This is a genomic window from Pseudomonas sp. CFBP 8772, from assembly GCF_014841665.1.
GTDB lineage: Bacteria > Pseudomonadota > Gammaproteobacteria > Pseudomonadales > Pseudomonadaceae > Aquipseudomonas > Aquipseudomonas graminis_B.
Map to the genome: position 1 here is coordinate 286,978 of NZ_JACYUI010000004.1, position 168,037 is coordinate 455,014.

Annotated in this window: 144 protein-coding genes, 1 tRNA gene and 1 pseudogene (1 of these 146 cut by a window edge); 62 read left to right on the top strand and 84 right to left on the bottom strand. The window is 60.3% G+C overall.

All coding sequences use genetic code 11. The features are described from left to right. From IFT99_RS11210 to trmJ, 20 genes are all read right to left on the bottom strand, one after another. A protein-coding gene (locus tag IFT99_RS11210) for a pyridoxal phosphate-dependent aminotransferase (protein ID WP_065990002.1) crosses the window boundary here: on the bottom strand, positions 1-481 show its beginning. 668 nt of this gene lie to the left of the window's left edge; 481 of the gene's 1,149 nt are visible here — the first part of the coding sequence; the start codon lies at positions 479-481; its stop codon lies beyond the left edge, outside the window. Between the two features lie 119 nt (positions 482-600). Continuing rightward, complete coding sequence (der, locus tag IFT99_RS11215; RefSeq protein WP_065990003.1) at positions 601-2,073, bottom strand: ribosome biogenesis GTPase Der; 1,473 nt, start codon at positions 2,071-2,073, stop codon at positions 601-603. A gap of 149 nt (positions 2,074-2,222) precedes the next feature. Further along, positions 2,223-3,374 carry an outer membrane protein assembly factor BamB gene (bamB, locus tag IFT99_RS11220; RefSeq protein ID WP_192132309.1) on the bottom strand — a complete coding sequence of 384 codons (1,152 nt, stop codon included), beginning with the start codon at positions 3,372-3,374 and terminating at the stop codon, positions 2,223-2,225. Next, a complete protein-coding gene (locus tag IFT99_RS11225; protein ID WP_065990005.1) occupies positions 3,367-4,008 on the bottom strand; it encodes a tetratricopeptide repeat protein in 642 nt (213 codons plus the stop codon). The genes bamB and IFT99_RS11225 overlap by 8 nt, the downstream gene beginning before the upstream one ends. Positions 4,009-4,046: 38 nt before the next feature. After that, on the bottom strand, positions 4,047-5,336 hold the full coding sequence (gene hisS / locus IFT99_RS11230; protein ID WP_192132311.1) for a histidine--tRNA ligase: 1,290 nt from the start codon (positions 5,334-5,336) through the stop codon (positions 4,047-4,049). Between the two features lie 21 nt (positions 5,337-5,357). Further along, positions 5,358-6,467, bottom strand: a complete 1,110-nt coding sequence (gene ispG / locus IFT99_RS11235; protein ID WP_065990008.1) for a flavodoxin-dependent (E)-4-hydroxy-3-methylbut-2-enyl-diphosphate synthase — start codon at positions 6,465-6,467, stop codon at positions 5,358-5,360. Between the two features lie 3 nt (positions 6,468-6,470). Beyond that, a complete protein-coding gene (locus IFT99_RS11240) occupies positions 6,471-7,505 on the bottom strand; it encodes a RodZ domain-containing protein (RefSeq protein ID WP_192132313.1) in 1,035 nt (344 codons plus the stop codon). Then, positions 7,505-8,263: a type IV pilus biogenesis/stability protein PilW gene (gene pilW / locus IFT99_RS11245; protein ID WP_192132315.1), complete on the bottom strand. Its 759-nt coding sequence runs from the start codon at positions 8,261-8,263 to the stop codon at positions 7,505-7,507. The genes IFT99_RS11240 and pilW overlap by 1 nt, the downstream gene beginning before the upstream one ends. Positions 8,264-8,289: 26 nt before the next feature. Then, positions 8,290-9,438, bottom strand: coding sequence for a 23S rRNA (adenine(2503)-C(2))-methyltransferase RlmN (gene rlmN, locus IFT99_RS11250; RefSeq protein WP_192132317.1), 1,149 nt, complete (start codon positions 9,436-9,438; stop codon positions 8,290-8,292). Positions 9,439-9,465: 27 nt separating this feature from the next. Continuing rightward, complete coding sequence (ndk, locus tag IFT99_RS11255) at positions 9,466-9,891, bottom strand: nucleoside-diphosphate kinase (RefSeq protein ID WP_007916882.1); 426 nt, start codon at positions 9,889-9,891, stop codon at positions 9,466-9,468. A gap of 90 nt (positions 9,892-9,981) precedes the next feature. After that, positions 9,982-10,182: a Fe-S cluster assembly protein IscX gene (gene iscX, locus IFT99_RS11260; RefSeq protein ID WP_192132319.1), complete on the bottom strand. Its 201-nt coding sequence runs from the start codon at positions 10,180-10,182 to the stop codon at positions 9,982-9,984. A 13-nt stretch (positions 10,183-10,195) separates the two neighbouring features. Then, positions 10,196-10,537, bottom strand: a complete 342-nt coding sequence (fdx, locus tag IFT99_RS11265; protein ID WP_065990018.1) for an ISC system 2Fe-2S type ferredoxin — start codon at positions 10,535-10,537, stop codon at positions 10,196-10,198. Between the two features lie 3 nt (positions 10,538-10,540). Further along, complete coding sequence (gene hscA, locus IFT99_RS11270) at positions 10,541-12,403, bottom strand: Fe-S protein assembly chaperone HscA (RefSeq protein WP_192132321.1); 1,863 nt, start codon at positions 12,401-12,403, stop codon at positions 10,541-10,543. Positions 12,404-12,451: 48 nt separating this feature from the next. Next, a complete protein-coding gene (gene hscB / locus IFT99_RS11275) occupies positions 12,452-12,970 on the bottom strand; it encodes a co-chaperone HscB (protein WP_065990020.1) in 519 nt (172 codons plus the stop codon). Between the two features lie 8 nt (positions 12,971-12,978). Beyond that, positions 12,979-13,302: an iron-sulfur cluster assembly protein IscA gene (gene iscA / locus IFT99_RS11280; RefSeq protein WP_065990022.1), complete on the bottom strand. Its 324-nt coding sequence runs from the start codon at positions 13,300-13,302 to the stop codon at positions 12,979-12,981. A 51-nt stretch (positions 13,303-13,353) separates the two neighbouring features. Next, positions 13,354-13,740, bottom strand: a complete 387-nt coding sequence (gene iscU, locus IFT99_RS11285) for a Fe-S cluster assembly scaffold IscU (RefSeq protein ID WP_062383507.1) — start codon at positions 13,738-13,740, stop codon at positions 13,354-13,356. 86 nt (positions 13,741-13,826) lie between these two features. Beyond that, positions 13,827-15,041 (bottom strand): IscS subfamily cysteine desulfurase, encoded by a 1,215-nt coding sequence (locus tag IFT99_RS11290; RefSeq protein ID WP_065990024.1) that lies wholly within the window; start codon positions 15,039-15,041, stop codon positions 13,827-13,829. Positions 15,042-15,085: 44 nt separating this feature from the next. Next, positions 15,086-15,577, bottom strand: coding sequence for a Fe-S cluster assembly transcriptional regulator IscR (gene iscR, locus IFT99_RS11295; RefSeq protein ID WP_065990026.1), 492 nt, complete (start codon positions 15,575-15,577; stop codon positions 15,086-15,088). Positions 15,578-15,743: 166 nt separating this feature from the next. Continuing rightward, positions 15,744-16,526, bottom strand: a complete 783-nt coding sequence (cysE, locus tag IFT99_RS11300; protein ID WP_192132323.1) for a serine O-acetyltransferase — start codon at positions 16,524-16,526, stop codon at positions 15,744-15,746. Then, positions 16,526-17,299 (bottom strand): tRNA (cytosine(32)/uridine(32)-2'-O)-methyltransferase TrmJ, encoded by a 774-nt coding sequence (trmJ, locus tag IFT99_RS11305; RefSeq protein WP_065990030.1) that lies wholly within the window; start codon positions 17,297-17,299, stop codon positions 16,526-16,528. The genes cysE and trmJ overlap by 1 nt, the downstream gene beginning before the upstream one ends. A 235-nt stretch (positions 17,300-17,534) precedes the next feature. On the opposite strand from trmJ, the gene suhB reads away from it, so the two are divergent. Then, entirely contained in the window at positions 17,535-18,350 is an 816-nt protein-coding gene (suhB, locus tag IFT99_RS11310; RefSeq protein WP_065990032.1) for a type III secretion system regulator SuhB, read from the top strand. A 118-nt stretch (positions 18,351-18,468) separates the two neighbouring features. Here suhB and IFT99_RS11315 read toward each other — a convergent pair whose 3' ends face one another. The 6 genes from IFT99_RS11315 to queA all read right to left on the bottom strand — a co-directional run bounded on the left by IFT99_RS11315 (position 18,469) and on the right by queA (position 24,586). Continuing rightward, positions 18,469-19,014 carry a glycine zipper 2TM domain-containing protein gene (locus IFT99_RS11315; protein ID WP_065990034.1) on the bottom strand — a complete coding sequence of 182 codons (546 nt, stop codon included), beginning with the start codon at positions 19,012-19,014 and terminating at the stop codon, positions 18,469-18,471. 118 nt (positions 19,015-19,132) lie between these two features. Further along, positions 19,133-20,044: a protein translocase subunit SecF gene (secF, locus tag IFT99_RS11320; RefSeq protein ID WP_192132324.1), complete on the bottom strand. Its 912-nt coding sequence runs from the start codon at positions 20,042-20,044 to the stop codon at positions 19,133-19,135. Positions 20,045-20,053: 9 nt separating this feature from the next. Next, positions 20,054-21,922 carry a protein translocase subunit SecD gene (secD, locus tag IFT99_RS11325; RefSeq protein WP_192132326.1) on the bottom strand — a complete coding sequence of 623 codons (1,869 nt, stop codon included), beginning with the start codon at positions 21,920-21,922 and terminating at the stop codon, positions 20,054-20,056. A gap of 62 nt (positions 21,923-21,984) precedes the next feature. Next, complete coding sequence (gene yajC / locus IFT99_RS11330) at positions 21,985-22,323, bottom strand: preprotein translocase subunit YajC (protein WP_037012510.1); 339 nt, start codon at positions 22,321-22,323, stop codon at positions 21,985-21,987. A gap of 53 nt (positions 22,324-22,376) precedes the next feature. Beyond that, positions 22,377-23,492, bottom strand: a complete 1,116-nt coding sequence (gene tgt, locus IFT99_RS11335; RefSeq protein ID WP_167355804.1) for a tRNA guanosine(34) transglycosylase Tgt — start codon at positions 23,490-23,492, stop codon at positions 22,377-22,379. 14 nt (positions 23,493-23,506) lie between these two features. Next, entirely contained in the window at positions 23,507-24,586 is a 1,080-nt protein-coding gene (gene queA / locus IFT99_RS11340; RefSeq protein WP_192132328.1) for a tRNA preQ1(34) S-adenosylmethionine ribosyltransferase-isomerase QueA, read from the bottom strand. 108 nt (positions 24,587-24,694) lie between these two features. Between queA and IFT99_RS11345 the strand changes: the two genes are divergently transcribed. From IFT99_RS11345 to IFT99_RS11400, 12 genes and pseudogenes are all read left to right on the top strand, one after another. Beyond that, positions 24,695-24,779 (top strand) — tRNA-Leu (locus tag IFT99_RS11345). A gap of 339 nt (positions 24,780-25,118) precedes the next feature. Beyond that, on the top strand, positions 25,119-26,567 hold the full coding sequence (locus IFT99_RS11350; protein ID WP_192132331.1) for an OmpA family protein: 1,449 nt from the start codon (positions 25,119-25,121) through the stop codon (positions 26,565-26,567). 39 nt (positions 26,568-26,606) lie between these two features. Further along, positions 26,607-28,214 carry a hypothetical protein gene (locus IFT99_RS11355; RefSeq protein ID WP_065990046.1) on the top strand — a complete coding sequence of 536 codons (1,608 nt, stop codon included), beginning with the start codon at positions 26,607-26,609 and terminating at the stop codon, positions 28,212-28,214. A gap of 1 nt (position 28,215) precedes the next feature. After that, positions 28,216-29,052, top strand: a complete 837-nt coding sequence (locus tag IFT99_RS11360; RefSeq protein ID WP_192132333.1) for a hypothetical protein — start codon at positions 28,216-28,218, stop codon at positions 29,050-29,052. 371 nt (positions 29,053-29,423) lie between these two features. Further along, complete coding sequence (locus IFT99_RS11365; RefSeq protein ID WP_192132335.1) at positions 29,424-30,263, top strand: hypothetical protein; 840 nt, start codon at positions 29,424-29,426, stop codon at positions 30,261-30,263. A 2-nt stretch (positions 30,264-30,265) separates the two neighbouring features. Next, positions 30,266-30,547: pseudogene (locus IFT99_RS26300) on the top strand (chorismate mutase); the annotation flags it as partial. A 286-nt stretch (positions 30,548-30,833) separates the two neighbouring features. Next, on the top strand, positions 30,834-31,322 hold the full coding sequence (locus IFT99_RS11375; protein ID WP_083233142.1) for an Hcp family type VI secretion system effector: 489 nt from the start codon (positions 30,834-30,836) through the stop codon (positions 31,320-31,322). A gap of 55 nt (positions 31,323-31,377) precedes the next feature. After that, on the top strand, positions 31,378-31,878 hold the full coding sequence (locus IFT99_RS11380; RefSeq protein ID WP_065990048.1) for a type VI secretion system amidase effector protein Tae4: 501 nt from the start codon (positions 31,378-31,380) through the stop codon (positions 31,876-31,878). Further along, positions 31,878-32,306 carry a type VI secretion system amidase immunity protein Tai4 gene (locus IFT99_RS11385; protein ID WP_192132337.1) on the top strand — a complete coding sequence of 143 codons (429 nt, stop codon included), beginning with the start codon at positions 31,878-31,880 and terminating at the stop codon, positions 32,304-32,306. Before IFT99_RS11380 ends, IFT99_RS11385 begins: the two co-directional genes overlap by 1 nt. A gap of 254 nt (positions 32,307-32,560) precedes the next feature. Then, positions 32,561-33,184, top strand: a complete 624-nt coding sequence (locus tag IFT99_RS11390) for a DedA family protein (protein WP_192132339.1) — start codon at positions 32,561-32,563, stop codon at positions 33,182-33,184. A 67-nt stretch (positions 33,185-33,251) separates the two neighbouring features. Beyond that, the gene (locus tag IFT99_RS11395; protein WP_192132341.1) at positions 33,252-34,037 is read left to right on the top strand and encodes a transporter substrate-binding domain-containing protein; all 786 of its coding nucleotides are present in this window, start codon (positions 33,252-33,254) and stop codon (positions 34,035-34,037) included. A 46-nt stretch (positions 34,038-34,083) separates the two neighbouring features. Beyond that, the gene (locus IFT99_RS11400) at positions 34,084-35,070 is read left to right on the top strand and encodes an ATPase (RefSeq protein ID WP_192132342.1); all 987 of its coding nucleotides are present in this window, start codon (positions 34,084-34,086) and stop codon (positions 35,068-35,070) included. Between the two features lie 80 nt (positions 35,071-35,150). Here the strand turns inward: IFT99_RS11400 and cyoE are convergent, their stop codons facing one another. The 7 genes from cyoE to hmpA all read right to left on the bottom strand — a co-directional run bounded on the left by cyoE (position 35,151) and on the right by hmpA (position 42,488). After that, complete coding sequence (cyoE, locus tag IFT99_RS11405; RefSeq protein ID WP_192132344.1) at positions 35,151-36,041, bottom strand: heme o synthase; 891 nt, start codon at positions 36,039-36,041, stop codon at positions 35,151-35,153. Between the two features lie 10 nt (positions 36,042-36,051). Next, positions 36,052-36,399 (bottom strand): cytochrome o ubiquinol oxidase subunit IV, encoded by a 348-nt coding sequence (cyoD, locus tag IFT99_RS11410; RefSeq protein ID WP_065990055.1) that lies wholly within the window; start codon positions 36,397-36,399, stop codon positions 36,052-36,054. Beyond that, on the bottom strand, positions 36,400-37,032 hold the full coding sequence (locus IFT99_RS11415) for a cytochrome o ubiquinol oxidase subunit III (protein ID WP_192132347.1): 633 nt from the start codon (positions 37,030-37,032) through the stop codon (positions 36,400-36,402). A gap of 3 nt (positions 37,033-37,035) precedes the next feature. Beyond that, on the bottom strand, positions 37,036-39,054 hold the full coding sequence (cyoB, locus tag IFT99_RS11420; RefSeq protein ID WP_065990059.1) for a cytochrome o ubiquinol oxidase subunit I: 2,019 nt from the start codon (positions 39,052-39,054) through the stop codon (positions 37,036-37,038). 3 nt (positions 39,055-39,057) lie between these two features. Beyond that, complete coding sequence (gene cyoA / locus IFT99_RS11425) at positions 39,058-39,993, bottom strand: ubiquinol oxidase subunit II (RefSeq protein ID WP_074886395.1); 936 nt, start codon at positions 39,991-39,993, stop codon at positions 39,058-39,060. 470 nt (positions 39,994-40,463) lie between these two features. Next, positions 40,464-40,973 carry a disulfide bond formation protein B gene (locus tag IFT99_RS11430; RefSeq protein ID WP_065990066.1) on the bottom strand — a complete coding sequence of 170 codons (510 nt, stop codon included), beginning with the start codon at positions 40,971-40,973 and terminating at the stop codon, positions 40,464-40,466. 333 nt (positions 40,974-41,306) lie between these two features. Further along, entirely contained in the window at positions 41,307-42,488 is a 1,182-nt protein-coding gene (hmpA, locus tag IFT99_RS11435; protein ID WP_192132349.1) for an NO-inducible flavohemoprotein, read from the bottom strand. 287 nt (positions 42,489-42,775) lie between these two features. On the opposite strand from hmpA, the gene IFT99_RS11440 reads away from it, so the two are divergent. Genes IFT99_RS11440 through IFT99_RS11450 form a run of 3 tightly spaced genes read left to right on the top strand, consistent with a single transcriptional unit; the run spans position 42,776 to position 44,550 of the window. Next, complete coding sequence (locus IFT99_RS11440; protein WP_065990071.1) at positions 42,776-43,672, top strand: chemotaxis protein; 897 nt, start codon at positions 42,776-42,778, stop codon at positions 43,670-43,672. Between the two features lie 41 nt (positions 43,673-43,713). Further along, a complete protein-coding gene (locus IFT99_RS11445; RefSeq protein ID WP_192132351.1) occupies positions 43,714-44,175 on the top strand; it encodes a GNAT family N-acetyltransferase in 462 nt (153 codons plus the stop codon). Between the two features lie 48 nt (positions 44,176-44,223). Next, positions 44,224-44,550, top strand: coding sequence for a hypothetical protein (locus IFT99_RS11450; RefSeq protein ID WP_192132353.1), 327 nt, complete (start codon positions 44,224-44,226; stop codon positions 44,548-44,550). Positions 44,551-44,636: 86 nt separating this feature from the next. Here IFT99_RS11450 and IFT99_RS11455 read toward each other — a convergent pair whose 3' ends face one another. From IFT99_RS11455 to IFT99_RS11485, 7 genes are all read right to left on the bottom strand, one after another. After that, positions 44,637-44,879, bottom strand: coding sequence for a hypothetical protein (locus IFT99_RS11455; RefSeq protein WP_192132355.1), 243 nt, complete (start codon positions 44,877-44,879; stop codon positions 44,637-44,639). A 109-nt stretch (positions 44,880-44,988) separates the two neighbouring features. Beyond that, the gene (locus IFT99_RS11460; RefSeq protein ID WP_192132357.1) at positions 44,989-45,981 is read right to left on the bottom strand and encodes a fimbrial protein; all 993 of its coding nucleotides are present in this window, start codon (positions 45,979-45,981) and stop codon (positions 44,989-44,991) included. Between the two features lies 1 nt (position 45,982). Continuing rightward, positions 45,983-46,762, bottom strand: a complete 780-nt coding sequence (locus tag IFT99_RS11465) for a fimbrial biogenesis chaperone (protein WP_192132359.1) — start codon at positions 46,760-46,762, stop codon at positions 45,983-45,985. Continuing rightward, positions 46,753-49,206, bottom strand: coding sequence for a fimbria/pilus outer membrane usher protein (locus IFT99_RS11470; RefSeq protein ID WP_192132504.1), 2,454 nt, complete (start codon positions 49,204-49,206; stop codon positions 46,753-46,755). Before IFT99_RS11470 ends, IFT99_RS11465 begins: the two co-directional genes overlap by 10 nt. 260 nt (positions 49,207-49,466) lie before the next feature. Beyond that, positions 49,467-50,210: a fimbrial biogenesis chaperone gene (locus tag IFT99_RS11475; protein ID WP_192132361.1), complete on the bottom strand. Its 744-nt coding sequence runs from the start codon at positions 50,208-50,210 to the stop codon at positions 49,467-49,469. 72 nt (positions 50,211-50,282) lie between these two features. Further along, complete coding sequence (locus IFT99_RS11480; RefSeq protein WP_065990085.1) at positions 50,283-50,867, bottom strand: fimbrial protein; 585 nt, start codon at positions 50,865-50,867, stop codon at positions 50,283-50,285. Positions 50,868-51,205: 338 nt separating this feature from the next. After that, positions 51,206-51,535: a hypothetical protein gene (locus IFT99_RS11485; RefSeq protein ID WP_192132363.1), complete on the bottom strand. Its 330-nt coding sequence runs from the start codon at positions 51,533-51,535 to the stop codon at positions 51,206-51,208. A gap of 301 nt (positions 51,536-51,836) precedes the next feature. Here IFT99_RS11485 and IFT99_RS11490 point away from each other — a divergent pair, with 301 nt between their 5' ends. From IFT99_RS11490 to IFT99_RS11505, 4 genes are read left to right on the top strand one after another with little or no spacing between them, the layout of a single operon-like run. Then, entirely contained in the window at positions 51,837-52,997 is a 1,161-nt protein-coding gene (locus IFT99_RS11490) for an efflux RND transporter periplasmic adaptor subunit (RefSeq protein WP_192132365.1), read from the top strand. After that, positions 52,994-56,137 carry a multidrug efflux RND transporter permease subunit gene (locus IFT99_RS11495; RefSeq protein ID WP_065990089.1) on the top strand — a complete coding sequence of 1,048 codons (3,144 nt, stop codon included), beginning with the start codon at positions 52,994-52,996 and terminating at the stop codon, positions 56,135-56,137. The genes IFT99_RS11490 and IFT99_RS11495 overlap by 4 nt, the downstream gene beginning before the upstream one ends. A 54-nt stretch (positions 56,138-56,191) precedes the next feature. Next, positions 56,192-56,869, top strand: coding sequence for a heavy metal response regulator transcription factor (locus IFT99_RS11500; RefSeq protein WP_065990091.1), 678 nt, complete (start codon positions 56,192-56,194; stop codon positions 56,867-56,869). Continuing rightward, on the top strand, positions 56,859-58,223 hold the full coding sequence (locus tag IFT99_RS11505) for a heavy metal sensor histidine kinase (RefSeq protein WP_192132367.1): 1,365 nt from the start codon (positions 56,859-56,861) through the stop codon (positions 58,221-58,223). Before IFT99_RS11500 ends, IFT99_RS11505 begins: the two co-directional genes overlap by 11 nt. Positions 58,224-58,432: 209 nt before the next feature. On the opposite strand, the gene IFT99_RS11510 is transcribed toward IFT99_RS11505, so the two are convergent. Then, the gene (locus IFT99_RS11510) at positions 58,433-58,774 is read right to left on the bottom strand and encodes a zinc ribbon domain-containing protein YjdM (protein ID WP_065990097.1); all 342 of its coding nucleotides are present in this window, start codon (positions 58,772-58,774) and stop codon (positions 58,433-58,435) included. A gap of 153 nt (positions 58,775-58,927) precedes the next feature. On the opposite strand from IFT99_RS11510, the gene IFT99_RS11515 reads away from it, so the two are divergent. Continuing rightward, positions 58,928-59,362 carry a DUF1810 domain-containing protein gene (locus IFT99_RS11515; RefSeq protein WP_192132369.1) on the top strand — a complete coding sequence of 145 codons (435 nt, stop codon included), beginning with the start codon at positions 58,928-58,930 and terminating at the stop codon, positions 59,360-59,362. Between the two features lie 12 nt (positions 59,363-59,374). Here the strand turns inward: IFT99_RS11515 and IFT99_RS11520 are convergent, their stop codons facing one another. The 5 genes from IFT99_RS11520 to pmbA form a co-directional block, all read right to left on the bottom strand. Beyond that, positions 59,375-60,262 carry a ZIP family metal transporter gene (locus IFT99_RS11520; protein ID WP_192132370.1) on the bottom strand — a complete coding sequence of 296 codons (888 nt, stop codon included), beginning with the start codon at positions 60,260-60,262 and terminating at the stop codon, positions 59,375-59,377. Positions 60,263-60,291: 29 nt separating this feature from the next. Beyond that, entirely contained in the window at positions 60,292-60,903 is a 612-nt protein-coding gene (locus IFT99_RS11525; protein WP_192132372.1) for a superoxide dismutase, read from the bottom strand. 1 nt (position 60,904) lies between these two features. Next, a complete protein-coding gene (locus IFT99_RS11530; RefSeq protein WP_192132375.1) occupies positions 60,905-61,366 on the bottom strand; it encodes a hypothetical protein in 462 nt (153 codons plus the stop codon). Positions 61,367-61,377: 11 nt separating this feature from the next. Next, positions 61,378-61,809: a FagA protein gene (locus tag IFT99_RS11535; RefSeq protein ID WP_244656963.1), complete on the bottom strand. Its 432-nt coding sequence runs from the start codon at positions 61,807-61,809 to the stop codon at positions 61,378-61,380. A 166-nt stretch (positions 61,810-61,975) separates the two neighbouring features. Then, positions 61,976-63,322 (bottom strand): metalloprotease PmbA, encoded by a 1,347-nt coding sequence (gene pmbA / locus IFT99_RS11540; RefSeq protein WP_192132376.1) that lies wholly within the window; start codon positions 63,320-63,322, stop codon positions 61,976-61,978. A gap of 93 nt (positions 63,323-63,415) precedes the next feature. Here pmbA and yjgA point away from each other — a divergent pair, with 93 nt between their 5' ends. Then, complete coding sequence (gene yjgA / locus IFT99_RS11545; RefSeq protein WP_065990105.1) at positions 63,416-63,937, top strand: ribosome biogenesis factor YjgA; 522 nt, start codon at positions 63,416-63,418, stop codon at positions 63,935-63,937. Between the two features lie 49 nt (positions 63,938-63,986). Here yjgA and tldD read toward each other — a convergent pair whose 3' ends face one another. From tldD to mreB, 8 genes are all read right to left on the bottom strand, one after another. Then, positions 63,987-65,429 carry a metalloprotease TldD gene (gene tldD, locus IFT99_RS11550; RefSeq protein WP_192132378.1) on the bottom strand — a complete coding sequence of 481 codons (1,443 nt, stop codon included), beginning with the start codon at positions 65,427-65,429 and terminating at the stop codon, positions 63,987-63,989. Between the two features lie 2 nt (positions 65,430-65,431). Further along, positions 65,432-66,283 (bottom strand): carbon-nitrogen hydrolase family protein, encoded by an 852-nt coding sequence (locus IFT99_RS11555; RefSeq protein ID WP_192132380.1) that lies wholly within the window; start codon positions 66,281-66,283, stop codon positions 65,432-65,434. A gap of 327 nt (positions 66,284-66,610) precedes the next feature. Then, the gene (locus tag IFT99_RS11560) at positions 66,611-70,426 is read right to left on the bottom strand and encodes a YhdP family protein (RefSeq protein WP_192132382.1); all 3,816 of its coding nucleotides are present in this window, start codon (positions 70,424-70,426) and stop codon (positions 66,611-66,613) included. Positions 70,427-70,616: 190 nt separating this feature from the next. Continuing rightward, positions 70,617-72,074 carry a ribonuclease G gene (rng, locus tag IFT99_RS11565; RefSeq protein ID WP_037012596.1) on the bottom strand — a complete coding sequence of 486 codons (1,458 nt, stop codon included), beginning with the start codon at positions 72,072-72,074 and terminating at the stop codon, positions 70,617-70,619. Further along, the gene (locus tag IFT99_RS11570; RefSeq protein WP_192132384.1) at positions 72,071-72,682 is read right to left on the bottom strand and encodes a Maf family protein; all 612 of its coding nucleotides are present in this window, start codon (positions 72,680-72,682) and stop codon (positions 72,071-72,073) included. The genes rng and IFT99_RS11570 overlap by 4 nt, the downstream gene beginning before the upstream one ends. A gap of 451 nt (positions 72,683-73,133) precedes the next feature. Then, complete coding sequence (mreD, locus tag IFT99_RS11575; RefSeq protein WP_192132386.1) at positions 73,134-73,625, bottom strand: rod shape-determining protein MreD; 492 nt, start codon at positions 73,623-73,625, stop codon at positions 73,134-73,136. Beyond that, positions 73,625-74,767 (bottom strand): rod shape-determining protein MreC, encoded by a 1,143-nt coding sequence (gene mreC, locus IFT99_RS11580; RefSeq protein ID WP_197985961.1) that lies wholly within the window; start codon positions 74,765-74,767, stop codon positions 73,625-73,627. The genes mreD and mreC overlap by 1 nt, the downstream gene beginning before the upstream one ends. A 234-nt stretch (positions 74,768-75,001) precedes the next feature. Further along, positions 75,002-76,039, bottom strand: coding sequence for a rod shape-determining protein MreB (gene mreB / locus IFT99_RS11585; RefSeq protein ID WP_020292894.1), 1,038 nt, complete (start codon positions 76,037-76,039; stop codon positions 75,002-75,004). A gap of 207 nt (positions 76,040-76,246) precedes the next feature. Here mreB and gatC point away from each other — a divergent pair, with 207 nt between their 5' ends. The 5 genes from gatC to IFT99_RS11610 all read left to right on the top strand — a co-directional run bounded on the left by gatC (position 76,247) and on the right by IFT99_RS11610 (position 81,004). Then, positions 76,247-76,534, top strand: coding sequence for an Asp-tRNA(Asn)/Glu-tRNA(Gln) amidotransferase subunit GatC (gene gatC / locus IFT99_RS11590; RefSeq protein ID WP_065990114.1), 288 nt, complete (start codon positions 76,247-76,249; stop codon positions 76,532-76,534). 15 nt (positions 76,535-76,549) lie between these two features. Continuing rightward, positions 76,550-78,001 carry an Asp-tRNA(Asn)/Glu-tRNA(Gln) amidotransferase subunit GatA gene (gene gatA / locus IFT99_RS11595; RefSeq protein WP_192132388.1) on the top strand — a complete coding sequence of 484 codons (1,452 nt, stop codon included), beginning with the start codon at positions 76,550-76,552 and terminating at the stop codon, positions 77,999-78,001. Between the two features lie 11 nt (positions 78,002-78,012). Then, the gene (gene gatB / locus IFT99_RS11600; RefSeq protein ID WP_065990118.1) at positions 78,013-79,458 is read left to right on the top strand and encodes an Asp-tRNA(Asn)/Glu-tRNA(Gln) amidotransferase subunit GatB; all 1,446 of its coding nucleotides are present in this window, start codon (positions 78,013-78,015) and stop codon (positions 79,456-79,458) included. 73 nt (positions 79,459-79,531) lie between these two features. Continuing rightward, positions 79,532-79,906, top strand: a complete 375-nt coding sequence (locus IFT99_RS11605) for a septal ring lytic transglycosylase RlpA family protein (RefSeq protein ID WP_065990120.1) — start codon at positions 79,532-79,534, stop codon at positions 79,904-79,906. A gap of 45 nt (positions 79,907-79,951) precedes the next feature. Beyond that, positions 79,952-81,004 (top strand): calcium/sodium antiporter, encoded by a 1,053-nt coding sequence (locus tag IFT99_RS11610; RefSeq protein WP_192132508.1) that lies wholly within the window; start codon positions 79,952-79,954, stop codon positions 81,002-81,004. 21 nt (positions 81,005-81,025) lie between these two features. On the opposite strand, the gene IFT99_RS11615 is transcribed toward IFT99_RS11610, so the two are convergent. The 5 genes from IFT99_RS11615 to ptsP form a co-directional block, all read right to left on the bottom strand. Continuing rightward, a complete protein-coding gene (locus IFT99_RS11615) occupies positions 81,026-81,967 on the bottom strand; it encodes an AEC family transporter (RefSeq protein ID WP_133776254.1) in 942 nt (313 codons plus the stop codon). Positions 81,968-82,092: 125 nt separating this feature from the next. Continuing rightward, positions 82,093-83,655, bottom strand: a complete 1,563-nt coding sequence (locus tag IFT99_RS11620; protein ID WP_192132390.1) for an alkaline phosphatase D family protein — start codon at positions 83,653-83,655, stop codon at positions 82,093-82,095. A 517-nt stretch (positions 83,656-84,172) separates the two neighbouring features. Then, a complete protein-coding gene (locus tag IFT99_RS11625; protein WP_192132392.1) occupies positions 84,173-85,903 on the bottom strand; it encodes a PTS fructose-like transporter subunit IIB in 1,731 nt (576 codons plus the stop codon). A 16-nt stretch (positions 85,904-85,919) separates the two neighbouring features. After that, the gene (gene pfkB, locus IFT99_RS11630) at positions 85,920-86,858 is read right to left on the bottom strand and encodes a 1-phosphofructokinase (RefSeq protein ID WP_065990129.1); all 939 of its coding nucleotides are present in this window, start codon (positions 86,856-86,858) and stop codon (positions 85,920-85,922) included. Continuing rightward, positions 86,858-89,719: a phosphoenolpyruvate--protein phosphotransferase gene (gene ptsP / locus IFT99_RS11635; protein WP_065990133.1), complete on the bottom strand. Its 2,862-nt coding sequence runs from the start codon at positions 89,717-89,719 to the stop codon at positions 86,858-86,860. The genes pfkB and ptsP overlap by 1 nt, the downstream gene beginning before the upstream one ends. A gap of 352 nt (positions 89,720-90,071) precedes the next feature. On the opposite strand from ptsP, the gene cra reads away from it, so the two are divergent. The 3 genes from cra (at position 90,072) to IFT99_RS11650 (ending at position 92,395) form a co-directional block, all read left to right on the top strand. Further along, positions 90,072-91,067 carry a catabolite repressor/activator gene (cra, locus tag IFT99_RS11640; RefSeq protein ID WP_065990136.1) on the top strand — a complete coding sequence of 332 codons (996 nt, stop codon included), beginning with the start codon at positions 90,072-90,074 and terminating at the stop codon, positions 91,065-91,067. Between the two features lie 5 nt (positions 91,068-91,072). Further along, a complete protein-coding gene (locus IFT99_RS11645) occupies positions 91,073-91,852 on the top strand; it encodes a TatD family hydrolase (RefSeq protein ID WP_192132394.1) in 780 nt (259 codons plus the stop codon). Positions 91,853-91,945: 93 nt separating this feature from the next. Next, positions 91,946-92,395, top strand: coding sequence for a low affinity iron permease family protein (locus IFT99_RS11650; protein WP_192132396.1), 450 nt, complete (start codon positions 91,946-91,948; stop codon positions 92,393-92,395). 73 nt (positions 92,396-92,468) lie between these two features. Here IFT99_RS11650 and garD read toward each other — a convergent pair whose 3' ends face one another. From garD to kdgD, 3 genes are all read right to left on the bottom strand, one after another. Further along, on the bottom strand, positions 92,469-94,022 hold the full coding sequence (gene garD / locus IFT99_RS11655) for a galactarate dehydratase (protein WP_192132398.1): 1,554 nt from the start codon (positions 94,020-94,022) through the stop codon (positions 92,469-92,471). A 12-nt stretch (positions 94,023-94,034) separates the two neighbouring features. After that, positions 94,035-95,405 carry an MFS transporter gene (locus IFT99_RS11660; RefSeq protein ID WP_192132400.1) on the bottom strand — a complete coding sequence of 457 codons (1,371 nt, stop codon included), beginning with the start codon at positions 95,403-95,405 and terminating at the stop codon, positions 94,035-94,037. A 176-nt stretch (positions 95,406-95,581) separates the two neighbouring features. Next, complete coding sequence (gene kdgD / locus IFT99_RS11665; protein WP_192132402.1) at positions 95,582-96,493, bottom strand: 5-dehydro-4-deoxyglucarate dehydratase; 912 nt, start codon at positions 96,491-96,493, stop codon at positions 95,582-95,584. A 545-nt stretch (positions 96,494-97,038) separates the two neighbouring features. On the opposite strand from kdgD, the gene IFT99_RS11670 reads away from it, so the two are divergent. From IFT99_RS11670 to IFT99_RS11680, 3 genes are read left to right on the top strand one after another with little or no spacing between them, the layout of a single operon-like run. Then, the gene (locus IFT99_RS11670; protein ID WP_192132404.1) at positions 97,039-97,539 is read left to right on the top strand and encodes an Hcp family type VI secretion system effector; all 501 of its coding nucleotides are present in this window, start codon (positions 97,039-97,041) and stop codon (positions 97,537-97,539) included. 26 nt (positions 97,540-97,565) lie between these two features. Next, on the top strand, positions 97,566-98,096 hold the full coding sequence (locus IFT99_RS11675) for a DUF2778 domain-containing protein (RefSeq protein ID WP_192132406.1): 531 nt from the start codon (positions 97,566-97,568) through the stop codon (positions 98,094-98,096). Next, entirely contained in the window at positions 98,093-98,392 is a 300-nt protein-coding gene (locus tag IFT99_RS11680; RefSeq protein WP_192132408.1) for a hypothetical protein, read from the top strand. Before IFT99_RS11675 ends, IFT99_RS11680 begins: the two co-directional genes overlap by 4 nt. Before the next feature lie 65 nt (positions 98,393-98,457). Here IFT99_RS11680 and IFT99_RS11685 read toward each other — a convergent pair whose 3' ends face one another. The 4 genes from IFT99_RS11685 to IFT99_RS11700 form a co-directional block, all read right to left on the bottom strand. After that, positions 98,458-99,207: a FadR/GntR family transcriptional regulator gene (locus tag IFT99_RS11685; protein ID WP_065990157.1), complete on the bottom strand. Its 750-nt coding sequence runs from the start codon at positions 99,205-99,207 to the stop codon at positions 98,458-98,460. Between the two features lie 120 nt (positions 99,208-99,327). Next, positions 99,328-101,064 (bottom strand): ABC transporter ATP-binding protein/permease, encoded by a 1,737-nt coding sequence (locus IFT99_RS11690; protein WP_192132410.1) that lies wholly within the window; start codon positions 101,062-101,064, stop codon positions 99,328-99,330. Positions 101,065-101,164: 100 nt separating this feature from the next. Then, positions 101,165-101,725, bottom strand: coding sequence for a response regulator transcription factor (locus IFT99_RS11695; RefSeq protein ID WP_065990162.1), 561 nt, complete (start codon positions 101,723-101,725; stop codon positions 101,165-101,167). Continuing rightward, positions 101,722-102,978, bottom strand: coding sequence for an ATP-binding protein (locus IFT99_RS11700; RefSeq protein ID WP_065990166.1), 1,257 nt, complete (start codon positions 102,976-102,978; stop codon positions 101,722-101,724). Before IFT99_RS11700 ends, IFT99_RS11695 begins: the two co-directional genes overlap by 4 nt. Before the next feature lie 207 nt (positions 102,979-103,185). Here IFT99_RS11700 and IFT99_RS11705 point away from each other — a divergent pair, with 207 nt between their 5' ends. From IFT99_RS11705 to IFT99_RS11755, 11 genes are all read left to right on the top strand, one after another. After that, positions 103,186-103,902 (top strand): SIMPL domain-containing protein, encoded by a 717-nt coding sequence (locus IFT99_RS11705; protein ID WP_192132412.1) that lies wholly within the window; start codon positions 103,186-103,188, stop codon positions 103,900-103,902. Between the two features lie 250 nt (positions 103,903-104,152). Then, on the top strand, positions 104,153-106,321 hold the full coding sequence (locus tag IFT99_RS11710) for an HET-C-related protein (RefSeq protein ID WP_192132414.1): 2,169 nt from the start codon (positions 104,153-104,155) through the stop codon (positions 106,319-106,321). Positions 106,322-106,433: 112 nt separating this feature from the next. After that, on the top strand, positions 106,434-108,032 hold the full coding sequence (locus tag IFT99_RS11715) for an ABC transporter substrate-binding protein (RefSeq protein ID WP_192132416.1): 1,599 nt from the start codon (positions 106,434-106,436) through the stop codon (positions 108,030-108,032). 283 nt (positions 108,033-108,315) lie between these two features. After that, on the top strand, positions 108,316-109,944 hold the full coding sequence (locus IFT99_RS11720; protein ID WP_065990175.1) for an ABC transporter substrate-binding protein: 1,629 nt from the start codon (positions 108,316-108,318) through the stop codon (positions 109,942-109,944). A gap of 351 nt (positions 109,945-110,295) precedes the next feature. Then, complete coding sequence (locus IFT99_RS11725; RefSeq protein WP_192132418.1) at positions 110,296-111,897, top strand: ABC transporter substrate-binding protein; 1,602 nt, start codon at positions 110,296-110,298, stop codon at positions 111,895-111,897. A 158-nt stretch (positions 111,898-112,055) separates the two neighbouring features. After that, positions 112,056-113,435 carry an OprD family porin gene (locus IFT99_RS11730; RefSeq protein ID WP_065990179.1) on the top strand — a complete coding sequence of 460 codons (1,380 nt, stop codon included), beginning with the start codon at positions 112,056-112,058 and terminating at the stop codon, positions 113,433-113,435. A gap of 96 nt (positions 113,436-113,531) precedes the next feature. Continuing rightward, positions 113,532-115,139 carry an ABC transporter substrate-binding protein gene (locus IFT99_RS11735; protein ID WP_192132420.1) on the top strand — a complete coding sequence of 536 codons (1,608 nt, stop codon included), beginning with the start codon at positions 113,532-113,534 and terminating at the stop codon, positions 115,137-115,139. A gap of 64 nt (positions 115,140-115,203) precedes the next feature. Continuing rightward, positions 115,204-116,214: an ABC transporter permease subunit gene (locus IFT99_RS11740; RefSeq protein WP_065990182.1), complete on the top strand. Its 1,011-nt coding sequence runs from the start codon at positions 115,204-115,206 to the stop codon at positions 116,212-116,214. 11 nt (positions 116,215-116,225) lie between these two features. Beyond that, entirely contained in the window at positions 116,226-117,137 is a 912-nt protein-coding gene (locus IFT99_RS11745) for an ABC transporter permease subunit (protein ID WP_192132422.1), read from the top strand. A 10-nt stretch (positions 117,138-117,147) separates the two neighbouring features. Then, positions 117,148-118,116 carry an ABC transporter ATP-binding protein gene (locus IFT99_RS11750; protein WP_065990186.1) on the top strand — a complete coding sequence of 323 codons (969 nt, stop codon included), beginning with the start codon at positions 117,148-117,150 and terminating at the stop codon, positions 118,114-118,116. Continuing rightward, positions 118,116-119,090 (top strand): peptide ABC transporter ATP-binding protein, encoded by a 975-nt coding sequence (locus tag IFT99_RS11755; protein WP_192132424.1) that lies wholly within the window; start codon positions 118,116-118,118, stop codon positions 119,088-119,090. The genes IFT99_RS11750 and IFT99_RS11755 overlap by 1 nt, the downstream gene beginning before the upstream one ends. A 140-nt stretch (positions 119,091-119,230) precedes the next feature. On the opposite strand, the gene IFT99_RS11760 is transcribed toward IFT99_RS11755, so the two are convergent. Next, entirely contained in the window at positions 119,231-121,783 is a 2,553-nt protein-coding gene (locus tag IFT99_RS11760) for a PepSY domain-containing protein (RefSeq protein ID WP_192132510.1), read from the bottom strand. A 259-nt stretch (positions 121,784-122,042) separates the two neighbouring features. After that, positions 122,043-124,295 carry a TonB-dependent receptor gene (locus tag IFT99_RS11765; RefSeq protein ID WP_192132426.1) on the bottom strand — a complete coding sequence of 751 codons (2,253 nt, stop codon included), beginning with the start codon at positions 124,293-124,295 and terminating at the stop codon, positions 122,043-122,045. Positions 124,296-124,490: 195 nt separating this feature from the next. Between IFT99_RS11765 and IFT99_RS11770 the strand changes: the two genes are divergently transcribed. The 5 genes from IFT99_RS11770 (at position 124,491) to IFT99_RS11790 (ending at position 129,357) form a co-directional block, all read left to right on the top strand. Next, the gene (locus IFT99_RS11770) at positions 124,491-125,171 is read left to right on the top strand and encodes a Fe2+-dependent dioxygenase (RefSeq protein ID WP_192132428.1); all 681 of its coding nucleotides are present in this window, start codon (positions 124,491-124,493) and stop codon (positions 125,169-125,171) included. A 3-nt stretch (positions 125,172-125,174) separates the two neighbouring features. After that, positions 125,175-125,981, top strand: coding sequence for a tetratricopeptide repeat protein (locus IFT99_RS11775; RefSeq protein ID WP_192132430.1), 807 nt, complete (start codon positions 125,175-125,177; stop codon positions 125,979-125,981). 223 nt (positions 125,982-126,204) lie between these two features. Beyond that, positions 126,205-127,443, top strand: coding sequence for an alpha-xenorhabdolysin family binary toxin subunit A (locus IFT99_RS11780; RefSeq protein WP_192132432.1), 1,239 nt, complete (start codon positions 126,205-126,207; stop codon positions 127,441-127,443). A gap of 23 nt (positions 127,444-127,466) precedes the next feature. Further along, positions 127,467-128,462 (top strand): alpha-xenorhabdolysin family binary toxin subunit B, encoded by a 996-nt coding sequence (locus IFT99_RS11785; RefSeq protein ID WP_192132434.1) that lies wholly within the window; start codon positions 127,467-127,469, stop codon positions 128,460-128,462. 67 nt (positions 128,463-128,529) lie between these two features. Next, on the top strand, positions 128,530-129,357 hold the full coding sequence (locus IFT99_RS11790) for a hypothetical protein (RefSeq protein ID WP_192132436.1): 828 nt from the start codon (positions 128,530-128,532) through the stop codon (positions 129,355-129,357). A gap of 48 nt (positions 129,358-129,405) precedes the next feature. Here IFT99_RS11790 and IFT99_RS11795 read toward each other — a convergent pair whose 3' ends face one another. Continuing rightward, a complete protein-coding gene (locus IFT99_RS11795) occupies positions 129,406-130,569 on the bottom strand; it encodes a type III PLP-dependent enzyme (protein WP_065990209.1) in 1,164 nt (387 codons plus the stop codon). A 483-nt stretch (positions 130,570-131,052) separates the two neighbouring features. Between IFT99_RS11795 and IFT99_RS11800 the strand changes: the two genes are divergently transcribed. The 5 genes from IFT99_RS11800 to IFT99_RS11820 all read left to right on the top strand — a co-directional run bounded on the left by IFT99_RS11800 (position 131,053) and on the right by IFT99_RS11820 (position 134,497). Continuing rightward, positions 131,053-132,261: a DUF3472 domain-containing protein gene (locus IFT99_RS11800; protein ID WP_192132438.1), complete on the top strand. Its 1,209-nt coding sequence runs from the start codon at positions 131,053-131,055 to the stop codon at positions 132,259-132,261. A gap of 374 nt (positions 132,262-132,635) precedes the next feature. Next, the gene (locus IFT99_RS11805) at positions 132,636-133,136 is read left to right on the top strand and encodes an Hcp family type VI secretion system effector (RefSeq protein ID WP_192132441.1); all 501 of its coding nucleotides are present in this window, start codon (positions 132,636-132,638) and stop codon (positions 133,134-133,136) included. Positions 133,137-133,165: 29 nt separating this feature from the next. Further along, positions 133,166-133,561: a polymorphic toxin type 44 domain-containing protein gene (locus tag IFT99_RS11810; RefSeq protein WP_192132443.1), complete on the top strand. Its 396-nt coding sequence runs from the start codon at positions 133,166-133,168 to the stop codon at positions 133,559-133,561. Continuing rightward, complete coding sequence (locus tag IFT99_RS11815) at positions 133,539-134,000, top strand: hypothetical protein (protein WP_192132445.1); 462 nt, start codon at positions 133,539-133,541, stop codon at positions 133,998-134,000. Before IFT99_RS11810 ends, IFT99_RS11815 begins: the two co-directional genes overlap by 23 nt. Positions 134,001-134,164: 164 nt before the next feature. Beyond that, complete coding sequence (locus IFT99_RS11820) at positions 134,165-134,497, top strand: hypothetical protein (RefSeq protein WP_192132447.1); 333 nt, start codon at positions 134,165-134,167, stop codon at positions 134,495-134,497. Positions 134,498-134,659: 162 nt separating this feature from the next. Here IFT99_RS11820 and IFT99_RS11825 read toward each other — a convergent pair whose 3' ends face one another. From IFT99_RS11825 to IFT99_RS11840, 4 genes are read right to left on the bottom strand one after another with little or no spacing between them, the layout of a single operon-like run. Then, complete coding sequence (locus IFT99_RS11825) at positions 134,660-135,829, bottom strand: osmoprotectant ABC transporter ATP-binding protein OsmV (RefSeq protein ID WP_065990273.1); 1,170 nt, start codon at positions 135,827-135,829, stop codon at positions 134,660-134,662. Positions 135,830-135,840: 11 nt separating this feature from the next. Beyond that, positions 135,841-136,494, bottom strand: coding sequence for an ABC transporter permease (locus IFT99_RS11830; RefSeq protein ID WP_065990219.1), 654 nt, complete (start codon positions 136,492-136,494; stop codon positions 135,841-135,843). Next, positions 136,491-137,459, bottom strand: coding sequence for a glycine betaine ABC transporter substrate-binding protein (locus IFT99_RS11835; protein WP_192132449.1), 969 nt, complete (start codon positions 137,457-137,459; stop codon positions 136,491-136,493). The genes IFT99_RS11830 and IFT99_RS11835 overlap by 4 nt, the downstream gene beginning before the upstream one ends. A 28-nt stretch (positions 137,460-137,487) precedes the next feature. Beyond that, on the bottom strand, positions 137,488-138,201 hold the full coding sequence (locus tag IFT99_RS11840) for an ABC transporter permease (protein ID WP_065990221.1): 714 nt from the start codon (positions 138,199-138,201) through the stop codon (positions 137,488-137,490). Positions 138,202-138,535: 334 nt separating this feature from the next. Between IFT99_RS11840 and IFT99_RS11845 the strand changes: the two genes are divergently transcribed. Beyond that, positions 138,536-140,119: a peptide chain release factor 3 gene (locus IFT99_RS11845; RefSeq protein WP_065990225.1), complete on the top strand. Its 1,584-nt coding sequence runs from the start codon at positions 138,536-138,538 to the stop codon at positions 140,117-140,119. Positions 140,120-140,256: 137 nt separating this feature from the next. On the opposite strand, the gene ggt is transcribed toward IFT99_RS11845, so the two are convergent. Both ggt and IFT99_RS11855 read right to left on the bottom strand, forming a co-directional pair. Then, complete coding sequence (gene ggt / locus IFT99_RS11850; RefSeq protein ID WP_192132451.1) at positions 140,257-141,924, bottom strand: gamma-glutamyltransferase; 1,668 nt, start codon at positions 141,922-141,924, stop codon at positions 140,257-140,259. Positions 141,925-142,046: 122 nt separating this feature from the next. Further along, on the bottom strand, positions 142,047-142,946 hold the full coding sequence (locus tag IFT99_RS11855) for a DMT family transporter (protein WP_244656971.1): 900 nt from the start codon (positions 142,944-142,946) through the stop codon (positions 142,047-142,049). A 181-nt stretch (positions 142,947-143,127) separates the two neighbouring features. Here IFT99_RS11855 and IFT99_RS11860 point away from each other — a divergent pair, with 181 nt between their 5' ends. Next, a complete protein-coding gene (locus IFT99_RS11860) occupies positions 143,128-144,006 on the top strand; it encodes a LysR family transcriptional regulator (RefSeq protein ID WP_192132455.1) in 879 nt (292 codons plus the stop codon). A 4-nt stretch (positions 144,007-144,010) separates the two neighbouring features. Here IFT99_RS11860 and IFT99_RS11865 read toward each other — a convergent pair whose 3' ends face one another. The 3 genes from IFT99_RS11865 to IFT99_RS11875 form a co-directional block, all read right to left on the bottom strand. After that, positions 144,011-144,907, bottom strand: coding sequence for a LysR substrate-binding domain-containing protein (locus IFT99_RS11865; RefSeq protein ID WP_192132457.1), 897 nt, complete (start codon positions 144,905-144,907; stop codon positions 144,011-144,013). Between the two features lie 53 nt (positions 144,908-144,960). Continuing rightward, positions 144,961-145,545 (bottom strand): NAD(P)H-dependent oxidoreductase, encoded by a 585-nt coding sequence (locus IFT99_RS11870; RefSeq protein WP_192132459.1) that lies wholly within the window; start codon positions 145,543-145,545, stop codon positions 144,961-144,963. A 213-nt stretch (positions 145,546-145,758) separates the two neighbouring features. Beyond that, positions 145,759-146,523 (bottom strand): sulfite exporter TauE/SafE family protein, encoded by a 765-nt coding sequence (locus IFT99_RS11875; protein WP_192132461.1) that lies wholly within the window; start codon positions 146,521-146,523, stop codon positions 145,759-145,761. Positions 146,524-146,781: 258 nt separating this feature from the next. Here IFT99_RS11875 and argH point away from each other — a divergent pair, with 258 nt between their 5' ends. Beyond that, on the top strand, positions 146,782-148,209 hold the full coding sequence (gene argH / locus IFT99_RS11880) for an argininosuccinate lyase (protein WP_192132463.1): 1,428 nt from the start codon (positions 146,782-146,784) through the stop codon (positions 148,207-148,209). A 323-nt stretch (positions 148,210-148,532) separates the two neighbouring features. Here argH and mmsB read toward each other — a convergent pair whose 3' ends face one another. From mmsB to IFT99_RS11895, 3 genes are all read right to left on the bottom strand, one after another. Beyond that, a complete protein-coding gene (gene mmsB / locus IFT99_RS11885; RefSeq protein ID WP_192132465.1) occupies positions 148,533-149,423 on the bottom strand; it encodes a 3-hydroxyisobutyrate dehydrogenase in 891 nt (296 codons plus the stop codon). Positions 149,424-149,573: 150 nt separating this feature from the next. After that, entirely contained in the window at positions 149,574-151,100 is a 1,527-nt protein-coding gene (locus IFT99_RS11890; protein WP_192132467.1) for a CoA-acylating methylmalonate-semialdehyde dehydrogenase, read from the bottom strand. Between the two features lie 57 nt (positions 151,101-151,157). After that, the gene (locus IFT99_RS11895; RefSeq protein WP_192132469.1) at positions 151,158-152,486 is read right to left on the bottom strand and encodes an MFS transporter; all 1,329 of its coding nucleotides are present in this window, start codon (positions 152,484-152,486) and stop codon (positions 151,158-151,160) included. Between the two features lie 186 nt (positions 152,487-152,672). Here IFT99_RS11895 and IFT99_RS11900 point away from each other — a divergent pair, with 186 nt between their 5' ends. From IFT99_RS11900 to IFT99_RS11920, 5 genes are all read left to right on the top strand, one after another. Then, on the top strand, positions 152,673-153,620 hold the full coding sequence (locus IFT99_RS11900; protein ID WP_192132471.1) for a LysR family transcriptional regulator: 948 nt from the start codon (positions 152,673-152,675) through the stop codon (positions 153,618-153,620). A gap of 408 nt (positions 153,621-154,028) precedes the next feature. Further along, positions 154,029-154,880: a sugar phosphate isomerase/epimerase family protein gene (locus IFT99_RS11905; protein ID WP_192132473.1), complete on the top strand. Its 852-nt coding sequence runs from the start codon at positions 154,029-154,031 to the stop codon at positions 154,878-154,880. Positions 154,881-154,893: 13 nt separating this feature from the next. Beyond that, positions 154,894-155,958, top strand: coding sequence for an isopenicillin N synthase family dioxygenase (locus tag IFT99_RS11910; RefSeq protein WP_192132475.1), 1,065 nt, complete (start codon positions 154,894-154,896; stop codon positions 155,956-155,958). Positions 155,959-156,032: 74 nt separating this feature from the next. Then, on the top strand, positions 156,033-156,851 hold the full coding sequence (locus IFT99_RS11915) for an ABC transporter substrate-binding protein (RefSeq protein ID WP_192132477.1): 819 nt from the start codon (positions 156,033-156,035) through the stop codon (positions 156,849-156,851). 165 nt (positions 156,852-157,016) lie between these two features. Next, complete coding sequence (locus IFT99_RS11920) at positions 157,017-158,567, top strand: amino acid ABC transporter permease/ATP-binding protein (protein WP_192132479.1); 1,551 nt, start codon at positions 157,017-157,019, stop codon at positions 158,565-158,567. A 3-nt stretch (positions 158,568-158,570) separates the two neighbouring features. Here IFT99_RS11920 and recD read toward each other — a convergent pair whose 3' ends face one another. Genes recD through recC form a run of 3 tightly spaced genes read right to left on the bottom strand, consistent with a single transcriptional unit; the run spans position 158,571 to position 167,835 of the window. Continuing rightward, positions 158,571-160,658 (bottom strand): exodeoxyribonuclease V subunit alpha, encoded by a 2,088-nt coding sequence (gene recD, locus IFT99_RS11925; RefSeq protein WP_192132481.1) that lies wholly within the window; start codon positions 160,656-160,658, stop codon positions 158,571-158,573. Further along, positions 160,655-164,353: an exodeoxyribonuclease V subunit beta gene (gene recB / locus IFT99_RS11930; protein ID WP_192132483.1), complete on the bottom strand. Its 3,699-nt coding sequence runs from the start codon at positions 164,351-164,353 to the stop codon at positions 160,655-160,657. The genes recD and recB overlap by 4 nt, the downstream gene beginning before the upstream one ends. Beyond that, positions 164,350-167,835, bottom strand: coding sequence for an exodeoxyribonuclease V subunit gamma (recC, locus tag IFT99_RS11935; RefSeq protein WP_192132485.1), 3,486 nt, complete (start codon positions 167,833-167,835; stop codon positions 164,350-164,352). The genes recB and recC overlap by 4 nt, the downstream gene beginning before the upstream one ends. Positions 167,836-168,037: the final 202 nt, after the last annotated feature.

Sequence of the window (168,037 nt, forward strand, 5' to 3'; positions counted from 1 at the left end):
TCATTCGGGTGCGAGGGCTCAACGCGGCGCTGAGTTTTTCCCAGTCGATGGCGAAGTCGCCATCCTTGAGCTGCACATGCACTGTGCGCCCGCCGGCCAGTTCTACCGAAGGGGCATAACTGTCGTAGCACGGGTCGAAGACGATGACTTCATCGCCGGCGCTCACAACAGTTTGGATGGCGCAGAAAATGGCATGGGTGGCGCCGGGGGTGATGGTGATTTCGCTGTCGACGCCGACCTGACGGCCGTAGCACCGCGCAATCTTCGCGGCGACTTGCTCGCGCAGCGCCGGCAGGCCGGCCATCGGCGCGTATTGATTGTTGCCGTCCATGACGCGGCGGCAAAGGGCTTCACGCAATGCGTCGGGCCCATCGAAATCGGGAAAACCCTGAGACAGATTGATCGCCCCGGTTTCGGCGGCAAGCTGAGACATCACAGTAAAAATGGTGGTGCCAACGTTCGGCAGTTTGCTGGTGATCATGGGGGTTTTCCTGCTCCACTCCCGACACCTGAAGGGCGCGGGGACCCGCAGGATAGCCCAGATGTCGCGCACAAAAAAAGGCGCCACTGGCGCCTTTTCCGAGAAAGACCTCTACACGATCAGCGCTTGTCGCGGCGCTTCTTGTCGGCCTTCTTGTGGTGCGACATCATCCGACGCTTCTTGTTGACCTGGCGGTCGGTCAGCGTGTTCTTGTTGCCTTCATACGGGTTCTCGCCGCCCTTGAACTCGATGCGGATCGGCGTACCGACCAGCTTGAGCACGCGGCGATAGGTGTTCTCGAGATACCGGACGTACGACTTCGGCACTTTCTCGACCTGGTTGCCGTGGATCACGATCAACGGCGGGTTTGCGCCACCCAAGTGAGCGTAACGCAGCTTGATGCGGCGGCTGCCCACCATCGGCGGTGCGTGCTCGCTGACTGCGTCTTCCAGAATCTGGGTCAAACGGCTGGTCGGCCAACGGGTCACAGCGGATTTGAACGAGTTCTGCACCGACTGATACAGGTTACCTACGCCGGTGCCGTGCAGCGCCGAGATGAAGTGGATGTCGGCGAAGTCGACGAAGAACAACCGGCGCTCCAGCTCAACCTTCACGTAGTCGCGCTCGCTCGGCACCATGCCATCCCACTTGTTCAGCGCGATGACCAGGGCCCGACCGGATTCAAGGGCAAAGCCCAGCAGGTTGAGGTCGTGGTCGACGACGCCTTCGCGGGCGTCCATCACGAAGATCACCACGTTGGCGTCTTTGATTGCCTGCAGGGTTTTCACCACGGAGAACTTTTCGACTTCTTCGTGGATCTTGCCGCGCTTGCGGACACCGGCGGTGTCGATCAGCGTGTACTTTTCTTCGTTGCGTTCGAACGGGATGTAAATGCTGTCGCGGGTAGTGCCCGGCTCGTCGTAGACGATGACCCGGTCTTCACCGAGCATCCGGTTGACCAGCGTCGACTTGCCGACGTTAGGGCGGCCGATGATCGCGATCTTGATGCCGTCCTTCTCACTCGGGCCGGGAATGCGCTTGGCTTCCTGACCTTCGGCGACGACTTCCTCTTCTTCGCCTTCTTCGACTTCGTCAGCGTCTTTCGGGAAATCGCGCAGGGCGATCTCGAGCATCTGCGTGATGCCTCGACCGTGAGCGCCGGCGACCGGAATCGCGTCACCCATGCCCAGCGGTGCGAACTCGGCGCGGGCCATGTCAGGGTCGATGTTGTCGACCTTGTTGGCGACGACGTAGGACGTCTTGTTGCGCTTGCGCAGGTGCTCGCCAATCATCTGGTCGGCGGCCGTGAAGCCTGCTTTGGCGTCAACGAGGAACAACACGACATCGGCCTCTTCGATGGCCAGCAGCGACTGCTCGGCCATTTTTTCGTCCATGCCGTGTTCGTCACCGGAGATACCGCCGGTGTCGATCAGGATGTAGGAGCGCCCTTGCCACTTGGCCTCACCGTATTGGCGATCACGGGTCAGACCGGACAAGTCGCCGACGATGGCGTCACGAGTCCTGGTCAGGCGGTTGAACAAGGTGGACTTGCCGACGTTCGGTCGACCCACCAGGGCGATTACGGGAACCATGCGGCTCTCCACTTCGTTATTTCAGAAAATACAAAAGCCGCTGCAAGGCAGCGGCCGGAGTTCGGAGCGACGCCGAAGCGCCGCAGGCCCCATGGAAGCGGGGCCGCCTGAAGAAGCCGATACTCGACCGCCTCAAGCATAGACAGCCACTACTTGATCGTCAGCGCTTCCAGCTTGCCGCTGTTGCCGAAGACGTAAATGGTGCTGCCGGAGACCAGCGGGCGAGCACGCAGGCCATCGCTGTCGATCTTTTCACGGGCGACGAAATGGCCATCGACCTGGCTCAGCAGGTGCAGATAGCCTTCCATGTCACCGACCGCGACGTAGCTGGAGAACACTTCCGGCGCGCCGAGTTGGCGACGGGCCAGCGAGTCGTTGCTCCACAGACCGGTGGAAGAGCGCTCATCGATGCCTTCCACGGTGCCGTTGGCAAGCGAAACGTAAACGCTGCCGAAGCCCTGCGCCACACCCGAATAACTCGAGGCATCACGCTGCCACAGCACACGACCGCTCTGCAGTTCCAGGCCGGCTACGCGGCCCTGATAGGTCGCGACATACAGCGTGTTGCCGGAAAGCAGCAAACCGCCGTCGATGTCGACCACGCGATCCAGCTCGGAACGACCTGTCGGAACGGCAACGCGCTGCTCCCAGGCCGGGACGCCGTTGTTGATGTCCAGCGCCACAACCTTGCCGGTCGACAGCCCAGCGATGGCCAACGAACTGGTGGCAATCGGTGCGCCGGTGCCCCGCAATGTCAGAACCGCAGGACTGCTCTCGTAGATCCAGCGCTGATCACCAGTGATGGCGTCATAACCGATAACCCGGTCATCCTGAGTCTGGGCAACCACGACACTGCCGTTGGTGGCCGGAGCGGACAGCACTTCGCTGGTCGCCTTGGCTTTCCACTTCTGCTCGCCAGTGGCTTCGTCGAGGACGATGACTTCGCCGCGCAACGTGCCCAGCATGACCAGACCGAAACCTACGCCGACGGCGCCGGATACCGGTTGCTCAAGCTCTTTTTTCCAGACCACGTCGCCGTTGCTGCGGTTGATCGCCATGACCAGGCCGTTCGCATCGGAAGCGTAGATGTTCTCGCCGTCGATGGCCGGAACCAGCATGTTGTAGATGTCGCCCTGACCGTCACCGACGGAACGGCTCCACAACTTCTGCAGGGTCACTTCTTGCTTGAAGTCGACGAGTTCTGCCGGTGGCAGCTCTTTTTTGCTGTTGCTGCTGCAACCCGCGGCCAGAATGGCCAGAGCCAGCAATGCTGCATGTTTCCAACGAATCACGTCACGCATCCCCTTTCGCCAGATCGTCGAGCTTCATTTGCAGACCGCCAACAGCCGCTTCTTCGGAAAGCGCCGCCTTGGCCTTTTTGTATGCAGCATAAGCGTCATCGGTGCGACCCAGCTGAACCAGCAGGTCGCCACGCAGCTCTTCACGGCTGGCCGCGAAAGACTGGTCGGCCTGACCGTCGAGCAGCTTCAGCGCGTCTTCGGCCTTGTTCTGTGCAGCGAGGACACGAGCCAGACGCTGACGGGCGATTTCACCCAAGGTCGCGTTGGCCGGCTTGTCGGTCACGGATTTCAGTTCGTTCGCAGCGTCATCCAGCTTGCCGGTGTCCACAGCCACTTTGGCCACGAACAGGCTGCCGTACTGGGCGTACGCGGTGCCACCGAATTCGCTCTTCAGCTTGCCGGCGATCTCGGCCACACGGCCTGCATCAGCCTGGCCGCTTGGCGTCAGTGCGGTTTCCAGCAATTGCTGGTACAGCGCCGAACCACCCTGCGCCTGGTTGTTCTGATAGCGCTGCCAGCCTTGCCAGCCCAACACCACGATCACCGCGAGCAGGCCGCCGGTCAGCAGAGGCTTGCCGTTACGCTGCCACCAGTCCTTTACGGCAACCAGCTCATCATCATCGGTACTCGACACCCCAATACTCCTATTCGCTAAATCGGCTTTTATCTGCTTCAACCCTGCGAAATGCAGGTGGCCAGGTGCTCGGACAGAGCATCCCAGGCAATATTTTGTTGCTCGCCCTGACCACGCAGCGGCTTGACGCCCACTTCCTTGCGCGCCAGCTCTTCGTCGCCAAGGATCAGCGCGTACAGCGCCCCGCTCTTGTCGGCCTTCTTGAACTGGCTCTTGAAGCTGCCAGCCCCGGCGTTGACTTGCAGACGCAGGTTCGGCGCCTGGTCGCGCAAGCGCTCGGACAGGGTCAGCGCTGCAAGCTCGGCGGCCTCGCCGAATGCGCAAACGTAAACGTCGACCGTACGGGCGATCTCTTCGGGAATCTGGTCGAGGGTTTCCAGCAGCAGCACCAGACGTTCGATGCCCATGGCAAAGCCCACGCCTGACGTCGGTTTGCCGCCCATCTGCTCGACCAGACCGTCGTAACGGCCACCCGCGCAGACAGTCCCCTGAGCGCCGAGCTGGTCAGTGACCCACTCGAATACGGTTTTGCTGTAGTAATCCAGGCCACGAACCAGCTTCGGGTTGATCACGTACGGAATGCCCGCCGCGTCGAGACGCGCCTTCAGGCCTTCGAAGTGAACCCGGGATTCGTCGTCCAGGTAATCTGCCAGCTTGGGTGCATCAACCAGCACCGCCTGGGTTTCAGGGTGTTTGGTATCGAGCACACGCAGCGGGTTGGTCTTCAGACGGCGCTGGCTGTCTTCGTCCAGTTGCTCGTGACGCGCCGAGAGATACTCGACCAGCGCTTCACGATAACGGCCGCGGGCTTCACTGGTGCCCAGGCTGTTGAGCTCCAGTTTGACGGCATTGCGGATGCCCAGCAGGCCCCACAAGCGCCAGGTGAGTACGATCAGTTCTGCGTCGATGTCCGGACCATCGAGGTTGAACACCTCGACGCCGATCTGGTGAAACTGACGATAACGGCCTTTTTGCGGACGCTCGTGGCGGAACATCGGGCCGATGTACCAAAGCTTCTGCACCTGACCGCCACCGGTGATGCCGTGTTCGAGGACCGCACGCACGCAGGCCGCCGTGCCTTCAGGGCGCAGGGTCAGCGAATCGCCATTGCGGTCAGCGAAGGTGTACATCTCTTTCTCGACGATGTCCGTGACTTCGCCGATGGAGCGTTTGAACAGGTCGGTGAACTCGACGATCGGCATGCGGATCTGGCGATAACCGTAGTTATCCAGCAAACGCGAGACCGTGCCTTCGAAGTAGCGCCACAGCGGCGTCTGATCCGGCAGGATGTCGTTCATGCCACGAATGGCTTGCAGAGACTTACTCACAAATATTCCTTGGAAACTGGGTTAGCCGCGCGCGATCAGCGCTGCGTCGGCCTCGACCTTTTCGGCCGCTCTCTGACGGATCAAGCGTTCAAGCTGTTCGACCAGATTGTCATTTGTCAGCTTTTGCGCAGGCTTGCCATCGATGTAGATCAGGTTCGGCGTGCCTCCGGTCAGACCGACATGGGCTTCTTTCGCCTCGCCGGGACCGTTCACCACGCAACCGATCACCGCAACATCCAGCGGCACCAGCAAATCTTCAAGGCGCCCTTCCAGCTCGTTCATGGTCTTGACCACATCGAAGTTCTGCCGCGAGCAGCTCGGGCAGGCGATGAAGTTGATGCCACGGGAACGCAGGCGCAGCGACTTGAGGATGTCGTAACCGACCTTCACTTCTTCAACCGGATCGGCTGCCAGCGAAATCCGAATGGTATCGCCGATCCCTTCGGCCAGCAGCATACCTAGGCCGACGGCTGATTTCACTGTGCCTGAGCGCAAACCGCCCGCTTCAGTGATACCCAGGTGCAACGGCTGGATGATTTGCTTGGCCAGGAGGCGATACGCCTCGACCGCCATGAACACATCGGAAGCCTTGACGCTGACCTTGAAGTCCTGGAAATCCAGACGGTCAAGGTGCTCGACGTGACGCAGCGCGGACTCGACCAAAGCAGCCGGCGTGGGCTCGCCGTACTTCTTCTGCAGGTCTTTTTCCAGCGAACCGGCGTTGACGCCGATACGGATCGGAATGCCGCGATCGCGGGCCGCCTCGACCACCGCGCGGACGCGGTCTTCGCGGCCGATGTTGCCCGGGTTGATCCGCAGGCAATCGACGCCCAGCTCGGCAACGCGCAGGGCGATTCGATAATCGAAATGAATGTCAGCGACCAGCGGGACCTTGACCAACTGCTTGATGCGGCCGAAGGCCTCGGCAGCGTCCATGTCCGGCACCGAGACGCGAACGATGTCCACGCCGGCGGCTTCCAGACGGTTGATCTGTGCCACGGTAGCCGCGACGTCATTGGTGTCGCTATTGGTCATGCTCTGCACTGCGATCGGGGCATCGCCACCGACCGGCACCGAGCCGACCCAGATTTTACGAGATTCGCGACGTTTGATCGGAGATTCGCCGTGCATGACTTATTGCCCTAGCTTCAGGCGAGCAGTTTCGCCACTGGTGAAAGGTGCCACATCAACGGGCTGGCCGTTGTAGCTCACCTGCGCGCCGCGAGCAAAGCCCAGGCGCAGGGTCAGCGGCGGCTTGCCGTTGACGTCGAGGCTGTCGCCTTTTTTCTTGAGGCCGCTCATCAGCACTTTACCGTTGCCATCGGTGACCTGGGTCCAGCAATCGTTTACGAACTGAACCTGCACGCGACCGGCACCTGCCGGTACAGGCGCGGCGTCGGCCGTTGCGCTCGGCGCGGTGTTGACTGGCGCGGTGGTCGCAGGCGTTGGCGCCACGGTGGTGACCGGCGCGGTTGGGGTCGACGTGGTATGTGCAGGTGCTACCGGCGCGGTAGTCGATGTGCTGTGTGGAACAGCAGCGCCTGTGACCGTGCCCGTGTTGGTGGATGCACTGCTGGATGCAGCAGGGGCTTCAGGCGCGGACGCAGGCTCGGCGTTGTTCAACGGCAACGCGGTCTGGCCTTGAGCGACAGCTTGATCTTCCGGCTCGTCGAGCGGATGGATCTGGGTGGTGCCGTCGGCGCTTTCGACTTCGACATGCTCCATGCCCAGATTGGTCGGTTCCTTGCCGCGCAGCGTCGCTTGATCCTGCCACCACACGAAGCCGCCGCCGATCAATGCGATGAGCAGCAAAAGGCTGACGATGCGCAGAATATTGTGAGACAGGCGTACGGGCTCTTCGATTCGGCCCAGCGCATGAACGCTGCTGCCCTTGCCGTCGGTGCCCGTGTACTGATCGAACGCATTGACCAATGCAGCTTGATCAAGGTCAAGCAGCTTGGCGTACGCGCGGACATAGCCGCGGGCAAAGGTATGGCCGGGGAGCTTGTCGAAATCGCCCGCTTCCAGATGAGTCAGGGAAGTCACGGTGAGGTTGAGCCTCAACGCCACATCTGGCAGCGACCAGTTCTTGCTCTCGCGGGCCTGTCGCAATGTTTCGCCTGGGTTCGTGCGAGTGGCTGCTACAACTTCGGGATGCGCCGCTTTCATCATTGCTCCGACAGGTATTGCTGATATTCCGGCGTACCGGGATAGAGTCTTTTTAGAAGCAGCCCATAGCTGGCTGCCTTGTTGCGATCATCAAACACCTTCGCCAGCCGCGTGCCGAGCAACAGGCTCCGCGCATTCTGCTCGCTCAACTGGCTGAAACGCTCGTAGTAATCGCGTGCCGGCACATAATGCCTGTCTTCGTACGACAACTCAGCCATTTCCAGCAACGCGCGTGGCTGCTGACGATCGAGGCGCAGGGCTTTGTCGAAATGCTCACGGGCGGTGTCGCGATCCCCAAGCATCACAGCCGTCATGCCGAGGTTTTCGAACACTCGGGCGCGCTCGGCGTAGAGATTATCCTCGGCGGCCTGCTCGAAGCGCTCGTAGGCTTCCTTGTAACGTTTCTGCTGGTAAAGAAAGCTGCCGTAATTGTTGAGGATTCGCGCGTCTTTGGAACGTGCCGACAACGCTTTTTGGTAATACTGGTTCGCCAGTTCCGGTTCCATCTCGGCCTGGAACACCAGCGCCAGCGCAGCATTGGCATCCGCATCGGAGCCGTTCAGCTCAAGCGCTTTTTTCAGAGGCGCCTTCGCACGCTCCATCTGGCCTTGCTGAAGATAGCCCAAACCCAATTGCACGTAAGCCTGACGAGCTTCCTCACGCCCCTTGCTGGTACTCAGCGGATCGACGTTGCCGGTAGACACACAACCGACCAGCAGCGTGGCAAAACAGAGCAGCAGCGCAACGCGCAGGGACATAGAGATCCTCTCAGTCAAATTCGCATTCAATTGCGAGCGGAAGCGGCCTGCACCACGTCGGCATCGGCACTGAGCTCTCGCACAGCGATATAGCGCTCGCTGCGACGGGTGCGGTCCATGACCTGCCCGACCAACTGGCCGCAGGCAGCATCGATGTCCTCACCGCGCGTGGTACGCACGGTGACGTTGAAGCCGGCTTGATGCAGCAGATCCTGGAAACGACGGATTGCGTTGTTGCTGGGGCGTTCGTAGCCCGAATGCGGAAACGGGTTGAACGGGATCAGGTTGACCTTGCACGGCGTGTCCTTGAGCAGCTCGATCATCTCGATCGCGTGCTCAGGCCTGTCGTTGATGTCCTTGAGCAGCGTGTACTCGATGGTCAGCACGCGCTTTTCGCCCAGCGCAGCCATGTAGTTGCGGCAGGACTCGAGGAGCATCTTCAGAGGGTATTTTTTATTGATCGGCACCAGCTGGTTTCGCAGCGCGTCATTGGGCGCGTGCAACGAAAGGGCCAGCGAAACGTCGATGTGCTTGGACAGCTCATCGATCATTGGCACCACGCCGGAGGTGGACAGCGTCACGCGGCGCTTGGAAATGCCATACCCCAGGTCATCCATCATCAGATGCATGGCGGCAATGACATTGTCGAAGTTCAGCAATGGCTCGCCCATCCCCATCATCACCACGTTGGTGATGGCGCGGTCGACGGTAGCCGGGACACTGCCGAAAGATTTGTTGGCAATCCACACCTGGCCAATGACTTCGGCGGCGGTGAGGTTGCTGTTGAAGCCTTGTTTGCCGGTGGAGCAGAAACTGCAGTCCAGCGCACAGCCCGCCTGGGACGAGACACACAGCGTGCCGCGTTTGCCTTGCGGAATATAAACGGTCTCGACGCAGCTGCCGGACTCGACACGGACGACCCATTTACGGGTGCCGTCGGTGGAGATGTCCTCGCTGACGACTTCTGGACCGCGAATTTCGGCACGGCTCTGCAGCTTTTCGCGCAGGGCCTTGCCGACATTCGTCATGGCGTCGAAGTTATCGACGCCAAAGTGGTGAATCCACTTCATGACCTGACCGGCACGGAAGCGTTTCTCCCCGATAGACTCGAAGAATTTTTCCATTTCCAGCCGGGTCAGACCCAACAGGTTGATTTTGCCAGTTGATTCAGTCATGGATTCACCCTCACTCGCAGCAATAGCTTAGCGAGTGGTTACCTCGGTAGCAGCGAAGAAGTACGAGATTTCACGAGCAGCAGCGGCTTCGGAGTCGGAGCCGTGAACAGCGTTGGCGTCGATGGAATCAGCGAAGTCAGCGCGGATGGTGCCGGCAGCAGCTTCTTTAGGGTTGGTAGCGCCCATCAGCTCGCGGTTCAGAGCGATAGCGTTTTCGCCTTCCAGAACCTGCACGACAACCGGGCCGGAGATCATGAATGCAACCAGATCACCGAAGAAACCACGGGCGCTGTGCTCAGCGTAGAAACCTTCTGCTTCGGCCTTGGACAGTTGCTTCAGTTTCGAAGCGACAACGCGCAGACCGGCTTTTTCGAAACGGGTGGTGATTTCGCCGATGACGTTTTTGGCAACAGCATCAGGCTTGATGATCGAGAAAGTACGTTGAACAGCCATGGTGTAACTCCAGAAGCAGTGATTATTGCGAAAAATTAAACCCGCGAATTATACGCGGGTTTGATGTTATTGCCTAACGTGCAAATCTGATCAGTCGATTTCGCCGGCCCAGAGCGTCTGGACCGCCTCCAGCACTTTCTCGCCGACGCGGCCAGAGGTGTCGTCGAAATCCGGGAGCTGCTTGATCATCAGTTGCAGCTTGGTGAACCCTACCGAATAAGGGTCAACGCCGGGGTGAGTCTCGGCGAGTTCTTCAGCGATGCGTTGTACGTCATTCCAACCGTAACTCATGACAGCTTCTCGATCAGTGCGGCGCTTCGGCAGCGTGGTTAAGCGAATATTTCGGGATCTCGACGGTGAGGTCTTCGGTGCCGACCTTGGCCTGACAGGCCAGACGGGACTGCGCTTCCAGCCCCCACGCACGGTCAAGATAGTCCTCTTCCAGCTCGTCCGCTTCTTCGAGGGAGTTGAAGCCCGCACGAATGATGCAGTGGCAGGTGGTGCAGGCGCAGACGCCGCCGCATGCGCTTTCGATCTCGATGTGGTGGTCGTGGGCGAGTTCCAGAATCGACTTGCCGACTTCGGCCTCGACAACCATCCCGTCCGGGCAATGCTCGGCGTGTGGCAGAAATGTAACCTGCGGCATCAGTTATTCCTCAATCTCATTCAGGTTGCGCCCTGACAGCGCGGCTTTCACCGTCGAGTCCAGGCGGCGGGCGGCGAACGCATCGGTCACCTGCGACAGACGCTTGGTCTGCTGCTCGATGGCCGGACCGTCATCGCCCTTCATCAATTCACGAAGTTCTTCCATCTGCAGGTCGATCACCATGCGCTCTTCGGCATCGAGCAAGCGTTCGCCATCGGCCTGCAACGCACCTTCGACCGCTTCGAGCAAACGCTGCGCGTCGACCTGCTGCTCTCGCAGCGCGCGAGCCACCATGTCGTCACTGGCGTACTGGAACGAATCCTTCAGCATGCAGGTGATTTCACCGTCAGTCAGGCCATAAGAAGGCTTGACCTGAATGCTCGACTCCACGCCCGACGCCAGCTCGCGGGCGGACACGCTGAGCAGGCCGTCGGCGTCGACCTGAAAGGTCACGCGGATTTTCGCGGCGCCGGCGACCATCGCGGGAATGCCGCGCAGGTCAAAACGCGCCAGTGAACGGCAGTCGCTGATCAATTCACGCTCGCCTTGGAGCACGTGGATCATCATGGCCGACTGGCCGTCCTTATAAGTGGTGAACTCCTGGGCGCGGGCCACCGGGATCGTGGTGTTGCGCGGAATGACCTTCTCCATCAGTCCGCCCATGGTCTCCAGCCCCAGGGACAACGGGATCACGTCGAGCAGCAACAGCTCGCCGCCATCGCGCTTGTTACCTGCCAGGGTATCGGCCTGAATCGCAGCGCCGATGGCGACTACCTGATCGGGGTCGATCTCGGTCAACGGCTGGCGGCCGAACAGTTCGGCCACCGCTTCGCGCACTCGCGGGACGCGGGTGGAACCACCCACCATGACCACGGCTTCGACTTCATCCAGCTCAATGCCGCAATCACGAACGGCACGACGGCAAGCTTTGAGACTGCGGGCGATCATCGGCTCAATGAGGGCATCGAATGCGGCGCGGGTCAGAACGCCCTGCCATTCGCCATGGACTACTTCCACCGAATCGGCGTCAGTCAGGGATTCCTTCGCCGCACATGCCGCCTGCATCAAGCGGCGCTGGGCAGCAGGATCGAGGTCGTCGGACAGGCCGGCTTCAGCAATGATCCAGGTTGCGATGGCGTGATCGAAATCATCACCTCCCAGCGCGCTGTCGCCACCGGTGGCCATGACTTCAAACACGCCGCCGGTGAGGCGCAGGATCGAGATGTCGAAGGTGCCGCCGCCCAGATCGTAAATCGCGACCACGCCCTCTGCGTTCTGGTCCAGCCCGTATGCCACGGCAGCCGCAGTGGGCTCGTTGAGCAGGCGCAGGACGGTGAGACCCGCCAGCTTCGCGGCGTCTTTGGTGGCCTGACGCTGAGCGTCATCGAAATAGGCGGGAACGGTGATGACCGCACCGACCAGTTCGCCACCCAGTGTTTCTTCGGCGCGCTGGCGCAGCACCTTAAGAATGTCGGCCGACACTTCGACCGGGCTCTTAGGGCCCTGCACGGTTTCAATGAACGGCATGTGGGATTCCCCACCGGTGAAGCGGTAAGGCAACTGCCCACCCAAATGCTTCACGTCGGAGATCCCGCGCCCCATGAGGCGCTTGACGGAAATAATGGTATTCAGAGGATCTGTCGCAGCCGCACCCTTGGCCGACTGGCCTACTTCGACACGATCGGCGTGATAGCGAACGGCGGACGGCAGGATGACCTGACCGTTGGCGTCGGGGAGCGGCTCACTGATGCCGCTGCGCAGGGCAGCCACCAGCGAATTGGTGGTGCCGAGGTCAATCCCGACAGCCAGGCGACGCTGATGAGGTTTTGGAGCTTGGCCGGGTTCGGCGATCTGCAGTAGAGCCATTGCTTTTCTGATATCACTGGCGAGCCGCCCCAGAAGGACGGCGCGGGGTTAATCGTCGAGGCGCTCTTCGAGCTGGCGCACTTCGTAGGAGAGCTTGTCGAGGAACTGCATGCGGCGCATCAGCCGTTCAGCCTGATCACGCTGTGCAGCATCGTCCCAACAGGCCGCGAAGCTTTCGTTCAGTTCTTCCTGGGCAACCTTCAGCCGGCGTTTGAATACCGCAACACCCGCCAGATCCGCGTCGTCCTGCAAATCTTCGAGTTCTTCGCGCCACTGCATCTGCTGCATCAGAAACTCGGGATCCTGCACAGTGACTTCCAGCGGAACTTCGCCCTTTAGCGCCAACAGGTAACGCGCCCTTTTCGGCGCATTCTTGAGCGTTTGGTAGGCGTCGTTCAGACTGGCGGAGCGCTCCAGCGCAACCCGTTGCTCAGCCTCAGGGGCATCGGCAAAACGGTCGGGGTGCACGCTCCGGGCAAGCTCACGGTAACGCGTCGCCAACAGGTCGAGGTCCAGATTGAAGCCCGGCTGCAGGTCGAATAAAGCAAAGTGACAAGGAGTACCCACAATAAGCCTCAGACGTTGAAGCTTTCGCCGCAGCCACATTCACCGCGCGAGTTGGGATTGTTGAACTTGAAGCCTTCGTTCAACCCTTCCTTGACGAAATCGAGCTCGGTGCCGTCAAGGTAGACCAGGCTCTTGGGATCGATGATCACCTTGACCCCGTGATACTCGAACACCGTGTCTTCGCTTTCCGGCTCATCGACGAACTCGAGCACGTAGGCAAGCCCGGAACAACCGGTCGTGCGAACGCCCAGACGAATGCCGTCACCCTTGCCGCGCCCATCGAGGGAGCGGCGTACATGGTTGGCGGCCGCTTCGGTCATGCTGATAGCCATCGGAACTCCTTACCTCACGCAAGTTACTTAACGCAGCGGAACAGACTCTGCTCAGAGCAGGCCTTTCTTCTGCTTGTAGTCGCGAACGGCCGCCTTGATGGCGTCTTCAGCGAGCACGGAGCAGTGGATTTTCACTGGCGGCAGGGCCAGTTCTTCAGCCAGTTGAGTATTTTTGATGGTCTCTGCTTCATCCAGAGTCTTGCCCTTCATCCACTCGGTGGCCAGGGAGCTCGACGCGATGGCAGAGCCGCAGCCGTAGGTTTTGAACTTGGCGTCTTCAATGATGCCCTGCTCGTTCACCTTGATCTGCAGACGCATAACGTCGCCGCAAGCCGGCGCGCCGACCATGCCGGTGCCGACATCAGGGTCTTCCGCGTTCATCTTGCCGACGTTGCGGGGATTCTCGTAGTGGTCAATGACCTTTTCGCTGTAAGCCATGGTGCAATTCCTCATCAGTTACAACACGTCGCTCTCGCGGCACTCGGAAGCTGTTTTCAAAGTGCCGCAGGTGTGGCGACTTTGAATTAATGCGCCGCCCACTCGATCTTGGAGATGTCGACGCCGTCTTTGAACATGTCCCACAGCGGCGACAAGGCGCGCAGCTTGGTCACTGCCTCGCAGACTTTCTGCGCGGCGTAGTCGATCTCTTCCTCAGTGGTGAAGCGACCGAAGGTGAAACGGATCGAGCTGTGTGCCAGCTCGTCGTTACGGCCCAGGGCGCGCAGCACGTAGGAAGGCTCCAGGGAAGCCGAGGTGCACGCGGAGCCGGACGAAACCGCCAGGTCCTTGAGCGCCATGATCAGCGACTCGCCCTCTACATAGTTGAAGCTCAGGTTGAGGTTGTGCGGCACACGGGCAGTCATGCTGCCGTTGATGTACAACTCTTCCAAGTGCGCAACCTGCTGATAGAAGCGATCGCTCAAGGCTTTGATGCGAACGTTCTCTGCAGCCATGTCTTCTTTGGCCACACGGAAGGCTTCACCCATACCGACGATCTGGTGCGTCGCCAGCGTACCGGAACGCATGCCACGCTCGTGACCGCCACCGTGCATTTCGGCTTCGATGCGAACACGTGGCTTGCGGCTGACCCACAATGCACCAATACCCTTCGGACCGTAAGTCTTGTGGGCCGAGAACGACATCAGATCAACTTTGAGGTTGGCCAGGTTGATTTCAACTTTGCCAGTAGCCTGTGCTGCATCGACGTGGAAGAGCACACCGCGGGAACGGGTCATCTCGCCGATGGCAGCGATATCGTTGACCGTACCAATTTCGTTGTTGACGTGCATGATCGAGACCAGAACGGTGTCGTCGCGCATCACTGCTTCGATCATGGCCGGCGTGATCAGGCCATCTTCGGTCGGTTCGAGGTAGGTGACTTCAAAGCCTTCACGCTCAAGCTGACGCATGGTGTCGAGCACGGCTTTGTGTTCGATTTTGCTGGTGATCAGGTGCTTGCCTTTGGAGGCATAGAAATGCGCAGCGCCTTTGATCGCGAGGTTGTTGGACTCGGTAGCACCGGAAGTCCAGACGATTTCGCGTGGGTCGGCATTGACCAGATCGGCAACCTGACGGCGGGCGTTCTCGACCGCTTCTTCGGCCTTCCAGCCAAACACGTGGGAGCGCGACGCCGGGTTACCGAAGTTGCCATCAACCAGAAGGCAGTCGCTCATTTTCTGCGCAACACGCGGGTCGACCGGGGTCGTCGCGGAATAATCGAGGTAAATTGGCAATTTCATTGAATATCTCCTATCGGGCAGGCGCGCCGCGCGTTCATCTGCGTTCACTCAACGGCGGATGTTTCAATCTTGTCCAGTGGCTGCGTCTTGCTACCGCAACGGCGCAGATCCTGACGTTGGGCGACTTCTTGCACTTCACGGCGAGTGACGAGGTCGGCCAAGCTGATACCGCTTAGAAACTCGTGAATTTGCTGACTGAGGTCACACCACAAGTGGTGGGTCAGACAGGTGTCACCGGCATGGCAATCACCGAGCCCCTGGCAGCGCGTCGCGTCAACCGATTCGTTGACCGCGTCGATCACCTGCGCCACCTGAATGCCCTGCATTTGACGGGCCAGCTGATAACCGCCGCCGGGCCCACGCACGCTGGAGACCAGATTGCCGCGGCGCAGCTTGGCGAACAGTTGCTCGAGGTAGGAAAGGGAAATCCCTTGCCGCTCGGAGATATCGGCCAGGGACACTGGCCCATGCTGCGCATGCAATGCCAGGTCGAGCATGGCAGTGACAGCGTATCGGCCTTTTGTAGTCAGTCGCATGACGTGTACCGCGGAGGTTCGGAATGAGGGCGAGTATGCTATTCCCGAGTATTTAAGTCAACTATAAGACCTAGCGGAACAGTCGGGATTACCCGCAAAAGCGCGGCGGCATCATAGCAAAACACGCCGGGATTGGCACATGCTCGACCTGAGGGCGCGCGCTGACTTATTCCCGGGGCGCATTAACCTCGCAACGCTCTTTCATGCAGTCGAAGACTTCCTGACGCAGCTCGGGCAGCTCTTTTTCGCGATACTCGCCGCCCAGGCTTTTCAATGCCTTGCCCATGTCCTCCACGCGCACGTCCATCGCTTGCAGGTGATCGAGCAACTGGCCGATCGCGCGTGCCACCGGATCAGGCATGTCCTCACCAACGCCATACGCATCGAAGCCGAGCTTTTCGGCGATCGCCTTGCGCTTCGCTTCGGCCTCGTCGTCAGACTTGACGATGATCCGCCCCGGAATGCCCACCACCGTTGCACCCGCCGGCACAGGCTTGGTCACCACCGCGTTGGAGCCGACCTTTGCCCCGGCGCCCACGGTGAACGGTCCGAGCACCTTGGCGCCCGCGCCGACAACCACGCCGGACTCCAAAGTAGGATGGCGCTTGCCCTTGTTCCAGCTGGTGCCGCCCAGGGTCACGCCCTGATAGAGCGTCACGTCATCGCCAATCTCGGCGGTCTCGCCGATCACAATGCCCATGCCGTGATCGATGAAAAAGCGCCGACCGACTTTCGCACCCGGGTGAATCTCTATCCCGGTGAGCCAGCGACCGAAGTTGGAGACCATGCGCGCCGGCCATTTCAGTTCGTTGCGCCACAACCAGCCAGACAGCCGATGCAGCCAGATCGCGTGCATGCCGGGGTAGCAGGTCAGCACTTCAAAGGCATTTCGAGCCGCCGGGTCACGATGAAACACGCTTTGAATGTCTTCCCGCAAACGCTCGAACATTACTGATCCTTCCGCTTATAGGGTTCACCGGTGGCCGCTTTCTGGGTCTCGGTGAGGATGCCGCGCAAGATGCTCATCTCGGATCGATTGACCGCAGAGCGGCCGTACAGACGACGTAACCGCGCCATCAGGTGACGAGGCTTCTCGGGATCAAGGAAGCCAATGGCAACCAGCGTGGACTGGAGATGCTCATAGAATTTTTCCATCTCATCCATGGTCGCCAGCTCGGTACTTCGCACCGAATTGACTTCGAACTTCTCCACCTTACTCGCTTGACCGTCGGCCGCGAGCCAGGCCATGCGGGTTTCGTAACTCAACACCTGCACAGCGGCGGCCAGATTCAACGAGCTGAATTCCGGGTCTGATGGGATGTGTACGTGGTAATGGCAGCGCTGCAACTCTTCATTGGTGAGGCCGGCGTATTCACGACCGAACACCAGTGCGATCTCCTCGCCCAGCGCGGCGTGCTCAACGGTTTTGACGCCCGCTTCACGAGGGTCGAGCAGCGGCCAGGGAATGCGGCGGTCCCGGGCGCTAGTGCCCAACACCAGATTGCAGCCTACCAGCGCATCTTCCAGCGTCGCCACGACCTGCGCACCTTCCAGAATATCGCCCGCGCCAGACGCCCGTGCATCGGCCTCATGGTGGGGAAACATGGCGGGATCAACCAGCACCAGACGTGAAAGGCCCATGTTTTTCATGGCACGTGCGGCGCCACCGATATTTCCGGGATGGCTGGTACCGACCAGGACGACACGAATTTTTTGCAGCACTGGTGAAGTCTCGCTAGCAGGTGAAAAGGGGGACGAATGTTACAGAAGCACTTGCTGCAACGCCACGAACCTTGCGCCTCACGCGCCGGATACGCCACTAAAAGGAGACAGGGCACCCCCGACCTCGTCGCGCCAAGCCGACCGGCCGCGCGGCAAAGTCTGCACTCGCGCTGGAAATCATCCAAGAGAACCAATAGAATGGCCGGCTCTCTTTAACGACCTAGGTGATCCATCCATGCAGCCCATGCTGAATATCGCGCTGCGCGCCGCCCGCAGCGCCAGCGAATTGATTTTCCGCTCCATCGAGCGCCTGGATACCATCAAGGTCGACGAAAAAGACGCGAAAGATTACGTGACCGAAATCGATCGCGCCGCCGAGCAGAGCATCATTACCGCACTGCGCAAGGCGTATCCAACCCACGGCATCCTTGGCGAAGAAAGCGGCCTGCATGAAGGCAGCGGCGAAGGTACCGACTACCTCTGGATCATCGATCCACTCGACGGCACCACCAACTTCGTGCGCGGCGTTCCCCACTTCGCCGTCAGCATCGCGTGCAAATACCGCGGTCGCCTGGAACACGCCGTTGTTCTGGACCCGGTCCGTCAGGAAGAATTCACCGCCAGCCGTGGTCGTGGCGCTGCCCTGAACGGCCGCCGTCTGCGCGTTAGCCCGCGCAAGAGCCTTGAAGGCGCACTGCTCGGCACCGGTTTTCCGTTCCGCGAAAACCAGCTCGATAACCTCGATAACTACATGAACATGTTCCGTTCGCTGGTGGGCCAGACGGCCGGTATCCGTCGCGCCGGCGCCGCAAGCCTGGACCTGGCTTACGTGGCTGCGGGCCGTTTCGACGCGTTCTGGGAATCGGGCCTGTCGGAATGGGACATGGCCGCAGGCGCCCTGCTCATTCAGGAAGCAGGCGGACTGGTCAGCGATTTCAACGGCGGTCACGACTTCCTTGAAAAAGGTCACATCGTTGCTGGCAACACCAAATGCTTCAAAGCAGTGCTGACGTCGATCGCTCCATTTGTGCCGACTTCGCTGAAGCGTTAAGCCCAGCACGCTGTACAAGAGAACCGGCCATGTGCCGGTTTTTTTGTACCCTTGAGTCTCATGACACCGGCAACAAAAAAGCACCCGAAGGTGCTTTTTTGAGGAACGGTTAGTGCTATCACTGGCCCGCTTGGCTCAACTCCAGCTGACCTTCCTTGTTGACAGGGATCTGACTGCCCGGATCGCGATCCATACGCACCTGCCCGACTTTGTCGTTGAGCTTGTACTTCACGTTGTAGCCGACGACTTTATCGCTGATGTCATTGACGGTATTGCAGCGCGACTCGGTGGTGGTGTAAGTGTCGCGGTTCTGCATGCCTTCCTGAACCTTGTTACCGGCGTAACCCCCGCCGACCGCACCGGCGACCGTGGCAATCTTCTTGCCATTACCGCCACCCACCTGGTTGCCGAGCAGGCCACCGGCTACGGCACCGATGACACTCCCCACGATCTGATGCTCGTCCTTCACCGGCGCTCGGTGAGTGACTGCAACATCTTTGCAGACTTGCCGCGGGGTTTTGATTTGTTCTTTAACAGGCTCGACGGCAAGTACGTCTGCGTACTCTGGGCCGCTTTGTTTTACGAGGCTATAGGTGGCCAAAGCACCACCGGCGGTAACACCGACGGCACCCAATACTGCACCAATAAGCAACGACTTGTTCACGTGAACCTCCTGACGATATTCAGCGCGATTGCTCGCGCTACTCCCAGCCTTGGAGCACAAAAAAAGGCGCGAGTTCACACTCGCGCCTTTTCAGGTGATGGCCGGTTACCATTACTGGTTACGGACGGTCATCCACCTTGTCGACCGTGACCGGTGGCAGCAAGTCTTCGCTGCGCAGGTTCAGCCAGATCAGCACCACGTTGGCGATGTAGATCGACGAGTACGTACCTGCCAGAACACCGATGAACAGTGCCACCGAGAACCCGTGCAGGCTATCGCCGCCAAAGATCCACAGCGCGACGATCGCCAGCAATGTGGAGATCGAGGTGGCCATGGTCCGCAGCAAGGTCTGCGTGGTGGAGATGTTGATGTTCTCGATCAGCGAAGCCTTGCGCAGCAGACGGAAGTTCTCGCGAACCCGGTCGAATACCACAATGGTGTCGTTGAGCGAGTAACCAATGATCGCCAATACAGCGGCCAGAACGGTCAGGTCGAAGGTCACCTGGAAGAACGACAGAATGCCCATCGTCACCACCACGTCGTGGATCAGCGAGATGATCGCCCCCACCGCGAACTTCCACTGGAAACGGAAAGCCAGGTAGACGAGAACGCCGCCCATTGCCAGCAGCATGCCGAGGCCACCCTGGTCGCGCAGCTCTTCACCCACCTGCGGACCGACGAACTCGACGCGTTTGACGGTCACCGGGTTATCGGCGCCTGTCTTGCGCAGCGCTTCAGCAACCTGAGTGCCCAGCTGCGGGTCTTCACCCGGCATACGAACGAGCAGATCGGTGGTCGCACCGAAGCTTTGCACGACCGCTTCGGTATAACCCGACGTAACCAGCTCTTCGCGCACTTTGTGCAGATCGGCAGGGCGCTCGTAGGTCAGCTCGATCAGCGTACCGCCGGTGAAATCCAGACCGAAGTTCAGCCCTTTATAGAACCAGCTGAACAACGCCAGAACGGTAAGAAGCATGGTAATGGCGAACGCAATGTTGCGAACGCCCATGAAGTTGATCGTACGTTTCATGGCAGCCCCTTAAATCCACAACTTCTTGAAGTCACGACCGCCAAAGATCAGGTTGACCATTGCGCGGGTCACCATGATGGCTGTGAACATCGAGGTAAAGATCCCGAGGGACATGGTGACCGCAAAACCCTTCACCGGGCCGGTGCCCATCGCGAAGAGAATGCCGCCGACCAGCAGCGTCGTCAGGTTGGCGTCGAGGATCGCGGTATACGCGCGGTCGAAGCCCTCGTTGATTGCACGCTGAACCGTCATGCCATTGGCGATCTCTTCACGAATCCGCGAGAAGATCAGCACGTTGGCATCGACCGCCATACCCATCGTCAAGACGATGCCGGCGATGCCTGGCAGGGTCAGCGTTGCACCCAGCAGCGACATCAGCGCCAGCAGCATGACCATGTTGAAGGCCAGTGCCACGGTAGCGATCAGACCGAAGAAACGGTAGATAGCGAGGATGAACAGCGAGACGAACAGCATGCCCCAGAGGGATGCATCGATACCCTTGGTGATGTTGTCGGCACCCAGGCTCGGGCCGATGGTGCGCTCTTCAGCGAAGTACATCGGTGCAGCCAGACCACCGGCACGCAGCAGCAGCGCCAGCTCGGACGACTCACCTGCGCCGTTCAGGCCGGTGATGCGGAATTGAGCACCCAGCGGCGACTGAATGGTCGCCAGGCTGATGATCTTCTTCTCTTCCTTGAACGTCTGGACCGGCACGTCTTTTTCGACGCCGTTGACCATTTGCTTGGTGTAGGTGGTGGTCGGCTTCTGCTCGATGAAGATCACCGCCATGCTGCGACCGACGTTCGCGCGGGTTGCGCGGCTCATCAGATCGCCACCATGGCCGTCCAGCTTGATGTTCACCTGAGGACGGCCGTGCTCGTCAAAGCCAGCCTTGGCGTCGGTTACCTGGTCACCGGTGATGATCAGACCACGCTCGACCGGCGCCGCAGGACGACCGCCTTCGCGGAATTCGAACATCTCGGTGGTGGCTTTGCTGTCGTCGGGACCTGCGCCCAGACGGAACTCAAGGTTGGCCGTCTTGCCGAGGATACGCTTGGCTTCGGCGGTGTCCTGAACACCTGGCAGCTCGACCACGATGCGGTTGGCGCCCTGACGCTGAACCAGCGGCTCGGCGACGCCCAGCTCGTTGACCCGGTTACGCACGGTGGTCAGGTTTTGCTTGATCGAGTATTCGCGGATTTCAGCGATCTTGGCTGGCGTCATGGCCAGACGCAGGATCGGCATCTCGCCGCGATCGCTCGTGGTGATATCGAAATCGGTGTAGTCCTTACGGATCAGCGCACGGGCCTGTTCGCGGGCATCAGCATCGCTGAAGCCCAGCTGGATGGCGCCGTTGTCCTGCGGCAGGCTGCGATAACGCACTTTTTCTTTGCGCAGCAGGCTCTTCACTTCGCCTTCGTAGACATTCAGACGCGCACTGAGCGCTTTGTCCATGTCGACTTCAAGCAGGAAGTGCACGCCGCCGGACAGGTCGAGACCCAGCTTCATCGGCGTAGCGCCAATGCTGCGCAGCCATTTTGGCGTGGTCTGAGCCAGGTTGAGCGCGACAACGTAATCGTCGCCCAGCGCCTTGCGTGCGACATCTTTGGCTGGCAGCTGGTCTTCCTGTTTGGTCAGACGCAACAAACCGCCCTTGCCATTCTCGGCCAGAGAAGCGCCCTTGACCGCGATGCCAGCATCGGTAAGCGCCTTGCTTACGCGATCCAGATCAGCCTGATTGACCTGCAGCGCAGTGCTTGCGCCCGTGACTTGGATAGCCGGGTCATCAGGGTAGAGATTGGGTGCGGAATAAATAAAACCGATCACCAGCACTGCCAGGATCAGGATGTATTTCCACAGAGGGTATTTGTTCAACATCACGCCGCCTGCTTATAACGCGGGGCGCCTTGCGCGCCCCGTCGATTGGTAAAAGACTGGAATCAGATGGCTTTCAGAGTGCCCTTGGGCAGGGTGGCAGCGATTGCGCCCTTCTGGATTTTCAGCTCTACGGTGTCGGACACTTCGATAACAACGAAGTCATCAGTCACTTTGTTGATCTTGCCTGCGATACCGCCGGTAGTGACGACTTCATCACCCTTCTGCAAGTTGCCCAGCAAGTTCTTTTGCTCTTTGGCGCGCTTGGCCTGTGGACGCCAGATCATCAGATAGAAGATGACCAGAAAGCCGACCAGGAAAATCCACTCGAAACCGCCGCCCATAGGGCCTGCAGCGGCAGGGGCAGCCGCATCCGCGAAAGCGGAAGAGATGAAAAAGCTCATTTAACACTCCAGTTGCATATTTTAATAATAGGAAGCGAAAGACCGGATGTCGCTCAGTCCAGTAACGGCGTCACAAGCCCGCGTTTGGCATAGAACGTGTCGACAAAGGCGGCCAATGTACCTTGTTGAATAGCCTCGCGCAAACCAGCCATAAGCAGCTGGTAATGGCGCAAATTATGGATCGTATTGAGCATGCTACCCAGCATTTCGCCGCACTTGTCCAAGTGGTGCAGATAGGCGCGGGAGAAGTTTTTGCAGGTGTAGCAATCGCAGGTCGGATCCAGCGGCGACTCATCGTAACGATGAAACGCATTACGGATTTTCAGAACACCGGTATCGATGAACAGATGACCGTTGCGCGCATTGCGCGTAGGCATCACGCAGTCGAACATGTCGACGCCGCGGCGGACACCTTCAACCAGGTCCTCGGGCTTGCCTACACCCATAAGGTAACGAGGTTTGTCAGCCGGCATGCGGCCCGGCAGGTAGTCCAGGACCTTGATCATCTCGTCCTTGGGCTCGCCGACCGACAGGCCGCCAATCGCCAGGCCGTCAAAGTCGAGCTCACTCAAGCCTTCGAGCGAGCGCATGCGCAGGTTCTCGTGCATGCCGCCCTGAACGATGCCGAACAGCGCCGCGGTGTTTTCGCCGTGGGCGATCTTGGACCGCTTGGCCCAGCGCAGCGACAGCTCCATGGAGGTGCGCGCAACTTCTTCGTCCGCAGGATACGGCGTGCATTCGTCAAAGATCATCACGACGTCGGAACCGAGGTCGCGCTGAACCTGCATCGATTCTTCAGGCCCCATGAACACCTTTGCGCCGTCAACCGGAGAGGCGAAGGTCACGCCCTCCTCCTTGATCTTACGCATCGCGCCCAGGCTGAACACCTGAAAACCGCCGGAGTCGGTCAGAATCGGCCCTTTCCACTGCATGAAATCGTGAAGGTCGCCGTGGCCTTTGATGACTTCAGTACCCGGACGCAGCCACAGGTGGAAGGTGTTGCCGAGGATCATCTGAGCGCCGGTGGCCTCGATGTCCCGAGGCAGCATCCCCTTGACCGTGCCGTAGGTGCCGACCGGCATGAACGCAGGCGTTTCGACAACGCCGCGAGGAAAGGTCAGGCGACCGCGACGCGCTTTGCCATCGGTGGCCAGCAGCTCGAAAGACATACGACAGGTGCGACTCATGCGTGATCCTCTGGTGCCGAGTCCGTCGGGGTTGATTCCCCGGGAGCGGTCGGCGCGGGATTGCGGGTGATGAACATGGCATCCCCGTAACTGAAGAAGCGGTAACCGTGCTCCACCGCAGCCGCGTAGGCCGCCATGGTTTCGGGATAACCGGCGAATGCCGAGACCAGCATCAACAGCGTCGATTCCGGCAAATGGAAATTGGTGACCAGTGCATCGACCACATGGAACGGTCGGCCCGGGTAGATAAAGATATCGGTGTCGCCGCTGAAGGGCTTGAGCACGCCATCGCGCGCGGCACTTTCCAGCGAACGCACGCTGGTCGTGCCCACGGCGATCACCCGACCACCGCGTGCGCGGCAAGCGGCCACGGCGTCGACCACGTCCTGAGTGACTTCAAGCCACTCGTTGTGCATGTGGTGATCTTCAATGCGCTCAACGCGCACCGGCTGGAATGTCCCGGCGCCGACGTGCAGCGTCACGAATGCGGTCTCGACGCCCTTCTCGGCAATCGCGGCCATCATGGTCTGATCGAAATGCAGACCTGCCGTCGGCGCCGCGACAGCACCGGCGCGCTGGGCGTACACGGTCTGATAGCGCTCGCGATCGGCATCGTCGTCCGGGCGGTCTATATAAGGAGGCAACGGCATGTGCCCGACGCGCTCGAGCAGAGGCAGCACCGGCTCGGCGAAGCGCAGCTCGAACAACGCATCGTGGCGCGCGACCATTTCGGCCTCGCCACCGCCATCGATGAGAATCGTCGAACCCGGCTTGGGCGACTTGCTGGAGCGCACGTGGGCCAGCACACGGTCCTGATCGAGCACGCGCTCAACGAGGATTTCCAGCTTGCCGCCCGAGGCTTTCTGCCCGAACAGCCGCGCCGGAATCACCCGGGTGTTGTTGAAGACCATCAGATCGCCAGGGCGCAAATGCTCCAGCAAATCAGTGAATTGGCGGTGTGCCAGCGCGCCGCTTGGCCCGTCGAGGGTCAGCAAACGGCTGCTGCGTCGCTCCGCCAAAGGATGGCGAGCGATCAATGAATCCGGGAGCTCGAAGGTAAAGTCAGCGACACGCATGATGGGGTTCGTCTAGCAGGGCCGGGAAGTTTAGCGGAATAAGTGAAAATTGACCATGAAACATGATTGACCAACGGTAGGCTCGTCTCTATACTTCGCCGCCATTGAGCCCTGATGGCGGAATTGGTAGACGCGGCGGATTCAAAATCCGTTTTCGAAAGAAGTGGGAGTTCGATTCTCCCTCGGGGCACCAAACAGCAGCACCTTCAAGTGGTTACGTGACTTGAAGCACAGAAAAACCGGCCAGATTTGAGCCGGTTTTTTTGTGGGCGGCATTTACTAAACGGTTAAGCATCAGCATCAATCACCCCCGTCCTCAGCACATCGCCAGCCTAAGCTGATCCCCTCAGCAAAAATTCCCAAAACCAAACGGGAATGGCCCTTTGACATTGAATCCCCTGCCCCGCTGTGGTGAAATCCACCGCCTGAGAAATCGGATCCATTGAAGGCTTTTCATCACGGACGAAGACAGGCGATTGCGCCCGGTCATCACGTCCGTGCGCCTTTCGCAGTCTCACAAGGAGCGTACGCATTGAAGTCTTTTCATCCCGGCAAGCTGACGGTGCTGGCACTGGCAGTGACGCTGAGCAGTTGCGCCACGTTCGATCAGGCCGGCCGTGATTACGGCACGGCGATAGGGTGCGCAGGTGGGGCATTGCTCGGCGCGGGTTTGATCTACGCCGCCACGGGTAATGCTGGCAAAGCCGTCGCAGGCGGTGTGGTCGGCGGTGCAGCGGGTTGCGCAGTGGGCCATGTCTGGCAGAACCGTCAGCAGGAACTGCAGCGCATCGCGCAGGAAGAACACCTGAAAATGCAGATCGACACGCTGCAGGCACAGGCCCCCGCGCAGAATGGCAAACCTGCCGTGATGGCGGACGCGGGCATTGTTGCCCAGGTCGAAGATCAGGGCATGTTTCCCACGGGCAGCGACCAACTGACAGCCGATGGCCTGCGTCAGGTGCGCAAGCTCGCCAACGCGTTCAAGCCGGCGCAAGGCCAGTCCAACGCTCAGCCGCAAGCGGTTTTGGTGGTGGGGCATACCGACGCGACCGGCTCCGCAGACTTCAATCAGCAACTGTCCGAGCGTCGTGCGCGCAGTGTCGGCAAAGTCCTGGCGGAGGCCGGTATTTCCGCTCAGAGTCTGTACTTCCAGGGTGTAGGCGCAGCCCGTCCCTTGGCCGATAACACCACCACCGAAGGGCGCGCCCAGAATCGCCGTGTGGAAATCGTCCAGCTGGAGTCCACGGCGCTGCTGGAACAACGCGTTAAACAGGAGCGCAGCAACCCGCGCTATCTGGCCCATGGGACGCGCAACCAGCCCACGCCGAAAGCCAAAGTCGCTGCGTCTGCACCTCAAGCTGAGGCGCCGAAAAAATCTACCGAGCAGCCGGTTGCCGCGCTGGCCCCAAACTTCATCGATTTCGGCGGAAGCCCCGCCAGCTCGGATGTCAATCAACTGGCCCGCCTGGTCAAACCCATGGAGTCCACGGGCTTCACGCTGATCAGCAAAGCCAACGCAAGCGTGCCGGTCGCGAGCTGTGAAGCCGATCGCCCACGGGTTGCCGGCGCGGTGAAGAACCTTGCGAGCGGACAAGAACTGGCCGAGCACGAGACCACCGATTACCTGCCGGGTTACAACGGCAGAGTCTGGGCCAACAACGTCAACGGCAATCTGGTGACCATCACGCCAATCGCCGTGCTGCGCAACAACGCAGAGATTGCCAAGCAGCCTCGTATCCAACTGGTTAAAGGCTACGAACAGAACAAGAAAGGCAAAGCGACCACCCTCGCTGCTGTTGCCAACACTTTCGAAGGCCAGGACACCGTGCTCTATCGCGTGTTCATCGACGACGCTCAGGCGCCGGTGAACTGCATGGACATTGTTCTGGACAAGAACGGCGGCAAGGCAGTGGACGGCAAGTTGTTCTATGACAAAACCGGCGAGAGCTACGTCGCTAAATTCGTCCCTATTCGCACCTGAAGTCCGTAACGCTCGAGGAACAACATGGAACAGTTTTCAATGGACGCCCTGACCGCTTTTCTTGTAATGCACCGCGTGGCAGTGGGTTTGATCCTGAGCACGCTGGTGCTTCTGGTCGCCATCAGGATCTGGTGGTCGAAAGTCAGCTACTTCTATATGAACGTGGCGTACGCCCTGCCGCTCGTGGGTCGAATCAGCAGCTTGAGCAGAAAGCCGCCTATCACTGAAGCAGATGGTTGGATGGACAGCGAATCACGCCTGTGTGCCGACTATTACTCGTACTACCGAGGTTTCAACAAAAGCCCGGACTATTATGACAAGTGCCGTGATTACCTGAACAAGGTTCACGAGACCGGTCGACGGGAGAAAGGCTTCTTCATGTGGATGCTGATCATCGGCCTGATCTTCTTCGAAGCCGTTGGTTTTGCCTACGTCCTTGCGCCGTTCATGGTGCAGAACATATCCGCCAATGTCGCTGGCATGCTGGCATGGTTCACTGCCTTTCTGCTCTCTGTCGCCGCGGTATTCTTCACCGAGATGGCAGGCCGTGAGATGCACCACAGCAGCCTGATTACCAAGATTCGCACTTGGTATGAACAGTCGCGCACGCCGAGGGATCTGGAGGCGGACACCAAAGTCGATATCGACAATACCTACCGCGACGACGACGAACCCAATTACCTTAAAGTGCTTAACCGCACTGACCACAACGCACGGGTCACGCCTAAATACACGTGGACCACGGTCTGCCTGATTTATGTGCTGGCGATTGCGATTGGTGCCTTTGTCATCCGTAACTACAGCCTCAAATCGATGGAAGTTGATTTGGTCAGCAACCCGGATGCCTTCAGCCAGACTCAGTCGGGCAACACCAAACTGCCGGATTCGCCATTCGAGTTGCCGGCTGAAAGCGCGCAGGAAAACCAGACTGCCGATCAGACCTCGGCGCACGACAAAATGGAGGCCATCCGCGCTGCGTCGCTGACGACTTACATTATTCTTTCGGTCATATTCCTGGGCATTCAGGGCGTGGGCATCGTGCTGTCCAATCGATTCTCCTTCGCGGGGAAACAATCGGGGCAAGCGTGGCAATACACGCGTGGGTTCAATAACGCCGAAGAGTTTGCTGCTCACTATCAGAATCTTCGCGAACATGTCGCCCGTGATGCGCAGGCCAAACTGACAGCCTTACAAAGTCGACTGGCCAACCGCATTACCACCTCAGGCCATGAGCGAGAGCATTTGCTCAAAGGATTTGGTCACCGTAACTTCGATACATATGTCACCAAGCGCCACGAAGGTTTCCGCAAGAGCGATGACAGCCGCCTGGAGCAAGACCGTCTCAGCCGGGAGCAACGGAGTGCAGACCAGGCTCACGAGCGTGCGAGGGCAAAATCGGCTGTCACTCAACCGGCGGCGGCCGAGTTGGCAATTGCTACGCCTGCTGCCGCTCCAGAAGCGACCCCGACTGCGCTCAAGCCTACAGTCGCACTCGACCCGGACAACTTCGACGACCTGAATGACTTCGACGATGACGAACTGGCATTTCTTGCCGGCAAGTACGAAGTCACTGTCGAACAGTTGAAGAAAGTCCAGAAGCTGCAACGCATGGCTGCAAAAGCCACTCAAACACGTCAGGAGCAGTGATATGAAACGGCGCGCCTTGCTGGCAAGCACTCTCCTGTTACTGGGCACGCCGTTACTGCACGCGGCTGAGCGTAATGACCTGCCCAGTTGCTATGACTTCGCAAAACTGTCCGAATACCGACCCGCCTCCTCCGGGCGCGAGCTGATTATCATCGTCGACCAGACGGTTCAGTTGCCAAAGGACCTGAAGGACTCGACTTACAGTCATGCGCTGCGGTATGTCAAACCTGGTGACAGCGTCCGGCTGTATCAGTTTTCGGCCTACTTGCCCGGCAATTACATGAAGCTGATGTATACCGGGCAACTTGAAGACAAGCTGGACGAGAAGAAACGCGACGATATCGGCATGAACAGTTTGCGTCAGCTGGACAGCTGCCTGACCAAACAAGTCGATTTCTTCCGCAAAACGCTTGGCCAGAAACTGGTGGAAAGTTTTGCGAAGCCGGGCGAGGACATCGCCAAGAGCGAGATCTTTTTCAGCCTCAAGCAGATAGGCGAAGACATCGCCCCACGGCCTGCGCGGGAGAAGGTGGTGTTGTTGGTTTCGGACATGCTGGAGAACAGCGACTTCGGAAGCTTCTACGCCAGCAACCAGATCCGCGCCATTGACCCGGCTGCCGAGTTGAAGAAGGTCGAGCAGAAGAAACTGTTTGCGGACCTGGGCGGCGCCAAAGTCTATGTACTGGGCGCAGGTCTGGTACCTGGGACCGCCAAGAATGGCTATCGGTCGGGCAATACGGTGCAGAAGCTGGAGACCTTCTGGAGCGGGTATTTGAGCCAGTCCAATGCTCGACTGGTGAGCTTTGGGGCGCCGTCGCTGACAGTTGATTTGCAGTAGGGCGCAGGCTTTCGCGTCTACCAAGACGGGATTTGGCCGGAAAACCGCCAGATACGACGCCGCAAATCTGGCGGCGTCAACACCGGTCGCTTCCCGACTGAAGCCGGTCCCACTGACACAACGCGCGCCTTCGTAGGACTGGCTTTAGCCGGGAAGGCGCCATGTGCCATGCCGCATATCTGGTGGAGTTCATACCACCTCTTTTCAGTGCTACCCGTGACCGCTTCCGCACTTAGCCGTTTTCTCTGTAGGCAACATCCGACAAACGACTCAGAACCCTCTCTACTAGCATCACCCCGCACAGTGAGTATGATCGAACAAGGACGGCACTGAGCCAGTTTTCAACCCTCGGCTGCGCTTAAGGATAAGAGATGCAATCAGTCATTTACCGCGTGGACCTGAGCCCATGCTCGCTGGCCGAGTTCCAGCAGGATGTAGAAAAATACGCGGGCAATATCAGATGTGTCGAGTGCGAGGCAGGCGCTTGGTTTGTCAGCGGATCAACTGGTGGGCTGCGAGAGAGAGCTGCATGTTTCGCAGCGCATCACAAAGAAGGCTGCCAAATCAAAACGGTGGTGCTCGTCGTCGATGGCGAAGAGCCAGGCATTGTCGATGGTGAAGACACTGCGCACATCGTTGTGGATCTCGACAAGCGAAAACCCCAAACCATTCTGACACCGGCCCCACCCGCGACACCCCCCGTGGGATCACCTTGGGGCAGCATCCAAAAGCAATACGCAAACGCGGCCGACTATCCAGTCAATAAGTCGCTGAGACAAATCCTGTCGAAGCTGATGCGTAATCCTGACTATCCCGAAGATGAAACCAACATCAGGATAACCGCCGACAATGGGCGGGTAGTCCTTGAAGGAAGCATTCGCCGCTTGCTGTTCTCCCAATATCAACTTTCAGATATTGAGCTGGGCTCGGTGCGGCTGTTCTGGGGACAGATCAACAACGTCAACAGAAAGGAGGGTTCAGCCTGGCTCAACTGCGGCGACTATCTCAGTGAGCCAAGTATCCTGGTTCGAGATAAGGATCTGGAAGATGAGATGCTTTCGGCATTTAAGCTCAGTGGCCTTAACGATCTCGCAGGTGCACGATTCATCATCGTGGGCCACCTGTCGGGATCTCCTAAAAAGAAAATCCTGAACTTCGGCTTCGCCAAATATATCGCCTTCGTAAAATACCGGATCAAAGACGAGAATTGACTATGGTGACCTGCACACCGCTTGAAGAAGTCCGGCGGCACATCGACCACATTAACCGCGACCTTGTGTCATTGCTCGCCCGTCGTGGGAATCTGGTTAACCAAGCCGCAGCGTTTAAAAAGACGACTGCAGAGGTCAGGGCGCCCTCACGGGTTGAGGACGTCATTGCGAAAGTGCGAGCGGTCGCTGAGGAATGCGGGGCCTCAGCAGAGGTGGTGGAGAAGGTATACCGAGCGATGATTGCAGCGTTCATCGAAGAAGAGTTGTCGGCTCATGCTGCATTGAAAATGCGGTATTGCGATCTAACCACCCCAGCCGCAATACCCGCCCCATCAAAAATTCCGCGACGTCGGCCGAAGCAAGATCCCGTTAACATCAATACTTCCGGTGGTTCGGCGCACTGGCCTTGTTGCGTAAGGAGCTACTCACATCAACGATTTTCTCACTTCTTGCCGGTACGTTAGGCAAGATGATACATTGTTTAATGTGAAAGTTGGTTTTTAGCTAAAGCAACTTATCAACATTAAAGCGCTCTGACTAAACGTTATTACTGGCAAAGGGAATTCTGCAATGGCATTTGACGCATATGTAAAAATTGAAGGTATTCCAGGTGAAGCACTAGACGACAAGTACAAAGACTGCATAGAGATAACTGGATATGGTTTTGGGATGCACCAAAGCACTTCAGCTACTGCCAGTTCTTCTGGAGGCGCATCTTCAGGGCGGACTTCACTAAGCGATTTTACATTTACAAAATCCTTAGACAAGGCTAGTTGCAAAATAATCGAAGCCGTATGCTCGGGAAAACACTTGAGTCAAGTTGTTCTGATGTTGCATCGAGCAGGAGGTGACAAGCTCAAATACTTTGAAATTACATTGGAAGAGGTAATTATTTCTAATTACTCGCAAAATGCTAATGACGGTGTTCCGAGTGAAACTATTAGCCTGAACTACGGCAGGATAAAAACCACTTATACACAGCAAAGCCGCGTCGATGGTAGTGGAGCGGGCAATGTCTCAGGCGGATGGGATCGCATCAACAACAAGATCTATTCTTGACACCAGCATTTTAAATAGATATTCCATCAGTAGCTTATATTATTAAGGATGAATAATGGCTAGGCCTTTTTTTGCAGCGGCTTGGGCTGCATCGCAACAAATTTACGATCCGATCAACTCGGGACAACGGGTTGCGACATTGGTAGGGGGATATGTTGAAAAAAATATCAACAATTCAGAACCTTCCCAAAAATGGACCAACACCTGCGCTGTGCGCATGAGCTACATTTTAAATCATGCAGGCTTTATTATTCCAAAAATCCCAGGGCAGACTGTATCGGGCGGAGATCAGCGGCAATATTTTTTTCGGGTGAAGAACCTGATCACTTTCTTAGAGGCTAAGTGGGGTAAGCCGGATGTAGTTAAATACCCTCCCTCTGGCGGCGGCGCACTGGCCGGAAAAAAGGGCGTTATACTTTTTGAGGTGTCCGGCTGGGATGATGCGCAAGGTCATGCGACTTTGTTTGATGGTAATACCTGCTACGATCACTGTTACTTTAATGAGCCAGGTGTTAATTACCATACAGATCAGGCGAACTTCTGGAGCTTGAGCTGATGAGACATTTCCTGGTTTTTTTAGCTTTTATACTCACAGCGCCTCTGGCCTCCGCAACTGATCGTTCCTCGTCTCCACAAAGCATCGAGCAAAGCTACGGACGAAACTACAAGGATATGGTGCTCGCAACGTGTGTGGCGAACGCATACAAAGGTGACGAGAACGCAGCGAAAGATGCCGGCAGTAGTGCGAGCGCGTTGCGCGACTGGACGTATTACGACTTGGAAAAAAGTCCAGATGAAGTCAAAGCCTTGGTAAACAGTTATCTGGGCAGGAGTTATAAAAACCAATTAGTTGAGGCTGAGGTTAAAGGTGTCAGGTTCGACTTTTTGAAATGCCTGGATCTGTATCACAGTAAAGAACTAGACTCCCTCGCAAAGAAAATAGTGATCAATCCCAATCACACCTACAAGCAAGATAACCCTTAATTCTTGGATTGATCATGGCTTGAAGCACAAAAAACCGGCTATCTTTGAGCCGGTTTTTTTTGGGCGCGATTTGGGTCCCAGAACAATCGAAGAGCCAGGATCCAGATTTCGAGACGCGGCGCCGGAAGATTCGACTCAAAGCAAGCGAACCGATGACGACCCGCTTCGGTCGAACGCCGTGCGATGCGCCCCCAGGCGCGCACGCTGCTGGACGTTTCAGCAGGCACTCATTCACCGAAAACCACCGGCCTTCCATGTTCGAACACATCGACTTCAACTATCTGCTTTCAAACTACGGGTACTGGGCCGTGTTCATCGGCTGCCTGCTGGAGGGGGAAACGATCCTGATCCTCGGCGGACTGGCGGCACACCAGCATGTCCTGCAATGGCAGCAAGTGCTCATCTACGCCACATTGGGCGGGATGCTCGGCGATCAGATACTGTTCTGGACCGGGCGCTACTTCGGGCCACGCCTGCTGCCTCGCTTGCACCGTCAGCAGGCGACCATCGATCGCGTGTCGGACCTGATCAAGCGCTACCCCACGGCGTCCATTTTCTCGGTCCGTTTTCTCTACGGCATGCGCCTGATCGGGCCTCTGGTGATCGGCGCGAGTCGCTTGTCGCCCATCCGCTTCGCGATCATCAACCTGATCGGCGCGGCGGTCTGGGCGAGTCTGTTCCTGGCTGCGGGTTACTGGGCGGGCGGCTTCCTGGAGAACATGCTCGGCAACCTGAAACCTTATCGACTGCCGATCTTCATCGGCGTGGTCGTGGTGGGCGCGGCCGTAGCGCTGTATCGGCATCGTCGCGCGAAAACCCGGCCTGCGCGGCAAGCAGCCAAGCAAGCGAAAGACGTCCCGCCCTCCTCCGCTGGATAACGCTTCCCATCTGCGGCGACCGCCTCTATAACGGCAGACAGGCATTAGACGCAGAGGGATCGACTCGATGAACACACGCATCACCGCCGGTTTGCTGTTGAGCATGGTCAGCATCGCACAGGCTCAGGCCGCTGAGACGCCGTCGCACCTGGACACCGTCATGCAGAAGGGTCAGCTGGCCGTTTGCACGACTGGGGATTACAAGCCGTACACCTTTCTCAAGCCTGACGGCCAGTACGAAGGCATCGACATCGAGCTGGCTCAGTCGCTGGCGCAGAGCCTGGGCGTCAAGATCGAGTGGGTCCCGACCACTTGGAAAACCCTGATGCCCGACTTCACGGCCGGCAAGTGCGACATCGCCGTCGGTGGCATCTCGGTCACCCTGGAGCGACAGAAGAAGGCGGCGTTCAGCGGCACGCTGGACATCGACGGCAAGGTCCCGCTGGTGCGCTGCGAAGACGAGTCGAAGTACCAGACCCTCGAGCAGATCAATCAGCCCGGCGTTCGCTTGATCGAACCTCAGGGCGGCACCAACGAAGCGTTTGCCCACGCCTACCTGCCCAACGCCAGTCTGGCCTTCCACGACAACAAAACCATTTTCCAGCAGTTGCTCGACAAGCAGGCCGACGTGATGATCACCGACGCGTCCGAAGCGCTGTACCAACAGAAACGCATGCCCGGCTTGTGCACGGTCAATCCGTCGCACTACATGCAATACGGCGAAAAGGCCTACCTGCTGCCGCGGGATGATGTGGCCTGGAAGGCCTATGTCGATCAATGGCTGCATCTTTCAAAAGCCACCGGCGCTTACAAGAAAGTGGTCGGCGAATGGCTGGCGATGCCCAACGAGTGACCGTGCGCATGCCAGAAAGACTTCGGCACAGGACCCCGCCGTATCCATGAAAACCAACAGAACCATTACCCGCGCGTTTTGCGTCGAGCTGCAGCAAGAGCTTTCCATCGTAGCGGCGCGACGTGAGTACTTTTCTCAAGAGCCGCCTCGGGCGCGCTTCAGCTTTTTGTGCTCGTCCGAGCCGTGCCGTGCCCTGGGTGTCAAAATCACCGGGGTTCGCTATGACGTGAAGCCCCAGGAGCACCCGACCTTCGTCGCCGCGCACTACCGGGCCAACCCGAACTACGAACATCATGCCGATTGCGAATGGGTGGATGAAGCCGTCGAAACGCCGGTTGTGCAGGAAGCCGAAACTGAGGCCGAAAGCGAGCTGCGCAAGGTCAAGCGCAAGCTGGATGACTACATAGATGTCTTCGATCCGACCCCGAAGGAACGCGCAAAACCCACACCGCCGACAGATAAGCCTGACGCCGATCCGCTCGAGAGGCCCGAAGACGCCACGCCTCCCGCCGACGCGCTCAAGGCCAGACAGGACAAGCAGAACCGCACCAGCAATCTGGAGCGTTTGGTCGACAGCTTTCGTCAGGCCCAAGCCTCGTTGACCAAGGAAGAGCTTGCACTGCTGACCCTGCGCATTCCGGGTCAGGGTGAAGTGTCATTGCGCGCCTATTTTCGCCATATCAAATTCGCTCAGCTCAATGACGAGCGCCGGGTGCTGTATGGCGGCGGGCTGGTCGAGCGCTACGGGACAGGCTTCAAATTCAAGTTCTTCGATCGCCTGCAAGGCAAGTTGGTGACCTTGTACGTGTCACCCGCGCAGATGCAGGCCTACCGCTCAAGCCGCTACCTCAGCGAGCTGCTGAGCCACGCCGATGAGGTGCGCTTCTTCACGGTCTTTGCCTTGGGCACACTGGTCGCCAGCCCTTCCGGGAAAAGCGTCAGTGTGGAGATCGAAGACTTGCGCCATCTGGCCATCGTGCTTGGGCCGGCCAAGGACGCCGAGGAGGCCTCTGCGAAAGGGCCAACCAGCTAAACCAGAGACCTTATTCGGCTCGAAAAAAAACCCGGTTTCTCTCGCGAGCGACCGGGTTTTTTTACGTTTCATTCAAGAGACTAAGGCGCTGCGTATGTCACCAACAGTTCCTTAGTTACCTGAAAATCCAGCGACATGGCCACGCTCAAGGCAGTGATCGTGAAGATGGAGAACACGAACAGCTTACGTGCCCAAACCGTGTCGTCTTTGGCTTTGTAGCCGGTCCAGGCCATGTACAACCAGTACATGCCCATCGCCGCTGCAACGGCCAGATAATTGAGCCCGGCGTAACCGCCGAAGGTCAGCATCAAGGTCGCCAGCAGGAAAGCCAGGATGTAGATCAGGATGTGCCGCTTGGCGACCCGGATACCACGCTTGACCGGCAAGACCGGAATCGAGGCAGCCCGATAGTCATTGAAGCGGAAAATCGCGATGGCGTACGAGTGAGGCATCTGCCACAAGCTGAACATCACCAGCAAGGTCAACGCCGCGAGGTCGAAGGTGTTGCTGACCGCGACGTAACCGATCACCGGCGGCATCGCACCCGACAGGCTACCTACCAACGTGCCATGAACCGACCTGCGCTTCAGGTACAGGCTGTAGAAGCCGACGTAGATCACGAAGCCGATCACGGCAAACAGCGCCGCCAGTGCGTTGGCCTTGGTGTACAGCAGGCCGACGCCGACGACGCCGAGTACGGTGGCGTAGATCAGCGCCAGTTGCACTGACACCAACCCTTGCACCAGCACCCGATTCTTGGTGCGCTCCATCTTCACATCGATATCGCGATCGATGCAGTTGTTGAAAACGCAGCCAGAAGCCACCACCAGTGAAGTCCCGATCACCGCTGCCAGGAACAAGCCGATGTCGACATGTCCCTTGGACGCCAGAAAAAAGCCACCTGCCACCGAAAGCACGTTACCGAAAATGATCCCCGGTTTGGTGATTTGGATAAAGTGCTTCAGTGACATCAGGTTTTCCTCACTTCGCCATCATGGCGGTGTGAATGCTGAACATGATCCAGGTGCTCAAGCCAACGAGCAGCACGATCACAAGGCCAGCGAAGGCAAACGCGATGACGTTGTTGCGCTGTGCTGCGGAGCGGTCAAGGTGCAGGAAGTACACCAGGTGAACGATAACCTGCACGACTGCGAAGATCAGAACGACCCACAGCGTAGCCACTTTCGAAATCGTCGGGAACATCACCAGACCGAAAGGGATCGCGGTCAGGATGATCGACAGTACGAAACCGACCATGTACGACTTGAAGCTGCCGTGGGCGGCAGGTTCATGGCTGGCAGCGTCATTTGAGTGATGTGAATTCGCCATTTAAATGGTCCCCATCAGATAGACAACGGTGAACACGCAGATCCAGACGACGTCCAGGAAGTGCCAGAACAGGCTGAGCATGCTCAGGCGAGTCTGGTTAGTGCCGGTCAGACCGTGCTTGGAGACCTGATACATCATGATCGCCATCCAGATCAGGCCGCTGGTCACGTGCAGACCGTGGGTGCCGACCAGCGTGAAGAACGCCGACAGGAAACCGCTGCGGTTAGGACCGTAGCCTTCGGAGATCAGCAGGTGGAACTCGTTGATCTCCATGCCGATGAAGCCCAGGCCGAACAGGAAGGTCACGAATAACCAGCCCAGAACGCCCGACTTGTTGCCCTTGTGCATCGCCAGCATGGCGAAGCCGTAGGTGATCGAGCTGAGCAACAGGCAGGCGGTTTCGCCGAGCACGTATGGCAGCTCGAAGATATCGTGGCCCGCAGGGCCACCCGCTACGTTGTTAACCAGTACCGCGTAAATGGCGAAGATCGACGCAAACAGAATGCAGTCGGTCATCAGGTAGATCCAGAAACCGTAGATCTTCATCTCGCCGGCGTCATGGTGACCATGGTCGTGCTCGTGGTCATGACCGTGGTCGTGACCCTTCGCACCATCTAATACTAAGTTCGACATTGTTTATGCCTGCTCCAGCTTGTTGACAGGAGTGTTTGTCTGACCGTTGCGGACCCGAGCCAGGATCGCATGCTGTTCGCCTTCGATGCGTGCCACTTCGGATGCAGGAACCATGTAGCCCTGATCGTCACGTGCAGCGTGAATCACGAAGTACACGATGGTACCGATCAAGCTGACGGCAGCCAGCCAGAAGATGTGCCAGATCATCGCGAAACCGAAGACGGTCAGCAGGAGGCCCATCACCATGCCCGTCGCCGTGTTGTTCGGCATGTGGATGTCGGAGTACTTGGCCGGAACCTTGTACGCCTCGCCATCACGCTTGGCGGCGTAGAACGGATCGATCTCGTTGGCTTTCGGCATTTCTGCAAAGTTGTAGAAAGGCGGTGGCGACGAAGTGGACCATTCCAGGGTGTGGCCATTCCATGGGTCACCGGTCAGGTCGCGGTTCTGCTCGCGATCACGGATAGACACGTAGATCTGGATCAGCTGGCAGGCGATACCGACGGCAATCAGTGCAGCGCCCACGAACGCGACGTGCAGGTACGGCGTCCAGTCCGGGTTGTCAGTGGTGTTCAGACGACGGGTCATGCCCATGAAGCCCAGTGCGTACAGCGGCATGAAGGCGACGTAGAAACCAGAGATCCAGAACCAGAACGCTGCCTTGCCCCACTTCTCGTTCAGCTTGAAGCCGAACGCTTTAGGGAACCAGAACGCGAAGCCGGCGATGTAACCGAACACAGCACCACCGATGATCACGTTATGGAAGTGCGCGATCACGAACAGGCTGTTGTGCAGAACGAAGTCGGCACCCGGGATAGCCAGCAGTACGCCGGTCATACCACCGATGGAGAAGGTCACCATGAAGCCCAGGGTCCACATGACTGGCGCGGTGAAGCGCAGACGGCCCTGGTAAATCGTAAACAGCCAGTTGAACAGCTTCACACCCGTCGGGATGGAAATCAGCATCGTCGCCAGACCGAAGAAGGCGTTGACGCTTGCACCCGAACCCATGGTGAAGAAGTGGTGCAGCCAGACCATGAAGCCCAGAATCGAGATCGCACCGGAGGCGTAGATCATCGAGTGGTGGCCGAACAGACGCTTGCCGGTGAAGGTCGAGATGACTTCGGAGAAGACCCCGAACGCCGGCAGAATCAGGATGTAGACCTCAGGGTGACCCCACGCCCAGAACAGGTTCACGTACATCATCGGGTTACCACCCAACTCGTTCGTGAAGATGTGGAAGTCCAGGTAACGGTCGAGGGTCAGGAACGCCAGGGTGCCGGTCAGGATCGGGAACGAAGCCACGATCAGGACGTTGGCCCAGGTGCAGGTCCAGGTGAAGATCGGCATGTCCATCAGTTTCATGCCAGGGGTGCGCATCTTCAGAACGGTGACCAGGAAGTTAACCCCGGTTAACGTCGTCCCCAGTCCTGAGAGCTGCAGTGCCCAGATGTAGTAATCCACACCCACGCCCGGGCTATAGCCGAGTTCGGAAAGCGGTGGATAGGCAACCCAGCCAGTGCGTGCGAACTCGCCGACGCCCAGAGACACGTTCACCAGAATCACGCCGGAGATCAGCAGATAGAGGCTCAAGGAGTTCAGGAACGGGAAGGCAACGTCGCGAGCGCCGATCTGCAGAGGCACGACGATGTTCATCAGGCCGGTGAAGAAAGGCATCGCCATGAAGATGATCATGATCACACCGTGAGCGGTGAAGATCTGGTCATAGTGCTCAGGCGGCAGGTAGCCGGGCGAGCCTTCAGTGGCCATGGCCAATTGCGAACGCATCAGTACGGCGTCGGCAAAGCCGCGCAGCAGCATGACCATTGCAATGATGATGTACATGACACCGATTTTCTTGTGGTCGACGGACGTCAGCCACTCGGTGTAGAGGTAAGTCCATTTCTTGAAGTACGTGATCAGGCCCAACAACGCCGCGCCACCGATCGCGATCATGGCGACCGTGATCATGACTATCGGCTCGTGGAACGGAATCGCGTCCAGACTTAATTTACCAAACATTGCTTACTCCTCTGCCTGCGCAGCTGACTGCTTACCCATGTCCATCCCTTCCGTACCTGCTACTTCTTTCTTCTCATGGACAATCTTGCCCGGCTTCATACCTTCATACTTGTCGATGATGATCTGGAACAGGTTCGGAGTGACCGAGGAGTAGAGTTCAACGGGGTTACGTTCGCTAGGCTTGGCCAGCGCGGCGTATTCGGCCGTTGCCAGTGTTTTAGGTGAATTCTTGACGTCGGCAACCCAGGTGTCGAAATCAGCCTGTGAGGTGGCTGTCGCCTTGAACTTCATGCCGGTGAAACCTGCGCCACTGTAGTTGGCGGAGATGCCATCGAACTCGCCGTTTTCATTGGCGATCAAGTGCAGCTTGGTCTGCATGCCGGCCATCGCGTAGATCTGGCCGCCCAGTGCAGGGATGAAGAACGAGTTCATGACCGAATCGGACGTGATGCGGAAATTGATCGGCGTGTTGGCCGGGAACACGATCTTGTTGACGGTGGCGATGCCCTGTTCCGGATAGATGAACAGCCACTTCCAGTCCAGCGCGACCACTTCAATGGTCAGCGGCTTGACGTCCGACTCGAGCGGGCGGTAAGGATCCAGCGCGTGGGTCGACTTGTAGGTCACGTAGCCGAGCACGATGATGATGGCCAATGGAACCAGCCAGACCACCAGTTCAATGCGGGTCGAATGCGCCCAGTCAGGCGTGTACGTCGCGCTCTTGTTCGTAGCGCGATACTTCCAGGCGAAGATGATGGTCATGAAAATGACCGGCACCACTACCAAAAGCATCAGCAAGGTAGCAGTGATGATCAGGTCACGCTCTTGAACGCCGACATGCCCTTTGGGATCCAGCAGGGTGTAATCGCACCCGCTGAGCAGCAGCATGCTGAAAAGGGCCAAGAAGCCAAAAAACCTGGGGTACCTTTTTTTACTCATCTCACGACCTCTAAAAGCAGCTTTCGCATCGCAGTTGGGTTTCGACCGCCAACACTTCACCCTGCCAGGTGCTGGCAAATGCTTGGATTGAAAAGGGGCCTGTCAGGAAGCATGTGGGCCTCACAACAAATCCGGGTTGAGCTTTGGTTTCTTATTCGAATGGTGGCACCCGCTAATGCGGACCAGATCCTTTGGCGCAGACATTCAGAACGTGACTCAGGAGGCCATTCGAACCGCGTCTACTAGAGCGAAAAGACGCTCAATAACCTCGATTTACACCGTCCCGCAAATGAGGGGAGGCGTGAATTGGGGGCGATTGTAGATACGTAAAGTTTTATTGACTATAAGTTTCTGCGCAACAGTTAATTTCGGAATCGGTAAAAATGCGGTGTTATGTCGCACCCTGAAAAGGCGGAAAGCCCCGGTTCCCGTGGAGGAGCACAGGGGCTTTGTTACGCAACACTTTGTAATCAGCGTGCTTTCATCCTGTTACGAATGATTCCCGCCGGAACCAGCACCACAGTCAAAACAAACGCTACCAATGCCCACTGCGCCAGAGACAAACCGAGAACTGGCGGATATGGCGTCTCGCAGAAACCACCTACCTGAAAGCCTAGCGGAAATAGCGACGCCAGAGGCAGACCGTCGACGATCGGCTGAAGCACGTCGATGCCGCAGCTCTCTGTCGGATGGGTCTGGATATACACATGACGCCCCGCTGCAACGAGGCCGCCCACTGCGCTCAAGGTGACCAGCGCTTCACAGATCGTCAGGCTCAGACGCCCGGGCATCGCTGCGCCGATGAACGCAAACACCGCGATGAACAACAGCGCATACCGTTGCAGAATGCACAGCGGGCAAGGCGCTTCGCCCAGCACCACCTGCATGTAAAGGGCGCCGCCGATCAGGGCCAGGCAGATGATCCCGAGCACCACCAGAAGCTGCTTTTCACGCCGCAGGTACACCATCTCGTCAGTCATTCACATATCCTTTGAATTGGAGTCATCCGGATCGACGGATGCGTTGTGTTGCGGCCCGGACGCCCCGGAAAGCCGGCGATTCTACCACCGTCGTGCCCGTCCGTTCACAGAACGCCCGCCGCCGCACAACAGCAGCAGGCCAACGCCCGGCACCGCAACCGGCGCAATGGTGGACACTTGCGCATTACCTGAGCGTTAACATCCCCATACACAGCCCCCACCCGGCCTGACACCTTGCTTATATGTAGAAGAGTGCGGCTTTTTGTCGCAGACGCGCATCGCCGCGCGAACTCCTTCTATATATATGTAGGATGCGTCTAATTGTCGCAGCGATCATTCCAGCGCCGAGGCAGGACCGAAGAATTCGTAATGCGTCTGCGCATCGGGTACGCCCGCCGTTTTCAATTCACGCTTGATCGCAGACATGAAGCCTTTGGGCCCCAGAAAGTAGGCGTCAACATCCCGGTTCTCCGGAAGCCACTGTTCCAGCCGCGTCTGATCGAGAAGCCCTGTCCCATGGGGCGCGTGGCTTACGCCATCATCTTGCGCGTAGCAGTAGAAACGCTTGAGTTGGGGATGCCGGGTGGCGAGGTTTTCGATCCAGTCGCGAAACGCGTGCACCGAACCATTGCGAGCGCAGTGGATGAAGTAGATCGGACGCTGGGTATGCAGCGCGGCTTCCAGCATCGCCAGGGTCGGCGTGATGCCGACGCCGCCGCTGATCAACACCAGCGGTTTGTCGCTGTGGGTCAGGATGAATTCCCCTGACGGCGGAAACAGATTGATGCTGTCCCCCAGCTGCAGGTGATCGTGAAGGTAATTGGAGGCAACGCCGCCAGGCTCGCGCTTGACGCTGATGCGGTACTGATTGTTCCCCGCAAGCGCTGACAGCGAGTAGTTCCGGCGGATTTCGTCGCCCCCCACCTGCAGTTGCAGGCCGATGTACTGGCCGGCAGTGAATTGCAGAATCGGCTGGCCGTCTGCGGGGGCGAAGTAGAACGAGGTGATTTCTGCGCTCTCCGGTGTCTTGGCGACGACCTTGAATTCCCGTGCGCCGCGCCAGCCGCCCACTGCCTGGGCCTTCTCGTCGTAGATGGCTTTTTCTGCACCGATCAAAATGTCGGCGAGCTGGCCGTAGGCGTTGCCCCACGCCGTAATCACCTCGTCAGTGGCGATCTCGGCACCCAACACGTCGCGAATGGACTCAAGCAGACATTCCCCGACGAGAGGGTAGTGCTCGGGAAGGATCTGCAGTGCCACGTGCTTGTTGATGATCTTGGCGACCAGATCGCCCAGCTGATCAAGCTGATCGATGTGCCGCGCATACATCAATACGCCGTTCGCCAGCGCGCGTGGCTGATCGCCGCTCACTTGGTGGGCCTGATTGAACAGTGGACGCACCTGCGGGTATCGATCGAGCAGCATTTTGTAGAAATGGGTGATCAGCGCTTCGCCCCCGCTTTCCAGCAGTGGCACTGTCGACTTGACGATGGCACGATCCGATGCAGACAACATAGAAAACTCCTGAGATAGAATGAGCTGGCAATACCTCGGCAGTTCATGAACCGTGCCAGCTGTTCGACCCCCTGAAACCGGCCTCGGCGTAGAGATTGAGTCAATTTGACTCCTCGCATTGCGTGTCAAAATGACCCTGACGAGGTCAATTTGACTGTGCAGGATGTGCACCGAAATGAGCCTTCAGGTCGAAAGGGTTAAAGCCTGACTTGCGCAGGTCGATAAACCGTCATCGAAAGCTTTTGGCCGATTCCACGCGGCCAGGCAACGCATCACAGAAGGTTTATATGTCCAAGAACGTCCGCGCAGATTCACTCTCGCTTCTGCTGTTCACGTTACGCAGCGGAAAGCTGATGGCGATCAACCTGCTCAAGGTCAGTGAAATCATCCCCTGCCCTCCCCTCACGCGCTTGCCCGAATCCCACCCGCACGTCAAAGGCGTCGCGACCCTGCGCGGCAACCCGCTGTCGGTGATTGACCTGAGTCGCGCGATTGGCGAGCGTCCGTTGGTGGACCCGGATGGCGGCTGCCTGATCGTCACCGATGTCAGCCGCTCCAAGCAGGGGTTGCATGTACAGGCCGTCAGCAAGATCGTTCACTGCCTGACCACTGACATTCGCCCGCCACCCTTCGGCTCCGGCAACAAGTCGTTCATCACCGGCGTGACGCAGGTGGACGGGACGCTGGTTCAGGTGCTGGACATCGAGAAGGTCATTCACGGCATCGCGCCGGCGCGGATCGTCGCCGAACGTGCCGAGCTGAGTACCGAAGACGCTGCCGTGCTGGCCAAGGCGCGCATTCTGGTGGTCGATGACAGTCAGGTGGCGCTGCAACAATCGGTGATCACCCTGCGCAACCTGGGCATCGAATGCCACACCGCCCGCAGCGCGCGGGAAGCCATTGATCAGTTACTTGAACTGCAAGGCACGGCGAAGCAGATCAACGTCCTGGTGTCCGACATCGAGATGTCGGAGATGGACGGCTACGCGCTCACCCGCACGCTTCGGGAGACCCCGGACTTCCAGGAGCTGTACGTCCTGCTGCACACTTCACTGGACAGCGCGATGAACGCCGAGAAGGCCAATGCCGCCGGCGCCAACGCTGTTCTGACCAAGTTCTCCTCGCCCGAGCTGACACGATGCTTGATCGAAGCCGCCCGCACGGTCGAAGCTCAGGGAATCTGAGTCCGGCCGCAGGCGATGCCTCCACCGCGCACTACTGGCTGATGCGCCGCCACCTTGCCCCGGCCAATGATGATGCGGTCTGGCCCGCTGGTGTGCGGCCCGTTGAGCTCAGTGCGCAGAACGCCCCGGCGGTTCATCAATTGCTGATGCTGGGACGCGAATACGGCGGCGGCCGGGTGCCCGACTATGCCACCTGGCTGGACGCCTTCGAGACGGATCCCGAGTTTGACCAGGCGCTGTGTTTAGTTGTGGAGGATGCTCAAGGCGTGGTGGCCGTGGCGCAATGCTGGACCAGCGCGTTCATCCGCAATCTGGTGGTTCACCCGCGCGCGCACCGTCAAGGCCTGGGTCTGGCGTTGCTGAATCAGGCGTTCTCGGCCTTCCGCCAGCGGGGCGAAGGCCACGTCGATCTCAAGGTGATGGAAAGCAACCTGGGCGCACGCCGACTGTATGAGCGCGCCGGTATGCAATATATTCAGCGCCACGAACTCGAACCGCGCTGAATCTGCGCCGAGACGCGTTCCCCCCTCATGCCATGGAGAGCCCTACCCATGAAGATGCACGTCGCGCTGTTACTCGTTCTCACCGCCTGCGCCGCCGGCCAGGCCAATGCCTCCAGCCCGGACGCCTGGGCCGGCTTCAACAAAACCCTGGTCGACAGTTGTGTCAGCGCCAGCTCCCTGAAGAATGCCAAACCTGCCGGCGCCGATGCGGCCTTCGATGACAGCGTCGGCTTCAACGCGCTGTTGATCAAAGGCCAGTACAAACAGGCGTTCATGAAGAACAAGACGGGCACCGAGCTGTGCCTCTACGACCGCAAGAACAAGAAAGCGGTGATCACCGAATGGGATAACGTCACCACGTTGCCGGAGAAGTAAGGCTCAGTATCAGGACAGTTTTCGTAACGAAGCATGACCACGGCGGGGGTCGGATGACCCTGCCGTGCGCGCCAGCGAAGGTGTGATCAGCGCTTGCCCATCGACCGACGGGTGCCTGATGGTGCGACGCCCGGACGCTTGTCGTGGTTCGATTTGCCCGAGCCTTTGTAGTGCTGCTGGTCCTTCTTGGCCTGCAACAGCTCGCCCGGTTTGAACGGGAAGCTGAAGGCCGGGATCGCAGGTTTTGCGTCCGCCGCCGCAGCGTTGGCGTCGACCGAAGCGTGCGAATCACGAGCATCAGGAGCGGGCGTGTGTTCGGGGGTGGTCATGAAAGCTCCGGAATGGCAGACGTTCGAGAATACGGGCGGCGCCCGAGGGCCGCGCAGCATACCTTAATCGCCAGCGGATCGCTTCTGCCAACAGACCGGCTGGGCGCGCCTATTTGTAGAACAGATCCACCATCACTTCCGCCGAAAACGGGCCTGCGGTCGGCTTACTGGTTTGCCAGAGCAGCTCGGCGTTGAAGTCAGCGGTCTCCGAGTAATTGCCCTCCAGCAGATCGGTCAGGTGGAAGGGTTCGAGGAACGGCACGGGCGAGCTGTCCCGGGCATGGGTGATGCGAACGCCGATGCTGTCGTTGTTGATGGGCACCAGCACGTCGCCCTTGAGTGTTCCAGACACCGGCGTGATGCGCGCATTGAGGCTGAACGGCGATTCGCAGGTGCGGCTGGTCGCCAGGGCGAAGCGCTGAAAGGTGGCGACTTCTCCCACCCGCACGTTGCGGATGGCCACGTCGCCGAAATCCACGGTCTCGGGCATGACCCGCAACTCAGCATCGCAGGCGACGAAGCGCAGCCCTTCAAGGTTGTTGATGACGTAGCTGAGCGTGCGGTCTCCCCCCGGACTCTGCCCTTTGCCAGCGTCGAGCTGGAACAATCGATAGTCGTGCAGATCACTGGCAACGCCGGAGGGCGGGGTCGGACCGTACTTCTGGATGAACACCGAAAACGCCAGGTTGAACGCGACGCTCGGGCAGGCCGAGCGTGCCTCCGTGCAGGCCGGGGCTTGCTGACGCGTGGGAATACGCCCGCTGGTTTGCACGAAGTCGACGCCGCTCAACGTGAGCCCGGCGCGAATGCCTTGTCCTATCTGCAGGTTGTCAGGGTTCAGATAAATCAATACATCCTCGGGACCACCCGGTTCGTCCCTCGCACATTCGACGGCAAGGTTCAGTCGCTCCGAACGCCAGACCGCGCTGCCATCGGGCAGATTCGCCGGGATGGCGACGGTGCTGCCGAGGTCCGCGCGCACCACCGTCTCGCCGGCGCCCTGGGTCTTGCAGGTCAGCGCCAGTGCGCAGCCGGGCATCAACAGCATCAGCAGCGGCGTCGTCAGTAACGTCAGCCACCCTCGGATGATGGTTCTTTTCATGTCAGCATTTCCCTATGGGTGAGTGTGAATCCGGCGTGCGCAGCGGCACCGTAAACGGCTGCCCTCCCTGAAGCGGCGCACAGTAATCGCGCTGTCCCCCGTAATCAGTCATGGCCTTGAAACTCAGGATGAAGGGCACCGGGACTTTTGTGCCGAGGACAGGGAGGGGCAGCGATGCGTCCGAAAAAGGCGCCAGCAACCGGTGGTCTGCGACCTCGATTCCATTGAGGCGCAGGTCCAGCAGCGAAACGTGATACGGCGTCGGGTTGCGCACCGAAAGCCTGTCGCTCGCCGATGCCTCGCGTTGCCAGAGGAGCGTTTGTGCCGCATCCGCCGGGTCGCCGGTCATCCCCGCTGGCCGATAGAACACGTTGATGCGCTGGCGGATTGCAATGCTCAACTGCTGAACCGCCGGGCTGCGCCGAGGGATTTCCAGCACGAACAGGTGCAGCATCGATTCCCGGTCCTGGGGCATGCCGATGCCTTCATACAGCAGGCGCAGGGTCTGCTTGCCCTTGGCTGGCAGGCGCACCAGATGCGGGGTCAACGCGAACGGCAGGTCGGCCGCACGCCCATCGCCTGACTGATCGTCGCCGCGGGGCGCATCGAGCCAGGCCTGAATCAAGGCCTCGGCATCACTGCGATTGCTGACCTCGATCGTCGCCTCGTTATCGCGACCGTCGAAGATCAACCGGGTACCTGACAGCGAGACCGCGCCTTGGGCCATGCCGCTGATCACGGCCAGAAATAACCCTGACAGACAGGCGCGTTTCATAGGCATTGCACCTTCAGGCGATCGTAGCTGCGATGGGCTTCCTTGGGCGGCAGCACGAACGATGCACGGCACTGCTGATCGGTCCATTTGACAATGAGTTCGCCGCTGTCCCGCTCGCTCAGCACCAGCGCACGCCCGCTGGGGTCGACGGTTGCCAGCGGCTTGCCCTGCTCGTCTTCAACCGCTGCGCCCATGGGCAAGCGGCTGCCATCGGCCCGCACCAGTTCGAATTGCACACGCCGGCCGATTGCCGTGCGAAAGCTGATCAGGGGTGCCGCGCCGCGCCGGGGCACGACTTGGTCCACGGCATTTTCCAGCTCAACATCGGCGCCCAACTGGCGAGTATCGAGGTTGACCCAATTGGTTCGATAGGGCTGGGCGTAAGGCAGGATGGCATAGCCGTTATCGGCGGTTTCGACGTTGCTGAAATTGCTCAGCCGCGCACCGCTGACGTCTTTTACCTGCACCAGCGCGAAGGTCTCGCCCAGGGGCTGGCCCAAATTCACCCCGCCGCCGTGAGCAACCACCGAACCCGAAGCGCCCAGGCTCAACGCCTGATAATCCCTGCCCTGTCCGTAGCCCGCATCGAAACGCCCGTAGGCCGTGGTGGTGCTGAGCTTGCCGAACCCTGACGACCCAGACTCACTGTCGTGACCCGCCTGTACCGAGTAGAAGCTGTTGCGGTCGTCGAAGAGTTGCCCGTTGAGGCCCGACTGCACGCTGGACGCGCCGGAGCTGTCGCGAACGGCATTCCCGAACACCCGCGACGAACCGGATTCGCTCCCCAGCGGCAGGCTCAATGTCAGCGCGACACGGTTGTCCGATCGATTGTCTCCGCTGCGCTCGAAGGTCTGGTTACGCTCGACCGACAGGCTGTAGCTCAGGCTGCGCCACGCCGAGTTCCACGACAGAAAAAACTGGCGCGTCTTGCTGCCCCGGTCCCAGTAACGTTGCTCGGATCCGGTAAAGCTTAGCGACGCGCCCTGCGCCGGCAGCGATTGGGTCAGGCTGATTTCGAGGCGATCCTTGGCCCGCGCGCTGGCGGATCCGTCACGCGCCTGCAACGCATCCACATGGTCGTCGAACGTCAGGTATTGATTCGTTGAATAGCGATAGCCGGCCACGGCGAGGGTGGTTTGGGTCAGGTCCAGCGTGTTGGCGTAGCGCACCCGCAGGCTCTGGCCGCTGAAGCGTTGCTCGCGTTGACGGCTGAGGGACTGGGTCACGTCCAGCGACACCGCGCCGAGCCCTGTGTTAACACCCGCCCCGATGTTGCCGGCCTGGTAATCCTCGGCGATTTGCACGCCGCCCGCTGCCGTTACCCGCTCGGTCAGGCCGTACACCACGGTGCCGGAGGCGAAGCCGGGAGAGAGACCGTCCTCGGTGTTGCTGTCGTATTGGCCGGCGGCGAGGCTGTAACGCAACGCGCCTTTAGGCACCATGATGGGCAGCGATGCGTAGGCCTGGACGAACACGCGCTTGCTGCCGTCGGCTTCGACCACCGTCACTTCCAGATCGCCGTTCGACCCGCTGGGATAGATGTCGGTGATTTCAAACGGGCCCGGCGAGACGTTGCCGCTGTACAGCATGAAACCGTTCTGACGCACTTCCACCAACGCGTTGGTGTCGGCGATGCCGCGAATGACCGGCGCGAAAATCCGCTCGCTGTCGGGCAGCATGCCCTCGTCGGACATCACCATGGCGCCAAGGAATCGAACGCTGTCGAAGACTTGCGAATCGGTAAAGGTTTCGCCCAGGGTCAGCTGGCCTTTCATTGCCGTGAGGTCGCGCTGCACGAACGTCCGGTTGCTGCGAAAGCGGTACGGCTGATCATTGCCATAGGTCAGCGAGGACTCGTTGCGCAGTCGCCAGGCACCGAGGTTCACGCCGTTGCGCAGGCTCAGGTAATACTGATCCTGGGCGTGAGAGCGACCCTGGCCACTGCGGGTACGGCGCGCGCCGCTGAAGTTGTAATTGACGAAACCGACCGTCTCGCCCTCGTCCCATAACTCCGGCGGCACGTAGCCGCGAGCGCTGCGTAACATCATGGCCTGGGGAATGCTGATGTTCAGACGCAGGCTCGCCGGCTGGTAGTCGACGCGGGCGAATTCGACCCGCGCCGGGAGATCGAAACATTCCGTCGACGAGGCATCGCCGGCGTGCACAGCCTCCGGGTTCATGCCGAACTGGCGGAGCATGTCCAGGGTGAGGCAGGCCTCGACGGTGCCTTTTGCAGGGTTGGCGATGAAGCTGATGTCACGCCGCCCGCTCAGCACACGATTGACGTAGACATCCACCCGATAGGTTCCGGGGACCACGCTGTTACCGTGCAAAAAGGTCGCGAGATCAGCAGGCTGATCGGTGCCCTGGATGAACGAGGTGTTGAATTTCACATCGGTCGCGGCGCTGCTTTGATCAGTCATTGCAGTCGCGGATGAGGCCAGTGCCATGCCTGCCGAGGCAAGAATAATCCTCGCCAGGGGGCTGATCCGGACAGGCAGGTGTGCCAGATGTCTGCGGTCGATGCGGGACGAGCATGCTGCGATCCGTGCATCTCCCTGGGTGTGATCTCGGGGTTCCATTGGCTGGTTTCACTCGTGTTCTCGATTCCGACGCGCTGGCAAATCATGTTTGGCAGGCGCAAGGCGCTGGAGCCGCATGACTGCGACCGAAGAAAGACCTGGGTAAAATCCGGCCCGCGACTGAGTGGCTACTCGGCCCGGGTGATGACGTTGGCGGCCTTGATGGCTTGAGTCGTCTGGCCACCGGACACCTTTGCGGTGTACGGCTCCTGCGCGCCGAAATCGTTGATGCTGATGAACCGCAGGTCCACCGCGTGACCACTGGCCGATTGAGTGAGCGGCAATTGAACGGTCTGCTTTGGCGCCAGCATCCTGCTGTCCGCCTTGAACAGCGTCTTGCCCTGCTGGCGGGCGTCGATCTGAATCATCGAAACGTGATACGACGTCGGATTGCTGACTTCCAGCTGGCCGTCATGCATGCGCCATTTGAGGTTTTTGGCAGCGTCGAGCGGATCGTCACTCAAACCGGCGGGCCGGTAGAAGAGTTTGATGCGCTGACGAATCGCGATCTGCAGCTGATTATCCTTCGCCGATTGCGGGATCTCCTGGACGTTGAGCCAGAACACCGACTCGCGATCCTGAGGCAAACCTTCGCCGGCGTAGATCACCCGAATCATTTGCCGGGCACTGCCCGCCATTCGCGCCAGCGGCGGAGTGACGACAAAAGGCAGATTCTCGGTGTCGTTCTGCGCTTCGAGCCATGACTGGGCGAGGATGTCAGCCGTCCCGCTGTTGTTCACAACGAAACTGACTTCCTTGTCCGTAGCCTGGTAGATGACACGCGTGGTGTTGAGCACGATACCCGCCTGCGCCGGGGCAGCCAGGAGCAGGCCCAGCCATAGGGCCGAGCCGCGAATGAAATCAGGAAACATGGTGAGACCGTCTTGGGCTGTGGGGTGGACACGCCAGGAAGGCGAGCGAGCAACGCCCGCTCGCCCGCTACATCACTGGTAATCCATCACGAACGGCAGGAAGCCGTCGGCATTACCCGGGTTGGTGGCCGCGCCGTTGAGGACGTACACCGCGCCGAAGTTGATCTCGGCGGTCGCGCCATCGGCACCGTCCTTGACCAGTGGCGTGTCGATGGTTTCGTTGCCGCTCAGGTCCATCAACTGATTGGATGCATTGAGCAGACCGATGCCCACACCGTCCGCCGCGCCGGTGGCCCGCAGCAGTTTCTGATCGAGGTTATCCAGACCGCTGCCCTGGCGAGCAACGAAGCGCATGTTCACAGTGTTGTATTGAGAGGCGCCGCCGGTGCAATTGACCAACAGCTGGATGGGCGATGCGGTTTCAAGTTTGTTGTCGGCGAAGAGACCGATGTCGGAAAACGAGACGTTGCCCAGGTCTACGTTGATCTCGCCGGGGTTGTTGCCAGGGGTGGCGCCCGTTCCGGCGCCGATGTCACACGTGATATTGGTCAGGGTACCGGTGAAAACAAGTTTGCCGTTGTTCGCAGCATTCGCGGTCCCGGAAATGCCAAGCCCCATTGCGGCCACGATAGCCAGGGTAAGAGAAAGCTTTTTCATATAACGACGTTCCTTGTGTCGATTCGTGTGTGCCCAAAAGGACGACACGAACTATAAGCAGCGTCTTCAAGGTCGGCTGTCAGGCGATCTACCTCTTTTGGATTGAAAACACAGTTGCGCGTGTGGGACCTTTCAGTAGGAGGTGACGCTTCTGTGTCAGACCCCAGGCAGGCCGCGGCTTGCGGCATTACGTCCTCAGAAAACCTGAGGCGAACGTTTGCACGGTGCCCCGAAAGGCCTGGCCGCAGACGAGCCCCTTTAAAGCGTTCACCCACAAAAAACCCGGCTCGATTGAGCCGGGTTCGTCAGCAGATAGCTTCGGGTGAGCGCGAAAGCGCTTATGGATAAGTCAGCGTGACGATGCCCGCGTGAGCCTCAGACCCGGCTGCGGACAGCGCGTTGTAAGTCACCTGTACGGGCCCGACTCGCTGAGCGCACGCGTCATCACCACGGCTTGCGCTCAAGGTGAGATGAGTGTCGGCTGGCAAGGTATTAAAGGAGCCGGTTGAAGACGGAGCGCTATAAACCTGCGCGTCGCACGTCGCATTGACCACGCTACCGTGAAACATTAGCGCGCCTTGGGCAGCCCGGGCGGCAGGCGCCGTCATGGCACACGCACCGATGACCGCGATCGAGAAAAACAGCGAAACAGCCTTTTGGCTTTTCATCGCACTACTCCGGAGTAGGGACCTGCTGAGCGAAATCAGTCCAGCCCCTGGTGAACCAGCATTCGGAGCTCACGAAGTTTATGTAGGAATTTTCCCCGTCACAGTAGAACTCGTTCATCGAAACTCGTGGCTTCTATCTGGGTATCGCCCTGCGGCGTTGTTTCTTTACCCACGTTCATCGTCTGCCCTTATTCACCTGACAATATTGACAGGCAGCAGTCATTTTGCTGACCGGGTCAAAGGGTTATAAAGAACGCTCTCGGTTACCCGCCCCTCATTCACTGGTTGGCCCTGTCCCTGTATGCAGAAGAAGAACAACGTTGTGATGCTCGCGACCCTGTTGGTCGTGCTCGTGGTGATAGGCGTCTGGGCAATGACACGGCCCGCGGCAAAGAAGGTCAGCGCCCCGGTTGCCGTGCCGGTGCGCGTGATCAACGTCATGCAGGAAGACGTGCCGCGTTACGTCACCGGCATCGGCTCGGTGCTGTCGCTGCAAAGCGTGGTGATTCGTCCTCAGGTAGACGGGATTCTGACCAGGGTGCTGGTGAAGGAAGGGCAGCAGGTCAAGGCGGGTGATCTGCTGGCGACCATCGATGATCGCTCGATCCGCGCCGCACTCGATCAGGCCAAAGCGCTGTTGACCCAGAGCCAGGCGCAGCTGAACGTGGCCAATGTCGACCTCAAGCGCTACAAGCTGCTGACCGTCGACAACAGCATCTCGAAACAGCAGTACGATCAGCAGCAAGCGCTGGTCGACCAACTCAAGGCCACGGCGCTGGGCAATCAGGCGTCGATCAATGCCTCGCAAGTGCAGCTGTCCTACACGCAAATACGCTCGCCGGTGACAGGTCGGGTCGGCATCCGCAACGTCGATGAAGGCAACTTCCTGCGCGTCAGCGATGCGACCGGGCTCTTCTCGGTGACGCAGATCGACCCGGTGTCGGTGGAGTTTTCCCTGCCGCAGCAGATGCTCCCCACGCTGCATGATCTGATTGCCTCCAACACGCCCGCACCGGTCAATGCCTACCTCGGCGAAGGCGCGACTGGCACGCTGCTGGGTCAGGGCAAGTTGCTGTTGATCGACAATCAGGTGGCGGCCAGCACGGGCACCATCCGCGCCAAGGCGATATTCGACAATGCGAACGAGAAGCTGTGGCCAGGGCAGTTGGTGACCGTGCGCATTCAGACCGCCATCGATCGCAATGCCTTGAAGGTTCCGCCACAGGTGGTGCAGCGCGGCATCGACCAGCATTATGTTTATCGGATCAAGGGCGACACGGCCGAGGTGGTGCCGGTCAAGGTGCTGTATCAGGACAGCGACCTGATGCTGATCAGCGGGGTGGAGGCCAATGACGTGCTGGTCAGCGACGGTCAGTCGCGTCTGAAAAACGGTTCGTACATCGAGGTGGTCAAGGGTGATCCTGTGGACACCCTGGCCGACTCCACCGGGGCGGCGAAATGAACAGCCGCGGGTCCATCTCCGCGTGGTGCGTCAACCACCCGATCGCCACGGTTCTGCTGACCTTCGCGCTGGTGCTGCTGGGCTGCATCGCCTTCCCTCGCCTGCCGGTGGCGCCGCTGCCGGAGGCCGAGTTTCCGACGATTCAAGTGGCTGCGCAGTTGCCCGGCGCCAGCCCGGAAACCATGGCATCGTCGGTGGCGACGCCGCTCGAAGTGCAGTTCAGCGCCATTCCCGGCATGACCCAGATGACGTCGAGCAGCGCGCTGGGCTCCACCAACCTGACGCTGCAGTTCACCCTCAACAAAAGCATCGACACCGCCGCGCAGGAAGTGCAGGCGGCCATCAACACGGCGGCCGGCCGCTTGCCCGCAGACCTGCCGACCCTGCCGACCTGGCGCAAGGTCAACCCGGCGGACAGCCCGGTGCTGATCCTCAGCGTCAGCTCGAACCTGATGCCCGCCACCGAACTCAGCGACGTCACCGAATCCCTGCTGGCGCGTCAGTTGAGTCAGATCGATGGCGTCGGACAGGTCAACATCACCGGTCAGCAACGTCCGGCAATTCGCGTGCAGGCGGCGCCTGAAAAACTTGCATCCATCGGGCTGACCCTCGCCGATCTGCGGGAATCCCTGCAGCAGACCAGCCTGAACCTGGCCAAGGGCGCGCTGTACGGCAAAGACAGCATTTCCACCCTCGCCTCCAACGACCAACTGTTTCAGGCGAAGGACTACGAACAACTGATCGTTTCCTACAAAGATGGCGCGCCGGTTCATTTACGTGACGTGGCGCGGGTCATCAACGGTTCGGAAAACGCCTACGTGCGGGCCTGGTCCGGGGATCAGCAGGGCGTGAACATCGTGGTGTTCCGCCAGCCCGGCGCGAACATCGTCGAGACGGTCGACCGGGTGCTTGGCCAGTTGCCCAAATTGCAGGAAATGCTCCCGGCGTCGGTGGACGTCTCGGTGCTCAGCGACCGCACCAAAACCATTCGTGCATCGTTGCATGAAGTGGAGATGACGCTGCTGATTGCCATCGCGCTGGTGATCGCGGTCATGGCGCTGTTCCTGCGCCAGCTCTCTGCGACGCTGATCGTGACCGCCGTGCTGGGCGTGTCCCTCGTTGCCAGTTTCGCGCTGATGTACGTGCTCGGCTTCAGCCTGAACAACCTGACGCTGGTGGCCATCGTGGTGGCGGTGGGGTTTGTCGTCGACGATGCGATTGTCGTGGTGGAGAACATCCACCGACACCTGGAAGCCGGCGAAAGCAAGCGCGACGCGGCGATCAAAGGGTCCAGCGAAATCGGCTTCACCGTGGTGTCGATCAGCTTTTCGCTGGTCGCGGCATTCATTCCGCTGCTGTTCATGGGCGGCGTGGTCGGCAGGCTGTTCAAGGAGTTCGCGCTGACCGCGACATCGACCATTCTGATTTCGGTGGTGGTCTCGCTGACCCTGGCGCCTACCCTCGCGGCACTGTTCATGCGCGCACCGAAACACGATCCCCACGCCAAGCCCGGCTTCGGCGAGCGACTGCTCGCGCGGTATGCCCGCGGCGTGCGCTTTGCCCTTGCGCACCAGCGATTGATGCTGGGTATTTTCGGCCTGACGTTGGCGCTTGCGGTGGTCGGCTATGTGCTGATCCCCAAGGGATTTTTCCCGGTTCAGGACACCGGTATGGTGCTGGGCACCAGTGAAGCGGCGGCGGATATTTCCTTCCCGGACATGATCGAGAAACACAAACAGCTGGCGAAAATCATCGCCGCGGATCCGGCGGTCAAGGCGTTTTCCCATTCGGTCGGTGTCAGCGGCAGTAACCAGACGATCGCCAACGGCCGGGTGTGGATCGCCCTCAAGGACCGTGCAGACCGTGACGTTTCCGCCAGCCAGTTCATCGACCGGATCCGGCCGAAACTGGCGCAGATCCCCGGCATCGTCCTGTACCTGCGCGCGGGGCAGGACATCAACCTGAGTTCCGGTCCGAGCCGCGCGCAGTACCAATACGTGCTCAAGAGCAACGACGGCGCGCTGCTGAATGTCTGGACGCAAAAGCTGACCGATAAACTGAAGACCCTGCCGGCCTTCCGCGACCTCTCCAACGACCTGCAACTGGGCGGCAGCGTCACGCACCTCGACATCGACCGCAGCGCCGCCGCGCGTTTCGGCCTCACCACGGCGGACGTCGATCAGGCGCTGTACGACGCCTTTGGTCAGCGCCAGATCAACGAATACCAGACCGACATCAACCAGTACAAAGTCATCCTGGAGCTGGAGCCGCAGCAGCGCGGCAAGGCCGAAAGCCTCAATTACTTCTACCTGCGCTCGCCGCTGACCAATGAAATGGTGCCGCTGTCGGCGCTGGCCAAGGTCGGCGCGCCGAAGATGGGACCGTTGTCGATCAGCCATGACGGCATGTTCCCGGCCGCGAACCTGTCGTTCAACCTGTCGGCGGGCGTTGCCTTGGGTGATGCGGTGGTGCTGCTCGATCAGGCGAAGAACGAGATCGGCATGCCCGCCTCGATCATCGGCAACTTCCAGGGCGCGGCCCAGGCGTTCCAGAGTTCGCTGGCCAACCAGCCGTGGCTGATTATCGCGGCGCTGGTAGCGGTGTACATCATTCTGGGCGTGCTGTATGAAAGCTTCGTCCATCCGCTGACGATCATTTCCACCCTGCCCTCCGCCGGTATCGGTGCGCTGTTGCTGCTGTGGCTGATGGGTCAGGACTTTTCGATCATGGGCCTGATCGGGATCGTGCTGCTGATCGGCATCGTCAAGAAGAACGGCATCCTGCTGGTGGACTTCGCGCTGGACGCCCAGCGCAATCGAGGCATGTCCCCGCGTGACGCCATTTATGAAGCCTGTCTGACGCGCTTTCGGCCCATCATCATGACCACGCTGGCGGCATTGCTCGGCGCGCTGCCGTTGATGCTCGGTTATGGTGTCGGTGCGGAGCTGCGTCAGCCCTTGGGCATTGCCGTTGTCGGAGGGTTGCTGGTGAGCCAGGCGCTGACGCTGTTCACCACGCCCGTGATCTACCTGCAACTGGAGCGACTGTTCCACCGCCCGCGTCAGACGCCTGCTTCGACAGCGCCGGGCGCGACAGCATCCGGTAAGCCGGCGGTTGCGGAACTGGCCACTGAAAAGTAAGCCGTTGAAACCAAGTACCTAATAAGCAAGCAGTGAAAAAGTGAGCGTGGACCGATGCGTGTCCTGATTATCGAAGACGAAGAGAAAACCGCCGATTACCTGCACCGGGGCCTGACCGAGCAGGGTTACACCACCGACGTCGCGCGCGAAGGCATCGAAGGCCTGCACATGGCGCTGGAAAGCGACTACGCGGTGATCATTCTCGACGTCATGCTGCCCGGCCTCGATGGCTATGGCGTGCTGCGAGCCCTGCGTGCGCGCAAGCAGACGCCGGTGATAATGCTCACCGCCCGCGAGAACGTCGACGATCGCATTCGCGGCCTGCGCGAAGGGGCTGACGATTATTTGGGCAAGCCGTTTTCGTTTCTGGAGTTGGTGGCTCGCCTGCAGGCTTTGACCCGGCGCAGTGGCGGCCACGAGCCGGTGCAGATCAGCGTCGCTGATTTGTGGATCGACCTGATCAGCCGCAAGGCCACCCGGGCCGGCGCACGTCTGGATCTGACGGCAAAGGAGTTTTCGCTGCTGAGCGTACTGGCTCGGCGTCAGGGGGAAATCCTGTCGAAGACGTCGATTGCCGAGATGGTCTGGGACGTGAATTTCGACAGCGATGCCAACGTCGTCGAAGTCGCGATCAAACGCCTGCGTGCCAAGCTCGACGGGCCGTTCGAGCAAAAACTGCTGCACACCATTCGCGGCATGGGTTACGTGCTGGAGAGCCGTCGTGTCGACTAATTCCATCGCCCTGCGCCTGAGCGGCATGTTCGCCCTCGTGGCGCTGCTGGTGTTTCTGTTGATCGGCTGGGCGCTTTACCTGCAAGTGGACAAGGGCCTCGGGCTGTTGCCGGAAGCCGAAGTCGACGCCCGTTACAGCGTGCTCGAATCGGCCGTCCAGCGTTATGGAACGCCCGAGCACTGGGCCAAAATCAACGCCAAGCTCAGGCTGCTCAGTGAGGAAGACAAACGCCTGCGCTTTTGGGTGGTCAGCGACAACCCGACCTATGAATTCGGCAACCCGGACGCCGAGATCCGCGCCTTCGCCAAGGGCCCGCTGGGCATGCGCGACTTGAACCTGAGGGGCCATGATTACCCGTTCAAAGTGCTGGTCAGTCAGTTCCCGGCGAAAGATCAACGTCCGCCGCTGCGTTTTCTGACAGCGGTGGACACCGAAACCTTCTGGCAGACCCAACATTCCCTGCTCGTCGCGCTGATCAGTCTGGCCGCCGTCGGCATCCTGCTCGCGTCTGCTCTGGGTTACTGGGTCGCGCGCATCGGCTTGAAGCCGCTGACGGAGTTGTCTCTGGAGGCGCGCAAACTGACACCGCCACGACTGAGCGGGCGCCTGAAATTGTCGCATCTGCCGCCTGAACTGGATCAGTTCGTGACCTCGTTCAACTCGACGCTGGATAGGGTCGAGCAGGCCTATTCGCGGCTGGAGTCATTCAACGCCGACGTTGCCCATGAACTGCGCTCTCCCCTGACCAACCTCATCGGTCAGACCCAGGTGGCGCTGACCCGCGGGCGCTCGGCCGAGCATTACTTCGAGGTGCTGCAATCCAACCTCGAAGAGCTCGAACGGCTGCGCTCGATCATCAATGACATGCTGTTTCTGGCCAGCGCCGATCAAGGCAGCAAAGCCACTCAACTGACCCAAGCCTCGCTCGCCGTGGAGGTGGCAAAGACCTTGGACTATCTGGATTTCATTCTGGAAGACGCGCAGGTGCAGGTTGAGGTGCGCGGGGATGCCAACGCGCCCATCGAAACCGCGCACTTGCGCCGGGCGCTGATCAACCTGCTGCACAACGCGGTGCAGCACACCTCGCCTGGGCAGTTGATTCAGGTGGATATTCGCGATGAGGGCGATCACGTCAGCATCGGCGTGACCAATCCCGGCGCGCCGATCGCCGGGGAACATCTGCCCAAACTGTTCGAGCGTTTCTACCGCGTCGATGCCTCGCGCAGCAACAGCGGCGCCAACCACGGGCTTGGACTGGCGATCGTCAAAGCCATCGCCCTGATGCACGGCGGCACCGTGTTCGTGCGCAGCGAGGATGGAGTGAATACGTTCGGGATTAATTTGCCGAGTTGAGGCGGGCATCTGGGTTAGCGTGCGGAAAACCATGCCGCACACAATCCATTGTGGGAGTGAGCTTGCTCACGAAGCGGTGGGTGCATCCGCATCGTCTTCAGCGGCCGGAAGGCAGTCTTCGCGAGCAAGCTCACTCCCACAGGTCCAGCAGCGTCATCGAGATACTGAGTTCATCCCATTCACTCCCACACTATCAGGCCAAGCGATCATCAACCCTTCTTCACAAACTCCGATTTCAGCTTCATCGCGCCGATGCCGTCGATTTTGCAGTCGATGTCGTGATCGCCGTCCACCAGGCGGATGTTTTTGACTTTGGTGCCGACCTTGACCACCAGCGACGAGCCTTTGACCTTCAGGTCTTTGATGACTGTGACGGTGTCGCCGTCCTGCAGGGTGTTGCCCACAGCGTCCTTGATCACCTTGGTGTCATCGCCCGCTTCGGCGCTGGCGCCGTCAGCCGACCACTCGTGGGCGCATTCCGGGCACACGAGCTGGCTGCCATCTTCGTAGGTGTACTCGGAACTGCATTTTGGGCACGGCGGTAAGCTCACGGCGGATCTCGCATCAGAGGGAATAGGCGCAGGATTATAAGGGTTTTTACGCGGTTGAGGAGCAGGCGCCTGAAAGTGCTGGAAACATCACTCGCTGCTGTAGTCTCAATCGCAAGCGCGGCGAGGTGCCGCGATCAGGGCAAGGCGTCAGCAATGAACGATCCATTTGACCTGCAAAGATTTGTCGAAGCGCAAGCGTCGATGCACGAACGCGCACTGGCGGAACTGAAGTCCGGGCGCAAGCAGTCGCACTGGATGTGGTTCGTGTTCCCGCAACTGGCCGGCCTGGGCCACAGCGACATGGCTCGGCGGTACGCGGTCTGTGGGCGTGACGAGGCGATTGCCTATCTGCAGCATCCGGTATTGGGCGAACGGTTGGCGCGCTGCTGCGAGGCGTTGCTTGAATGGAAAAACCGCAGCGCCATGCAGATCATGGGCTCGCCGGATGACATGAAGCTGCGATCAAGCATGACGCTGTTCGCAGCGGTGGCGCCGGATACGCCGGTTTTCCAGCAGGTGCTTGAGGCGTTTTTCGACGGCAAGCCGGATGCCGTCACGCTGTCGAAGCTGGGCGGAGGCAGGCTGTAGCCGCCCGCCCCCTCAGGCCAGCGCCGTGTCCATCACCATCATCAAGCAGAATCCGACCAGCAATCCGAAGCTGGCGATTTTGTCGTGACCGTTGCGGCGGGATTCGGGGATGACTTCGTGGGTCACCACCAACAGCATCGCCCCCGCCGCCAACGCCAGTCCTACCGGCAACAGTAACGCAGCCACCTCCACCAGCCAGGCGCAGAGCACGGCGAACACCGGCTCGACCAATCCGGAGGCAGCGCCGATCAAAAACGCCTTGAGCCGCGACATGCCGGCAGACGCCAGCACCAGCGCGATGACCAGCCCTTCCGGCACGTCCTGAATGGCAATACCCATTGCCAGACTGTCGGCGTGAGCCAAACCACCCCCCGCCGACACGCCCACCGCCATCCCTTCGGGAATGTTGTGGGCAATGATGGCGATGACAAACAGCCAGATGTTCGAGGGGATCGTCGGTTTCCCGGCCACCTCCGATAACGGTGACCCTCTGGAAACCAGCGTGTCGACCAGAAACAAACCGGCCGCGCCGAGCAGTATCCCGAAGCTGATCAACGCTCCCGCGCCCCACGGGGTGAAGCCCAGATCATGGGCCGCGCCCAGGCCCGGCACAATCAACGAAAACGCTGTCGCCGCCAGCATGATGCCGGCGCCGAAACCCAGCAGGCCATCGGACACTGCCACCGGCAGGCCGCGGATCACCAGCACCGGCACGGCGCCCAGGGCCGTGCCCAACGCGCAGATGGCGCCGCCTTCCAGCGCTCGCAACATTCTCGGCTCAAGTGCAACCCATGAGAGTCCCTGGGCCACCAGCAGAGCGGTGCCCACGAGGACCAGAATCGAGCCCAATGCCAGCCGCAATAACCGCACGCTGCCGAGAGCCAGTATGTCCGAACGCATAAATCGCCTTATCCGGGGTCTGGTAGGGATCAGCCGAGCGCCGCTGCGTAGCGCTTGGCAACTTCATCCCAGTTGACGACGTTGTAGAACGCAGCGATGTAGTCCGGACGACGGTTCTGGTAGCGCAGGTAATAAGCGTGCTCCCAGACGTCCAGCCCGAGGATCGGCGTGTTGCCGTTCATGAGCGGGCTGTCCTGATTGCCGCTGCTTTCCACGATGAGTTTTTTGTCCGGCGTGACGCTCAGCCAGGCCCAGCCGCTGCCGAAGCGCGTCAACGCTGCTTTGGTGAAAGCGTCCTTGAACGCCTCGAATCCGCCCACTTGCTCGTCAATCGCCTTCGCCAGCGCACCGCTTGGCACGCCGCCACCTTGGGGGCTCATCACCTCCCAGAATAGCGAATGGTTGGCATGCCCGCCGCCCTGATTGATCACCGCCGGGCGCAGTTTTTCCGGAAGCTCGGCCACGCTGGCAACCAGCTTCTCGATCGGCCACTCCGCGTATTCGGTGCCCTCGACGGCTGCGTTGAGGTTGTTGATGTAGGTCTGGTGGTGCTTGCTGTAGTGAATTTCCATGGTCTGCGCGTCGATGTGGGGTTCGAGCGCATCGTAGGCGTAGGGCAAGGCAGGCAAGGTAAAGGGCATGTCAGTGGACTCCATACGAGAGGGTGCCGGCGCGAGCGGCGTGGTGCTGAAGCGCCGAGCGGGAATGTTCGCCGCGGCTGTTGAGCAGGCGTTGGGTGCGTGGGTACTCGCCGTATTGGCCGACGAAACCCAAGAGTTCGCTGTAGGTTTTATTACTGTGCCGCAGCGCTGCCTGTCGCAGGGCGGGCGTCATTTGCGGGTCCTGAATCACATTCAGCAGCCGCTGATGCACGGCGCAGAGGTATTCGGCGCTCTCCTCGGGCTGACCCAGACTCAGGTGCAGATCCGCCAGGTTGTGATGAGAAATCACGAACGCCGCAACGGCCTCATCGGCGACGCTCCAACGGTCGAAGAGCACCTGCGCCAGCGCGAGGGCTTGCAGGTACAGCTCGCGCGCATCGATCAAGTCGCCTCGGTTAAAGCAACTGTTACCGCTCAGGATGGTACGTTTCCATTGCTCCATGGCGCAGGTCCTCACGAGTGGCGCCGGCGATCAAAAGCCGTCGGCAGGGCGTTTTGCGGATTCGATGGCGCGGGGTCGGTCAGAGGAATCGACGGCAGCAGTGCGCAGGTCGCCACACGCTGAGCGAAGGCCTGAACCCGTTGCTGTTGCGCAGCGGATTTGGCGAGCGCCTGCATGTCACGCAGCGGACGCCATGCCTGGTCCAGGCACAGACAACGCCAATGCCAGGGCAGCGCGGTGTCGCTGGCGGTGTCGACCAGCAGGCGAAAGGTGCTTTCACAGATGAGGGATTTGGGCGTGGCGGTGAAGCGCGCCAGATAGCGGCCTTCCGCAAGGTAGTGTTCGATGAGCCGCGGCTCGTCCGGATCCAGCGCGCAGCGAATCCGCAGACTCAATGCGCGCCAGTGTTCCAGGTACGGCGACTCGTGCAGAACAGTGCCCATGACCGAGGCCCACTTAACGAATGAGATTCATTATTAAATGAGTTTAAGAATCAACACAACCCCGGCGATGTATTGAGTCTGCTGCAGTGTCTGAAAGCGCCCATAAAAAAGGCCCGCACCGAAATCGGGGCAGGCCTTGGGGGTGACGCGCTAACGCAGAGCGGAATCAGCTACCCGCCACCATCATCTTCTCGATCAGCACAGAACCGGTGCGGATGTTGCTGCGCAGCTCCAGATCACTGCCCACGGCAACGATTTGCTTGAACATGTCGCGCATGTTGCCGGCGATGGTCACTTCCTGAACCGGGAACTGGATCTCGCCATTCTCGACCCAGAAACCCGCAGCGCCACGGGAATAATCGCCGGTGACCATGTTCAGGCCGCTGCCCATCAACTCGGTGACCAGCAGCCCGCGCCCCATGCGGCGGATCAGCGCCGCCTGGTCTTCGGTGCCGTGGCTGACGAACAGGTTATGCACGCCACCCGCGTTCGCGGTGCTCGGCAGGCCCAGTTTGCGGCCCGAATAGGTGCTGAGGATGTAGGAAACCAGATCGCCATTTTCGACGAACGGCTTGGCGTAGGTCGCCAGGCCGTCGCCGTCGAACGCGGAACTGCCCATGGCGCCAACCAGATGCGGACGCTCGTCGATGGTCATCCACTCGGGGAACAGGCGCTGGCCGATCGCGCCTTCGAGGAACGAAGACTTGCGGTACAGGTTGCCGCCAGAGATCGCGCCCAGCAAACTGCCGAACAGACCGCCCGCCAGCTCGGCGGAGAACAGCACAGGCACTTCGCAGGTCGGCACCGGCCGCGCGCCCAGCCGGCTTGCGGCACGCTCGGCGGCTTTCTGGCCGATCAGCCGGGCGTCCATCAACAGCTCGCCACGGCGATTGACGTCATACCAGTAGTCGCGCTGCATCTGCCCTTCGCCTTCGGCGATCATCACGCAGCTCAGGCTGTGGCGGGTCGACGCGTAGCCGCCGATGAAACCGTGGCTGTTGCCATAAACGCGGCAGCCCTGATGCACGTTCAGCGTGGTGCCGTCGGCGTTCTTGATCCGGCTGTCGGCGTCGAAGGCGGCCGCTTCACAGACCAGCGCGCGTTCGATGGCCTGCTCGGGGGTGATGTCCCACGGGTGATAAAGGTCGAAATTCGGCTGGTCTTTGGCCATCAACGCAGCGTCGGCGAGCCCCGAGGCCTCGTCTTCCGACGTGTGCTTGGCGATGGCCAGCGCGGCGGCAACGGTCTCGCGAATGGCGTCGGGGCCGCTCGCGGAAGTGCTGGCTGAACCCTTGCGGTGGCCTACGTACAAGGTGATGCCGAAACCTTGATCGCGGTTGAATTCGACTGTCTCGACTTCGCGCTGGCGAACCGTGGTGGACAGGCCCTGCTCCAGCGACACGGCGACTTCGCACGCGGTCGCGCCCTGACGTTTGGCTTCAGCGACGATCTGCTCGACCTGCTGTTGCAATGCCGGCAAAGCCTGCGGGCCGACGCTTTCTGATGCACTCATGACGTTCTCCATCAAATTCTGATTTCAGCAGCCGGGCCGGACAACCGGGCCCTGACTGGTTATCATGGCGGCGTTTATTTGCGGACGGCCCCCATGGTTGATTCTTACGACGACTCCTTCGACGGAGAGAAAAGCAAAACCCAGGTCAAACGAGAGCTTCACGCTCTGGTGGAGCTGGGCGAACGCTTGACGACATTCAAGCCCGATGTGCTGGCCAAGCTGCCTCTGACCGACCCTCTGCGTCGGGCACTGGCCGATGCTCCCAAGCACACCGCGCACATTGCGCGCAAACGCCACATTCAATTCATCGGCAAGCTGATGCGCGATCAGGATCTGGATGAAATCCTGGTGCTGCTCGATCAGCTTGACGCCTCTACGCGCCAGTACAACGAGCGCTTTCACAATCTGGAACGCTGGCGTGATCGCCTGGTGACCGGTACCGACGACGTGCTTGAGCAGTTCGTCAGTGAGTACCCGGACGCCGACCGTCAGCAACTGCGCTCGCTGATCCGTCAGGCTCAGCATGAAGCTGCGCAGAACAAGGCCCCTACCGCGACCCGCAAAATTTTCAAATACATCCGCGAGCTAGACGAAAGCAAACGCGGACTGCGCTAAAAATGGCTGCGCCGTTTGAATCACTCAACCGGCGCAAGCCCCTCGATTATCAAGCCCCGCCTGTGCCGCCAACGGTGATCGCATCGATCTTCAGCGTTGGCTGACCGACGCCTACCGGAACCGATTGACCGTCCTTGCCGCAGGTGCCGACGCCGCTGTCCAGGGACAGATCGTTGCCGACCATCGACACACGGCTCATGCATTCCGGGCCGTTGCCAATCAGCGTCGCGCCTTTGACCGGCGCGGTGATTTTGCCGTCTTCGATCAGATAGGCCTCGCTGGTGGAGAACACGAACTTGCCGCTGGTGATGTCCACCTGCCCGCCGCCGAGGTTGGCGCAGTAGATGCCGCGCTTGACCGAGGCGATGATTTCCGCCGGATCGCTCTGGCCGCCCAGCATGTAGGTGTTGGTCATGCGCGGCATCGGCAGGTGTGCGTAGGACTCGCGACGGCCGTTGCCGGTGCGCGCGACGCCCATCAACCGTGCGTTGAGCTTGTCCTGCATGTAGCCCTTGAGCACGCCATTTTCGATCAGCGTGGTGCACTCGGTCGGGGTGCCCTCGTCATCGACGGTCAGGGAGCCACGGCGATCGGCCAGGGTGCCGTCATCGACGATGGTGCAGAGTTTCGACGCAACCATTTCGCCCATGCGGCCGCTGTAGGCCGAGCTGCCCTTGCGGTTGAAGTCGCCCTCAAGGCCGTGGCCGACGGCTTCGTGCAGCAATACGCCGGACCAGCCGGAGCCCAATACGACCGGCAAGGTGCCAGCCGGCGCCGGAATGGCTTCCAGATTGACCAGCGCCTGACGCAACGCTTCACGGGCATAGCCCATCGCACGGTCGTCGCTGAGGAAATAACGGTAATCGGTGCGTCCGCCGCCGCCGTGTCCGCCGCGCTCACGACGGCCGTTCTGCTCGACGATCACGCTGACGTTGAAACGCACCAGCGGACGTACGTCGGCGGCAAGACCGCCGTCAGTGGACGCCACAAGAATACGTTCCCAGACACCGGCCATGCTCACGGTGACTTGCTGAATACGCGGGTCCAGCGCACGGGTGGCGGCGTCGACGCGCTTGAGCAGTTCGACCTTCTCGGCGCGGGTCATGACTTCCAGAGGGTTGTCCGGCGCGTACAGCTGGGCGACGTCCTGGGTGGTGAACGCCTGAACACGGCCGTTCTGGCCCGCGCGGGAAATCGAGCGAGCGGCCCGGGCCGCCTGGGTCAGGGCTTCATGAGTAATGGCGTTGCTGTAGGCGAAGCCGGTTTTCTCGCCTGACTGCGCGCGTACGCCGACGCCCTGGTCCAGGTTGAAGCTGCCTTCTTTGACGATGCCGTCTTCCAGTGCCCAGGACTCGGAAATCTGCCCTTGAAAATACAGGTCGGCGGCGTCGATGCCTGGACCGGCCAGCTCGCCGAGCACCGATTGCAGGTTGTCTAAGCTCAGGCCGCCTGGTGCCAGAAGGTGTTCGCTGACAGAGGACAAGTGGCTCATATTCACTCCGGGGTATTGGCAGGTCGCACGGCGGCCTGCGAAAAAAATCGCCGGTGATTCGCTACCGGCATGCGCGCCCGTATGGACGCTTGTTCGACGCTGTCTCGTTCGGCCAGCAGCACGGCTTCACCCTGCGCCTGCTCGGCCAGCACGCGGCCCCATGGATCTATGATCGCCGCATGCCCAAATGTTTCTCTCGGCCCCGGATGAATGCCGCCTTGGGCCGCCGCCAGCACATAGCACTGGGTTTCGATGGCCCGGGCGCGCAGCAGAATGTCCCAGTGCGCCGCGCCGGTTACGGCGGTAAAGGCCGATGGCGCGGTGATCAATTCAGCCCCGGCTTCCCGCAGCGCGGTGTACAGCTCGGGAAAGCGCAGGTCGTAACACACCGAAAGCCCCAGCCGCCCGACCGGGGTGTCGGCCACCACCACGTTGTTGCCATGGGCGTAATCGTCGGATTCCCGGTAACGCCCTCGCGCATCGGCAACGTCGACATCGAACAAGTGCAGCTTGTCGTAACGCGCGACTTGCCGGCCCTGATCGTCAATCAGCAACGAACACGCCGTGACCTTGCCATCCGGCTGACCTTCCGGCGGCAGCGGCAATGTCCCGGCCACTATCCATAAGGTGAGGTCGCGGGCGGCAAGTTTCAACCATGGCAGGATCGGACCTTCGCCAAGGGCCTCGGCGCGGCCGATGGCAGCGATATCACGACGGCCCATGGCAGCGAAGTTTTCCGGAAGCACCGCCAGTTTGGCGCCCGATGCAGCGGCCTGTTCCAGCAGCCGGCGCGCCTGAGCCAGATTGCCGAGCACATCGCTCTGGCTGACCATCTGAATGACTGCGAAGGACATACACGCTCCCCGATCGATAGAACTGCACTCTACTCCAGGCGCCGACGATTGGGCTCGTCCGAAAGCCCCAATTCGACAGCCAACCTTAGTGGGACCGGCTTTAGCCGGGAAGGCGTCAGGTGTTACACCGCAGAGTTTGGCCAACGGAGACAGATTAATTTACGGTGAAGCGCTGTAAATAAATCAGTCCCCTCTCCCCTGAGTCCCCTCTCCCCTGGTCCCGGCTGAAGCCGGTCCTACAGACCGCGCGAAGTCTGTAGGACCGGCTTTAGCCGGGAAGGCGTCGGGCGTCACGCTGCATAGGTCTGCGTCGTGCCGAGGGAGTGATCACTGCGGTTTCTCGAACGGTTTGTCGAAGGTGATCTTCGGTTCTTTCCAGGGACCTTCGACCTTGTACTGCACGCTGGCGAAGCGCGATACGCGATCGCCCAGCAGCTTGTCGACGAGGAATAACGCGCCGCCAATCGCCGGTGCGCCCACGATCAACGCGGCAATCGGCAAATTATTGGTCACCGGCAGGGTCACCAGCAGCTTGGCGTTGACGCGGTCGCGGACCATGTCCAGCGTGCCGTCGAGTTCCAGATTGGTGGACGGGCCGGTCATGGTGATCGGGTCGCGGGTGACGTATACGCCATCGCTCGCCACCAGGAGCCCTTTGACCTTGTCGTAACTCAGGCCCTTGCCCAGCAGGTCGGAGAAGTCCAGACGCAGACGCCGGCCAATGGAATTGAAGTTGAGCAGGCCGAACACCCGCAACGCCTGCGCACCGCCCTCGACCTCAACGAACTGGCCGTTCTTGAGCGTCGCATCCAGGCTGCCGGAATAGCGCTTCAAACCCACCCAGGCGGGCGAGCCCGGCCAGCGACCGTCAGCGTTCAGCTCGAACTCCTGACTGGTGACCGTAGGCGCGAAACCCCAGGCCTTGAGCACATCTGCGAGATTCTTGCCGCTCACCTGGCCCTTGAACCAACTGCTGGTCGTCCCCGGTGTACCTTCCCAACCGCCATTACCCAGCAGCGCAATGCCTTTGAGGCCCAGATTCATGTCGGACATCTGGATACCGTTCGGCGTCGGGCGGATCTTGAGCGACCACGCCCCCATCAATTGATCGCCCTGAAACAGCTGAGTGATCTTGATGTTCAGCGCGGGAATATTGCGCGGGTCCACGTCCGCCAACGGGTCAGGCGCGTTTTCAACGACTGCCGCGTTGGGGTCCGGTGCAGGCAAGCGTACATACAGCAGACTGATGTCGATCGGCGCGGCTTTGCTGTCCGGCAACGTCGCAGTGCCTTTTACCTTCGAGCTGTCCAGCGACAGCGCCCATGCGGCACTGCTGCGCTGGAGCTGAACGCCCACCTGCTCCAGCGTCGTGCCCATCGCGGTCAGCTTGCCGATCTGCAAATCGACGCTGTTGAGTAATTGCTTGGCGCTACCCCCCGGGTCATTGCCGGCATACCGCTCAGCCATGGCTTGCCAGGGCGCGATGTCCAGTTCCGACAACGAACCGCGAACGCGCAATCCCTTGGCGTCCGGCACGATCGCCCCGCCTTCGCCGAGGAAGAGTTCGCCACGGCCGTCGCCGAATTTGCCCGGCGGCGACGCAAACGCGAGATTGGCGATATTGCCGTAGCCGACGTCGATGCGCCGCTCCGGGCCTTGCAGGTTCATGCGCAAATCGGTGTCGCGCGCATCATCTGCGGTTTTGCCGAAGGGCGGCGGCAAATCGACCGCCAACCCTTTCAGATTCGAGTTGATCTGCAGCTGACTGGCGTTGCCGCTCAATGTCAGTTGCAACTGGTAGGGCAGATCGCCTGAGATCGGCAACGGCTGCGTCACGCCCAGCCAATCGGTCAGGCGCTTGCTGGCGATCTGGCTGCTGGCGGTAATACGGGTCACCGGTGCTCCCGGTTTGCCTTCGGCGAAAATCTCGGCGTTCACCGGCTTGTCGAAGGCGACGGCCTTGATGTTCTTGCCGCTCAGGCCCTTGGTGTAGTCGAAACGGAAATCGCCGCGCAGTTGCGTCAGCTCCAGCACCGGATCGGCGAGCTTGAGACGCGAATTGTCGGTACTGAAATCGACGACGACTTTGGGCTCTTGGCCCTTCACCAGCGGTATATCCAGGTTGATATGCCCCTGCAGCGGCCCTTCTGCCTGCCAGCCCGCAAAGGTCTGCCCGGTGCCGATTGGCGCTTCCTGGAGAATCTTCATGCCGTCCTGGAGGCTGCCTTTCAGATCCCCGTCCACCAGCAGATGGCTGGACTGGCCCGCCGGAACATGCGGAATGTCCACCGCGACATTGCTGACCTGGGTGTTCAGCAACTGCCCCTTGTTGGCCCGAATGCGCACGCCACTGTTTTCGACGAAGACGTCACCGTCAACATTGTTCAGCTGCGGCCATCCCGGCTGGAACGCCAGGCTCGCGTTGCGCACCTTGAAAAACAGGCTGATAACCCGCGCCACGTCAGGCGCATCTTTGCTGATCGAGCCCTGATACTGGAAGAAACCCTGATCGACGTTGCCACCCAGAATCGCGGTGCGCAGCCACTGATCAAGGGACGGGCTGAGCACGGCAGGCAGGTATTTGGAGGTGTAGCGCCCGTCGCCGTCGATCAGCCCGACGCGCAGGTCCATGTAGTCTTCCTGGCTGTGATCGAAGTGCAGGCGAATCAGGAAGTCGCTGGCAATATTGCCCTCCTCCCCCTGAACCTTGATGTACGGCGCAATCAGCGTGAAGCCCTGATCGTCCAGCGACCAGGTCAGCTTTGCATTGGCGTGACGGTACTTCCATTCGTTACGGAAAATCGGGTCTAGGTGCAGCATGAAATCATCGGTGTCGAGGCGCAGTTCGCCCTGACCCAGATCACCGCTGATCGCGCCGCTGACGTTCCCCGCCGCCGGCGCGCCGTGGTAGGCGTCGAAACCGACCTTGTCCAGATTGGCGGCGAAGCTCACTCGTTTTGGCGGCTCGGCCTGCGGTCGGTAATCAACCAGCACGTTGCGCAGGCCCCCGGTGACTTTCAGGCGGTCGACCGCCACCATCACCTTGTCAGGCAACGGCGCCAGTGAGTCGAGCAGCGGCGTGATCGGCGTCAGATCAAGCCGGTCGGCCTGCACGTGCCACAGCTCTTCGGCATCGGCCGTCGCAGCAGTCTGCTGCAGATCAACGCGGCTTTCCCAGCGCTTGCTGTTCAGGTCCATCGCCAGCGAGTCGAGCGTCGCGCTGAAGCCTTTTTCGTCGCGCACAAACCAGGCGTTAAGGGCCAGATTGTCAATGCGTGCAGGCTTGCGGTCGGCGTACGAGCCTTTGAACTGCGGCGCATTCAAGCGGGCGACGGCGCTTTGCAGATTGCCCTTGCCCCAGTTCAGCCACAACTCGCCGCCGGCCTTGAGCTTCTGAATTTTCCAGTCGCGGGTCAGGCTCTTCGGCAACCACTGCGACCACTCGCTTTGCGGCAAGCTCAGGTAGGCCTGGGCCTCGCCGTCGCGCCATTCATGGGCGCGCACCGTGGAGCGCACGTTCAACGACAATGGCTGGCCGTCGGGCAGGTTCAGGCGCGCGTCGAGGCGCTGATGCAGACTGCCGGTCTTCAGCGTCAGGCTCACATAGGTCAGCGTCAGGGGCGAATGATCATAGGGCTGCAAGGTGATCTGGCTGTCGAATAGCGACAGGTGCGAGACCATCTGCATCTGATTGAGGATTTGCTCGGGATCGGTCACCTGATCGGGCTGTACGGGCAGGCCCTGCAGTGCCCAGTGGCCGTTCTGGTCTTCTTTCAGACCAATCTGCAGGCCGTCCAGCTCAAGGCGTTCGAGACGCACTTCGCGGGTACGCAGGCTGGCGAGCAGGTCGGGCATGGCGCGCACGTGATCGAGCCGAACGGCGTTGCCGCCCTCGCCGATCATCACATCACGCGCAACAAAGATGGGGGCGAAGCCGCTCCAGCTGCCTTCCAGCCGACCGATGCTCACCGGCATGCCCAGCGCCGCCTGCGCCTTGGCTTCCACGTCGGCGCGGTATTCGGCCACCATCGGCACCAACTGACGGCCGACGCTCACGTACAGCGCGACCAGCACCACGAAAAGGGCGCACAGACTCAGCCCCCAACGGGTCAGCACAGCCAGAAACCGCGTCAGACGTTCCATGTCGCTGCGCCTCCGCAAAAACCGCCTGCACATGGCGTCAGGCCCAATCGTGCAGGTGCGGGTACGTCCAGGTTGTGCTCAATCGCCACGCGTTGTTCTCTTTGGACGGCATCCGTTCCGTCTGCCTCAAGGGCACTGTTTTCTGTTTTCAACTGCACCGCCACTGGGCAGCGCGGCGCATCACGCACTTTCAGAGCAGCACGACGTCATATTGTTCCTGGGAGTACATGGTCTCGACCTGGAAGCGAATGGTCCTGCCAATGAACACTTCCAGCTCGGCCACGTTGCCGGATTCTTCGTCGAGCAGCCGGTCGACCACTTTCTGATTGGCCAGCACGCGGTAGCCCACCGCCTGATAAGCCCGGGCTTCGCGCAAAATCTCGCGGAATATCTCGTAGCAGATGGTTTCCGGAGTCTTCAGCTTGCCACGGCCCTGGCAACTGCTGCACGGCTCGCAGAGCACTTGCTCCAGGCTTTCCCGGGTGCGCTTGCGGGTCATCTGCACCAGCCCCAGCTCGGTGATGCCGATGATGTTGGTTTTGGCGTGATCGCGCTCGAGCTGTTTTTCCAGGGTCCGCAGCACCTGGCGCTGATGCTCGGCGTCTTCCATGTCGATGAAATCAATGATGATGATGCCGCCGATGTTGCGCAGCCGCAGCTGTCGGGCAATGGCGGTCGCCGCTTCAAGATTGGTCTTGAAGATGGTCTCTTCGAGGTTGCGATGACCGACAAACGCACCGGTGTTCACGTCGATGGTGGTCATGGCTTCGGCGGGATCGATGACCAGATAGCCGCCGGACTTGAGCGGCACCTTGCGGTCCAGCGCCCGCTGAATTTCATCCTCGACGCCATACAGGTCGAAAATCGGCCGCTCGCCGGGGTAATGCTCAAGGCGATCGGCAATTTCCGGCATCAGCTCAGCGACAAACTGGGTGGTCTTCTGGAAGGTCTCGCGGGAGTCGATGCGAATCTTCTCGGTGCGCGGGCTGACCAGGTCGCGCAACGTGCGCAGCGCCAGGCCCAGGTCTTCGTAGATCACGCTGGCCGGGCTGATGGTTTTGATCTGCTCGCCAATCTGGTCCCACAGCCTGCGCAGGTAGCGGATGTCCATCATGATCTCGTCGGCGCCCGCACCTTCGGCCGCCGTGCGCAGGATGAAACCGCCCTTCTCCTTGATCCCTTCCTTGGCGACGCAATCGCTGACCACTTGTTTCAGGCGCTCGCGCTCGGCTTCGTCCTCGATTTTCAGGGAAATGCCGACGTGGGCGGTGCGCGGCATGTACACGAGGTAGCGCGACGGGATCGACAGTTGCGTCGTCAACCGCGCGCCTTTGCTGCCGATCGGGTCCTTGGTGACCTGAACCACCAGGCTCTGTCCGTCGTGGACCAGCGAACTGATGGTCTCCACGGCCGGGCCTTCGCGCATGGAGATTTCAGATGCGTGAATGAACGCCGCGCGGTCAAGCCCGATGTCGATGAACGCCGCCTGCATGCCAGGCAGCACGCGCACGACTTTGCCCTTGTAGATATTGCCCACGATCCCGCGACGCTGGGTGCGTTCAACGTGCACCTCTTGCAACACCCCGTTCTCAACGACGGCCACGCGCGATTCCATCGGCGTGATGTTGATCAGAATCTCTTCACTCATGACTTGTCACCTTCCGGGCGTTGCCAACAGGGTATGCCGAAACGCTGGAGGATTTCTGCGGTTTCGCACAAGGGCAAGCCGACCACGGCGGAATAACTGCCACTGAGGTTTTCCACGAACACCGCGCCCAGCCCCTGGATACCGTAGCCGCCGGCCTTGTCGCAGGGCTCGCCGCTGGCCCAGTAGCGGCGGGCCTCGTCTTCCGGGATCGCGCGGAAGCGGACACGGCTGGTAACGGTTCGGGTTTCGCAGCGTTCTTCGTGCACCACGGCAATGGCGGTCAGGACTTCGTGTTCCCGGTTCGACAGTGCGGCAAGCATCGCCAGCGCCTCGGCTTCGTCCGCCGGTTTGCCCAGGATGCGGCCGTCGAGGACCACGGCGGTGTCGGCGCCCAGTACGCAGGCGGTCGGGTAGGCGGGATCGTTGGCGAGCTGCAGCAGTCCGGCGTCCGCCTTGCCACGGGCCAGCCGCAGGACGTACGCGGCAGGGGTTTCGTTGGCCAGAGGGGTTTCGTCGATGTCGGCGCTGAGGGTCGTGAACGGCACGCCGATCTGGGTGAGCAGCTCACGACGGCGCGGGGAGCCGGAGGCAAGAAGAAGGTGGGGCATGGGACGTCTCCGTGTCGTTGATCACAAGCGTAGCCTTGGTGCACACCGCTGAAGGGAGGGTGCTCGCGCCGGCCTCTTCCCTTGTAGGACCGGCTTCAGCCGGGAAAGCGCCGGGTGTAACGCCGCAACATTCATCTGCCGGGGACAGATTAATTTACGGTGAAGCGCTTTAAATAAATCAGTCCCCTTTCCGTTCCCCCTTTCCGTTCCTTCATCCTGTAGGACCGGCTTTAGCCGGGAAAGCGCCGGGGTCACACCGCAGAACTGATGGCGCCAATACCGGCCTCTTCCCGGCTGAAGCCGGTCCTACTGATACACCGCGTTCAAACTGTAGGACCGGCTTTAGCCGGGAAAGCGTCGGGTGTCACGCCGCAGAATTGGGGTGCTCACACTGGCCTCTTCCCGGCTGAAGCCGGTCCTACAAAAACTGGCAGATGCCGTTCCCAATTACTTAGTTGATCTTCATACGCAGGCGTAACCCCCGCAGTCCGTAGCTGACCCATGGCCAGAGCAATGCGCTGACCAGTGCCGGCAAGACCAGCGCCAGGGTCGGCTGACGGTTGCCGGTCAGGGCGCTGAGCCACAGCTGCACCAGCTGCGCGAGGCCGAAAATCACCAGGATCACCAGGCACTGCTGCCACATCGGGAACATGCGCAAGCGCTGCTGCAGCGACAGCACGAGAAAGGTAATCAACGTGAGGATCAACGCGTTCTGCCCCAGCAACGTGCCGTACAGCACATCCTCGGCCAGCCCCAGCATCCACGCCGTGACCATGCCGATCTTGTGCGGCAACGCCAATGCCCAGAAGGCCAGCAGCAAGGCCAGCCACAGCGGGCGAAATATTTCCATGAACTGCGGCAGCGGCGAAACGCTGAGCAGCAGGCCGATGGCGAAGGTCAGCCAGACCACCCAGCCGTTTCGTGCGGGAGCGTGACGCGCCATTATTCTTCCCTCTCGCGTGGAGCGGCCGGGGTCGCAGCAGGCGTCGCCGGTCGGGTGGCGGCAGGTTTCGCCGCAGGTTTGGCGGGCGGCTTGCTGGTCGCGGGCTTGGCAGGCGTGGTCGCCGCCGGTGCAGTGGTCGCCGGAGCAGACGCGCTGTTGGCATTGGCCGGCGTCGACGAAGCACTGTGTCCGGCAGGCTTGGGCACGGTGGCCGGAACGACCGCCTTGTTCGGCGTGGCAGCAGGGGCGGCACCCGGCACAGTGGCCGAGGGCACCGCCGCCGGGTCGGCCGTCTGACGATCAAGGGATTCCTGCTGCTGCGCGGCGTCGGCAGCGCGCTCTTCAGGGGAACGGCCGTCCGAGAACACCAGCAACAGATAACGGCTGCGATTCAGTGCGGCGGTGGGCACCGCCCGGACAATGGCGAAAGGCTGGCCGGAGTCGTGGATCACCTCTTTGACCGTCGCCACCGGATAACCCGCCGGGAAGCGCTGACCGAGGCCGGAACTCACCAGCAGGTCGCCTTCCTTGATGTCGGCGGTGTCCGCCACATGGCGCAGCTCAAGACGTTCAGGATTGCCGGTGCCGCTGGCAATCGCGCGCAGGCCGTTACGGTTCACCTGCACCGGGATGCTGTGGGTGGTGTCGGTCAGCAGCAGTACACGGGACGTGTAGGGCATCAACTCGACCACCTGCCCCATCAGGCCGCGCGCATCAAGCACTGGCTGGCCGAGGACTACGCCGTCGCGCTCACCCTTGTTGATGATGATCCGGTGGGTGAACGGGTTGGGGTCCATGCCGATCAGCTCGGCGACTTCGACTTTCTCGTTGACCAGCGCCGACGAATTCAGCAACTCGCGCAGGCGCACGTTCTGCTCGGTCAGCGCCGCCAGCTTTTGCAGGCGGCCCTGCAGCAGCAGGTTCTCGGTCTTGAGTTTTTCGTTTTCGGCGGCGAGCTCGGTGCGGCTGCCAAACTGGCTGGCAACGCCCTGGTACAGACGCTCGGGCAGATCGGCAATCCAGTAAGACTGCATCAGCACCAGTGACATCTGACTGCGGACAGGTTTGAGCAGGGTGAAACGCGCGTCCACGACCATGATGGCCACAGACAGCACGACCAGCACCAGAAGACGGACGCCCAGAGACGGACCCTTGGAAAAAAGCGGTTTAATGGGCCGCTCCTTCCAGAGATGCGCGCAGAGGTGCGTGAGTGTGGCTGTGCTTATTCATGCGACATGAAACCGGCCTGATGCGGATTGATGGAAATGCAGGGCGTCAGACTTGCAACATCGCTGCGCGACGTCAACAGGTCGGACACGAACAGGCAGCACGGTGAGGTGCTGCCCGTTAAGCGCAACATGCTGCGTACCGGCGACTTATTCGCTGGAGAGCAGGTCCATGGTGTGCTTGTCCATCATTTCCAGCGCACGACCACCGCCACGCGCAACGCAGGTCAGCGGGTCTTCGGCCACGATCACCGGCAGACCGGTTTCCTGGGCCAGCAGCTTGTCGAGGTCACGCAGCAACGCGCCACCACCGGTCAGCACCAGACCGCGCTCGGCGATGTCCGAAGCCAGCTCTGGCGGAGACTGTTCCAGAGCGCTCTTCACGGCCTGAACGATGGTTGCCAGGGATTCCTGCAACGCTTCCAGCACTTCGTTGGAGTTCAGGGTGAAGGCACGTGGCACGCCTTCAGCCAGGTTGCGACCGCGTACGTCGACTTCACGCACTTCGCCGCCCGGGTAGGCCGTGCCGATTTCCTGCTTGATGCGCTCGGCGGTGGATTCGCCGATCAGGCTGCCGTAGTTGCGACGCACGTAAGTGATGATCGCTTCGTCGAAACGGTCGCCACCCACACGGACGGACTCGGCATACACCACGCCGTTCAGGGAGATCAGCGCAATTTCGGTGGTGCCGCCACCGATGTCGACAACCATCGAGCCGCGGGCCTCTTCAACCGGCAGGCCGGCACCGATGGCCGCCGCCATTGGCTCTTCGATCAGGAATACTTCACGTGCACCGGCGCCCAGAGCGGATTCGCGGATGGCGCGACGCTCGACCTGGGTGGATTTGCAAGGAACGCAGATCAGCACACGAGGGCTTGGCTGCAGGAAGCTGTTCTCGTGAACCTTGTTGATGAAGTACTGAAGCATTTTTTCGCAGACGCTGAAGTCGGCGATGACGCCGTCTTTCATCGGGCGAATGGCGGCAATGTTGCCCGGGGTACGGCCCAGCATCCGCTTGGCTTCCATCCCGACAGCAACAACGCTCTTCTGATTTCCGTGGGTCCGAATGGCCACAACTGATGGTTCATTCAGCACAATGCCGCGCTCACGCACGTAAATAAGGGTGTTGGCAGTGCCCAGGTCGATGGAAAGATCGCTGGAAAACATGCCACGCAGTTTCTTGAACATGGGGAAAGGACCCTAGGCAACGCGTGGGTAAAAAAGTGCGGCAAACTCTAACAACGACAGGGATTTTGGGCAAGGAGCCAATATGTTAAATTGGCTGTTTTTCCGAGCACTACCCTGGAAGATCGCGGCCTTATGACCGTTTAAAGGGCGTAGTGTTCCGCAATCTGACGTACGGCTCACCCCGTGCGCATTCCACTGGAGAACCCCATGGCGCTTGATCGCTCCGACGTGGAAAAAATCGCTCATCTGGCCCGACTGGGCCTCAATGACGCCGATATCCCGCGTACTACTGAAGCACTTAACAGCATTCTCGGGCTGATTGACCAGATGCAGGCGGTCGATACCACCGGCATCGAGCCCCTCGCGCACCCCCTTGAAGCCTCGCAACGCCTGCGTGTAGACGCCGTTACCGAGATCAATCATCGCGATACCTATCAAGCCATCGCACCAGCGGTCCAAGACGGCCTTTATCTGGTTCCGAAAGTCCTCGACTAAGGGAATGTGCCTGCAATGCATCAAATGACTCTGGCAGAGATCGCTCGCGGACTCGCCGATAAAAAGTTTTCTTCCGAAGAATTGACCCGCACTCTGCTGGCGCGCATCGCCCAGCTGGATCCGCAGCTCAACAGCTTCATTACCGTCACCGAAGACCTGGCGATCACCCAGGCTCAGGCTGCCGATGCCCGTCGCGCGGCAGGTGAAACCGGCGCGCTGCTGGGGGCTCCCCTGGCGCACAAGGACCTCTTCTGCACCAAGGGCATTCGCACCAGCTGCGCGTCGAAGATGCTCGACAACTTCAAGGCGCCCTACGACGCCACCGTGGTTGCCAGGCTCGCCGCCGCCGGCACCGTGACCCTGGGCAAGACCAACATGGACGAATTCGCCATGGGGTCGGCTAACGAATCCAGCCACTACGGCGCGGTGAAAAACCCGTGGAATCTGGATCACGTCCCGGGCGGCTCCTCTGGCGGTTCGGCAGCCGCAGTTGCCGCGCGTCTGCTGCCAGGCGCCACCGGCACCGACACCGGCGGCTCCATTCGCCAGCCTGCTGCACTGACCAACCTGACCGGCCTGAAGCCGACTTACGGTCGCGTGTCGCGCTGGGGCATGATCGCCTACGCTTCCAGTCTCGATCAGGCCGGCCCGATGGCGCGCACCGCTGAAGACTGCGCGCTGCTGCTGCAAGGCATGGCCGGCTTCGACGTCAACGACTCCACCAGCATCGACGAGCCCGTCCCGGATTACAGCGCAGGCCTGAATGCCTCGCTGCAAGGCCTGCGCATTGGCGTGCCGAAGGAGTACTTCAGCGCAGGTCTCGACCCGCGCATCGCCGATCTGGTCATGGCCAGCGTCGAAGCGCTGAACAAGCTCGGCGCAGTGGTCAAGGAAATCAGCCTGCCGAACCTGCAACACGCGATTCCGGCTTACTACGTAATCGCGCCGGCCGAGGCCTCTTCCAACCTGTCGCGTTTCGACGGCGTACGCTTCGGCTATCGCTGCGAAGACCCGAAAGACCTCACCGATCTGTACAAGCGCTCCCGTGGCGAAGGCTTCGGCCCTGAAGTGCAGCGCCGGATCATGGTCGGTGCCTACGCGCTGTCGGCCGGTTACTACGACGCTTACTACCTGCAGGCGCAGAAGATTCGCCGCCTGATCAAGAACGACTTCATGAACGCGTTTGCCGAAGTCGACGTGATCCTCGGCCCGACCACGCCGAACCCGGCCTGGAAAATCGGCGCCAAGAATGCCGACCCGATCGCTGAGTACCTGGAAGACTTCTACACCATCACCGCCAACCTCGCGGGCCTGCCCGGCCTGTCGATGCCTGCCGGTTTCGCCGACGGCCTGCCGGTGGGCGTGCAATTGCTGGCGCCGTATTTCCAGGAAGGCCGCTTGCTGAACGTTGCCCATCAATATCAGCAAGTAACCGATTGGCACACCCGCTCGCCAGCTGGCTTCTAAGGAGAAAACACATGCAATGGGAAGTCGTCATCGGGCTGGAGATTCACACCCAGCTCACCACCCAATCGAAGATTTTCTCCGGTAGCGCCACCACGTTCGGGTCCGAGCCGAACACGCAGGCCAGCCTCGTCGATCTGGGCATGCCCGGCACGTTGCCGGTGCTGAACAAGGAAGCCGTGCAGATGGCGGTCAAGTTCGGCCTGGCCATCGACGCCGAGATCGGTCAGCACAACGTGTTCGCCCGCAAGAACTACTTCTACCCGGACCTGCCGAAGGGCTATCAGATCAGCCAGATGGAATTGCCGATCGTTGGTAAAGGCCATCTGGATATCACCCTGGAAGACGGCACCATCAAGCGCATCGGCGTGACCCGCGCCCACCTTGAAGAAGATGCCGGCAAGAGCCTGCACGAAGACTACAGCGGCATGACCGGCATCGACCTGAACCGCGCCGGTACGCCGTTGCTGGAGATCGTTTCCGAGCCGGACATGCGTTCGGCCAAAGAAGCGGTTGCCTACGTCAAGGCGATGCACGCGCTGGTTCGCTACCTTGGCATCTGCGACGGCAACATGGCCGAAGGCTCGCTACGCTGCGACTGCAACGTATCGATTCGACCAAAAGGCCAGGTTGAGTACGGGACGCGCTGCGAGATCAAGAACGTCAACTCGTTCCGCTTCATCGAGAAGGCGATCAACAGCGAGATCCAGCGCCAGATCGACCTGATCGAAGACGGCGGCAAGGTCATTCAGCAGACCCGCCTGTACGACCCGAACACCAACGAAACCCGCGCCATGCGCAGCAAAGAGGAAGCCAACGACTACCGTTACTTCCCCGATCCCGACCTGTTGCCGGTGATCATCGAAGACGCGTTCCTGGAGCAGACCCGCGCGACCCTGCCGGAACTGCCGCCGCAGAAACGCGAGCGTTTCCAGTCGCAGTTCGGCTTGTCGCTGTACGACGCCAGCGTGTTGGCTTCGAGCCGCGAACAGGCAGACTTCTTCGAGAAGGTGGTGAGCATTTCCGGAGACGCAAAGCTTGCGGCCAACTGGGTGATGGTCGAGTTGGGTTCGTTGCTGAACAAGCAAGGCGTCGAGATCGACGAGTCGCCGGTCAGCGCTGAACAGTTGGGCGGCATGCTGCTGCGAATCAAGGACAACACCATTTCCGGCAAGATCGCCAAGATGGTGTTTGAAGGCATGGCTAATGGCGAAGGCAGCGCCGACGAGATCATCGATCAGCGCGGCCTGAAGCAAGTCACCGACAGCGGCGCCATCGAGTCGATGCTGGACGACGTCCTGGCTGCCAACGCCGAACAGGTCGAGCAATACCGCGCGGCCGATGAGGCCAAACGCGGCAAGATGTTCGGCTTCTTCGTCGGGCAAGCGATGAAGGCATCCAAAGGCAAGGCCAACCCGGGCCAGGTCAACGAACTGCTGAAGCGCAAGCTGGAAGGCTGAGTGCGTTCACGCTAGCGGTTGTTCCCGCGCCTGGCGCGGGAACGATCAACACTTTCTGTAGAGACCCTGCCCCATGCGGCGAATCCTCGGCGCTTGCGCCCTGCTCTCTCTGCTGGCCGGCTGCGCCAGTGACGGCATCATCGACCCGCACGGCTACAACGCCACCGGCGGCGCCTCGTATTACGGCTCGCAACATCAAGGTCAGCGCACCGCCAGCGGTGAACGCTTCGACGCCAATTCACTGACCGCCGCGCACCGGCAATTGCCGTTCGGCACGCGCGTGCAAGTCACCAATCTGGACAACGACCGCAGGGTCATCGTCCGCATCAACGACCGCGGCCCGCACACCCGGGGGCGGCTGATCGATGTGTCACGTGCAGCCGCCGCGCAATTGGGTATGCTGCGCAGCGGAACCGCCCAAGTGCGGGTACAAGCCCTCGACGACTGACTGGTGCCCTGAATTCTTGCCCTAACGAATCTGCCCCTGCCCACGCTGATCGAGCTGGCCTGCGGCCTGCTGTTGATGATCATCGGCGCACAACTGTCGGTGCGCGCCGCTGTGGCCCTGGCCGCCCTGCTCAAAACCCGCCCGCTGTTCCTCGGCCTGACCGTCGTGGCGCTGGGCAGCAGTGCCCCGCAACTCGCGGTCGGGCTGCAAGCGGCGTTCACTGACAGCACCGACATTGCGGTCGGCAGCGTCATTGGCAGCAATATTTTCAACGTGCTGGTCACGCTCGGGCTGTCCGCCCTGATCATCCCGCTGCGCGTGGCCCGACAACTGGTGCGCGTCGATTTGCCATTGATGATTGCGGCCACCGCCCTGGTCGCAGCGCTGGCGTGGAATGGCGAGCTGAGCGCGCTGGATGGCGTCGTGCTGTTGATGGGCATGGCGGCGTATCTGTTCGTCGTGGTCCGTCAGTTCGCTCACGGCGCGCGGCATGTGGCGAGAACGGACCTTGAGCCGCGGCGGCGGATCTGGCCATTACTCGGCCGACTGGCGCTGATGGCCTGCGGCCTGGCGCTGCTGACGTTCGGCAGTCACCTTCTCGTCGGCGCGGCGGTTTCGGTAGCCCTGGATCTGGGCCTGTCGGAGCGGGTCATCGGCCTGACCGTGATTGCGGTTGCGACCTCGCTGCCGGCGTTGATGACCTCGCTGGTCGCGGCATTGCGCGGCGAGCGGGATATCGCGGTGGGCAACATCATCGGCAGCAACCTGTTCAACCTGCTGGGCGTGCTCGGCATCACGGCGTTGATCTCCACCGGGCCGTTGTCGATCTCGCCCAATGCGCTGGATTTTGATTTGCCGGTGATGCTGGGCGTCGCGGCGCTGTGCGTCCCGCTGTTCTATTCGGGGTATCGGATCACCCGGCTGGAGGGGCTGTTGTTGCTCGGGCTTTACGCGGTGTACGGGCTGCACATCGTGTCGTTTACCACGGGCATGCCCCTGGCCGAGCGGCTGGAGCGTTTGATGATTCACTACGCGCTGCCGGTGATTGCGCTGTGTATCGTCGTGGGAACGGTGCGGGCGTGGCGGCGTCAGCATTGATGGGCAACAGGCCTACTAAGACTAAATCCACCCGCCCCACTGCAGAATGAATATCCCGACGTTGGTCGTGACCGCTGCTGCCAGGGTGGTCATGACGATGATCGACGCGGCCAGCTCGTGGTTGCCGTTGGCCGCGCGGACCATGACGAAACTGGCGGATGCCGTCGGGGCGCCGAAGTACAGAAACAGAATCCCCAGTTCCGCATGTCGAAAGCCCAGCAGCCACGCGCCCAGCGTGCAGATCAGCGGCAGCCAGACCATCTTCATCAGGCTCGCGCTGATCGCCAAGGTGCCGCTCTCTCGCAACGACTTCAAAGACAGCGTGCCACCGATGCACATCAGCGCCAGCGGCAGGGTCATCTGCGCCAGGTAGCTGCCGGAGGTATCGAGCCATTTGGGGAGCGGGATCTGGAAGTAGGCGAACGGCGCCGCGACGACAATGCTGATGATCAGCGGATTGGCCATGACGCTTTTGGTGATGCTCCACGGGTCGGACTTGATCACCGGGCTGTAGACCGCCAGCACGACGGTGGACAGGGTGTTGTAGAAAAGAATGACCAGCGCCGCGAGGATCGCACCGAGGGAAATGCCGTAGTCGCCATACATGCTCGCGGCCAGGGCGAGGCCGATCACGCCGTTGTTGCCGCGAAACGCCCCTTGGGTGTAAGTCCCACGCTCGGCGAACGGCACGCGGTAAATGGCCCACCCCCACGACAACGCGAAACCCGCCAGCGTGGCGACGATGAAGTAGATCAGCACGCCCGGCTGAAACGCCGCGTGGAGGTCAGCGTGAATGATCCCCAGAAACAGCAGCGCCGGCATGGTGCAGTTGAACACCAGCGACGAGGCGGTGTGGATAAAGCTGTCGTTGATCCAGCCCACGCGCTTGAGCAACACGCCGAGAAACAGCATCGCGAAGACCGGCGCGGTGATGTTCAGGGTTTCCAGAAAGATTGCCAGCATGCACGCCAACCCTGAGCCGTCGTTAGGTGCCTAATGATAGGCCAGCGGCGCGGGAAGTGTTACCGGCAATTACCTGGTTATCGTACGACTGATCAATAAGCCGGACCGCGTTGCCTGTCGGGGCGTCAGGCCTGGCTGGCAGGTTGCAGCCTCTTCTCAAACACCGAAACCCCGTCCAGATCCCGCAGTGTCACGGTCATTTCCCCGCTTTGGCCGTCAATGTTCACCTCACCAAAAAACTGGAAGCCGGCGAAGGGTGAAGTGTTCTGCGCTGGCGGAGCCTTCTGGAATACCAACTCGGGCCCGAAGGTCTTGTCCAGGGTATTAGGCCCGTAACTGCCCGCATTCAAAGGCCCGGCCACAAACTCCCAGAACGGGTCGAAATCCTGAAACACCGCCTGATCGGGGTGGTAGTGGTGCGCCGCGCAGTAATGCACATCAGCCGTCAACCAGACGGTGTCGCGGACCTTCTGCTGGCGCAGGAAGCCCAGCAGTTCGGCAACTTCTTGTTCGCGGCCTTTCGGCGCGCCGTCGTCGCCGTTGGCGATGGCCTCCCAATGCATCACGCCGGGGCTGATCTCGCCGTCGGGCACGCCCAGGCCGATGGGCATGTCAGCGGCAATGACTTTCCACTGAGCCCCAGAGGCTTGAAGTTCGCGCTTGAGCCAATCCAGTTGCTCGCGGCCCAGAAAGGCAGTGGTCGGCCCGGGCTTGTCGGCCAGATTGGCGTCGTTGCCGTCGCGATAGCTGCGCATGTCGAGCACGAACACGTCCAGCATCGGGCCGTAAGCAATCTTGCGATAGACCCGCCCGCCGTTGTCGGCGCTCTGCAGGCGCATCGGCGCATATTCGAGGAACGCCTGTCGCCCGCGCGCCGCCAACAGCTGGATGTCCTTGACCTTGTAGCGGTCGTCGAGCTGCTTGCTCGGTGACCAGTTGTTGGTCACTTCGTGGTCGTCCCACTGCCAGATCTGCGGGACCTCGGCGTTGAAGCGCCGCAGGTTTTCGTCCATCAGGTTGTAGCGGTAGGCGCCGCGGTATTCGTCGAGGGTTTCGGCGACCTTGCTCTTCTCTTCCGTGGTGATGTTGCGCCAGACACGCCCACCCTCGGTGACCACCTCGGCAGGCACCGGGCCGTCGGCGTAAATGGTATCGCCGCTGTGGATGAAGAAATCCGGCAGGCGCAGACGCATGGCTTCGTAAATGCGCATGCCGCCGATCTCGGGGTTGATGCCGAAGCCCTGGCCGACGGTGTCGCCGCTCCAGACGAAGCGGATGTTGCGGCGATTGACCGGCACGCTGCGCAGATGGCCGAACCAGGGTTCGCTGGCGACGCCGGTTTGCGCATCCTCGAAGAACACGCGGTAGAAGATGGCTTGATCCGCCGGCAGGCCGGTCAGTTCGACGCGCGCGGTGAAGTCAGTGCGTGGGTCGGCGAGCAGCGAGACCGTGCGGCGGGGGTTGCTGAACATGCTGCGGGTGTCCCATTCGACCACCATCCGCGCAGGCCGGTCGCTGCGACTCCACACCATCGCGCGGTCGCCGAGCACGTCGCCGGACTGGACGCCGTCGGTCATTTTCGGGCGATCCTTCACCGACGCAATAACCGCCGGCGCAAGCCCCGGCAACAACAATCCAGCGCCAGCGGCCTGGATGATACGGCGGCGAGTCAGGTCGAACCGGGACATGTTTATCCTCCTCAAGGGAATGCCAAAAGGAGGAAGCTAGCAGCGGATTGTTTGCGGGAGATGACAGGGCAGTGAACAGGCCGAGTGTTGTCTGTGTCTGGCACAAGATCCAGTGCCGAGTGTTGTCTGTTCTGGCACAAGATCCAGTGCCAAGCCCGGTCCCTGTGGGAGTGAGCTTGCTCGCGAAGAGGCCCGAACATCCGACACACATTCAGCGCCTGGGATATCGCTTTCGCGAGCAAGCTCACTCCTACAATTGATCGTGTTCCGCCGCGGAAATCCGGGGCGCACTCAGCCTTCTGTAGGAGCGAGCTTGCTCGCGAAGAGGCCCGAACATCCGACACATCTCCGGAAGCCGGACCGCACACTTGTAGGACTGGCTTTAGCCGGGAAGGCGTCGGTAGTCACACCAAAGTTCTGATGGCGGGCACACCGGCCTCTTCCCGGCTGAAGCCGGTCCCACTAAAAGCATCGCGCGCATCCCGTGGAACCGGTTATAGCCGGGAAGCGCCAGCGGTTACGCGCCGGCGGGCACCGCGTCCAGTTCTGCCGGTTCAGGTCGTTTCAGCAGCGCATACAGCACGCCGGTCACGACGCTGCCCGCCACGATCGCCAGCAGGTACAGCAGCGCATGGTTGATCGCGTTCGGAATGAGCAGCACGAACAACCCACCGTGGGGCGCCATCAGTTTGCAGCCGAAGAACATCGACAGCGCACCGGTCAGCGCGCCGCCCGCGATGCTCGCCGGAATCACCCGAAGCGGGTCTTTCGCGGCAAACGGAATCGCGCCTTCGGAGATGAAGCACAGCCCCAGCACGAAGGCCGCTTTCCCCGCTTCACGCTCGCTCTGGGCAAACTTGCGCCGGGCGATCAATGCCGCGATGCCCATACCAATTGGCGGCACCATGCCGGCCGCCATCGTGGCCGCCATCGGCGCGCCGCTGCTGGAGGCCAGCAAGCCCACCGAAAACGCGTACGACGCCTTATTGATCGGCCCACCGAGATCCACGCACATCATCGCGCCCAGCAGCACGCCGAGCAGCACCGCGTTGGCCGTGCCCATGGTGTCGAGGAAGTGTGTGAGCCCTTCGAGCATGCCGGCGACCGGCTTGCCCACCACGTAAATCATTACCAGCCCGGTGAACAGGCTCGCCAGCAGCGGAATGATCAGAATCGGCTTCAAGGCTTCGACACTGGCCGGCAGCTTCGCGTAACGGTTGACCGCCCAGGCGCTGTAGCCCGCCAAGAATCCCGCGATGATCCCGCCAATGAAGCCGGCGCCCAGAGTGCTCGCCAGCAGCCCGCCGATCATCCCTGGCGCAAGGCCCGGACGGTCCGCGATTGAATAAGCGATGTACCCGGCCAGCAACGGCACCATCAACTGGAACGCGGCGCCCGCGCCGATCTGTTTCAGCGCCGCCGCCAACGTCCCCGGTTCCTCGGCCGCGTGAATGCCGAACACGAACGACAGCGCGATCAGCAAACCGCCCGCCACCACCATCGGCAGCATGAACGACACGCCGGTGAGCAGGTGTTTGTAGACACCTGTCTTCTCTTTTTTGGAGGACGCCTTGGACGTTGAAGCCGTGGACTCAACCTCCGCCTCCGCCAGCGCTTTTTTCAGCGTCGCGTCGGCCTGCTTGAGCGCAATACCGGTGCCGCAGCGATAGATGCGCTTGCCGGCGAAACGCTCGGTAGCGACTTCGATATCACACGCCAGCAGCACCACGTCGGCGTCGGCAATGGCCTGGGCGCTGAGCGGATTGCGTGCACCGACCGAGCCCTGCGTCTCCACCTGCAGGTCATAGCCAAGCTTTTTCGCCGCCTGCTGGATCGCCTCGGCGGCCATGAAAGTGTGGGCAACGCCGGTCGGGCACGCCGTCACCGCCACCAGACGCGGCTGCGCGCTGGACGTGGCAGGCGGGGCGGAAGTCGCGGTGTGCTCGGTCGCCAGCGCCGACGCTGAACGCAGAAAGCCGTCGGCATCCTGCAACGCCTGTGCGGGCGTGGCCTGATACAGGCGCTTGCCGGAAAAACGCGTCAGGTCCAGCGCGCCGGTGTTGACCACCAACACCCAGTCCGCCGCTTCGATGTCGCCCGGCGACAGTTGCTTTTCCGGATGACGCGGATCGTGGATCTCGACGCTGGTGCTCCAACCCTGGCGTTGGGCCGCCGCATCCAGCAGACGGGCACTGAGGACGCTGCTGATTTTGCCGTTCGGACAGGCCGTAACGATGGCTAACTTCATCACACTTCCTCTCTTGTTATGCCGTCAGGACGCGGACGTTGACGCCGCTTTCCAGACGTTTCAATTGCGCCGGATCATTGATGCCGAAGCCGATCTGAGTGACGGCCATGGCCGCAATGGCCGTGGCAGTCCGCAAGGTTTGCTCGGGTTTGTGCCCAGACAGCAAGCCGTGAACCATCCCGGCCAGCAGCGAATCACCCGCGCCGACGGTGCTGGCGACGGTGACTTTGGGCGGCAATGCCTGCAAGGCCACGTTGGAACTGAACCAATGAACGCCTTCCGAGCCCTGGGAAATCACCACGTGCTCGATGCCGCGCTGGCGCAGGTCGGCTGCGGCCTCTGCTTGCGCGGCGATGGAAATGATCGGCGCATCAAGGGCGTCGGCCAGCTCTTCGGTGTTGGGTTTGATCATCCACGGCGACGCTTCCAGTCCAGCGCGCAACGCTTCGCCGCTGGTGTCCAGCGCAACTTTCAGGCCCATCTCGTTGAGGCGCAGCAACAACGTTTTCAACCACTGGGGGCTGACGCCACGGGGCAGACTGCCGGCCACGACCACCGCATCAAAACCCGACGCGATCTGCTCGACCCGAGCGGCCAGCGCCTGTTGCGCCTGCGCGCTGACTTCCGGGCCCGGGCCGTTGAGGTCGGTAATACGGCCGCTGCTTTCCGCCAGCTTGATGTTGCTGCGGGTCTCGCCCGGCACCCGCACGAATTCATCGACGAAGCCGCGCTTCGCAAACAGAGTTTCGAACGGCTGCTGGTTATCCACGCCGAGGAAACCGGCAACGGTCAGCTCGTGGCCCAGATCAGCCAGCACCTGGGCGACGTTGATCCCCTTGCCCGCCGCGTGGCTGAGCATGGCGTCGCTGCGGTTGACCTGGCCGATCTGCAAGGGGCCCAACTGCACGGTCAGGTCCAGCGCCGGGTTCATGGTCAATGTCAGTATTTTCGCCATTACAGCCCCTCCACGAGGGCACGCACGTCCGCCGCGCTGCCAACGGCCAGGGCCGCCTGCGCAAGTTTTCGGGCTTCGATCAGATTCAATTCACGGACGCAGGCTTTGACTTCGCCGATGCTCCGCGCCGAGACGCTCAATTCATCCACACCCAGACCGACCAGCACCGGCACGGCCAGCGGGTCGGCGGCCAATTCGCCACAGACCCCCACCCATTTGCCATTGGCATGGGCCGCGCGCACGGTGATGTCGATCAGTTGCAACACCGCCGGGTGCAGGCCATCGGCCTGGGCAGACAGGGTCGGGTGACCGCGGTCGATGGCCATTGTGTACTGGGTCAGGTCGTTGGTGCCGACGCTAAAGAAGTCCACTTCCTTCGCCAGCACCGGCGCCAGCAACGCCGCCGATGGCACTTCAATCATGATGCCCAGTTGCAGGTCGGCCACCGGGATTTCCAGACGCAGACGCTCGGTCATGTCGCGGGCCTGACGCCACTCTTCGACGGTGCCCACCATCGGAAACATGATGCGCAGCGGGCGATTGTCTGCCGCACGCAGCAATGCGCGCAGCTGAATTTCCATGATGTCCGGGCGCTGCAAGGTCAGGCGAATGCCGCGCACGCCGAGAAACGGGTTTTCTTCTTTATCGATGGGCCAGTACGGCAGCGGTTTGTCGCCGCCGACGTCCAGGGTGCGAACCACCAGCGGGCGACCGTCGAGGTCTTTGAGCACGCGACGGTATTCCGCTTCCTGGGTCGCTTCGTCCGGCGCGGAGCTGTGGGCCATGAACAGCAACTCGGTGCGCAGCAGGCCAATCCCTTCGGCGCCCTGCTCCACCGCTGCCGGCGTACCGGCGCTGTCACCGATGTTGGCGAAGACCTCAACGGCGTGGCCGTCCTGGGTGATCGCAGGCTCCATGCGCAGGGCAGCGGCAGCCTTGAGGCGTTGCTCGCGGGTGTCACGGTCCTGCAAGGCGCGCTTCAGGGTCGCGTCGTCCGGCGCGACGTCGAGACGCCCGCGCTGGCCGTCGATCAACAGTTGCGTGCCGGACTTGATCAGCAATACCGCATCGCCCGCACCGACCAGCGCGGGGATGCCCAACGCCCGGGCAACGATGGCGCTGTGGGCCGTAGCGCCGCCGCGCGCGGTGAGAATGCCGGCGACACGGGCAGGGTCAAGACGTGCGACGTCGGACGGGCCGACTTCATCCATCACCAAAATGTACGGTTCTTCCGGCTCAACCAGGTCCTCGACGCCACAGATCTGCGCCAATACGCGGCGACCGACATCCCGCAGGTCAGCGGCACGTTCCGCCAGCAGCGCATCTTTGAGCTGTTCCTGCTGACGGGCGGCGGCCTCGATCACGTTCATCCATGCCGCAGCGGCGCTTTCGCCTTGTTTCAAGCGCTGCGCCACTTCGTCGACCAGTTCGGGGTCGGCGAGCATTTCCTGGTGAGTGACGAAAATCTCGCGAATGGCCTTCGCCGTGCTGCGTTGAATCAATTGCTCGATGTCGAGGCGCACCTGCGCCAGCGCGCTGTGCAGACGTTCGTGCTCAACGCTTTGCGATTCGCCCTGGGCCGGGTAATCGAACACTGGCAGAACATGCACGTGGGCCGGGCCGACGGCGATGCCGGGCGCCGCAGGAACGGCCTGGATGTGAGTGCCCGCAGCCGGCGCGCTGAGGGTTTTCTCAACAATCGTCGGGGCGGGTGCGGGCTCACTGTGGGCCGGCAACGGTTCGATTTCTTCGCCCAGACCTTCGAGCACTGCGGCGATCAACGCAGGCAAGGCATCGGCGGCAATGGTCGGCTCGGCAATGAACTCAAGGGACTGACCGCGCTGCACGCCGAGGCTCAGCAGCTTGCTCAAGCTCTTGGCCGACACCGGATTCTCGGTGCCATCGACGATGCGCACGCGGATGTCGCCCTCAAAACCCTTGGCCAACTGCGCAAGGATTTTCGCCGGACGCGCGTGCAGACCGTGGGCATTGGCCAGGGTCACGCGCTCGCTCGGCCAGTCCGGCGGCACTTCGCCGCCCAATGCCTGAAGCACGGCGCGGCTGCTGGTCGCCTCGCCCAGTACGTGGCCGCGACCTTCGATCAGCAACGCGCATAGACGTTCGAGCAACGCCTGGTGGGACTCACCCAGGCTCGCGAGGCAGAACAGGCCGGTCAGCGACTGGCCCAGATGACGCATGGGTTTGTCCGGGGTGACGAACGCCAGGCCGGGCTTGTTGACCATCTGTTCGCTGTGCAGCCACCAGAGGCCTTCGCCCAACGGCAGTGGCTCGACCTGCTGCAGCACCGCCGCGAAGCCGTTGTTCACACACTCGGCCTTGCGCAGCAGACGCGCGCCGCGCCAGACCAGTTCTTCGAAATCATCGACCATGACGCCCAGGCTGATCATCTGCGCATCGAGGGCCAGTTCTTGTGGCGCACCCTGCAGCAGTTTGAGCAGCGACTCGGGGTCCTTCGCCTGACGCAACGCTTCGCCCAGGTCGTTTTCACCGAGTGCGCGGGTCAGCAACTGGAGCAAGCGCAGATGCTCGTCGGACTTGGCGGCGATGCCGATGGCCAGGTAGACCATTTGCCCGTCGCCCCAGTCCACCCCTTCGGGGAATTGCATAAGGCGCACGCCGGTGGCGAACACCTGGTCGCGGGTCTCTGGCGTGCCGTGGGGAATGGCAATGCCCTGCCCCAAAAAGGTCGAGCCTTGTTGCTCGCGCGCCTGCAAGCCTGCAAGGTAGCCGGCAGCTACCAGGCCGTCAGCGACGAGCAAGTCAGCCAGCAGTTGCAACGCGGCGGGCTTGTCCACCGCCGACTGGTCCATGGAAATTTGCTCTATGGTCAGCTCGAGCATTGCGTTCTCCTGTGCTGCGCGGGGTCGCGCCAGATTCTTGTTGTAGGACCGGTCGTACACACCGATGACTGACGGTTTGCGAATATTGAATGCGGCATTCAGAGGTCCGATTGGGCAAAAAGTGCCATAAACAGGCCTGCTGAATCGTTTAATCTGAAGTGCCGCGCACGTTACTTGATAATTCCGGCGGTTTGAAGCTCATCCGGTCGAATCGTGTAGGAAACATCCCGTGCAGGTCACAAGCTTCCTACGAGGCGACGGTCTGCTGTCATGATGGCTGTTAATCGGTGAAAATCCCTGCCACGGTAGTTCAGCTCCCACTTTTGCTTCTCATCACGAAAGGATGCCCGGCTTGAAACTCAGTGATATTGCGCGTCTGGCCGGTGTTTCTGTGACCACGGCCAGCTACGTGATCAACGGAAAGGCCGAACAGCAACGCATCAGCAGTGCAACGGTCGAGCGCGTGCGCGCGGTGGTCGACGCCCATGGCTTCAGGCCCAACCCGCAGGCGGCCGGGCTGCGCAGCCGGCATACCCGCACACTGGGCTTCATCCTGCCGGACCTGGAAAACCCCAGCTATGCGCGCATCGCCAAGCAACTGGAACAGGGCGCTCGCGCGCGCGGCTACCAATTGCTGATCGCCAGTTCAGACGACGATCCCATCAGCGAGTTGCAGTTGTTGCAGCTGTTTCGTGCGAGACGCTGCGATGCGCTGTTCGTCGCCAGTTGCCTGCCGGCCAGCGATGACAGCTATCGCGCGCTGCAGCAGCAAGGGACGCCGGTCATCGCCATCGACCGGGAGATGGACCCGGCACACTTCTGCTCGGTGGTCAGCGACGACCACGACGCCAGCCAGCAACTGACCCGCAGCCTGCTGGAGATCAAACCCCGACACATCGCCTTGCTTGGCGCGCAGCCGGAGCTGAGCGTCAGTAAGGCGCGGGCCAAGGGCTTCGAAGACGCGCTGGAGGGTTTCGAAGGCTCGGTGATCAGCGAGCACGGCGACGCGTTCAGCCGTGACTGCGGCCTGCAACTGGCCAGCGATATGTTCGATCGGCTGGGTTATTTCCCGGACGCGCTGATCACGACGTCCTACGTCCTGCTGCAAGGGGTGTTCGACCTGCTGCACCAGCGGCGCCTGAACCCGGACCAACTTCACCTGGGCACGTTCGGTGACACGCAACTGCTGGATTTCCTGCCGCTGCCGGTCAATGCCATGGCCCAACAGCACCACTTGATCGCCGAAAAAGCCCTGGCCCTGGCCCTGTCGGCCATTGAGCAGGACCAGTACGAACCGGGCGTGCATGCCATTGTGCGGACGTTCAAGCAGCGGATTCACGAGGCGTAAGCAACGTGCGACTGATCGACACCCACACACACCTGGATTTCGACGATTTCGATGCCGACCGCAACGACGTACTCGCCAACAGCCGGCAGCTGGGTGTGGAGCGCCTCGTGGTGTTGGGCGTGTATCAGCGCAATCTGCAGCGAGTGTGGGATCTGGCGCTCAGTGAGCCGTCGGTGTACGCCGCGCTGGGCTTGCACCCGGTGTTCCTGGAAGAGCATCAGCCCGAGCATGTGCAGCAACTGCGCGACTGGCTGACGCGTCTGGCCGGGCATCCCAAACTGTGCGCCGTGGGCGAAATCGGTCTGGATTACTACATCGAATCCCTGGACCGCCCGCCACAACAGGCCTTGCTCGACCAGCAGTTGCAGATGGCAGCGGACTTCAACCTCCCCGCCCTGCTCCACGTGCGCCGCAGCCATGCCGACACCCTCGCCGCGCTCAAGCGTTTCAGGCTCAAGCGCTGCGGTATCGTTCACGCCTTCGCCGGCAGCCGCGAAGAAGCGCGGGAATACATCAAGCTGGGTTACAAGCTGGGGCTGGGCGGTGCGGCGACGTGGCCGCAGGCCTTGCGCATGCATCGGGTGATCGCCGAGTTGCCGCTGGACAGCGTCGTGCTGGAAACCGACTCGCCGGACATGGCCCCGGCCATGTTTCCAGGCATGCGCAACAGCCCCGAGCATCTCCCCGACATTTGCGCCGCCATCGCCGAACTGATGAAAATCCCTGCCGACACGCTGGCCGCAGCGAGCACCGCCAACGCGTGCGAAGTGTTCGGCTGGGTCTGAAGTCTGTCGCCGATTTCATGTTGTAAGAAGAAATTTCAAAGACGCAGCGTGGTCCCTTGGGTACCTCTCTAGGCTCACAAAGGAAACCCGTTAATGAAATTCTCGAAGTTCGCGCAGGCCTTGTCGCGATGGTCCGGCAGCCCACGAACCTTCCTGGTGGCGATCGCGCTGATTTGCGTGTGGGCCGCGACCGGGCCGCTCTTCCACTACAACGACACCTGGCAACTGATCATCAACACGTCCACGACGATCATCACCTTCCTGATGGTTTTCCTGATCCAGAACACCCAGAACCGCGATACCGATGAGTTGCATATCAAAATCGACGAACTGCTGCGCGTGACCAAAGATGCACAGAACGCCGTGCTGAGCCTGGATAATCTCAACCAGAAGGAACTGCACGCGCTGCGCAAGAAGTACAAGGCGATGGGCAAAGGCATTGAGTTTGATCACGCCGAGGCGTTTCCGGAGCCTGAGCCTGAGCCGGGTGAGGAGGCCGGTACACCCGCTAAATCTTCAGCGGCTGCAGTGACTTCTTCGTGAGCACGCTCACTCCCACATGAACCGTGATCCAGCCGGGCTCAGATGCCCGGCTGGTAAAGGGCTGAATTCCGGCTTAGGTAATCGGCGCCGGGTTGAACAGGGTGATGTCGTTGTGCAGACGATACTTCTCGGTCCAGGTCGTCTTCTTGCCACTGGCCACGTCCAGATAGAAGTGAAACAGCTCCCAACCCAGATCCTCGATGCTTGCACGCCCGGTCGCAATGCGCCCGGCATCGATGTCGATCAGGTCCGGCCAGCGCTGGGCCAGCTCGGTACGGGTCGACACTTTCACCACCGGTGACATCGCCAGACCGTACGGCGTGCCGCGCCCGGTGGTGAACACGTGCAGGTTCATCCCGGCCGCCAGTTGCAACGTCCCACAGACAAAATCGCTCGCCGGCGTTGCGCAGAAGATCAGGCCTTTGCGCGTCACCCGTTCGCCAGGGCCAAGCACCCCGTTGATCGCGCTGCTGCCGGATTTGACGATGGACCCCAGCGACTTCTCGACGATGTTCGACAACCCGCCCTTCTTGTTCCCCGGCGTGGTGTTGGCGCTGCGGTCCGCTTCGCCCTTGGCCAGATAACGGTCGTACCAATCCATTTCACGAACCAGGCCTTCAGCGACTTCCATGTTTTCCGCACGGGAGGTCAGCAGGTAGATCGCGTCACGCACCTCGGTCACTTCCGAGAACATTACGGTCGCACCTGCGCGCAGCAGCAGGTCCGAGGCATAACCCAGTGCCGGGTTGGCGGTGATGCCGGAAAACGCATCGCTGCCGCCGCACTGCATGCCCAGAATCAATTCCGACGCCGGCACGGTTTCGCGACGACGCTGGTCGAGCTTCTTCAAGCGGGTCTCGGCCAATTCCATGATCTGCTCGATCATTTCGTTGAAGCCGTGTTTGGAATCCTGCAAGCGATACAGCCACGGCTCGCTCAGATCGACCGAGGCGTCGTCACTGTGCATGACCTGATCGGCCTGCAACTTCTCGCAGCCCAGGCTGATCACCAGCGCCTCGCCACCCAGGTTCGGGTTACGCGCCAGGTTGCGCACGGTGCGGATCGGGATGTACGCGTCCTTGGCGGTGATGGCGACGCCGCAGCCGTAGCTGTGGGTCAGCGCCACCACGTCATCGACGTTCGGGTATTTGGGCAGCAGTTCTTCGCGGATGCGCTTGACGGCGAAATCCAGAACGCCGGTGACGCACTGCACCGTAGTGGTAATGCCCAGAATGTTACGCGTGCCGACGGTGCCGTCGGCGTTGCGATAGCCCTCGAAGGTGAAGCCTTCCAGCGGCTCACCGCGGACCGGCACGGCATCGGACATCGGCAGGCTGTCCAGCGCTGGCGCCGACGGCATGCGCAGCTGATCTTCCCTGACCCAACTGCCCTTCGGGATCGGCTGCAGCGCATAGCCGATGGTGTGGCCGTAACGAATGATCGGCTCCCCTTCGGCGATGTCCACGGTGTTCACCTTGTGGCTCTGCGGCACATTGTCGACGGTCACCAGACCGTTATCGAATTCAGTCCCCGCCGGGACGCCCTGGTCATTGACCACGACGACGACGTTATCAAGCGCATGCAGGCGAATGTAACGCGGCGAGTCGGCATGTTGGATCAAGTTCATCACGGTTTTTCCTCAGAGTTTCGCTTGAGAAAGCTCGGCTTCACTGGCCGGCAAGGCACCCTTCTTTGGGGTTTCCTTGAGTTCTACACGTTTGATTTCACCGACGATGAAGATGTAGCTGATCACTGCCACCAGCGCGTTGGCGCCGACGAACACCAGGGCCCATTTGAACGAACCGGTGGTGCTGATGATGTAGCCGATGACGATCGGGGTGGTGATGGAGGCGATGTTACCGAACATGTTGAACAGACCGCCGCTCAAACCGGCGATTTGTTTCGGCGACGCGTCGGACATGACCGCCCAGCCCAGTGCGCCCACGCCCTTGCCGAAGAAGGCCAGTGCCATGAAGCCCACGACGACCCATTCGACATCGACGTAGTTGCAGGTCACGATCGAGGTCGACAGCAGCAGGCCACCGATGATCGGCGCCTTGCGTGCGAAGGTCAGCGAATGGCCTTTGCGCAGCAGGTAGTCGGAGATGATCCCGCCCAGTACGCCGCCGATGAAGCCGCAGATGGCCGGCAGCGATGCAATGAAGCCCGCCTTGAGAATGGTCATGCCCCGTTCTTGAACCAGGTACACCGGGAACCAGGTCAGGAAGAAGTAGGTGATGCCGTTGATGCAATATTGAGCCAGGTAAATGCCCAGCATCATGCGGTTGGTCAGCAACTGACGCACGTAGTCCCATTTGGGACCGCTGGCGGAGCCTTTACCCTTGTCCTGATCCATGTCGACCATGCCGCCGTTGTTGGCGATGTGATCGAACTCTTCCTTGTTGATTTTCGGGTGGTTGCGCGGGCTGTGGATAACTTTCAGCCAGATCAGCGAGAACAGGATGCCGATACTGCCCATCACGATGAACACATGCTGCCAGCCGAAGGTATAGACGATCCAGCCCATGATCGGGGCGAACAGCACGGTGGCGAAGTATTGCGCCGAGTTGAAGATGGCCGAGGCCGTGCCGCGTTCAGACGTCGGGAACCAGGCCGCCACGATACGGGCGTTGCCGGGGAACGACGGTGCTTCGGCGAGGCCCACCATGAAGCGCAGGGCGAACAGCAGGAAGATGGCGGTCGAGAGACCGAATTCACCCACGTAGCCTTGCAGCACGGTGAACAGCGACCAGGTGAAGATGCTCATTGCGTAGACTTTCTTGGAGCCGTAACGGTCCAGAAGCCAGCCGCCCGGGATCTGGCCACCGACGTAGGCCCAACCAAATGCGGAGAAGATGAAACCGAGGGTGACGGCGTCGATGCCGAGGCTTTTTTGCAGGCTGGAGCCCGCGATGGCGATGGTTGCACGGTCGGCATAGTTGATCGTGGTCACCAGGAACAGCATGAGCAAGATCAAATAGCGGACGTGCGTCGGCTTGGTTTTCAGCATGTTCGAAACTCCCACTAATTATTTTTTTGTGCGGGTAAACGATCTTATGTGCGTGTGCTGCTCGCCCCTGCCCCTAAAACAGATGCGATCTGAAGCGGTACTGCCAGGTATCCGTTAGCGAAGCCCCGAGGGCAAAAAACCGCTGATCGCTCAGCGGTTTTGCGGCATCCGGGCGGTTACTGCTTGCCCTGCTTGTCCATCAGAGCAGCCAGCAAGTCCACTTCCTCGGAAGTCAGGTCAGTCAGCGGCGCACGGACCGGACCTGCGTCGTAACCGGCAAGCCTGGCGCCCGCTTTGACGATGCTTACGGCATAGCCGTGTTTGCGGTTGCGGATGTCCAGGTAGGGCAGGAAGAAATCGTCGATCAGCTTGCCGACGGTCTCGTGATCGTCTTTGGCGATGGCGCGGTAGAAGTCCATGGCCATTTTCGGCAGGAAGTTGAACACCGCCGACGAGTAAACCGGCACGCCCAGCGCCTTGTAGGCGGCGGCATAGACTTCTGCGGTGGGCAGACCACCCAGGTACGAGAAGCGGTCGCCCAGACGACGGCGGATCGAAACCATCAGCTCGATATCACCCAGGCCGTCTTTGTAGCCGATCAGGTTAGGGCAGCGCTCGGCCAGCTGTTCCAGCAGTGCAGGCGTCAGGCGGCAGACGTTACGGTTGTAGACGACAACGCCGATCTTGACCGATTTGCAGACCGCTTCAACGTGGAGGGCAACGCCGTCCTGGCTGGCTTCGGTCAGGTAGTGAGGCAACAGCAGCAGGCCTTTGGCACCCAGACGCTCGGCTTCTTGAGCCATCTGAATCGCCTGGCGGGTCGGACCACCGACGCCAGCCAGAATCGGCACTGTGGTTTCGCAGGTGTCGACGGCAGTCTTGATGATTTCGGAATATTCGTCGCCGGTCAGGGAGAAGAACTCACCTGTACCGCCCGCTGCGAAAAGCGCGGAGGCGCCGTAAGGAGCGAGCCATTCCAGACGCTTGATGTAGCCAGCGCGGTGGAAGTCGCCCTGGGCATTGAAATCGGTAACCGGGAAGGAAAGCAGACCGTGAGAGAGGATGGACTTCAGTTCTTGTGGATTCATTATTCGAACACCCTGGGGAGCTATTTTTGTGGATGAAGCACCAGTCCTGCGCTGATGTCGTAAGTCATCGTACAACTGGGAGGGTGATCACTCAATAGCGTTTTGAAATATTTATGCCGGGTGAGGATGAGTGGTGCCTGGCTGCTGTCGCAAGTGGTAACGGTGCCTGATTATCAGATGCCGCAGCCGCCCCAAGGGCTGCGCTAAATGGCGCTGTTTGTAGGAGTGAGCTTGTTCGCGACCTGGCGTGAAGCGGCAGCATCCTTGTGAAGGCGGCATGTCGGAACGAACTGCAGCTTCAGCTTTACGACTGCTGCGCAGCCGATCGCGAGCAAGCTCACTCCTACGGCCTCCGGCCAGAATCAAGCGCTTTCACCGCCCTCTCGGATTATTCCGTAGTCCAGTGATCCAAACGTTGTAGTCCTTCTCTGAAACTGCTCGCGCACCTGCCTGGAAAACCTTCTGCGGGGCGCGGCACGTCGCTAAAGTCATTGCGGTTCAAATTCAAATTCTTAATCACCGCGAACCGCAAGGAACGAAACGAAATGGCAATTGATGCATTTTTAAAAATGGCTGACATCCCGGGTGAGTCACTGGATGCCCAGTTCAAAGACTGGATTGAGATGGAAGACTTTGATGTCGGCGCCAGCCAGTCAGCCTCCGCAACCACGACGAGCTCGGGTGGGGCCAGCAGTGGCCGCGCGAAAATGAGTGATTTGTACTTCCGAAAAGCTGTCGATAAAGCAACACCTAAGCTGCACGAAGCCTGCTGCAGTGGCAGGCACTTCAAAGAAGTGACGATCGCGTTAAATCGGGCGGGCAACGACAAGATCAAATACCTGGAAATAAAGCTTGAGGAAGTGATTGTTTCTTCAGTTTCGCTGAATGGCAACGGCAGCAAAGAAACCGGTTTCCCCACCGAAACAGTCCGCCTGAATTACGCACGGATCAAGATGACCTACATACAGCAGAAGCGCTCCGATGGATCAGGCGGCGGCCAGATAGTCGGGGGCTGGGATGGTGTTGCGAACAAGGTAGACGCGTGAGGCAAACTCGCAGGAGGATGACTGGCATGGCTGGTAAAAATGAGCGGAACCCGAATATTGCTTACTGCACCTATGTGCTTAACGGCGAGCCGCTGAGCGAGTTGACGTGTGAGGGTAGAAGTTACGAAGCGTTTTCCGGAGATGTTGCGACGTACGTTAATAATGCACGCTATCAGGATGTGGTTAAGGAGGGGCCTTTGCCCCTCGGTAGGTATTACATATTAGACCGAGAATCTGGTGGCATGCTGGGCTGGATCAGACAACCAGTTAAAGACGTATTTGCAGGAACTGACAGGAGCGAGTGGTTCAGCCTTTACCGAGACGACGGCCAAGTGGACGACCAGACGACTATCAACAACATTCAGCGAAGTGCGTTCCGGATTCATCCGGTTGGACCACAGGGAATTAGCCAGGGCTGCGTGACAATGACATCGAAGCTGGCATTCGATGAGCTACGTCGATCCTTGAGAAATATGCCAGGGGAAATCTTGCCTAGCACTGGAATCAAATACTTCGGAGTGTTGGATGTGCTGGAAAACTCTCAGGGGGCCAAATGATTAGAGTGCTGGCGATATTCCTGCAAATCGTCTTCATACTTACGCTTTCAATATTACTCGAACGCTGGGTGATGATTGGCGGACCGATGAAATGGATACTTCACACTGAAACCGGGATGAATGCTTATGTATGGCTACTAACGCTCTTCAATTTGGAGGGTCTGGAAGACGGGGAAGACATGCTCATTCTCTTGACGCTCAGCTTGACGCTCATGGTTTCAACGCTGACATGCTTAGCCCTCACCAAAGCCTTGCGAAAATGGAGACGCGCACCGATCGATCAAAACGTCGAATAGCCCAGCCATAACCTTGTTCGATCAAGGGCACCGCAGCGACGCGATCCCCTATCAATCAATCCACATCAAGCCCGCTGCGACTCAGCCTCTTCATGAGCATGGCGCAGGCGTTCGCGGCTGTTGGTCAGGTGCAGTCGCATGGCGGCGCGGGCGGCGTCGGAGTCCTGGCGCGCAATGGCGTCGTAGATTTCCTCGTGCTCTCGGCTCAGGCGGCTCATGTAGTGCTGGTTGTCGTCGTGGGCGAGGCGCGCGGAGTTCAGGCGGGTGCGGGGGATGATGCTCGTGCCCAGGTGATTCATGATGTCGGTGAAGTAGCGGTTACCGGTCGACAGGGCGATCGCCATGTGGAACTGGAAATCGGCGCCGACCGCATCGCTGGCATGGGCCGCGCTTTCGGTGAGTGCGTCGAGGGCGGCGCGCATGTCGGCCAGTTGTTCGGCGGAGCGGCGTTGAGCGGCAAGGCCGGCCGACTCGACTTCAAGGCTGATGCGCAGCTCAAGAATCGCCAGGACATCACGCAAGGTCACGATGGTCGCCGGATCGATACGAAAACCACTCGGGCTTGGCGTGTCGAGGACGAAGGTGCCGATGCCGTGCCGGGTTTCCACCAGCCCGGACGCCTGCAGCCGCGAGATGGCTTCGCGTACGACGGTACGGCTGACCCCCTGCTCTTCCATGATGGCGGACTCGGTGGGCAACTTATCGCCGCGCTTGAGTCCGCCACTACGGATGCGCTCGGAGAGTTCGGTAACCAACTCCTGCGCGAGACTGCGGTGCTTTCGGCGGGCGCGAGGCGGAGCGCTCTGATTTTCCATATCCAACATGCATCTCTAAATACGCTGAACGCTGATGATAGCTCACCAGGTTGTGTGATCACACAACAACCCCGGTGAGGCGCCTTGTTTACGACACTTTATCGCTTCAGCACTCTACGCTCAAAATGCCGTTTCGGTGAGCGGCTGCTCATGCAACTGACCGCCGTCGATGCGCACGTGGCGACGATGGAAGCGCTTGAGGCTGCTGCGGTGGCCGATACTGAGCAAGGTCACGCCCGGCAACTCGTCCAGCAACGCCTGATACAACGCAGCTTCATCCTCCTCGTCCATCGCTGAGGTGGCTTCGTCCAGGTACAACCAGTCCGGCGCGAACAACAGGGCGCGGGCGAACGCGACACGTTGTTGCTCGCCCGGCGACAGCATGCGCTGCCAGTGCTCGGTCTCGTCCAGTCGAGAGATCAGATGACCGAGGCGGCAGGTTTCCAGCACTTCAGCAAAGCGCTCGGCAGGATAGACTTCGGGCGCCTGGGGATAACTTAGCGCCTCCCGCAGCGTGCCGATCGGCAGATACGGTTTTTGCGGCAGGAAGAACGCACGTTTTGCTGGTAACTTCACGGCACCGTGGCCTTCTTTCCACAACCCGCCCATCGCCCGCAGCAGTGTGCTTTTACCGCTCCCGGAGCGGCCGCTGAGCATGACCTTCTCGCCTGCGGCAATGCTGATGTTTGCGTTGTTCAGCAACTGGCGACCGCCGGCGAGGGACAGCGCGAGGCCTTTGAGCTGCAAGGCATCGCTCTCGTGACTGACCTTGATGGCCGGCACGCGCGCTTCGTTTTCGTCCATGGCCTGACGGAAGCTGAGCAGACGATCGCAGGTGGCGCGCCACGACGCGAGCTGGGTGTACGCGTCGATGAACCAGCTGAAGTTCTCCTGCACATTGCCGAACGCCGAGTTGATCTGCATCAGCTCGCCCAGTTCGATCTTGCCAGCGAAATAACGCGGCGCGGCCACGACAAAGGCGAACACGATCGAGATTTGCGAGTAACCGGCCGTAAAGAACGTCAGGCGCTTCTGCACCTTCATGATCGTCCAGAAGTTGCTCCAGACCATGCCGAAGCGCGCGCTAAGGCGCTGATTCTCGTTGGCCTCGCCGTCCGACAGGGCGATGCTTTCGGCGTTCTCGCGAACGCGCATCAGCGAGAAACGCATGTCGGCTTCGTAACGCTGTTGCTGGTTGCTCAGGACGATCAGGCGTTTGCCGATCAGGTGAGTGAGGAAGCTGCCGACGACCGCATAAACAAGAGCGGCCCAGAACATGTAGCCGGGAATGGTGATGCCAAACAGCTCGATGCTGCCGGACACGCCCCACAGAATCACCGAGAACGACACCAGGCTGACCACGGTGCGCAGCAGGCCCAGGCTCAGGCTGAGGGTGTCGGACGTGAAATTGTTGAGGTCTTCGGACAAACGCTGGTCAGGGTTATCGGTGTAACCGCCGTGCTCCAGCCGGTAGTAGTTCTTGTGCGCGAGCCATTTGGCGAAATGCTGCTCGGTCAGCCAGCGACGCCAGCGAATCGTCAACATCTGCGTGAGGTAAAGCCGATACACCGCGCCAAGAATGGCGATAGCGGCAAGGCCGCAGAAATACAAAATCGCGTGGGTAAACGCAGCCAGATCTTTGTTCTGAAGCGAGTTGTAAAAGTCTCTATTCCAACTGTTGAACAGCACAGACAAAAACACGCTAAACAGCGACAGCACGATCACTGCGATCAGCAGCACCCAGGCCATGCCTTTTTCTTCACTGCGCCAGTAAGGCGACACCAGCTTCCAGACCCGGGAAAAGAAACTCCCGTTTACAGCGTCATTGACCCTGGATTCGTCTACATCAAAATTCATGGCAAAAAGCTCGGCAGCGGGCAGTTATAGGCGTTGGCGCCAATGTGCCAGACGCCACAGACGATCTTCCATGAATAAATGTTTAAGAAACTGTCCGTGCTTAACGACGGACCGGGCGCTTCTGCAACTTGCGCTGCAAGGTGCGTCGGTGCATGCCCAGCGCACGGGCGGTGGCGGAGATATTGCCTTCGTGCTCGGTCAACACGCGCTGAATGTGCTCCCACTGCAAGCGGTCCACCGACATCGGGTTTTCCGGCACCAGGGTGTCCAGATCGGCGTGTTCGGACAGCAGCGCTGCCAGCACGTCATCGGCATCGGCGGGTTTGCACAGGTAGTTGCAGGCGCCACGCTTGATCGCTTCGACCGCCGTGGCGATGCTCGAATAACCGGTCAGGATCAGCACGCGCATTTCCGGGTCCAGTTCCAGCAGCTTGGGCAACAGCACCAGCCCCGAGTCGCCTTCCATTTTCAGGTCGACGGCGGCGTAGTCCGGAATGTCCTGCTGCGCGAGGGCCAGGCCCTCGTCAGCGGAACCGGCGGTGCTCACGCGGAAGCCACGGCGCGCCATGGCCCGCGCCATCACGCGGGTGAAGGTGGCATCGTCGTCCACCAGCAGCAGGTGCGGCAGTTCTTCGCCTTCAACCTGGATTTCGTCAGTCATGCTTCATCTCCTCGTGCGTCACGGGGCAGGCGCAGCTCGGTCAGCGTGCCGCCTTCCTCGTGAGGATAGAGTTTCACCGAGCCGCCCGCGCGGGTCACGCTGGCCTTACTCAAGAACAGGCCAAGGCCGAAGCCTTTGCCCTTGGTGGTAAAAAAGGGTTTGCCGATCTGCTCGGCGATGGCCAAAGGAACGCCGGCGCCATGATCGCGGATGCTGATGCGAATCTCGGTGGCGGTCCAGTCCAGATTCACCTCGAGCCCTTCGGCGCAGGCATCGGCGGCATTGTTCAGCAGGTTCAGCAGCGCCTGGGTCAGATCGGGCGGCGGCGCCAGCATCGGCACATCGCCCTGCCCCAGGCGCTGGAAGCGGTAGGTGGCTTCCGGGCGCATCAGGTGCCAGCGGTTGAGCGCCTGATCGAGCCAGTGCGTGACGGTCTGCTCCTGAACCGACAGCCGGCGATTTGCCTCAGCAGCGCGCACCAGTTGCTGCAGCGTCTCTTTGCACAGCTTGACCTGGTCCTGCAGCACCGAAAGATCTTCCTGCAACGCAGGGTCCTTGTGGTGATGCTGCATTTCCTTGAGCAGCACGCTCATGGTCGCCAGCGGCGTGCCGAGTTCATGGGCAGCCCCGGCAGCTTCGGTCGCCACCGCCAGCAATTGCTGGTCGCGCGCGCCTTCTTCCCGGCGCAAGGCACGCATGTGTTCCTGACGGCGCAGCTCTTCGGCCATGCGCGCGGCGAAGAAGGTGATCACCCCGGCCGCCAGCGCAAAGCTCAGCCACATGCCGTAGATCTGCATGTTCTCACGGGCCACGAAGGCATCCAGCGGGAAAAACTTGGCCAGCATCAGGGTGTACAGCGCGAGTGCGATACCCGACAGGATCAGCGAGTAACGCCACGGCAACGTCACCGCGGCGATGGTCAGCGGCACCAGATAGTAAGAAACGAAGGGGTTGGTCGAGCCGCCGGAGAAGTACAGCAGCGCGCTGTGGATAAACAGGTCGAATGCCAGTTGCACGGCGTATTCGAGCTCGGTCACCGGCCACGAGGTGCGCAGGCGGATGGCCGTCAGCAGGCAGACGATCGCCGAAAAACCCAGGGTGATGTCCAGCTGCAGCCAGGGCAGCGGCAGCAGATCGAACAGGTAGGCGAACCCCACCGAGCCGGCCTGCGCACCCAGCACCAGAATACGGATGAAGGTCAGGCGCCAGAGGTTCTGACGGGTAGCGGAAAGCAGTTGCAAGGGGGCGAGCATGAGCTCTCCTGATGAGCGCTCCAGGCGAATCGGAGCGAGTATAACCAATGCGACAACAGTTGCCGTCAAAGTGCGTCAAAGCGCCACATTCATTTGACGCCTATCAGACGGCGCAGGAACAAGCCTACGGGTTCACAGTCTCATGGGCATCCGTCCGCCAAGGGCTTGCCACACGCCTCGGGACGGTTCGCCAAACAAGGAGTTTTTATGTTCAGCCTTCGCCCCACTGCCACATTGTTCACCCTCGGCGCACTCGCGCTGGCCAGCACCCCTGCCCTCGCCGACGACGTTCACTACAACCAGGTTTCGGTCCGTGCCGAGGTCAGCCAGGAAGTGCAGCGCGACCTGATGACCGTCACGCTGTACACCGAAGCGCAGAACACCGATCCCGCCAAACTGGCGGCCGGCGTTACTGAAACCCTGAACAAGGCCCTGGGCGAAGCGCGTCAGGTCAAGGACATCAACATTCGTCAGGGCAGCCGCAACAGCTACCCGGTCTACGACGACAAAGGCCAGAAGATCACCGGCTGGCGTGAGCATGCGGAAATTCGCCTGGAAAGCGCCGACTTTGCCGCCCTGTCGAAGTTGACCGGCGACTTGCTGGGCGGCGACATGAAGATGGGCGGCATGGACTTCTCGATTTCCAACCCCGCGCGCAAGACCAGCGAGGACGCGCTGCTCAAGGACGCCGTCACCGCCTTCCGCGCCCGCGCAAAACTGGTGACCGACGCACTGGGCGGCACCGGCTACAAGCTGGTCAACCTGAACCTCAACACTTCCGGTTTCCCGCAGCCGTACCTGCGCGCGCCGGTCATGATGATGAAGGCCGCGCGTGCCGACGCCGCGCCAACGCCGGATGTCGAAGCCGGCACCAGCCAGGTCAGCGTCGCAGCAGACGGTGTCATCGAAGTCGCTATCCCTTGATGCACGCGGCGGCAGCCGGTGGCTGCCGCTCTTTCCCTCGCACGCTCCCACTTTTTCCGGCCATCCCGTGGCCCCTTCCCCATCAGCGCGCCCCCTGTCTCCTACGCCTCAGGGCGATTCGACCGATTTCCACGCTGGCCGGAATACATAGAATTGTCCCCGGCAACACTCACCCTCAACACGTACCTAAGGCCGCCTGATCCACAGGGCACGGCCGTGCACAGCTAATGATTCAAGGAAGAATCCGATCATGCCTTTTCAAGCTCAACCCCTCATTCCGGTCGACATGACCACCCGCACGTTACGCAGCACGTTCGCACTGGACCTACTGACCCAAGTGGCCGAAAAACTCGCGCCAGATTCTTTCGCCCTGAAGATGAGCAACGTCTTCGGCAACGACATCCCGCCTCACCGCTACACGAATCTGCAGGACAAGCTGCTGGCGGGTGAAGTACACAACCCTGGGGTCCTCCTCTCCCGGGATCTGGGCTTCGAAGCGGACTACGACAACCGCGAGCGGGTCATCCGCGTCGATTGGGCATTTTTCGCTCGCACGACCGCCAATCCGCAGCACTACTGGTGGTTGTTGACGGCACTGCTCCACGAATTCGGTCACCACATCGACAACGTCCTGCGCCGGGAACTGACCGATGAGCACGCGCCAGTGGCAACCGATGCGCCGTTCGAAGAGGGCCATCTGTTTACTTTGTGGTTGACCGAAGCAGCCTCACCGTCGCGAGACGACATGACCTTCGCCACGTATGCCGAAGAGGCCTCCACCGAGCGTCAATACGCGACTTCCTGGAAGCAAGCCTGCGAAGCCATTCGCGACTATCTGGCCTCGACCGATCTGCGCTTCGAGCCATCGCACGTCCATTCCGATCGCGAAGCGTTCGAAGCGGGCACTGACACCAAAGGCAGCACTCACCAGACGATCGAATGGGTGCTGCAGGACTTCAAGCTCAGCCGAATGGAAATCGACGCCGTTTACTTCGGCAACTGGTTACGGGATTACTCTCAGGTCGTTGATCCCAAGATCACCCGCGCGGCGGACATGCCGGGCGAATTCCCGGCGACGCTGTCGCGCGACGCCTGGACCCGTCTGGTCGACGTGCTGGCGGCCAAAAAATTCATCGACCTGAGGATGCGCTACCCGAACGAAATGAAGGTCACGCCGGAGAAGCTGGGTGTCTATCGGCCGACGGAGCACATCGACAATCCGTTGGTCATCAATCCGCCGTTCCCGGACCCGAAAGTGCGTGATCCGGACTTTGAAGCCTGGGTGCTGCCCGGCGACCCATCCCTGGGTGCCGAGCTCGCCACGTCGATGAAGCGCTACATCGGTAATGCGGTCGGCTACATGGAACAGGAGCTGCGGCTGGCCATGAAACACGGCCGTTCCCTCGACGGACTGCGCAGTTTCGGCGCCGCACTGCATGTGGTCGAAGACTTGTTCGCCCATTCGAACTTCGTGGAGCTGAGCCTGATCAAGGCCGGGCATGTCAGGGTTCTGCCGTGGACAACGCCTGTTCACGTCAAATGGAATCTGCCCCTGGTCACAGGCACGTTCGGGGCCACCGACGTGGTCGCCAGTCTGGCAGGCCCCCTGGGCAAAATCCTCTTCTCCACCGAAGAGCTGCAGTTTGAAATCTCCCAGCCGGGTTATCGCTCGGACCGGGACAAAGTGATGCTGATACTGCTGAGCGAGCATCCCGAACAGGCTTACTTCACTGCATTCAACGCGCTGCTCACGGCCAGGGACGGCATGGTGACGCTCGCTCAGGCGGTCGGTGTGGATACGCTCAGGCTCTACCGCTGGCTGCTCAACACCCCGGCAGCCATTTTGATCAATGCTTACAACAGCGCGGCGCAAGGCGTTCTGACCTGGATCGGCAACAGCGTCGACGATGCACAAACGCTGCTGGGCAGCGATCCAAACGAAGATCCAGACATCGAGCCCACCCACTCACAACTCTCCAAGGATCACGCTGAACACCCGCTTCACGATCTGGCGGCGCTGCTTGCCACCGAAGCCGTGCGCAGGGTCGCCCGGTCAATGGTCGATTACTGGGAGGGCAAACCTGGCGCAGACCCGGTCGCTGTGGCATCGGCCTTCTTTTGCCACCCGGCCGACAGCGAGTGGCAATACCCGATCGTCAACGCATGGGCGGCCAGCAACCCGGCGGAAGTGGCGCGCAGTGAATCAAAGAGTGAGCTGGACAGAACCCAGCAGTTGGCGATCGACGAGCTCCGCGCCATTCAGAACACGCTCATCAAGGACAGTCAGAACTACCTGAATGAGGTGCTAAACACCAAGCTGCCAGCGCCGTCACGCCTTCAGAGGTATCTGGAGGAAGGGTTCATGAAGCTGGCGTCCGAAACCACGTGGTGGAAAGACCTGCAGCAAATCATCAAGTAATAAGCTTATGAATTTCCGAGGCTTGTTGCCCGAGTGAGCCGTGCGGCATTCTTGGCTGTCTATCATCCTGTCGATGAATTCAGGCATGAGTGCCGCACTTAATGAGGTTCACATGGACACATCCTTCAAACCCCTGCTCTTGGCAGCGGCTATGGCACTTTGCGTTCCTTCGGTCCAGGCGGCCAGCACCCTCGTGTATTGCTCGGAAGCCAGCCCTGCCGGTTTCGATCCCAGCCAGTACACCAGCGGCACCGAGTTCGATGCGTCAGCAGAGACCGTCTTCAATCGCCTGACCCAGTTCAAGCGCGGCGGCACAGACGTCGAGCCTGGCCTGGCAACCCAATGGGACGTGTCCGACGACGGCTTGACCTACACCTTTCACTTGCGGCCTGGCGTGAAATTCCACACCACGGACTATTTCAAACCGACCCGCGACTTCAACGCCGATGACGTGCTGTTCACCTTCAACCGCCTGCTGAACCCGGATGACCCGTTCCGCAAGGCGTACCCGTCCGAGTCGCCGTACTTCACTGACATGGGCATGAACACCACCATCAAGCAGGTCGAAAAGGTCGACGATCAGACCGTCCGCTTCAAGCTGAACAACATCGATGCCGCGTTCATCCAGAATCTGGCAATGAGCTTCGCCTCGATTCAATCGGCTGAATACGCGGCGCAACTGATCAAGCAGGGCAAGGCTGGCGACATCAACCTGAAGCCGATCGGTACAGGGCCGTTCGTGTTCAAGCGCTATCAGAAAGACGCGCAGATCCGTTACGTCGGCAACACGGAATACTGGAAGCCGGAGGACGTGAAGCTCGACAACCTGATCTTCTCGATCAATACCGACGCCGCCACCCGCCTGCAGAAACTCAAGACCGGCGAATGCCAGATCAGCGGGTATCCGCGCCCGCAGGACATCGAAGAAGCGCAGAAGGACCCGAACCTCAAGGTGCTGAGCCAGGCCGGTTTCAACCTGGGCTTTCTGGCGTACAACGTGACTCATCCCCCGCTCGATCAACTGAAGGTGCGTCAGGCGCTGGACATGGCCATCGACAAGCCGGCCATCATCAAGGCGGTGTACCAGGGCGCCGGGCAGTTGGCACAGAACGCTCTGCCACCGGCGCAGTGGAGCTTTGATCCGAACATCAAGGACGCGCCCCACGATCCGGCAAAAGCGAAGCAGCTGCTCAAGGAGGCGGGCGTTGCACCGGGCACGCAGATCAACTTGTGGGCGATGACCGTGCAGCGCGCGTCCAACCCGAACGCGCGCATGTCGGCGCAGATGATTCAGTCGGACTGGGCGAAGATCGGCATCAAGGCCAACATCGTCAGCTACGAATGGGGCGAGTACATCAAGCGCGCCAAGGCGGGCGAGCATGACGTGATGATCTACGGCTGGACCGGTGACAATGGCGATCCCGATAACTGGCTCGGCGTGCTGTACAGCTGTGGCGCGGTCAAGGGCAGCAACTACGCCAAATGGTGCAACCCCAGCTACGACAAACTGGTGACCCAGGCCAAGCTGACCAGCAACCGCGATGAGCGCATCAAGCTGTACCAGCAGGCGCAGAACATCCTGAAAAAGGACGTGCCGATCACCCCGATCGCCAATTCCAAAGTGTTTCAGCCGATGCGCAAAGAGGTTCAGGATTTCAAACTCAGCCCGTTTGGCCTGACCCCCTTCTACGGCGTCAGCCTGACCAAATAAACAGGACAAACCAACAGCGAAGTAACACTTGATGACCGAAGCGGGTGCAATCGCCACGTTGCGATGCACCCTTTTGGTGCTGCAAAGATATCGATATGCGACACGCAAACGTTCAACAGCGTCAGAAATTACACTTATGCGACATTCGTGTACGTTCGTGCCACTGTTTGTCACCTCGCTGGCGCCAACATCTTGCTTTGGGTATGGCGCCTGCATAAGTATCCGTGGGACAGGCTCAAAAGGCCGTACCCTCAATCAAAAAATGACAACAACTGAGGCCACCATGCTCAAAAAAGCGGTCATTCCGTTTCTTCTCGGCGCAGGTTTGATCGCCAGCGCTCCCTTCGCCCATGCAGCATCGAGTCTGGTGTTCTGCTCCGAAGGCAGCCCTGCTGGTTTCGATCCAGGTCAATACACCACCGGTACCGACTTCGATGCTTCGGCCGAGACCGTTTTCAACCGTTTGAGCCAGTTCGAACGTGGCGGCACCGCTGTCATTCCAGGCCTCGCCACCAGCTGGGACGTTGCCCCGGATGGCCTGACCTACACCTTCCACCTGCGTGAAGGTGTGAAATTCCACACCACGCCGTACTTCAAACCGACGCGTACCTTCAATGCCGATGACGTGCTGTTCACGTTCAACCGCATGATCAACAAGGACGACCCGTTCCGTAAGGCGTACCCGACCGAATTCCCATACTTCACCGACATGGCGATGGACACCAACATCACCAAGATCGAGAAGGTCGACGATCACACCGTCAAAATGACCCTCGGCACCGTCGATGCTGCGTTCATCCAGAACCTGGCGATGAGCTTCGCCTCCATTCAGTCCGCTGAATACGCCGCGCAGTTGCTCAAACAAGGCAAACCGGAAGACATCAACCAGAAGCCGATCGGCACTGGCCCGTTCGTGTTCAAGAGCTACCAGAAAGACTCCAACATCCGCTTCACCGGGAACAAGGACTACTGGAAGCCTGAAGACGTCAAAGTCGACAACCTGATTTTCGCCATCACCACTGACGCCTCGGTTCGTGCGCAGAAGCTGAAGAAAGGCGAATGCCAGATCACCGCCTACCCACGTCCGGCTGACCTCGCTCCGCTGAAGGCTGACCCCGCGCTGAAGATGCCTGATCAGGCCGGCTTCAACCTGGGCTACATCGCCTACAACGTGATGCCGAAGATCAAGGGCGAAGACAAGCCGAACCCGCTGGCTGACCTGAAAGTACGTCAGGCGCTGGACATGGCCGTCGACAAGAAAGCGATCATTGACGCGGTGTATCAGGGCGCAGGCCAACTGGCCACCAACGCCATGCCGCCGACCCAATGGTCCTACGACACCACGATCAAAGATGCACCGTTTGATGTCGCCAAGGCCAAGGACCTGCTCAAGCAGGCGGGCGTGAAGGAAGGTACCGAAATCACCCTCTGGGCGATGCCGGTTCAGCGTCCTTACAACCCGAACGCCAAGCTGATGGCCGAGATGCTCCAGAACGACTGGAAGAAGATCGGCATCAACGCCAAGATTGTGTCCTACGAGTGGGGCGAGTACATCAAGCGCGCCAAGGCGGGCGAAAACGGCGCCATGCTGATTGGCTGGAGCGGCGACAACGGTGACCCGGACAACTGGCTGGGTACTCTGTTTGGCTGTGACGCCCTCAACGGCAACAACTTCGCCAAATGGTGTGACAAGCCGTTCGATACCTTGATCCATCAGGCCAAGGAAACCACCGATCAGGCCAAACGCACCGAGCTGTACAAGCAGGCTCAACATCTGCTCAAAGATGCCGTGCCTATGACCCCCATTGCTCACTCGACTGTTTATCAGCCAATGCGCAAGGAAGTTCAGGACTTCAAGATCAGCCCATTCGGTCTGAACTCGTTCTACGGCGTCAGCGTCAGCGGCAAGTAATACGTCCAGATGACCACTCGGTCGCGTTGCCCCAGGGCGACGCGATCGCGTTGTTATGTGCTCGATCGTTAAATGAAATTGACTATCGTTAGATGCGTAGCGATTGGCGGTTAGCGCCTGTCCGACAGCCCCTGCCTACTTACGATAAGCACTTTTCCTACAAACTTTGAAGCACGCGTAACTATGGACTGTGGGGCGCCAGAGACATACCTTCTGACAAGCCGCAAATACAGTCCGTTGTCTATCTTGAACAGTGAGATGTATCAGGCGTTGATTCTCCATTTGCGCAAACGATTGCCATGGATTGCGCAGGCATTGCCATTCAATGCGCCTCTCACGATAAGGAATATCATGCGTCCAACTATCGTTATGCCGTCACTTATTGCCGCTGGACTCCTGGCTATGACGCCCGTTGTTCAGGCGGCCAGCAAAAGCCTGGTCTTCTGTTCGGAAGGCAGCCCGGCCGGGTTTGATATTGGCCAGTACACCTCCGGTACTGACAACGATGCCGCCGAGCCGATCTACAACCGTCTCGCCGAGTTCGCACGCGGCGAGACCAGCGTCGTGCCTGCTCTCGCAACGAGCTGGGACATCTCCCCTGACAACCTGACCTACACGTTCCATCTGCGCGAAGGGGTCAAGTTCCACAGCAACAAGCTCTTCACGCCCACGCGCGATTTCAATGCCGACGACGTGCTGTTCACCTTCAATCGCATGCTGCACAAGGACCATCCATTCCGCGTGGCGTATCCGACGGAGTTCCCGTTCTTCACCAGCATGGGCCTGGACAAAAACATCAAGTCGGTGGAAAAGACCGACCCAATGACCGTGGTGTTCACGCTCAACAACGTTGATGCGGCATTCATCCAGAATGTTTCGATGAACTTTGCGTCCATTCTGTCTGCTGAATACGCTGACAAACTGATGGCCTCGGGTGATGTGCGCGACATTAACCAGGCGCCCATTGGCACCGGCCCGTTTGTGTTTCAGCGCTATCAAAAAGATTCGCAAATTCGCTACGTGAAAAACAAACAGTTCTGGGACCCGAGTCGGGTCAAGATTGATCAGTTGATCTTTGCGATCAATACAGATGCGTCGGTGCGGGTTCAAAAACTCAAAAAGAACGAGTGTCAGGTCACTTTGAATCCACGCCCGGCGGACGTTGAATCGATCAAAGAGGACAAGAACCTGAGGGTCATCGAAAAGCCTGGGTTCAATCTCGGATACATTACCTACAACGTCCGCCACGCCCCGCTGGACAACTTGCAGGTTCGCCAGGCGCTGGACATGGCGGTGGATAAAAAAGCGATCATCGAGGCGGTGTACCAGGGCGCCGGGCAACTGGCCCAGAACGCCATGCCACCGACGCAGTGGTCTTACGACGACACGGTCAAGGACGCGCCCTACAACCCGGAAAAAGCCCGCGAGTTGCTGCGCGCCGCCGGCGTCAAGGAAGGCACCGAACTGACCCTCTGGGCGATGCCGGTCCAGCGCCCCTACAACCCCAACGCCAAGCTGATGGCCCAGATGCTCCAGGCCGACTGGGCCAAGGTGGGCATCAAGGCGACCATCGTCAGTTACGAGTGGGGCGAATACCTCAAGCGCAGCAAGAACGGCGAGCATGACATTTCGCTGATCGGCTGGACCGGCGACAACGGCGATCCGGACAACTGGATGGGCACGCTCTACAGCTGCGCGTCCATCGGCGGCAATAATTACTCGATGTGGTGCGACGAGAAATACGACGCCCTGGTCAAGGCCGCCGTCTCGAACACCAACAAAGACCAGCGGATCGCGCTGTACAAACAAGCTCAGCATTACCTGAAAGAACAGGTGCCCATTACGCCGATTGCCCACTCGACGGTGATTCAGCCGATGCGCAAGGAAGTGCAAGGTTTCCTGGTGAGCCCGTTCAACCGCAACAACTTCTCGGGCGTCAGCATCGCCGACTGATTCAAAAACATGCCTGGGGGCGCAACCACGCCCTTTGGCATTGCTTTATCCGCGTTTCGCCGGATAGGCAAGAAAATGGCCCATGGGGCCGCACCACCGAGCGGGCTACACCATAAAAAGCCCGCCTCTAAAAAAGCAGCAATCGGGAGCTTCAGAACGTGAAAAAAGCCAGCACCGCTGTATTCGCCTTATCCGTCCTCGCCATCAGCGTCGCGGCCCAGGCAGAGCCGACCAGTCAGGAATTCGTTCCGACCACACTGGCCACCACCAACCTCCAGGGCGAAGCAAAGGGCTTTCTGGAAGACTCGAAACTGACCGGTTCGACCAAGAACTGGTACGCCAACGAACTGCTGCGCCGTGGCGGCGAGTTCCGCCGCAGCGAGAACGGCGTTGTGGTCGACAGTGACCCGCGCCGGATCAACTGGGTTCAGGGCACCATCGTTGATTACAGCTCGGGCTTCACCCAGGGCACTGTCGGCTTCGCCACGCAAATGGCGGTCTACAACGCCGTCGCGCTGGACCGTGACAAAGACGACCTGATGGGCGGCGCCAACCGTACGCTGACCGAAAACAATGGTGACCCTGTTGGGCAGTGGAGCAAGTTGGGCCTGGGCAATATCAAGGCGCGCGTCTCCAACACGACCCTGACCGCCGGCCGTCAGTCGATGAACACCCCGGTGCTGGCTTACATCGGCAACCGTGCGCTGCCTTCGAGCTTCGAAGGGGTGAGCGTGCTGAGTGAAGAGTTCAACAACATCTCGATCCAGGCCGGCAGCTTCGACCGCGTATCGCCACGCACCGAGCAGAGCCTGACCAAGTTCCGTTCCGAGTACACCAACAACACCGCCACCGCCGATCGCGTTGACATGGCGGGCGTTGATTACAAACCCTTCAAAAGCCTGACCACCAGCTTCTACGCGTCCAACGTCGAAGACTTCTGGCATCAGTACTACTTCGCCTTCACCCACGAACTGGGTGACCCCGATGTACTGGGCCTGAGCACCAACCTGAACTACTACAAGACCAAGGATTCCGGTCAGAAGAAGATGGGCGAGATCGACAACGACACGTACAGCCTGTCGTTGACCGCCACTCACAAGGCGCACAGTTTCAGCGTCGCGTACCAGGAAGTCGAAGGCGACACCTACTTCGACTACGTCCACGACACCAACGCGATCTTCCTGGCCAACTCCCTGCTGTCGGACTTCAACGGCCCGAACGAGAAGTCGGTGCAGCTGAGCTACCTGCTGAACATGGCTGACTACGGCGTGCCGGGTCTGAAATTCAACATCTATCAAGCGCGCGGTTTCGACATCGACGGCACCCATTACAAAGGCACCGCTTACGATGTCCGCGGCATGGACGGCGAAAATCACTACGAATACGGTGTCGGCTCGTCGTACACCCTGCAGTCCGGCCCGCTGAAGGCCTCCACGATGCGTGCGACCTACACCACTCACCGCGCGAGCGCCAACCAGGCCGACGGCAACATCAACGAATTCCGTCTGGTGACCACCATTCCATTCAACATTATGTAATCAGCACGATCGATCGGGCCTCAAGGTGCGGTTTACCGAAACTTCGTGGCCCGATACCGACTCACTAATGGCTTCATCACTTGCGGAGTGCGTTACTTGAAATCGACATTCAAACTCGCAACATTGCGCAGCGCGATCGCACTGGCGGTATTCAGCGTTGCGGTCGGCGTATCGGCCAAGCCTCTGGTGGTCTGCACCGAAGCCAGCCCGGAAGGTTTCGACACGGCGCTCTACACCACCGCCGTGACCGCCGATGCTTCGGCGGAAACCATTTACAACCGTCTGGTGGATTTCAAGCCAGGCACCACGGAAATCGTTCCGGCATTGGCCGACACGTGGGAGATCAGCGATGACGGCCTGACCTACACGTTCCACCTGCGCAAGGGCGTCAAGTTTCACACCACCGAATACTTCAAACCGACCCGCGACATGAACGCCGATGACGTGGTCTGGAGCTTCCAGCGTCAACTGGACCCCAACCACCCTTGGCACAAACAGTCGGAGGTCGGTTACCCGTACTTCGAGAGCATGGGTTTCAAAGAGCTGCTGAAGAGCGTCGAGAAAGTCGACGACAGCACCGTCAAGTTCACCCTGACACGCCGCGAATCACCGTTCCTGGCTGACGTCGCCATGGCCTTTGCCTCGGTGTACTCGGCGGAATACGCCGATCAGTTACTCAAGGCCAACAAGACCGGCAACCTCAACAGCCAGCCCATCGGCACCGGTCCGTTTATTTTCCAGCGTTATGCCAAGGACGCTCAGGTCCGCTTCAAGGCCAACCCGGAGTATTTCCGTGGCAAGCCGCCGGCTGACACCCTGATCTTCGCCATCGCTACCGACAACAACGTGCGCCTGCAGAAGCTCAGGGCCAACGAGTGTCAGGTTGCGTTGTACCCGAAGCCGGACGACATTCCGAACATCAAGAAAGATCCGAACCTCAAGGTCGATGAGCTGAACTCGATGACCACCGCGTACATCGCCATGAACACCACGCACAAATACATGAGCGACGTGCGCGTGCGTAAAGCCATCGAGCTTGCGTTTGATAAAGAGGCCTACGTCAAAGCTTTGTTTGGCAAGGACAATGCCACCGTCGCCGTGAACCCGTATCCGGACACGCTGCTGGGTTACAACAAAGACTTGAAAAACCCTGCCCACGATCTGGACAAGGCGCGCGCCCTGCTCAAGGAAGCCGGCGTTCCGGAAGGCACCGTGCTGACCCTGTTCACGCGCAACGGCGGCGGTCCGACCAACCCTAATCCGGCCATGGGCGCACAAATGATGCAGTCCGACCTGGCCAAAGTCGGCATTAAGTTAGATATACGCGTCATGGAATGGGGCGAAATGCTCAAACGTGCCAAAAACGGCGAACACGACATGGTGTCGGCCGGCTGGTCAGGTGACAATGGCGACCCTGATAACTTCCTGACTCCACTGCTCAGTTGCGAGGCCGCCAAGAACGGCGAAAACTACTCGCGCTGGTGTAATCAGAAGTTCCAGACCTTGATCGATCAGGCTCGGGAAAAGACCGACCCGGCCGAACGCGCTTCGCTCTACGAGCAGGCTCAAGTGATCTTCAATCAGGACCTGCCGTGGATCAGCATGGCCCACACCAAGGTGTTCACTGCAATGCGCAACAACGTGGAGGGTTACCACATCAGCCCTCTCACCACTAATAACTTCGCTACCACCCAAGTGAAGTAGAAGAAGAATCCGGCGGGCTCTGCTACCCAGAGACCCGCCGGTACCTGATGAGGTACACGAGAAGATGTTTAGTTTTATCGCTCGCCGAGTGGGGTTGCTCATACCCACCTTCTTCGGCATCACCTTGCTGACCTTCGCCCTGATTCGCCTGATTCCGGGCGACCCTGTCGAAGTCATGATGGGTGAACGCCGGGTCGATCCGGAAATGCACGCCCAAGCCATGGAACGTCTTGGCCTGAACAAACCCCTTTATGCGCAATACATCGATTACGTCGGTAAGCTCGCCCATGGCGACCTGGGCGAATCGCTGCGTACGCGCACAAGCGTGTGGTCCGAATTCACTTCGCTGTTCCCGGCAACCCTGGAACTGTCGATTGCGGCGCTGATCTTCGCAGGCATTCTCGGGCTGCTGGCCGGTGTGATTGCGGCATTGAAGCGAGGATCCCTGTTCGACCATGGGGTCATGGGTATCTCCCTGGCGGGGTACTCGATGCCGATCTTCTGGTGGGGCCTGATCCTGATCATGTTCTTCTCGGTATCCCTGGGCTGGACCCCGGTATCGGGACGTATCGACCTGCTGTACGACATTCCCCCCAAAACCGGCTTCATGCTGATCGACACTCTGCTCAGCGATGAAGAAGGTTCGTTCATGGACGCCCTGCGTCACCTGATTCTGCCGGCCATCGTGCTGGGTACCATCCCGTTGGCGGTCATCGCCCGGATGACGCGCTCCTCGATGCTCGAAGTCCTGCGTGAAGACTACGTGCGCACCGCCCGCGCCAAGGGCCTGTCGCCGGCTCGCGTGGTGTTCGTTCACGGCCTGCGCAACGCGCTGATCCCGGTGCTGACGGTGTTTGGTCTGCAGGTGGGCACGCTGCTGGCCGGTGCGGTTCTGACCGAAACGATCTTCTCCTGGCCGGGTATCGGCAAGTGGCTGATCGAGGCCATTGGCGCCCGTGACTACCCTGTCGTGCAAAACGGCATCCTGCTAATCGCCTGCCTGGTGATTCTGGTCAACTTCGTGGTGGACATCCTCTACGGCTTTGCCAACCCACGCATTCGTCATCAGCGCTGAGATCCCTTTTTATGAGCACACCTACTCCCGTAGTAGCAGTCGATCAAAGCCTGCTCTACCCGTCCGTCTACAAAGAGTTCTGGCAGCACTTCTCCAAGAACAAGGGCGCCGTCGCGGGCCTGGCGTTCATGCTGGTGATCGTGTTCTGCGCCCTGTTCGCGCCGTGGGTTGCCCCCCATGACCCGAGCGAGCAATACCGCGATTTCCTGCTGACCCCGCCGGTCTGGCTTGAAGGCGGCCAATGGCAGTTCCTGCTGGGCACCGACGAACTGGGCCGTGACCTGCTGTCGCGTCTGATCCAGGGTTCGCGCCTGTCGCTGCTGATCGGTCTGTCGTCCGTGGTGATGTCGCTGATTCCGGGGATCCTCATGGGCCTGCTGGCGGGTTTCTTCCCGAGAATCCTCGGCCCGACCATCATGCGCCTGATGGACATCATGCTGGCGCTGCCGTCGCTGCTGCTGGCGGTGGCCATCGTCGCGATCCTCGGCCCTGGCCTGATCAACACCGTCATCGCCATCGCCATCGTTTCGCTGCCGTCCTACGTGCGTCTGACCCGTGCAGCGGTGATGGGCGAGCTGAACCGTGACTACGTGACCGCCGCGCGTCTGGCCGGCGCAACGCTGCCGCGCCTGATGTTCATCACCGTGCTGCCCAACTGCATGGCGCCGCTGATCGTTCAGGCCACCTTGAGTTTCTCCTCGGCGATCCTCGACGCTGCGGCGCTGGGCTTCCTGGGTCTGGGTGTACAACCGCCGACGCCTGAGTGGGGCACCATGCTCGCTTCGGCCCGCGACTACATCGAACGCGCCTGGTGGGTGGTGAGCCTCCCGGGTCTGACCATTTTGCTCAGCGTGCTGGCAATCAACCTGATGGGCGACGGTCTGCGCGATGCGCTGGACCCGAAACTCAAGAACGCCGCCTGAGGACGTCCGAATGTCTCTGTTAAACATCAAGAACCTCAACGTGCGCTTTGGCGACGCCACGGCCACCCCAGTGGTAGACGGCCTGGATCTGGCCGTCGACAAGGGCGAAGTCCTGGCTATCGTGGGCGAATCGGGTTCGGGTAAATCCGTGACGATGATGGCGCTCATGGGCCTGATCGAGCACCCCGGCATCGTCACCGCCGACGCTCTGGTCTTCGACGGCAAGGACATGCTGACGCTCAATGCGCGTCAGCGTCGCAAGATCGTCGGCAAAGACATGTCGATGGTCTTCCAGGACCCGATGACCGCGCTGAACCCGAGCTACACCGTGGGCTTCCAGATCAAGGAAGTGCTCAAGCAGCACTTGGGTCTGTCCGGACGCGCGGCCCACCAGCGCGCACTTGAGCTGTTGCAGAAAGTAGAGATCCCGGGCGCCGCACAGCGTCTGGACGCCTACCCGCATCAACTCTCGGGCGGCATGAGCCAGCGCGTTGCGATCGCCATGGCCATCGCCGGCGAGCCGAAGCTGCTGATCGCCGACGAACCGACCACCGCATTGGACGTGACCATTCAGGCGCAGATCATGGACCTGCTGCTGGCCCTGCAGAAAGAGCAGGACATGGCGCTGGTGCTCATCACCCACGACCTCGCCGTGGTAGCCGAAACCGCTCAGCGGGTCTGCGTGATGTATGCCGGCCAGGCCGTGGAAGTGGGTCAGGTGCCGGGGCTGTTCGACGTTCCGGCGCACCCGTACAGCGAAGCACTGCTGGCGGCGATTCCCGAGCACAGCATGGGCGCCGCGCGCCTGTCGACGCTGCCGGGTATCGTGCCGGGTCGCTATGACCGTCCAAGCGGCTGCCTGCTGTCGCCGCGCTGCCCTTACGTCCAGGACAAATGCCGCCAGCAACGCCCGGGCCTTGACCCGAAAGCCCATAGCCTGGCGCGTTGCTTCTTTCCGCTGAATCAGGAGGTGGCGTGATGAGCGAAATCGTACTGACCGCTCGTGACCTTACTCGTCACTACGATGTGTCCCGTGGGCTGTTCAAGTCCCATGCAACCGTGCGCGCGCTCAACGGCGTGTCGTTCGAACTCGAAGCCGGCAAGACCCTGGCGGTGGTCGGTGAGTCCGGCTGCGGCAAGTCCACGCTGGCCCGCGCGCTGACGCTGATCGAAGAGCCTTCTTCGGGATCGCTGAAAATCGCCGGTCAGGAAGTCACCGGCGCGACCAAGGCACAACGCAAACAGCTGCGCAAAGACGTACAGATGGTGTTTCAGAGCCCGTATGCGTCGCTCAATCCGCGGCAGAAGGTCGGCGATCAACTGGGCGAGCCCCTGCTGATCAACACCAGCCTTTCCGCCGCCGAACGTCGCGAGAAAGTGCAGGCGATGATGGCTCAGGTCGGTCTGCGTCCCGAGCACTATCAGCGCTACCCGCACATGTTCTCCGGCGGTCAGCGTCAACGTATCGCACTGGCGCGGGCGATGATGCTGCAGCCTAAAGTGCTGGTGGCGGACGAACCGACTTCCGCGCTCGACGTGTCGATTCAGGCTCAGGTGCTGAACCTGTTCATGGACCTGCAGCAAGAGTTCAACACCGGTTACGTGTTCATCTCCCACAACCTGGCGGTGGTGCGTCACGTCGCCGACACGGTGTTGGTGATGTACTTGGGTCGCCCGGCCGAAATGGGTCCCAAGGACGAGATCTACAACCGTCCGCTGCACCCGTATACCCAGGCGCTGCTGTCAGCGACCCCGACGATCCACCCGGACCCGTCTAAGCCGAAGATCAAAATCGTCGGCGAATTGCCTAACCCGCTGAACCCGCCTTCCGGCTGCGCTTTTCACAAGCGCTGCCCGTACGCGACCGAACGCTGCGCCGCCGAAGTGCCGGAACTGCGCTGGGTCGACAACCGGCAGGTTGCCTGCCATTACGCGGAACAGTTTGTGGCGTGATGGTTGAGTAAGAAAAAGGCCGTTGCGTGTGAGCGCAACGGCTTTTTTTGTGGCTGGCGTAGGACTGGCTTTAGCCGGGAATTGCATTGTAGGACTGGCTTTAGCCGGGAATGACTCGACAGGCTCACAAGCAGATCCGATCAATACACATCACGCCGATACCGACCCTGCTCGATCAAATCCCGAACGGCGTCTTCACCCAGCAGCGCGTTCAACGTCGCATCGACACCCGCCGCCATACCTTCGAGGCTGCCGCAGATGTAGATCACAGCGCCCTCGGCCAGCCAGCGACGCAGCTCATCAGCGGCCTCCCGCACGCGATCCTGCACGTAGATCTTCTCAGCCTGATCCCGGGAAAACGCCAGATCCATACGCGCCAGATCGCCACTCGCCAGCCAGCCCTTGAGCTCATCCGCGCAATGGAAATCGTGGGCAGCGTGGCGCTCGCCAAACAGCAGCCAGTTGCGCTGCTCGCCCGACACGACGCGCGCCTTGAGCAAGCTGCGCAGGCCCGCCAGTCCGGTACCGTTACCGATCAAGATCATCGGTGCCGATTCGGCCGGCAGGTGGAAACCACTGTTCCGACGCACCCGCAGACTGATCGCGCCGCCCACCGCAGCATGCTCGGTCAGCCAGCCCGAACACAGCCCGAGGCTGCCATCGGGGTGCAGCTCCTGACGCACGATCAGCTGCAACACACCGTCCTGGGGAATCGACGCGATCGAATACTCGCGCATCGCCAGCGGCACCAGCGCGTCGATCAACGCCTGCGCGTGCAAGCCCACCAGATGACTGCGATTCACCGGTAATTGCCGCGAGCACAAGGCTTGGCCGAGGGTCTCGCTCAAGCCATCGACAGTGACCTGCGTTTCAGCAGCGATGCCCAACCCGGACAGGAACTGCTCGACCGCAGAGGCCGGGTTGCGTGGCAACACCTCCACCAGATCGCCGGCCTCCCAGCGGGTTGCCGAATCGGCTGTCAGGCCGAGCATGAACACTTTCGAACCCACGCTTCCGGGGTTCAGCCATTCCCGGGCCACCAGCGTCCAGTTGTGATACTCCGGCGCTTGCCAGACGGTCGTCGGCGTCGAGCCGGTCAACTGGCCCAGTTGCTGTTGCCAGTGTTGCAGCGCCGCACCGTCGCCGCTGTCCACTTCCACCGGTGCGAACAGCGTGCGTCCGCCGCGCTCCGCCAGCCAGCCATGCAGCCGCTGAGCGAACCCGCAGAACTGCTGATACTGACGATCGCCCAGCCCAAGCACCGCGTAGTTGAGATTGTCCAGCGCCAGCGGCCGACCCAGCACCTTGCGCTCAAATCCGCGGGCGCTGTCGGGCGCCTCGCCGTCGCCGAAGGTACTCACGACGAACAGCGCATTGCGGCTCTGATAGAGGTCCTGCTCGGTGATGTCGCCCAGACGCTGCACCTTCACCGGCACCCCGGCGGTTTGCAGCTGGCCGGCCGTCTGCCAGGCGAGTTGCTCGGCGAACCCGCTCTGGCTGGCAAAGCCGATCAACCAGGCCGCGCCCTGCTCGCCCGTCGTCGTCGACACTTCACCGCGGGCGTTGCGAATGTCGCGCTTCTTGCGTCGGCGGTCCAGGTAGAGCAACCAGCCGGTGACGAAGAACAGCGGCATCAACAACGCGGCAACGGTCACAACGATGCGTCCGATCAGGCCGAAGTAGCTGCCGGTGTGCAGCGCATAGTTGCTGATCAACAACTGAGAACCGAGGCCTTTCTCGGAATAGCGCGACACCGCCTTGAGCGTGCCATCGGCCGGATCGAGGCTGATCTGGTTCAAGGCACGGGCGTGCGGCGCGGTTTTAAGGAGGTAAAACACCGTGGCCATCTGGCCCGGTGACTGGGGCATGCGCAGGTTGTAGGCCTTGAGATCCGGGCCGGCAGCGCTCTGGATGGTCTGCCAGATGGCGTCATAGTCCGGGGCCGAGGCCGCGATTTCCTTGGGCGCCTCTTTCGCAGCAGGGACTGGACGCGCCCCTGCGCCACGGCGCTGCTCGCCCGCCACGGGAGGATCGCCAATCAGCTTGGTCATGCCGTTGCTGAACCAGTCGTAGGACCACATCAGACCGGTGATCGCCAGCAGCAGATAGATGATCAGGCACCAGGTGCCGAACACCGAATGCAGGTCCCAATTGAAACTGCGTCCCTTCTTCGCCCAGTCCATGGTCAGCCAGACGCGCCAGTTCAGCGGCTTGCGCGGCCAGCGTAGATAGAGCCCGGAGAGGCAGAAGAAAATGAGGATCAACGTGCAAGCTGCGGTGACTTGCTTGCCGTATTCCCCCGCAGCCAGGAATCGGTGCAGGTTGAGGATGAACCCGAAGAAGTCCTGACCGACGGCATCCTCGGTGAACGCGCCGGTGTAGGGGTTGAAGTTGTGCATCTCGCCGCGGCGCTGGCCGGGCGGCGGTGTGAACCAGACCTGGGCGATCCTGTCGCCGCCGACATCGATGCGGAACATCGCTACCTTGTCTTTGCCCTGGGCTTCAACCTTGCTGACCATTTCCGCCAGTGACAGTTGGCGACCCTGGGGCTGCACGAACAACACGTCAGGGTTGAGCGCGTCGACGATTTCGTCCTCGAAGGAGTACAGCGCGCCCGTGATCCCCATCAGGGCAAGCACAAGACCGGCCGTGATCCCGAAGAACCAGTGCACTTGAAACAGGACTTTCTTCAACACCCTCGACCCCTCACTCACCCGCTACGGCGCGCATTATGCGCACAAACGGCATACATTCTCATCTGTGGCTGATTCTTGATGCAGAACCAGTGGGAGCGGTCTTGCCCTGACACCCCGCGCTCGCCTGGCCAGCGCAAAACTTGTGGGAGTGAGCTTGCTCACGAAGAGGCCGGTACATTCAGCCACTTTCTCTGAAGACTGAAATTAAGCATTCGCGAGCAAGCTCGCTCCCACAAGTGACGTGTCCGAATCCGGATCAGAAGTGGAAGCTGGCACTCATCAGCGCGGTACGCCCGGCGGCCATGTGGGCGTAGTGGGTGGTGAAGACCTGATCGTAATAACGCTTGTCGGTCAGGTTCTGCACGTTCAGCTGCAGGTCAACGTTCTTGGTCAGCGCGTACGTGGCCATGGCGTCGTAGCGCCAGTAGGACGGCACTTCCACCGAGTTGGCTTCGTTGCCGAAACGCGAATCGACGAAGGTCGCGCCGCCGCCCACGGTCAGCTTCGGCATCAGTTCGTAGGTCGACCAGAAATTGAAGCTGTTGCGCGGCGTGCTCGGCATGTGATTGCCCTCGTCCGCCTTGCTGGTTGCGCTGACGATCTCGCTCTCCATGTAGGTGTAGCCGCCGTAGACTTTCCATTTGCCGGTAATGTTGCCGCTGTAGGTCAGCTCCAGACCGTCGACACGCTGCTCGCCGTCCAGCACCTGAAACGTCGCGTTGTCAGGATCGGTCACCCGCGCGTTGGTCTTCTCGGTGCGGAACAGCGCAGCCGTCAGCGACAAATTGTCGTCGAAGAAATCCCACTTGGTGCCCAGCTCGTAGTTGCGGTTCTTTTCCGGATCGAGGTTGACGTTGTTCGCCGCGATTTCCAGGCCGCCATTGCCGCTGGTCTCACCCGACGGATTGCTGGACGTCGACCACGCCGCGTAGATGCTGCCGTTCGGCAGCGGCTTGTAGGTCACGCCGACCTGGTAATTCCACAGCTGGCTGGTGTTCTCGCGCTTGAAGCTGCCCGCCACCGAGCCGCGGCCGCCAGTGCTGTAACCGCTGGAGCGCACGTCGTAATCGTCATAGCGCAGGCCCAGGTTCAACGACCACTGTTCGTTGAATTTCAACGTGTCGAAGACATAGGCGGCACTGGTTTTGGTGTCGGTATCGGTGAACGCGCGGCTGTCGGTGATGGTGCCGTTCCAGTCGTCTTTCGGCGACGAGTTGGACAGGCTGGTGCAGTCGCCCGACGCCAGCAGCGCAGCGTTACAGGTCGAGCCGATGGTCCCGCCGCTGGCGCTGAGCACGTTGTAGCCGCGGTTGTGGGTGTCCTGATACGAAAATTCGAGACCGGTCACCAGACTGTGCTCGACAAAACCGGTGTTGAATTTTGCCTGCAGGTCGGTCTGGTTGACGAAGCCGCTGGAGGTGGAGTTGCGGCTCTTCGCCGAGCGCGAAACCAGGCCCCTGGCGACGTTGCCGCGGCTGTCGTCGGGGTTGGTGACGATGTAATCCAGCGTCGAGCGCGACATGCGGAAGCTGTTGGAGATCGTCAGGTTGTCGTTGAGGTCGTGTTCGAGGCGGATCGTGCCGCTGTCGTTGACACTCTTGCGGTAGTCGCGGTCGGTCAGGCCGTAAAAGTTATTTTCGTTGACGTGGGCCGGCTTGTCGACCACGTACTGGCTGCGGCCGGTGGTGTTGGTCAGCGGAATGCCGTAGTCGGGCATGTCGTCGGTGGACAGGTGGTAGTAATCGACCTTGACGCGCGTGTCCGTGCCCAGACCGAACGCGAACGAAGGCGCAACGCCCCAACGGCTGTTGTCGACATCGTTGCGGCCGGCGACGTTGGAATCATGCTTCATGAGGTTCAGGCGGAAGGCGGACGTGTCGGTCATTTGCTTGTTGACGTCGAGGGTGTAGCGCTGGGTCTGGTCCGAGCCGAAGGTGTAGCCGCCGTTGAGGGCATCGCCCAGGTGAGCGCCTTTGGTGACGAGGTTCAGGCTGCCACCCGTGGAGCCTGCACCGGTGAACGCCGAACCCGGGCCCTTGCTGACCTCGACCGACTCGACGTTGAAAATCTCCCGGCTCTGCGCCGCGACATCGCGCATGCCGTCGACGAACACGTCACTCTCCGCGTTGAAGCCACGAATGATCGGGCGATCCGCATTCGGGTTACCGCCCTCGCCCGCACCAAAGGTGATGCCGGGGGTGGTGCGCAAGGCGTCAGTCAGGCTCGTGGCCGCGGTGTCGCGGATAACTTGCTGCGGGATCACCGTGACGCTCTTTGGCGTCTCGCGCAGGGGCGCGGTGTACTTTTTCGAGGCCGATTCTTCGGTCTTGTAAGCCGTGTCGGCCCGCTCGCCGTCGATGTTGGTTGCCCCGAGATTCAGCGCGTTGTCCGATGCGGGTTCCGCGGCCTGCACCATGTGGGCGGCTGACATCGCTGCAAGTGCGACGCCGACGGCGCTGACGATGGAACGCTGCGAATGTGCGGTAACCGGTTGTGCTTGGCGCGACATTTTCCTTCCCCAAGGAAACAATAAGGCGGCGGAATATAGTTGAGACTGCTTCGCATTCGCAGAAAACTTACATTCTTTACACTTTCCCATTACCCAATTTTCACATCGACCCATTCACGCGCGCGGGCGACGTTTTACACGACCAATAAGAATCACTATCATCCGCCGCCTTATTCTTCACGCAGGTCGCGATTCATGCTCCTACATATCCCCGGTCTGTTTTCACCCGAGGAGGTGCTTCGCATCCGACAGGCGCTGGAAGACACCGAATGGGCCGACGGCAAGATCACCGCCGGGCACCAATCGGCGAAAGCCAAGCACAACCTGCAACTGCCGGAAGGTCATCCACTTGCCGTAGAGATTGGCGCGGCGATGCTTGAGCGCCTGTGGCAGAACCCACTGTTCATGTCCGCTGCCCTGCCCCACAAGGTCTTCCCGCCATTGGTGAATTGCTACACCGGCGGCGGCAGTTTCGATTTGCACATCGACAACGCCGTGCGTCAGGCCAAGGGCAGCGCCGAGCGCGTGCGCACAGATCTGTCATCGACGCTGTTCTTCAGCGATCCCGACGACTACGACGGCGGCGAGCTGGTGATTCAGGACACCTTTGGCACCCGTCAGGTCAAGCTGCCGGCGGGTGACCTGCTGCTTTATCCGGCCAGCAGTCTGCACAAGGTCAACGCCGTCACACGGGGGGCGCGGTACGCCTCGTTCTTCTGGACCCAGAGCCTGGTGCGGGACGATGGCCACCGCACGCTGCTGTTCGACATGGACGCGGCCATCCAGCAACTCAGCCGCGACGTGCCTGATCACCCCTCGCTGCTTCAGCTCACCGGCACCTATCACAACCTGCTGCGGCAGTGGGTCGAGGTCTGAGTCATGACCTGGAATCTGCGACGTGAAGAAGTGCTCGATGGCGACCAGCTGCGCGCCATGCTGGAAGAAAGTCCGGCGAGTGCCGCACGGGCGATTCTCAGCGCCGCGCAGGCCAACATCGTCGACGCCCAGGCGCTGCTCGGGCAGATCCTGCTCGACGGCGCCGGCATCGAGCAGGACCCGTCGCTGGCGATGACGTGGTTCCAGATCGCCGCACGCAACGGGCATGCGATGGCCCATAACATGCTCGGTCGCTGCCACGAACATGGCTGGGGGTGCGAGCCAGATGCGGCGAAGGCCGCCGAGTGCTATCGACTGGCAGCGCAGGCCGACCTCGACTGGGGCTTCTATAACTACGGCAACCTGCTGGCCACTGGTCGGGGCGTCAATAAGGATCAGGCACGCGCACTGGCCTGCTACCGCAAGGCCGCACACATGGGTCATGCCAAATCAATGAACATGCTCGGCCGCTATCTGGAAGAAGGCGTGAGCTGCGAGCAGGATCTGCCCGCCGCGCACCACTGGTACCGACGCTCGGCAGAGGCCGGCGATTTTCGCGGTCAGTTCAGTCATGCGGCCGTTCTGGCTGATCAAGGAGACATTCAACAATCGCTGTACTGGTTTGGAACGGCTTTGCGCAATGGCAACCTCAACTTTCTGCGGGTCAGTCGCCAGACGCTGTTGTCGTCACCCCATCCAGAGATTAAAAGCCTGGCCATCGACTACTTCACCAAAGCATCGGCCATTGGCAATGCTGAAGATAAAGCAGCCCTGTCTCACTTTCTCAAAAACGCCAAAACGGCTGCATAAACACGTTCTGACACAGGTTTGAATTTAACGGCATTCCCCCGAATTAGCGGGGCGCAAGCCGTGGTGAGTTCTGCCTGTAAGTTCTCCTACAACAGCTGAAGGCATGGATGCTTTGACATAAGACTCAAGCGCCCACTAGTCTCAGATCACTGCCATAAAGGCAGTGATAGAAACTCCGTAATCGGCACCAGGATGGCGCCACTATCAAAGAAAGGACTCTTTCATGAATTATGCATTGAGCAATGCCTTCAACACCTCAACTAACAAGGCCGCCGAAGAAGCAGCGCTGGCACCAAGGGCGCTTATTGACGCCTCCCTTGGACAGCAGGAAGACAGTGTGCGCGCCACGGGTCTTATCCTGACCAAAGAGCAGATCATTGATCTGTATCGCTATGAACAAAAAGGCCTGCACTTACCCACCACCGCCGAAGCCGTCAGTGTTTACCTTGGCTATGACCAGCAAAACCCGCCAGGCCGTGGACTGGCAGTCAGCGACTTCACCAAAACGTTCAGTATTATCAAGGTCCATGCCAGTCAATGGGACGGTCTGCGCCAGCGAATCAAACTGATCAGCAGCGAGCTCAAACTCTTCGCGACCTTCATGAACACGACGGGAAAACGCGTGGTTCGGGAGTTGGACACTGTCTCTGCGTCGGACGCACTGAAAGATCTTGGAATTATCACGCTCGAAGACCTCAAGCGGGTCGAAAAGGAAATGGGCACCGCGCTTCCGGACATCACACTGAACGACGATGACAAAGACGCGGTTGAAAGCGTCAGCTATTTCCTGGATCGGATACTGGCTCGCGTCGATACTGAGGAAAAGCGCAGCAATCGCTTGAAAGCGGATCTGGACGCATTTTCTCGGGAACTGTCCAACACGGTTCGGCCCGAAATCTCGCTTCGCCTGGTCGCCATCGACAACAACAACTTCAAAGATGACGTGATCCGGCTTCAAAAAGAAATTGAAGACTTCGATAAACAAATCGACGAGAAGAGCGCCAGCTACAAACAGATGGTCAATGATTCACTAAGCGCTGCGTCCAAACTGAATGTGATTGGTTTGGGCATGGCCATCTACTTTGGTGTAGAGGCCGAAAAAGTCCGAAAGGAAAGAAACGCTCTTAAAAAACAGCGCAATGTTAAAAACACCGAGATGGGCACCAAAAGCACAGTACTTCGACGCCTTAACGACGTTAAAGGCGATATGCAGGACCTCGAATTGCTGACGCTTCAGGCTGATGTGGCAACCCAAAACCTCGTCACCGTCTGGAACAAACTTTATCTGTACATCAAAACTTCTCAAGAAGAGTCAAAACGCATTAACGACGCATTGAAAGTTCGCTTCCTGGCCTACCACTTCGAACAGGTCATCGAGCCATGGGCGCTGATTAAAGACGAGGCGGACGACCTGTATGCCGTATTCGCCGAAGCCGATGCAGAAATCAACAAAAATCGTTAATCAATACTCCTAAGGTTTTTCCAATGAATATCCTTCGTTTCAATACCGATGTAAACGCCGTATCGCCTGACATTGGCGTGGTCAAAGTCTGCATTCAGCAAATGCTCGACCTCACTGCCGTCGCCAATTTTTCGTTCGATCAAACACGCTATCTGCCGTCGATTCATGTAAAAGCGGCAGGACTGTATGGCTCGCTCACTCAAGCCGAGCGAGCACTGGATGAGGCGGCACTCAAGATGGAAGTGAGCGCCTCTCAAGGACTCAAGAAGCTCAATGCCCTGCGCGGCGCGATCACGGAAACAGCCTCCGACGATGATCTGGAGGATAACGCTTACTTCCGGGCGCAAGCGATCATTAGCCTCAAGCGGGGGATGAACGCTGCCGCGAAGGACGCACAGCAACGCTTTAAATCGCTTGCAGATGTGAGGTTCGACCCGGCACTCACCCGCAAATACAAAAGCGGGCTGGACGCCGAGCTGGCGCAATTGAATCTGGCGCAGATCGCCTCCGAAGAAAAAATCGAGGCGCTGGAGGTTTCACGAAAGGTCTTGAACGATGCAATGGCGGTGCTTGAGAAACGCAACTTTGCAGACATCGCCAAGGACACCGTGCTCAGCGTGGAGAACATCTCCGCAGTTGGCATGGCTGCTCCCGAAGCAGAGCTCATCAGGCTCGCTGTCGAGCATATGAAAAAGACCCTGGAAGACATCAGCAAAGCGCTTAACTATCTCACCATGTACGATCAGCGCGAACGCCTGATCAAGCAAATCGCAGCGTTTAAACCCGGCCACGATGAGCGAGCGGCCGACCTGAAGATGACCGCCGCTAAAATCACGGTGATCGACAGCGTTCATGCCCTGTATCAGACCTTCTTTAACGCGCGAGCTGAGTACGCAAAGTTCGATCAGGGGATTACTGCATTTTTCGACCATCTGGAACTGGGTGATAAAGCAGGATATGAGGACCGTTTCGTCTCCATCGCGCCATCGCTGATTGATTACCTGAAAACCATTCGCTGAAAGCTCACTATTCACAGCCGTGACGGCAAGGACGCCGTCACTGCCTGCACAGGACAAGGATGTCGATATGTCAGCACCTCTGTTTAAGTGGGCCCATTTCGATGCGCTCAATCGCTACCGCATTACCTTGCATCAGGCATTCGAGACCACCGAACGAATCAAGGCAGATCTTGGCCTGGCGTCGGATCAGGCGTTCATCCGCCTTCACCAGCCAGCACTTGAACACATGCACATTCAAGTACAGGCACAGCTTCGATACTGGCCCGAGATACTGGAGTGGCCCTACAGGATCTTTTACGAACAGTCGGATCTGGTGGCCGATCTTGAGCGCTTCAGTTCGGACTATTTCCGTGTCGTTGATGCGCTCACCCGCTCTGAACGCAAAAAATTGCTCTCGACACTGGATCTATCTCAACCGCCCTTCGAGTTGAACGGACGCCTGAAAATACTGAGTCCGACAGCAGGCTACCCTTTCGCTATGCAAGTGAAGCAGCAGGTATTTGATCTGTGGATCAAATACGATCGCGCTGCTTTTACGGCCAAAGATCTGTATTCGCGTTCATCGCTTGTTTTGCCGCGACTGGTGGATTTTATGCAGGGAGCCATCAACGCATACGCTAACAATCGGAAGCTCGACCCCATGGGTTCCGACGGCAGAATTGTCGGGGTCAGGGCGATGATCAATGACATGAAGAATCTGCATGCGCAAATCGGAGACGCCACGAGGGACCTGGGTGAGGGGTATGCAAATCTGGCGAGTTTTCTGTCCGGCTCGTTGAGTGACTTCAAAGACCTGTTCACGTCGATTTCGATTGAGCGGTTTGGGGAGATGATTGAATCAGCGATGCCTCGTCTTGAGTTGGCTGAAAAACTGATCAGCCACACAAGGCAGTGAAACAAAAAACCCGCGATCGCTCGCGGGTTTCTTTATGAACGGCAGCGTTTACACGTAGTAAGACTTCAGCGGCGGGAAGCCGTTGAACTCTACAGCGCTGTAGCTGGTGGTGTAGGCACCGGTGGACAGCCAGTACAGGCGGTCACCGATGGCCAGGTTCAGCGGCAAGCCGTACTTGTAGTTCTCGTACATGATGTCGGCGCTGTCGCAGGTCGGGCCAGCGATAACCACTTCTTCCACTTCGCCTTTCTTTTCGGTCCAGATCGGGAACTTGATGGCTTCGTCCATGGTTTCGATCAGGCCGGAGAACTTGCCCACATCCGTGTACACCCAACGCTCGACGGCAGTGCGGGATTTACGCGACACCAGCACCACTTCGCTGACCAGAATACCGGCGTTGGCGATCAACGAACGGCCCGGCTCCAGGATGATTTCCGGCAGGTCATCGCCGAAGTCTTCTTTCAGGTAGCGAATGATTTCTTCAGCGTAGGTTTCCAGGCTGTTGGTGCGGGTGATGTAGTTGGCCGGGAAGCCGCCGCCCATGTTGATCAGCTTGAGCACGATGCCGTCTTCTTCTTTCAGACGCTCGAAGATCACTTTCACTTTGGCGATCGCAGCGTCCCAGACGCTGATGTCACGCTGCTGCGAACCGACGTGGAACGAGATGCCGTAAGGCACCAGGCCGAGTTCACGGGCGAGGATCAAAAGGTCCATCGCCATGTCGGTCTGGCAACCGAACTTGCGTGAAAGAGGCCAGTCAGCCGTGGTCGAGCCTTCGGTGAGAATACGCACGTAGACTTTCGAGCCCGGCGCAGCCTTGGCGATGTTGCGCAGGTCGGCTTCGGAGTCGGTGGAGAACAGACGCACGCCCTTCTCGTAGAAGTAGCGAATGTCTTTGGATTTCTTGATGGTGTTGCCGTAGCTGATGCGATCCGGGCCAACGCCGCGATCCATCACTTTATCCAGCTCGTAGATCGAGGCGATGTCGAAACTCGAGCCTTTTTCCTTCAGCAGGTCGATGATCTCGACCGCAGGGTTGGCTTTGACCGCGTAATAAACTGTCGCAAATTCGAAGCCTGCACGCAGGTCGTCGTAGGCCTTGCTGATCATCGCGGTGTCGATGACCACGAACGGGGTTTCTTGCTTGTCGGCAAACGCCTTCATTTTCTCGAAGGTGCTTTTCTCGAAATAGTCTTCGACCTGGATCGACATGCGGGGACTCCTGTTGGCAAACGGTAAAAAACAATGGGTGTGAGCGCGCGGCTCGTGAACGTCCTCCGTATCCCCACTTTGGTTCGCCTACTTCCCAAGGCTGCTCGGCCGAAAGCAAAAAGGCCATCCGGTGATACACCACGGTTGGCCTTGCTGTCTCGTCGTCAGTACTTGAGCCGGATGGATCGTTTCCAGCATGGACGTTCGGCGCGAACTGTAGGACCTGAGGGGCCGGAGATCAACTAAAAATGTCGCGTTTCTGCCCGTTTTTGCCAGACGGGAATCCACGCGCGTTCAATCAACCCGTAGTAACCGACCGATGTGACAGGGTGATGTTCACCTTTCCGAAAAAAACACGGTGCCTGGGTGCTCCCGACCGCTCGACGCCCCTCCCTGCCATCTGTCGTCCACTGTCATTTCTGACAGGTTTCAAACGACCGCAAATGCTCAACACTGGTGCCTCATGACGAGAGGATGCGCCCCATGAAAACACCGCCGATCAACCACCCGACTGAACGAGCCGATGTACCGACTTCCGGTCCGTCAATAACGTCCTGGTTCTCGGAAAATGAGGCCGAACTGCTATACGTAGAGCAGTACGTGCCCACAGCCGGGGACAACATCCATATTTACTGGTCAGGCTGTAATTTCTATTTTGGTGAGCGCGGGGGATACGCAGGCATCCAGCACCAAAACGATAACCTGGTGGGGGGCCAGATTTTTACTTACAACAATATCTGTTCGATCTGGGACCTCGCCTCCGATCCGGCTGAAGCCGAGGTCCGCCTGGATTATGGGATTGAAGGCCTGTATTCAGGGCATTTCGGCGGCGAGGGCACTGGCCTGCACACCTCTCACCCGATGCCATGGCGCCTGGATCAGTGGTACGCCATCGTGATCAGACGTTGGTTCATTCCCGGCGAGTCGGTGACGCGCATGGGCATGTTCATGTACGCCTACGCCGACGCGAAATGGACGCACTATATGTCCGCTTCCGTTCCCGGCCCTGATATTCCCATTTCAGGGACTACCTGCACGGCCTTTCTGGAACGTTTCAATGGCGACGCGCTGGGCTACCACGGTTATTACGGCCAGCACTTCCGGATGAGCAAAGACGGTTCGTGGCAAAAACCGTCTCATTACGTGGCAACTGCCGGAGGCGACCCTGACACCTGGAATGCCATGCTGGTGGGTGACGGCGATAACGTTGGCGACGCCAACATCATGCTTATTGCCGGTGGCAGCTATGGCAATACCCACAGCACGATCCAGTTGGAGCCCAACCAGTTTGATCCTAAGCCGAAACCGGCGATGTTGACGGCAGCCATCTTATCCGTATCCGTCGTACCGCAAGTGGGTACCGAAGCAGTGATCGTGGCCTGGAAGAATGACGAGTCGACGCCACCGCAGTTGAGCTACTCAATAGAAATCCGCTCTCTCCCGGGAGATGTGCTCGTGGCGTTCGATGCCGAAGCGCTTCCTCAAAAACGATCGTCCATTTTTAGCACGGCGGTGTTCGCTGCCGGAGATTACGAGGTGACACTCACTGTCACCGACATCTTCAACCAGAGCTCTCTTCCGGCCGAAACCACATTCCGGGTCTCAGCACCGGTGAGGCGTTCCCGCAGCCTGTGGCGCAGAGTGCAAGCATGGGTGCGCAAATGTGCGCGTCGTTTTATGAACACGCGGTAGTCCGCTGCATGACAGGACGTTGCCACCCGCAGCGCCCTGTCAGGGATTCGCCACGAAAGCTACGTGTCCGTCAGACGTCGGCTACCTGATAATCAGAAAGGCCTTACCCGGCGCTCATCCTTCACTCCAGACCAGCAACAACCACCGCCATTACGATTGGGATCTCTCGGTCTTGCTACGAACACGACGTGACGCGCCAACTTGAGCTCTGACTCATGAATGATTTCTACCCGCGCTATATCAATCACGTCCCTTGGCAGTGCGTCCGTAATTTGTAGCGCGACCGATATCGTCGACTGCATTCAGTCTGTAGTCGCCGATGTGATTTAAAGACTCCTTATCTATCGGAACTAAAACTATTCAAGGAATTGACGATGTCACTAGAAGCCTATTTGCAGATCGAAGGTGTTCCCGGTGAAACCCTGTCAGAGGGCTACGAAAACTGGATCGAACTTCAAGACTTCGATCTCTCTGCCAGCCAAACAGCCTCCGCCACGTCTACCTCATCTGGCGGCGCTACTTCAGGCCGGGCTTATATGAGCGATATGCTTGTCCGAAAAGCGGTTGACAACGCAACCCCTAAACTTCATGAAGCGTGCTGTAGCGGAAAGCACTTTAAACAGGTATCGGTGCATCTATTTCGTGCAGGAGACCCAAAGGTCAAATACCTCGAAATAAAACTAGAAGAGGTCATCATCAGTTCATTCACAATACTAGGCAACGGTGATCACGAAAGTAGCTTTCCGAGCGAACTCGTTGCACTAAACTATGGAAGAATTCAGCTTATTTATGCAAAGCAAAGTCGACAGACAGGACAGAGCGCGGGGCAGATAGCCGGCGGCTGGGATGCCATCAGCAACAAGATATTCTCGTAATTCGCAAGCAAACTTGCAGGAGCAAAAAAATGAATTACGAAATGCCCGCTATAATTCCTCCGGGTGTTAATGTGGACGTCCATATGAAGATCGCGAATGAGCAATGGAACCGGGATCCTGCCACCGGGGCATTCATGAGTTGGTTTTACTACAAGGTTCGTAACCGCAGTCCATGGGATTACAAGCAGCAAAATCCTGCTTGGGAAGACTTCGGAAACTTTCACTATGGTGCCGTGGGTACGGCTGGGCAGCTGAGTGAGCAGCTTTTAGTAAGAGCGGCTGGGTATGCCCAAAAACAAGCCAAAACACAAAAGATTGATCATAATTGGGGTTATTGGTTCTGGCTTCCTCCATACGGGGATGACCCTAAAGACCAGAAGTGGATAAAAATGGGGATCTTGTATGCAAAATCCAAAGGATACTAAATTAAGACTCACCTACAAACATGCATTCTGGTTGCTTGTTGCGGTTTTGATTTTCAATGCATCGTTCGGCGACTTTTTTGAATTCGGAAGCGACGCAGATGAAGTAGTTTTGAAACGGCAGCTCCCTCAGGGCGACTGGCTATACATCAGCCGCTACGGCGCGATGGCGACTGATCGGGACACTTTGCGATTTTTTATCAGCAGACCGCTTGAGGGCGATGATTCAGAAGTGCTGAAACAGCTCAATAACGCGAGCGAATTCATGATCACGGACAGCGCCATGGATAATGTCCACATTCAAAACACGCCCAATGGCGTAGCGATAGAAGTCAAAGGGGCCGTCTATCGCTATTTCAGTAAAGAGTACGTCACTGAAGGCAATCAGTTAAGAAGCTACCGGATCACATTGACACAATCAGACGACAGCTCCAGAAACTGAACTCCGAACCGAAATGCTCATTAGTCCAAATCTACTGAACCCATGAGATGACGGCGGCATGGATTTAACTCGCACGGGGAAGTAATTAGTTTGCTCTACGCAATGACCAGCTCAAGATCCCAGTCTGGATCAACTGACCGAATAGGCTTGTAGGAATTCTAAAAATGAAAAGCCTTAAACTGAGACCCGCACTCTTGCTTACGACGGCCCTGATCGTGAGTTCAGTGGCGATCCTCAACATCGGCTACTACGACACACATTGGGCGGAAGACAACATCACCGTGTTCTTTATTAAAAAAGAACCCACCCTACAAATGAAATTCGAGAACATGATCGCGACCGATAGCGATTTCGATCCGGTGCATGAGCTAAGCAATAACGATCGCCAGGACTTGATCGATTACTGCCGATACCCTCTAGGTTATATCCCGCGAATAGAAAACGAAGCAGACAGAGATGGATGCCTCAAGGCATATATAGATTCATTCAAAAAGTAGTTGTCGGCATCAGGTTAGAATTTTCGAAACGCGGTTTCTACACTGCCGCGAACCTCACCGCCTATAAAAATCCGCTTCTACAGATGACGTGCATTGCATCTGCAGAAGCGAACCACCTGCGTTAAGCCAGCCCGGGCACGAAAAGCACCCAGGCCATTCGACTCAACTCAACGCAGCCTGCTCCGCCAACTCGGCCGGCGAAACGATGCTGGTCTTCATCCCGCGGGACTGGCCGGAACTCAGATAAGCCGCAATGGACTCCTGCGTCACTTCACCCAGGAACACATTTTCGGCATCCAGCACCGGCAGCCACGAGCGATTGAACTCGTACATGCGCGACAGCAGGATGCGCAGGTGTTCGTCGTAGGCAGCGGTGGCGTTGAACGGGCGCAGGTATTGCTCGCACGTGCCGGCCTGACGGTGCAGGTCGCGGCGGCGGACGTAACCCATGGCCTTGTTTTCGGCATCGGTGACGACCACGTAGCGGCGGTCGTTTTCGTCCATGATTTCCAGCGCATCGGCGACCGGGGTTTCCGGGCTCACGGACGGCGCGTTGTCTGCGGCGTCTTCGGCCTTGACCAGCAGCAGGCGCTTGAGCGTGCTGTCCTGGCCGACGAAGTTGCTGACGAAATCATCCGCCGGGTGCGCCAGCAGCGTGTCCGGATGGTCGATCTGCAGCAGCTTGCCGGCGCGGAAGATAGCGATCTTGTCGCCCAGCTTGATGGCTTCGTCGATGTCGTGGCTGACCATGATCACGGTCTTGTTCAGCGCGCGCTGCATCTCGAAAAACTCGTTCTGGATCATCTCGCGGTTGATCGGGTCGACCGCACCGAACGGCTCGTCCATCAGCAGCAGGGGCGCGTCTGCAGCCAGCGCACGAATCACGCCGATCCGCTGTTGCTGACCACCCGACAACTCGCGGGGGTAGCGATGCAGGTACTGCTTGGGTTCCAGCTTGATCATGCTCATCAGTTCGCGGGCGCGGTCGTGGCATTTCTGCTTGTCCCAACCCAGGAGCTTGGGCACGACCACGATGTTTTCTTCGATGGTCATGTTGGGGAACAGGCCGATCTGCTGAATCACGTAGCCGATGTTGCGGCGCAGGGTGACCTCGTCGAGACCGGTGGTGTCCTCGCCGTTGATCAGCACTTTGCCGGAGGTCGGCATGATCAGCCGGTTGATCATTTTCAGCGTCGTACTTTTGCCGCAACCCGACGGGCCCAGAAACACGCAGATCTCGCCTTCATTGACGGTCAGGCTCACTGAATCGACGGCCTTCACTTCCTTGCCGTTGCTCTGGAAAGTCTTGGTGAGGTTCTGCAGCTCAATCATTTGTTTGGCGATCATTTCAGGAGTCCTTTTGGAGTCAGCGAGCGTTGCAGCCATTGCAGAAGCAGGTCGGCGAAGATGGCCAGAATGCTGACCAGTACGGCGCCGACGATCAGCATCGACATATCGCTGCGGCTGATAGAAGCAAGAATAAGTACACCCAAGCCGCCGGCGCCAATGGTGGCGGCGATGGTCATGACGCCGATGTTCATGACCACGGCGGTGCGTACGCCAGCGAGGATCACCGGCACGGCGATCGGCAGTTCAACCATGCGCAGACGCTGGCCGAAAGTCATGCCGATGCCCTTGGCGGCTTCACGAATGCCGGGCTCGACGCCGGTCAGCGCCAGGTAGGTGTTGCGCATGATCGGCAGCAGCGAGTAGAGAAACACGGCGGTGATCGCCGGCATCGGGCCAAGGCCCTGACCGAACTTCGAATAGAACGGCAAGAGCAAGCCGAACAGGGCAATCGACGGGATGGTCAGCAGCACGGTGGCGCTGGCCTGCAACGGTCCGGCGAGGGTCGGGAAGCGCGTCATCAACACGCCCAGCGGCACACCGACGACGATCGCCAGCGTCACCGCGATGCCGACGAGTGTGATGTGTTGCAGGGTCAGGTGCATGACCTGATTCCAGTCCAGATGGGAGAAAGCGCTGAGGAAACTCATGGTTTCTCCTCCTGTTTTGCCGCCGGCGCCGGAGGGACAGGCACGCTGTCGGCGGAAGGATTGATCGGATGCTCGCGCAGGAATTCAGCCGCCACCACGGTAGGACTTTCATGGTCGACGTCGATGCGCGCGTTCAGCGTGCGCATGGTCTGGTTATCCAGCAGCGCGGCGAGCGGCTTGAGCAAGTCGGCCAGCTGCGGGTGCTTGTCCAGGTACTCTTTGCGGATGACCGGCGCCGCGGTGTAGTCCGGGAAGTAGTGCTTGTCGTCCGCCAGCACCTTGAGCTTGAACGCATTCAGACGGCCGTCGGTGGTGTAGACGAGGCCCGCAAAAACCTGCCCGTTGCGCAGCGCGGTGTAGACCAGGCCAGCGTCCATCTGACGGGTGTTTTCACGGCCCAGGTTCATGCCGTAATGCTTGACCATGCCCACCAGACCGTCGGAACGGTTGGCGAACTCGGTGTCCAGCGCAACGATGTGGCCCTTGTCGGCCTCAGCCTTGAGCACCGTGGTCAGGTCGGACATGTTGTTGACCTGCGGATACTGCTGCGCAATTTTGTCCGGCAGCGCCAGCGCGTAGGTGTTGTTGAACTTGGAGGGGGACAGCCAGACCAGCCCCTTCTTGGCGTCCAGCTCCTTGACGCGCTGATAGGTCTGCTCGCTGTCGAGCTTCTCATCAACATGGTTGTAGGCAACCAGCGACACGCCGGTGTACTCCCACAGCAGATCCAACTGGCCGCTTTCCTGAGCACTGCGCGCCAGGTTACTGCCAAGGCCGCCGGTGATCTGAACCTGATAGCCCTTGTCGCGCAGGTACTGCGCGGTCAGTTCGGCCAGCATGGTCTGCTCGGTGAACACCCGCGCGCCGATGCGCAGCACGGGCATTTCGGCCGGTGCATCCGCGGCCTGGGCGAAACCGGACAGCAACATCCCGACGCCCATGATTAATGTGCATAACTTCTTCATACCAATTCCTTTCTCAGCGGGGCTCGACTTATCGAGCCAGGCCGCGTTCCAGCCAGAGACGGCTTGCCAGGGTCACGGCGCCATCGAGCAACAATGCGAGCAACGCGGTACACGCGGCGCCCAGCACCAGTTGTGGCTGATTGTTCAGGGCGATGCCGGGGAAAATCAGGCTGCCCAGGCTGTTCGCGCCAATGAGGAACGCCAGTGGCGCCGTCCCGACGTTGATCGCCAGGGCCACGCGCACACCGCCGATGATGATCGGCACGGCATTGGGCAACTCGACACGCCACAGCACCTGGCGCGGTGTCATGCCGATGCCGCGGGCGGCTTCTTTGAGAGAACCCTGAACGTTTTTCAGGCCTTCGTAGGTGTTGCGCACGATGGGCAACAACGAAGCGAGGAACAAAGCGAAGATCGCCGGACCGCTGCCGATGCCCAGAATACCCAGAGCGATGGCCAGTACGGCGAGAGGAGGAACGGTGTTACCGATGTTGAAGATCTGCATGAAGCGTTCGGCGCGGCCAACCATGTTCGGTCGGCTAAGGACAATGCCGGTCGGGATCCCGACCACCAGTGCCGCCAGCATCGAAGCCAGCACAAGCACCACATGGGCTTGCAGATAAAACAGCAGATCATCCTGATATTGCCTGATGGTACTGATGCCGATCCATTGGACCAGCAGGGCCAGGAGTGCGATGACAATCACACCTCCCAACAGCCCCTTGCCATAGCGATTTGCCACGGGCGGACTCCTTATTTCAGTCGGCGAACGTCTGGCGTGGAACTGGCCTCTTCAGGCAGCACGCGAACGTTCGCGAAGAGCAGCGGGTGGGTCGCCGGAAAGGTTGATACCTCGGCGAAAACACAAGCCATGAGCGCAGCTTCGTCAAGCTAACTTGCTGATTTTGCGACCCTTGGCGTGTAGCGATACCAGGGAATGGACGTCTCCTTAACCGCAAAGGTTCCCACGTGCGATGGTATCTGGCCACCCTTTATTGACTGAACGGTTCGGTTATTGCTCCGGTTTGGGCTATAATCGCCGCCCTTTTTTTGAATCACCTCTCGGGCGATTTCCCATGACCAGACAGGCCGCCGAAGTCGCGAAACGCCGCACTTTCGCCATCATTTCCCACCCCGATGCGGGTAAGACCACCATCACTGAAAAGCTGCTGCTGATGGGCAAGGCCATTTCCGTCGCCGGTACGGTGAAGTCGCGTAAATCCGACCGCCACGCCACGTCCGACTGGATGGAAATGGAGAAGCAGCGCGGCATTTCCATCACCACCTCGGTCATGCAGTTCCCGTATCGCGATCACATGATCAACCTGCTCGACACTCCGGGCCACGAAGACTTTTCCGAAGACACCTACCGCACGTTAACCGCTGTCGACTCGGCGCTGATGGTGCTCGATGGCGGTAAAGGGGTTGAGCCCCGCACCATCGCACTGATGGACGTCTGCCGCCTGCGCGATACGCCGATCGTGAGCTTCATCAACAAGCTCGACCGCGACATTCGCGACCCGATCGAGCTGCTCGACGAGATCGAAGCGGTCCTGAAGATCAAGGCCGCGCCCATCACCTGGCCGATCGGTTGCTACCGCGACTTCAAGGGTGTATATCACCTCGCCGACGACTACATCATCGTGTACACCGCCGGTCACGGTCATGAGCGTACCGAGGTGAAAATCATCGAGAAGCTCGACTCCGACGAAGCGCGCGCTCATCTGGGTGATGAGTACGATCGCTTTGTCGATCAGCTGGAGTTGGTGCAAGGCGCCTGTCATGAGTTCAACCAGCAGGAATTCCTCGACGGCCAACTGACGCCGGTGTTCTTCGGTACCGCGCTCGGCAACTTCGGTGTCGACCACGTACTGGATGCGGTCGTTAACTGGGCGCCGAAGCCACTGGCCCGCGTCGCTAACGAGCGCACGGTGGAGCCGGTCGAGGAGAAGTTCACCGGCTTCGTGTTCAAGATCCAGGCGAACATGGACCCCAAGCACCGCGACCGCATCGCGTTCATGCGCATCTGCTCGGGCAAGTACGACAAGGGCATGAAGATGCGCCATGTGCGCACCGGCAAGGACGTGCGCATCGGTGACGCGCTGACGTTCTTCTCAAGCGAGCGCGAACAGCTGGAAGAAGCCTACGCCGGCGACATCATCGGCCTGCACAACCACGGCACGATTCAGATCGGCGACACCTTCAGCGAAGGCGAGGCGTTGGGTTTCACCGGCATCCCGCACTTCGCACCGGAGCTGTTCCGCCGCGTACGCCTGAAGGATCCGCTGAAGTCCAAGCAGCTGCGTCAGGGCCTGCAGCAACTGGCCGAGGAAGGCGCCACTCAGGTGTTCTTCCCGCAGCGCAGCAACGACATCATCCTCGGCGCCGTCGGTGTGCTGCAGTTCGATGTGGTTGCCAGCCGCTTGAAGGAAGAATACAAAGTCGAATGCGCCTACGAGCCGATCACCGTGTGGTCAGCCCGCTGGATCGATTGCAGCGACAAGAAGAAGCTCGAGGAATTCGAGAACAAGGCCGTGGAAAACCTGGCCGTGGACGGCGGTGGTCACCTGACCTACCTCGCGCCAACCCGGGTCAACCTGGCCTTGATGGAAGAACGCTGGCCTGACGTGAAATTCCGCGCAACGCGGGAGCATCACTAAGCACGCCTGACCCGGTGTGATCGTTCCCACGCTCTGCGTGGGAATGCCGCTACTGACGCTCCGCGTCAGCCGACTGCGGACGCGGAGCGTCCATGGATGCATTCCCCCGCGGAGCGTGGGAACGATCAGTTGTCCCCCTACTTCACCACCATCCCCACGCCCCGCCCACGGGGATCGGACGCGGTTTCGACTTTCGCGCCGTCAATCTTGATCGCCTGCACATTGCCCATCGACCAGCCTTGGTCCTTCACCGTGTAACCCATGGCCGTCAGCTCGTCGGCCACCGGGGTCGCCAGCGGTGCAAATTTCTCGGTGTAGATCGTGTCCTTCGGCAGCAACTGGTGATGAACCCGCTGCGCCGCAACCGCGTCTTTGAGCGGCATGTGGAAGTCATAGATATTGTTCAGCACCTGAAACACCGTGGTGAAAATCCGTGAGCCACCCGGCGTGCCCAGCACCAGCGTCACTGCGCCGTCGCGGGTGACCAGACTCGGGCTCATTGAGGACAACATGCGCTTGCCGGGCTGGATAGCATTGGCATCCCCGCCCACCACGCCAAACGCATTGGCAACGCCCGGCTTGGAACTGAAATCATCCATCTCGTCGTTCAGCAAAAAGCCCCCGCCCTTCACCACCACGCCGCTGCCGTAATCCCAGTTCAGGGTGTAGGTGTTGCTGACCGCGTTGCCCTTGGCATCGACGATAGAGAAGTGGGTGGTCTGGTGCGACTCAAGCCCGGCCTTTACGTTCTCGGTGGGCGAAATTGCCGTCGGGTTGACCTCGTGGGCGCGCTTGGCCAGATAGGCGTTGTCGGTCAACTGACTCACCGGCGCCACTGAAAAGTCCGGATCCCCCAAGTAGTTGGCGCGATCGGCGAACACGCGTTTTTCAATCTCAGCGAGCAAGTGGATGTAGCGCGCCGAGTTGAGCGGCACGTCTTTGAAATCATCAGAAAGCAGCTGCTTCATGCCGATCAACTGCGCCAGCGCGATACCGCCGGAACTGGGCAGCGGCGCGGTGTAGAGCGTGTTGCCGTTGAAGTTCACATGGAGCGGCTTGCGCCAGATCGCCTTGTAATCGTGCAGGTCCTCTTTGGTGATCAGGCCGTTGTCGTGCTGCATTTGCGCCACCAGCAAGTCAGCCGTCTGGCCCTGGTAAAACTCGTTGGCGCCCTTGTTGGCGATGCGTTCCAGGGTCTTGGCCAGCTCCGGCTGACGGAAGGTCTCGCCGGTCTTCATGTCGCCAAAGTAATCCGCGAAATTGGTTTTGCCGTTGAGCTGCTTGATCGCCTCGGCACCATACATGTACTGCTTGTCGGCGACCTTGAAACCGTTTTTGGCGTAACCAATGGCAGGCGTCAGCAACTCGGCCCACGGCAGCTTGCCGAATTTCTGGTGGGCTTCCCACAGCCCCATCACCGTGCCGGGCACCCCAGACGCGCGTGCGCCCACCAGACTCATGCCCGGAATGACCTCGCCCTTCTCGTCCAGGTACATGTTGCGCGTCGCCGCTTTCGGCGCGGCTTCGCGGTAGTCGAGAAAGTATGGTCGGCCGTTCATGAACAGGGTCATAAAGCCACCGCCGCCAATGTTGCCCGCTTCGGGGTAGGTGACCGCCAGGGTGAACGCCGTGGCGACTGCGGCATCGACGGCGTTGCCGCCTTTTTTCAGAATCTGCGCGGCGACCTGGGCACCGTATTGATCCGGGGACGCGACGGCGCCGCCTTCCAGCATCACCGCATACACCGGCGAACTCGCGGCGAAGATCACCGACAGGGCAAGGGTTTTGAGGGTCACTGCACGCATGGGGCTTCCTTGATGACGAATGCGACAGCTTGTTACTGATGTGCTGTCTGGAGGCTGAAGAGACTAACGGTCCGGCTGCACATTAATGATGAAACTTGCCACAAACGCAAACGGCCAGGCCCCTAAACCGCAGCACGCTCAGGTTGATCCCGGACGGGAAACACCACTGCCCTCTCCCGCCGCAGATTGAGTGCCAAGACACTCGCCAGCACCACGATCGACCCCACGATCACCCGCTGCGAAGGCAACTCGCCCAACATGAACGAAGCAATAGCGATGGCCATCGGTGGCGTCAGGTACAAACTCATCGACGCGCGGCTGACGTCCATGTGCTTCAAGACATACGCCCAAGCCAGATACGCCAGTGCGCTGGGGAACAGCCCCAACACCCCCACTGCCACATTGACCCGCAGCGGCGCGTTGAGGATTTCGCCGATCAGCCCCGGCAGATAAACCAGCAGGAACACCGTGCCGGCCCAGACCGTGTAACAGACCATGGTCAGGCCGTCGTACCGATGGCTGTGACGCTTCTGCAGCGAGAAATACACGCTCCAGGAAAACGCCGCCAACAGAATCAGCAGCCCGCGCGCATCCATATGGCCGATGCCGCGATCACCGGTGACGACAATCGCGGCGCCCACCAGGCCGAGCGCGACACAGCCCCAACGCCACGCGCTGACCCGCTCCTTGAACACGAAATGCGCCAGCAGCGCGGTAAACAACGGCGTCGATTGCACCAGCACGCTGGACGCCCCGGCGCTCACCCCGGCCTGCCCAAAGTTGAGCGCGATGTGGTGCAGGCTGACGGCGAAGAAACCCAACACCGCGAGCAACGGCAGGTCCTTCAGGCGCGGCAACGCGATACGGTGCGACGAGGCGATTAACAGCATGAACACCGACGCGATCAGAAATCGAAGCAGCGCCAGATGCCCGGGCTCGTAGGCCTGCAAACCGATGCGAATGCCGGTCGGCGAGAACCCCCAGCAGGCGACCACAAAGACAGTGGCAAGGGCAACTTTCATCCCCTGCCAAGGCACAGTGCCTTTAACCACGATATTTGAATCAACAACCGGCTCAGCCACCACGCTCATCTCGATACTCCCACCGACAAGCCCGACGCCTGCCCATGGCTGCGAGTATCGAAACAACCTATGCTCACCACAACCGAACAATAATGACGCAACCCCTCACTGTTGGTGATGAATGGAATTGGCCCAGATCCGCATGTTCAAGACCGTCGTCGACACCGGCAGCATTGCCCGCGCGGCGGAGGTCTTGCATTGCGTCCCGTCGAACATCACCGCGCGCATCAAGGCGCTTGAGGCGGAGCTGGGCACCGAGCTGTTTTACCGTCAGGGCCGTGGATTGCGCATCAGCCCGGCGGGGGAAATTTTCCTCACCTACGCCGGCAAGATGCTCAGCCTGGCCGACGAAGCCAAGCGCGCGGTGCATCCGGATGCGGCGCCGTCGGGGCCGTTGCGCATCGGCGCCATCGAGTCCTCGGCCACGGCGCGGCTGCCGCGACTGCTGGCGCGCTTTCATGCGCGTTATCCGCAAGTGTCGCTGGAACTGACCACCGGTACCGGCGCACAACTGCTGGAAGCGACGCTTAACCAGAAGCTCGATGGCGCCATTGTCGCCATCGACGTAAAACGCCCCCGGCTCAAACGCACGTCGATGTACCGGGAGGATCTGGTGCTGATTGCGGCCGAGTCGCTGGGCCCGATACGCAGCGCGGCGGATCTGCAGGGCAAATCGATTTTCATGTGGCCCGAAGGCTGCCCTTATCGCGCAGCGCTGGAGCGATGGTTGCAGCACGACGGCCAGACTCAGCCCATCGTCAGCATCGCCAACTACGGCACCATCGTCGGTTGCGTCAGCGCCGGGGCTGGCGTGGCGCTGGTGCCCAAGGGTGTTTACGAGCAGTACCGCAAAGGCTCTGGCTGGGTCGGTTATGAATTCCCTGAACTGACCTCCATCGACAACCTGTTTTACTGGCACGAGAACGCCGAGCATCACCCGGCGCGGGAAGCGTTTGTGGCGATGTTGCGGGCGGAGTTCAGCGGGGTCGGTGACGCCTGACACGTCACGCCGCGTACACCGCCAGCTTCTCCTGAATGAAATCCAGAAAGCACTGAATCCGTAACGCCAGCTGCGAGTTGCGGTAGTACACCGCGTGGATCGGCTGGCGATAGCCGCTGTTGGCCTGGGGCAGGATGACGTTGAGGCGGCTTTGGCGGATGTCTTCGTGGGTCATGAAGTGAGACAAGCAGACGATGCCCTCTCCCGCCAGCGCCAACTGGCGCAACGTCTCGCCGCTGGAGGCCGACACCGTTGGCTGGATGAACAGCCGATCCCCGTCGGCGTGGCGCAACGGCCAGTGATTGAGGGTTTCGGTCTGGGTGAAGCCGAGCAGTGAATGCCCGCTCAGCGCGGCCACGGTTTTCGGCGTGCCGTGTTTGTCGAGGTATTCAGGGCTGGCGAGAATGTTCAGCGGGCTGCTGCCGAGGGGCCGGGCATGCAGGGTCGAATCGGCCAGTACGCCAATGCGGATCGCCACATCGGTGCTCTGCTCCAGCAGATCAATGATCAGATCGTTGCTGTTCAGCTCCAGCTGGATGTCCGGATACATTGTGCGAAACTCGGCGACGTACGGGACGATTGAATGCAGCATGAAGGGCGACGCCGCGTTGATCCGCAACCGGCCGGACGGCGTCTGCTGGCGCACCGACATGCGCTCTTCCAGCTCTTCCATCTGATCCAGAATCTGCCGGGCCCGCTCAAGGAAATACTTGCCCTCCTCGGTCAGGTCCATGCGCCGCGTGGTGCGGTTGATCAACGTCGTGCCCAGCTTGCCTTCGAGTCGAGACAAGGTGCGGCTGATCGCCGAGGGCGTCTGCCCGACCTGCTCGGCGGCGGCTGAAATCGACCCGCTTTCGATCACCGTGACAAACACCTGCAACTCATCCGACCTGGCTTTCACTGTTGTCTCCCGCTCACAAGAGACCGGATATTAGCGCGCTTGCGGGCCCGCGCTCAGATTCCGAACACCGAGGCCAGATGCGCTTCGTACCGCTTCACGTCTGCTTCGACGTTCGGCATCTTCATCACGTCCACGGCCAGAAAGGTTGGCAGGCCGGTCATGCCGAGGAACTGGTTGGCCTTGTGAAACGGGAAGTACACGGCATCCACGCCCTTGGCTTCGAAGAAGTCCGCCGGGTCGTCGAAGGCTTGCTGCGGCGCGTTCCAGGTGGCCGAAATCATGTACTGCTTGCCGTGCAGCAAGCCGCCGCTGCCGTACCGCCGGGACGCATCGGAACGGGTGCGACCGTCGTTGGCGTACAGGCTGCCGTGACCTTCGGTGAAGACTTCGTCGATGTACCTTTTAACCGTCCACGGCGCGCCCATCCACCAGCCCGGCATCTGCCAGATGATCACGTCCGCCCAGAGAAACTTCTGCACTTCCTCGGCCACGTTGTAGCCGCCGTCGATGAAGGTCTGCTGCACGTCGAACCCGGCGTGATCGAGAAGCGCCATGCCGGCTTCATGCAGCGTGGTGTTGTAGCGGCCGTCGGAATGGGCGAATTGTTTGCCGCCGTTGAGAAACAGTACTTTTTTCATATCAAGCCTCGTCCGCCGTCAATGCAGCCCGCTGTTTTGCGGTGCCGGATTGAGGGTCTTCAATTGGAATGGACGGCAGGATATCGGTCAGACGAGGGGGGAATAAGCAGCGGAAGGACAAAATACATTTGCGCCTGAATCACGAGTCAGGCGCCTATTGATGAATTTACGTTGATTGACCTGCAGCGTGAATGCGGGCCGGACACCGCGTGATCAGCCAGAAATCATCAAGTGCGCGCCCAGCAGCGCCATGCCGATGAAGAACATGCGCTTGAACACCAATGCGCTGATGCGTTGACGCAGCCATTGGCCGAACATCATGCCGAGCAACGCGGGAATCAGCGCCAGCAAGGAAGCGCCCATTTCAGCGCTGCCCACCGCGCCGTTCCAGAAAAGACCGACGCCCAGCGCCAGGGTCGAGACAGTGAAGGACAGCCCAAGCGCCTGCACCAGTTCGTTACGATCCAGCCCCAGGCCCTGAATGTAGGGCACCGCCGGAATGACGAAAACGCCAGTGGCCGCGGTGACCAGGCCGGTGATAAACCCGCACAAAGGCCCGAGCCAGCGCTCGGCAGCAGGCGGCACCTTGAGCGTCGGCAGAAACAAGCCGCACAGCGCGTAGACAAACAGCGCGCCGCCCAGCGCCCTCGCCATGCCGTGCCCGTTGCCAAGCCCCAGCGCGTAGGAGCCGAGCATGGTGCCGATGACGATCGTCAGCAGCAGCGGCCACAACCGCGTGCACAGTCCGCGCAGATGCCCGCCGGTCGCCAATTGCCAGAGGTTGGTCAAGGTTGAGGGGATCAGCAGCAGCGCCGCCGCCTGGGTCGGCAGCATCATCACCCCCAGCAGGCCCATCGCAACCGTCGGCAGCCCCATGCCGATGACGCCCTTGACCGTGCCGGCCAGCAGAAACGTCAGCAGCACCAGCACTGACAACGTCCAGCCGAGGTGTTGATAAAGCGATAGGAAACCATCCATGGGCGCATCCTGCGAAAAGGTCGACGAGGGGAAAAATCGGGTGGTGCAATGGGTGCCACTTCAGCACATTCGGGCACCTGCGGTAACAGAAAAATAATCAGCGCCACTCATCTGAAGAGCGGGTTGATGTCAGCTTTCCATTTCTGCCAACCCGACTTGCCATTTGTAACGTTTCATCGGCAGCCGGTTTTTCCTAGGATCCCTTGACGTCGTCGACGCCTGGCTCGCCAGCAATCACGTGTTTGAGGGGGAATGCATATGTCCGATGCAACTGAGCGCCTGTGGGGCGCGCGCTTCAAGTCCGCGCCGGCGGAAGCGATGGCCAACCTGTCACGCTCGCCCGCCGTCTATTTTCGCATGACGCCTTATGACGTGGCAGGCTCCAAGGCCCACGCCCACGAGCTTGAGCGCGCCGGTTTGCTGGACGCCGACGAAACCCGCCGCATCATCGATGCGCTGCAATCGATTGACGAGGATTTTGCCGCCGGCACGATTCAGCCAATTCCCGCCGACGAGGACGTGCACACCTTTATCGAGCGCCTGCTCACCGAACGCCTCGGCGCACTGGGCGGCAAGCTTCGCGCCGGGCGCTCGCGCAACGATCAGACGGCCAATGACATGCGGCTGTTTCTGCGTGACCGGATTCGCGTGCTGACCCTGTCGATTCTTGATCTGCAGCAGGCATTGGTCAGTCAGGCCGAAGCCCATGTCGAGACCATTGCGCCCGGTTTTACTCACCTGCAACAAGCGCAGCCGATTGTCTTTGGTCACCATTTGATGGCCCACGCCCAGGCGATTCATCGTGACATCCAGCGCCTGCAGGATTGGGATCAGCGCTTCAATCTATCGCCCCTCGGTGCCGCTGCCATGGCCGGCTCCGCCATCGCCCGCGACCCTCAACGTTCGGCGGCGGAAATGGGCTACGCCGGCCCGTGTGAAAACTCCATCGACGCCGTCGCCAGCCGTGATCACGTGGCCGAGTTTCTGTTCTGCGCGAGCATGCTGGGGATCAATATTTCGCGCATGGCCGAGGAGTTCTGCATCTGGACGTCGCGGCAGTTTCGCTGGGTCGAACTGGATGATGCCTACGCCACGGGCAGCTCGATCATGCCGCAGAAGAAGAACCCGGACATCGCCGAGCTGGCCCGGGGTAAATCAGGCCGTTTGATCGGTTCGCTGACCGCGATTCTGTCGGTGCTCAAGGCGCAGCCGCTGTCGTACAACCGCGATTTGAGCGAAGACAAACACGCCATCTTCGACGCCCTGGACACGCTGAATCTGGTGCTGCCTGCCTTTGCCGGCATGGTCCGCACGATGAAGGTGCGCAAGGACGAGTTGCTGCGTCAGGCGCCCCTGGGGTTCACCCTGGCGACGGAAATTGCGGACTGGCTCGCCGTTCGCGGCGTGCCGTTCAAGGAAGCCCACGAGATCACCGGACAACTGGTTCAGCTGTGCGAGGCGCAGGACATCGGGCTGCCGGAGCTGACGCCAAAGATGCTCGCCGACACCGACCCGCGCCTGACGCCAGAGGTGTTGGAGAGCCTGACACTGGAAGCGGCACTGGCGGCGCGCAGCGGCTGGGGCGGAACGTCCCCGGTGCGAGTGGCCGAGCAGATCGCGCGGTTCAAACAGCACCTGGTGGCGCAAGAGCAGTGGGCCAGGGATTACAGCGGCCCGCGGGGTTAATTGTGGTGCGACCGCGTGCATTGTAGGACCGGCTTTAGCCGGGAATGCCTCGGACAGGACGCCGTGAAATGAGGCTGTTTATGCTGCTCTCTTCACCGCCGTCTTCCTGTGAACACAGCACCTGTGGGAGTGAGCTTGCTCACGAAGACGGCATTCCAGCCGCTAAATATTCAGCGGATGTTAATGCCTCTTCGCGAGCAAGCTCGCTCCCACAAGGTAGTGCGGCGCATGCAAAACCTTAGTGGAATCGCGAGCCCCAAGGATGTACTCGATTACCTAGTGGGACCGGCTTTAGCCGGGAAGAGGCCGGCGGATGTGCACCCTCAGTTTTCCTCCTTGATGTACGCCTCAACCACCGCCGAGAAGTCCTTGCCTCCGTCACCGCGCAAACTCATCGCCTGATACAGCTGCTGCGCCAGCGCGCCCATAATCACGGGTTGGCGCGCGGCTTTGGCGGCCTCGGTTGCCAGGCCCAGGTCCTTGAGCATCAGCTCTGCGCCAAACCCTCCGGTGTAACCACGGGACGCCGGGGCGGTTTCGACGACGCCGGGCCAGGGGTTGTACATCTCCGAGCTCCAGCACCGGCCGGTCGAGCTGTTGATGATGGTCGCCAGCACGCCGGTGTCGATGCCCAGGCGATTGCCCAGCGCCATGGCTTCCGCCACGCCGATCATGGAAATGCCCAACAGCATGTTGTTGCAGATCTTCGCGATCTGCCCGGTGCCGACCTCGCCGCAATGGACGATGTTGCGGCCCATCTGCGCCAGGATCGGCTTGAGCACCGTGAAGTGTTCAACACTCGCACCGACCATAAACGTCAGCGTCCCGGCCTGCGCGCCGCCAGTGCCGCCGGACACCGGCGCATCGCCGACCACCACGCCTTGTTTCGCCGCTGCCGCCGCCACATCGCGGATGGTCTGTGGATCAATCGTGCTGCAATCCACCGCCGGCACCCCTGCACTGATGCCAGCCAGTACGCCGTCTTCATTCAGGTAAACCGCGCGAACGTGAGCGGCGGCCGGAAGCATGGTGATGACCAGGTCGGCGCCCTGAGCCGCATGTTTGGGCGACTCGCTGATCCGGCTGCCCAATTCGGCCAGCTCGGACAAGACCTGTTGGTTGACGTCGAACAAATGCAGCTGATGCCCGGCACGGATCAGGTTCCGCGCCATCGGCGCACCCATATTGCCCAGGCCGATGAAGGCGATTTTCATGGTTGTTCTCCTTGTTCAATTCCAGTGCCACCGGCGACGCAGGCCCCTTGTGGGAGCGAGCTTGCTCGCGAAGCGATCGTTCAGAAAGCGCAACGCTGAATGACGCAACGCGATCGCGAGCAAGCAAGGCCCGCTCAAAGCGCGTCGCACTCAACGCAAATTGATCGTCGTATTCACGCCGTCATTCACGCTGTCGTCATCGAACCAGCGGCTGGTGACGGTCTTGGTCTGAGTGTAGAACTGCACCACCTGTTTGCCGTACGGTCCCAGATCACCCAGCTTCGAACCGCGCGAACCGGTGAAGCTGAAGAACGGCACCGGCACCGGAATCGGGATGTTGATGCCGACCTGACCTACGTCGATTTCACTCTGGAATTTGCGCGCTGCCGCACCGCTCTGAGTGAACAGCCCGACGCCATTGCCAAACGGGTTGGCGTTGACTAGGGCGATGGCCTGATCCAGCGTGTCGACCTCCAGCACCACGAGCACCGGCCCGAAGATTTCCTGAGTGTAGATCTGCATCTCCGTCGTCACGCCGGTGAACAGCGTCGGCCCGACGAAATTGCCGTCCTCGTAGCCCGCTACCGTGATGCCGCGCCCGTCCAGTTCGAGGGTGGCCCCCTCCTGAACGCCGCTTTCGATCAGATCAAGAATCCGCTGTTTCGCGCGCTTTGAGATAACCGGCCCGACATCGGTGCCCGGCTCGCTTCCCGCGTTTACCTTGAGCTTCTGCGCCAGCGCCTTCAGATCGGGAATCCACTGCTTCGCCGCGCCGACCATGACCACCGCCGACGTCGCCATGCAGCGCTGACCCGCCGCACCGAAACCGGCGCCGACCAGCGCGTTGAGGGTCTGCTCACGGTTGGCATCGGGCAGCACGACGGCATGGTTCTTCGCGCCCATCATCGACTGCACGCGCTTGCCGTGTTTGCCCGCCAGGTCGTAAACGTGAGTGCCCACCGCCGTCGAACCGACGAAGGACACCGCCTTGATGTCCTCGTGGGTGCAGATCCCGTCGACCACCTCTTTGCCGCCATGCACAACGTTGAGCACGCCCGCTGGCACGCCCGCCTCAACCGCCAGCTCCACCAGCAGCATGGTCGACATCGGGTCCTGCTCGGATGGCTTGAGCACGAAGGTGTTGCCGCAGGCAATGGCCATCGGGAACATCCACAGCGGAATCATCGCCGGGAAGTTGAAGGGCGTGATCCCTGCGCAGACGCCGATGGGCTGACGCAGCGTGTAGGTGTCCACGCCACCGGCGACGTTCTCGGCGAATTCCCCCATCTGCAGTGTGCCGATGGAGCACGCGTGCTCGACCACCTCCAGGCCACGGAAGATATCGCCCTCGGCGTCTGCGATGGTTTTGCCCTGTTCGGCGCTGAGTACGGCGGCGATGCGTTTGGAGTGTTCGCGAATCAGCGCCTGCAACTTGAGCATGATGCGCATGCGGGCGCCAATCGGCGTGTGCCGCCAGGTTGCGAAGGCCTTCTGCGCGGCGGCGACAGCGGCATCGACCTCGGCGGCCGTCGCGAAGGGCACGTGGGCCAGCACTTCCTGGGTGGCAGGGTTGACCACGTCGAGCCACTCGGTGGTTTGCGACTCAACCCATTCGCCGCCGATCAGCAGTTTCACGCGGGCCACGGTGGTGTTGTGTTTGTTCAGTGACACGTTCATTGCCATTGCTCCATTCAAGGCAGCGCGCCGGCCTGGCCGCGCTGAAAAAAGTCGATTTCAGGCAGCGCGATGGCGAGGGGGATCGCGCTTCATCAGCGCGGTACAGACCAAAGCCACCAGCGCCATGCCGATCAGGTAGGCGATCACGTAGCGCGGACTGCCGCCGCCCATGGCCAGTAATTGCGTGGCGATCATCGGCGCGAATCCGCCGCCCAGAACGCCCGCCAACTGCACCGAGACGGAGATGCCGCTGTAGCGAATTTCCGCCGGAAATTGACGGGCAAACAGCAGAGATTCCGGCGCGTAGAGGATCGGGAAGACCACGCCCACCGCCAACACCATCGCCCACCACACCATCTGCGGTTCGCGGGTGCCGAGCATGGCGAAGAACGGATAGACGAAGGCGCAGAGCAGCAGAAGCCCGGCGAAATACAGACGTTTCTGACCGACCTTGTCGGACAGGTGCCCACACAGCGGCATCGTGACCAGAGAAAGTGCAGCGCCAGCCGTGATCGCGCTCAGCACGTCAGCGCGGGGGATGAGCAACTGGTTGGCGGCGTACGCCAACGCGAAGGTCACCGACATGTAAAACCAGGCATTCTCGGCGGTGCGTGCGCCGATGATGGTCAGGGTTTCTTTCGGGTGCTCGCGGAACACTTTGAACAGCGGCACCTTGACGGCGATGTTGTCTTTTTTGAGCTTCTCGAAATCGGGCGACTCCGGCACTTTCAAGCGAATCAACCAGCCCACGCCCAGCAGCACGACGCTGGCGAGAAACGGAATCCGCCAGCCCCAACTGAGCATGTCGGCCTCCGGCAGTTTGGCGACCATGCCCATCGCCAGCGACGCCAGCACCAGCCCTGCGCCAACGCCGGTTTGCGGCAGGCTGCCGTAGAAACCTTTGCGGCCCTCGGGCGCATGTTCGACGGCCATCAGCACCGCCCCGCCCCACTCGCCGCCGACGGCCATGCCCTGCAAGAAACGCATCGCGACGAGCAGCACTGCGGCCCAATAGCCGATCTGTTCGTAGGTCGGAATCAGGCCGATGATGATGGTCGGAATGCCCATCAGCATCAGGGTGAACAGGAGCATGGACTTGCGCCCGATCTTGTCGCCGAAATGACCGAACACAATGCCGCCCAGCGGCCGGCCGAGAAAGCCCACGGCGTAGGTGGCGAACGCCGCCAGCACACCGATGATCGGGTCCAGTGCAGGAAAGAAGATCTTGTTGAAGATCAGTGCGGCAGCTGTGCCGTAGAGGAAAAAGTCGTACCACTCGATGGTCGTGCCAGCCATGCTCGCCGCGCCGGCAAGCCGGTAGGATCGGGCGTTTTTCACGGGACTGGCATCGAGTGCGCCAGCGTCCGCCGTAATAGCGTTCTTCATAAACTCCTCCGCTTATTTATTGTTGTGCAGGGTGTTATGGCGTTTGGGGGTAGAGCGATTTGCCGGGGCGTTTCCTCGTTGGATTCAGGCACTGCATCAGGCATTAAGGGCTGGTTGGATCCGGCCGCGCTTCGGAGTATAGATGTGCAAACTTCTAATAAGAACGCACATAAAAGCAGGTCCAACATGCAAAAAAACATCACGTCCTTGAGCGCCCTTAATTGGGATGACCTGAAGTTTTTCCTCGAAGTGGCGCGCACGCGCAAGGCCAGTTCCGCGGCCAAACGCCTCGCGGTGGACTACACAACGGTGTCGAGACGGATCAGCTCGCTGGAAACGTCACTGGGCACGCTGCTGTTCGAGAAATCCCGCAACACCGGCTTCATCCTCACTGCAGAAGGCCAACGCTTGCTTGGCGCTGCGGAGTCCATTGAAAGCACGCTGCACATCGCCTGCGAGCAGGTGTCCGGCTCCGGCGTCGCATTGTCGGGGCATGTGCGCATGGGCTGCACCGAAGGCTTCGGCAGCTTCTTCATCACCCCGCAACTCAGTCACTTCACCGACACGTACCCGGCCATTTCAGTGGATATCCTGCCGCTGCCGCACTTCATCAGCCTGTCCAAGCGCGAGGCAGACATCGTTATCGCGCTGGAGCGTCCGGAGCACGGGCCTTACGTGTGCTGCAAGCTGTGCGACTACAGCCTGAGGCTCTACGCCACCCAGGATTATCTCGACAACCACGCGCCGATCCTCAAGACCGAAGACCTCGCTGACCATCCGTTTATCAGCTACGTCGACGACCTGGCGTTCAGCTCGGAATTGCTCTACCTCAGCAACCTCCTCCCCGGCGCCCACGCCACCCTGCGCAGCACCAGCGTCATCGCCCAATATGTCGCCGCGCTGCAGGGACGAGCGCTGGCGATTCTGCCGTGCTTTCTGGCGGCACAGGATGCGCGACTGCTGCCGGTGCTGGAGAGTGAGGTGGATATCACGCGGCAGTTCTGGATGTACTGCCGGGAGGACCTGAGAAAGCTCAAGCGGATTACTTTGTTGTGGGATTACATCCGCGAGGCGACCGAGCGCAATCAGGGGTTTCTGTTGGGTAAAGCCGGGCGGATGACGTTTGTGGATTAATGAGAAGTCGGCTGTGGACAGAGTGTCTCGGCTCAACGCGATCCTGTGGGAGTGAGCTTGCTCACGAAAGCGGCATTTCAGCCGCTGAAGATGCATTGGATGGCCGCCCCTCTTCGTGGGCAAGCTCACTCCCACCAGATCGTCGAATGGCTGGAAACCCCATCTAAAAAGCCCCTTCCCACCATAGTTCAGAAATCTCTGAACTATGCATTTAAGCTTTCCTATTCTTCCCGTTCATCGGCCGAATCTAAGATCGGCCCCAATAAAGGAGCCCGTCCAGTAGAGACACGGCCCGAAGATTGCCTTTTCTGATGTGACTGCCACTGTACCCCGTCTCGGCCTGCGCCGTGGCGGAGCCCTGTCTGGGGTAACACGTCAGCCGCACGACGCAATCTTTGAGGACGCTCGATGAAACTGGAAATCTTCCGCACGCTCTGGGGCTATCGCGCCAGCAAGGCCCAGGCGCTGGACGAGCTGCTGGAAGCAGGGTTCGACGGCATGGAAGCACGCCTGCCGCTGACGCCGGTTGAACGCGCGGAATTCGGCGCCTTCCTGCGCGCCAATCACGTGCCTTACATCGCCACCGTTTTCACCGCCTACGACGTCCTCCCGGAACAATCAGCGACCACCGCAGAACACCTCACTGACCTGGAGCAGAAGCTCGCCTGGTCAACCGAACTGGCGCCACGCTTCGTCAACGTGCTGGCCGGCAATGACCGTTGGCAATTGCCGCAGCAGGTGGACTTCTTCGGTCAGGCACTGGAGCTGGCGCGCAAGCACGGGCAGACGGTCACTTTCGAAACCCACCGTGCCCGCTCGCTGTTCAACCCGTGGGTCACCCTTGAGCTGATCCGCCAACTGCCCGATCTGCGTTTCACCAGCGACATCAGCCACTGGATCGTCACCTGCGAGCGTTTGCTCGACGACCCGGAAGACGACCTCAGCGCGTTCGTTGAGCGCGTTCATCACATTCAGGCCCGGGTCGGCTACGACCAGGGCCCGCAAGTCCCCCATCCCGCTGCCCCCGAGTACGCCCGCGAGCTGGCCTTCCATCAGCAGCACTGGGAAGCCGTGTGGAAGTCCCAGCAGGCGCGGGGTTGTCAGGTCAGCACGATGACGCCTGAATTCGGTGCCGACGGCTATCTGCATCACCTGCCCTTCACCAATGTACCGGTGGCCGATCTCTGGTCGCTGAACGTGTGGATGGGCCAGACCGAACGCGAACATTTCCAGCGCTTCACCCACACAACAAGCCGATAAGGAGCGTTTCGTCATGCCTGATCCGTCGCACGCGGCAGCCCCGAAAGTCGCCAATTTCAGCAGCATCCCGGTGGTCGATATCGCCGGGCTGTTCAGCCCCGACATCGCCCTGCGTCAGGCCGTCGCCGACCAACTGGGCAAGGCGGCGCGGGAAGTGGGCTTTCTGTACGTGAAAAATCACGATATTGCGCCGTCGCTGATCGACGGTCTGCGTCAGGCGGCCAAGGACCTGTTCGCCCAATCCCTCGACTACAAAATGCAGCACTACATCGGCACTTCACGCAGCCACAAAGGCTTTGTGCCCGAGGGCGAAGAGGTGTACGCCAAGGGCAAGCCGGACCACAAGGAAGCCTTCGATATCGGTTTTGAAGTGGGCGACGAAGACCCGCTGGTGATCGCTAAAACCCCGCTGATCGGCGCTAACGAATGGCCGGACCTGCCCGGTTTTCGCCCTGCGGTGCAGGCGTATTACGCGGCAGTATTTGCCTTGGGCCGCCGCCTGTTCGACGGCTTTGCGCTGGCGCTGGGCCTGGGGGAAGGCTACTTCGAGGCGATGGTCACCCGCCCGCCCTCCAAGCTGCGTTTGATCCATTACCCGTTCGACGGCGCCGCCCAGGACGCGCCCGGAATTGGTGCGCACACCGATTACGAGTGCTTCACCATGCTGCTGGCCGACAAGCCCGGGCTGGAAGTGATGAACGACCTGGGTCAATGGATCGACGCGCCGCCGGTGGACGGCGCGTTTGTGGTCAACATCGGCGACATGCTGGAGGTCATGACCGCTGGTACGTTCGTTGCTACGGCTCACCGGGTACGCACCGTCAGCGAGGAGCGCTATTCGTTTCCGCTGTTCTTCGCCTGCGACTTCCACACCCAGATCAAGCCTCTTCCGCAGTTCGACAAGGGCACGGCCGACTACGAAGAGATCACCATCGGCGAGCACATGTTCGGTCAGGCATTGCAGACCTACCAGTACCTGCGGCGCAAGGTCGAGAACGGCGAAATCAAGTTGTACGAAAAGGCACGCAAGCCGTCGAGCTTCGGCCACCTGAAGAATCAGACACAGGACGCATCGTGATGCGGTACGTCCCTCTGCCCCGCCCGACTAATCAGCACACCCAGCCCTACCTTCCTGACGTGGAGTCACCGACGATGCGCAACACTCTGAACACTGCTGTCCGCTTGACCGTGCTTGCCTCTGCCGTGCTCGGCGCATCCCTGTTTGCTGCATCCGCCGCGCAGGCTGCCACCACGGTGACGCCCGGGCAGTTCAAGGTCGGCATGGAAATCACCTACCCGCCATTCGAGTCCTACGACGAGAAGAAGAACGTCGTCGGGGCCGACCCGGACCTGTCACGCCTGCTCGCCAAGCACATGGACCTCAAGGCCGAGTTTGTCGACACCAAATTCTCCAGCCTGATCCTCAGCCTCAATGCCGGGCACTACGACGCGATCATTTCAGGCATGTACATCACGCCGGAGCGCCAGACCCAGGCCCAGACCATTCCCTACGCCGTAACGGGCGCGGCGATCATGGTGCTCAAGGACAGTCCGATCAAACCCAAGGTGCCGGAAGACTTGTGCGGGCTGAAAATCGGCCTGGAAAAGGGCACCACCTGGGTCACCCAGTTCAACAAGCTGTCCGCCGAATACTGCGTGCCGAAAGGCAAAGGCCCGGTCGCCGTCAGCGAATTCCCGTCGGCACCGGAAGTCACCCAGGCGCTGCTGTCGGGCAACGTCCAGGCGCAAGTGGAAATCGACGGCGCCGCCGGCATGATCGCCGAACGCACCAAGGGCCGCGTGGTGGTCAGCACCGAGCATTCCATCTACCAGCAAACGCTTGGCATCTACGTGAAGAAGGGCAATGACGAGCTTTATCAGGCGTTGCTCAAGGCTTTCGACGAGACCAAAAAATCCGGCGAATACGCTGCGCTGTTGAAGAAATACAACCTGGAAGAGCCTGCCAACTGACGGCTTGATGCTTCACCCCTTGTAGGCGTGAGCGTGCTCGCGATTGGCCGTAACAGCCGATGAAGATAGGTCGGCTGTACCGAAGTCATCGCGAGCAAGCTCACTCCGGCAGGGGATCGCGTTTGATAAGGGAATCCCGCCGGGCCCCGCCCTGCTGAGGTGCGTATGCAATTCGAATGGTCCTACTTTTTTTCTTTGTTCTCGGTCGCTGACTTCTGGGAGTCCTGCATCACCGTGATCGAGCTCAGCGCCCTGGGCTGGTTCATCGGCATGCTGCTGGGTTTCCTGCTGGCCTCGGCCAAGCTGTCGACCGCGCGCTGGATCAGCGTTCCGGCGTCGATTTATATCTGGTTCTTCCGCAGTGTCCCGCTGCTGGTGCTGGTGGTGTTTACCTACAACCTGCCGCAGATGTTTCCGGTCACCCGCGACGTGCTGTCCAACCCCTTCTACTCCGGCCTTCTGGCGCTGGTGGTCACGGAAGCGGCGTACATGGCGGAGATTCACCGCGGCGGCCTGATCTCTGTTGCGAAGGGCCAGAAAGAAGCCGGCCGCGCCCTGGGCGTCGGCCTGATCGGCATGCAGCGGCTTATCGTCATCCCCCAGGCGTTCCGTATCTCCCTGCCGACGCTGGTGAATGAATACATCACCGTGGTGAAACTGACCTCGCTGGTGTCAGTGATTTCCCTCACCGAACTGCTCACCGTGGGCCAACGCCTGTACGCGCAAAACTTTTTAGTCATGGAAACGCTGTCGGCCGTCGCGGTGTATTACGTGATGATCGTGACGGTGTTCGGCTGGCTGTTTCACTGGCTGGAGCAGCACCTGGAGCTGAGCAATCGCAAGCCGCAGACCCTCGACGACACTGCCCTGAGTAACCTGCGCGCCAGCCTGGTCACGCAGCCCGCAGTGACGCGTCAGCCGACAACAGGACCGGGCTCGGCGCCGGCGCTGCAACTGGTCAACATCCACAAAAGCTACGGCCAGCATGAAGTGCTCAAGGGGATCAGTCTGGAAGTGGACGCCGGTCAGGTGATCTCGATCATCGGCCCGTCAGGCTCGGGCAAGACGTCTCTGATCCGCACGGTCAACAGCCTCGAAACCATCGACAAGGGCGAGATCATACTGTTTGGCGAGGGCTATATTCACGCGGGCGACAATCCCAACGCGCCGCAGATCCGCCGTGGCGTGCAGCGCATCGGCATGGTGTTCCAGAACTTCAACCTGTTCCCCCACCGCACCATTCTCGACAACGTCACCCTCGCGCCGCGGTATCACGGCCGCGACCGCGACGTCAGCGAGCAACGCGCCTACGTCCTGCTCGACAAGGTCGGGCTGCTGGCCCACGCGCACAAATACCCCCATCAATTATCCGGCGGTCAGCAACAGCGCGTGGCGATTGCCCGGGCCCTGGCCATGGACCCGCAGATCATGCTGTTCGACGAACCGACGTCTGCGCTGGACCCGGAGCTGGTGGGCGACGTGCTCAAGGTCATCGCCGACCTGGCAAAGGAAGGCATGACCATGCTCATCGTGACCCATGAGATGGACTTCGCCCTGTCCATTTCCGACCGGGTGATTTTCATGGAAAACGGCATCGTGCAGGTCGACGCCGCGCCGCAGACGATTCTTGCCAACCAGTGCGGCGCGCGCGTGCGCACGTTCATGGGGCTGGATCACGCCGTTACGCAACCAGCGCCTGCGCTCAAAGAGGCGTGAGCCTCACAGCCCCAACATCAACCCGCTCAGGCGCTTGACCTTGCGCCGCAGGGCTTCTTCAAACACGCCCTGACGCGGCTCGATCAGGCTGAACCAGTGCTTGGCCCGGGTGATGCCGGTGTAGATCAGCTCCTTGGTCAGCACCGGGTTCAGCGCCTCGGGCAGGATCAGCGCCGTGTGGGCGAACTCCGAGCCCTGGGACTTGTGCACGGTCATCGCGTACACCGTTTCCACGTCATTGAGCCGGCTCGGCAGCACGAAGCGCACGCCGCCGCTGCCGTCATTACGCGGAAACGCGACCCGCAGCGCCTGACGGTTCTCCTCGATCGGTCCCTCGGGCAGACGCAGGGCGATGCCGATGTCGCCGTTCATCAAACCCAGCCCGTAGTCGTTGCGCGTCATCAATACCGGGCGGCCCTCGTACCACTGATGATCACTCTCGATCAGCCCGGCGCTGAACAGCGTTTCAGTGATCCTTCGGTTCAGCCCTTCCACGCCCCACGGCCCTTTGCGCACGGCACACAGCAGCTGGAACTCATCGAACGCATTCAACACCTGCCGCGCCCACTCGACGCTGCGCGGGTCTTCGATCTGCGTCAGGTCTTGCGGCCGCTGCGCGTGCATCACGCCCAGATAATGACGGTAGCCTTGTGGGCCATCGCCGTGACCGTCGAGCAACAGCCGCGACAGCGCACGGTCCTGCTCACCTTTGAGCACCAAGGAAAACAAATCCGGGTACTGACGAGCCGCGAGCAATGCACGCGCTTCCTGGTCCTGCTGCTGATTGACCAGTTTGGCCAACTGACCGATACCGCTGCCCGCGATGAAACGCCGCGAGTGGCGCAGCATCACCACTTGCTGAGCCAACGCCTGATGCTGATCGTCGCCCTGCTGCAAACCGCTTCTGGAAAGATCTTCGCCACTGACCGATTCAAGCCACGCCTGGGTCTGCGGGCTGTACATCCCCGCCTCCGCGTCACGGCACAAGTCGCCCAGCACGGCGCCGGCCTCAACCGACGCCAGTTGATCCTTGTCGCCCAGCAGCACCATGCGCGCATGGGGCGGTAATGCGTCGAGCAGGTTGGCCATCATTTCCAGGTCGATCATCGAAGCTTCATCGACCACCAGCACGTCCAGCGGCAACGGGTTGCCCGCGTGATGACGAAAATGCCGTGTGCCCGGACGGCTGCCCAGCAAGCGGTGAACCGTGGTGACTTCGCTAGGGATTTTCTGCCGCACGTCCTCCGGCACTTGCAGCGACTGCACCTGATGACTGATCGACTCGGTCAGCCGTGCCGCAGCCTTGCCGGTCGGTGCCGCCAGGCGAATGCGCAACGGCTTGCCCCGCTCAACCGCCGGCGATTGCAGCAGCGCCAGCAGGCGCACGACCGTGGTCGTCTTGCCCGTGCCGGGGCCGCCGGTAATGATGCTGAACGCACCCCGGGTCGCCAGGGCGCAGGCCAGCTTTTGCCAGTCGATCAACGCGTCAGGCGCGGGGTTGGCCGGGCCGAACAGCGCATCCAGCCGCTGGGGCAAATCGCTGAACCCCGTTTCCACCTGAGCCAGCCGACGACGCAACGCCGCATCGATCCGCCGCTCATAGGTCCAGTAACGGCGCAGGTACAGGCGCCGATCGGATAAAACCAACGGCCTCTGCGCCGCTGCTTCGCTGACATCCCCGGCGTGAGCAACCAGCGCGCTGGCTTCCAGCGCCTTGCACCACGTTGCGCCGTCCAGCGATTTGAGCAGTGAGGACGGCAACAGCATCGGCGTCGACAACACATCACCCTCGGGCGGCAACGACAAGGCGAAGTCCGGCTCTTTCAGGGTTTCGTAGAGGTCCAGGCAGACGTGGCCGTGACCCAACTGGTGACTGGTCAGCGTGGCCGCCAACAGCACCAGGGAATCGGCGGCAGGATCAAGGTCGGCCAGGAACGCCACGAAGGCTTTGTCCAGCGCGCGCAACCAGCCGCGTTCGACCCAGCGCTGCAGCAACAGCAGTAAATCCTCCACGCGGCTGAGGGGTTTCAGGTCGGCCAGGCTGTCGGCGTCCAGCGTCGTGGGCATCAAGTGAGCGAAGGTGCGGTTCATACGAGGTCTCCTGACAGCACGTCTTCCGTAATCGGCGCTCGGCCCTGAAACAGCAGATCGAGACTTTCGATCAGCGCGCGGGGCGGTCGGGTAAACCACGCGCCCTGACTCACTGCGCGACTGCCGCGCACGAACAGGTAGACCGCTCCGCCCATGTGCTGGTCGTAATCGTAGTCGGCAAGACGCGCTTTGAGCTGACGGTGCAAGGCCAGCAGATAGAGCACGTATTGCAGGTCGTAGCGGTTCTCCAGAATCGAGTTTTCCATCGCCTGCTCGGTGTAGGCATCGTCGTCGACGCCCAGCCAGTTGGATTTGTAGTCGGCGACGAAGTAACGACCTTCGTGCTCGAACGTCAGGTCGATGAAGCCCTTGAACATGCCGTTCAGCGAAACCGTTTCTGCCGCCGCGCGAGGCGCGCCGTTGTGGGTGTAGCGGCGCACCAGCGCGTCCATCTGCGCCACATCGACCTTCGAGCAGGCGAACCAGAATTCCATTTCGACGCGGTACTGGTTCGGCTGATCCAGCCCGCACAAGGCCATGGGCTGTACGTCTGCGCCCAAACGCAGCGGCAGGGTCAGCAGATGCTGCAGCCAGTCGGTCAGCGTGTTGATCCAGCCTTTCCAGTCGCGGCGGTTACAGCGTTGCGCCACGACTTTCTCCAGCGCCAGCGGATCAGCCGTCGCTTCGGCAAAGCCCTTCTCACCGGCCCATTCCAGCAAGCCGTGCAGAAAGGTGCCGGGGTTGGGGCCGCGCGGGAATCGGTGGATATCGCCGCCGCTGACCATCACCTCCCGCGGCGCATCCGGGTCAAGACGCTCATCGTCGAACAGCTTCTGCGCTTGCGGGCTGTCTGGCGACTGATCGCCGCTGTCGGTGATGGTGTCACCGATGCGCAGCGCGCTGTAGGACGCAATCCACCAGTTTTCCCGAGCGCTGCGCCGGGGCACGCGCGGCTTGCTCAACGCGACCTCGCTGCGCGGCGCGCTGAAGGACTCGGTCGTGGGCAGCGGCACAGGCTCAACCTTAACGGCGGGATGACCTTCTGCCAGCGAACGCAGCCACTGCCCCAACGCCACCGATCCAGCCAGCTTCTGCCCGCCGCCAAGCAAGTAGCCCAACGCCGAACGATGGAGTATCGAGGCGCTGTTGCTGCCGCGTTTGAGATCGGCAACGCCCAGCCAGCACGCGTGTTGCGCGCGGGTCAGGGCCACATACAACAGACGCAGGTCCTCTGCCAGACGCTCGTCATCCGCCTGCTCAATCAGCGCCGGCGTGGGTTTGAGGCTGATCTGCGCGTGGCCATCGGCGTCGTGAAAGTGCAGCGGCAAACGGCTGCCGTCCACTGGCTTCGTCGAGCAGATGAAGGGCAGGAATACCAGCGGGTATTCCAGGCCTTTGGATTTGTGGATGGTCACCACCTTGACCAGTTGCTCATCGCTTTCGAGGCGCAGGATCTGCTCTTCTCCCGCTTGACCTGACAGCGCCAAGTGCTCGCTCAGATGACGAATCAGCGCCTGCTCGCCATCCAACTCGGCGGCGGCCTGCTGCATCAGTTCGCTGAGGTGCAGCAGGTTGGTCAGCACACGCTCGCCATCGGTTCGCTGAACCAGCGCCTGCGGCAGTTTGAAGTCGTGCAGCAGCCGACGCAGCATGGGCAGCACGCCTTGGGTGCGCCAGATGCGCCGGTAATCGCGGAACTGCATGACGCGGTTTTCCCACGCCAGTTCGTCCTGATTCAGCAGCTCAAGTTCGGCCAGCGGCAACGCAAGGGTGATGCAGGCCAAGGCCGCGCGCAGGGTTCGCTCGGCGTCAGGCTCGGCGCAGGCTTTGAGCCAGGCGAGCAGGTCATGGGCCTCTTGCGCCGCAAACACCGAGTCCTTGTCCGAGAGGTACACACTGCGCACGCCCCGCGCCGACAACTCGCCTCGCACGGCCTGAGCCTCCTTGCCGTCACGCACCAGAATCGCGATGTCGGCGGGCAGCAGGTTCTTCAACGGCTCGCCAGCTTTCGCAAAGCCCGCTTGCCCTTGTTGACCGGCGTTGAGCAAACGGACGATCTCACTGGCGCAACTCGCCGCCAGTTGCTGACGATAGACCGTGCCCGACACCGGCTGATCGGTTTCCAGCTGCCAGACGTTGAGCGCCGCGAGGACCTCACCGTCGACCTGCAACGTCTCTTTACGGCCCTGAGACCCGACTGCCAGAAACGGCACGGGATTGTCCTCAGGCGTACGGAACAAGAACGCGCCGCGACCGGCCTCGCTCGTTTCCGCGCGCGTGAACACGTGGTTCACCGCATCGACCATCGCGTGGCTGGAACGGAAGTTGGTGCCCAGCGTGTGCAAGCGTCCGGTCGTGGCCTGCCGGGCGCGCAAGTAGGTGTAGATGTCGGCGCCGCGAAAGGCGTAGATCGCCTGCTTCGGGTCGCCGATGAGGAACAGGCCAGTGCTTTCGTCGTTGGCCTCAAGCCGGTAGATGCTGTCGAAAATGCGGTACTGCACCGGGTCGGTGTCTTGAAACTCATCGATCAAGGCGACGGGAAACTGCTCGCGGATCAGGGTCGCCAGGCGCTCGCCGCCACTTCCGCGCAACGCCGCATCCAGGCGCAGCAGCATGTCGTCGAAACCCATTTCCGCGCGGCGCCGCTTCTCTTCTTCAAAGCGCGCACCGACCCATTGCGCCGCGTGCTCGAGCACCGCCGCATCGGGCGTTGGCAGCGTGTCCAGCGCCACCTTGAGCTCGACCATCGCCTCGAACGCGGGGTGCGACGGCGGGTTGTTCTTCCACGCCTCAGCAATGCCGTCGGGCGTCAGCCGGGTGAAACCGGTGCCAAGGTCGAGTTGCTCCTGCTCATCGTCATTGGCCCAGGCAATCAGCTTGTCGAACCAGGGCCTGAAATAACGCTCCTGCATCTTGCGACCGTCGACCACTTTGCACGCGACGCCGTCGATGCAGATCGCATGCAGCTCGGCGGCCCAGTTGGCCCAGGGCGCCTTGAGCTGGCGGAGGGTTTCGCGCCGTTCCTGGATCGACTGCTCGATGAGCTCGGTCGGGGTTTCGGTTACGCTCCCCCGCTCACTGCCGAACAACGCGCGCACCCTTGGCAGCAACGCCGCAGGGCCACTCCAGTTCTCGCGCACCCAGATCAGCGCGTCACCGCTCATGGGGTAGCAGAACTTGCGCCAGTAATCGCGCAGCACTTCGCTCAGCAAATCGGTGTGATCGGTTTCCAGACTCTGGGTGAACAGGCTGCCGCTGTCGAAGGCGTGCTCGCGCAGCATCCGCTGACACCAGCTGTGAATGGTCGATACCGCCGCTTCGTCCATCCACTGCGCCGCGATGTCCAGACGGCTGGCGCAGGCGGGCCATTGCTCAATGGCGAACTCGTCCCGCAAGCCAGCGATCAATGCATCGGGCGCGTCGATTTCCTCACGGAAGAACCGCGCGGCTTCAGCCAGTCGCGTGCGAATGCGGTCGCGCAGTTCCTTGGTCGCCGCGTCGGTGAACGTCACCACCAGAATCTGGGGCGGCAACAGCTCACGGCCAAACCCTGAGTCCTCGCTGCCATGCCCCAACACCAGACGCAGGTACAGCGCCGAGATGGTGAACGTCTTGCCGGTGCCGGCGCTGGCTTCAATCAGCTGGCTGCCTTTCAGCGGGAAGCGCAGGGCCAATGGTTGTTGTGCGTCACTCATGCGCCGGCCTCCTCGCGAGAAAGTGCCTGCCAGGGCGCTTCAAAAATCGGTTTGTACAGCGCCTCGCACCAGCCCCCGAATTCCTCGCTGCCCAGCAACACGTCGAAGTCCGGGAACTGACGCGCCAGGGCGGTGCTTTCGGCACGCTCACCCTTGCTGTTCTGGCCATCGCCTTCATAGGCCTTGCGCGCGGCGGCGTCGGCTTTGGCCTCATCGTTCTGACCCAGCCAGGCAAACGCCGTCTTCACTGCAATCGGCAGCGGTCGTTGCATGCCTTGATGCCAGGCCAGCAGCAGGTCATTCAGCGTGCGCGTGGCGGTGTCTTTGTCCAGCGGCGGCAGCAAAAGCGTCTCGTCGCTGGCCACCAGCGCCGTGGTCAACGGCAGATCGCACGCGCAGGCCACCAAATGGTTCACCCACGGCTTGGTCAGCCGATGCCACTTGCGCGTCTTCTTGCTGGCGATGGCATTGGGAATAGCGGTGATCGCGAGTAACTCGTTCTGAGGGTTCTGATAAAGCCCATCGACCCAGCCATCGAGCTCGACGCCCTGATGCTGATAACTGACCGGCAGCGCGCTGTGCAGCCTCACCGGCCAGCGAATCAGTAGCTCGTGATAACGGGCGACGAGGTCGGGCAGCGGTTCGATCAATTCATCCTGAAGCAACGTGCCGAAGCCGGCCATCGGCAGCAAGCCGCTTCCCTGCAAGCGCGTTGCCTGAGCATGTAGGGATTCCTGAATGTGCTCCGGATCTGTTAGCGCTGCTTGCAACAGGCTGTCGCTGAGGCCATAGCGCTCAAGCGCGTCGAGCACGAAAGGCTCCTCGTCCGCCAATGGCGCCTCGGCGACCTCAAAGAATATCTTCAAGCGCTGGCTGAAGAAGTGCTTCACCGGATTGCGCAGAAAATCCTGCAACTGCATCAGGCTCAAGGGCTCTTCCTGCTGGTGCTTTTGCAGCGCTTTTGTTTCATCCGCTTCCATGACGGCTTCGTGCAGCACCTGCCACTCACGGGCGAAGCTGAAGAACTCGGGGTTCTCCTGGAAGTATTTGGCACTGAACGGCTGCAGCGGATGTTCAACGGTCAGTTTGTGCAGCAACTGTTGCCCCGGATCACGCTTTTTATCGTCCTCGGGCTCGATGGCATCGGCCAGTCGCCAGCCGCTGGACAGATGATCGCGCAGCTGCCCGATGAGCACCGAAGCCGGCCGCTCGGAATTGTCGCGAATGCTGCGCCCGACCCAGCTGATGTACAGCTGATCACGTGCAGACAGCAACGCTTCGAGCAAGAGATAACGATCATCCTCACGCCGGGAACGGTCGCCGGGACGGTAGTCGCTGCCCATCAGATCGAAATCCAGCGGCGGCTGCGCTCGGGGGTAATCGCCGTCATTCATGCCCAGCAGGCAGACGATTTTGAAAGGAATCGCGCGCATCGGCATCAGCGTGCAGAAGTTGACCGAACCGGCCAGAAAGCGCTGGGATAGCCGCCCTTGATCAAGCCCGGCCAGCCAGGCTTCACGCACGACCGTCAAGGGCAGCTCTTCTTCCAGGGCAACGGTCTCGCAGGTCTGCAGCCAGGTTTCGCGCAGGGTTTCCAGCTGACTGAGCAGGTAGTCGTCATGCTCGCTGTCAGCCATGAAGAACAGCTGCATGATCGCCTGAAGGCGCGCGCCCCACATGGCGGGTGTGGCGGGCCGGGAGAGTTCGTTGTGCGCGACCTGAAGCGCATCGATCAGGGACACCAGAGGGCCAATCAAAGCCGCGTCCAGCCCGCCGATTTCGTCATACGGCTGAATGCCGTCGTAAGCCGCACCCGCACCGACGGCGTAGCCCAGCAGCATCCGACGCAGGCCAAAATGCCAGCTGTTCTGCTCAAGCTGTTCCGGCAGACCCAGCCCTTCGCGTTGGTCTGCATTGAGCCCCCATCGCACACCCGCCCCTTCAATCCAGCGATGCAGGGTTGGCAGGTCACGCTCATCAATGCCGAACCGCGCGCGTAATGCGGGGACGTCCAGCAGATCGAGGATTTCACTGACCGGGAATCGACTGTCCGGAATTTTCAGCAGATGCTCAACGGCGATCAGCAGCGGATCACGGCCGCGTTGGCCCTGGTCGGCGAGGGTGAAGGGGATAAAGCGGCGATCGTCACGGTCCAGCTGGCCGAATACCGCACGGATGTGGGGAGCGTAGCTGTCGATGTCCGGCACCATGACGATGACGTCCCGGGGACGCAGGTCCGGATCCTTGCTGAAGCGCGCGAGCAGTTGGTCATGCAGCACCTCCACTTCGCGCTGGGCACTGTGGGCGACATGAAAGCGAATGGAGCGGTCAGTCTTGATGTCCACGGGCGGCCAGACGTCACGGGTCTCACTCAAAGGGCGCAGCTCGAGGATATCGTCCTGAAGTTGGTTCAGGACAGTCGCAGGCTCGCTCTCGCTAAACAGGTCGATGCGCCCGTCGCGAAAAATCGATCGGTAGCTGTTTGGGTCGTCATGACTGTCCAGCAGATTGATGTAATCACGACCCTGCTTGCCCCACGCCGCCAGCAACGGGTGAGCGTGCTGGTGCAGCGCGTCAGGATTCAGCACCACCGGCATGCCGGGTTTTCGCGACTGACGCTTGTATTCGTGACGCAGGAGATCCTTGTCAGCCACGATGTCTGCCCAGTGATGGCGGCAAGGATTATGAACGCAGAGCAGGACCTGACTGAAACGAGCCAACCCGGCAAGCGCCTCTAGTGCCTGGGCGGGCAATGAGGAAATACCGAAAACGATAACCCGCGCGGGCAAACCGGCCGGCGCCTCGGTCAGGCTGTTGATGCGCTCGATGTAACGCTGATGCACACCGGCACGGCTCTGGGCCATGCCCTCTGCCCCGACATCATGGAGCAGCGCACGCCACAGTTCGGCTTGCCAGCAGTTCTCTGCTTTCAGCGGCTTTGCCTCTCCCCGACCGGTCCTGAGTTGGTGCTTGCCAGCAGCCCAGTCTTCCAACCAGTCGGCGCGATACACCTGATATTGGTCGAACAGGTCAGCGAGTCGCTCGGACAGTTGGTAACGCTTGCGCAGGTCCGTATCGGCCGTCAGGAATCGTTGCAGTGGCTCGAAGTGTGGCTGATTGATCAGGCCTGGGAGCAATCGCATCAAACGCCAGGTCAAGGGAGCTTTATCGAGTAACGAGGTTTCCGGGATCTCGGCCTTGCCCAACACCGCCCGATACAGCTGCCACATGAAGCTGCCAGGCAACTGCACATCAATCGCAGCGGCAATGCCGCAACCCCCTTGATCATCGTCCTGTGCATCTTCGGCCAAAGCGAGCTTCAGCCATTGAGCAATACCGTTGCTTTGTACCAGCGCCACTTCGTTCTCAAGGGGCGTCAGCGGGTAACGCCGCATCCATGACACCACTAGGCCACGCAGCTCATCCAGGCGATTCCCATGGACCACCATAAATCCGGAGTTAAGATTGGATGTCACCGGCATAGCTGCGCCCCTTGGTCTTTCAAAAGAGGGAGAAGACTACCAGAGGGAGCGGACTTGTTAGCGTTCGATGTTGCTAGGGCGACTGGCGAACATTCCCTTATGGGTGGTGATGCAGCGATAAGAGGTTGGCAGCTTTTTCCGCGCGCAAAAACAAAACCCCATCTGCTTTCGCAAATGGGGTTCTGGAATTTAATCTTGACGA

Coding starts and splice junctions, on each gene's coding strand:
- der (WP_065990003.1), bottom strand. CDS start 2,073: ATGGTTCCCGTAATCGCCCTGGTGGGTCGACCGAACGTCGGCAAGTCC.
- bamB (WP_192132309.1), bottom strand. CDS start 3,374: ATGCGTGACGTGATTCGTTGGAAACATGCAGCATTGCTGGCTCTGGCC.
- ispG (WP_065990008.1), bottom strand. CDS start 6,467: ATGCACGGCGAATCTCCGATCAAACGTCGCGAATCTCGTAAAATCTGG.
- IFT99_RS11240 (WP_192132313.1), bottom strand. CDS start 7,505: ATGAAAGCGGCGCATCCCGAAGTTGTAGCAGCCACTCGCACGAACCCA.
- pilW (WP_192132315.1), bottom strand. CDS start 8,263: ATGTCCCTGCGCGTTGCGCTGCTGCTCTGTTTTGCCACGCTGCTGGTC.
- rlmN (WP_192132317.1), bottom strand. CDS start 9,438: ATGACTGAATCAACTGGCAAAATCAACCTGTTGGGTCTGACCCGGCTG.
- ndk (WP_007916882.1), bottom strand. CDS start 9,891: ATGGCTGTTCAACGTACTTTCTCGATCATCAAGCCTGATGCTGTTGCC.
- iscX (WP_192132319.1), bottom strand. CDS start 10,182: ATGAGTTACGGTTGGAATGACGTACAACGCATCGCTGAAGAACTCGCC.
- fdx (WP_065990018.1), bottom strand. CDS start 10,537: ATGCCGCAGGTTACATTTCTGCCACACGCCGAGCATTGCCCGGACGGG.
- hscA (WP_192132321.1), bottom strand. CDS start 12,403: ATGGCTCTACTGCAGATCGCCGAACCCGGCCAAGCTCCAAAACCTCAT.
- iscA (WP_065990022.1), bottom strand. CDS start 13,302: ATGGCTATCAGCATGACCGAAGCGGCCGCCAACCATGTACGCCGCTCC.
- iscU (WP_062383507.1), bottom strand. CDS start 13,740: ATGGCTTACAGCGAAAAGGTCATTGACCACTACGAGAATCCCCGCAAC.
- IFT99_RS11290 (WP_065990024.1), bottom strand. CDS start 15,041: ATGAAATTGCCAATTTACCTCGATTATTCCGCGACGACCCCGGTCGAC.
- iscR (WP_065990026.1), bottom strand. CDS start 15,577: ATGCGACTGACTACAAAAGGCCGATACGCTGTCACTGCCATGCTCGAC.
- cysE (WP_192132323.1), bottom strand. CDS start 16,526: ATGTTCGAGCGTTTGCGGGAAGACATTCAAAGCGTGTTTCATCGTGAC.
- suhB (WP_065990032.1), top strand. CDS start 17,535: ATGCAGCCCATGCTGAATATCGCGCTGCGCGCCGCCCGCAGCGCCAGC.
- secF (WP_192132324.1), bottom strand. CDS start 20,044: ATGAAACGTACGATCAACTTCATGGGCGTTCGCAACATTGCGTTCGCC.
- secD (WP_192132326.1), bottom strand. CDS start 21,922: ATGTTGAACAAATACCCTCTGTGGAAATACATCCTGATCCTGGCAGTG.
- yajC (WP_037012510.1), bottom strand. CDS start 22,323: ATGAGCTTTTTCATCTCTTCCGCTTTCGCGGATGCGGCTGCCCCTGCC.
- tgt (WP_167355804.1), bottom strand. CDS start 23,492: ATGTCTTTCGAGCTGCTGGCCACCGATGGCAAAGCGCGTCGCGGTCGC.
- queA (WP_192132328.1), bottom strand. CDS start 24,586: ATGCGTGTCGCTGACTTTACCTTCGAGCTCCCGGATTCATTGATCGCT.
- IFT99_RS11355 (WP_065990046.1), top strand. CDS start 26,607: ATGGACGCCCTGACCGCTTTTCTTGTAATGCACCGCGTGGCAGTGGGT.
- IFT99_RS11360 (WP_192132333.1), top strand. CDS start 28,216: ATGAAACGGCGCGCCTTGCTGGCAAGCACTCTCCTGTTACTGGGCACG.
- IFT99_RS11365 (WP_192132335.1), top strand. CDS start 29,424: ATGCAATCAGTCATTTACCGCGTGGACCTGAGCCCATGCTCGCTGGCC.
- IFT99_RS11375 (WP_083233142.1), top strand. CDS start 30,834: ATGGCATTTGACGCATATGTAAAAATTGAAGGTATTCCAGGTGAAGCA.
- IFT99_RS11380 (WP_065990048.1), top strand. CDS start 31,378: ATGGCTAGGCCTTTTTTTGCAGCGGCTTGGGCTGCATCGCAACAAATT.
- IFT99_RS11385 (WP_192132337.1), top strand. CDS start 31,878: ATGAGACATTTCCTGGTTTTTTTAGCTTTTATACTCACAGCGCCTCTG.
- IFT99_RS11390 (WP_192132339.1), top strand. CDS start 32,561: ATGTTCGAACACATCGACTTCAACTATCTGCTTTCAAACTACGGGTAC.
- IFT99_RS11395 (WP_192132341.1), top strand. CDS start 33,252: ATGAACACACGCATCACCGCCGGTTTGCTGTTGAGCATGGTCAGCATC.
- IFT99_RS11400 (WP_192132342.1), top strand. CDS start 34,084: ATGAAAACCAACAGAACCATTACCCGCGCGTTTTGCGTCGAGCTGCAG.
- cyoE (WP_192132344.1), bottom strand. CDS start 36,041: ATGTCACTGAAGCACTTTATCCAAATCACCAAACCGGGGATCATTTTC.
- cyoD (WP_065990055.1), bottom strand. CDS start 36,399: ATGGCGAATTCACATCACTCAAATGACGCTGCCAGCCATGAACCTGCC.
- IFT99_RS11415 (WP_192132347.1), bottom strand. CDS start 37,032: ATGTCGAACTTAGTATTAGATGGTGCGAAGGGTCACGACCACGGTCAT.
- cyoB (WP_065990059.1), bottom strand. CDS start 39,054: ATGTTTGGTAAATTAAGTCTGGACGCGATTCCGTTCCACGAGCCGATA.
- cyoA (WP_074886395.1), bottom strand. CDS start 39,993: ATGAGTAAAAAAAGGTACCCCAGGTTTTTTGGCTTCTTGGCCCTTTTC.
- IFT99_RS11430 (WP_065990066.1), bottom strand. CDS start 40,973: ATGACTGACGAGATGGTGTACCTGCGGCGTGAAAAGCAGCTTCTGGTG.
- hmpA (WP_192132349.1), bottom strand. CDS start 42,488: ATGTTGTCTGCATCGGATCGTGCCATCGTCAAGTCGACAGTGCCACTG.
- IFT99_RS11440 (WP_065990071.1), top strand. CDS start 42,776: ATGTCCAAGAACGTCCGCGCAGATTCACTCTCGCTTCTGCTGTTCACG.
- IFT99_RS11445 (WP_192132351.1), top strand. CDS start 43,714: ATGCGCCGCCACCTTGCCCCGGCCAATGATGATGCGGTCTGGCCCGCT.
- IFT99_RS11450 (WP_192132353.1), top strand. CDS start 44,224: ATGAAGATGCACGTCGCGCTGTTACTCGTTCTCACCGCCTGCGCCGCC.
- IFT99_RS11455 (WP_192132355.1), bottom strand. CDS start 44,879: ATGACCACCCCCGAACACACGCCCGCTCCTGATGCTCGTGATTCGCAC.
- IFT99_RS11460 (WP_192132357.1), bottom strand. CDS start 45,981: ATGAAAAGAACCATCATCCGAGGGTGGCTGACGTTACTGACGACGCCG.
- IFT99_RS11465 (WP_192132359.1), bottom strand. CDS start 46,762: ATGCCTATGAAACGCGCCTGTCTGTCAGGGTTATTTCTGGCCGTGATC.
- IFT99_RS11470 (WP_192132504.1), bottom strand. CDS start 49,206: ATGGCACTGGCCTCATCCGCGACTGCAATGACTGATCAAAGCAGCGCC.
- IFT99_RS11475 (WP_192132361.1), bottom strand. CDS start 50,210: ATGTTTCCTGATTTCATTCGCGGCTCGGCCCTATGGCTGGGCCTGCTC.
- IFT99_RS11480 (WP_065990085.1), bottom strand. CDS start 50,867: ATGAAAAAGCTTTCTCTTACCCTGGCTATCGTGGCCGCAATGGGGCTT.
- IFT99_RS11485 (WP_192132363.1), bottom strand. CDS start 51,535: ATGAAAAGCCAAAAGGCTGTTTCGCTGTTTTTCTCGATCGCGGTCATC.
- IFT99_RS11490 (WP_192132365.1), top strand. CDS start 51,837: ATGCAGAAGAAGAACAACGTTGTGATGCTCGCGACCCTGTTGGTCGTG.
- IFT99_RS11495 (WP_065990089.1), top strand. CDS start 52,994: ATGAACAGCCGCGGGTCCATCTCCGCGTGGTGCGTCAACCACCCGATC.
- IFT99_RS11500 (WP_065990091.1), top strand. CDS start 56,192: ATGCGTGTCCTGATTATCGAAGACGAAGAGAAAACCGCCGATTACCTG.
- IFT99_RS11515 (WP_192132369.1), top strand. CDS start 58,928: ATGAACGATCCATTTGACCTGCAAAGATTTGTCGAAGCGCAAGCGTCG.
- IFT99_RS11520 (WP_192132370.1), bottom strand. CDS start 60,262: ATGCGTTCGGACATACTGGCTCTCGGCAGCGTGCGGTTATTGCGGCTG.
- IFT99_RS11525 (WP_192132372.1), bottom strand. CDS start 60,903: ATGCCCTTTACCTTGCCTGCCTTGCCCTACGCCTACGATGCGCTCGAA.
- IFT99_RS11530 (WP_192132375.1), bottom strand. CDS start 61,366: ATGGAGCAATGGAAACGTACCATCCTGAGCGGTAACAGTTGCTTTAAC.
- IFT99_RS11535 (WP_244656963.1), bottom strand. CDS start 61,809: ATGGGCACTGTTCTGCACGAGTCGCCGTACCTGGAACACTGGCGCGCA.
- pmbA (WP_192132376.1), bottom strand. CDS start 63,322: ATGAGTGCATCAGAAAGCGTCGGCCCGCAGGCTTTGCCGGCATTGCAA.
- yjgA (WP_065990105.1), top strand. CDS start 63,416: ATGGTTGATTCTTACGACGACTCCTTCGACGGAGAGAAAAGCAAAACC.
- tldD (WP_192132378.1), bottom strand. CDS start 65,429: ATGAGCCACTTGTCCTCTGTCAGCGAACACCTTCTGGCACCAGGCGGC.
- IFT99_RS11555 (WP_192132380.1), bottom strand. CDS start 66,283: ATGTCCTTCGCAGTCATTCAGATGGTCAGCCAGAGCGATGTGCTCGGC.
- IFT99_RS11560 (WP_192132382.1), bottom strand. CDS start 70,426: ATGGAACGTCTGACGCGGTTTCTGGCTGTGCTGACCCGTTGGGGGCTG.
- rng (WP_037012596.1), bottom strand. CDS start 72,074: ATGAGTGAAGAGATTCTGATCAACATCACGCCGATGGAATCGCGCGTG.
- IFT99_RS11570 (WP_192132384.1), bottom strand. CDS start 72,682: ATGCCCCACCTTCTTCTTGCCTCCGGCTCCCCGCGCCGTCGTGAGCTG.
- mreD (WP_192132386.1), bottom strand. CDS start 73,625: ATGGCGCGTCACGCTCCCGCACGAAACGGCTGGGTGGTCTGGCTGACC.
- mreB (WP_020292894.1), bottom strand. CDS start 76,039: ATGTTCAAGAAACTGCGTGGCATGTTTTCCAGCGATCTTTCCATCGAC.
- gatC (WP_065990114.1), top strand. CDS start 76,247: ATGGCGCTTGATCGCTCCGACGTGGAAAAAATCGCTCATCTGGCCCGA.
- gatA (WP_192132388.1), top strand. CDS start 76,550: ATGCATCAAATGACTCTGGCAGAGATCGCTCGCGGACTCGCCGATAAA.
- gatB (WP_065990118.1), top strand. CDS start 78,013: ATGCAATGGGAAGTCGTCATCGGGCTGGAGATTCACACCCAGCTCACC.
- IFT99_RS11605 (WP_065990120.1), top strand. CDS start 79,532: ATGCGGCGAATCCTCGGCGCTTGCGCCCTGCTCTCTCTGCTGGCCGGC.
- IFT99_RS11615 (WP_133776254.1), bottom strand. CDS start 81,967: ATGCTGGCAATCTTTCTGGAAACCCTGAACATCACCGCGCCGGTCTTC.
- IFT99_RS11620 (WP_192132390.1), bottom strand. CDS start 83,655: ATGTCCCGGTTCGACCTGACTCGCCGCCGTATCATCCAGGCCGCTGGC.
- IFT99_RS11625 (WP_192132392.1), bottom strand. CDS start 85,903: ATGAAGTTAGCCATCGTTACGGCCTGTCCGAACGGCAAAATCAGCAGC.
- pfkB (WP_065990129.1), bottom strand. CDS start 86,858: ATGGCGAAAATACTGACATTGACCATGAACCCGGCGCTGGACCTGACC.
- ptsP (WP_065990133.1), bottom strand. CDS start 89,719: ATGCTCGAGCTGACCATAGAGCAAATTTCCATGGACCAGTCGGCGGTG.
- IFT99_RS11650 (WP_192132396.1), top strand. CDS start 91,946: ATGAAATTCTCGAAGTTCGCGCAGGCCTTGTCGCGATGGTCCGGCAGC.
- garD (WP_192132398.1), bottom strand. CDS start 94,022: ATGAACTTGATCCAACATGCCGACTCGCCGCGTTACATTCGCCTGCAT.
- IFT99_RS11660 (WP_192132400.1), bottom strand. CDS start 95,405: ATGCTGAAAACCAAGCCGACGCACGTCCGCTATTTGATCTTGCTCATG.
- kdgD (WP_192132402.1), bottom strand. CDS start 96,493: ATGAATCCACAAGAACTGAAGTCCATCCTCTCTCACGGTCTGCTTTCC.
- IFT99_RS11670 (WP_192132404.1), top strand. CDS start 97,039: ATGGCAATTGATGCATTTTTAAAAATGGCTGACATCCCGGGTGAGTCA.
- IFT99_RS11675 (WP_192132406.1), top strand. CDS start 97,566: ATGGCTGGTAAAAATGAGCGGAACCCGAATATTGCTTACTGCACCTAT.
- IFT99_RS11680 (WP_192132408.1), top strand. CDS start 98,093: ATGATTAGAGTGCTGGCGATATTCCTGCAAATCGTCTTCATACTTACG.
- IFT99_RS11685 (WP_065990157.1), bottom strand. CDS start 99,207: ATGGAAAATCAGAGCGCTCCGCCTCGCGCCCGCCGAAAGCACCGCAGT.
- IFT99_RS11690 (WP_192132410.1), bottom strand. CDS start 101,064: ATGAATTTTGATGTAGACGAATCCAGGGTCAATGACGCTGTAAACGGG.
- IFT99_RS11695 (WP_065990162.1), bottom strand. CDS start 101,725: ATGACTGACGAAATCCAGGTTGAAGGCGAAGAACTGCCGCACCTGCTG.
- IFT99_RS11700 (WP_065990166.1), bottom strand. CDS start 102,978: ATGCTCGCCCCCTTGCAACTGCTTTCCGCTACCCGTCAGAACCTCTGG.
- IFT99_RS11705 (WP_192132412.1), top strand. CDS start 103,186: ATGTTCAGCCTTCGCCCCACTGCCACATTGTTCACCCTCGGCGCACTC.
- IFT99_RS11710 (WP_192132414.1), top strand. CDS start 104,153: ATGCCTTTTCAAGCTCAACCCCTCATTCCGGTCGACATGACCACCCGC.
- IFT99_RS11715 (WP_192132416.1), top strand. CDS start 106,434: ATGGACACATCCTTCAAACCCCTGCTCTTGGCAGCGGCTATGGCACTT.
- IFT99_RS11720 (WP_065990175.1), top strand. CDS start 108,316: ATGCTCAAAAAAGCGGTCATTCCGTTTCTTCTCGGCGCAGGTTTGATC.
- IFT99_RS11725 (WP_192132418.1), top strand. CDS start 110,296: ATGCGTCCAACTATCGTTATGCCGTCACTTATTGCCGCTGGACTCCTG.
- IFT99_RS11740 (WP_065990182.1), top strand. CDS start 115,204: ATGTTTAGTTTTATCGCTCGCCGAGTGGGGTTGCTCATACCCACCTTC.
- IFT99_RS11745 (WP_192132422.1), top strand. CDS start 116,226: ATGAGCACACCTACTCCCGTAGTAGCAGTCGATCAAAGCCTGCTCTAC.
- IFT99_RS11750 (WP_065990186.1), top strand. CDS start 117,148: ATGTCTCTGTTAAACATCAAGAACCTCAACGTGCGCTTTGGCGACGCC.
- IFT99_RS11755 (WP_192132424.1), top strand. CDS start 118,116: ATGAGCGAAATCGTACTGACCGCTCGTGACCTTACTCGTCACTACGAT.
- IFT99_RS11765 (WP_192132426.1), bottom strand. CDS start 124,295: ATGTCGCGCCAAGCACAACCGGTTACCGCACATTCGCAGCGTTCCATC.
- IFT99_RS11770 (WP_192132428.1), top strand. CDS start 124,491: ATGCTCCTACATATCCCCGGTCTGTTTTCACCCGAGGAGGTGCTTCGC.
- IFT99_RS11775 (WP_192132430.1), top strand. CDS start 125,175: ATGACCTGGAATCTGCGACGTGAAGAAGTGCTCGATGGCGACCAGCTG.
- IFT99_RS11780 (WP_192132432.1), top strand. CDS start 126,205: ATGAATTATGCATTGAGCAATGCCTTCAACACCTCAACTAACAAGGCC.
- IFT99_RS11785 (WP_192132434.1), top strand. CDS start 127,467: ATGAATATCCTTCGTTTCAATACCGATGTAAACGCCGTATCGCCTGAC.
- IFT99_RS11790 (WP_192132436.1), top strand. CDS start 128,530: ATGTCAGCACCTCTGTTTAAGTGGGCCCATTTCGATGCGCTCAATCGC.
- IFT99_RS11795 (WP_065990209.1), bottom strand. CDS start 130,569: ATGTCGATCCAGGTCGAAGACTATTTCGAGAAAAGCACCTTCGAGAAA.
- IFT99_RS11800 (WP_192132438.1), top strand. CDS start 131,053: ATGAAAACACCGCCGATCAACCACCCGACTGAACGAGCCGATGTACCG.
- IFT99_RS11805 (WP_192132441.1), top strand. CDS start 132,636: ATGTCACTAGAAGCCTATTTGCAGATCGAAGGTGTTCCCGGTGAAACC.
- IFT99_RS11810 (WP_192132443.1), top strand. CDS start 133,166: ATGAATTACGAAATGCCCGCTATAATTCCTCCGGGTGTTAATGTGGAC.
- IFT99_RS11815 (WP_192132445.1), top strand. CDS start 133,539: ATGCAAAATCCAAAGGATACTAAATTAAGACTCACCTACAAACATGCA.
- IFT99_RS11820 (WP_192132447.1), top strand. CDS start 134,165: ATGAAAAGCCTTAAACTGAGACCCGCACTCTTGCTTACGACGGCCCTG.
- IFT99_RS11825 (WP_065990273.1), bottom strand. CDS start 135,829: ATGATTGAGCTGCAGAACCTCACCAAGACTTTCCAGAGCAACGGCAAG.
- IFT99_RS11830 (WP_065990219.1), bottom strand. CDS start 136,494: ATGAGTTTCCTCAGCGCTTTCTCCCATCTGGACTGGAATCAGGTCATG.
- IFT99_RS11835 (WP_192132449.1), bottom strand. CDS start 137,459: ATGAAGAAGTTATGCACATTAATCATGGGCGTCGGGATGTTGCTGTCC.
- IFT99_RS11845 (WP_065990225.1), top strand. CDS start 138,536: ATGACCAGACAGGCCGCCGAAGTCGCGAAACGCCGCACTTTCGCCATC.
- ggt (WP_192132451.1), bottom strand. CDS start 141,924: ATGCGTGCAGTGACCCTCAAAACCCTTGCCCTGTCGGTGATCTTCGCC.
- IFT99_RS11855 (WP_244656971.1), bottom strand. CDS start 142,946: ATGAAAGTTGCCCTTGCCACTGTCTTTGTGGTCGCCTGCTGGGGGTTC.
- IFT99_RS11860 (WP_192132455.1), top strand. CDS start 143,128: ATGGAATTGGCCCAGATCCGCATGTTCAAGACCGTCGTCGACACCGGC.
- IFT99_RS11870 (WP_192132459.1), bottom strand. CDS start 145,545: ATGAAAAAAGTACTGTTTCTCAACGGCGGCAAACAATTCGCCCATTCC.
- IFT99_RS11875 (WP_192132461.1), bottom strand. CDS start 146,523: ATGGATGGTTTCCTATCGCTTTATCAACACCTCGGCTGGACGTTGTCA.
- argH (WP_192132463.1), top strand. CDS start 146,782: ATGTCCGATGCAACTGAGCGCCTGTGGGGCGCGCGCTTCAAGTCCGCG.
- mmsB (WP_192132465.1), bottom strand. CDS start 149,423: ATGAAAATCGCCTTCATCGGCCTGGGCAATATGGGTGCGCCGATGGCG.
- IFT99_RS11890 (WP_192132467.1), bottom strand. CDS start 151,100: ATGAACGTGTCACTGAACAAACACAACACCACCGTGGCCCGCGTGAAA.
- IFT99_RS11895 (WP_192132469.1), bottom strand. CDS start 152,486: ATGAAGAACGCTATTACGGCGGACGCTGGCGCACTCGATGCCAGTCCC.
- IFT99_RS11900 (WP_192132471.1), top strand. CDS start 152,673: ATGCAAAAAAACATCACGTCCTTGAGCGCCCTTAATTGGGATGACCTG.
- IFT99_RS11905 (WP_192132473.1), top strand. CDS start 154,029: ATGAAACTGGAAATCTTCCGCACGCTCTGGGGCTATCGCGCCAGCAAG.
- IFT99_RS11910 (WP_192132475.1), top strand. CDS start 154,894: ATGCCTGATCCGTCGCACGCGGCAGCCCCGAAAGTCGCCAATTTCAGC.
- IFT99_RS11915 (WP_192132477.1), top strand. CDS start 156,033: ATGCGCAACACTCTGAACACTGCTGTCCGCTTGACCGTGCTTGCCTCT.
- IFT99_RS11920 (WP_192132479.1), top strand. CDS start 157,017: ATGCAATTCGAATGGTCCTACTTTTTTTCTTTGTTCTCGGTCGCTGAC.
- recD (WP_192132481.1), bottom strand. CDS start 160,658: ATGAACCGCACCTTCGCTCACTTGATGCCCACGACGCTGGACGCCGAC.
- recB (WP_192132483.1), bottom strand. CDS start 164,353: ATGAGTGACGCACAACAACCATTGGCCCTGCGCTTCCCGCTGAAAGGC.
- recC (WP_192132485.1), bottom strand. CDS start 167,835: ATGCCGGTGACATCCAATCTTAACTCCGGATTTATGGTGGTCCATGGG.